At 56.6% G+C, this 230,686-nt stretch carries 199 protein-coding genes, 2 rRNA genes, 6 pseudogenes and 1 riboswitch (2 of these 208 running past the window's edge); of the genes and pseudogenes, 96 read left to right on the forward strand and 111 right to left on the reverse strand.

Annotated features, from left to right (window positions below; all coding sequences use genetic code 11):
- Together H6973_10720 and rrf are read left to right on the forward strand one after the other, a co-directional pair.
- Nucleotides 1–1,782, forward strand: a 23S ribosomal RNA gene (locus H6973_10720) (it extends 1,124 nt beyond the left edge of the window).
- A 56-nt stretch (nt 1,783–1,838) separates the two neighbouring features.
- Nucleotides 1,839–1,953: ribosomal RNA gene (gene rrf, locus H6973_10725) — 5S ribosomal RNA — on the forward strand.
- 68 nt (nt 1,954–2,021) lie between these two features.
- On the opposite strand, the gene H6973_10730 is transcribed toward rrf, so the two are convergent.
- Together H6973_10730 and H6973_10735 are read right to left on the reverse strand one after the other, a co-directional pair.
- Nucleotides 2,022–2,909 (reverse strand): YihY/virulence factor BrkB family protein, encoded by an 888-nt coding sequence (locus H6973_10730; GenBank protein MCP5126073.1) that lies wholly within the window; start codon nt 2,907–2,909, stop codon nt 2,022–2,024.
- Between the two features lie 48 nt (nt 2,910–2,957).
- Nucleotides 2,958–7,229, reverse strand: coding sequence for a TIR domain-containing protein (locus H6973_10735; protein ID MCP5126074.1), 4,272 nt, complete (start codon nt 7,227–7,229; stop codon nt 2,958–2,960).
- 177 nt (nt 7,230–7,406) lie between these two features.
- On the opposite strand from H6973_10735, the gene H6973_10740 reads away from it, so the two are divergent.
- Both H6973_10740 and cobJ read left to right on the forward strand, forming a co-directional pair.
- Nucleotides 7,407–7,847, forward strand: a complete 441-nt coding sequence (locus tag H6973_10740; GenBank protein MCP5126075.1) for an Hsp20/alpha crystallin family protein — start codon at nt 7,407–7,409, stop codon at nt 7,845–7,847.
- Between the two features lie 102 nt (nt 7,848–7,949).
- Nucleotides 7,950–8,759 carry a precorrin-3B C(17)-methyltransferase gene (gene cobJ / locus H6973_10745; protein ID MCP5126076.1) on the forward strand — a complete coding sequence of 270 codons (810 nt, stop codon included), beginning with the start codon at nt 7,950–7,952 and terminating at the stop codon, nt 8,757–8,759.
- Here cobJ and H6973_10750 read toward each other — a convergent pair.
- The 7 genes and pseudogenes from H6973_10750 to H6973_10780 form a co-directional block, all read right to left on the reverse strand.
- A complete protein-coding gene (locus H6973_10750) occupies nt 8,738–9,454 on the reverse strand; it encodes a M48 family metallopeptidase (GenBank protein ID MCP5126077.1) in 717 nt (238 codons plus the stop codon). The genes cobJ and H6973_10750 overlap by 22 nt on opposite strands.
- Nucleotides 9,451–12,903 (reverse strand): annotated as a pseudogene (locus tag H6973_10755) (type I restriction endonuclease subunit R). Before H6973_10755 ends, H6973_10750 begins: the two are co-directional and overlap by 4 nt.
- Before the next feature lie 39 nt (nt 12,904–12,942).
- Nucleotides 12,943–13,350: a PIN domain-containing protein gene (locus tag H6973_10760; GenBank protein MCP5126078.1), complete on the reverse strand. Its 408-nt coding sequence runs from the start codon at nt 13,348–13,350 to the stop codon at nt 12,943–12,945.
- Nucleotides 13,347–13,613, reverse strand: a complete 267-nt coding sequence (locus H6973_10765) for an AbrB/MazE/SpoVT family DNA-binding domain-containing protein (protein MCP5126079.1) — start codon at nt 13,611–13,613, stop codon at nt 13,347–13,349. Before H6973_10765 ends, H6973_10760 begins: the two co-directional genes overlap by 4 nt.
- Nucleotides 13,614–13,778: 165 nt before the next feature.
- The gene (locus H6973_10770; GenBank protein ID MCP5126080.1) at nt 13,779–14,867 is read right to left on the reverse strand and encodes a macro domain-containing protein; all 1,089 of its coding nucleotides are present in this window, start codon (nt 14,865–14,867) and stop codon (nt 13,779–13,781) included.
- A gap of 12 nt (nt 14,868–14,879) precedes the next feature.
- Nucleotides 14,880–15,533, reverse strand: coding sequence for a DUF4433 domain-containing protein (locus H6973_10775; GenBank protein ID MCP5126081.1), 654 nt, complete (start codon nt 15,531–15,533; stop codon nt 14,880–14,882).
- Nucleotides 15,533–16,840 (reverse strand): restriction endonuclease subunit S, encoded by a 1,308-nt coding sequence (locus H6973_10780; GenBank protein ID MCP5126082.1) that lies wholly within the window; start codon nt 16,838–16,840, stop codon nt 15,533–15,535. The genes H6973_10775 and H6973_10780 overlap by 1 nt, the downstream gene beginning before the upstream one ends.
- An 86-nt stretch (nt 16,841–16,926) precedes the next feature.
- Here H6973_10780 and H6973_10785 point away from each other — a divergent pair.
- Nucleotides 16,927–18,101 (forward strand): annotated as a pseudogene (locus tag H6973_10785) (IS630 family transposase).
- Here H6973_10785 and H6973_10790 read toward each other — a convergent pair.
- From H6973_10790 to H6973_10805, 4 genes are read right to left on the reverse strand one after another with little or no spacing between them, the layout of a single operon-like run.
- Nucleotides 18,090–20,330: an N-6 DNA methylase gene (locus H6973_10790; GenBank protein MCP5126083.1), complete on the reverse strand. Its 2,241-nt coding sequence runs from the start codon at nt 20,328–20,330 to the stop codon at nt 18,090–18,092. The pseudogene H6973_10785 and the gene H6973_10790 overlap by 12 nt on opposite strands.
- Entirely contained in the window at nt 20,320–20,751 is a 432-nt protein-coding gene (locus H6973_10795) for a type I restriction-modification system subunit M N-terminal domain-containing protein (GenBank protein MCP5126084.1), read from the reverse strand. Before H6973_10795 ends, H6973_10790 begins: the two co-directional genes overlap by 11 nt.
- A gap of 16 nt (nt 20,752–20,767) precedes the next feature.
- Nucleotides 20,768–21,529 carry an SDR family oxidoreductase gene (locus H6973_10800; GenBank protein ID MCP5126085.1) on the reverse strand — a complete coding sequence of 254 codons (762 nt, stop codon included), beginning with the start codon at nt 21,527–21,529 and terminating at the stop codon, nt 20,768–20,770.
- Nucleotides 21,530–21,543: 14 nt separating this feature from the next.
- Nucleotides 21,544–22,767 carry a CoA transferase gene (locus tag H6973_10805; GenBank protein MCP5126086.1) on the reverse strand — a complete coding sequence of 408 codons (1,224 nt, stop codon included), beginning with the start codon at nt 22,765–22,767 and terminating at the stop codon, nt 21,544–21,546.
- A gap of 136 nt (nt 22,768–22,903) precedes the next feature.
- Between H6973_10805 and H6973_10810 the strand changes: the two genes are divergently transcribed.
- Nucleotides 22,904–23,443, forward strand: a complete 540-nt coding sequence (locus H6973_10810) for a Uma2 family endonuclease (protein ID MCP5126087.1) — start codon at nt 22,904–22,906, stop codon at nt 23,441–23,443.
- A 134-nt stretch (nt 23,444–23,577) separates the two neighbouring features.
- Here H6973_10810 and H6973_10815 read toward each other — a convergent pair.
- A pseudogene (locus H6973_10815) lies at nt 23,578–24,615 on the reverse strand (IS4 family transposase).
- Between the two features lie 146 nt (nt 24,616–24,761).
- Here H6973_10815 and H6973_10820 point away from each other — a divergent pair.
- Nucleotides 24,762–25,949 (forward strand): putative DNA binding domain-containing protein, encoded by a 1,188-nt coding sequence (locus H6973_10820; protein MCP5126088.1) that lies wholly within the window; start codon nt 24,762–24,764, stop codon nt 25,947–25,949.
- A gap of 34 nt (nt 25,950–25,983) precedes the next feature.
- Here H6973_10820 and H6973_10825 read toward each other — a convergent pair whose 3' ends face one another.
- Complete coding sequence (locus H6973_10825) at nt 25,984–26,277, reverse strand: HpcH/HpaI aldolase/citrate lyase family protein (GenBank protein ID MCP5126089.1); 294 nt, start codon at nt 26,275–26,277, stop codon at nt 25,984–25,986.
- A gap of 9 nt (nt 26,278–26,286) precedes the next feature.
- Between H6973_10825 and H6973_10830 the strand changes: the two are divergent.
- The 4 genes and pseudogenes from H6973_10830 to H6973_10845 all read left to right on the forward strand — a co-directional run bounded on the left by H6973_10830 (nt 26,287) and on the right by H6973_10845 (nt 32,822).
- Nucleotides 26,287–27,234, forward strand: a pseudogene (locus tag H6973_10830) (IS5 family transposase).
- Between the two features lie 1,043 nt (nt 27,235–28,277).
- Nucleotides 28,278–30,005 (forward strand): hypothetical protein, encoded by a 1,728-nt coding sequence (locus tag H6973_10835; GenBank protein MCP5126090.1) that lies wholly within the window; start codon nt 28,278–28,280, stop codon nt 30,003–30,005.
- A gap of 62 nt (nt 30,006–30,067) precedes the next feature.
- Nucleotides 30,068–31,242 (forward strand): annotated as a pseudogene (locus tag H6973_10840) (IS630 family transposase).
- A 218-nt stretch (nt 31,243–31,460) separates the two neighbouring features.
- On the forward strand, nt 31,461–32,822 hold the full coding sequence (locus tag H6973_10845; protein ID MCP5126091.1) for a hypothetical protein: 1,362 nt from the start codon (nt 31,461–31,463) through the stop codon (nt 32,820–32,822).
- A gap of 341 nt (nt 32,823–33,163) precedes the next feature.
- On the opposite strand, the gene H6973_10850 is transcribed toward H6973_10845, so the two are convergent.
- On the reverse strand, nt 33,164–34,249 hold the full coding sequence (locus tag H6973_10850) for a helix-turn-helix domain-containing protein (GenBank protein MCP5126092.1): 1,086 nt from the start codon (nt 34,247–34,249) through the stop codon (nt 33,164–33,166).
- Between the two features lie 263 nt (nt 34,250–34,512).
- On the opposite strand from H6973_10850, the gene H6973_10855 reads away from it, so the two are divergent.
- Entirely contained in the window at nt 34,513–34,902 is a 390-nt protein-coding gene (locus H6973_10855; GenBank protein MCP5126093.1) for a hypothetical protein, read from the forward strand.
- Nucleotides 34,903–34,966: 64 nt separating this feature from the next.
- Here H6973_10855 and H6973_10860 read toward each other — a convergent pair whose 3' ends face one another.
- Genes H6973_10860 through H6973_10875 form a run of 4 tightly spaced genes read right to left on the reverse strand, consistent with a single transcriptional unit; the run spans nt 34,967 to nt 39,250 of the window.
- On the reverse strand, nt 34,967–35,887 hold the full coding sequence (locus H6973_10860; GenBank protein MCP5126094.1) for a CoA ester lyase: 921 nt from the start codon (nt 35,885–35,887) through the stop codon (nt 34,967–34,969).
- A 5-nt stretch (nt 35,888–35,892) separates the two neighbouring features.
- Nucleotides 35,893–36,735 (reverse strand): MaoC family dehydratase N-terminal domain-containing protein, encoded by an 843-nt coding sequence (locus H6973_10865; GenBank protein MCP5126095.1) that lies wholly within the window; start codon nt 36,733–36,735, stop codon nt 35,893–35,895.
- A gap of 5 nt (nt 36,736–36,740) precedes the next feature.
- Nucleotides 36,741–37,961: a CoA transferase gene (locus H6973_10870; GenBank protein MCP5126096.1), complete on the reverse strand. Its 1,221-nt coding sequence runs from the start codon at nt 37,959–37,961 to the stop codon at nt 36,741–36,743.
- A 2-nt stretch (nt 37,962–37,963) separates the two neighbouring features.
- A complete protein-coding gene (locus tag H6973_10875) occupies nt 37,964–39,250 on the reverse strand; it encodes a CoA transferase (protein MCP5126097.1) in 1,287 nt (428 codons plus the stop codon).
- Nucleotides 39,251–39,328: 78 nt separating this feature from the next.
- Here H6973_10875 and H6973_10880 point away from each other — a divergent pair, with 78 nt between their 5' ends.
- Nucleotides 39,329–40,255, forward strand: coding sequence for an ABC transporter ATP-binding protein (locus H6973_10880; GenBank protein ID MCP5126098.1), 927 nt, complete (start codon nt 39,329–39,331; stop codon nt 40,253–40,255).
- Between the two features lie 116 nt (nt 40,256–40,371).
- Here the strand turns inward: H6973_10880 and H6973_10885 are convergent, their stop codons facing one another.
- The 10 genes from H6973_10885 to H6973_10930 form a co-directional block, all read right to left on the reverse strand.
- Nucleotides 40,372–40,722, reverse strand: coding sequence for a helix-turn-helix domain-containing protein (locus H6973_10885; protein MCP5126099.1), 351 nt, complete (start codon nt 40,720–40,722; stop codon nt 40,372–40,374).
- A 279-nt stretch (nt 40,723–41,001) separates the two neighbouring features.
- Nucleotides 41,002–42,387, reverse strand: a complete 1,386-nt coding sequence (locus tag H6973_10890) for a sigma-54-dependent Fis family transcriptional regulator (GenBank protein ID MCP5126100.1) — start codon at nt 42,385–42,387, stop codon at nt 41,002–41,004.
- Between the two features lie 2 nt (nt 42,388–42,389).
- Nucleotides 42,390–44,114, reverse strand: coding sequence for a HAMP domain-containing protein (locus H6973_10895; protein MCP5126101.1), 1,725 nt, complete (start codon nt 44,112–44,114; stop codon nt 42,390–42,392).
- A gap of 14 nt (nt 44,115–44,128) precedes the next feature.
- Nucleotides 44,129–46,180, reverse strand: coding sequence for a CHASE2 domain-containing protein (locus H6973_10900; GenBank protein ID MCP5126102.1), 2,052 nt, complete (start codon nt 46,178–46,180; stop codon nt 44,129–44,131).
- A gap of 29 nt (nt 46,181–46,209) precedes the next feature.
- A complete protein-coding gene (locus H6973_10905) occupies nt 46,210–46,446 on the reverse strand; it encodes a hypothetical protein (protein ID MCP5126103.1) in 237 nt (78 codons plus the stop codon).
- Nucleotides 46,447–46,468: 22 nt separating this feature from the next.
- Entirely contained in the window at nt 46,469–49,726 is a 3,258-nt protein-coding gene (locus H6973_10910; GenBank protein ID MCP5126104.1) for a FecR domain-containing protein, read from the reverse strand.
- Nucleotides 49,727–49,740: 14 nt separating this feature from the next.
- Nucleotides 49,741–51,882 carry a transglutaminase family protein gene (locus H6973_10915; protein MCP5126105.1) on the reverse strand — a complete coding sequence of 714 codons (2,142 nt, stop codon included), beginning with the start codon at nt 51,880–51,882 and terminating at the stop codon, nt 49,741–49,743.
- A 101-nt stretch (nt 51,883–51,983) separates the two neighbouring features.
- A complete protein-coding gene (locus H6973_10920; protein ID MCP5126106.1) occupies nt 51,984–52,706 on the reverse strand; it encodes a ComF family protein in 723 nt (240 codons plus the stop codon).
- Between the two features lie 76 nt (nt 52,707–52,782).
- Nucleotides 52,783–55,770 carry a response regulator gene (locus tag H6973_10925; GenBank protein MCP5126107.1) on the reverse strand — a complete coding sequence of 996 codons (2,988 nt, stop codon included), beginning with the start codon at nt 55,768–55,770 and terminating at the stop codon, nt 52,783–52,785.
- 117 nt (nt 55,771–55,887) lie between these two features.
- On the reverse strand, nt 55,888–56,268 hold the full coding sequence (locus H6973_10930; protein ID MCP5126108.1) for a response regulator: 381 nt from the start codon (nt 56,266–56,268) through the stop codon (nt 55,888–55,890).
- A 294-nt stretch (nt 56,269–56,562) separates the two neighbouring features.
- Nucleotides 56,563–56,782, forward strand: a riboswitch (cobalamin riboswitch).
- Nucleotides 56,783–56,911: 129 nt separating this feature from the next.
- On the opposite strand from H6973_10930, the gene H6973_10935 reads away from it, so the two are divergent.
- The 4 genes from H6973_10935 to H6973_10950 are packed head-to-tail and all read left to right on the forward strand — an operon-like array spanning nt 56,912 to nt 59,478.
- On the forward strand, nt 56,912–57,598 hold the full coding sequence (locus H6973_10935) for an energy-coupling factor ABC transporter permease (protein ID MCP5126109.1): 687 nt from the start codon (nt 56,912–56,914) through the stop codon (nt 57,596–57,598).
- A complete protein-coding gene (locus H6973_10940; protein ID MCP5126110.1) occupies nt 57,595–57,900 on the forward strand; it encodes an energy-coupling factor ABC transporter substrate-binding protein in 306 nt (101 codons plus the stop codon). The genes H6973_10935 and H6973_10940 overlap by 4 nt, the downstream gene beginning before the upstream one ends.
- Nucleotides 57,887–58,639, forward strand: a complete 753-nt coding sequence (gene cbiQ, locus H6973_10945) for a cobalt ECF transporter T component CbiQ (GenBank protein ID MCP5126111.1) — start codon at nt 57,887–57,889, stop codon at nt 58,637–58,639. Before H6973_10940 ends, cbiQ begins: the two co-directional genes overlap by 14 nt.
- Nucleotides 58,636–59,478 carry an ATP-binding cassette domain-containing protein gene (locus H6973_10950; GenBank protein MCP5126112.1) on the forward strand — a complete coding sequence of 281 codons (843 nt, stop codon included), beginning with the start codon at nt 58,636–58,638 and terminating at the stop codon, nt 59,476–59,478. Before cbiQ ends, H6973_10950 begins: the two co-directional genes overlap by 4 nt.
- On the opposite strand, the gene pdxA is transcribed toward H6973_10950, so the two are convergent.
- Entirely contained in the window at nt 59,446–60,552 is a 1,107-nt protein-coding gene (gene pdxA, locus H6973_10955; GenBank protein ID MCP5126113.1) for a 4-hydroxythreonine-4-phosphate dehydrogenase PdxA, read from the reverse strand. The genes H6973_10950 and pdxA overlap by 33 nt on opposite strands.
- 143 nt (nt 60,553–60,695) lie before the next feature.
- On the opposite strand from pdxA, the gene H6973_10960 reads away from it, so the two are divergent.
- Nucleotides 60,696–61,733, forward strand: a complete 1,038-nt coding sequence (locus H6973_10960) for an ABC transporter permease (protein MCP5126114.1) — start codon at nt 60,696–60,698, stop codon at nt 61,731–61,733.
- A 22-nt stretch (nt 61,734–61,755) separates the two neighbouring features.
- On the opposite strand, the gene H6973_10965 is transcribed toward H6973_10960, so the two are convergent.
- On the reverse strand, nt 61,756–62,052 hold the full coding sequence (locus H6973_10965) for a hypothetical protein (GenBank protein ID MCP5126115.1): 297 nt from the start codon (nt 62,050–62,052) through the stop codon (nt 61,756–61,758).
- A gap of 276 nt (nt 62,053–62,328) precedes the next feature.
- On the opposite strand from H6973_10965, the gene H6973_10970 reads away from it, so the two are divergent.
- The 8 genes from H6973_10970 to H6973_11005 all read left to right on the forward strand — a co-directional run bounded on the left by H6973_10970 (nt 62,329) and on the right by H6973_11005 (nt 71,770).
- Entirely contained in the window at nt 62,329–62,787 is a 459-nt protein-coding gene (locus H6973_10970; protein ID MCP5126116.1) for a CBS domain-containing protein, read from the forward strand.
- Nucleotides 62,784–63,722 carry a histone deacetylase family protein gene (locus tag H6973_10975; protein MCP5126117.1) on the forward strand — a complete coding sequence of 313 codons (939 nt, stop codon included), beginning with the start codon at nt 62,784–62,786 and terminating at the stop codon, nt 63,720–63,722. The genes H6973_10970 and H6973_10975 overlap by 4 nt, the downstream gene beginning before the upstream one ends.
- A 52-nt stretch (nt 63,723–63,774) precedes the next feature.
- Nucleotides 63,775–65,655, forward strand: a complete 1,881-nt coding sequence (locus H6973_10980) for a response regulator (GenBank protein ID MCP5126118.1) — start codon at nt 63,775–63,777, stop codon at nt 65,653–65,655.
- Between the two features lie 60 nt (nt 65,656–65,715).
- Complete coding sequence (locus H6973_10985) at nt 65,716–66,324, forward strand: paraquat-inducible protein A (GenBank protein MCP5126119.1); 609 nt, start codon at nt 65,716–65,718, stop codon at nt 66,322–66,324.
- Nucleotides 66,325–66,422: 98 nt separating this feature from the next.
- Nucleotides 66,423–66,962 (forward strand): paraquat-inducible protein A, encoded by a 540-nt coding sequence (locus tag H6973_10990; GenBank protein ID MCP5126120.1) that lies wholly within the window; start codon nt 66,423–66,425, stop codon nt 66,960–66,962.
- Nucleotides 66,955–68,631 (forward strand): MCE family protein, encoded by a 1,677-nt coding sequence (locus H6973_10995; GenBank protein MCP5126121.1) that lies wholly within the window; start codon nt 66,955–66,957, stop codon nt 68,629–68,631. The genes H6973_10990 and H6973_10995 overlap by 8 nt, the downstream gene beginning before the upstream one ends.
- Before the next feature lie 2 nt (nt 68,632–68,633).
- On the forward strand, nt 68,634–69,242 hold the full coding sequence (locus H6973_11000) for a membrane integrity-associated transporter subunit PqiC (protein MCP5126122.1): 609 nt from the start codon (nt 68,634–68,636) through the stop codon (nt 69,240–69,242).
- A 146-nt stretch (nt 69,243–69,388) separates the two neighbouring features.
- Nucleotides 69,389–71,770 carry an EAL domain-containing protein gene (locus tag H6973_11005; GenBank protein ID MCP5126123.1) on the forward strand — a complete coding sequence of 794 codons (2,382 nt, stop codon included), beginning with the start codon at nt 69,389–69,391 and terminating at the stop codon, nt 71,768–71,770.
- Here H6973_11005 and H6973_11010 read toward each other — a convergent pair.
- The 4 genes from H6973_11010 to H6973_11025 form a co-directional block, all read right to left on the reverse strand.
- Nucleotides 71,751–72,821 (reverse strand): ABC transporter ATP-binding protein, encoded by a 1,071-nt coding sequence (locus H6973_11010; GenBank protein ID MCP5126124.1) that lies wholly within the window; start codon nt 72,819–72,821, stop codon nt 71,751–71,753. The two genes, H6973_11005 and H6973_11010, sit on opposite strands and share 20 nt — an antisense overlap.
- Nucleotides 72,805–74,487 carry an iron ABC transporter permease gene (locus H6973_11015; GenBank protein MCP5126125.1) on the reverse strand — a complete coding sequence of 561 codons (1,683 nt, stop codon included), beginning with the start codon at nt 74,485–74,487 and terminating at the stop codon, nt 72,805–72,807. The genes H6973_11010 and H6973_11015 overlap by 17 nt, the downstream gene beginning before the upstream one ends.
- A 65-nt stretch (nt 74,488–74,552) precedes the next feature.
- On the reverse strand, nt 74,553–75,536 hold the full coding sequence (locus tag H6973_11020; GenBank protein MCP5126126.1) for a Fe(3+) ABC transporter substrate-binding protein: 984 nt from the start codon (nt 75,534–75,536) through the stop codon (nt 74,553–74,555).
- A gap of 363 nt (nt 75,537–75,899) precedes the next feature.
- Nucleotides 75,900–78,284 carry an EAL domain-containing protein gene (locus H6973_11025; GenBank protein ID MCP5126127.1) on the reverse strand — a complete coding sequence of 795 codons (2,385 nt, stop codon included), beginning with the start codon at nt 78,282–78,284 and terminating at the stop codon, nt 75,900–75,902.
- On the opposite strand from H6973_11025, the pseudogene H6973_11030 reads away from it, so the two are divergent.
- Nucleotides 78,283–79,457, forward strand: a pseudogene (locus H6973_11030) (IS630 family transposase). The gene H6973_11025 and the pseudogene H6973_11030 sit on opposite strands and share 2 nt — an antisense overlap.
- Here the strand turns inward: H6973_11030 and H6973_11035 are convergent.
- From H6973_11035 to crcB, 5 genes are all read right to left on the reverse strand, one after another.
- Nucleotides 79,446–80,615 carry a CHASE domain-containing protein gene (locus tag H6973_11035; protein MCP5126128.1) on the reverse strand — a complete coding sequence of 390 codons (1,170 nt, stop codon included), beginning with the start codon at nt 80,613–80,615 and terminating at the stop codon, nt 79,446–79,448. The pseudogene H6973_11030 and the gene H6973_11035 sit on opposite strands and share 12 nt — an antisense overlap.
- The gene (locus H6973_11040; GenBank protein ID MCP5126129.1) at nt 80,612–82,333 is read right to left on the reverse strand and encodes an EAL domain-containing protein; all 1,722 of its coding nucleotides are present in this window, start codon (nt 82,331–82,333) and stop codon (nt 80,612–80,614) included. Before H6973_11040 ends, H6973_11035 begins: the two co-directional genes overlap by 4 nt.
- A gap of 180 nt (nt 82,334–82,513) precedes the next feature.
- Nucleotides 82,514–83,203 carry a sulfite exporter TauE/SafE family protein gene (locus H6973_11045; GenBank protein MCP5126130.1) on the reverse strand — a complete coding sequence of 230 codons (690 nt, stop codon included), beginning with the start codon at nt 83,201–83,203 and terminating at the stop codon, nt 82,514–82,516.
- Nucleotides 83,204–83,221: 18 nt separating this feature from the next.
- Nucleotides 83,222–83,542 carry a DUF190 domain-containing protein gene (locus H6973_11050; GenBank protein ID MCP5126131.1) on the reverse strand — a complete coding sequence of 107 codons (321 nt, stop codon included), beginning with the start codon at nt 83,540–83,542 and terminating at the stop codon, nt 83,222–83,224.
- A gap of 89 nt (nt 83,543–83,631) precedes the next feature.
- Nucleotides 83,632–84,012: a fluoride efflux transporter CrcB gene (crcB, locus tag H6973_11055; GenBank protein MCP5126132.1), complete on the reverse strand. Its 381-nt coding sequence runs from the start codon at nt 84,010–84,012 to the stop codon at nt 83,632–83,634.
- A gap of 118 nt (nt 84,013–84,130) precedes the next feature.
- Between crcB and H6973_11060 the strand changes: the two genes are divergently transcribed.
- Nucleotides 84,131–84,343, forward strand: a complete 213-nt coding sequence (locus H6973_11060; protein ID MCP5126133.1) for a DUF2892 domain-containing protein — start codon at nt 84,131–84,133, stop codon at nt 84,341–84,343.
- A 78-nt stretch (nt 84,344–84,421) separates the two neighbouring features.
- Here the strand turns inward: H6973_11060 and H6973_11065 are convergent, their stop codons facing one another.
- Nucleotides 84,422–86,074, reverse strand: coding sequence for a cache domain-containing protein (locus tag H6973_11065; protein MCP5126134.1), 1,653 nt, complete (start codon nt 86,072–86,074; stop codon nt 84,422–84,424).
- A gap of 103 nt (nt 86,075–86,177) precedes the next feature.
- On the opposite strand from H6973_11065, the gene H6973_11070 reads away from it, so the two are divergent.
- Together H6973_11070 and H6973_11075 are read left to right on the forward strand one after the other, a co-directional pair.
- Nucleotides 86,178–86,339, forward strand: coding sequence for a hypothetical protein (locus H6973_11070; protein ID MCP5126135.1), 162 nt, complete (start codon nt 86,178–86,180; stop codon nt 86,337–86,339).
- 19 nt (nt 86,340–86,358) lie between these two features.
- Nucleotides 86,359–86,742: a hypothetical protein gene (locus H6973_11075; GenBank protein ID MCP5126136.1), complete on the forward strand. Its 384-nt coding sequence runs from the start codon at nt 86,359–86,361 to the stop codon at nt 86,740–86,742.
- A 93-nt stretch (nt 86,743–86,835) separates the two neighbouring features.
- On the opposite strand, the gene H6973_11080 is transcribed toward H6973_11075, so the two are convergent.
- Nucleotides 86,836–87,039, reverse strand: a complete 204-nt coding sequence (locus tag H6973_11080; GenBank protein MCP5126137.1) for a hypothetical protein — start codon at nt 87,037–87,039, stop codon at nt 86,836–86,838.
- A 239-nt stretch (nt 87,040–87,278) separates the two neighbouring features.
- Nucleotides 87,279–88,667 carry a ribosome biogenesis GTPase Der gene (gene der / locus H6973_11085; protein MCP5126138.1) on the reverse strand — a complete coding sequence of 463 codons (1,389 nt, stop codon included), beginning with the start codon at nt 88,665–88,667 and terminating at the stop codon, nt 87,279–87,281.
- 200 nt (nt 88,668–88,867) lie between these two features.
- Between der and H6973_11090 the strand changes: the two genes are divergently transcribed.
- From H6973_11090 to H6973_11175, 18 genes are all read left to right on the forward strand, one after another.
- Nucleotides 88,868–89,500: a phosphoribosylanthranilate isomerase gene (locus H6973_11090; GenBank protein ID MCP5126139.1), complete on the forward strand. Its 633-nt coding sequence runs from the start codon at nt 88,868–88,870 to the stop codon at nt 89,498–89,500.
- Nucleotides 89,493–90,704: a tryptophan synthase subunit beta gene (gene trpB, locus H6973_11095; protein ID MCP5126140.1), complete on the forward strand. Its 1,212-nt coding sequence runs from the start codon at nt 89,493–89,495 to the stop codon at nt 90,702–90,704. Before H6973_11090 ends, trpB begins: the two co-directional genes overlap by 8 nt.
- 66 nt (nt 90,705–90,770) lie before the next feature.
- Nucleotides 90,771–91,568: a tryptophan synthase subunit alpha gene (locus H6973_11100; GenBank protein ID MCP5126141.1), complete on the forward strand. Its 798-nt coding sequence runs from the start codon at nt 90,771–90,773 to the stop codon at nt 91,566–91,568.
- A gap of 6 nt (nt 91,569–91,574) precedes the next feature.
- A complete protein-coding gene (locus H6973_11105; GenBank protein ID MCP5126142.1) occupies nt 91,575–92,438 on the forward strand; it encodes an acetyl-CoA carboxylase carboxyltransferase subunit beta in 864 nt (287 codons plus the stop codon).
- Between the two features lie 14 nt (nt 92,439–92,452).
- Nucleotides 92,453–92,881: a Uma2 family endonuclease gene (locus tag H6973_11110; protein MCP5126143.1), complete on the forward strand. Its 429-nt coding sequence runs from the start codon at nt 92,453–92,455 to the stop codon at nt 92,879–92,881.
- 50 nt (nt 92,882–92,931) lie between these two features.
- Complete coding sequence (folC, locus tag H6973_11115) at nt 92,932–94,227, forward strand: bifunctional tetrahydrofolate synthase/dihydrofolate synthase (GenBank protein MCP5126144.1); 1,296 nt, start codon at nt 92,932–92,934, stop codon at nt 94,225–94,227.
- A gap of 14 nt (nt 94,228–94,241) precedes the next feature.
- Complete coding sequence (locus H6973_11120) at nt 94,242–95,156, forward strand: hypothetical protein (GenBank protein ID MCP5126145.1); 915 nt, start codon at nt 94,242–94,244, stop codon at nt 95,154–95,156.
- A 23-nt stretch (nt 95,157–95,179) separates the two neighbouring features.
- Complete coding sequence (aroA, locus tag H6973_11125; GenBank protein MCP5126146.1) at nt 95,180–96,496, forward strand: 3-phosphoshikimate 1-carboxyvinyltransferase; 1,317 nt, start codon at nt 95,180–95,182, stop codon at nt 96,494–96,496.
- Nucleotides 96,493–97,188, forward strand: coding sequence for a (d)CMP kinase (gene cmk, locus H6973_11130; protein MCP5126147.1), 696 nt, complete (start codon nt 96,493–96,495; stop codon nt 97,186–97,188). Before aroA ends, cmk begins: the two co-directional genes overlap by 4 nt.
- A gap of 63 nt (nt 97,189–97,251) precedes the next feature.
- A complete protein-coding gene (locus H6973_11135; protein ID MCP5126148.1) occupies nt 97,252–97,407 on the forward strand; it encodes a hypothetical protein in 156 nt (51 codons plus the stop codon).
- Between the two features lie 10 nt (nt 97,408–97,417).
- The gene (rpsA, locus tag H6973_11140) at nt 97,418–99,097 is read left to right on the forward strand and encodes a 30S ribosomal protein S1 (protein MCP5126149.1); all 1,680 of its coding nucleotides are present in this window, start codon (nt 97,418–97,420) and stop codon (nt 99,095–99,097) included.
- 159 nt (nt 99,098–99,256) lie between these two features.
- On the forward strand, nt 99,257–99,565 hold the full coding sequence (locus H6973_11145) for an integration host factor subunit beta (GenBank protein ID MCP5126150.1): 309 nt from the start codon (nt 99,257–99,259) through the stop codon (nt 99,563–99,565).
- Between the two features lie 172 nt (nt 99,566–99,737).
- On the forward strand, nt 99,738–100,040 hold the full coding sequence (locus H6973_11150; protein ID MCP5126151.1) for a LapA family protein: 303 nt from the start codon (nt 99,738–99,740) through the stop codon (nt 100,038–100,040).
- Nucleotides 100,041–100,065: 25 nt separating this feature from the next.
- Nucleotides 100,066–101,235 carry a lipopolysaccharide assembly protein LapB gene (gene lapB, locus H6973_11155; GenBank protein MCP5126152.1) on the forward strand — a complete coding sequence of 390 codons (1,170 nt, stop codon included), beginning with the start codon at nt 100,066–100,068 and terminating at the stop codon, nt 101,233–101,235.
- A 173-nt stretch (nt 101,236–101,408) separates the two neighbouring features.
- Complete coding sequence (locus H6973_11160) at nt 101,409–101,816, forward strand: helix-hairpin-helix domain-containing protein (GenBank protein MCP5126153.1); 408 nt, start codon at nt 101,409–101,411, stop codon at nt 101,814–101,816.
- Nucleotides 101,817–101,971: 155 nt separating this feature from the next.
- A complete protein-coding gene (locus tag H6973_11165) occupies nt 101,972–103,222 on the forward strand; it encodes a lipoprotein-releasing ABC transporter permease subunit (GenBank protein ID MCP5126154.1) in 1,251 nt (416 codons plus the stop codon).
- Complete coding sequence (lolD, locus tag H6973_11170; protein ID MCP5126155.1) at nt 103,215–103,922, forward strand: lipoprotein-releasing ABC transporter ATP-binding protein LolD; 708 nt, start codon at nt 103,215–103,217, stop codon at nt 103,920–103,922. Before H6973_11165 ends, lolD begins: the two co-directional genes overlap by 8 nt.
- Nucleotides 103,923–103,954: 32 nt before the next feature.
- Nucleotides 103,955–104,890 (forward strand): hypothetical protein, encoded by a 936-nt coding sequence (locus H6973_11175; GenBank protein MCP5126156.1) that lies wholly within the window; start codon nt 103,955–103,957, stop codon nt 104,888–104,890.
- Nucleotides 104,891–104,896: 6 nt separating this feature from the next.
- On the opposite strand, the gene H6973_11180 is transcribed toward H6973_11175, so the two are convergent.
- Both H6973_11180 and mtnA read right to left on the reverse strand, forming a co-directional pair.
- The gene (locus H6973_11180; protein ID MCP5126157.1) at nt 104,897–106,762 is read right to left on the reverse strand and encodes a PAS domain S-box protein; all 1,866 of its coding nucleotides are present in this window, start codon (nt 106,760–106,762) and stop codon (nt 104,897–104,899) included.
- Nucleotides 106,763–106,777: 15 nt separating this feature from the next.
- Nucleotides 106,778–107,863: an S-methyl-5-thioribose-1-phosphate isomerase gene (gene mtnA, locus H6973_11185; GenBank protein ID MCP5126158.1), complete on the reverse strand. Its 1,086-nt coding sequence runs from the start codon at nt 107,861–107,863 to the stop codon at nt 106,778–106,780.
- A 356-nt stretch (nt 107,864–108,219) separates the two neighbouring features.
- Here mtnA and H6973_11190 point away from each other — a divergent pair, with 356 nt between their 5' ends.
- The 4 genes from H6973_11190 (at nt 108,220) to H6973_11205 (ending at nt 111,787) form a co-directional block, all read left to right on the forward strand.
- Entirely contained in the window at nt 108,220–108,843 is a 624-nt protein-coding gene (locus tag H6973_11190; protein MCP5126159.1) for an OmpA family protein, read from the forward strand.
- A 107-nt stretch (nt 108,844–108,950) separates the two neighbouring features.
- Complete coding sequence (locus H6973_11195) at nt 108,951–110,279, forward strand: TRZ/ATZ family hydrolase (protein MCP5126160.1); 1,329 nt, start codon at nt 108,951–108,953, stop codon at nt 110,277–110,279.
- A gap of 60 nt (nt 110,280–110,339) precedes the next feature.
- Nucleotides 110,340–111,059: a bifunctional 2-polyprenyl-6-hydroxyphenol methylase/3-demethylubiquinol 3-O-methyltransferase UbiG gene (gene ubiG / locus H6973_11200; GenBank protein ID MCP5126161.1), complete on the forward strand. Its 720-nt coding sequence runs from the start codon at nt 110,340–110,342 to the stop codon at nt 111,057–111,059.
- Between the two features lie 11 nt (nt 111,060–111,070).
- Nucleotides 111,071–111,787, forward strand: a complete 717-nt coding sequence (locus H6973_11205) for an HAD-IA family hydrolase (protein MCP5126162.1) — start codon at nt 111,071–111,073, stop codon at nt 111,785–111,787.
- On the opposite strand, the gene H6973_11210 is transcribed toward H6973_11205, so the two are convergent.
- The 7 genes from H6973_11210 to metG all read right to left on the reverse strand — a co-directional run bounded on the left by H6973_11210 (nt 111,734) and on the right by metG (nt 120,091).
- Entirely contained in the window at nt 111,734–112,552 is an 819-nt protein-coding gene (locus H6973_11210; protein ID MCP5126163.1) for a serine/threonine-protein phosphatase, read from the reverse strand. The two genes, H6973_11205 and H6973_11210, sit on opposite strands and share 54 nt — an antisense overlap.
- Before the next feature lie 15 nt (nt 112,553–112,567).
- Entirely contained in the window at nt 112,568–113,086 is a 519-nt protein-coding gene (locus tag H6973_11215; GenBank protein ID MCP5126164.1) for an FHA domain-containing protein, read from the reverse strand.
- Nucleotides 113,087–113,131: 45 nt separating this feature from the next.
- A complete protein-coding gene (locus tag H6973_11220) occupies nt 113,132–113,488 on the reverse strand; it encodes an FHA domain-containing protein (GenBank protein MCP5126165.1) in 357 nt (118 codons plus the stop codon).
- The gene (locus tag H6973_11225) at nt 113,485–115,503 is read right to left on the reverse strand and encodes a protein kinase (GenBank protein MCP5126166.1); all 2,019 of its coding nucleotides are present in this window, start codon (nt 115,501–115,503) and stop codon (nt 113,485–113,487) included. The genes H6973_11220 and H6973_11225 overlap by 4 nt, the downstream gene beginning before the upstream one ends.
- A 37-nt stretch (nt 115,504–115,540) precedes the next feature.
- Complete coding sequence (gene asnS, locus H6973_11230; GenBank protein ID MCP5126167.1) at nt 115,541–116,941, reverse strand: asparagine--tRNA ligase; 1,401 nt, start codon at nt 116,939–116,941, stop codon at nt 115,541–115,543.
- 56 nt (nt 116,942–116,997) lie between these two features.
- Nucleotides 116,998–117,948, reverse strand: coding sequence for a hypothetical protein (locus H6973_11235; GenBank protein ID MCP5126168.1), 951 nt, complete (start codon nt 117,946–117,948; stop codon nt 116,998–117,000).
- Between the two features lie 109 nt (nt 117,949–118,057).
- On the reverse strand, nt 118,058–120,091 hold the full coding sequence (gene metG, locus H6973_11240; GenBank protein ID MCP5126169.1) for a methionine--tRNA ligase: 2,034 nt from the start codon (nt 120,089–120,091) through the stop codon (nt 118,058–118,060).
- Nucleotides 120,092–120,278: 187 nt separating this feature from the next.
- On the opposite strand from metG, the gene apbC reads away from it, so the two are divergent.
- From apbC to H6973_11260, 4 genes are all read left to right on the forward strand, one after another.
- Nucleotides 120,279–121,373: an iron-sulfur cluster carrier protein ApbC gene (gene apbC, locus H6973_11245; protein MCP5126170.1), complete on the forward strand. Its 1,095-nt coding sequence runs from the start codon at nt 120,279–120,281 to the stop codon at nt 121,371–121,373.
- 61 nt (nt 121,374–121,434) lie between these two features.
- Entirely contained in the window at nt 121,435–121,683 is a 249-nt protein-coding gene (locus H6973_11250) for a hypothetical protein (GenBank protein ID MCP5126171.1), read from the forward strand.
- A 53-nt stretch (nt 121,684–121,736) separates the two neighbouring features.
- Nucleotides 121,737–122,339 carry a dCTP deaminase gene (dcd, locus tag H6973_11255; GenBank protein ID MCP5126172.1) on the forward strand — a complete coding sequence of 201 codons (603 nt, stop codon included), beginning with the start codon at nt 121,737–121,739 and terminating at the stop codon, nt 122,337–122,339.
- 26 nt (nt 122,340–122,365) lie between these two features.
- Nucleotides 122,366–122,974, forward strand: coding sequence for a Uma2 family endonuclease (locus tag H6973_11260; GenBank protein MCP5126173.1), 609 nt, complete (start codon nt 122,366–122,368; stop codon nt 122,972–122,974).
- Here the strand turns inward: H6973_11260 and purN are convergent.
- Nucleotides 122,971–123,633: a phosphoribosylglycinamide formyltransferase gene (gene purN, locus H6973_11265; GenBank protein MCP5126174.1), complete on the reverse strand. Its 663-nt coding sequence runs from the start codon at nt 123,631–123,633 to the stop codon at nt 122,971–122,973. The genes H6973_11260 and purN overlap by 4 nt on opposite strands.
- Nucleotides 123,630–124,685 carry a phosphoribosylformylglycinamidine cyclo-ligase gene (gene purM / locus H6973_11270; protein MCP5126175.1) on the reverse strand — a complete coding sequence of 352 codons (1,056 nt, stop codon included), beginning with the start codon at nt 124,683–124,685 and terminating at the stop codon, nt 123,630–123,632. Before purM ends, purN begins: the two co-directional genes overlap by 4 nt.
- Nucleotides 124,686–124,822: 137 nt before the next feature.
- Here purM and H6973_11275 point away from each other — a divergent pair, with 137 nt between their 5' ends.
- The gene (locus tag H6973_11275) at nt 124,823–125,440 is read left to right on the forward strand and encodes a hemolysin III family protein (protein MCP5126176.1); all 618 of its coding nucleotides are present in this window, start codon (nt 124,823–124,825) and stop codon (nt 125,438–125,440) included.
- A gap of 63 nt (nt 125,441–125,503) precedes the next feature.
- On the opposite strand, the gene H6973_11280 is transcribed toward H6973_11275, so the two are convergent.
- The 3 genes from H6973_11280 to H6973_11290 all read right to left on the reverse strand — a co-directional run bounded on the left by H6973_11280 (nt 125,504) and on the right by H6973_11290 (nt 130,487).
- The gene (locus H6973_11280; GenBank protein MCP5126177.1) at nt 125,504–126,067 is read right to left on the reverse strand and encodes a hypothetical protein; all 564 of its coding nucleotides are present in this window, start codon (nt 126,065–126,067) and stop codon (nt 125,504–125,506) included.
- Nucleotides 126,068–126,217: 150 nt separating this feature from the next.
- Complete coding sequence (locus H6973_11285; GenBank protein MCP5126178.1) at nt 126,218–129,349, reverse strand: efflux RND transporter permease subunit; 3,132 nt, start codon at nt 129,347–129,349, stop codon at nt 126,218–126,220.
- A gap of 7 nt (nt 129,350–129,356) precedes the next feature.
- Nucleotides 129,357–130,487, reverse strand: coding sequence for an efflux RND transporter periplasmic adaptor subunit (locus tag H6973_11290; protein MCP5126179.1), 1,131 nt, complete (start codon nt 130,485–130,487; stop codon nt 129,357–129,359).
- Between the two features lie 177 nt (nt 130,488–130,664).
- On the opposite strand from H6973_11290, the gene H6973_11295 reads away from it, so the two are divergent.
- Nucleotides 130,665–131,294, forward strand: coding sequence for a TetR family transcriptional regulator (locus tag H6973_11295; protein MCP5126180.1), 630 nt, complete (start codon nt 130,665–130,667; stop codon nt 131,292–131,294).
- Between the two features lie 43 nt (nt 131,295–131,337).
- Here H6973_11295 and H6973_11300 read toward each other — a convergent pair whose 3' ends face one another.
- Nucleotides 131,338–132,135 (reverse strand): YdcF family protein, encoded by a 798-nt coding sequence (locus H6973_11300; GenBank protein MCP5126181.1) that lies wholly within the window; start codon nt 132,133–132,135, stop codon nt 131,338–131,340.
- A 231-nt stretch (nt 132,136–132,366) separates the two neighbouring features.
- Between H6973_11300 and H6973_11305 the strand changes: the two genes are divergently transcribed.
- Entirely contained in the window at nt 132,367–135,054 is a 2,688-nt protein-coding gene (locus tag H6973_11305) for an EAL domain-containing protein (protein ID MCP5126182.1), read from the forward strand.
- Here the strand turns inward: H6973_11305 and ggt are convergent.
- On the reverse strand, nt 135,051–136,799 hold the full coding sequence (gene ggt, locus H6973_11310) for a gamma-glutamyltransferase (GenBank protein MCP5126183.1): 1,749 nt from the start codon (nt 136,797–136,799) through the stop codon (nt 135,051–135,053). The genes H6973_11305 and ggt overlap by 4 nt on opposite strands.
- A 173-nt stretch (nt 136,800–136,972) precedes the next feature.
- Between ggt and H6973_11315 the strand changes: the two genes are divergently transcribed.
- Nucleotides 136,973–139,105 (forward strand): PAS domain-containing protein, encoded by a 2,133-nt coding sequence (locus tag H6973_11315; protein ID MCP5126184.1) that lies wholly within the window; start codon nt 136,973–136,975, stop codon nt 139,103–139,105.
- Between the two features lie 18 nt (nt 139,106–139,123).
- On the opposite strand, the gene H6973_11320 is transcribed toward H6973_11315, so the two are convergent.
- Entirely contained in the window at nt 139,124–140,011 is an 888-nt protein-coding gene (locus H6973_11320; GenBank protein MCP5126185.1) for an IS982 family transposase, read from the reverse strand.
- A 303-nt stretch (nt 140,012–140,314) separates the two neighbouring features.
- On the opposite strand from H6973_11320, the gene ndk reads away from it, so the two are divergent.
- The 8 genes from ndk to H6973_11360 all read left to right on the forward strand — a co-directional run bounded on the left by ndk (nt 140,315) and on the right by H6973_11360 (nt 149,570).
- A complete protein-coding gene (gene ndk, locus H6973_11325; GenBank protein ID MCP5126186.1) occupies nt 140,315–140,746 on the forward strand; it encodes a nucleoside-diphosphate kinase in 432 nt (143 codons plus the stop codon).
- Nucleotides 140,747–140,801: 55 nt separating this feature from the next.
- Nucleotides 140,802–141,881 (forward strand): 23S rRNA (adenine(2503)-C(2))-methyltransferase RlmN, encoded by a 1,080-nt coding sequence (rlmN, locus tag H6973_11330; protein MCP5126187.1) that lies wholly within the window; start codon nt 140,802–140,804, stop codon nt 141,879–141,881.
- A gap of 12 nt (nt 141,882–141,893) precedes the next feature.
- On the forward strand, nt 141,894–142,655 hold the full coding sequence (gene pilW / locus H6973_11335) for a type IV pilus biogenesis/stability protein PilW (protein MCP5126188.1): 762 nt from the start codon (nt 141,894–141,896) through the stop codon (nt 142,653–142,655).
- 3 nt (nt 142,656–142,658) lie between these two features.
- Nucleotides 142,659–143,744 carry a helix-turn-helix domain-containing protein gene (locus H6973_11340; GenBank protein MCP5126189.1) on the forward strand — a complete coding sequence of 362 codons (1,086 nt, stop codon included), beginning with the start codon at nt 142,659–142,661 and terminating at the stop codon, nt 143,742–143,744.
- A gap of 91 nt (nt 143,745–143,835) precedes the next feature.
- The gene (hisS, locus tag H6973_11345) at nt 143,836–145,122 is read left to right on the forward strand and encodes a histidine--tRNA ligase (GenBank protein MCP5126190.1); all 1,287 of its coding nucleotides are present in this window, start codon (nt 143,836–143,838) and stop codon (nt 145,120–145,122) included.
- Nucleotides 145,123–145,149: 27 nt separating this feature from the next.
- Complete coding sequence (locus tag H6973_11350) at nt 145,150–146,202, forward strand: tetratricopeptide repeat protein (protein ID MCP5126191.1); 1,053 nt, start codon at nt 145,150–145,152, stop codon at nt 146,200–146,202.
- Complete coding sequence (gene bamB / locus H6973_11355) at nt 146,199–147,362, forward strand: outer membrane protein assembly factor BamB (protein ID MCP5126192.1); 1,164 nt, start codon at nt 146,199–146,201, stop codon at nt 147,360–147,362. The genes H6973_11350 and bamB overlap by 4 nt, the downstream gene beginning before the upstream one ends.
- 9 nt (nt 147,363–147,371) lie before the next feature.
- Nucleotides 147,372–149,570: a primosomal protein N' gene (locus tag H6973_11360; GenBank protein MCP5126193.1), complete on the forward strand. Its 2,199-nt coding sequence runs from the start codon at nt 147,372–147,374 to the stop codon at nt 149,568–149,570.
- A gap of 101 nt (nt 149,571–149,671) precedes the next feature.
- Here H6973_11360 and H6973_11365 read toward each other — a convergent pair whose 3' ends face one another.
- Nucleotides 149,672–149,821 carry a hypothetical protein gene (locus H6973_11365; protein MCP5126194.1) on the reverse strand — a complete coding sequence of 50 codons (150 nt, stop codon included), beginning with the start codon at nt 149,819–149,821 and terminating at the stop codon, nt 149,672–149,674.
- Nucleotides 149,822–150,112: 291 nt separating this feature from the next.
- Here H6973_11365 and H6973_11370 point away from each other — a divergent pair, with 291 nt between their 5' ends.
- The 12 genes from H6973_11370 (at nt 150,113) to H6973_11425 (ending at nt 162,556) form a co-directional block, all read left to right on the forward strand.
- On the forward strand, nt 150,113–150,421 hold the full coding sequence (locus H6973_11370) for a DUF485 domain-containing protein (GenBank protein ID MCP5126195.1): 309 nt from the start codon (nt 150,113–150,115) through the stop codon (nt 150,419–150,421).
- Nucleotides 150,418–152,097 (forward strand): cation acetate symporter, encoded by a 1,680-nt coding sequence (locus H6973_11375; GenBank protein ID MCP5126196.1) that lies wholly within the window; start codon nt 150,418–150,420, stop codon nt 152,095–152,097. Before H6973_11370 ends, H6973_11375 begins: the two co-directional genes overlap by 4 nt.
- Nucleotides 152,098–152,212: 115 nt before the next feature.
- Nucleotides 152,213–154,099, forward strand: a complete 1,887-nt coding sequence (locus H6973_11380; protein MCP5126197.1) for a cyclic nucleotide-binding/CBS domain-containing protein — start codon at nt 152,213–152,215, stop codon at nt 154,097–154,099.
- A 219-nt stretch (nt 154,100–154,318) separates the two neighbouring features.
- Nucleotides 154,319–156,103 (forward strand): arginine--tRNA ligase, encoded by a 1,785-nt coding sequence (locus H6973_11385; protein MCP5126198.1) that lies wholly within the window; start codon nt 154,319–154,321, stop codon nt 156,101–156,103.
- Nucleotides 156,100–156,429: a hypothetical protein gene (locus H6973_11390; GenBank protein MCP5126199.1), complete on the forward strand. Its 330-nt coding sequence runs from the start codon at nt 156,100–156,102 to the stop codon at nt 156,427–156,429. The genes H6973_11385 and H6973_11390 overlap by 4 nt, the downstream gene beginning before the upstream one ends.
- A gap of 246 nt (nt 156,430–156,675) precedes the next feature.
- Nucleotides 156,676–158,100, forward strand: a complete 1,425-nt coding sequence (locus tag H6973_11395; GenBank protein ID MCP5126200.1) for an HDOD domain-containing protein — start codon at nt 156,676–156,678, stop codon at nt 158,098–158,100.
- Between the two features lie 85 nt (nt 158,101–158,185).
- Nucleotides 158,186–158,839, forward strand: coding sequence for a peptidyl-prolyl cis-trans isomerase (locus tag H6973_11400; protein ID MCP5126201.1), 654 nt, complete (start codon nt 158,186–158,188; stop codon nt 158,837–158,839).
- 12 nt (nt 158,840–158,851) lie between these two features.
- The gene (locus tag H6973_11405) at nt 158,852–159,349 is read left to right on the forward strand and encodes a peptidyl-prolyl cis-trans isomerase (GenBank protein MCP5126202.1); all 498 of its coding nucleotides are present in this window, start codon (nt 158,852–158,854) and stop codon (nt 159,347–159,349) included.
- A 12-nt stretch (nt 159,350–159,361) separates the two neighbouring features.
- Complete coding sequence (gene lpxH, locus H6973_11410; protein ID MCP5126203.1) at nt 159,362–160,102, forward strand: UDP-2,3-diacylglucosamine diphosphatase; 741 nt, start codon at nt 159,362–159,364, stop codon at nt 160,100–160,102.
- 2 nt (nt 160,103–160,104) lie between these two features.
- Nucleotides 160,105–160,587, forward strand: a complete 483-nt coding sequence (locus H6973_11415) for a DUF1249 domain-containing protein (GenBank protein MCP5126204.1) — start codon at nt 160,105–160,107, stop codon at nt 160,585–160,587.
- 267 nt (nt 160,588–160,854) lie between these two features.
- Nucleotides 160,855–161,340 (forward strand): Fe-S cluster assembly transcription factor, encoded by a 486-nt coding sequence (locus H6973_11420; GenBank protein MCP5126205.1) that lies wholly within the window; start codon nt 160,855–160,857, stop codon nt 161,338–161,340.
- Between the two features lie 31 nt (nt 161,341–161,371).
- On the forward strand, nt 161,372–162,556 hold the full coding sequence (locus tag H6973_11425; protein ID MCP5126206.1) for an aminotransferase class V-fold PLP-dependent enzyme: 1,185 nt from the start codon (nt 161,372–161,374) through the stop codon (nt 162,554–162,556).
- An 82-nt stretch (nt 162,557–162,638) separates the two neighbouring features.
- On the opposite strand, the gene sohB is transcribed toward H6973_11425, so the two are convergent.
- On the reverse strand, nt 162,639–163,619 hold the full coding sequence (gene sohB, locus H6973_11430) for a protease SohB (GenBank protein ID MCP5126207.1): 981 nt from the start codon (nt 163,617–163,619) through the stop codon (nt 162,639–162,641).
- An 86-nt stretch (nt 163,620–163,705) separates the two neighbouring features.
- Here sohB and H6973_11435 point away from each other — a divergent pair, with 86 nt between their 5' ends.
- Entirely contained in the window at nt 163,706–164,692 is a 987-nt protein-coding gene (locus H6973_11435) for a hypothetical protein (GenBank protein ID MCP5126208.1), read from the forward strand.
- Nucleotides 164,689–165,708, forward strand: coding sequence for a hypothetical protein (locus H6973_11440; protein ID MCP5126209.1), 1,020 nt, complete (start codon nt 164,689–164,691; stop codon nt 165,706–165,708). Before H6973_11435 ends, H6973_11440 begins: the two co-directional genes overlap by 4 nt.
- Nucleotides 165,709–165,784: 76 nt before the next feature.
- On the opposite strand, the gene H6973_11445 is transcribed toward H6973_11440, so the two are convergent.
- From H6973_11445 to H6973_11470, 6 genes are all read right to left on the reverse strand, one after another.
- The gene (locus H6973_11445) at nt 165,785–166,555 is read right to left on the reverse strand and encodes an ABC transporter ATP-binding protein (protein MCP5126210.1); all 771 of its coding nucleotides are present in this window, start codon (nt 166,553–166,555) and stop codon (nt 165,785–165,787) included.
- Complete coding sequence (gene urtD / locus H6973_11450) at nt 166,542–167,363, reverse strand: urea ABC transporter ATP-binding protein UrtD (GenBank protein ID MCP5126211.1); 822 nt, start codon at nt 167,361–167,363, stop codon at nt 166,542–166,544. The genes H6973_11445 and urtD overlap by 14 nt, the downstream gene beginning before the upstream one ends.
- A complete protein-coding gene (gene urtC, locus H6973_11455; protein ID MCP5126212.1) occupies nt 167,360–168,448 on the reverse strand; it encodes an urea ABC transporter permease subunit UrtC in 1,089 nt (362 codons plus the stop codon). The genes urtD and urtC overlap by 4 nt, the downstream gene beginning before the upstream one ends.
- A 3-nt stretch (nt 168,449–168,451) precedes the next feature.
- Nucleotides 168,452–170,071, reverse strand: coding sequence for an urea ABC transporter permease subunit UrtB (urtB, locus tag H6973_11460; GenBank protein ID MCP5126213.1), 1,620 nt, complete (start codon nt 170,069–170,071; stop codon nt 168,452–168,454).
- Between the two features lie 98 nt (nt 170,072–170,169).
- Nucleotides 170,170–171,462 (reverse strand): urea ABC transporter substrate-binding protein, encoded by a 1,293-nt coding sequence (gene urtA, locus H6973_11465; protein MCP5126214.1) that lies wholly within the window; start codon nt 171,460–171,462, stop codon nt 170,170–170,172.
- A gap of 328 nt (nt 171,463–171,790) precedes the next feature.
- Nucleotides 171,791–172,945 carry a cobalt-precorrin-5B (C(1))-methyltransferase gene (locus H6973_11470; protein MCP5126215.1) on the reverse strand — a complete coding sequence of 385 codons (1,155 nt, stop codon included), beginning with the start codon at nt 172,943–172,945 and terminating at the stop codon, nt 171,791–171,793.
- Nucleotides 172,946–173,027: 82 nt separating this feature from the next.
- Between H6973_11470 and H6973_11475 the strand changes: the two genes are divergently transcribed.
- The gene (locus tag H6973_11475; GenBank protein MCP5126216.1) at nt 173,028–174,320 is read left to right on the forward strand and encodes a cobyrinate a,c-diamide synthase; all 1,293 of its coding nucleotides are present in this window, start codon (nt 173,028–173,030) and stop codon (nt 174,318–174,320) included.
- On the opposite strand, the gene H6973_11480 is transcribed toward H6973_11475, so the two are convergent.
- The 5 genes from H6973_11480 to H6973_11500 all read right to left on the reverse strand — a co-directional run bounded on the left by H6973_11480 (nt 174,321) and on the right by H6973_11500 (nt 182,819).
- The gene (locus H6973_11480) at nt 174,321–176,378 is read right to left on the reverse strand and encodes a GTP-binding protein (GenBank protein MCP5126217.1); all 2,058 of its coding nucleotides are present in this window, start codon (nt 176,376–176,378) and stop codon (nt 174,321–174,323) included. It abuts the gene before it with no gap.
- 12 nt (nt 176,379–176,390) lie between these two features.
- Nucleotides 176,391–177,734 (reverse strand): DUF1015 domain-containing protein, encoded by a 1,344-nt coding sequence (locus H6973_11485; GenBank protein ID MCP5126218.1) that lies wholly within the window; start codon nt 177,732–177,734, stop codon nt 176,391–176,393.
- A 22-nt stretch (nt 177,735–177,756) separates the two neighbouring features.
- Nucleotides 177,757–178,578, reverse strand: coding sequence for a carbon-nitrogen hydrolase family protein (locus H6973_11490; protein ID MCP5126219.1), 822 nt, complete (start codon nt 178,576–178,578; stop codon nt 177,757–177,759).
- A 6-nt stretch (nt 178,579–178,584) separates the two neighbouring features.
- Complete coding sequence (locus H6973_11495) at nt 178,585–182,310, reverse strand: TIGR02099 family protein (GenBank protein ID MCP5126220.1); 3,726 nt, start codon at nt 182,308–182,310, stop codon at nt 178,585–178,587.
- Nucleotides 182,311–182,480: 170 nt separating this feature from the next.
- Complete coding sequence (locus tag H6973_11500; GenBank protein MCP5126221.1) at nt 182,481–182,819, reverse strand: DUF1475 family protein; 339 nt, start codon at nt 182,817–182,819, stop codon at nt 182,481–182,483.
- Nucleotides 182,820–182,931: 112 nt separating this feature from the next.
- Here H6973_11500 and H6973_11505 point away from each other — a divergent pair, with 112 nt between their 5' ends.
- Nucleotides 182,932–183,978, forward strand: a complete 1,047-nt coding sequence (locus H6973_11505; GenBank protein ID MCP5126222.1) for a class I SAM-dependent methyltransferase — start codon at nt 182,932–182,934, stop codon at nt 183,976–183,978.
- Here the strand turns inward: H6973_11505 and H6973_11510 are convergent.
- The 4 genes from H6973_11510 to H6973_11525 form a co-directional block, all read right to left on the reverse strand.
- Complete coding sequence (locus H6973_11510) at nt 183,965–184,531, reverse strand: cytochrome b (GenBank protein ID MCP5126223.1); 567 nt, start codon at nt 184,529–184,531, stop codon at nt 183,965–183,967. The genes H6973_11505 and H6973_11510 overlap by 14 nt on opposite strands.
- 177 nt (nt 184,532–184,708) lie before the next feature.
- Nucleotides 184,709–185,185 (reverse strand): Uma2 family endonuclease, encoded by a 477-nt coding sequence (locus H6973_11515; protein ID MCP5126224.1) that lies wholly within the window; start codon nt 185,183–185,185, stop codon nt 184,709–184,711.
- Nucleotides 185,185–186,873, reverse strand: coding sequence for a DNA repair protein RecN (recN, locus tag H6973_11520; GenBank protein MCP5126225.1), 1,689 nt, complete (start codon nt 186,871–186,873; stop codon nt 185,185–185,187). Before recN ends, H6973_11515 begins: the two co-directional genes overlap by 1 nt.
- A 12-nt stretch (nt 186,874–186,885) precedes the next feature.
- Entirely contained in the window at nt 186,886–187,788 is a 903-nt protein-coding gene (locus H6973_11525) for an NAD(+) kinase (protein ID MCP5126226.1), read from the reverse strand.
- 312 nt (nt 187,789–188,100) lie between these two features.
- Here H6973_11525 and H6973_11530 point away from each other — a divergent pair, with 312 nt between their 5' ends.
- The gene (locus H6973_11530) at nt 188,101–189,693 is read left to right on the forward strand and encodes a PAS domain-containing protein (GenBank protein MCP5126227.1); all 1,593 of its coding nucleotides are present in this window, start codon (nt 188,101–188,103) and stop codon (nt 189,691–189,693) included.
- A gap of 100 nt (nt 189,694–189,793) precedes the next feature.
- On the opposite strand, the gene hflD is transcribed toward H6973_11530, so the two are convergent.
- The 3 genes from hflD to H6973_11545 all read right to left on the reverse strand — a co-directional run bounded on the left by hflD (nt 189,794) and on the right by H6973_11545 (nt 191,948).
- Nucleotides 189,794–190,411, reverse strand: a complete 618-nt coding sequence (hflD, locus tag H6973_11535) for a high frequency lysogenization protein HflD (protein MCP5126228.1) — start codon at nt 190,409–190,411, stop codon at nt 189,794–189,796.
- Nucleotides 190,412–190,444: 33 nt separating this feature from the next.
- Complete coding sequence (gene mnmA / locus H6973_11540; GenBank protein MCP5126229.1) at nt 190,445–191,533, reverse strand: tRNA 2-thiouridine(34) synthase MnmA; 1,089 nt, start codon at nt 191,531–191,533, stop codon at nt 190,445–190,447.
- 70 nt (nt 191,534–191,603) lie between these two features.
- Entirely contained in the window at nt 191,604–191,948 is a 345-nt protein-coding gene (locus H6973_11545; protein ID MCP5126230.1) for a phasin family protein, read from the reverse strand.
- Nucleotides 191,949–192,130: 182 nt separating this feature from the next.
- Here H6973_11545 and H6973_11550 point away from each other — a divergent pair, with 182 nt between their 5' ends.
- From H6973_11550 to typA, 3 genes are all read left to right on the forward strand, one after another.
- A complete protein-coding gene (locus tag H6973_11550) occupies nt 192,131–193,033 on the forward strand; it encodes a recombination-associated protein RdgC (protein ID MCP5126231.1) in 903 nt (300 codons plus the stop codon).
- Between the two features lie 138 nt (nt 193,034–193,171).
- On the forward strand, nt 193,172–194,167 hold the full coding sequence (locus tag H6973_11555) for a hypothetical protein (GenBank protein MCP5126232.1): 996 nt from the start codon (nt 193,172–193,174) through the stop codon (nt 194,165–194,167).
- A 128-nt stretch (nt 194,168–194,295) separates the two neighbouring features.
- On the forward strand, nt 194,296–196,116 hold the full coding sequence (gene typA / locus H6973_11560) for a translational GTPase TypA (GenBank protein MCP5126233.1): 1,821 nt from the start codon (nt 194,296–194,298) through the stop codon (nt 196,114–196,116).
- A gap of 179 nt (nt 196,117–196,295) precedes the next feature.
- Here the strand turns inward: typA and H6973_11565 are convergent, their stop codons facing one another.
- The 6 genes from H6973_11565 to H6973_11590 all read right to left on the reverse strand — a co-directional run bounded on the left by H6973_11565 (nt 196,296) and on the right by H6973_11590 (nt 199,988).
- Entirely contained in the window at nt 196,296–196,553 is a 258-nt protein-coding gene (locus tag H6973_11565; GenBank protein ID MCP5126234.1) for a hypothetical protein, read from the reverse strand.
- A gap of 11 nt (nt 196,554–196,564) precedes the next feature.
- Nucleotides 196,565–196,972 (reverse strand): hypothetical protein, encoded by a 408-nt coding sequence (locus H6973_11570; protein ID MCP5126235.1) that lies wholly within the window; start codon nt 196,970–196,972, stop codon nt 196,565–196,567.
- Between the two features lie 127 nt (nt 196,973–197,099).
- Entirely contained in the window at nt 197,100–197,699 is a 600-nt protein-coding gene (locus H6973_11575) for a hypothetical protein (GenBank protein MCP5126236.1), read from the reverse strand.
- Between the two features lie 72 nt (nt 197,700–197,771).
- Nucleotides 197,772–198,362 (reverse strand): LON peptidase substrate-binding domain-containing protein, encoded by a 591-nt coding sequence (locus H6973_11580; protein ID MCP5126237.1) that lies wholly within the window; start codon nt 198,360–198,362, stop codon nt 197,772–197,774.
- 89 nt (nt 198,363–198,451) lie between these two features.
- On the reverse strand, nt 198,452–199,210 hold the full coding sequence (locus H6973_11585) for an alpha/beta hydrolase (protein MCP5126238.1): 759 nt from the start codon (nt 199,208–199,210) through the stop codon (nt 198,452–198,454).
- 13 nt (nt 199,211–199,223) lie between these two features.
- A complete protein-coding gene (locus H6973_11590) occupies nt 199,224–199,988 on the reverse strand; it encodes an NAD-dependent deacylase (protein ID MCP5126239.1) in 765 nt (254 codons plus the stop codon).
- Between the two features lie 145 nt (nt 199,989–200,133).
- On the opposite strand from H6973_11590, the gene H6973_11595 reads away from it, so the two are divergent.
- Entirely contained in the window at nt 200,134–200,961 is an 828-nt protein-coding gene (locus H6973_11595) for a protein phosphatase 2C domain-containing protein (GenBank protein ID MCP5126240.1), read from the forward strand.
- Between the two features lie 16 nt (nt 200,962–200,977).
- The gene (ureG, locus tag H6973_11600; protein MCP5126241.1) at nt 200,978–201,625 is read left to right on the forward strand and encodes an urease accessory protein UreG; all 648 of its coding nucleotides are present in this window, start codon (nt 200,978–200,980) and stop codon (nt 201,623–201,625) included.
- Nucleotides 201,626–201,838: 213 nt separating this feature from the next.
- Here ureG and rpoH read toward each other — a convergent pair whose 3' ends face one another.
- Together rpoH and ftsY are read right to left on the reverse strand one after the other, a co-directional pair.
- Nucleotides 201,839–202,720 (reverse strand): RNA polymerase sigma factor RpoH, encoded by an 882-nt coding sequence (gene rpoH / locus H6973_11605; GenBank protein MCP5126242.1) that lies wholly within the window; start codon nt 202,718–202,720, stop codon nt 201,839–201,841.
- 97 nt (nt 202,721–202,817) lie between these two features.
- Nucleotides 202,818–203,903: a signal recognition particle-docking protein FtsY gene (ftsY, locus tag H6973_11610; GenBank protein MCP5126243.1), complete on the reverse strand. Its 1,086-nt coding sequence runs from the start codon at nt 203,901–203,903 to the stop codon at nt 202,818–202,820.
- A gap of 259 nt (nt 203,904–204,162) precedes the next feature.
- Between ftsY and H6973_11615 the strand changes: the two genes are divergently transcribed.
- Both H6973_11615 and H6973_11620 read left to right on the forward strand, forming a co-directional pair.
- Nucleotides 204,163–204,897 (forward strand): hypothetical protein, encoded by a 735-nt coding sequence (locus tag H6973_11615; protein MCP5126244.1) that lies wholly within the window; start codon nt 204,163–204,165, stop codon nt 204,895–204,897.
- 107 nt (nt 204,898–205,004) lie between these two features.
- Nucleotides 205,005–205,520, forward strand: a complete 516-nt coding sequence (locus tag H6973_11620) for a hypothetical protein (GenBank protein ID MCP5126245.1) — start codon at nt 205,005–205,007, stop codon at nt 205,518–205,520.
- A 134-nt stretch (nt 205,521–205,654) separates the two neighbouring features.
- On the opposite strand, the gene H6973_11625 is transcribed toward H6973_11620, so the two are convergent.
- The 5 genes from H6973_11625 to arsB are packed head-to-tail and all read right to left on the reverse strand — an operon-like array spanning nt 205,655 to nt 209,254.
- Nucleotides 205,655–206,134 (reverse strand): arsenate reductase ArsC, encoded by a 480-nt coding sequence (locus tag H6973_11625; protein MCP5126246.1) that lies wholly within the window; start codon nt 206,132–206,134, stop codon nt 205,655–205,657.
- A 2-nt stretch (nt 206,135–206,136) separates the two neighbouring features.
- A complete protein-coding gene (locus H6973_11630) occupies nt 206,137–206,370 on the reverse strand; it encodes a TM0996/MTH895 family glutaredoxin-like protein (GenBank protein ID MCP5126247.1) in 234 nt (77 codons plus the stop codon).
- Between the two features lie 19 nt (nt 206,371–206,389).
- Nucleotides 206,390–207,748: a permease gene (locus H6973_11635; GenBank protein ID MCP5126248.1), complete on the reverse strand. Its 1,359-nt coding sequence runs from the start codon at nt 207,746–207,748 to the stop codon at nt 206,390–206,392.
- A 55-nt stretch (nt 207,749–207,803) separates the two neighbouring features.
- Nucleotides 207,804–208,187: a DUF2703 domain-containing protein gene (locus tag H6973_11640; protein MCP5126249.1), complete on the reverse strand. Its 384-nt coding sequence runs from the start codon at nt 208,185–208,187 to the stop codon at nt 207,804–207,806.
- Nucleotides 208,188–208,204: 17 nt separating this feature from the next.
- Nucleotides 208,205–209,254 carry an ACR3 family arsenite efflux transporter gene (arsB, locus tag H6973_11645; protein ID MCP5126250.1) on the reverse strand — a complete coding sequence of 350 codons (1,050 nt, stop codon included), beginning with the start codon at nt 209,252–209,254 and terminating at the stop codon, nt 208,205–208,207.
- A gap of 483 nt (nt 209,255–209,737) precedes the next feature.
- Here arsB and H6973_11650 point away from each other — a divergent pair, with 483 nt between their 5' ends.
- Nucleotides 209,738–211,669 carry a nitrate- and nitrite sensing domain-containing protein gene (locus H6973_11650; protein ID MCP5126251.1) on the forward strand — a complete coding sequence of 644 codons (1,932 nt, stop codon included), beginning with the start codon at nt 209,738–209,740 and terminating at the stop codon, nt 211,667–211,669.
- 10 nt (nt 211,670–211,679) lie between these two features.
- Here H6973_11650 and H6973_11655 read toward each other — a convergent pair whose 3' ends face one another.
- Both H6973_11655 and H6973_11660 read right to left on the reverse strand, forming a co-directional pair.
- Nucleotides 211,680–211,853: a hypothetical protein gene (locus H6973_11655; protein MCP5126252.1), complete on the reverse strand. Its 174-nt coding sequence runs from the start codon at nt 211,851–211,853 to the stop codon at nt 211,680–211,682.
- Nucleotides 211,854–211,900: 47 nt separating this feature from the next.
- Nucleotides 211,901–212,074: a hypothetical protein gene (locus tag H6973_11660; GenBank protein ID MCP5126253.1), complete on the reverse strand. Its 174-nt coding sequence runs from the start codon at nt 212,072–212,074 to the stop codon at nt 211,901–211,903.
- Nucleotides 212,075–212,331: 257 nt separating this feature from the next.
- Here H6973_11660 and H6973_11665 point away from each other — a divergent pair, with 257 nt between their 5' ends.
- Together H6973_11665 and H6973_11670 are read left to right on the forward strand one after the other, a co-directional pair.
- Entirely contained in the window at nt 212,332–214,248 is a 1,917-nt protein-coding gene (locus H6973_11665; GenBank protein MCP5126254.1) for a DUF4214 domain-containing protein, read from the forward strand.
- A gap of 358 nt (nt 214,249–214,606) precedes the next feature.
- On the forward strand, nt 214,607–215,536 hold the full coding sequence (locus H6973_11670) for an IS110 family transposase (protein MCP5126255.1): 930 nt from the start codon (nt 214,607–214,609) through the stop codon (nt 215,534–215,536).
- Between the two features lie 205 nt (nt 215,537–215,741).
- Here the strand turns inward: H6973_11670 and H6973_11675 are convergent, their stop codons facing one another.
- The 6 genes from H6973_11675 to H6973_11700 form a co-directional block, all read right to left on the reverse strand.
- Nucleotides 215,742–216,890, reverse strand: a complete 1,149-nt coding sequence (locus tag H6973_11675; protein ID MCP5126256.1) for a succinylglutamate desuccinylase/aspartoacylase family protein — start codon at nt 216,888–216,890, stop codon at nt 215,742–215,744.
- 71 nt (nt 216,891–216,961) lie between these two features.
- On the reverse strand, nt 216,962–217,570 hold the full coding sequence (locus H6973_11680) for a CoA pyrophosphatase (protein ID MCP5126257.1): 609 nt from the start codon (nt 217,568–217,570) through the stop codon (nt 216,962–216,964).
- A gap of 11 nt (nt 217,571–217,581) precedes the next feature.
- Nucleotides 217,582–218,367, reverse strand: a complete 786-nt coding sequence (locus tag H6973_11685; protein MCP5126258.1) for a TatD family hydrolase — start codon at nt 218,365–218,367, stop codon at nt 217,582–217,584.
- Nucleotides 218,368–218,379: 12 nt separating this feature from the next.
- A complete protein-coding gene (locus tag H6973_11690; protein ID MCP5126259.1) occupies nt 218,380–218,724 on the reverse strand; it encodes a PilZ domain-containing protein in 345 nt (114 codons plus the stop codon).
- A 25-nt stretch (nt 218,725–218,749) separates the two neighbouring features.
- Nucleotides 218,750–219,778, reverse strand: coding sequence for a DNA polymerase III subunit delta' (locus H6973_11695; GenBank protein MCP5126260.1), 1,029 nt, complete (start codon nt 219,776–219,778; stop codon nt 218,750–218,752).
- A 15-nt stretch (nt 219,779–219,793) separates the two neighbouring features.
- Complete coding sequence (locus tag H6973_11700) at nt 219,794–220,108, reverse strand: DUF1311 domain-containing protein (protein ID MCP5126261.1); 315 nt, start codon at nt 220,106–220,108, stop codon at nt 219,794–219,796.
- 131 nt (nt 220,109–220,239) lie between these two features.
- Between H6973_11700 and msrA the strand changes: the two genes are divergently transcribed.
- Nucleotides 220,240–220,884: a peptide-methionine (S)-S-oxide reductase MsrA gene (msrA, locus tag H6973_11705; GenBank protein ID MCP5126262.1), complete on the forward strand. Its 645-nt coding sequence runs from the start codon at nt 220,240–220,242 to the stop codon at nt 220,882–220,884.
- A gap of 81 nt (nt 220,885–220,965) precedes the next feature.
- Here msrA and rlmH read toward each other — a convergent pair whose 3' ends face one another.
- From rlmH to recC, 9 genes are all read right to left on the reverse strand, one after another.
- Nucleotides 220,966–221,436, reverse strand: coding sequence for a 23S rRNA (pseudouridine(1915)-N(3))-methyltransferase RlmH (gene rlmH, locus H6973_11710; protein MCP5126263.1), 471 nt, complete (start codon nt 221,434–221,436; stop codon nt 220,966–220,968).
- A gap of 12 nt (nt 221,437–221,448) precedes the next feature.
- A complete protein-coding gene (gene rsfS, locus H6973_11715) occupies nt 221,449–221,793 on the reverse strand; it encodes a ribosome silencing factor (GenBank protein ID MCP5126264.1) in 345 nt (114 codons plus the stop codon).
- A 16-nt stretch (nt 221,794–221,809) separates the two neighbouring features.
- On the reverse strand, nt 221,810–222,487 hold the full coding sequence (gene nadD / locus H6973_11720; GenBank protein MCP5126265.1) for a nicotinate-nucleotide adenylyltransferase: 678 nt from the start codon (nt 222,485–222,487) through the stop codon (nt 221,810–221,812).
- Between the two features lie 30 nt (nt 222,488–222,517).
- Nucleotides 222,518–223,792, reverse strand: a complete 1,275-nt coding sequence (locus tag H6973_11725) for a glutamate-5-semialdehyde dehydrogenase (protein MCP5126266.1) — start codon at nt 223,790–223,792, stop codon at nt 222,518–222,520.
- Nucleotides 223,793–223,855: 63 nt separating this feature from the next.
- Nucleotides 223,856–224,887, reverse strand: coding sequence for a DNA polymerase III subunit delta (locus H6973_11730; GenBank protein ID MCP5126267.1), 1,032 nt, complete (start codon nt 224,885–224,887; stop codon nt 223,856–223,858).
- An 8-nt stretch (nt 224,888–224,895) separates the two neighbouring features.
- Nucleotides 224,896–225,402, reverse strand: coding sequence for a hypothetical protein (locus tag H6973_11735; protein ID MCP5126268.1), 507 nt, complete (start codon nt 225,400–225,402; stop codon nt 224,896–224,898).
- Nucleotides 225,403–225,456: 54 nt separating this feature from the next.
- Nucleotides 225,457–228,207 carry a leucine--tRNA ligase gene (locus H6973_11740; GenBank protein ID MCP5126269.1) on the reverse strand — a complete coding sequence of 917 codons (2,751 nt, stop codon included), beginning with the start codon at nt 228,205–228,207 and terminating at the stop codon, nt 225,457–225,459.
- A gap of 65 nt (nt 228,208–228,272) precedes the next feature.
- Nucleotides 228,273–228,668: a hypothetical protein gene (locus tag H6973_11745; GenBank protein MCP5126270.1), complete on the reverse strand. Its 396-nt coding sequence runs from the start codon at nt 228,666–228,668 to the stop codon at nt 228,273–228,275.
- A gap of 27 nt (nt 228,669–228,695) precedes the next feature.
- Nucleotides 228,696–230,686: the 3' portion of an exodeoxyribonuclease V subunit gamma gene (recC, locus tag H6973_11750; GenBank protein MCP5126271.1), read on the reverse strand. The gene runs 1,246 nt beyond the window's last position; only the last 1,991 of its 3,237 coding nucleotides appear in the window; its start codon lies beyond the right edge, outside the window; the stop codon is at nt 228,696–228,698.

The raw sequence follows: 230,686 nt of genomic DNA on the forward strand, positions 1-230,686 counted from the left end.
GAAGATTCAACGGGGCTTAAGCCGGACACCGAAGCTGCGGATGCCGCAAGGCATGGTAGGGGAGCGTTCCGTACGCCAGTGAAGGTCGCTTGTGAGAGCGGCTGGAGGTATCGGAAGTGCGAATGCTGACATGAGTAACGATCATGCGGGTGAAAACCCCGCACGCCGAATGCCCAAGGGTTCCTGCGCAACGGCAATCGGCGCAGGGTGAGTCGGCCCCTAAGGCGAGGCCGAAAGGCGTAGTCGATGGGAAACCGGTGAACAATCCGGTACTGACGCGAACTGCGATGGGGGGACGGAGAAGGCTAAGCCAGCCGGCGATTGGTAGTGCCGGTTCAACGAGAGTAGGCAGGCCGACCAGGCAAATCCGGTCAGTCAATGCCGAGACGCGACGACGAGCCCTTTGATCGAAGTGGCCAATGCCCGGCTCCCAGGAAAAGCCTCTAAGCTTCAGGTTCGTGTCACCCGTACCCCAAACCGACACAGGTGGGCGAGGAGAGAATCCTCAGGCGCTGGAGAGAACTCGGGTGAAGGAACTCGGCAAACTAGCACCGTAACTTCGGGAGAAGGTGCGCCCGTGGTAGGTGAAGGCCCTCGCGGCTGGAGCCGAAACGGGCCGCAGTGACCAGGTGGCTGCGACTGTTTACTAAAAACACAGCACTCTGCCAACACGAAAGTGGACGTATAGGGTGTGACGCCTGCCCGGTGCCGGAAGGTTAAGTGATGGGGTCAGCGCAAGCGAAGCTCTTGATCGAAGCCCCGGTAAACGGCGGCCGTAACTATAACGGTCCTAAGGTAGCGAAATTCCTTGTCGGGTAAGTTCCGACCTGCACGAATGGCGTAACGATAGCCACACTGTCTCCACCCGAGACTCCGTGAAATTGAAATCGCTGTGAAGATGCAGCGTACCCGCGGCAAGACGGAAAGACCCCGTGAACCTTTACTACAGCTTTGCACTGAATTTTGAGCCTTCTTGTGTAGGATAGGTGGGAGGCACTGAAGCCGGAACGCCAGTTCCGGTGGAGCCACCCTTGAAATACCACCCTGGAATGCTCGAGATTCTAACCGTGGCCCGTCATCCGGGTCCGGGACCGTGCATGGTGGGTAGTTTGACTGGGGCGGTCTCCTCCCAAAGAGTAACGGAGGAGTGCGATGGTGCCCTCAGCGCGGTCGGAAATCGCGCGTGGCGTGCAAAGGCGAAAGGGCGCTTGACTGCGAGACGGACAGGTCGAGCAGGTGCGAAAGCAGGTCTTAGTGATCCGGTGGTTCTGTATGGAAAGGCCATCGCTCAACGGATAAAAGGTACTCCGGGGATAACAGGCTGATACCGCCCAAGAGTCCATATCGACGGCGGTGTTTGGCACCTCGATGTCGGCTCATCACATCCTGGGGCTGTAGTCGGTCCCAAGGGTATGGCTGTTCGCCATTTAAAGTGGTACGCGAGCTGGGTTTAGAACGTCGTGAGACAGTTCGGTCCCTATCTGCCGCGGGCGTTGGAGATTTGCGGGGCGCTGTTCCTAGTACGAGAGGACCGGAATGGACAGACCTCTGGTGCACCGGTTGTCACGCCAGTGGCATGGCCGGGTAGCTACGTCCGGACGGGATAACCGCTGAAAGCATCTAAGCGGGAAGCCCCCCCCAAGATTAGATCTCCCGAGTCCTTGAGACTCCTGAAGGTCCGTTGGAGACCACGACGTGGATAGGCGGGCGGTGGACGCGCGGTAACGCGTGCAGCCTACCCGTACTAATCGACCGTGCGGCTTGATCCGCTAACACCCAAGCCTTGGGGGGGGCGATCCCCCTCCCCTCACTCGAATCGCATGTCTCGCCCTTTTTTGCCTGGCGATCCTAGCGCGCGGGAACCACCCGACCCCATCCCGAACTCGGTCGTGAAACCGCGCCGCGCCGATGATCGTGTGAGGTTACTCATGCTAAAGTAGGTCATCGCCAGGCGCCTTCCCCCAAACCCTCACTCGCGCATTGCAGTGAGGGTTTTTTGTGACGAGAACCTGTTCTACAAATCAGGGCGGAGCTGTATCCGCACTACTGAACTCCGGCAGTTGCCGTTCATATTCAGCGATGACTTGGGCTCCTAGCAGGATAATCAGGCTGATAGCATACAAGGTCATGAGTACGACAATAACGCTGGCCAGCGAACCGTAAATGGCATTGACTTTTGACAGGTTGGCAAAGTACCACACCAGTATGTAGCGTGTTCCCTCCCATAACAGAGTTGCGGTAATACCGCCAATTAGCGCATGCCGCCATGGCAGTTGTCCGGCTGGCATGAGCATATAGATCAGCGTTAACGTCGCAGCTTGGCCAAACAAGCCGACCATGTAGAGCAACCCGAATAATAGGCTGGAAGGTGACCATTCCCAGCCAAATAGATCAATGTTTGTGGTCGCCAGAGCTTGCAGCATTCCATTCAATAGTGTGATTGTCAGTAATCCGCCTCCCAGCAACAATACATAAAAATAGGGAAGCAATAGTGCAATTACCATCCTTCGTTCATGGATCTTGTAGCGGTACGCGAAGATCACTTTCATAGCGTTTTCCAACATACTGAAAGCAGCAGCGCTGAAAAAGAGCAGAGTTCCCGCCATAGTCCAGCCTAAAGCCTGACGATGTTCCAGAAATTGTTGTACTTGTTGCAGAATCAAGTCTGACTTGCCAGGAACCAGTTGTTCCAGATAGTGGTGCAACATTTCCATCGATTGGGTTTCGTCCATAACTTGCGATAGGGCGACCAGCAAGAGAATCATCAGCGGAACCAGCGAGAGCAGGGCGTTGTAGGCGATAGCTCCGGCTAGCAAGGTACCCTGGTTGGATTGGAAGCGTTGTAAGACGCGTCTGATGAAGGCAAATGGATAGCGCATCAGCTGGTAAAAAGGATGGTTGGGCCACATCGTGATGCTTCCTTGAAACTCTGAAATATTCAAAGGAGGGTTTAATAGCTACCGGTTGTTCGATTCCAGCTTATCCAGCAGCAATTGGATTTCCACAGCGTATTGATAGTGTAGATCCGGGTCGAGAGCGAGCGCCGGATCACGGTCGCCTTCGAGGATAGCTTTCAGCTTAGTCGCTAGCAGCTTGCCGGCCGGCGGCACATTCGGGCTGACGGTGATTTGTTCCAGCTTGGTGGCCAGTATGCGAATAGCCTCGGTATCCGCAGTGCGCAACGCCTGGCCAATCTGGGTACACAGACGGATGCCGGGATTACTGTTTTCACCACCAGCGCGTCGATAGGCCAGATATTTGTGGATTGCCTGCTGCCGCGCCTGATCGGCGACTTCGACGTTCTGAACCGATTGACTGACATCGTGCAGACCACGCCGGATAGCCCAATTACGGGCAGTGGGACTTTCAGGAGGATTGCACTCGCTAGCGCGGTATAGCTCTTGACGAGCTTCATCGGGTCGTCGTAATTGGATCAGCACATTCGCCAACTTATTGCGGCTGGATTCCTCGCCATGTCCATCACCCATTTGCGCGTACAGCTCAGCCATTCGCCGGTAGGCCAGCACCGCTTCCTCGAGCTGGCCCAGTATCTGGTGCAAATGCCCCAGTTCGCCTAATATCTCGGCAATCCCCCGACGAAGACGTTGCTGTTCATATAGATAGAGTGACTTCTGACAGGCCTGTAACGCTTGCTCCATCTTTCCATCGAGCTTGTAAGCCATGCCGAGTTGTCGCCAGGCCTGGGCGACATTTTCTGGTTGGCCCAAGATTTCAAATGTGCGCCGAGCGGTATCATACATCGTTGCAGCGTCAGCATAGTGGCCTTGACGTTGACGCACCAGACCAAGTTGCATCTGATTAGTGGCAACCGTAGGACTCGGCTCTTTGGGGTCAGCTTGAGCCAGCGCCGCCTCATAAGCGGCAGCTGCATCCTGCAGACGTCGCAAATAAGTTAGACAATCACCAATTTCTGCATCAGCAACCGCTGCCATACGCGCGGCGCTGGAATTACCTGCTTCGGCCAGCATACGAAATTCATGGCGAGCGGTAGTCAATTCTCGAACCGCCGGTTCGGATGCGCCGGCCTGTTTCAGCAACTTGCCTAACTCGAAATACGACCTCGCCCTATCATAAGAAGCGCCAGGATAAGCATTGACGCCTGCTTCCTGGCATTGATGAACCAAGTGTCGGGCAGCTTGCACTGCATCTTCCAATGCCCCACCATCACGCAGCCGCTCAAGACGCAACCGCTCGCTTTCAAAGCGGGTCCGACTCCAGCCCGGCAGCGCCTGGCCCGCACGCTCACGGACGGCGGCAGCTTCGGCCAGCGCTGCGGGAGCGCCAAGATGAGTAAATAATTGCTCCATTTGACCCGCTAACCGGGCTGTCCGCTCGGGTATTGGATTTTGCTGGCAGTCTCTGAGTAGCGCTAGTAGATTGGGCAGTTCCAGTCGAAGCAGGCGCAGGGTTCGAGCATGATCCTTGAAGTACTGTTGATAGAGAATCGATAACAGATGTTCCATGGCGTCGCGCCAGCGTTCCCGCCACTTCGCCCGCTGCTGGGCATCCAGTTGTCCATTCAGATAGTTAGACAACGCCGGATTGATGCGCAGGTGGCCGTAGCTCTCATCTTTGGCCAAATGCAGGGCGGTTAGGCGTTCGCACAGCATATCGGCGGCCTGTTTGTTGATTTCCCAGGCGTGCTTGAGAACCTGGCGGTTAATTCCATTCCTGGCAAAGGCCAGTAGAGCTAATTGTTCCCGGTCACCTGCTGGCAGTCGGCGCAGAGCTAATTCCAATTCCAGATAGAGGGGCCACTGTGCATCATCGCCGTGGCGGCGTAGCAGTTCCAGGCGGATGGAATGGAGATATTTCAGAGCGGCATAGATTCCCTGAATGCTGATTTCATGAGCCAGGCGGCGCAAGGCCCCAGGATGGCCGCCCGCCAACGCGACCAGTTTGTGTAAAGACTGAAATCCTTCGTCATCGTCGGTGGGCGGAGGCTCCCCAGTAACAATTAATGTTTGGCCTATCAGAGTAATTGCATCGTCGTCATCCAATGGCCCTAAGACCATTTCCTTCCAGGGCGCAGCGAAAGAAGGCGGTCCCAGTCGACCCGTCGCCAGCAGCCGCAGCCCAGGCCACTCATCCAACAGTTTTTTCCAAAACCGTTCGAGCGCTTCATCATGCTCCGAAGGCCATTGCTCGATCTGGTCCAGGACGATAAGCGTTGGTTCAGCATGCAGAGTTTGCCAAATGTGATCCACGGCCTGCCAAATTCCTGGGTAACGCCCAACAGTCCAGTGTTGGCCGTTAGGCAGTAATTGCTGACCGAGGCGCTCCACCAAGGTGCGGAACTCGCTGGCATCATCATCCTGTAAATAGGCGGCGTGCCGGTAACGCCCACAACGCACCAACCACCTGGCCAAGGTAACCGCGGTCGCGGTTTTACCACAACCGCTAGGACCACGAAGAAAAATCGCGTAATAATAGTCAAATAGCCGTTCCATAGCCAACAGGTTACGACTGTGTCCGACGAAACCGGTAGATGGCGGATCGGGCAATCCGCCCAAGGAGCCGATCCTGCTTTGCCCGAGTAACCGACGCCAGAGTTCCAGGGGGGGGCGCAGTACGAGGCGGGAATCGTGATGACCCAGATAGGCCTGGATGGCGAACCAATCTTGCAGGTGGACGCCGCCACCACCCAATCCCTGAACGCGGTAGCTATCGCTGACCAGTCGCCGCTGACCTGCAAACACAGCTTGAGCAATCCGCGCGCCGCGTAGCAGCTCTTCATAAAATATGCTCCAAAACCGCCGCAGCGCTTCTGCCGACGTCTCAGGATGCAGGGTAATCACGGTAGCGATCCCTGCGCTCAACAGGGTTGAAGCCACCATGACATTCATAGGCGTCGGGCAAGTCAGGGCTATCAAGCGAATCCGATAGGTTGCCAACAATGACGCCAGCGCTGGGATCGGCGTAAATTCGGCTTCGCGGTACTTGGCTATCAGCGGATCCTGACTGGTTTCAAAGACAAACCATGCAGTGTGATGCTCATCGTCAGTAGAGGGCGGCGGCAAATAACCATCCAGATGGAGGGCGGTGAACGGTCGTCCCGCCGCCCAAGCCTCGTTCAACTGTTTTTCCAGCGTCGCCAGCGTCGGCGGCGCCAGCACCCGGGTTTCGACCAGAGCGCCCAGAGGACTCAGGGCCTCGAACAGTGGCAGCGCGCTGCGCCGGTAATCGGGATGCCCGGTAGGTTCGGTATCGGGACGTGGACTGATAACCAACAGTCGCAGCGGCGGATACGCTGGCGGAACAGGATCGCCGCCACCGGCCAGCCGTCGTTGAAACTCGATCGGCTGTTTGCCCTGGATCAGGAAACCTGTTTCGTCATGCAACAGCTCCCAGGGTAGTTCTAACAAGGTCGACGATGGCGATTGCCCAGTTTGAGTTCGGAGGATCAAGCGATGTTCACGCGGGTCGGCGGGATCGCGCCAACTCGTAGTCAGGGTGTGCAATTCAGGGCGGTCAAGGGTGGCCTGGTACAACCGACGTCCCCAATTGGCCAACATGGCGTCGGTGCGGCGGGCGATTTGCCGCGCGGCATCGGTCGGCCAAGACAACTGGTTTTGCCAATACCAGCGCAGGGTGCGCGTCGCTACGGGTGGGGGCAGGGGGCCGGAAATTGTGTCTATGCTGAGTGCGGATTCAGAGTCGGGATAACGATGCAGGTGGGCGGCAATCTGCTGGTGGTTAGATGATGAATGATTTGCTGGACTGAAGAACAGTTCGAGTTCAACGCTTGGCGGTGGCGTGCGATCGGTGGCCGTATCGGCGGTGCGTGGCGCGCCTAGCACATTGAGCAATGCTGGCAGTGCCGCGCCCAGTCCCTCGGCAGTGAGAATAATAGGCGGCGTCGGTGGTTGTGGCGTGAACCAGTGATTGAGCGCGGTCGGGTCCATACCGGGTAACAGCAAGGGAATAACGCGATAAGCATCTGCTCGCCGCCGTTCCGCTTCCTGGGCGACTTCGATTTCCCGGCGCAACCAGGCCAGATCACTAGTATTGAGTCCCAGCAATACAATGACGTGTCGGGCTTGCTCGATTGCCCAGCGTACATCCTGCGCCAAGCGTTCATTACCGCGTAACTGGTAGGTATCGCGCCAGACTGGAATGCGACAGGCTTCCAGGGCCAGTCCTAGATCCCGGGCGAATTCATCTTCAGTGAAGGCATGGCAGATAAATAATAGAGGAGCGGCGGACATCAGGTAGTTCCGGGCAACTTGGAGGAAATAAGGAATAAGAAATATGGATATAGAGTAGCGCAAAAATACTATGGTGAAACCCTTGAAAATTGAGGTTTCATCCCCATTTCTGAATTTAAGAGAAAGGCGTTTGTGAAAACGCCAGAACCTGAAACGTGAATGAAAGGAGGTGTAACCATGGCTCTGATGCGCTATGAACCTTTCAATCTGCTGAACCAGTTGCAGCGGGAAATGAACCGGCTGTTTGATACCAGTCGGATGGGTGATGAGGAAAGTGGGCATTTGCTGGCTGATTGGGCGCCAGCGGTGGATATTAAGGAAGAGCCGGCACAGTTCGTGATTCATGCTGATGTGCCGGGCGTCGAAGCCAAGGATATTGATATCACCCTGGAGAATGGCGTGTTGACCCTCAAGGGGCAACGGGCGTTTGACAAGCAGGAAGAGACCGAAAATTACCGCCGGGTCGAGCGGGTGCGCGGCACGTTCCTGCGCCGGTTCTCACTGCCAGAGGCGGTGAATGCCGAGAAAGTGGCCGCCAAGTGCAAGGATGGCGTGCTGGAGGTGATCGTGCCGAAACGTGAATCGGCGCAACCCCGGCGGATTACTATTGAAAGCTGATTGCAATCAGCGCGAGTGAACGCGGCGCAATGCGACGGTTACTCGGCCTAACCAAAAGCGTGGGTTTTCAGCCCGCGCTTTTTTGTTTAAAAAGAGATTGCTATGAACCAACTCTACATTATCGGCGCTGGCCCCGGCGGGCTGGAGCACCTCAGCCCCGCTGCTCACGCCGCGCTGGAATCCTGCACCGACTTGGCCGGTCATGGGCTGTACCTGAATCTGCTGGGTGAGTTGACTGCGGGCAAGACTCGCCACAAGACGCCGATGGGCGAAGAGATCGCCCGCGCTGCGCTGGCGCTGGACCTCGCGGCGAGCGGTCGCACCACCGCGCTGATTTCCAGCGGCGACGCCGGTATTTACGGGATGGCCACGGTGGTGTTCGAACTGTTGGCGCGCAAACCAAAACCGGAATGGGCGGAAGTTCAAATTGAGGTGATTCCGGGTATTTCGGCCATGCAAGCGGCGGCGGCTCGGGTGGGCGCACCGCTGGCGCATGACTTTTGCGTGATTTCCCTGTCCGATCTGCTCACGCCCTGGGAATTGATTGCCAAGCGCATTGACTTGGCTGGCCAAGGCGATTTCGCCATCGCCTTCTACAACGCCGTTTCTAACAAGCGCTCCTGGCAATTGCTGGAAGCCCGGCAAATCCTGCTCCGTTACCGCCAGCCGGAAACCCCGGTGATCGTCGCCTTCAACGTCACGCGCAAGGGCGAAGAACTGACGATCACCACGCTTGGCGAACTCGACCCGGAGCCTCTGAATATGTTGTCGCTGGTATTGGTCGGCAACAGCGAAACCCGGCGCGTTGGCCCGTGGGTTTACACCCCGCGCGGCTATCACACCAAACCGGAACTGGCGGAAACGACCAACCATCACGACGGGTCAGCGGCTCAAGACCGCATCCCTGGATGACACCAGTAGAGTCCCTGGGCTTGCGTTCGCAAGGTGTCTTGCCGGTCTTTCCAGTCCGGCATGGCGCGCTCCAGAACGCCCCAGAACGCCAGCGAATGATTAGGCTCCGCCAGATGCGCCAGTTCATGGACAATCACGTAGTCGATCAGGCGCACCGGCAACTGGAGCGACTTCCAGTTGAACCAGAGGACTTGATCCTTGCCGCAGGAACCCCAGCGAAAGCCCAGATCGCCGAGCCTGACGCTTGCAGGGGCCAAGCCGATACGCGGTGAAAGCCAGTCTGCCCGTTCCACGATCCACGGTCGACCGTGGTCAATATACCAGCGCCGAAAATGCGCCATGCCGTTCGCGGTCGCATCTTTACGCATGAGGAAACGCCGGCCCTCGAAACGCAAGGCGTCCGCCTGATGTGGAAGCAGCGTCAGCCGATAGTTGCAGCCGAGGTAGCGGAAATTTTCGCCGCTGACATACTCCGGTTCGCGCATCGGGGGCGCAAGTTGCGCCTTGAGCGCCCGTTTGCCCTCCACCCACAATAACCTCGGGCGCGTCCAGTGGGCCAGGGCGTCCGCCGTGGCCGATTCAGGGCAATGAATCACCGGTTCCCCGCTCCGGTCAACGGTCAACCCCAGGGTTTTCCGTCGCGCGCTGCGCTGAACGGTGAAGGTCAAGCCGCCGACCTCCAGCGTTTCGCTCATGGCCTGGCCAAATGTTCGCGGTTTTCCCACGCCAGCGCCACCAGCCGCTGGGCCAGATCGCGTTCCCCACTGGATGGGCAAAGTCCTCTCTGATCAAGATCACGAACCAGCGCCCGGGTCAGCAACTCCCGCATGTCCGGGTTTTTCCAGAACCCCACTTTGGCCACTTCCTGGCGGATGCGCTCGACCATCTCTAGCGTCATGGCCATCGCCGCAACGCGCTGCGCTTCCGTGAGCGCGCTCCCCCTGCCGCATTCCTCCAGCACCAGACGCACGAACGGAACCTGCGCCCTGGGATCGAGATCAGGAAATTCAATGCGGTCGCCCCGCCGCAATTCCTCGATGAGTTGGCGCAACTCGCGTTCCAGCGCGTCCCAGTCGTCTTTGAAGCGCTGGAGGATTTCTTCTAGCTTCTCGCTCATTTTGCGGGCGTAGGCCGGATTCTGGCTGGCAAAACCGGTGAGGTGATAGCGGGCGGCGTGTTGCATCTGCGCGGCGCGGGTGCGGCTGTTGCCCTGGGCGGCCAGCACGTTCTCAAATTCGGCGTCGGTAATGGCGGTGGGCGGAATCTTCGGGTCCACGCCCCGCGCGGTAATATGCGCGTCAATCAGCGCTTGCACCTTCTCCGCCACGCCCAGCAGGTTAAGCGCCGGATCACGATACAGATTCGCCGCGACCTTGTTGATGAAACCGAGCAATTTGGCGTCGCGGAACACTGCGTCGGGGACTTCGGGCCGATGCTCCAGCATGTTCAACGTTTCGTAGAACGCGCGCAACTTGTTGATGAAGTCGGCGCGGATTTTCAGATCCGCCAGCCCGTCCACGCAGGCGCTGACCTGGGCTTGCAGGTCGGTGACGCCACGATCAGTGAACACCGCGACGGCGCGCGCTCGCCGGTCGAGCAGTTTCGGCAACTCGACGCTGATGTCGATCAGCGCCCCCGCCGTATCCGCGCCGTCGTAGTCGCTGAGGGCTTCCCGCAGATGGCGGGCCACGCCGATGTAATCCACCACGTAGCCGCAGCGTTTGTGGCCACAAGTGCGATTAACGCGGGCGATGGCTTACAGCAGTTCATGGGCGATCATCTTGCGGTCGAGATACAACGCCTGTTCAATGGGCGCATCGAAGCCGGTGAGCAGCATGTTGTTGACGACCAGTATCGCCAGCGGGTCGGTCTGGTCGGTTCGCTCGCTCCCCAACGGGCGCTTGAAGCGTTGAATATGCCGCTCCTGCCGTTCCTGGTCGGTCCAGTCCCGCCAGGATTCGGGGTCGTTGTGGTTCCCGGAGAACACAGCGGCAATTTCCACATTCCGTAGCAATGGCAAATGCCGATAGGCGCGGAGCAGGAACCGGGTGTAGTGATCCAGTTGTTCCGCCTGATCGTCTGGCAGCGTGCGCAAGGTTGCCGGCAACGCCGTCAGTTTCCGCACCAGCCAGCGCCGCCAGCGCGTGAGTTTCTTCTGGTAGGTCACCGCCGCCTGCCGGCTGGTGGCCACGACTTGCGCCTTGTAGCCCTCCGGTAGCACGACGCCGATATAGTGAACCAGCAGGTCAAGCGCCTTGCGGGAAATCAGGCGCGGCGCTTCCAGCACATCGCCCTCGGTCGCGTATCGGGCCTTGATGACGGCCAGTTCCTCGTCAGTGTAGTCGCGGAACAAATCCTCGAACAATTGATCGAGGTTGGCGGCGTTTTTTACCAGTCCATCGGCGGTGCGGCCTTCGTAGAGGATCGGGACGGTAGCGCCGTCCAGCTCGGCGTCTTGCAGGACATAGCGGTCGATGAAATCGCCGAAAATTTCCGCGGTGGGTTTCTTGTCGCTGCGGAAAATCGGGGTGCCGGTGAAGCCGATCAGCGCGGCATTGGGCAAGGCTTTACGCAGATTGCGGTGCAGGGTGCGGGTGTTGCTGCGGTGCGCTTCGTCCACCAGCACCAGAATGTCCGCCGACTCGTTGAGCACCGGGAATTCTTCGAAGCGGATGCTCTCTTCAAAGGTGACGGTCTTTTCGATCACCGGCTGGTCCTTGCCCGGCAATTTTTCCCGGTGAACGGCGGTCAGGGCGACTTTTTCGCCACTGCGGCGCTGCTCCGTATCCTGATATTTCTGGAGCATGGCGAACACCAGGTCCGGCGTCGTTTCCCGCAGGATGCGCTGGGTGCGGGCGGTCGGCGATTCGCGCAACCGGGCGTCGCGTTCGTCGGGCCGCAGGGTTTCGCCGGACAGGCGCGCGGTCTCGCGTAATTGCTGTTCCAGGTCGGTGCGGTCGGTGACGACGACGACTTTGTAGCGGTTCAACGGCGGCGTCATGCGCAGCTTGCGCACCAGAAACACCATGCTCAGGCTTTTGCCGGAACCCTGGGTGTGCCAGATGACGCCGCCGCGCTGGTCGGGCGAACCGCCTGCTTGCAGGCGGGCGATGGCGCGATGCACGGCGCGGAATTGCTGATAGCGCGCTACGACTTTGCGGGTCTTGCCGTCCACCGGCTGGAACACGGTGAAGTTGCGGATCAGGTCAAGCAGATGCGCCGGGCGCAGCATTCCGGCGATGAGAATGTGCTGACTGTGCAGAGTGGCGGGGCGCTGCTCTGGCGAACGGAAGAACAAGGGCGTACCGGCGCGCTCGGTCTGCTCGGGTCCAAACACCGCCAGTTCCTGCGCGGCCTCGGCCTGGTCCGGCAGGGCGGTCAGCAACCCCAGTTCCTCGGCGACGGTGGACAGCGGAACCGGGCTGGCGTCGGCCCATTCCAGCCAGGCTTCTGGCGGGGCGCCAATCGTGGCGGCGCGGGCCTCGAAGAAGTCGCTGGCGATGAGCAGTTGGTTGGTGTGGAACAGCCTCTCGACGCCTTCGTTCTCGGTGTAGCGGGAGGGAAACAGCTCGCGGTGCTGGTTGGAGTAGCGCAGCAATTGATTGATGGCTTCCTGGATGGGATTGCGAATGCCGGGGCTTTTGCACTCGGCGACCGCCAGCGGGATGCCGTTGACGAACAGCACGATGTCCGGGATGACGTGGCCGCGCCCGCTGCTCAGTTCGACCTTGAATTGGTTGATGACCAGGAAATCGTTACGGTTCGGGTTCTCGAAGTCGATGTACTGGATCGGTTGCGGGCGGCCCTGCGCCCAGTCCGGCAGGCCGTCGACTACCGTACCCTTGAGCAGCCGTTCAGTAGCGGACTGGTTAACGTCCATCAGGCGATGGCCGGGAGCTTGCTCCAGGTCGCGGATGGCGCGGGCGATGCGGCTGTCGTCCAGCCACGGCTGGCCGTCGCGTAAATTGAGTTTGCGCAGCGCGGCGGCGAGCCGGCCCTTGAGCAGCACTTCGCGGAAATTGCTCCGCTCGGTCGATTGAGGGGTCTCGGCGCCGCCTTCCCGCCATTGCCAGCCCATGATCTGGAGTTGCCGGCAGAACGGCAATTCGACGAGGTCGCGTTCCCACTGGATGGGGTTATTCATGGATCGACCTTGAAATCATCCTAAAACTCGTCGGTCACCTCAATCTTGAGCAAGGTTGAGCGTAGACAATACCTCGGGCGGGATAGCCGCCATGTGCTTATCCTTATGCACGAGGCAGGCTTCATGTGCTAAAGCAGTAGCAGCGATTAACGAGTCAATGGTAGGAAGCCTGACGATTAAGCGATCAATCAATCGCAAAGAAGCCAGGGCAATTTTGTTATCCACCGGCTCAACACGGGTAAACAGGGGTAGATGTAAATCAATCGTTCGCTCGATCTCTTCCTGGGGCTGTCCCAATTCGCGAAGCTTCCGCCCAAACTCTGCTATCGATACTGCGCAAAGCAAAAAGTCATTTTGGGAATCCTCAAAGAGCGTTAATACTCGATCGACTTCCGGTTCCTTTCGGTAGAACACCAAGAGAGCCGAGGTATCCAGGAGAAATTTCATCTGCCCAGCGCCTTCATGCGTTCGATATCTTCACGTTCGCGTTCTTCATCCAGTTCGGTGATGACATCGCGCTCAGGGGCTAAATGGGCGCCCATGCCCATCAGGCGCCGCGCCATTTCCGCCCGGTCGGGGATGACCCGAACGATGATTTCATCCTTGCCTTCTACGGGAAGCCAGTCGAGTTTGTATCCTGGTTTGATACCTAACATCCGTGCAACATCGATAGGTATGGTGACCATATTTTTCTGGGTAACGGTAGTCATCATGGAATTATTTAATCACTGGATTTTAAAAATTCATGGAATTATAGAGGGCATTAACCGGATTAGGGAAATTGTGCTAAAGCGGATGGGTCAGCTTGTGCTAAATCAGGTTCAAAAAACTATATGTTGTGTCTAAACCGGCTTTTTCGCCGCTGACACCACAATTCAGCTTGTGCTAACGGTGGTGCTAAAATTAATGGCGCGCTTGGGCATCCAGTTTTTCTGACCGAGTTGCCGCCAGGCGGTGTAAATATGTTCTGGTTTGAACACGCGCTGCTTGCGCGGGTTCCAGGCGTGGATTTGCGCAAGAGCCTCTTGAGGGGTTTCTGCCGGGCGATCCTGGCGCGGTCCACCGTGATGAGCCGTCCAATGCACCGACGCCAGCAGTTCCATTCCATAAGGTGTTTCAAAGCCTTCGATCAGGTCGGTGATGCGCTCCAGCCGTGACAATGATTCAGGCCAGCCCGCAAGGAAGTCGGTAGCCTCTTGGACAGCGCCCGGCAATAAATCGATTTCTGCATCGGGTTTCTGACGGTCGCCGTAACCCCGGATGTAATGGCCCTCCATCAATTCCAGAACTTTATTAAGGTTGGCGGCGTAGGGGCCGTAGTGTCCAGCCTGATATTTGAGCCGTAGCGGTTCCCCTGCCTCCTGAAGAAAATAGGCGAGTTTTTGCACTTCCAGCAGGGTGCGGCGGTAGTCCAGCGCGGCATAGGCATCCATCAATTGGATAAACAGGGCGCGCGCCGGGGTCATTTTTGGGCGATGAGTGTGGATCGGCATCGCTTTGGCTTCGGGCGCACCGGTTGGTTCGAACAAGAGTACGCGCACTTGGGGCAAGGCGGCGAAAGTTTGTTCGATGACCGGGCGCACGACGCGCCAGTCCAGGCCACCGAGGCCACAACCCAGTGGCGGCATGGCGATGGAATGAATACCCAGTCTTTGCACATCGGCGATCAATGCCGCCAGACCTGACTCGATATCTTCAAGGCGAGAGGGGCCGCGCCAGTGGCGTTTGGTCGGAAAATTGATGATGTAGCATGGGTTGACCAGATCGCCGTTGACGTGAATGAGCATTTTGCCGGGCGCGACTTTGCTGGCGCGGCAGGCGGCCTGATAGGCTTTGAAGTTGTCGGGAAAGGCTTGTTTGAATTGAAGCGCGATGCCCTTGCCCATGTGCCCGACACAGTTCACTGTGTTGACCAGCGCTTCGGCTTGCGCCTCCAGCAGGTTGCCTTGGGTAAGTTCGATCATGGCTTTTCCCTCTCAGTAGTACCAGTTCGATCTAATGGTGATTCGCGGTTGCTTTCGTTGCGGGAACTGGTTCAGGATGGTTTGGACACGCTGCTTCATTGTGGCGTTCAGCACCGTGATACCGTGAAGCAGAAACCAATCCAGCGATTGCCAGATCAGAAATTCGGCTTGCTTGCGGCGCTGGCGGTCGTTGTCCTCGGGCGTATCGGACCAGTATTTTGCGTTGACGATGCCCCAATCGACCTGATCCAGTTGGGCCAGATTGTCGTGCCAACTGGTAAATGTGGCGAGTCCATGCCCATTCGAGAACACGAACTGAACTCCTGCCTGCTGAATGGCCTGCGCGGTAGTGAGCAGATAAATCAGTGGTTCCTGTCCCTGATTGTAGTCCGCCACTCGACCGGTTTTCAGGTTTAACAGCATGACCGACAAAGGCCCGAAGTAGAACGGTACGTAGTCGTGAATCGTCCCGCCGGGACCGCAGGGAATCGCCTTGATATGACGGTTCGCCTGTACGCTGGCATTGTGGATAGGCCGGTAGGGCAAGCCGTCATTCGGGGTTGTGTGCGGCGCGTGCAGCGCCCCACGAGTTAGCAAGGTGGGCAGGTTATCTACATGCACCAACCGATACAGCCAGGTTGGGTTCGGAGGGGATGCAATGGACATCAGCCAAAATCGAGATCAGCAGGCACCCGAACCCGCCCAGTGAGCAGGTCGGTCATGAGGGCGGATTTTACGAACACGAGCTTGGTGTGCAGACTTATTTCGTTCTGGATTTGGATATCTAAAGCATCGACCGCTTCCACAACTTGCTTTTGCTCTTCAACAGGGGGCCTCAACACACGAAGCTTGAGTAGTGTCGAGAGGTTAATGCGGTCCCGAGTAACACCCTGTCCAAGGACATTTACTTCCCGGCGTGTGCTGGGACAATTTAGGAAGAGCATGACAAAGCCATTGATAGCGATCGCCAGCTTCATACGAAGCCGAAAGCAATCAGCTTTTACGATGCCAGGTGAAATATGTGCAGGGTAGAGGCAAGCACGCGCAACTGGATGATTTTCATCGCCCATGGATGCAACAAGCAAATCGCCTGCAACAACTTCGTGTCGCCGAAGACTAAAGGCATGCTGCTCCGATATAAAAGCCTTATCGACATCATCAAACCGACCGTTCTCGATGTTCTGGAGCCTGACAACTCTCACACCGGCCTGACTAACGTAGTGCTCAGTTTTTAGGTTTGACCCGAAAGGACCATCCACAGCCGAAGCTACCATTTCACTCAACAGCTCGAATTTCCATATCTTTGGAATCCTCCCCATCGGCGAATCCTGGAACTGTTCTGGGTGGGCGAGGGGATCGCGGAGTTGGCCGTTTTCGTCGAGGCCACGGGTCAGCAGGTCGTGAAGTAGACCCGCGCGCACCTGCTTGAGCTTGGCAATCACTGCCTCGGTCTTGGCAATCGCTTCGTCTACGGTGTCCAGAATGGCGGCGATGCGGGATTGTTCAGCAAGTGGCGGCAGTGTAATGGTAGTTTTGGCTAACTCACCAAGATATAAACCTGCCTGTGCTGTGGCATTACTACGCTGAATAAGTTGGCGTAGAAAAATAGGCGAAGCTACAGCATGAAAAAGATACCTTGGTTTCGCTTGGCTTTGATCAAGACGGATAAATGCAACGCTTCGTTGAAAGGCAACCTTGGAACCATTGAATAAAGCACGCCGTCCAAGAGTACCCACTATGGTCAGCAAAATATCATCTTTCAATGGGTTAAATGAAGTGGTTATTACTACATAATCCGCCTCAGATATTTGATCGTCTGTATCATCCCATTTCAACAAACCTTGATCAGTTACATTTTTTGCACTGAGTAATGGCACACCATTCACTACTCGCTTATGAGTACCATGCGAACCATCTTTAATAGCAAGTGCAATCTGACTAATTTGGTTGATTGGCCATGCATCATCAGACATATCGCATAGCCTCTAGTGGGCTGACACAGAAGTTTTGACAGGTAGCGGTGGGTGCCCTATGGTTGAGATCAACAGGAGGAATCACCATGGCCCACAAGTATCTGGTTGATCTAACTGAAGAGGAGCGGGAAGACCTGCTGAAGGTCATTCATAAAGGCAAGGCAGCGGCGCGCAAGGTTGCCCGTGCCCATGTGTTGCTGCAGGCTGCGGAAGGGGCGACGGATGAGGCCATTGCCCAAAGCCTTCACTTGGGGATTTCGACCGTTCATCGTACCCGTCAACGGTTTGTCGACGAAGGGTTGCTGGCGGCGTTAAGCGAGCGGCCACGAGTCGGTTTGCCCCCGGCCTTGACCGGCAAACAGGCCGCCTTTCTGGTCGCCTTGGCCTGTAGTACCCCGCCCGCTGGCCGTTGTCAGTGGACTCTCCAATTGTTAGCGGACCGCTTCATGGAACTCCGGCCCATCGAAGCCATTTCCCGTGAGAGTGTGCGGCGCATCCTTAAAAAAACGACCTCAAACCCTGGCAACGTCAAGAATGGTGTATTCCCAGTGTCAGTCCCGATTATGTTTGGCATATGGAGGATGTGTTGGACCTGTACGCCGAACCCGATGATCCTCAATACCCCCAAGTGTGCTTCGATGAAAGTCCGGTGCAATTGACCAGCGAAACCCGCTGTCCTCAACCCGCCCGCCCGGGTCAACCGGCGCGCTATGACTGTGAATACAAACGCGAAGGCACCGCCAATTTATTTCTATTCGTACAACCCTTGCGCGGGTGGCGTCATGTTAATGTCACGAAACAGCGCACCAAACGCGATTTTGCCCAGCAAATGCAGCAACTCGTTGATGTGTACTTTCCGAAGGCGGAGCGAATCCGGTTGGTCGTGGATAACCTCAATACCCACACTCCTGCGGCCTTGTATAGTGTCTTTTCTCCAGAGGAAGCCCGCCGGATCACCCGCAAGCTCGAATTTCATTACACCCCCAAGCATGGCAGTTGGCTCAATATGGCGGAATGTGAGTTCGCTGTTCTCGCCGGCCAGTGTTTGAATCGCCGCATTGCGAACCTCGAAACTTTGCGGAAGGAAATCGCCGCTTGGCAAGGCCCACGCAACCTACGTCAGACCAAAATCCACTGGCAGTTCGGCACCGACTTGGCCCGGGTCAAACTCAAGCGCCTCTATCCTCCCTTGAAATCTTCTGAAACCCCGGTGGACCTAGAAACCTCTGAACCTGTCAAAACTTCTGTGTCAGCCCACTAGTAATATATTCAAAGACTTTTCAACCGCAAGCCTTGAATTGCGCAAATTTGTGAGTGTCACCCGATACTTATCCCAAACCCCCTCCAAAAACCTCACCAACTCCTGCCGCTTCTCATTCACCGCCGCAGTCAGGCCCGCCTGCACATCCTGCGCGAACAATTCGATAACCAGCGCGCGCTTTTCATCCTCGCGCAACTCATCGCAACGCGCCTTGAGTACATCCACAAACGCGGCAGTCAGTTCACGGTAACGGGCGCGGGCTTCCGCCAGTTGCTTCTTGATCTCCTCGTAAGGCGCTAACTCGGCTTCAATCGCAGCCAGACGCTCCAGCACCGGCAGAAGTCGCGCTCTGGCGGCGGCGGCATCCTGTCCCCCGAACAACCCGGCGCGAGCTTTGGCAACCACTTTCTCCAGCTTCGCCAGTTCTTTCAACGCCTCCCGATGCTCCGCCTTCAACTCCTTCATTTGGCGCTCCAAATCCCGCGCCTGATTCCAGTTCGCCAACTCCTCCTCGTCGGCGTCCTCGGGCGGGTTACCCTGCTCAAATGCCTCTTTCTCGCCCTTGAACCGCGCCATATCGGCCTTGGCGGCGGCGATGCGCTCCAGATAATCGGCCATGATCCGGCGCACCAGCTTATGCCCGAACGGATCGAACGCCGGGCCAGCCGCTTCATCATCCTCCACCGCGTCCGCAATCGCATCCACCCAGCCGTCCATCACGCCGGGAAACCCGTTTTCCAACAAGGTCTTGAAATCCGGCAAGGTCTCCGTCCACCAGGTCGCAATCACCCCGGCCAGCTTGAAGCGATCCAGCGCGCCCAACGGCAGCAGCGCCGCGCCGAAACTGTCGAGAATTTCAGCGCGGACCGCATTCAAATCGCGGCGTTTCGGCAAATCGGCCAAACGCGGCGCGTGAGCCGTCCACCATGTTGCCAGCGCCGCACGCAAGGCTTCAATGCGAGCCTGAACGCCAGGATCGTTCTCCACCAGAGGGCGGATAGCAGCGCGGTCGGTGAGAGTTGGGGCGAAGTCGAGGTAGTGATCAGAAATCCCCCCCAACCCTCCTTTTTCAAAGGGGGGAGCGCCGAACGCACAAGCCGCATCAAACCCCAGCGCCGCGAACAACGCCTGTTTTGCCGCCACCTCCGCCGCCGGTACCCCGCCCAGCAAATGCGCGCGCACATCCTGCGGTTCCGGCGGCGGCGAGTTGTCCACATAGCGGCGGATATTCAGATTCCAGTCGTTGGCCGCATCGCCGATTTCCGCCAGCGCCACGCAGCGCGCATACCCCGGCACATCCTCAAACCGGTCAAAAGTCGAAACGATCTTCTCGATATGCTCCGGGCGCAAATAGTTCTGCGCGCGGCCCGCATGAAATTCGGCGTCGGCGTTGATGAACAATACCCGTCCGCGCCGCTCGACCGGCTTGTGCGGATTCAACGGCTGACCCGTCAAATTCGGGCGCAACACCAGAATGCAGGCCGGAATGCCCGCGCCGTAAAACAGATTCGGCGGCAAGCCAATCACCGCCTCGATCAAATCCTGCTCCAGCCACTTCCGGCGAATCTCCTTTTCCGCCCCGCCCCGGAACAACACGCCATGCGGCATCACGGTCGCCACCATCCCACCCGGCTTGCACACCGCCAGCATGTGCTGGGCAAACATCAAATCGCCCTTCTTCCCGGAAGTCGGGCACCAGCCCCAACGAAACCGCTCGGGGAACTCCATGTGGCTGCGCGTGTAGTTCTGACTGAACGGCGGATTCGCGATCACCCGGTCAAACCGCTCCAACTCGCCGCCGTCGCGGTGCAGCGGATGCAATAGCGTATCCGCCAATCGAATATCCGCGCCCGGCACCCCATGCAACAGCATATTCAATTTGCAAATCGACCAGGCCGAGGCGTCGTTGACCTGGCCGCACAGGCGCAAATTACTGGGATCGCCGCCGGATTGCTCAACGAACTCGCGGCTGATGATCAACATCCCGCCGGACCCGCAGGTCGGATCGTAAATGCTCAGGCCCGGCTGCGGTTTGAGAATGCGCACCATCAGCCGGATCACATCGCGCGGGGTGTAAAAATCGCCGCCCTTCTTGCCCGCCGATTCGGCGAACATGTTGATCAGAAATTCATAAGCCGCGCCCAGCAGGTCGGAAAACTGGAAATCCTCGTTGCGCAACCGATGGCGGCTGAAATGGCGCACCAAGTCCTTGCAGGCGTCATCCGACACGATGCGCCGCATACCCATGCGTGCGCATGAAACTGATGTGATCGAGAACGTGCTCCAGCGACTCGTTATGCTCGCTCAGCGCGCCCAACGCCTTGTCAAGCACACCGCCAAATGGCTCGGCGGCATCGTTCAAATGACGTTGCAAGTGACGCCAGCGGGCGCGTTCCGGGACAAAAAAGCCATCGTAGTAATCGGGATTCTCGCCATAGCGGGCTTCCGCTTCATCGGCAATCAAGCCCTGCGCAACCTTGCGCCCGACAATCCGGTCATGCTCGGCCTCGAACACATCCGAGCAGCGCTTCAGGAACAGCATCCCAAAGATGTAATCCTTGTAGGTGGCGGCATCCAGCCCTTCCTGGCGGAGGCGGTCGGCGGCGGAATAAAGATGACGTTCGAGTTTGGCCAGGGAAAGCTTGGGCATGAAAAGATGGCGGCGCTCAAGCGTTGCGACTGATCGCAAACGGCGCGAACGCCTGACACACCGGCATCAGCTCAATGCTGTTGATATTGACGCGCGCCGGGCGGGTCGCCGCCCAATACACGGTGTCAGCGATGTCCTCGGCGCTCAGCGGCTCAACGCCCTGATAAACCTGATCGGCCTTACCGTCATTGCCCTTGAAGCGCACCAGCGAGAATTCCGTTTCGGCCATCCCCGGTTCGATATTTGTGACCCGCACGTTCGTACCCAGCAAATCGGCGCGCAGATTCAGCGAAAACTGTTTCACGAACGCCTTGGTCGCGCCGTAAGTATTGCCACCCGGATAGGGATACGTCCCCGCCACCGAACCGATATTGACGACGTGGCCCCGGTTGCGCTCGACCATGCCCGGCAAAATGGCGCGGGTGCAGAACAGCAGACCTTTGATGTTGGTGTCGACCATGTCCTGCCAGTCCTGCATATCACAACGCTGGGCCGGCTCCAGACCCAGCGCCAGCCCGGCGTTATTGACCAGCAGATCGACCTCGGCAAACTCGGCAGGCAAGGCGGCCATCGCCGCATTCACCGCCGCCTCATCGCGCACGTCCAGAGGGAAGGCGTGAACCGGCGTTGTCGCAGCCAGCTCGGTGCGTAATTCGTCCAAGCGCTCCTGGCGTCGTCCACAGAGAATCAAACGCCACCCCTCAGCGGCGAAGCGCCGGGCGCAAGCGGCGCCAAACCCGGAGGTTGCGCCAGTGATAAAAGCAATTTGCGATGACATTGCAGCTCCTTCAATTAAAGACGCGGCCCGGCAACCACCTTATCCTCGTGCAAGCGGGAAATTTCGGCGTCGCTCATCCCTAGAATCCCTGACAGGATTTCATCAGTGTGCTCGCCCAGCACGGACGCTCGTTGTGGGGGAAGGCGTTCGAATTTACTGAATTCAAAGGGTGAACCCGGCGTCAGGTACTCGCCAATGCCGGGTTGCTCCAGCATGCTGAACATCGGATGTTGCGTAGAGAAGTCCGGGTCTTCCTGAATCGCTTGTTTGAAGGTGCGAAACACCGACCAGGTAATGCCGTTTTCATCGAACGCCTGGGCGAAATCCTCGACCTTGCGCGCCAGAAACCACGGTTGCAGCAGCGCGGTAATCTCCTCGCGGGCCTTGAACCGGTCGCCCTCCTGATTCAGATTCAACCCTAACCGACTGCCCAGGGCATCCAACTCCGCTTTCAAGCCCGTCACTTTAACCAGGCCATCCCACTGCCGGCGCGTCAAACCCACCACCATGACGCGACGACCGTCGATGGTCATGAACTCGTTGCCGTAAGCGCCATACAGATAGTTACCATATTTAGGCCGGTCAAAATCGTTGACCATCACCTCGCCGATGATGCCCAGATTGCCTAGCATCGCCAGGGCAACATCCTTCAAGGCGATGTCCACCGACTGGCCTTGCCCGGTCAGACGGCGATGCCGCTCCGCCGCCAACACCGCCAACGCCGTCATTTGCCCGGTGATGCAATCCCAGGCTGGCAAGACATGGCATACCGGATCGGCGGAACCTTCTGGCCCGGTCGCGTAAGGAAAACCCATGGCAGGGTTTATCGTGTAATCTACCGCCGGTCCGCCTTCCCGATTGCCCAGCACCGTGACCATGACCAGGTCTTCCCGATGCTGTTTGAGATGCTCATAATCCATCCAGCCACGCACGCGGAGATTAGTCACGAAAATCCCGGTATCAAGTCCGGAGCCGCCGCAAATGAGTTGAGTAACGATTTCCTGTCCGCGCGGCATGCTGACATCCACCGCGATGGAGCGCTTGCCCTTGTTCAAACCTGCCCAGAACAGACTCTTGTTGTCATGGGTCACGGGCCAGCGGTAATGATCGAGGCCGCCCCGGATACGATCAAAACGAATGACATCCGCGCCTAGTTGCGCCAGGGTCATGCCGGCCAGCGGCGCGGCGACAAAGGCGGTTCCCTCGACGATTCTCAATCCTTCCAGTATTTTCACCATAAAATCATTACCTTGCCTTTCCAGGCGCTTGCTTAACAATCTGAAACCTGAAACAGTATTGGCGCTTTCCTTGCTGACTTGCAAGCGCGCCACGGACTAAAATTAAAGCCGTTACCGAATCAACCTGGAGAGTCGCATGCAAGCCGCTGCTAAAATCCTGCCTGACGTCAGCGATGCGGACGCCTTCCTCGCTTGGGAAAACCAGCAGGATACCCGACACGAGTGGATCGATGGCCGGATTGTCGCCATGACCGGCGGCACTTTTGCTCATGCCCGCTTGATCGTGGCTTTGGCAGCGCGCCTCTATCACCATCTGCGGGGTACGCCCTGTACGGTTCTCACCTCGGATTTCAAGGTACAAGCCGCTCAGGATGTTTTCTATCCCGATGTGGTCGTGACCTGCGACCCCCAGGACGATCAGGATTTAATCTGCAAAAATCCGAAACTGATTATCGAAGTTTTGTCCAATTCGACCGCACAGAAGGACCGTCAGAACAAGCGTCTCGCCTACCAACAGATGGCCAGTCTGGAAGAGTATGTCCTGGTCGCGCAGGAAGTGCGGCACATCGAAGTTTATCGCCGCGCCGAGCAATGGCAGCGCGTCATTCTGATCGGCGGGGCGGTTGAACTGCGCTCGGTGGATTTTTCTTTAGACCTGGATGAATTATACATCTGACTGACAGGTCAGGGATTGTCTGCTATAACAACCCCTTACCACCTATCAGTTTCTCATCACGGGGCAAACTCGATAGAAGGAAGGTAAAGGTTGTTGCATTTGTAGCTTCCGGTGGATTGCGCGCAGACCCCGGGTGAACCAGGAAACGGCGCTACGGGCGAGTTTTCGAAAGGTCCAATGGTGAGGATCGGTCTGTTCTTGCGTCTTTTTTCCAGGGGCGTGGGGTGATCGTGGGCCTCCTCTTGACCGACGCGCACGCACCAGTACATGGCCAAGGCCATGATCAGCAGCAACCGATCGAGCCGATCAGCGGCCTGTAACTGCGTGTCTTCTAATTGAAAACCGCGACTTTTGAAATCGGAGAACATCGGCTCAATGCCCCAGCGACTTGCGTAATCCCGCACGGTCGCCCGATTCGGCGGGTCATTCATGGCGATGATCCAGGGTTCCGGGTGGGCCCCCTCATGCCAAATCGCCAGATTCGTCGCGACCCCTTGATTGAATAACCGCACATTGGGCAGATAGCGCTCGGTTTGCCCTGTGGCAAGCACCCCGGTCGTGGTCATGTCTCCAAACCCTGGATCCACATTGAGATTGCCTTTCAATCGTAACCGATAATGCCAACCGGACTGCGCGTGAAGCCACGCGAATAAATCCACCGAGGGATAAAAGCGATCCGCCGAAAGCAGCACCTCGGCTCCCGCCGGGAGCCACGCTCGAACTTGTTCTAATACCGCTTTCTGGGCCGCAAAACCCAGATTGGCCGGGCCGGCTTCCACCCGCCAAGCAAGGGGTAAGGCCCGATCGCCGATCCCAAGGCTCACCATCAAAATCGCAAAACGATCCCCCAAATCGGTTTGATCCAGACTCAAAATAATCGTTTGTCCCTGCTGGCCCGTCGCCGCCAAGGTTTGGCGCGCCCACGGTTCCAGCACTTCCGTACTCGACAGCAACGGATTCTTCAACAACCGCCGCAGCCACTGCTCGCGCATATCTTGCCGTTCGGTCTCCAAGGGTAGGAGATTGGCGAGTTCCACCGTATTCGGGGTCTGGGCTTCCAGGATGGCGCCCACCGCTAAAGCTAGCTTGGCGCGTACCGTCTTGCGTAGCGTCGGGTGGGCAGCTCTCAACCCCGCTTCGATTTCTGTTGCCAACTGCCGAATCGTTCCCATGATCCCCTCATGATGTTCGTTAAACTCATAATCCTAGTCTAACTCAGAACTGATAGGTGGTAAGATAACAACCCCGCCAGCCGCGCCCGCTCCACCGTGGTTTGACACATTTACCGAGTGCATAGATGGACATGACGAAGATCATAATGAGCAAACACGATCTGTTAGCCGAGTTTGCCCAAGGCGAAAGTCAGCACCGGGAATTCAAACGCCAATTGGAAAATCCGGAAAGCGTGGCTGGAGAAATTGTAGCCTTTGCCAACAGCGAGGGCGGTTGCCTGTACTTTGGCGTCGCTGACGATGGTGCGGTTGTCGGCTTGACGGATAGCGCGACCACATTCCAATCCCTGACCCATCTCTGCCGGGATCGCTGTATTCCGCCGGTCAGCCCGGTATTAGAACAACACACGGTCGAAGGCCGCGATATTGTGGCTTTGACGGTCCTGTCGGCGCTGAATCGGCTGAAACCCTACCGCACGGCGGGAGGGCGGTTTTATATCCGGGTCGGCAAAGATAAAAAGGATGCGACTGGTCGAGAGCTGGTGCGGATTGCCCAGGCCGCGGGCGAATTGCACTACGATGAAAGCCCGGTTTGGGAGACCACGCTGAACGATCTGTCACAAGATGCCTTTGCCGCCTATCACGAGGCGCAATTTGGCCTGTCGCTGGGAGAGCAACTGGAACAAAGCCGGTTAGCGCTGGAGACGCTGCTGCACAATCTCCGGCTGGCGGCGGAAGTCGATGGCGAGTGGCGGTTGACCGTGGCTGGTTTGCTGATGTTCGGCGTGGCGCCGCAGCGCTTCATGCCGCAAAGTCGGTTGTCAGCAGTCGCCTTCGCTGGAGTAGATGAGGATGCCGACATCCTGGACCGGCGGGAAATCACTGGACGGTTGCCGGAAATCATTACCGATACCCGCCTATTCCTGGAGCGGAACATCCGCCAGCCAGCGCGGGAACTGGGCTTCCAGCGCGAGGACCTTGCGTTGTACGACCGCAAGGCGCTCGGCGAGGCCGTGGTGAACGCGATTGCCCATCGCGATTACAGTTTCGGCGGTTCGCAAGTCCGGATCTTCCTGTTTTCCGATCGGGTGGAAGTGCGCAGCCCCGGAGGTCTACCCAATTCGGTCACCTTGGAAAACATTCGCTTGGGCGTTCATGCCGAGCGCAACCGGCGACTGGCAACCCTGTTGACGCAACTGGGCTATATGAGCGCGATTGGCACCGGCATTCCCCGACTGATCATCCGGCTGTCCCGCCTGCTGTCGGGAAGAGAGCCGGATTTTGAGTTGATCGGTGAAGAGTTGCGGGTCCGGATTTGGGCGAAACCGGTATGAGGCTGAGTGCATTACCCTCTACCCCAAACGCACACTACAACAACCCCGCCAGCCGCGCCCGCTCCACTGTGGTTTGACACATCCGCAGCGAAGCAACGTCGATCATCTTGCCCTTGACGCTGAGCGCGCCCCGGCCTTCCTGCCTTGCCCGCTCATACTCACTCAAGACCGTTTGCGCCCAAGCCAGCTCCTTTTCCGAAGGCACAAAGGTTTGATTCGCTAAATCGATTTGGCTGGGATGAATGCACCATTTACCGTCGAAACCCATCGCGCGGGCGATTTTACAGGCTTGCGCGGCGTTGTTGCATGAATAGCAAGCTGTCCCCATTATTGAGCCATGAACAGTGAAAAGCAAAGCTATCGAATTCGGAACTGGCGCGAGTACAACGCGGCGCGGGTTGCTCGTGGGTCATTGACGGTATGGTTTGACGAAGCCCCGATCAGTCAGTGGTACGAACAGGAGACGACGGGCCGGCGTGGGGCCTCCAACCCCTACTCGGGTGTTGCTATTGAGTGTGGGCTGGTGATGCGGGAAGTTTTTCATTTACCGTTGCACGCCACCGAGGGGTTTATTGGATCGTTGGTGAAGCTATTGGGATGGCCCTTGAAGGTTCCGGATCACCGTACCTTCAGCCGCCGGGGTCAGGACTTGGAGGTGTTGATTGGGCGTAGTGCCAGTACTCAGGCGTGGCACATTGTGATCGATTCCAGCGGACTGAAAGTTTACGGTGAGGGCGAATGGAAGGTGCGTCAGCAGGGGGTTGGCCAGCGGCGTACGTGGCGCAAATTGCACCTGGCCGTCGATGCGGATAGCCAAGAGGCGATCGCGGTGGAACTGACCGCGGCGTTTGTCGGTGATGCCGAAGTATTGCCCGACTGACTCGATCAACTCGACCCGCACGAGCCGATTGAGGCCGTCTCGGCCGATGGCAGCTACGATACCCGGCGCGGCCATGAGGCGATTGGGCAGTGCGGTGCCCGCGCCTTGATACCGCCGCGCGAGGGCGCGGTCGAATGGCCCGATGTAGCCGATGGGCAGACACATCCGCGCACCGCCATCCTGCGCCAGTGCCAGCAACAGGGCGAGAAGCACTGGAAGCAGACCCGCGGTTACCATCGGCGCCGCCTGGCCGAAACGGCGATGTTTCGGATCAAGACCCTGTTTGGCCCGAAGTTAAAAAACCGTCGTTTTGATACCCAAACCACAGAAGCCTATGCCCGAGTAGCGGCCATGAACATTAGGACCCGACTCGGTATTCCGGATAGCTATGAGGTGGCCGCTTGAACGCTCAGCTTAGGGGGCATTTCGGCCAGAATCAGATTCGTACAACAAAGCCGGCTTGCGCCGATGCTTTGCAAAGTCCCGTAGGAAAATTTTACAGTTTCTGATGGTTTCTATCGCACCCTAATCTACAGCAGACTCAACCAAGTTAATCTACTGCTTTATATGTGTTTTATTTTGAATTGAATACCCTAACCTCTGTCCTTTTCCCGCTTGTGGGCGAGGCTTTTCATACAACTTCGTGGTTTTGGGTTGTCGGTAAATTTTACAAGTAATAAAAATATTACAAAATCTGAGTATATAGATGGTCTTTTGTTGTAGGTTTTAGCAATAGATTACTTATATTGTAACAAAAAAATACATATAATAGTGTCACTTAATTGCTAAGTAAGTTAGCTTGTTCTTGCTTATTATTATATATGATATTAATTTTAAAAAATTTAATCGCATCATTAACCGCCACTCCTGTTTTTTTAGCCTACATAACTCTAAGAATTTTTCCAAAAATGGATTTATTAATTAAGAGACACTAGGTCTCCAAAATATGCATAATTTTTGTAATTAATGTTATTTATTTAATCTAAAAGGTTATGGTTTATCAGCAATGGTATTGCGAGATTGTCAGAATTTTTTACAGTTATCCTAGAGTTTTTAAGTCAAGAATTTTTTCAATTAATTAATATTTATATGTATTTTTAATTGGTTTTTTTTTTGCATAGCTATTCGTGAGTTCTTCCGATCTTTTCTATCCTCGGATTCATACGCTCACATCAGACGCGACAGCGGGGATGGGTGGTCGCACCAAATCACTAAAGAAGCGAGTTCTGATTCGTATTTTGACCGGCGGAAGTTGGCGAGAACTCATCATTTGTCACTATGGAATAAGGAGCTAAGCATTTATGAGCATATGGCTTGACTTTCGAACGGATTGTAGAGGTACTGCGATTTATTTCTTACTTCTGACCATCCTGTTCTTGACCACGTTGCTTCCGGCTACTGTGGCTACCGCCCAGCAAGATGGGGACCCTCACCCTTCGGCTCAAGGCATGACGACACGCGCAACCTCGGGTCCGCGCACTTCGCCTTTTGATCCGCCTGAGAAAGATAGCTTTGTCGCTGACTCTGGCCCAGGGTTGGATACAGGTTGTACATTCAACACTAGTCCGCCACTAACCATCGACGTGATGATCGACCGAGCGGTTGGTCCTGTTGATGCCCAAGGCTACCTCATCGATGCCGCCCCTCTTATTGCAAAGGGGATCATTCCTTCTTCGGTGTCCATATCGATGCCCGCCTATGATGTGGATGTTAATGGCGCTCCGCCTCCGGAAAGAGATGAAGTGGCATTCAACGGCGAGAACATTGGGCTTTTGACTGGCGATGACAACGTATGGAAATTCAATTCGTTTTCTGTACCGATTACCAAAGTCAAGTTCCCTGCCCCGCCTGCTCCAGGGGTGGCCCCGGTTCCGCGCGCCAACCGCATCGTTATTACAGTGGACACGCTTGCCAGCAATCGCTGGTGTACGGCCATTGACTGGGTAGCGCTGACCATCCCGATCAAGCCGAAGCTGGCGCTGACCTTGGAGCCGGTTGCCGGAGCCAGCAATCCGATCCGTCAGAACAGCTCTAATGACTTGATCAACGTGATCTACAAGCAAACGGCGGACGCCAGTTGTAACATCCAGGAGGATATTGGGCCAATTGATGAGTATCCCTTCTCTGGTCCATCAGAATCTGGGTGGTTCGGGTTCGGTTCGGGTGAAGCTAAAGTGCGCACCAAGGTTGAGCCATGTCCTGTTGGCAGCTTGCCGGATCCAGAAATTACTTTGAAATGGAGCATCGCCGGCACATCGCTGCAGGGAACCGAGACCTGGTCAGGTCTGGAAGGTGAAGCAACCATTACCATGCCAAGTGCGGTTGGGGCGTACAACGTAACGTTTGAATACACGGTCGATGGTGAAACGCTGCCTACGGTTACCAGAAAACTTTATGTGACGAAGCGTTCGCCAACGTTGAGCGCCCCGCGTCTATCCTGGTACAAGCATGCCACGTCTTGGGCCTCGGGATTGAGTGACGAGACGAGTATTCTCCGTAATCTTCTAAGCGGGCTTTACGGATACGGGCAAGCCAATTGGCGGTACGGATACGACTTCGGTTCTGCGGTGAAGTGTACGTGGGAAGACCTTGCTGCAGATCCGATCTCCTGTAACTATGCTGACTGCTATGTTTTCAGTGAGGTCTTTGAAAATATGGCAGGCACGTTGGGAATCAGTGGTCTTTCTTCCCGAAGCCCTCAAGGCGCACATAACCGGGGATTTGTAACTACGGGTAGTCCTTCCCTAGACCCGGCCTTTCCGGGGAGTGCGCGCCCCTTTGTCGGAGGAGCTTATGATCGTTACGTCTTCAGCAGTCACAGTCTACGTAAACGAGGCTTTTTCTCGTCGACCTATTACGATGCTACCTTCAATGGTATTTATTCCTCGGAGACCCAGTTTATCGCGTGGAATTTTAACAACGCCTCTCCTGGTATCGAGGGCGGCGAATTCTATGTTCCTACTGATGAAGGAGCAAAAATCTTCCCGCTTAGCGTGAAGGCATATGATTCTTGGGGTGCGTACAAGTACAAGGGTCCTGTGAAAACTTTCCGTGCCTTGAATTTAGGAGCCTCAACGATGGCCTTAGCCAGCCCTGACTTAAATTTTACCGGAAACGCAAGCTTCAATCCTGTAGATCCCGACAGTGATGGAGTGTATGAGGCCCTAGTGGGCTGACACAGAAGTTTTGACAGGTAGCGGTGGGTGCCCTATGGTTGAGATCAACAGGAGGAATCACCATGGCCCACAAGTATCTGGTTGATCTAACTGAAGAGGAGCGGGAAGACCTGCTGAAGGTCATTCATAAAGGCAAGGCAGCGGCGCGCAAGGTTGCCCGTGCCCATGTGTTGCTGCAGGCTGCGGAAGGGGCGACGGATGAGGCCATTGCCCAAAGCCTTCACTTGGGGATTTCGACCGTTCATCGTACCCGTCAACGGTTTGTCGACGAAGGGTTGCTGGCGGCGTTAAGCGAGCGGCCACGAGTCGGTTTGCCCCCGGCCTTGACCGGCAAACAGGCCGCCTTTCTGGTCGCCTTGGCCTGTAGTACCCCGCCCGCTGGCCGTTGTCAGTGGACTCTCCAATTGTTAGCGGACCGCTTCATGGAACTCCGGCCCATCGAAGCCATTTCCCGTGAGAGTGTGCGGCGCATCCTTAAAAAAACGACCTCAAACCCTGGCAACGTCAAGAATGGTGTATTCCCAGTGTCAGTCCCGATTATGTTTGGCATATGGAGGATGTGTTGGACCTGTACGCCGAACCCGATGATCCTCAATACCCCCAAGTGTGCTTCGATGAAAGTCCGGTGCAATTGACCAGCGAAACCCGCTGTCCTCAACCCGCCCGCCCGGGTCAACCGGCGCGCTATGACTGTGAATACAAACGCGAAGGCACCGCCAATTTATTTCTATTCGTACAACCCTTGCGCGGGTGGCGTCATGTTAATGTCACGAAACAGCGCACCAAACGCGATTTTGCCCAGCAAATGCAGCAACTCGTTGATGTGTACTTTCCGAAGGCGGAGCGAATCCGGTTGGTCGTGGATAACCTCAATACCCACACTCCTGCGGCCTTGTATAGTGTCTTTTCTCCAGAGGAAGCCCGCCGGATCACCCGCAAGCTCGAATTTCATTACACCCCCAAGCATGGCAGTTGGCTCAATATGGCGGAATGTGAGTTCGCTGTTCTCGCCGGCCAGTGTTTGAATCGCCGCATTGCGAACCTCGAAACTTTGCGGAAGGAAATCGCCGCTTGGCAAGGCCCACGCAACCTACGTCAGACCAAAATCCACTGGCAGTTCGGCACCGACTTGGCCCGGGTCAAACTCAAGCGCCTCTATCCTCCCTTGAAATCTTCTGAAACCCCGGTGGACCTAGAAACCTCTGAACCTGTCAAAACTTCTGTGTCAGCCCACTAGTCGTTGATGTTGAAGTCAACATCTCTACGCCAGGCTCCTACACTGTGTTTGGCGTCCTCAAGAAAAATGGTCAAGTTGTTGCTAACGTGCCGAGCTATCAACTTGCGAATTTCACTTCCGACGTCGTTGGGGACCAGCCAGGGATCCATACTGCTACGCTACAGTTTTCCGGTGAACGAATTCGTGAATATGGAGAAAACGGACCTTACGAGGTTGAGGTGTTTGGTATTGGGGTAGGAACCGTCCCAGCCCAAAGTGTGTTTGTGACTCCTGCTTACGACCACACTCAATTCGGTGAACGCTCCAGCCGTATTAACAGTGCCAGCGACTCGGCAACCGATACGGACAGCGATAATCGCTACGACTACTTGGTTGTCGATGTCGAAGCGAGCGTCTTAAACGCTGGGACTTATGTGCTGCAAGGCACACTGCTCAAGGCCGGCAATACGATTGTCAATGCGTCGGAATCCTTTACGATCGGAGCCGGGAGCCAGACGCTGTCTCTGAAATTTCCCGGCGTATCGATCTTCCGTACCGGCCAAAACGGTCCCTATGAAGCAGTCATTGCGCTGTTCAATGCGAACGGCGAACGGCAGGACGATATCGAGTTTCTGACCCAGCCCTATGACCATACTCAGTTCGAGGGGCTCTTAGATCTAACGGGCGCATTTAACGCCCAAGGCATCGACACCAATGGCAATGGCCTCTACGACCTGCTCAGAGTCGATTTCGGAGCGGACGTGCGCGCTGCTGGGAATTTCTTGATGTCAGCCGCTCTGAAGAACCAAGTCGAACCATTGACGGTTTATGCCGATGTGCTCATCAGCCTGAGTGCAGGACCCCAGACGATGACAATCAATTTCTCAGGACCGGAGATCAACAGCCAAGGTATCGATGGCCCCTATGTCATTGAAGTATCTCTGCGAGATCCAAATACCTATGAGGAACTCGATCGAGTCGTGCTCGGCCAACCGACGGCTGCGTACAGCCATACGGACTTCGATCCGCTAGGTGGTCCGAATCCGATCAAGCTGACCGGTCACTCCGCGGACCAAGGCATTGATAACAACGGTAATGGTCTGTACGACTTGTTGCAGGTCAGTGTCGAGGTGGATCTAGCTAACTCCGGTTCTTATGTCTGGAGCGCCCGATTGATCGATGTTCAAGGAACCGAGATTGGTTTTGACTCCCGCAGCGGATTCCTTAATGCAGGAACCGGAACCATCGACTTCTACTTTAACGGGCGGAATATCGGCCAAAACGGCATTGCGGGTCCCTACTATGTCAAGGGTTTGCTGATGTCCGGGCCAGCAGGCGCGAATCTGGTCAGTTCCGAGGTCGCCAGGACGCAAGCCTACAACGCAGAAGCGTTCGAAGGGTTCGTTGTGCCACAGAAGGGTGATATTGATGGCGATGGCGATGTGGACTTGGATGATATGAACGCCGTGCTTGCGGCAAGGAACACACCCGCATCCGGACCGAATGATCCACGCGACCTGGATGGCGATGGCATGATCACCGCCTTGGATGCGCGCCAACTTCGGCTGCTGTGCAGCAGACCGAACTGCGCAACTCAGTAGTAAGCAGGGCTAATTCAATTGCCGAACCCTGATCACGAGAAGTTCTGGCCTTAATAGGGTCAGGATTTCTCGGGAGAAGGGCTTGATATGACAAATTCTGGAGAAAAGTAATGCACAATGGGTTCTTCAAAAGGGCAGCGTTAGCCTTTGCTCTCTTGACTGTTGGGTTCGATGCTGGAGCCATCACGATCTCGGTCGTTCCTGATACCCAGACAGTCAACGCTGGGGACGCCTTAAGCGTCGATATCCTGATTTCGGACTTGGCGCCGGGTAGCCCTCCGCCAGGGGGCGCTCCCTCGCTGTCAGAATTCGATATTGATCTGAATTTTGGGTGGTGTCCCTCAGTTTACGTGATGAGCATCGTCGAGTGCGGGGAACAAGTGTTTGATGGTTTCCAAGGTATTCAGAAACGGTGCGGGTACCCGAAAGCCCAGCAACTCCGCCGTGGTCCAGATATGATCGGTCATCCCCGCCGCCATGGCCGGCGTGACAGGCCGCCATTTACGGGGCGATCCGTTGCCTCGGGTCGGTTCCGGGGTGGGCAATTCCTCACGCAGGCTCAGGTGGGGCAAGCAGAAATGGTAGTAAGCCAACGACAGCCACACCTGCTTTTCCATCCACGACCGTTGCTTGGAAAACGCGGTCGTCTTGCGAGCCAACCGCCGATTGTGTTCGCGCCAGGCCAGGTTATCCCGCTCCACAAAGCTCGTGTTGATCGTCGTGCTGGTGGCGGATGCGGCCAATCGCGCCTGAAGCTCGTCCGCGCTTCCCCAGACCCTCTTACGGGTCACCTCGACCACCCGTCCTTTTTCACGTCGCTTAACCACTTGAGCATACAGCAAATTCGGCGGTGGGCGGCACCGTGGGGCCGGATATCGTCCTCGCGTCCCTTGGCGCTCGGGCTGATACCATTCCCCATAGGCATGGAGCAAGGCGCTGGGATAGCCCGGCCATTGGTCGCTAGTAAAGAAGGGGACGTGATCGTCGGTCACATACACCACGCGCTCCAGGAGCAGGTTCGCCTGAGCCTGCGTGCGCTGGCCCACGACAAACCCTACCACCAGGCGCCATTCGGGCGCAAAGGCGACCCACACCCAAGCATCGCCATCCGTCTCGCACCATTGCTGCGCCATCGGCAGATTCTGGTCCTTGGTATGGACAAAGCTCCACAATTCATCCAGTTGACACTCGGTCACCGTCAGCTCGCGCCAATGGGACAAAACCACCAAACGACATTGCTGGGCGGCCCGAGTCAACCACGCACAAACCGTATCCTTGTCGATCTGGACGATTCGTGCCGTACCCTGGATGGAATTTCCCTCCGCCAACGCCCGCATCGCCAGTTCGAAAACGGCGGGGTCGGCCTCGAGGTCAAAATACGCAGTTCCGTACGTCAAGGACACTCTCCTCCCGCACGAACGACACAACGCCTGCTTTTTCCCGTGACTGGAACCATTTTTGACCAACAACCCTTGACCAAAGGGCCGACCGTAGTGGTGACAGGAACGATTGGGGCAGTAGAGCGTTTCCCACTTCATAAGATCCCCGGTCAGTGATTAACACCACAATCACAATGAGGATACATGTTGTCGTCGTCACTGGCTTAGCTCATCACGTAAACTGAGGGACACCACCGAATTTTGATCCTGGCGTTTTATCGATCGATACGACCGACAGCAATGGAGATACAGTGATCGATAGCGTGACGCTCGATCCGACCGGTGAGATGGATCTCTTCGGACTCGGACTCAACTTCGTCTTCGCGGATCTCACCGCTCCGAACACCTTGAATCTTTTCAACCTGTCATTGGATCTTCCAGCCGATCTCGATTTACTGCAAAGCAGTTCATTTATCCTCGCCTCGATTAATTTCACAGCGTCGAGTTCCGGAACCAGTCTGCTTGGGATTTCCATCAACACGTTGGGCGACTCGTCGGGTCTGCCTCTGACTGCGAGTATTCAAGGCGGAAATGTGACGGTAGCAGGGGGAGGACCATCTCCGATACCGATCCCGTCTTCGCTCTGGTTGTTGCTGCCAGGATTGGTAGGCATCGTTGCCCATAGGAGGCGTAAAGGCTAATTTGATAGCAATCAGGGTGCGGCTCGTGTCGCACCCTGACGTTCATCGTTGGTGAAACATCCAATTAGCTCAACAACCCCGCCAGCCGCGCCCGCTCCACCGTGGTCTGACACATCCGCAGCGAAGCAACGTCGATCATTTTGCCCTTGACGCTGAGCGCGCCCCGGCCTTCCTGCCTTGCCCGCTCATACTCACTCAAGACCGTTTGCGCCCAAGCCAGCTCCTTTTCCGAAGGCACAAAGGTTTGATTCGCCGCGTCGATTTGACTGGGATGAATGCACCATTTACCGTCGAAGCCCATCGCTCGGGCGATTTTACAGGCTTGCGCCAACCCTTCCGGGTTTTTGATCCCGGCAAACGGCCCGTCGATAGCGCGCTTGTTATAGGCGCGGGCAGCGGTAACGATGGAATGCATGACGTGATGCCAGCGGTGGCCGGGATATACGGCATCGTTTTCGTCCAGTTCGCCGATAGATTCCATCGGCATCCGCACCGAGGCTGCATAATCGCCGGGACCGTAAATAAAGCCCTCCAGCCGGGTAGAGCAAGCGGCGATGTCCCGGATATTGACACAGCCCGACGCGGTTTCAATCAATGCTTCAATGCCGATGGGCCGCGCAAACCCCCGGTAACTCTCAATTTGCGTGAGCAGGGTTTCCACTACGTACACATCTTCCGGACGGTTCACTTTCGGCACGACGATCAAGTCAATGCAATCCCCGGCGGCTTCCACGACCTCGATCAAATCGCGGTAAGCGTAGTGGGTGTCCAGACCATTGATCCGGTACATGCGCAGTTTATCGCCGAAATCCAGTTCCTTGAAGGCGCGCGCCACGTTCGCCCGGCTGGCCTCTTTTTCATCCACCGTCACTGCATCTTCCAGATCGATGCAGACCGCATCCGCCTTTGAAGCCGCCGTTTTCTGAATCATGCCCCAATTGGATGCCGGAACCAGCAATACCGAACGCTCCAGTCTCTCGCTCATGTTCTTCATCTCCAGGATACGGTTGCCTGCATGGTCATATTGCCCTCGGTGTTGATCGCATAGAGATCATGACCGCCATCGGATCTGGATCGGCCACCCAGACGCACTTGATCGAACGCAAAAAGCGGTCGAACCGCCCTGAATTCATAGTGGGCCGGTTTGCGACCGGGATTTTTTTTGCGCGCTGACTCCAGCAGCAACAACGCCTGCAAGGGGCCATGCACCACCAGACCAGGATATTTTTCCACTTCGGCGGCATAGTTGATGTCGTAGTGAATACGGTGAGCATTGAAGGTCAATGCGGAAAAGCGAAACAGCAGCACCGGATCGACCGCATACTCCTCTTGCCACGCCAAGTCTTCCGGTGCGGGATTCGGCGGCGCAGAAGCATAGGTTTTGGGCATTGGCAAATAGACGATATTCTGTTCTTCATCAATCGCTACGCCGCTGGCCGAACTGATTGAGTGCTTGACCGTCACGAAAACCATTTTGCCGGCTTTGCCTTCCTTCTCAGAAATCTTGAGAATCTCCGACGTTTTGGTGATTTCCTCGCCAATCCGCACATCCTGGTGAAAAACCAGTCGCCCGCTAGCCCACATTCTCCTTTCCAAAGCAATCGGCGGCAGGAAACCGCCGCGCCGAGGATGGCCGTCGACGCCGATTTCCGACTGGGCGACTAGGGGCAGGAAATACAACCAGTGCCAGATTTCCGGTAAAGGCGCGCCTTCTTCGACGGCAAGCTGCGGATGATCCAAGGTCAGGGCCAGTGCTCTAACGGGTGTTGGATAGATTCGATCCTTTACCTGTTCGGTTTTGCCGATCCAGTCCTGTAGATTGACTTCGCTCATATCAGTTATACCACTCGCTTTCTTTTCAACTCGGCGATTTGCTGTTCGTCCATGCCGAGCAGGCCGGTCAACACTTCTTCCGTATGTTCGCCCAGTTTGGGGCCGAGATGCCGAATTTCTCCCGGCGTCTCCGACAGACGGGGAATCGTCGTCGGCACGATGATGGTCTCGCCCAGATCCGGCTCGTCAATAGCGGTCAGATTGCGGCGGGCGTGGAACTGGCGGTCGCCGAAAATATCAGCGATGTTGTTCAATGGTCCCGCCGGCGCGCCCGTTGCGAAACAGCGTTGCAGAATGTCCTCGCGATTCAGCGAACCGCACCAGTCTCGGACAATCTCGTTCACATCGTGGCGGTTCTCCAGCCGGGTCTTTTGATCGCCGTACAGGCTGGACGAAGCCAGTTCTGGTCGGCCCATGGCGCTGGCCAGACGCTCGAAAAGCTTATCGGTTGCGCAGGCGATGGCGATCCACTTGCCGTCCTTGGTGGGAAAATGCCCATAGGGACAGGCGAAGTCGTTGTGGGTTGGCCCATGCCGCTCCCGCACCATGCCGAACATGCTATAAGCCGGCGCGAGTTCATCGGTACAACGGAACACCGATTCATACAAGGCGGCGTCCACATACTGACCTTCGCCGGTCATTTCGCGATGGCGCAAGGCCATGAGAACGCCCAGACAACCATAGAGTCCGGTCAGGTAATCGCCCAGCGTCGTCGACCCCGGCGTCACTGGCGTTCCCTTGGGCATTCCGGATAGATAGGCGATGCCGCCCACGGCGTGGGCGACCCGGGCAAAACCCGGTCGATCCTTATAGGGGCCGGTCTGGCCGTAACCCGTGACTCGAAGCATGATCAAGCCGGGATTCACTTCGCGCAACGCTTCCCAGCCGATGCCCCACTTTTCCAACGTGCCAGGACGGAAATTTTCGCAAACCACATCCGATTGTCGCACCAGGTTCTTGAAAATTTCCACACCTTCCGGGCGGTGCAAATCCACGGTCACCGATTTCTTGTTACGCCCCTCGCTCATCCAGGTCAGGGTATCGCCGCGCGCCGTCGGCGTACCAAATTTACGCAGGGGATCACCGCCAATGGGATGTTCGACCTTTAGCACTTCAGCCCCAAATTCCCCGAGGATGCCGGCGCAGTAGGGTCCGGCAATCACGGTTGCCACGTCGATGACCCGAATTCCGGCCAGCGGCAATTCGGTCTTGTTATGGTCGGTCATGATCAAATAATCCTCCGTTGCCGCAGCCGCTTGATGTCATCGGCGGTCAGCCCCAACAATTCCCGCATCACTTCGTAGGTCGCATTGCCCAGGGTTGGCCCCAAATTGGCGATGCGCCCTGGCGTTGCCGACAGGGTGGGCACGACGTTGGGCACGACTACTTCGCCCAGGCCGTCTTCGTTGATTCGCGCCAGATTGCCGCGCGCCTGAAAATGCTCATCCTCAAAAATATCGGCGATGCTGTTGACCTTGCCCACCGGAACTTCGCAGTTCAGACACCGCTCCAGCACCTCGGCGCGATTCAGCGACCCCACCCATTCGATGACGATGCGGTTGACCTCATCGCGCGCCGCTAGCCGCTGGCGTTGCGGACCGTACAGACTGGAAGAGGCCAGTTCCGGTTGCTCCATTGCCTCGGCCAGGCGCTCGAACATCTTGTCGGTGGTGCAGGCAATGGCGATCCATTTATCGTCCTTCGTGCGGAAATGACCGTGCGGCACGGCGACAAAGCTGCCCGAGCCTTCCCGTTCGCGCACCTTGCCGAACAGGCCATAGGATGCCGCGATTTCATCCAGTTGCCGGAAGACCGCTTCGTAGATGCCAATATCGACAATCTGGCCACGCCCGCTCAGTTCCCGGTGCCGCAAGGCCAGTAGAATGCCAATTGCGCCATAGATACTCGATATATAGTCACCCAGCGGCGCGGTGCCCGGCACCACCGGCGTCTCGCCCGGAAATCCAGCCAGATAGGACAAACCGCCGAAGGCATGGGCAATATGCGCGAAACCGGAACGGCGCCGGTAGGGTCCCGTTTGCCCATACCCAGACACCCGCAGATAAACCAGGCCCGGATTGGCCTCACTCAACTCCTGCCAACTCAGACCCCATTCCTCCATGGTCCCAGGCCGGAAGTTCTCAATGAGCACATCCGACTTCTCGATCAGGCGCAAAAACAGTTGCACGCCTTCCGGCTGGCGCAGGTCGATAGTGACTGATTTACGGTTACGGGCTTCGCTCAGCCAGGCCAGCGTCGCGTCGTGGCGTTTGGTCGCGGTGCCAAACCGCCGCATCGGATCGCCGGCGATAGGATGTTCGACCTTGAAAACCTCGGCGCCGAATTCGCCGAGAATCGACGCCGCGTAGGGGCCAGCCAGGAAAGTGCCCAGGTCGATGACCCGGACGCCATCCATCGGCAATTTCGTGGTTTCCGGGTCAACATGCGGTGCTGGATTCAACATTGGGGCTTCGGATGGAGTAATATCGTCGGGTTCGTTGTTTTCGTCTACCATGCGTGATCCCTCCTCGTGGTTTCACTTCCACCAGATCGTTCATGAAGACTAGCCGCCCTGATGATGGAATTCCATCGTATGACTACCACAGCCCTGACCCTGCGTGATTTACGCAAAACCTACGCGAACGGCTTTGAAGCGTTGTGCGGCATTGATCTCGATGTTGCAGAAGGGGAATTTTTCGCCCTGCTCGGTCCGAACGGCGCTGGCAAATCCACCACGATTGGCATCATCTGCTCCCTAGTGCGCAAGACGGAAGGAACGGCGCAGGTGTTTGGCCATGATCTTGACCGCGAACTGTCCGCGGCGAAACGCTGTATTGGCCTGGTGCCACAGGAGTTTAATTTCAATCAGTTCGAGCCAGTCGCCGAGATCGTGATTAATCAGGCTGGCTACTATGGCCTGCCTCGTGAACTGGCCCGCCAGCGCGCTGAGACCTATCTCAAGCAACTGGGTTTGTGGGACAAGCGCCGGCAGATGGCGCGCGAGCTATCCGGCGGCATGAAGCGGCGGCTAATGATCGCCCGGGCGCTGGTGCATGAACCAAAATTGCTGATTCTGGACGAACCAACCGCCGGGGTGGATATCGAAATCCGCCGCTCGATGTGGGAGTTTCTGCGAGAGATCAATCGTCGCGGAGTGACGATTATTCTGACGACGCATTATCTGGAAGAGGCGGAAAGCCTGTGCCGCCATATTGCGATCATCGACCGGGGCCGGATTATCGAAAATACCCGAATGCAGACCTTGCTGAATCGGTTGCATCTGGAAACCTTCGTGCTTAATCTTCACCAGCCGCTGACTGAAATACTCGATGTTCCCGGTTATCCGCTGCGCTGGCTGGACGAACTGACTTTGGAAGTCGATGTAGCCAGAGAACGTGGCATTAATGCGCTGTTTCAGCAACTCTCGGCGCGAGGCATCGAGGTATTAAGCTTGCGCAACAAAGCGAATCGACTGGAGGAGTTGTTTTTGCGATTGGTCGACAAGACGCAACCTGAATAAAAAGCCATAGCCTGGAAAAAGCGCAGTGAAATCCCGAAGAAGCCTGGATTCCACGGCCTAGCTGCTAAACACCCAGGCTATGGAGTGTGGTTTGCACGGAGGGATTATCAGGAAATTCAGCACTCATTGTTGCGAATTTTAATCACCAACGTCGTCAATTGTTCATCCGGGACATCACTCAGACAACGGATCAATTCAGCGAACAGGATTGGCCTGCTCGTAATGATTTCACAGACATCCGACGCAACCTTGCCCGCCAACCCCAGCAAAAAATCGGCATCTTCTCCCAATTCCACCGCCAGGCGCCGAATCGCCTGCTCCGATGGCGGCGGCGTATCGCCGCGTTCGATCCTGCTGAGATAAGCGGGTTCCATACCGACTCTCAAAGCAATTTGTCGTATTGAATAGCGTTTGCTGACTCTGCGATGGCGCTCGCGAAGCTGCCGGGCATACATTCCAAAGACCATAGCCTCACCTTTGAATTATCAGTATTATTATGCGCTTAGATAACGGTTTGCACTCAAACCGGAAATCATTTACTGCTCAGCGCTTAATCAGCAAAATCCAGGCCATGGGGCTTTTTGAGGTCTTTTATCCTTATTAACCAAGTGGGGATCAATCAGATTTTAAAAAAACAAAAACATATCTAATATTTATTAATTGTAAATAACAAAAAACAAATAAATGAATATTTCAATTTGAAACAGAGCAATTTCATTACGTTTCATTTTGAAACGCGCCAACCTTCAGGCTTCGAGGCCATACTCTTTCAAACGTCGCCACAAAGTCGTGCGGCTCATATTTATATCCCTAGCCACCAAACCCAGATTACCCGCATGAAGCTTAAGAAGACGCCTAATTTCGTTGCGTTCCCGGATTTCTAGTGTTGATAGATCTTCTGGTCGATTAATTGAGACCGGTAACCATTCACCTACTCCAATTTGCGTTCCAGTACTTAAAATCAAGGCCCTTTCAATCAGATTTTCCAGCTCTCGCACATTACCAGGAAAATCATAGCAACATAGTCTTTGTAAGGCATCTTCACTAAAGTTTTTAATCTGATTATTAAGCTTATGGCTATATTTTTTCAGAAAATAATCAGCCAATAGTGGAATGTCATCGATGCGTTCTCGTAAAGGAGGAATGTGTATCGGAAAGACATTAATTCTATAATAAAGATCAGAACGAAATTTTCCTTTCTGCACTTCATCTTGTATATCCTTATTCGTAGCGGTAATGATTCTGACATTAGCCTGTCGATACTCACCCTCACCTAACCGGCGATACCAGCCTTCCTGTAAAACCTGTAACAATTTTACTTGTAACTCTGGACTCATTTCGCTAATTTCATCCAATAAAATAGTTCCTCCCTCGGCAATTTCAAACAACCCTTGCTGGTTATTAGTGGCGCCAGTAAAAGCTCCTTTTCGATGACCGAAAAGTTCGCTTTCTAAAAGCGTTTCAGGAATCGTTCCACAATTCTGTTCGATAAACAGTTTATTCTTACGTGGTCCATGATGATGAATATAGCGAGCAATTAATGTCTTTCCTGTACCTGTTTCACCTGTTAATAGAATAGAGATTGAATTATTGATGACTTTGTTAATTACTCCCATCACCTCTTTCATTATAAGGCTCTGACAAATAATATCGGAAAATTGTAAATTTTTGACAACTTCTTTTTTGAGAAAAGTATTCTCGTTTTGCAAGCGCTTGTTAGCAATTTTTAAATCTTTAACCAATTGTTGATTTTTCATAACCAACTCATAATTTTCCACTGCTCTTTTAACAACTATTTTTAGCTCATGACGTTCCCAAGGTTTAGTAATATATTGATATATATGACCTCTATTGATTGCTTGCACAAGCGCAGTCGTATCAGTATACCCTGTTAATATAATGCGTATAATGTACGGATTGATTTCAATAACTTTTTGAAGAAACTCTACGCCTGTCATTTCTGGCATGCGCTGATCAGCAATCACCACTGCAATATCTTGCTTTCCCAGAATATCCAGCGCTTCGGATCCGCTAGGTGCGGTGAAAACCTCATAATCATCCTCAAAGGTTAGAGTGAGACTCCGTAGAATTTCTTTCTCATCATCAACAATTAACAATTCATGACGTTTCATATTTATATCCTCAACAAATGAACAGGCAATTCAACAGTAAATTCAGTACCATAATCAATTTCACTCCTGACATAAATGGCTCCACCATGCTCTTTGATAATACCATAAACAATGCTAAGGCCTAATCCAGTGCCCATACCTACAGGTTTAGTAGTGAAAAAAGGGTCAAATATTCGGTTTAAATTATCTTGTGAAATACCAACTCCATTATCTTTAATAATAATTTTAACCGATTCGCTATCTGATTCCGTTCGAATCCAGACGTCGCCTTTATCTGGAATTGACTGAATAGCATTCTGAAGCAGATTCATGAAAACCTGATTGATTTGACTTGGATGACATTCAATTAAAGGTAAATTATCATAATCACGGTGAATCTTGATTCGATCGCGGTATTGCTTCGTAAGAAAGTTCAAAGTAGATTCAATTCCATCCCGCAACTGGGTTGGCATAAAACCAATATCATCAGTCCTTGAAAAGCTCCGTAAATCCAATACAATCTTTTTAACCCTTTCAGTACCCTCTAGACAACTGGCAATTAATTCTCTCAAAGTCTTTAAAATTTTCTCAAAACTGAAAAGATTTTCATGTTTATCAATATGGCAGTAAATTTGATTTTCGGAAGAATTGGCTTTTGCCTGGCAGGCAAAATTAACTAAACGTTCAACATACTCTTCAATGAATTCCAGGTTGCTATAAACGTAGCTAATCGGATTATTCAGCTCATGAGCGACGCCCGCCATCAACAGACCCAGCGAAGCCATTTTCTCTGAGTGAATGAGTTGTTGGTGAGCGTGCGCTAATTCCTGATAAGCTACTTCGAGTTGCTGATGACGTTGATGCAATTCTACATTCGCTGCGGAAAGATCATGTTCAGCTCTATTACGTTCCCTAAGTTCTCGATTCAATCCCTGTTGATGCTGTTCAATAACGCCGAGCATTGTATCAACGCCTTGCGCGAGCAAGCCAATCTCATCATGGCGATCCATCCCAGCACGATGAGTATAATTTCGTTTTTCCGACACAACACGCATCAGATCAGTTAATTCGAACAAAGGCTGGGTTATTATTCGTTGCAAGCGATTTATTAGTAACATAGCTACTGTTAGTGCAATCAATGAAATTGACATAATAACGCCAATGAATTCCATCAATCGCTTATAAAGCATATCAAAACTGACCTGTAGATTAATTATAGCAACGGATTGGTTTGGCAAGCGAAAAGGTTCAAACAACTCAAGTTGTCGCCAACCAAAATCATAAGCATGTGATTTTAATGATGATTTTGATGAGGCTTTGGCAGTGAAAAAATCGTGACTTAATATCGGTGTAAAATCATGGCTAGACACTGATAAATCGGATAGAGAATCACCGTTATCAGTAACATTATGAGTTCTGTGATAAGATGCAAATAGCTTATTATCAGGAAGATAAAGCGTTGCTGAAATAATGGCAGGATTAAAACGCAAGCTTTGTAAAAGCTCCTCAGCGGTTTTTTTGTCTTCAAAAATCAAAGCAGCGCTGCTGTTCTCGCCCAATATATGAGCCATTACCCGCGCATCACGCAACAACTGTTGCCGGTAGGAAAAAAACTCATGAGCGCTTAAAATAAAAATAATCAAGAATAAGACGATACTCATCGAAATAAATTGAGTGAGACAAAATTTTTTCTTGATTGGAAGATCGTTAAACCATAGAATAATCGACTGGATGATCCTGTTTTTCATTGGATCCTCTCAAACTAATGATGTACAGGTAATTTAATAGTAAATTCAGCACCTTTGCCTACTGCATTCGTAACATCGATTCGTCCGCCATGTTTTTGAATAATACCAAAGGAGATGCTAAGTCCTAATCCTGTTCCAGAACCTATTTTTTTAGTAGTAAAGAAAGGATCAAAAATTTTTTCTAAATGTGCTTTTGGAATGCCTACGCCATTATCCTTAATCACCACACTCACCCAGTCATTATCGAAGCAGGTCTTAATCCAAACATCTCCATGATCGGGAATGGCTTGAATTGCATTTTGCAGTAGATTCATGAATACTTGATTGATTTGACCCGGATAACATTCCACTAGAGGCAAATAACCATAATTGCGGTGAATAGTAATTCGATTACAGTACTGTTTAACAAGTAGATTCAGCGTAGATTCCAAGCCTTGGTGCAAGTCGGCTAATACAAGATCAATGTCGTCAGTACGTGAAAATATTTGCAAATCCAGTACGATTTTCCTGACTCTTTCCGTACCCCCTTTGCAACTGGCAATTAGTTCCCGCAAGGTTTCAAAAATCGTTTCAAAGCGCAGTATTTCTCTACAATTATCGCTCGATGAATCAATAACGCCTTCCAGTACATTAGCTTTTGAATATACCTTGCAGACTCGCACCAGACGCTCGGTATAGTCCTCGATAAATTCGAGATTGCTGTTGATATAACTGATCGGATTATTTAATTCATGGGCGACACCGGCTACTAATAAACCCAATGAAGCCATCTTCTCTGAATGAACCAATTGCTGCTGAGTCTGCGCCAGATCCTGATAAGCGGTTTCCAATTGCTGATGATGATGCATTAATTCCTGGTGTGCGATGTGAAGCTCCTGGGTGCGCTCATTCACTTTGATTTCCAGATCATGATTCATGGCTTCCAAAAAACGGCGATGTTCGTGTTCGGCTCTCAGTGTCCGAATCAGTAAATGGCCGCTGTAAATTAATATGAGGCTCAAAATAACCGAGAAAACAGGAAGCCAAAGGTTCATATTTGCAAAAATGACTTCAATAATGATGATGGATAATCCGATCAGAGCCGTTATAGCAATCAAGGCAACGACTGGCGTGAGTCTTATAATAAGCAAACTTGATGCCAGTGAAAAACTCAACAGTAGAACCCACTGTCCCAACCGGCTGGGGACGTCGATGAATTGATCTTCCAGCATATTGCTTATGATCGTGGCTTGTATCTCGACTCCGGCAACCGGCTTTCCATGCACCCAGGAAAATGGCGTAAGGAATAGATCGCCTGATAGATGCTCCGGCGTTGGAGAGGCTTCCAGCGAAAGACCGACCAGTACGATCTGGTCAGTGAAAATCCCTGGTGGCAACAAGTGTTCATCGTCGAGCGCTTGATAGTAGGATACCGTCCTGATCGTCCTTTTCGGTCCCAAATGATTGATCACGCGTTCAGTTTCGCTCCCTATTGCCTCCTCTTGTAAAGACCGGGGAATAGATTTCGATTCCAGAAAATATCGAATCACTTGCTGGGCAAAAGACGGTTGATCCCATGCCCGTAACCGCACCCGGCGGACCACGCCATCGGCGTCCAGATTGATAAACGGACTACCTACGGCGGTGATCTCCCGAAAGGCAGGAAGCGGATCAACCTGGAGGATATGACGAAACTGCGGGTCGTTGATCACTGAAACCGTGTTGACCAGCACAACGTTACCCGCTTCGCGCAGCGCTTGCGCCAGTGCCTGGTCTTCGGTGGGTTCCGAGGGTTCGCTAAATAGAATATCTAAGCCGATGACTTTGGCGCCAGCCTGTTTCAGCTGCCGGATTAACTGGGCGTGCAGGCGGCGTGGCCACGGCCATTGCTGGCCAATTTGCGCCATGGAGGGTTCGTCAATGGCGACGATGATGATGTTTTGCGGCGAAGGCAGCGGGCCACGCAGGGTGAACAGCAGATCGAGTCCTTTCAGTTCCAGGAAGGCGAAAAAGGACAGGTTGGCGAGGAGGAGAGTGAGTCCAAAGGCGATAACAGCAACCAGTATCGCTGTCAGAAGGCGAGCCATTGGACTCGGCAAATGAATCAGGTTTTAACTCAATTCGGACAAGGGTCTATCCATACCCATTTACCGCCATAAAATACCCAACATCCGGCTTGTGGCTGATTTTCAGCAGCAGCTACCTTTAAAAAGGCTTCCCCGGCGACGACTGATTGAGGATCAATTTTTACGACTTTGACCCTTCCCTGCTCATCCGAGATCACCACTAAAACCGTATTCGGTTCAACATTATCTAGTGCTTCAACCGGCACTTCAACACCTGTCAGACTCATCCGATTTTCTCCTCGTACAGAATTAGAAATTGAGAATCAGCCGACCAAACAGCGTTCGTTCCGGAATAAATCGAGGATTAGCCGTCTGGTCAGCCGTTATAAAACTATAATCCTGGAAATGAAACTGTTTATCGAACAGGTTTCTCGCTTCCAGAGCGATAATGCCACGCCGTTTTGGCAAACGATAACCGAATCCGGCATCAACCAGGAAAAAGTTGTCGCTTTGCACAGGTGCAGCGGTCAAGGATTGCGGGTCAAGAAATTGTACATGCTGATTAACATAAGTCATGCCTAATCCCGCAAAGAAACCTGAAGGTGCAAGGTATTGAATTTTCACAGGTAGCGAAAAGGTTTTCATTTGAACAGGAATCGAGCTAAATAATTGGCACCGAAAACATTTATCTTCAAACTTTTCATAAAGCCATGACGTAGCAACCGCCCAGCGCAGATTAGGCGACCAGTATAAATAGGCGCTGTAAAAATGCTGCTGATTGTCATCCATTTCATAGAATTCCGGCACATCCAGCGTACCGAAAGGTGTTTCGTTATTTCGCCTCAACGCCTCCAGGCCGCCGAACCATTGGCCATTAAACCGGACATCGAGACCAACGCTATAATTTCTTGATACCGTTGCATCTGCAAAATCACTCAACTGATTGAACCCGGCTACTTGAGTGGGTTCAATAGTCTGATCAACTGCGAATGACCGGGTGACAACTTTAAATGTCGCTGCGCGCAGAGAGATATGGTCATTGATTGCCCACTGCAAGCCCAGTTTTGGATTCAGCTCGTTCAAATGGGCGCTTGAGCCTTCATAAGATTCGTAGCTCAAACCCACCGTCCAGATAAAAGTATCGGGGAAAGCAAGATGCACATAACTATAAGCTATTTGTTGCTCACTGGTGGTGCTGGGCTGTGGAAAACCAAAAAAACTTTCATCGGTTGAGTAACCGCCAATGCCGGTGACGATATTAAAGCGGTCGGTTTTATGGATGAGTTGAGTTTCCGCTAAATAGCCTTTTTTATTTACTCCAATAGTGATATTAAGATCTGGAAAACTGCCAGTATCTTGTAAATCGGCGTAGATGACGGAAGCAATTATCTGCGTTTGCGGCGACAGCGCATAATGCGCTCCCACACGGGCGGTTTCCTGCTCAAAGTCACGGCGCTTGGAAGCGTTGAATGAATCATTAAACGAAAGGGCCATATCACCGGCAAGGGTCTCGCGAGAACGATATTCTGCCTGGAGACTGAAATCCGGAGTCACCGCCGCCTGGAAGAATAGATTGTAGATGTTGTTTTCCACATCATTATTGGGTCGGTAACCATTGCTCTGATAGTGGAACTGCCCTAGGCTGTAGGAGAAGCGGTCAGTCAAACCGGACACGATCAACTCATCGCCCCAGGCCTCCTGATTGCCGCCCACGCCGGAAAAGTAAAGTGTGGGCTTTTCGCGCACAAACAGCGGATTGAATTCAAACAGAGAAGGCGTCAGTGGAGCTGCGGCGGGAAGCAGCAATTTGGTTTCCGCCTGCTGCGGCGAAACCGGGGTGATATTGATCGGTTGCAATAGCTGCGCCTGGAGTAGCTCGCTAACCCGGGCCGGTTCAATTCCCGGTAAAGCGGCATAAGAATCGGCCAGCAGACGATGAGCCGAATAGTTAGTTGGATCAAGGCTGACCGATCGCCAACCTTCCAACAAGCCGAGTTGCGTGAAGCCGACCTCATTGTAAATCCGCCCCAGGGTCGCCGACCGCGCCGCCAGATCTTCATCCAGCAGCAACCGAGAACGATAAACGCTTCGCTCGTCATTCAGTTCAATGGATTTCTGCAAGTTCTCGACAGCTTCCACCGGACGATTAACGCTTTGCAGCCTAATCGCATCGTACAAATAGGGCGTGGGATCGCGCGGGTCGAGTTGTTTAGCGACTTCCAGATATTTTTGCGCCCGCCGATCCTGCTTGTTTTCATAGAACGCCTTGCCGAGATAGCTGTTATAGAGCGCGACCTGCGGCTCCAGCAGCGTCGCCTTGCGCATTTCATCGATCGCCGCTCCGGTTTGATTCCCCCGAAACAGCGCCAATCCCAACCCCAAATGAGGCAGGCCCAGGGTCGAATCCTGGGCGATGGCCGCCTGGAACGCCGCGCGAGCCGCATTCACCTGGTTGCGCGCCAGTTGCAGAAAACCCCAAACGGTGTTGACCATCGCGTTATCAGGAGCAGCTTGCCGCGCCTGTTCCGCGATGTTTACCGCGTCTTTCAACCGGCCCATGCCAAACAGCAGACCGCTTTCCTCAATCAGCGCCTGGACATTATGGGGGTCGAGTTCAACCGCCTTACGCGCGGACGCCAGCGCCCCATCCAGATCGAATTCGGCCTGTTGCACCCAACTCAGACTGAGATACGCCGTGGACGAAGAAGGATTCACAGTCACCGCTTTTTCAGCGTCGGCTCGTGCTTCAGCCTTACGGTTTTGCGTCAATTCAACCGTGGAACGCAGGCTATAGGCCAGAGCATCGTTAGCATTGAGCGCTAGCGCCCGGTCAATGGCCTGTCGCGCCGCCGCCACTTCACCGCGCAGCAAATGCTGTTGCGCGGCCTGCAACCAGCGGTTATCTGCCGCGCCACCGATCAGGCGGGGATAGTAAAGCGACCATTGCACCGCATCGAGCGGATTGAGCAGCACGATTTTACGTGGCGCTTCCCTGAGTTTTGCATCAGCCTGCTCATTCGCCGCGACCAGGACGCTGCCCTGGGGATTGCTGAATTCCACCAGGCCATTGACCACCGTCAACCGGGCGGTATCGTCGAAACCTACCGCCAGATTGAATTCGGTGCCGCGAATAGTGGCGGTCGCCGCCACAGTTTGCACTTCCAGCGGCTCGCCGCTGTTGCGCACCCAAACTTCGCCGTTTAACACTCGCAGAATACTTTGCAGCGCCTGGATAGCAGTCGAAATGAAGCCTTTTTCCGGCGGTGGCGCGATCTGTTTGAGTTCCAATTGACTCCGGGCATTCAGCTTGACCTGCGTCCCACTGGCCAGCAAAATCGCTGCCCGGCTGCCCGCGCCGGTGCGCACAATCTCGCCGGCATTCAAAGTTGCGCCAGGGCCAGCCGGTTGCCAGCGCCCCTCGCGCAGGACTTCAACGGCTCCCAGCGTGCTGACTACCTCGCCAGCCGCCTCAGCCAGGGCCGCGCTGACAGGTAAAAATCCAATGATGAGCAGGAAATAAAATCGGATGATCCAGATTGAAGCCCACTGACCATGACGCCCAAACATGATGCATTCTCTTTCTATAACCAGCGTAAATCGAAAGTATAGGGCGTGATTGCTTCAGGCGGCGCTTCCAAGGGTGGCTCTATTGGTTTGGCGTCCAGATATTCAGTAACAAAGCGCTCGGCGCGGCGGGCGGCGGCCTCTTCAAACTTGTGGGGCAACCCGTCATATCCCCCCCCCTGGGGCCGCCATTCATGCAAAGTCACCCGCAGCGCGCCTGGATGTCGAGGATGGCTCAATATCAGTTGCAGCGGTCCCTGAGCTTCCAGACCGGGATGCAGACCAGTCCACGGCTTAAAGCGCCGGTAACGCATCCCACACAGCCAAGTTTCTCCATCCAGTTCATCTTCCCGACGCATCGGCAGTCGATAGCCATTGAACGTCAATCGCCACTCGTTCAATGCGTCCCGCGCCGCGCCGGGTTGCGCACGCAGACTGATTTCCAGACGCGCGGTGCTGGCGTCCACCAACCGTGAATGGCCATGTTCTTGAGAAAGCGCATCGCCTAGCAATGGCCAAAATTCTAATGCGCGCCGCATGGTCAGATGGCAGTCGCCGAATACCGCCTCACCCATCAGATAATAGTGTTCATCCAGCAACTCAGCGATCAGCGGTTGGCTCAGTCCTAGACCAGCGCGGGCCAGTTCGTCCAGCACTTCCCATAAATCAGTGCGCAGATAGAAGGGTAAGGCGAACCGGTCATGAAGCTCCCGCCCCCAATCGATCAAACGGGGCGGTTCCCACGACTGAATCAGCATGGCCACGATGGCGCGCAACAGCGTCGCTAGCGCGGTCAATCGTTCTGGAGTAGGCGGCATGCGAAAGGCGCGGAATTCCACCAGCCCCAACTGGCCGCGTCCTGGCAGATAGGGATTCCACAGTTTTTCAATGTTGATCTCGGCGCGATGCGGATTACCGGCGGGATCGGCGAGAAACGGCGACAGCGTTTGCCACAGTATATCCGGAGTCGGATTGTGTTGACGTCCCAACAGCGCCAGCGCCAGCGTGAGTTCCTCGAAAAGATCGGCGGTGCGCTCGTCAGCGCGCGGCGCCTGGCTGGAGCTGCCGATAAAGTCGCCAGCGAAGTAGAACGACAGAGCCGGATGGCGATTGAAATAGGCAATCAGCGCCGGTAATAAATGCGGGTGCGCCAAAAACGGACTGCGATCCGGCGCCGGGCCGCCCAGAGTGATTTGCCCGCCGCCGCCGGAATCCGTGATCTGACCGTTGTAATGCAGGCGATAAGGCGACAATCCAGCGGCGGCGGCGGCGGTGAAACAGGCTCGGGTTTCCTGCAGGAATGTGGCGGTATCCAGCGCCGGAGCCATATTCGCTTCAACCACCGCCGGGTCCGGGGTCAAGGTCGTCCAGGCCACCGAAGCGTCGACCGGGGGAGGAAAGCCGGCCAGAATCAGCGACGGTAGTTCGGCGGCGTTTGCGGCTTCACTGATCGCTTCCAGCAAGCTCAGAAACAGTCCCGTATCAGGACAGGCGGGCAGTTCCACACCGGGTGCGGCGGTTTCGCCACCCCCCAGCTCCAGAGGAAACGCGCCTATCCCTACCAGGAAAACACCCTGTTCCGCTAATTCATCCCGGGGACCCTGAAGCGGTATCGGCTGACTATGCAAGCTGAGCCGGGCCAGTCGCGCATCGCGCTCTGGATTGGCCGGCAAAGGCAACATATCGCGGCGAAAGACCACCCGCAAATGGGGAAAGGTCTCGACCGTCAACAACAATGCGGGCCAGCCCCGCGTGCCGAGTTGTTGCGCCAGCCGCTCCCAGAAATCCTCGAGTTGATCGGTGGACGGCGCGAGCGCAGAATCGGTGGTCAGCGGATCAGGCGGCCCCGACCAGACGGGTTGCCCATCACGACGGCGATAAAGTCCCAGGCTCCAGCGCGGCAGGTCTTCCCTGGAGTACTGTCGGCCCAGGGTGCGCAGTACCATGCTGCCCGGCGTCAAATGCAGGGTTTCCGCCAGCATCTGCTGAGCGTATCGCTCCTTGGTTGGGCCGAGGGCGTTGCATAACCACTCCGGAGCTTCGGAGCGGCGGTCGGTGAAAGTAGGCTCGGCCCCGATCCAGATCGCCAGATCGCGACGCTTGATGAGGTCGTCATGGGAACGAAGGGCTTGTTCAAAAGCCGATAAGGTATTGTTCATGCGCCAATCTGCTGCCTGAATGCGAATTGGCGCGGCATTTTACGGGATTTCAGGGCAAGCGGGGTAAAAGAATTGCGAGAATTGATGAAGGATTCGAATGCTCAACGCTCACCGCCGGCGCGGGCGATAATCCAGACCTCAATATCGGCAACGCCGCCCGCTCGCAGAACGCGGGCGCATTCGGCAACGGTGCTGGCAGTTGTCATCACATCGTCAACCAAGGCAACCCGCGATCCAGGCAGCGGTTGTTCCATGACGAAAGCGCCCCGTGGGTTAGTCTGGCGGGTGCGGGCGTCGAGCTGGGTTTGCGGCGTCGTATAGCGAATGCGCTGCAGACCTTGCGCGAGTAAAGGAATCTGGAAGCGGCGGGCGGCGTCGCGCGCCAGCTCCAGCGCCTGGTTGAAACCGCGTTCGCGTAAACGCAGAGGATGTAACGGGACGGGGAGGATACAGTCCGGCCAGGGAGCGCCACGTTCAGCGCGGGCGTCAGCGAACAATTCGCCCAACAGTCGGGCATGGCTCAAGCGACCATTGAATTTAAGCCGGCGAATTAGAAAATTCACGGGCGGTCGATAGCAAAACGGGGCAAACGCGCGGTCATAATCAGGAAGCTGCGCACAGCATAGGCTACACAAGCCAATCTGATTGTCCAACGATAAAGGCAGTGCACAAATCGCGCAGGCGTGGCTATTACGGGGCAGATCAGCAGCGCAACCGGCGCACAAATCCCGACCTGCTGCGCCAGCCGCTCCGCAGAGCAGGCAGGTGGAGGGGAGCAGGAAATAGTGAAGCTGCTCCAGCCGGGTAGCGAGCCAGTCGCGCATCTTCATGGTTGATAAGGGCAAAGGCGTTCCCGAATATGTCAAGTTAGGTTTTGTTATGAATTTTATTACTGTCCGATCAGGATTTGCCGCGCCGACTGAGTAAGGCGCGCAGCTTGCTGCCCAATTCAGCTTTTCGATAGGGTTTTGCTAATATTTCAACGCCTTCCGACAGTTCACCACCACTGACTAACATACGTTCGGTATAGCCGGAAGTGAAGAGCACCGGCAACCCAGGCCGGCGGCGGGTCGCTTCGGTGGCGAGATGCACGCCATCCATATCACCCGGGAGCACGATATCGGTAAAGAGGAGAGCAATGCGCGGATTCAGATTGAGGATTTCCAACGCGGTCTTGGCGTCGTCCGCCTGACAGGTCTCGTAACCCAGGCTGTGCAGCGCCTTGATAGCGAATAACCGGACATCGGCATCGTCCTCAACGACTAGAATCGTTTCGCCCTGTCCCTCGAAAGAGGCATCGGCGCTGGGCGGTTCAAGCATTGCCAAGGTTTCGGCGTGAATCCGCGGCAGGTAGAGCCGCACCGTGGTGCCCCGGCCTGGTTCGCTGTAAATCGTGACATGGCCGCCGGACTGCTTGACCAGGCCATACACCATGCTCAAGCCCAGACCGCTGCCTTTGCTGGTCTCCTTGGTGGTGAAGAATGGTTCAAAAGCTCGCTCCAGCACCTCGGGCGCCATGCCGACGCCCGAATCGCTGACCGCCAGCACCACATACGCGCCGGGCCGCACGTCCTGGTGCGTCGCGGCGTAATCTTCGTCAAGAATAGCATTGACCGTTTCCAGCACCAGGCGGCCCGCTTGGGGCATCGCATCGCGGGCGTTGATCACCAGGTTGAGCAGAGCGCTTTCAAACTGGTCCGGGTCGACGAAAGTTTGCTCCAGATCCGGCGCCAGCGCGGTTTCAATCTGGATCGTAGCGCCCAAGGTGCGGCGGATGAGCTCAATCATGCCAAGCACCAGTTTGTTCAGATCGGTCGATTGCGCTTGCAACGGCTGGCGGCGGGCGAAAACTAGCAAGCGACGGGTTAGCGCTGCGCCTCGATCCACCGCCCGCAGAGCTTGCAACGCCAGTTCATACAGTCGGGGGTGAACAACCAGTTGCTCATGCAGCAATTCCAGGTTACCCATGATGACGGCTAGGAGATTATTAAAGTCATGCGCGATGCCACCGGTCAATTGACCGATAGCCTGCATTTTTTGCGCTTGCCGAAGCTGATTTTCAGCCTGTTTACGTTTGGTGATGTCGCGCGCGACCACAATAGCAGCCAGTTTCTCGGCGGAGGAGGTTTGGGGTGGCCCAAACAGATTCATCTGATCGTTGTTAATAATTGCAATCTGTTGATCTATCAGGGGAATATCAAGTGGTGCTGTGCGCGATTCGAACCAGCGCAGTCCTGAGCTGGTGGCCAACTCATATTCAGCGACCTGAATTTGCCGGGTTTTCAACGCTCGATGAATAATATCGATAAAAAACTCCGCCATCTCCGGGCTATGGACCTCACTGAGCAACTTACCGCGCACGGGAATGATTCCGGGTGCAGGGTTTTGCATCGGATTCCCGGACGTTTCCCAGCGGTTTTGCGGTTTTCCGGCGCCCGTTTCCGCCGGAAAACGCCCGCGGATCGGGGTAATGCGATGGGCATCCCATTCCCGGCCAGCGGCCAGAACTTCCCGATAACGGCCTTCCATATCGACAACGAACACTAGATCGGGGATGGCTCGGGTCATGGCGCGCACCCGTGCCTCGCTTTCGCGCAGGGCTTTTTCCGTCTGGTTGCGGAATTCGATTTCCTGGGTCAGAGAAGCATTGGTCAGCGCTAACTGAGTCGTGCGTTCCATGACCCGCTGTTCGAGGAGCGTATTCGCTTCACGCAGTTCGGTCTGCGTTTGTTGCATCGATGCGCGCATGTGATTGAAGGCGCGGGTGAGTTCACCCAGTTCGTCATTACGGCGGATCGGTAGATCCTCGGTTGCAAAGCCTTCTTCCAAACGGCGGGTTGCTTCCGCCAGCGCCACGATAGGACGAGCCAGGGAGCGGGCGCGCTTCCGGGACATACGATATGCTACAGCCAGCATCGCCAACGCGGTCATGACCAGGATCGAGATTGTTACCACACTAGTGAGACGCGCCGCATGAACCTCTTGCTCCAAACGGGTTTCGGAATCGGCCGCCATCGCCGCAACCAGCGCCGTGACCTGATCCGCTAGCGGATCGGTTTCCACCGCCATACGATGCAAGGCCAGGTTCCAGTCCGCTGCTTGACGGCGCTCGGTCATTTTCATGGCGAGTGCGGTGAAGACTTGCCAGTTCTGTTGAAGAAGATCGAGAATTTGTCGCTCGCGGAGGGTCAAAAGCCGATTTTCGCTCATTTCCGCACGCAGGGTCTCAACGGCGTCCAATCGGGCCGGAAGCGCTTCGGCGTATTGCAAACCGTTGATGCCTAGGATTTCTCTTAGCAGCAACTGGGCGCTGAAAACCGCATTCTGGATTTTCATGATCCGCGCCAGCAACGCCTTCCGGCCCGGCGCATCGTCTTGCGCGTCTTCCTCGTGTTGTAATGCAGTGAGCAATGTTTTGAGCTTGGTCGCATTGGGCGCGACCTCCGCTTGGTAAATAAGCCGCGCCGGTTCATTGTTAGGCGTATGAGCCATATCCTTTACCCATTCCTGGGATTTCCGCAACTCGGTCAGGCGCGTCTCAAGTTCGGGCAAACGCTCCAGGATGCAGGTTTGCTCGAACATGCGCCGGCATTGCTTGATCATGGCGATAGTCGGCAGGATGTCTTGTTCCCAGGCGGTGCGCCAGTCCTCCAGAAAATGGGTGTCACCCAGGCTGACCCAACCGCGAAGACTGGCCAGCGAGTATTGCACACCGGCTAGCACTCGCAGGGAGGCTTGGGCCATAGGCGCGCCCTCACGGGCCAGCAGGACGACCTGGTTGCGTAATTCGTAAGTCGAGATCAATGCGGCCAATAACAGGCTGATGCCAACCCATGCCACTGACAGGTGAGAGAACAGTAGTTGTCGGTGTAGGGGACTCTTTTTCACAGGACGCTCAGCATTCTGGGGCAGCGATTCATGCACAGCCTTTTCTGGGGATGTTGGGAACGCTGACAAATAAGACCGGAGACCGGTGGGTTAACCAAGACCAGGAGTAAGACGAGGTCATGAGGGTTCCCGGCGGCCAAGAACAGCGCGCAACCGGGCAAGGCTGAACGGTTTAACCAACGTAGTTACGGTGCGCAATCCATTGAATTCAGCCAGCGTCTTGGCATCGCTGGCGTAATCCGGATTATAGCCGGTGGTGATGATGAGATCGGAGGCATAGCCCTGTTGTAATAGCCAGAGCAGCAATTCATTGCCATCCATGTCCGGCATGACCATATCGAGCATGATCGTGGTCGGCTGGAAATCGGCATAGCATTCCTGGAAAGCTTTGCCATCCGTTGTCACCATGGCCTGGTAGTCCAGGGACAGAGCAACTTGGCGGACAAACTCACCGAATGCAGGTTCATCATCAACAATCAGCAGGCGTTTCTCATTCATAAAGGATTCCGGTTCCGGATTCATGCAAAAGTTGCTAAAAAATGACGACTTGTCAGTTAAGCGTGAAGCATTTCTCAAAAAACCAGCTGTTTAATCATGCTATTGGATTGAATTTCAGTGTTGAATTCGGTGAAAGCGTAACGAAAAATTCGGGGAACGCCTAGCTTAAAACATCAAGATGATCGGTGACCTTGCATTTGGTTGATCGGGAAGTAGGCCGGGGTCCGCACGATGGACGAGTTGCTTGATCGTTTGATTGCCTTACGTTGACGTGATCGCCAACCAGGCTTAACATTATTTCATAAAAACATCGGTTCCCAGGGGGTATTGACCCCAAGGGGATGAAAAGGGAATCTGGTGCGGTTGCCAACCGGCGACCTAAGCCAGAGCTGCCCCCGCAACTGTGAACAGCGAGTCACGCCCCCCGTGCGCCACTGGCCGGTCAGGCTGGGAAGGCTGGGCGAGCGACGAGGACCTGTGAGCCAGGAGACCTGCCGATGATGCTGTTACACGTATTTCCGGGCGGGGTGTTCCGGGGTTGTGGACGGTCTCCTGCCTGAATGGCCGCAAATCTATCGCGGTTACCGAATCTTCAAGGCGACTTCCCTGAACCTGCCGCTCGCAAACCTGGGGAAGATCATTTATGCATATTACCGAAGGTTTTTTACCCCCTTTGCACGCCGCAGCCTGGACAGCGGTTTCCTTGCCGTTCGTCGCTGTCAGCGTCTATCGCGTCAATCGACTGATGCGCGAAAAGCCCGAGATCAAATTGTTATTAGCGGCGTCGGGCGCTTTTGCCTTTGTTATTTCGGCGCTCAAACTGCCGTCGGTTACCGGCAGTTGTTCCCATGCTACGGGTACCGGATTGGGCGCAATTTTGTTCGGCCCCTCGGTGATGGCGTTGCTGGGAACCATCGTGCTGGCGTTTCAGGCCATGTTGCTCGCGCATGGCGGAATCACGACGCTGGGGGCCAATGTATTCTCGATGGCGATTGTCGGTCCCTGGGTCGCCTACGTCGTGCTGCGCGCCGCGCAGGGCTTACAGGCGCCGCTAGCTTTCAGTGTATTTTTGGCGGCGATGTTGGGCGACTGGGCAACTTATCTGACGACGGCGGGACAACTCGCCTTGGCCTTTTCCGATCCAATCAGTGGCGTTGCGGGATCGTTCCTCAAATTTGCCGGTGTGTTCGCACCGACCCAGTTACCCTTGGCGGTGGTCGAGGGGTTACTGACCGTAGTAATTGTCAATTTTCTTCGTGAATACAGTAGCGACGAATTGCGGAACCTGCGTTTCCTGCCGAAAACCCTGGTTTCGGAGGTCCGCCTGTGAAAGCGCGAAACAGCTGGCTATTGGCGCTGGCGGTGGCTTTCATCTTAGCCTCAGTTCTTGTTGGCAGTCGCCGTGAAGGGGCGGAATTCGCTGGAACAGATGGACAGGCGATGGCGGCGGTCGCTACGCTGAGCCCGGATTATCAACCCTGGTTCGATTTTATCTGGGAGCCGCCTCCCGAAGTCGCCAGTGGGCTGTTCGCGCTACAGGCGGCCCTGGGTGCTGGCGTATTAGGTTACTATCTGGGCTTCAAACGCGGTCAGCGTCAAGGTCAGCGGAAACGCTCTGATGCGGGCGATTGACCATCATGCCTGGACCAATCGCTGGCGGGACTGGCATCCCATGGAAAAGGGGTTACCAGCGCTCGGTTTGTTGACGTTAACCTTGGTGTTGCCGCCTTTGACCACCGCGCCGCTCGTGTTGGCGAGCGCGACGTTGATAACTGTGTATGGCGCTGGAATTCCCTGGAAAACCCTGCTAAGCGTTTTGGCTGCGCCCGCGACCTTTTTGTTGGCGGGCATCCCGTTTCTAGCGATCTCAATGGATTTCACTGCTGGTATTGACCTGACGCTTTCACTCGAAGGATTGCAGTTGGCGTTGACGACGGTCATCCGTGCGCTGGCGGCGATGAGCTGCCTGGCTTTTCTGATTTTGACCACGCCGCTGACCGATGAGGTGCTCCTGTTGCGGCGCGTGGGCGTCCCCGCTGGAATGATTGAGCTGATCCTGTTGATGTACCGACTGATCTTCGTATTTGCCGAACGGGCTTTAACCGGTCGCCAGGCCCAAGCGGGGCGACTGGGTTATTCGCGCCTGGATCGGTCGGTGCGCTCCTTGGGTTTGTTAGGAGGCAATTTGTTCCAGCGGGCGCTGGACCAGGCGCGCCGCCTGGAGATTGGTCTGATGGCTCGTGGCTATACCGGCGAACTGTGCGTGTTGTCGCCACCATGGGAATTATCACGGTGGCGGCTGGCGGTGGGGATCGCGGGAATCAGCCTGATTGGTCTGGTCAGCAGTGGGCTGGCGCGCAGTCTGTCATGAAGGAGCCTTTACTGGCGGTTCATGGGTTGGAGTATGTTTACCCAGGCGGCGTGGCCGCGTTGCGCGGTCTCGATCTGCGTATTGAGCGAGGCCGAAAGCTGGCGATTCTGGGCGCGAATGGATCCGGTAAAACCACCCTCCTATTGCACCTCAATGGTCTGTGCAAACCGACCCGGGGAGAAATCCGCCTGGAGGGCCAACCCGTCGGCTACAGTCACCGAGCGCTCAACGACTGGCGGCGTCAGGTGGGATTGATCCTGCAAGAGCCGGACGATCAGTTATTTGCCGCGACAGTCCGCCAGGATGTGTCATTTGGACCGCTGAATCTGGGATTATCCAACAACGAAGCGGGCGAGCGGGTGCAAGAAGCGTTGCAGGCGCTGCGCATCGCGCATCTGGCCGATCGGGCGACGCACACCCTCAGCTTCGGCCAAAAGAAACGGGTGGCGATCGCGGGGGTGTTGGCGATGCGTCCGGAGATTCTGGTGCTGGACGAACCGACCGCTGGCCTTGATTCTCATGGCGTGACCCATCTGCTGGGCGCTTTGCAACAGTTGCATGAGTCCGGCGCTACTCTGGTCTTCTCGACGCATGATGTGGAGCTTGCTTACACGTGGGCGGATCACGTTGCCGTTTTCTATGACGGCGTCGTACTGCGCCAGGGAGAGACCGCCACGGTGTTGAGTGATCGGGATGTGTTGCGCCAGGCGCGATTGCGTCCCCCGTTGCTGTTGGAAGTCGCCGAAGCGCTGGGTGTGAAAGTCTCCGCGGGATCGCTATCCCGCTCCCGCGAGGCGCTGCTGGCGCTACTTCGGGAGCGACTCGCCGGTCAGGATTGAGTGGCTGCTGGCATCTTTCTGATGCGTCGCAATGCTGGCCTCAGCTATCGATCGATGCCGATAGTCCAGCGCATAGACTCCCGCCAATCGAATTGCTTCCACCATACTTAATGGGTTAGCCTGGCCAGAGCCAGCCAGGTCGAAAGCGGTGCCGTGATCCACCGAAGTACGGATAAAGGGCAGGCCAATGGTGATCGCAATAGTGCGATAAAAATCCACCATTTTGGTCGCAATATGGCCCTGATCGTGATAGAGGGACAGCACCGCGTCGAATGCGCCCTGGCGGGCGAGATGAAACACGGAATCGGCGGCGATGGGACCGGCGACATCAAGACCCAGGGCGCGAGCTTCAGTAATGGTGGGCTCCAGAACCTGCATTTCCTCATGGCCAAACAGACCATGTTCTCCACAGTGGGGATTGAGTCCAGCCACCGCCAGTCGGGTCCGGGACAGGCCCAGCGCCTTCAAGGCGTCGGTGCAGCGCTGCAGATAATCCAGAACCCGTTTACGAGTGATCAGTTTGATGGCTTCAGCGAGGGAAACATGCCGGCTCAGGAAGAAGACTTTCAGGTCAAGCACCTGGAATAGCGTCAGCGGATCGGCAACCCCAGTCAGACGGCCCAGCAATTCGGTATGGCCGATATCCTGGATGCCGGCGGCTTTCAGAGCTTCCTTGTTGATCGGAGGAGTAGCCAACGCATCCACTTGTCCGGTTTGGCAAAAAGTCACCGCTTTCTCGATGAACTGATAGGCTGCGCGACCGGCTTCCGCCTGCGCTCGACCGAATGGCACCCATTTGGCGTCAATATTGGCCAGATCGATCAGATCGATGCCGCCCGGTTGATAGCGGCCCTCGGCAGGTTCAGTGATTACACGAATGTCCAGATGATTGAGACCAGTGACTTTGAGCGCTCGTCGCAGGGCGCTGATTTCTCCGATCACCAATGGCCGCGCGGTTTCATAAATCGCGGGTTGCGCCAGCGCCATGGCGACAATTTCCGGACCGACGCCAGCAATGTCGCCCAAGGGAATGCCGATAATGCTTCTACCTGTTTTCGTAGTGTCTTTTGCCATACCCTCACCTAAATTCCAATCATCGAATTCGCTCTTCAAAATGCTTTGCGCAGAGTCAGGACAGACCATGCTTTCTGCTCAGGCGGTAACCCTCATGCTATACTGCTTTATCGCTTAATCCTTAAAATTTCTGTAATAACGTGATTTTTAAGCACTTCCATCTCACTCCCCTGACCCGGCGCCGGCTGGCGCAATTTCAGGCCAATCGACGCGGCTGGTGGTCGTTGTGGCTGTTCCTGCTGTTGTTCGGATTGAGTCTGGGAGCGGAATTCATTGCGAATGACCGACCGTTGTTGATCAGTTACCAGGGGACGTTTTATGTCCCGATATTCAAAGATTATGCGGAAACTGATTTTGGCGGCGTCTTTCCCAGCACTGCTAATTATCGCGATCCCTATCTGATCGAGTTGATTCACCAGGACGGCTGGATGCTCTGGCCACCTATCCGTTTTCATCATGACACCGTGAACTATGATTTGCCGGTTCCCGCGCCGGCGCCGCCTTCCACCGAGAACTGGCTTGGCACCGACGATCAGGGGCGTGATGTGCTGGCCCGGTTGATCTATGGCTTTCGCATCTCGGTGCTGTTTGGTTTGCTATTGACCCTGACTTCTTCCATCATCGGGGTCGCGGCGGGCGCAGTGCAAGGTTATTTTGGCGGGCGGATGGATCTGTTTTTCCAGCGCTTTCTGGAAATCTGGGGCGGGTTGCCGCAGTTGTTCATTCTGATCATCGTCTCCAGCGTCGTGATACCCGGCTTTTGGACCCTGCTGCTGGTGCTGATGCTGTTTAGTTGGACTTCGCTAGTCGGGGTGGTGCGGGCCGAGTTTCTGCGCGCCCGGAATTTTGATTATGTGCGCGCCGCCCGCGCTCTGGGTATGAGCGATAGACGGATCATGTTCAAGCATGTCTTGCCTAACGCGATGGTAGCGACGCTGACCTTCCTGCCGTTCATTCTGTCCGGCTCGATTGTCGCCCTGACGGCGCTGGATTTTCTGGGGTTGGGCCTGCCGCCTGGTTCAGCTTCGCTGGGTGATCTGCTGCGCCAGGGCAAGGACAATCTGCAGGCACCCTGGCTGGGTATTTCCGGGTTCGTAGTGGTGGCGCTAATGCTCAGTCTGCTGGTCTTCGTTGGGGAAGCGGTGCGGGATGCTTTCGATCCGCGCAAGAATCCCGTCTGATAGCTGGATGCTGGATCGGTCTTCAGACGAAAGTATCTATTACCTGGCCGACTGCATTGTTGGCGCTGACGATCCGCGCGTTGCCTTGCGCCCGATAAAGCGCTGCTTCCTGCTGCTCCAGCGCGGGTTTCTCCCATAAATTCTGCTGCGGCGCAGACGGTGTGGTCTGTATCTGCCGATCGCCGACGGGAGCCGTTGCTAACGCTGAGGCAAGAGGATGAACGGTTTCCCTGGCAATCCGCTGGGCGCTGCCATCCGTGCTCTTAATGGCGCCCTTGATACTGCCAGCACCCATGTTTATCGCCGTGTTGATCATCATATCGCGCCTCCCGCTACCCAAGCGCTTATTTAAATACAAGTAAAGTCGATTTGTATTAAATGGCTTCAGCCTTTTCCCCCACCCCTCTCCTGCAAGCGGGCGAAAGGGGGTAAAAGGTTACTATAAATGCACATATTTAGTGCACATAATGTAAGTAATTAGAAAAATTATTATGCTGACAGTTCCTTCAAATTCCTTCCCGCAAGCATCTTTACGAACCTTGAATTATGCTTAACCCTGTTGAATCAGCATTAAATCAGCCAGGATTGAACCACCATGTATGAATTCCTGCAATATCGGGTCCAAGACGCTATGACCCCTGAACCCATTGCCATCAGCCCCAAGGCCAAGCTGCGCGAGGCCGAGACGTTGTTTGAAATCCATGATTTCAACGGTGTGCCTGTCGTGAATGAGCAACGGCATCTGATCGGCATTCTGACCAAGTTTGACCTGTTGAAAGCGTTCAGTTTCGATTTCCATACTCTAATTCCGCACTACGACGAGATCATGGAGCAAACCATTGAAACGGTGATGACCCCCTATCCTGCCAGCGTGGAGCCGCAATTGCCGCTCAGTCGATTGCTGCAAAAACTGGTGGAGATGCGCGCTAAAAGTCTGCCGGTAGTCGATGAAGGTCGATTGGTGGGCATGATTGCCCGCGAGGATGTGCTGAAGGCGCTGCGCCGCGCCGCCATCCAGCATGAAACGCCTACCCATGAGGAGTCACGGTCATGAGCACGCTGCTCTATACCCATCCGCTTTGTCTGGAACATGACGCGGGTTATGGCCATCCGGAATGTCCGGCCCGCCTGACCGCCATTCTTAATGAGTTGAAAACTGAGCCTTTCGCCACCCTGGAATGGCGGGAGGCTCCGGAAGCCAGTCTGGAGCAACTGAACCGGATTCACGCGCCCAAACATGTCGAACGCATCTTTGCCCGGGTTCCTCGGCATGGACATTACGCGATTGATGGCGACACGGTCATTTGTCCACAATCCGGCGAAGCGGCATTAAGAGCGGCGGGGGCAGTTTGTGCGGCGATTGACGCGGTGCTGAAGGGAGAAGCTGATAATGCCTTTTGCGCGATCCGTCCACCGGGCCATCATGCCGAGCCGCATCAGTCCATGGGTTTTTGTCTGTTTAACAATGCGGCGATCGGCGCGGCTCATGCGCGAGCGGTTCACGATCTGGAACGGGTAGCGGTGATTGATTTTGATGTCCATCATGGCAATGGCACCCAGGCGGCTTTCGAGACGCAACGGGGCTATCTCTACATTTCCACCCACCAAGCGTATATCTATCCGGGTACGGGCCGTCGCGAGGAGCGCGGCATTGGCAACATTGTCAATGTCCCTCTGCCCGCCAACAGTGGTTCAGCCGAATTGCGTCAGGCCTGGATTGAGGAGATTGAACCGGCTTTGCGCGCGTTTCAGCCGCAATTGATTCTGATCTCGGCAGGTTTCGACGCGCATTATCTGGATCCGTTGGCAGGGCTGAATTTTTGTGAAGAGGACTATGACTGGTTAACCAGAGGGATTCTGGCGATTGCCCATGAGTATTGCGCGGGACGAGTCGTTTCGATGCTGGAGGGGGGATACAGCTTGCAGGCGCTGGCAGCGAGTGCGGCGGCGCATGTCAAGGCGTTAATGGCTGGAGCCGGGGCGGTTTAGCCGTTCCTTTTAGATGCAGCGCTGATTTCACAGCAAGTAATTATAGAAAATTATGATTAAAACTCAAGAATCTGTTTATTGCTCTGCTGAACCGCTGAAACAGAAGCGCATCCGCCGATGGCTACCCGCTGGTTTATCGGTGACAGCGTTGGGACTGGTAACGCTCCTGGTAGTCCTAACCTTCTTTTTCGAACTACGCTCCCAGACCATCTTGTTGACCGATACCCTGTTCTGGTGTCTGTTATTGACTATCCTGAGTTTATTGGTTGCCGCCTATCTTATTTCCCGGCATCGTGCGGAGGCGCTGGAAGCGGTCAATGCCACTCTGTTGCGGGAAATTGAGGTGCGCCGTCAGGCGGAGACCGCCCAGCGCGCCAGCGAAGCGCGCCTGCGCGCTATCACCCGGGCCTTGCCCGATCAGGTATTCGTCGTCGACAACAACGGGCGCTACTGTGAAATTCTTGCGGAGCCGAACAGCTTGATAACAACCGGCGCGGCTTTGCTAAAAGGCAAACAACTTAATGAAGTACATTCCCCGGAAATGGCGGATTTCTTTCTCAGTCTGATTCACGGCGCGCTGGAAACTCAGCGGATTCAAATTGCTGAATACGAATTGCCCACTCGCTCGGGACGACACTGGTTCGAATCGCGCACCGTGCCGCTGGATGTGCGCTTCGATGACCAACCGGCTACTATTGTCGTCGTGTGTGACCTGACCCAGCGCAAACACGCGGAAAGCCAGCTTCGCCAGGCGCAAAAGATGCAAGCCATTGGCCAACTCACCGGCGGCATTGCGCATGATTTTAATAACCTGCTGGCGGTCATCATGGGCAATCTGGAATTACTGCATGAGCAGTTGACGGCGCAACCCCGGTTACTGGAACTGGCCCAGCAGGCGCTCAAGTCTGTGGATCGCGGCGTGAACCTGAGTCGGCGACTACTGGCGTTTGCCCGTCGCCAACCTTTGCTGGCGCAACCTGTCGATTTAAATCGGCTGGTTTTGGGTATGCTGGACTTGATGCAACGGACCTTGGGTTCGACGATTCGCATCGACAAGGCCCTGGCCATTGATCTGGCATCGACCCTGGTTGATCCAGGACAATTCGAAAGCGCTTTGCTTAATCTGGTGATCAATGCCCGCGACGCCATGCCGCGCGGTGGCCGGTTATTGCTGGAAACAGCGAATGTGGTGCTGGATGAGGAACAGGTTGCAGAATATCAGGGAGAAGTGCGTTCCGGTCCCTATGTGATGCTGGCGGTCAGCGATTCGGGAATGGGCATGGCGCCCGAGATCCTGGAGCACGCCTTTGAACCCTTTTTTAGCACCAAGGACGCAGGACGAGGCAGCGGTCTGGGTCTGAGCATAGTTTATGGTCTGGTTAAGCAGTCTGGCGGCCACATCACGATTGACAGCGAACCGGACCAGGGCGCTACGGTGCGGCTTTACCTGCCCCGCATTGAATATCAGGACGCCAAGGCGCTGCCGGAACCGACTTCATCGGAACATCGCTCGCTCCAGGGCCGGGGTGAGACGCTGCTGGTGGTTGAAGACGATGCTGGTGTGCGCCTGTTTGCCGTGGCCGCCCTGGAGCGACTGGGTTACAAAACCCAACAAGCAAGCACTGCCGCGACGGCCCTGCAAATCCTGGACGCCACGCCACACATTGCCTTGCTGTTCACCGATATCGTCTTGCCTGGCGATATGGACGGCGTGCAACTGGCGGCCGAGGCGCAACGTCGTCAGTCCGGTTTGCGTGTCCTCTTCACTTCAGGCTATACCGAACATACTCTGGTCGGCAACGGCCACATCGCTGAAGATGTGGAAGTCCTGACCAAACCCTATCACAAGATCGAACTGGCGAGAAAATTGCGCGTATTGCTTGATCACGGCGCAAGTGTCTTGGCCCCGGAGACATCACTCAGCGCTCGCTAAGGGCGCTCAACCCAAAACCCGTGCGTTCGCCTAACCCGATTCACCGCATACCCGCATGTCATGACTGAACAGACTTTCATTGCTTGCCACGAATGCGATCTGCTGCAACAGTTCAAACCGCCCCCACTCGATGGCAGCGCCCGGTGTCCGCGCTGCGGGGCCGTGCTGCATCGCAGTAAGCGCGACAGTCTGAATCGAACCCTGGCGCTAAATCTGGCCGGCCTCATTCTGTTCGCAGTGGCCAATGCGTTCCCGTTCCTGGCCTTCGAGATGCAAGGGCAAGTCACACAAACCCGACTGTTCACCGGGGTCAGTGATCTCTACCAGCAAGGTATGTGGGGATTGGCGGCGCTGGTGTTGTTGACTACGATCATCGTGCCCGCCGTGCAGTTGACGCTGATGTTGTACATGCTGGTCCCGCTCAAAGTCGGGCGCGCGCCCCAGCATCTCGCGGGGGTCTTGCGCCTGCTGCAAAACCTTACCCCCTGGGGCATGATGGAAGTCTTCATGCTGGGTATCCTGGTCTCGGTGGTGAAACTGGCGGGGATGGCGACGATTGTGCCTGGGCTGGCGCTGTGGGCGTTCGGCCTGCTGATTTTCGTACTGGCGGCAGCCGCAGCGTCTCTCGATCCACATTTGATTTGGGAGAAGGTGAGGTACGTGTCTTGAAGCCCTGGCCACCCAGCGCCGCCCGCCAATCGCTGATCAGTTGCCTGTCCTGCGAGCTGCTGAGCAAAGCGCCGGTAAACCTCGACGATCACCTTCGCATGCGCTGCCCACGTTGCGGCGCGACTCTGCACGCGCGCAAACCCAACAGCCTGGCGCGCACCTGGGCTTTGGTCATTGCCGCGTTTATCTTCTATATTCCTGCGAATGTCTTGCCGATTATGACGGTGACCTCGCTGGGTAAAACCCAGTCTGACACCATTATGAGCGGCGTCGCCTATTTGCTACTACACGGCATGTGGCCGTTGGCTTTGCTGATCTTCTTCGCCAGCGTGGTGGTGCCGCTGCTGAAACTGGTGATCCTGGTCTATCTGCTGATTTCGGTGCAGCTCCGTTCCCGTTGGCGACCGCGCGACCGCACCCGGCTGTACCGCATCACGGAAGCTGTTGGCCGCTGGTCCATGGTCGATATCTACGTGGTGACCATCTTGGTCGCCCTGGTGCATTTAGGCAATCTGGCGACCATTCGCGCCGAAGTCGGCGCGGTCTTTTTCGGAGCAGTCGTCGTCATCACTATTTTCGCCGCCCTCACTTTTGATCCTCGACTGATCTGGGATCGTCTGGAACAACCGCATGAGTGAACCGTATCTTGAAAAAACCGCAACCGAGCCGCTTCCCGAGGTCGTCCTGGAGCAACGCAGCCGCTTTTCGCTGGTCTGGCTCATTCCCTTGGTCGCGCTCGCCATCGGCGCTTGGCTGGCCTACAAGACCTATTCCGAGCAGGGGCCGACCATTACCATCACCTTCAACACCGCCGAGGGACTGGAAGCCGGTAAAACCAAACTCAAGTATAAAAATGTCGAATTCGGGCAAGTCGATCACATTACGCTCAACGAAGATCTCTCCCAGGTCATTGTGACCGCTAAGCTGGTTAAGGGCGCCGAACGCTATCTGACCGACAAAACGCGGTTCTGGGTCGAGCGGGCGCGGGTTTCCGCAGGTCAGGTCAGCGGACTCAGCACCCTATTCGCCGGTGCGTATATCGCCATCGATCCGGTGACCGAGGGTCAGCGCGCTTATGCGTTTAAGGGATTGGAAACGCCTCCGCCGATCACCGCCGATACGCCGGGAAGTCGGTTTACCCTGCGAGCCGCCGAACTCGGGTCGCTGGATATCGGTTCGCCCGTCTATTTTCGCGCGATCAAAGTCGGACAAGTCACCAATTATCGGTTGGCTAACAACGGACAGGATGTGGAGATCAAAATTTTCATTAATGCGCCCCATGACCAGTTGGTGCGCGCCGACACCCGCTTCTGGAATGCCTCCGGACTTGACGTCACCCTGGACGCGAGTGGGGTCAAGATCGATACAGCTTCCGTGGTCAGCCTGATGATCGGCGGCGTTGCTTTCGAGACGCCTGTTAGCCTCGAAACCGGGCAACCCGCCGAACCGAGCGCCGTTTTTCAGCTCTATCCGAATCGGCAAAGCATCAAGGAGGGCAGCTATGTCCGCAAGAGCTACTGGTTGTTACACTTTACCAGCTCGGTTCGCGGTCTGACCGTGGGCGCGCCCGTGGAATATCGGGGCATCCGTATTGGTCAGGTCATTGATATTAAACTGGAGCTTGATCTTAATGAAGTCATTGCGCGCATTCCGGTCCTGATTGAAATCGAATCCGATCGGCTGCAATGGATCGGTAAAACACCAGATTATGACAATGAACGGGAGTTTAAAAAGTTCCAGAAGCACCTCTGGAATCAACTGGTCGCTAAGGGACTGCGCGCGCAACTTAAGACTGGCAATCTTCTTACCGGCGCGCTGATCGTCGATCTGGATGTTTATCCAGATGCGCCCTCTCAAACCATTCGCTGGGGCAAGTCCTATCCCGAATTGCCTACCGTGCCCACGTCGCTGGAAGAAATTCGTAACGTCCTGACGCGAATTCTGGAAAAGTTGCAGCGCTTGCCCTTGGAAGAAATTGGTGAAGATTTACGGAAAAGCCTGGCGTCGCTGCGTCAAACCGCCGCTGAAACCGAGAAACTGACCCGGACGCTGAATACCAGCACGCTCCCTGAAGTGACCGCCACCCTGAATCGATTGCAAAAGACCTTAGCCGCCGCGGAGAAGTCCCTGCAAGCCGGGGAGAAGACGCTGATCACTGCCGAAGAGGCGCTGGCAAAAGATTCGCCACTGCAAAGGGAAACACAGCGGACATTGAAGGAATTGTCAGCCGCCGCCCGTTCCTTCAGACTGCTGATGGACTATCTTGAACGCCATCCAGAAGCGCTGATTCAGGGCAAGACGAGGTAAACATGATGAACCTGCGAGGAAACCACCGAATCACTGGGGCCATGGCCGGACTTTTCATGCTGGCGGGTTGCGGCAGTACGCCGCCCACCGCGTTTTATACCCTGAATCCGCTGAGTACGCCCTTGCCAGCGACGCAAACCGGCGTATCCCGTAGCGATGTCACAATCGGCGTCGGTCCCGTCGCGCTTCCCGAGTTTCTGGATCGCCCGCAGATCGTGACCCGAACAACCGCCAATCGGCTGGATGTCGATGAATTTCATCGCTGGGGCGGTTCCCTACAAGAGGATTTCGCCCGGGTGCTGGTCGAAAATCTGTCCCGACTGCTGGCGGTGAACCAGGTAAGTGTTTATCCGAATCCGGAACCGCTGGATCTCCGTTACCGGATCGTGATCGACATCCAGCAGTTCGATGGTCGTCTCGGCGAGGGCGTCACCCTCAACGCCATCTGGACGCTGCTAGATGAGAAGGCGGGCAAGCCGTTGCTGACTCGGCGTTTTGAATATCGGGCGCCGGCGGCGTCAGCGGATTATGAGGGGCTGGTCGCCGCGCATAGCGCCGCGCTGGAGGCGTTTAGCCACGAGCTGGCGGACGCCCTGCAAAACGCCCGGTGAATCTGAAGCGTGGGTTCTCCGTTTTATTGATCAGTTCACTTCTTTAAAAGCTCGCCAACGCGGTCGGCATTGATATAAGCATCATTACAGACCATGATCACTCCGTGCTAATTTCTCCCTAAATCTGAAAAGATCATTTTGCTAAGGTGCCAAGTATATATCTCAGCCTGCGCTGGAAGGCGTTGATCGTCCTGAGCATCGTGTTGGCGCTGGTCAACGCTTCACTGGCGTTCCTTGCCTATCGCCAGGCGGCGGAGCAGTTCGAACGGCAACAAATGGCGGTGCGGGATCGCCAGATTCGCCAACTCCAGGCATTATTGGATGATGGTTATCGGCAAATGGCGCGACTGGCCAATATTGTGCCGTTGCTGGGATCAGATCAATCAGATCAGACGATCAATGAACGCCTGCATCACGCGCTGGATCACCACGGTTTCATGCTGGACCTGGAATGGGATATTCGCTCGGTCCACTGGATTCAGCCCAATGATCAAGCGGTTTTGCTGTGGCCCAACCAGGCTCAGGCGTTGCCCGCCGAACTGATCACGCGACTGCAGGGTTCTCCGGAACAAACCGCCACGCTGCTCACGTGCGCCCCGGATTGCTACCAGTATCTCGCTGCTCCTCTGCTGTGGCAGGGCCGTTCCACCGGCGCTTTGGCATTAGGCCGTTCAGTCGCTGACGCCCTGCTGACTTTCCATGCGCTGACCGGCGCCGAGGTGGCGATCTGGGTTGAACAGGCCCCCATGCCATTCCCGGTGATCACCCATCCAGAACAGGTTGAATCCCTACTGCGCGACGCCGACCTTGCGCAATTGGACGTTCCTGGAAACGCCAATACCCTACTGATCAAACGTGGGGGGAACTGGTTCGAGATCTTTCGGTTGTTGGATCTAATGCCAGAGGTAGACGTCCTGTTAATTAACACGGTCACCGCGCAACGGCAAGCCATCGCCAAGGTCACGCGCAACAGCATTCTCATTGGGATTCTGGGTCTCGTTCTGTCGGAAGGTCTGTTGTTGCTTATGATGCAAACTCTGGTCAGGCGGCTCAGGCGATTGGCGGGATTGTTGCCCCTGCTCGCTGATGATCAGTTCGCTGAATTGCGCGACCGTCTGCCGACCCTGAATGGCCAGTTGCCCCTGCGCGACGAGATGGACCTGATGATCGACGCCGTTGATGCCCTGTCGGAGCGTATGGAGCATATTCAGCACGACCGGGAAGCCGCACGATCGGAACTGGTCTGGCTGGCGGATCACGATCCCTTGACCCGGCTGCTCAACCGTCGCCGCTTCAATCAGGATTTGACGAAGCTGATTGATGAAGCGGTTCGCGAAGGTTACAGCGGAGCGCTACTGTTCATTGACTTGGACCAATTTAAAGATGTCAACGATATCAGTGGCCACCCGGTCGGCGATATCTTGTTGCAACGGGTGGCGGAGCAATTGGAGATGCTGATTGGCGCGGAGGGAGTTTTGGGGCGATTTGGCGGGGATGAATTCGCTCTAGCGCTGCCCCAGGCTAACTCGAAACAGGCTATTGCGATTGCCGAGCAGGTGCAAACGCGCATCTGCGCAGTGATCGTGCGCAATCATGGCTTGCGGCATCAAGTCTCCGCCAGTATCGGTATCGTGCTGTTTCCGGAACACGGCGTTGAAACCCAGCAATTGTTGGCGGACGCCGATCTGGCCATGTACCAAGCCAAGGAGCGGGGACGGGGCCGCTGGTATTTGTTCTCTCCAGCAGACCAGGGACGGGAGCTGGCCAATGCCCGGGTGTTGTGGTCGGAGCGGATCACCGAGGCGTTGATCGAGGATCGCTTTGAATTACACTTCCAGCCCATCATGGAACTGGCGACCGGCAGTGTGCAGCGAAAAGAGGCGTTGCTGCGCATGCGTGATGCTCAAGGAGAATTGGTCTATCCCAATCATTTCATTCCGGTTGCCGAGAAAACCGGCCAGATTCACGCCATCGATCACTGGGTGTTGGCGCGGTCGATCCTGATTCTGCAAATTCACCCGGACCTGCAATTATCGGTCAATCTTTCTGCCAACGCCATGGACGATCCTTCGCTGTTATCGGAACTGAAGGGATTACTAGCGCAATACCATGTTGATCCAGCGCGGCTTACCTTTGAAATTACCGAAACGGTCGCCGTTGATAGCTTGCAAAACACCCAGCAGATGATGCGCGGCATCCAGGAACTCAGTTGCCGATTCGCGCTGGACGACTTTGGCAGTGGTTTCGCGTCTTATGCCTATCTGCGCCAATTGCCGGTGGACGCGGTCAAGATCGATGGGGCCTTTATTCGCAACATTGCCCATAATCGCGAAGATCAGATTTTTGTCCGCGCCGTGACCGATATCGCCCACGGCATGGGTAAGCGGGTAGTGGCTGAATTTGTTGAAAATGAAGAAATTCTGAATATCCTGCGGCAAATTGGGGTCGACTACGCGCAGGGGTATCATATTGGCCGACCGGGGGCATTGCTTTCTGAAAAACTTCCCCCTAGCGCTCAACGCAATTGACTGACCAGTTGCGCCGAAACATGACCACATGATCGATATCCAGGCGAATGCCGATCTGTTGTCCCAGGGCGTGGTTATGATGGCTGGGCGCCAGGCACAACAGCCGCGCGCCGCTGGGCAGGTTGAGCGTGTATAAAAACTCCGCGCCCCGAAACGCTCGCTCGGCGACTTCCGCCTTGAGCGGGCTGGCGTCGTCATGGATCACATCGTCTGGACGCACCAGGATTTCCACATCATCGCCCGCTACACAACCCGCCGGCGATTCCCCTTCGATGTCGCCCAGTTCGGTATTCGCCTGGCCATTTTCTCCAATCCGACCCGCGAGCAAGACGCCTTGGCCGATGAAGCTGGCGACAAAGCGATTCGCTGGCTGGTGGTAAAGGTTATAGGCGCTATCCCATTGGCGTAGCCAGCCGGTATCCAGCACACCGATTTCATCGGCAAAGGTGAAGGCTTCAAACTGGTCGTGGCTGACCAGCAGACCGCCCGTGCCTTCCCGTAACAGGATGGTGCGCACCTCTCGCGCCAGATCTTCCCGCAAGCTCACGTCCAGACTGGAGAAAGGCTCATCCAGCAACAGCAGTCGCGGACGCGGGGCCAGCGCCCGGGCCAGGGCCACCCGTTGTTGTTGACCTCCGGAGATTTGATGCGGATGACGCTTGGCGAATTCTTCCAGGCTGACCAGGCGTAATAACTCATCGACCCGTGCCCGCCGCTCCGTTGCTTTCCAGCCGCGCAGACCGAAGGCGATATTATCGCTGACGGTTAGATGTGGAAACAGCGCCAAATCCTGGAACATCATGCCGATTCGCCGTTGCTCCGGCGGCAACGTCCAACCGGGTCGGCTAAGTTCAATGCCTTCCAGACGGATGGAGCCGCGCTGCAGTGGTTCAAAACCGGCAATAGCTCGCAGCAGCGTAGTCTTGCCGCAGCCGCTAGGGCCAAGCAGACAGCCAATGCCGGCGCAATGCAGGGTCAGCGAGACTTCCCGGATCACTTTCCGGGGCGGATAGGCGACATCAAGATCGCATAGTTCAAGAAAGGGGGTCATAACCGGATCTCGCGCGGCTGATGGCGCGGCTGAGCAGGATCACAGGGCCGATGCCAGCCAGCACAATAGCCAGGGCAAAACTGGCCGAATCCGCCAGCCGTTCGTCCGAGGCTAGTTCGTAGGCGCGCACCGCCAGGGTATTGAAGTTGAATGGGCGTAGAATCAGCGTCGCTGGCAATTCCTTGAGCACATCCACGAATACCATGAGCAAAGCGGTCAACAGGCTGCTGCGCAGGATCGGGATATGAACGCGCCATAACACTTGACGCGGTTTCGCGCCCAGCGTGCGCGCGGCGTCATCCATGCTCGGTCGAATACGGGTTAGCCCGGCCTCGACGCTGTGCAGCGCAACCGGCAGAAATTGGGTGCAGTAGGCGAACAACATGGCAAACAAGGTTCCGCTGAGCAATAATCCAGTGGAGAGGCCCAGCCACTCGCGCGCCCAGCCATCGACGGTGCGATCAATCGCGGCAAAGGGCAGCATCACGCCAATGGCCAGCACCGCGCCAGGCGCCGCATAACCGAGTCCAGCGCCGCGCACCGCCAATTGCACCATCGGACGTGGCTGCAAACGCTGGCCATAACCGAGCAGCAGCGCCAACAGCAGAATCAACAGCGCGCTCCCGCTCGCCAGCAGAAGGCTGTGACTGGTCAGTTCCAGAAAGCGGTCGTCGATAACTTTTGGCGCGGTCCGCCAAGTCCAGACGGCCAGCTGTCCCGCCGGAATCAGAAAGCCGAACAGGAGCGGTAACAGACACGTCCCGGTCGCCAGCCATTGCCATCGACCGGTCAATTGCAGACGCAATGGGCGCTGAGTGCGTTGACCGGTATGATGAAACCGGGCCTGTCGTCGGGACAGCCGCTCCAGCACCAGCAGGGTGAATACGAACAGCAGCAAAAGCGCCGCCAGTTGTGCGGCGGCAGTGGGATCGTTCATCCCAAACCAGACTCGGAAGATACCGGTAGTGAAGGTGCTGATTCCAAAGTACTGCACGGCGCCGTAGTCGGCCAGGGCCTCCATTTGCACCAGCGACATACCGGCAATCAGCGCCGGTCGCGCCAGGGGCAGGGTCACGGCCAGGAAGCGCCGCCAGGGTCCGGCGCCCAGACTGCGGCTGACTTCCAGCACTGCCGCCGACTGTTCCAGAAACGCCGCGCGCGCCAGCAGATAGACGTAGGGATACAACACCAGCGCCAGCATCAGCACCGCGCCCGGCAGGGAACGGATTTCGGGAAAGGCGTAATCCTGCCGGCTCCAACCGAAGGTTTCGCGCAGCAAGGTCTGCACCGGGCCGGCGAAATCCAATAGGCCGGTATAGGTATAGGCGATGATATAGGCAGGAATCGCCATGGGCAGCAGGAGCGCCCACTCGAACCAGCGCCGGCCAGGAAATTCGCAGATTGCGGTGAGCCAGGCGGTAGGCGCCCCAATGATCAAGGTTCCCAACCCGACCCCGAGCATTAGCGCCACCGAATTCAGCACATAATCGGCTAGCACTGTATCGACCAGATGTCGCCAAACGTCGCCTGCCGGTTGCAGGGCGGTGAAAAATACAGCGAACACGGGCAAGGCCAGCAACAGGGCGACTCCGACCACCAGTAGCGTCCAGCGGTCGAAACCTCTAGCCCCTATCCAAGTACTTTTTGCCCTGCGGGAAAGGCTCAATGGCTCAATGTCCCTCTTGCTCTGGGAGAAGGATTGGGAGTAAGGGCATGGAGGCGCAGACGGATCTACTTCCACCCGGCCCGGTCCATGAGCTTAACGGCTTCGGCATTCAATTCGCCCAGTTTCGCTACGTTCAACGTATCCGCTTTGAATTCGCCCCAGGCTTTGAGGGTAGCGCTGGGTGGAATCGCCGGATTGACCGGATATTCGTTATTCACGTCGGCATACCAGCGTTGTGCTTTGTCGTCCGTCAGAAATTCCAGGAGTTTGACGGCGTTGTCCCGGTTTTTGGCGTGGGCGGTGACTCCGGCGCCGCTGATGTTGACATGAACGCCAGTCGTCGTGGCGTTCGGCCAAAACACAGCGACCTGGGCCGCTGCGGCCTGCTCCGTCTGATCGCTGGAGGTGACCATGCCGCCCAGATAATAGGTATTGGCCAGAGTCAGATCGCATTCGCCGGCAGCGACCGCCTTAATCTGATCTCGATCACCCCCTTTGGGCGAACGGGCGAAGTTGGCGACTAACCCCTTGGCCCATGCTTCGGTTTTAGCTTCACCGTGATGAGCGATCATCCCCGCCACCAGCGACTGGTTGTAGATGCTGTCGGAGGAGCGCACACAAATTTTGCCCTTCCAGTCGGATGCGGCTAGATTCTCATAGGTGGATAACTCGCCTGGCTTGACTCGATCCTTGGCGTAAATGATCGGCCGGGCGCGAACAGATAAACCGTACCAGTAACCTTCAGGATCGCGATAAGCAGAGGGAATATGCTTTTCAAGCGCTGCCGAGTGGATTGTTTGCAACACGCCGGCTTGACGGGCAGCCGCCAACCGGCCTGCATCGGAGGTCAACAACAGGTCAGCAGGGGTATTAATGCCCTCGCTTTGCAGGCGTTGTAGCAATTCGGCTTCCTTGCCTGTCACCAGATTGATAGTGATGCCGGTTTGCTTCGAGAAATCGTCCAGCAACGGCTTGATCAGGTCTTCCTTGCGTGCTGAGTAGATGTTGACTTCGCCACCAGCCAGCGCGGGTATGGCGAGCAGACCCATCAACAGACTACAAAGCACGGATAGCAGAGTGCGGGATTTCGATGAATTGAATAGGGACATAAACGGCTCCAGGAATTGAGGATCCAACAGGATGGCAGTCATGACTGAATGTCATTAAATGATATTCATTCTTATTTTTTATGTAAAGCCATATAGAAAAAGAATTTATTTAAAAGAGGCGTTAGTGCGTCTATTCAAAACAGGGCGGGTGTGAATCGCCAGCTGCGATATTGCCATTCTTCAAGGCATCCAGCAGGGCCAGTGCTTGAGGAACATCCTGTTCCTCGGGATTTTCGGGAACCAGCCATTTAATGAAGATTTCCACAAATATAGGCGCTGCTGTGGAATCTTGATAAGGCGCAATTAGAGCGGCTGCAAAAATGTCTCGGCAGGTTCCGGTCGGCCAAACAGATAGCCTTGGTAGAGATTGCAATCGCGCGCCCGCAGGAAGGCGACCTGCTCCTCGGTCTCTACACCCTCGGCCACGACCGCCAGCGACAAATGGCGGGCTACCGCCAGAATCGCCTCAACCAGCGCCACATCGTTGGGATCGCCCGGGATATCACGAATAAAACTCCGGTCGATCTTTAACTCATCCATAGGGAGGCGTTTGAGATAGGCCAGTGAAGAGTAGCCCGTGCCAAAATCATCAATGGAAAGATGGATGCCCAGCGTTTTTAATTCGGACAGAGTGATGATGGCGCTGTCAATGTTCTCTATCGCCAGGCCCTCGGTCATTTCCAGGGTTAACCGGTCCGGGTCTGCGCCGGTAGCGGTCAGCAGCGCCTTGATCCGTTTAGCGAAATTCGGTTGGCGCAATTGCCGGGGACTGACATTCACCGCCAGCCGCAATGTTTGTCCAGCTACCGCCATGCGCGCCAAGCAGTGACAGGTCTTTTCCAAGACCCATTCGCCCATGGGCACAATCAGCCCGGTTTCTTCCGCCAGCGGGATAAAATGCAGGGGCGGTATCAGGCCCCGCTCCGGATGTTGCCAGCGCAGCAGCGCCTCGGCGGCCACGATCCGACCGTTTCGGTCGACTTGTGATTGGAAGTAAAGCCGCAGTTCGTCCCGCCCCATGGCGCGGCGTAATTCGCTCTCCAGAGCAAAGCGGTTTTCCACCTCGGCTTGCATAGCCGCTTCAAAAAAGTAGACGTTATTTCGCCCCGCCGCCTTCGCGCGATGCATGGCGGTATCCGCTTCCTTGAGCAAGTCATCGTCCCGCTCCAGGTCCTTTGGGAACAGAGTAACGCCAATGCTGGCGCCGAGCGCGCAGTCGCTATTAGGCATGGGGAAGGGCGTCAGGATCGCTGCGTGAATTTTGTTGGCTACATTGCGAGCAAGCCGGGCGGCTACCTGCTGGACATTCGCCAGATTAGCCAGTAACACCACAAACTCATCGCTACCAAAATGGGCCACGAGATCTTCCTCGCGCAAGGTGCCAGTCAAGCGCGCCGCGACCTCGCAAAGAATCTGATCTCCGACCGCATGGCCTCGTGCGTCATTTACTTGTTTGAAATCGTCCAGATCCACTAACAGAATCGCGCCGTAATGGCCGCTGCGCCGCGCAATAGCCTGGGCGTTCGCCAAATGATCGAGAAATAGCCGCCGATTGGGCAAATGGGTAAGTGAATCGTAATGGGCCAGCCGATGCAGCGCCGCTTCCGCCGCTTCCCGCTCCTCCAGGGCGCGTTGCCGCTCGGTGGCGTCACGGAAAATACCCTGTATGGTTAAGGTTCCATCCGGCATACGGATCAGGCTGGAGGTAATTTCGACTGGCACACGCCGGCCATCGCAGGTATAAACCTCCGCGTCTACATGACCGGCTTCACCGGTGACATAGCGCTGAAATTGATCGATGTATCGCTCCATCTCGCCGGGCGGATGGATTGCGGTTTGATGTAAGCCGATAATTTCCGAGCGAGGACGATTCAGCAATTTCTCTGCAGCCTGGTTAACCCGGAGGATAAAACCGGTCGTTGCATCTGCGACGAAAACCGCATCGCGGAGGCTCTCGAACAAAACGCGATAACGCTCCTGGTTTTCCTGCAATGCGGTCGTGCGCGCCTGCACCAGGTTTTCAAGACTGACCCGGCGCTGATTGAGAAAGCCGATAAAAGCGGTTAGCACCCCAGTCAGCAACAACCCGACTCCCCCAGCGATTACGCCAGCCCGCTGCGGATAGGCGGCGAGGAACGCGGGTCCTGGATGGGTAACCAATGCGTAGGTTTTGCCGAATACAAACAATGGATAAACCATCGGAGCCAATCCGTTGTTGTTCCAATGAATCAGTTTGTCGATGGAAGGATGATGCCGGGAGTGCTCTTGTGAGGAGAACGCTAGCCAAACAGGTTTCTTCTCAGCAGATAATTGAAGCATGTCCACGTAGACAAATGCATCCTGGTAGCCGGATTGCGCCAGCGACTCGACCAGCGCCGAGGTCAGGCGTAGTACAGCCAATACAAAGCCGTGGGACGAAACAGAGGATGCATTCCGCACCGTTTCGCCTGTTGGCTTGAGATCGGTGAAAACCGGATAGTAAGCCAGAACACCCAGTTGTTCTGCCGAGGTCGCCTGCACCAGGCGGATCGGGTCAGTCGCTGTGGGCAAGCCGGTTTGTAAGGTCTCTTCCAGCGCAGCTCGCCGCACTGGTTCGGAACCCAGATCGTAGCCTAGTGGGCTGACACAGAAGTTTTGACAGGTAGCGGTGGGTGCCCTATGGTTGAGATCAACAGGAGGAATCACCATGGCCCACAAGTATCTGGTTGATCTAACTGAAGAGGAGCGGGAAGACCTGCTGAAGGTCATTCATAAAGGCAAGGCAGCGGCGCGCAAGGTTGCCCGTGCCCATGTGTTGCTGCAGGCTGCGGAAGGGGCGACGGATGAGGCCATTGCCCAAAGCCTTCACTTGGGGATTTCGACCGTTCATCGTACCCGTCAACGGTTTGTCGACGAAGGGTTGCTGGCGGCGTTAAGCGAGCGGCCACGAGTCGGTTTGCCCCCGGCCTTGACCGGCAAACAGGCCGCCTTTCTGGTCGCCTTGGCCTGTAGTACCCCGCCCGCTGGCCGTTGTCAGTGGACTCTCCAATTGTTAGCGGACCGCTTCATGGAACTCCGGCCCATCGAAGCCATTTCCCGTGAGAGTGTGCGGCGCATCCTTAAAAAAACGACCTCAAACCCTGGCAACGTCAAGAATGGTGTATTCCCAGTGTCAGTCCCGATTATGTTTGGCATATGGAGGATGTGTTGGACCTGTACGCCGAACCCGATGATCCTCAATACCCCCAAGTGTGCTTCGATGAAAGTCCGGTGCAATTGACCAGCGAAACCCGCTGTCCTCAACCCGCCCGCCCGGGTCAACCGGCGCGCTATGACTGTGAATACAAACGCGAAGGCACCGCCAATTTATTTCTATTCGTACAACCCTTGCGCGGGTGGCGTCATGTTAATGTCACGAAACAGCGCACCAAACGCGATTTTGCCCAGCAAATGCAGCAACTCGTTGATGTGTACTTTCCGAAGGCGGAGCGAATCCGGTTGGTCGTGGATAACCTCAATACCCACACTCCTGCGGCCTTGTATAGTGTCTTTTCTCCAGAGGAAGCCCGCCGGATCACCCGCAAGCTCGAATTTCATTACACCCCCAAGCATGGCAGTTGGCTCAATATGGCGGAATGTGAGTTCGCTGTTCTCGCCGGCCAGTGTTTGAATCGCCGCATTGCGAACCTCGAAACTTTGCGGAAGGAAATCGCCGCTTGGCAAGGCCCACGCAACCTACGTCAGACCAAAATCCACTGGCAGTTCGGCACCGACTTGGCCCGGGTCAAACTCAAGCGCCTCTATCCTCCCTTGAAATCTTCTGAAACCCCGGTGGACCTAGAAACCTCTGAACCTGTCAAAACTTCTGTGTCAGCCCACTAGCGCTGTTTCGTTGCCCGCCAGAGGTTCTATATAAACCACTGGGTAATAGACATCGCGCGTCTTGGCGGGAAGGGATGCGCCTCGCGCGTCTTTTTCAAAAATCGTGAATGCTTTAAAACCTTCTCGACGCATCTCGGTTTCAAGCGCCAACCTGGCGGTCGCCGGCACTTGAGGAATCCATTCATACGCCTGGACGGCGGTCTCAACGAACAACTCGGCGTAACGCTGAAACTCTACACGGGTAACCAGTTCACTATTCTTGAAAAACTGGGCGAGTCCCGCCAGTTGATGGTCCCGGAAATTAAGAAATTTCCTGACCAGACTGTCAGCGCGCGCCTCGGCGATTTGGGAAAAGATCGCTTGGCGGGAGTGCGTTTCCCCATTGTGAACCAGCCAGACCACGCCCCCGGTGAGCAGCAAGCCCACCACTGCAGCCAAGTGCGTTTCAAGGTGGCGCCAGCGCATCCGGCGTGGCTCAGGCCAGCGGTCACGCCGCTTGAAAAGCACAGCGCCCGCCAGCAACAGGGCGATGAGTCCCAGGATAAATAGTAGGGGGCCTACCCTCGCCCACCAGACTTGAGCACGCCATTGGCTCGCTTCGATATCAATCGCGATAATTAACAGTGGCTGACCGGTGCGCGAATCTGCAACGGGCGCACAGGCGGTGATAAAAGCACCATGTTCATCGGTATAAGGTCCAATCGTGCGCGGCTGACCATTCTGGAAGATTTCATTGAGTTCAGCCGGTGGTCTTTGATAAACAGCGCCCGGCGGTGAAGCCAATGGATCGTCGGCAGCAAAACTTTCCGGGCCGAAGATCATCGCGCCATCGCGCAAAGCGATGCTGTAGATGCCGCGTTGGCCCGTAGCTTGGGCGTAGTTGCGCATCTGACCGCGCAAACGCTGAAACGCTGATCGGTCAATGTCCGCCGCGGTAAATGACAGCGCTTTGATTCGCTGGGGATTGATCGTGCGCGCAATCGCCTTGGCTTGGGCGAGGAGTTGTTGACGGATTTCCGCATCGGTCTGCTGGCCGCGCCAGATCGCCGCTCCCCATCCCGCCGCCAGCAGCAGCAAAACCGCACTCAGGAGTAGCGCTTGCCGTGAGCGAAGACATTGCGTAAGATACTGATAATAAAAAATTTCATAAGCCTTCATCCAGGATATCCGTCAGAGGTCGCCGGCAGACGCCCGGCTGGCAAGGTCGATCGAAAAAAGGTCTCGGCTGGCTCGGGTCTACCATAGAGATAACCCTGATAACAGTCACAATTGCGCGTTCGCAAAAAGTCGGCCTGCTCAACGGTTTCGACGCCTTCGGCGACGACGGAAAGATGCAGATGCCGCGCAATCGCCAGAATGGTCTCCACCAGGGCGGTGTTATGCGCATCGTGGGGTACGCGCTGGAGGAAACTTTTGTCGATCTTCAACTCATCCACCGGCATTTGACCGAGATAAGCCAATGACGAATAACCGGTGCCGAAGTCATCAATGGAGAGATGGATGCCGAGCGCTTTCAGGACGGACAAGATAGCGATTGTGCCCTTCATGTCCTGAATGGCCAATCCCTCGGTTATTTCAAGAGTCAGCCAGGCCGGATCGGCGCCAGTGGCGGAAAGCGCGGCCTTGACCCGGGTCGCGAAGTGCGGCTGGCGGAACTGGCGAGGGCTGACGTTGACCGCCAGTCGCAACGGTTGGCCGACGGCTGTCATTCGGGCCAGCAATCGGCAGATTTCCAGCAGCACCCACTCGCCCATAGCGACGATCAGACCGGTTTCTTCAGCCAGCGGGATAAAGTGGTCAGGGGGAACGATGCCCCGTTCGGGATGCTGCCAGCGCAACAGCACCTCGGCGCCGATGATGCGGCCTTCGCCATCGACTTGGGGTTGCAGGTAAAGGCGCAATTCGTTGCGCTCAATGGCCCGTCGCATCTCGCTTTCCAGCGCCACGCGGTTTTCCACCTGAGTCTGCATGGCGGCTTCGAAGAAGCGCACTGCATTGCATCCAGCTACTTTGGCTTGATTCAGCGCGGTTTCAGCTTGCTTTAACGGTTCATCCGGAGGGTTTCCCTGGGCGGGGAACAGGGCAATACCAACGCTGGCGCCGAGTACATAGGTATAGTTCTGCTGCTGGATAGGCATCGATAGGGCTAGGCGGACTTTTTCCGCGACGCCACGGGCGAAGCGCGCCGCGCTCTCCTGTGTATCGGCCAGGTTGATCAGCAATACCGTGAACCGGTCGCCGCCGAAATGCGCTACGATATCTTCCGCTCGCAGAAACCGGGTCAGTCGCGCTGCGACTTCCTGGAGAAGTTGATCGCCGATTTCATGGCCACGCGCGTCGCTGATGCGTCGAAAATCGTCCAGATCCACAAACAGGACTGCTCCGTAATGGCAGCCGCGTTGTGCGCTGGCTTGAGCAGTGGCCAGGTGTTCGAGAAACAGCTGGCGATTGGGTAACTGGGTCAGTGGATCGTAGTAGGCCAATTGATGTAAGGCATCTTCCGCTGCCTTCTGCTGGCTGATATCAAAGAAGCTGGCAACGAAATAGATAATTTCATCTTTCTCATCGCGCACCGCCGCGATGGACGTCCACTCAGGATAGATTTCGCCATTCTTGCGCCGGTTCCAGATTTCGCCTGCCCAGCGTCCTTTCTTCAATAGGTCATCCCAGAGGGTGGCGTAGAATTCTGCGCTGTGTCGTCCGGACTGAAGCAGCTTAGGGTTCTGGCCGATCACTTCATCGCTGGTATAACCAGTTACCCGTGTAAACGCGGGGTTGACGCGTTGAATGATGCCGTTTCGGTCAGTAACGAGCATCGCCTCGGCAGCTTCGAAAGCTATCGCCGCCAGCCAGAGCAAGTCATTATTATGATTCATCTCTATTGACTGCAACGAGTACGCCACAATGCCACGCCGAGCAGGCCGATAATCGTTGGCAGGGCCAGAATCAACAGGGGCAACAGTGAATTCATGCGGGTCCTTCATCGCTTGCCGGTTAGGTTACCAGGAAGGATACTTGTCTTTTAATCGAGGGCGCCGACTATGATAATAGGAGTTCTACAATAATTTTACAGCCCAACCGATCTCATATATCCCAAACAGGATGACCAGTACTCCCACTGTGGCGCGCACCGCCGGACGACGGATAAACCCCATTAGCGTCGTTGCTGCTGTCCCCATCGCCAGCAAAGTGGGTAATGTACCCAACCCGAAGCTCAGCAGTAACAATCCGCCTTCCAGCGCGCTGCCGGCGCCAACCGCCCAGACCAGGACGCTGTAAACCAGTCCACAGGGCAGCCAACCCCAAATCAGTCCGATGTTGAACGCTTGCAGAGGGGTGCGCACCGGCAGGAAGCGTCGTCCCCAGGGTTCAATCCGCCGCCAGAGGAAGCCGCCGGCCTGCTCCAGTCGGCTGAGCGCTGACCACCACCCCGCCAAATAAAGTCCCAGTAAAATCATGAACAGGCCGGCGAGAATTTGCAGACCCAACTGCGCGTGATGAATCGATAGCAGATGCGCGGTCCAGGTTCCGATGCCGCCCGCCAGGGCGCCCGCAATAACATAGCTGAGGATGCGCCCCAGGTTATACGCCAGCAGATAGGGCAGGCGAATGAGCAATGGATGTCCTGGCGCCGGCGGCAAGCCCAGGGTCAGCGCACCCACGATGCCGCCGCACATACCGAAACAGTGGATGCCGCCGGTCAGGCCAATCAGGAAGGCTGGCAAAAGAGAGGTGAGCAAATTCATCCAGAGGGCGACGCGACTTTAATCCGTTCCAGTCAAGCCAAAGCGCGCCGGGATCTGCGCATAAAAAGCGCGAATTTTTTCGGCTTCAAGCAACGCCAGCAATTTTTTAGCCTCGTCATCGGTCACGATGAACTCCACTTCCACCGTCAACGTCCCGGCCAATTCAAAGAAATGATCTTCGTGCAAATGGCGATGCTGGCCAAAACCGGCCATGGCCCGGAAAGCCGATCCGCCGCGAATTCCCATACGGTTAGCCTGTTCCAGCAACCATTCCCATAATAACCGGTGGGCATGGCGCTGATTCTCGCGAATATAGAATCTGAGAAATGAACCATCCATCGCTAATTTTCCTCATTCAAGATAACTGTTCGCTTCCCTCGTCCGCTAGCGGGAGAAGGATTGGGGAAGAGAGCATTAACCTCATGGGTTCAGGCAAGAAAACGCACCGTCAGAATACCCAGTGCGGTCATTGCCAGCGAACCCAGCAAATGCGCCCCAATCGCCGCCAGCGCCCAACCGAGTTGACCACGGGTGATCAAAGTCACCACCTCGATGGAAAACGTGGAAAACGTGGTCAGCGCCCCCATGAAACCAGTGATGATCAGCAACCGAACTTCTGGCGGTAAGCTGGCGTTGACCGAAAAATAGGCCACGGCGACGCCAATCAGATAACCGCCCAGCAGATTGGCCGCCAGCGTACCCAGCGGTAAGGTTGGAAAAACGGGATTGAGCGCTATGCCCAACCACCAGCGTAAGCAGGCGCCCAAGCCCGCACCGCCAAATACGGCAAGAAATGCAAGAAAGTTCATATCCTGTTATTTTAGTAGCAGGCTTTTGTAAGCCATGTTGACAATTCGCAATTCATCCTGGCGAGTGTACGGTAAAATCTGCGATTACAGCAGCATCAACTTGGAGGTCGCAATGAATATTGCCCAAAATGTCGGCTCAGCCGATAAGATCGCCCGCATCGCAGTCGGCGCCCTGCTCATCGTCCTTGCTTTGACGGGAACGATTGGCGTGTGGGGCTGGATCGGCGTTGTACCCATCGCCACCGCGCTGATGGGTTGGTGCCCAGCCTATACGCTGCTCGGCATCAAGACCTGCCCGGCGCAGAATAATCCACCCAAACCGGCGGGTTAACCTAACCTGCGCTGGATGGGACCGATCCTGTGAATGGCCGCTCAATGCGGCCATTTTTGTTGCAACCTCAAAAACAATTCAACCCTCCAGGGCCCTCGTGCCAGCAATCGCCGTTTTCCACGCAGCCGGAACCTCACGCGCATCGAACGACGGGCTAGTCGCTTCGTTGCTCTCCTCATGCCGGAAAAAGTCCATCAATTGCTGGAGTTCGTTTGTTTGTTCGTGGATGGCCTGGCTGGCCGCAGCGGTTTGATTGACCAATCCCGCATTCTTTTGCGTCACCTGGTCCATTTGCAGGATCGCCTGATTGACCTGTTCGATGCCGCTGGCCTGTTCGTGGGTGGCCGCTGCCATTTCAGCAACGATATCGCTGACCTTTTTAACCGCAGTTAAAATTTCCTGCAAGGTTTTTCCGGACTGCGCCACCAGGCGACTGCCATCCTCGACTTTGGAAACGCTGTCGGTGATCAGGGATTTGATCTGCCTGGCGGCGTCAGCGCTGCGTTGCGCCAGTTTGCGCACCTCACCGGCGACGACCGCGAACCCCTGGCCCTGCTCGCCGGCGCGCGCTGCTTCAACCGCTGCGTTCAGCGCCAGCAGGTTGGTCTGGAAAGCGATCTCATCGATGACGCCGATAATGTCGGCGATCTTGCGGCTGCTCTGATGAATGGCGTCCATCGCCGCCACGGTGCGTTCGACCACCTGCCCGCCCTGCTCGGCCTGGGTGCGGGCTGCGCCCGCCAGTTGATTGGCTTGTCCCGCATTATCAGCGCTGTTCTTCACCGTCGAGGTCAGTTCTTCCATACTGGCGGCGGTTTCTTCCAGCGAAGCCGCTTGTTCTTCAGTACGCTGGCTCAGGTCCGCGCTACCCTGGGCAATCTCTTGCGCCGCATCGCTGACCTGATCAATCGTCTGCATGGTGCTGGTCACGATTCCTCTTAATTGGCGGACCATGGTCTGCATAGCGACTAAAACCCGGGCCACTTCATCGCGGCCGTTCACTTCAACATCTTCAGTCAGGTCGCCCTGTGCAACTCGTTCGGTCGTGTTAACGACCTGTTTAAGCGGATTGACGATGCTGTTGGCGACCCATAATCCGCCGACACCCATTACCAGCAGCAGCACCAGCGTGCTTCCCCCCATTCGCCAGGCATCGCGCCAAAACTCTGCTTCAATATCGTCAATATAAACGCCAGTACCCACGATCCAGCCCCACGGCTCGAATCCCTTGACATAGGACAGTTTGGGAACGGGCTGTTCAGATCCTGGTTTCGGCCACAGGTAAGACACAAATCCTGCCCCATTTTGCTTGACGACCTTGACAAACTCGACAAATAACAGCTTACCGGTTGGATCTTTTAAATCATCAAGCGGCTTGCCATCCAGCGCCGGCTTAGTGGGATGCATGATCATGCGTGGGTACATATCGTTGATCCAGAAATACTCCTGCTTTTCATAGCGCAGCGTCTTGATGACTGTTGCCGCAGTCTTTTGCGCTTCCTCCTGGCTTAGAGTTCCGGCAACTGCTAACTCATGAAACCGCTCCATGATACCCATAGCGGTTTCCGTTAAATGTCGCAGCTCCTGCTCGCGGTCATTGACCATCTGGTTTTTAAATTCATAGAGATAAATAGTCGTCCCAAAACAGACCGCTACAAACGCTACGCCTAGCATCGCCCAAATGCGGGAGGCTATTTTGAAACGCATCAGAAAATAGTTAGCATTTTTCATCGCACCTTCCTCCGATCAATTGCTATATATTTTGTAATACTGTTTCTCAATGGAATCTGAATCGTAAGCTCCCCCCTTTAGCAAAGGACTTGAATGTCGTGGATTGGCGTGGCCTGTCGAAATCCCTCTCGGCCCCCTTCTGTACCGACCGATCCACTATATCTTCCGTCCAATCACCGTTGCGGATGAAGCGCGGCTTCGGGTGCTGGCCGTCGATGACGACGAGCTGCGTTACGCTACCGGGGGGCGGCGGCTACCGGAATGACCACAATGGAACCCAAAAAGTGAGCGAGCTGAGTATCGGCGGCGTCCAGCAACTTGGTCAGATCGTCCCACAGGCGTTGCCAGGCTGGCTTTTGCCAGACATAGAAGCACTGGGACAGGGGCGCGATATATTGCTGACTGTTAGATTTCAACAGCTTGCGGAGGTTGTTTTCATACGTCTGCATCAAACGGCTCCGGACGGCGACGCCACCGGATCGTTGCCAGATGCGGATCTGGCGGGTGGCCTGTCTCGCTCGGGGTTAGTGAATGGAGGATTGGGTATCTTCATTCTCGGTTTTTCTTTAATTATGGCAGATGACAACGAAGAGGTAAACAATAACCTATTGAATAATATAAGTAATCCTATAAAGACAAAATGGCTGTTTTTCGGGTTTAGAATGTAACCTAATTACTCAACACGCTTATCAGGAAAAACGGTGCATGAGCATGACAGAATTAATCATGGATGAGACAGCGATCCAGGGAAATCAGGTAGCTTAAAAGTCAAAACCGGTGTTCAATGGCGCCATCAGATCCAGCCCGTCGTGGCCGGGGGCGTCAACGGCGGCGCTCACTGGCCAGACCTGCAACCGCACCGGGTGACAAAGACTGAACAGCAGTTTCAGGATGGCAGGATCGGTGATCGTCGGATCGAGCCAGCAGGCTTCGTCCTCGGGTAGTGGGCCCTGAAAATCGGACAACGGTTTAAGCTAAGGCCAATCGATGAACAAGAGAGTCCAGATAATAAGTGACATAGCACTTTCATTCTCTTGCAAAAAGCCGCAACGCCTTAGTTGTTTCTAGATTAAAGTTAACCTATTAAAATATAAATATAAACCATCCAGGGCGTTAGCGTTTTGTGCTTTCAGTATTTCACAATATAAACTCTATATTGTATTTAAAAAGATACATTAGTTTACCTCGAACGAAAACGATCGCACTACTTTCCTGTCTTCCGCCGCCCGCCATTCGAGGAGCGTCTGTGGGTTGTTGAAGTCGGTTGATAAGGATTCTCACCTCCCCGAAACTCGATGCGCACCGGCGTCCCCCAGAGATTTAACCGCTTGCGATAAAAATTGGCCAGGTAACGCCGGTAGGTTTCTGGTACATGATCGATGCGATTACCATGAATCACGATCAGCGGCGGGTTTTGCCCTCCCTGATGGGCATAGCGCAGCTTGATACTATGGCCATGCACCAGAGGCGGCTGGTGGGCCGCTAGCGCTTCTTCCAGAATCCGGGTCAATTCCGGCGTCGCCAGTTTTCGAGTCGATGCTGCGTAGGCCTTGCGGATCGAGCCAATCAATTCACCGACCCCGGTCCCGTGTAGAGCTGAAATAAAATGAATTTTGGCGAAATCGAGGAAGCCCAGTCGATAGTCGAGATCGCGTTTCACTTGGGTGCGCAGGTCGGGGTCAAGGTGATCCCATTTATTAACCGCCAAGGCCAACGCCCGACCACTCTCCAAAACCAGGCCCAGCAGACTAGCGTCCTGATCGCTAATGCCCTGGCGGGCATCCAGCACCAAAACCGTCACATGAGATTTTTCAATCGCTTGCAGCGCTTTGATGACACTGAATTTCTCAATGGCCTCGCTCACACGCGCCCGACGGCGCACGCCGGCGGTGTCGATCAACAGATAGCGCTGGCCGTCACGCTCGAAGGGAACCGCCACGCTGTCGCGGGTGGTGCCAGGCAAATCGCAAGCCAGCATTCGCTCCTCGCCCAACAGACGGTTGACCAAGGTGGATTTGCCGACATTCGGTCGACCCACCACCGCCAGTTTGATGACGCCTTCCGGCTCCCCGGATTCCAGGAGGTCGCCGGATTCCTCACCGCCTGGCAACGCCGCCAGCACCTGTTCCATGAGCGTTTCGACGCCCTGATTGTGAGCAGCAGCAATAACGTGCAAGTCATCCACGCCTATCGCGTGAAATTCAGCGCTCAGCAGGTCAGGATCGCGGTGTTCACCCTTATTAATAACCAGATGCAATGTTTTGCCAGCACGGCGCAACTGACTGGCAATTTCCTCGTCTGCCACAGTCAGACCAGCGCGGCCGTCCACCAGCAACAACACGGTGTCCGCTTCCTCGATGGCCATCCAGACTTGACGGGCCACTAAACCATTCAGCCCTTTGTCTTCGCCGGTCAACCCGCCGGTATCCACCACCAGACAGGGACGGGGACCACACTGGCTAACGCCATATTGCCGGTCGCGGGTCAAACCGGAAACATCCGCCACCAGCGCATTGCGGGTGCGGGTCAGAGAATTGAACAGGGTGGACTTACCGACGTTGGGTCGGCCAACAATGGCGATGACGGGGAGCATGGCGGGACTGGGCATCAGAGTTGAAACTCGAAGAATAGCGAATACTGAAGGCAGGATGCCTCAAAGCGCAGGCCAACGTTGGCCAAACGTGTGTTTAGCCTCTACAAATCTGCTGGATTTCTGATAATCTGCGTAACCTGACTTTTATCACACAACCTACCGTTATTTTCTTTTCCACCGTGAACCTTCAATATGACCCGATTCACCGCACCCGCGTCAAAATCTGCGGCATTACCCGTCCTGAGGATGGCGCGATAGCGGCTGAACTGGGAGCGGACGCCATTGGCCTGGTGTTTTATCCGCCCAGTCCCCGCTTCGTGGATTCGGAGACCGCACAGCGCATTATCGCCGCCCTCCCGCCGCTTGTCACGGTCGTCGGCCTGTTCATGAATCCTGAACCTGCGACAGTGCAAGACATCTTAACCAACATCCCCCTGCATCTCTTGCAATTTCACGGCGACGAGGGACCAGACGAATGCGCAGCCTTTCGCGTACCTTACCTTAAGGCTGTGCCAATGGGAGCGGGAGCTGAAGTACAAGACTATGAACAACGGTTCACCAGTGCGGCGGGCCTGCTGCTGGACAGCCACGGCGGCCAGAAAATGGGCGGGACTGGCCAAAGCTTCGACTGGACGCGGATTCCCGCCCAGCGGAAAAAACCATTCATCCTGGCCGGTGGCCTCCATCCTGGTAATATCGCCGAAGCAATCCGCCAGGTGCGACCTTATGCGGTCGATGTCAGCAGCGGCGTGGAATCGACCAAGGGCGTTAAGGATGCCGAACTGATGCGCGCATTTTTAAAAGGGGTTTACAACAGTGAAAGCTATGCATAGCCCGGTGAATTTTAGCCAATTTCCTGACCAGAATGGTCATTTTGGCCGCTATGGCGGCCGATTTGTCGCCGAAACGCTGATGGAAGCGTTGCACGAACTGAATGACGCCTGGCAGGAGTATCGCAACGATCCCGATTTTCTGGCGGAACTTGATGCCGACCTGGCGCGCTATGTGGGTCGCCCCACGCCTCTTTATCACGCAGAACGGTGGAGTCGGCAGCTGGGCGGCGCGCAGATTTACCTTAAGCGCGAGGATCTCAACCATACCGGCGCGCACAAAATAAACAATACCGTTGGCCAGGGGTTATTGGCCAAACGCATGGGCAAGACTCGCCTGATTGCGGAAACCGGCGCGGGTCAGCATGGCGTGGCTTCCGCCACCGTCGCCGCTCGACTGGGTATGGAATGCGTGGTCTACATGGGCGCCGAGGACATCCAGCGCCAAGCGATCAATGTGTACCGTATGCGCCTGCTGGGCGCTACGGTCGAACCTGTAACCTCTGGGTCGCGCACCCTCAAAGACGCGCTGAACGAGGCATTGCGCGACTGGGTGACCAATGTGGATGACACCTTTTACATGATCGGCACAGTGGCTGGCCCGCATCCCTACCCGTTGATGGTGCGCGAATTCCAGGCGGTTATCGGTCGTGAGGCGCGCGAACAGATGCTGACGGAACAGGGCGGCCTGCCGGACGCGCTGGTCGCCTGCGTAGGCGGCGGTTCTAACGCCATTGGCCTGTTCCATCCGTTCCTGAATGACAGCGAAGTCGCTATCTACGGCGTCGAGGCCGCAGGTTCCGGAATTGACACGGGACGGCACGCTGCTACCTTATGCGCCGGTCGACCCGGCGTTCTGCATGGCAATCGCACTTACCTGTTGAATGATGATAACGGTCAGATTACCGAAACCCACTCGGTTTCTGCTGGTCTCGACTATCCCGGAGTCGGGCCGGAACACGCTTGGCTAAAAGACCTTGGTCGAGCGCATTATGTTGCCGTAACCGATGAGGAAGCCCTGCGCGCTTTTCACGACCTGACGCGTATCGAGGGCATCATTCCGGCGCTGGAAAGCAGCCATGCCTTAGCCTACGTGACGAAACTGGCGCCGACCCTGCGCTCCGACCAAAGCATCGTGGTCAACCTGTCCGGTCGCGGCGATAAGGATATTTATACGGTTGCCGCTCTCGACGGCATCCAACTTTAGGCTTCCTCATCCCAACCTCTCTTTCTCTGAGAGAGGTCTTCATCCCTTTTTCAAGAGTCTGACCGAATGAATCGCATTTCCCGCCGCTTCCAAGAGTTACGCCAAGCGGGCCGCAAAGCCCTGATCCCTTACATTACCGCCGGCGACCCCCATCCGGACCAGACCGTTCCTATGTTGCATACCCTGGTCGAAGCCGGAGCGGACATCATTGAGTTGGGTGTGCCGTTCTCCGATCCCATGGCGGATGGGCCGGTCATCCAGAAAGCCTGCGAACGCGCGCTGGCTCAGGGGATGTCGTTGCGGGGGGTGTTGGAACGGGTGCGCGAATTCCGTCGGGGCGACCTGGAAACGCCGCTGGTGCTTATGGGCTATCTTAATCCGATTGAGAGCATGGGTTTTGAAGCCTTTGTCGCTGGCGCCAGGGAAGCTGGAGTCGACGGCGTATTGACTGTTGATCTGCCTGCCGAAGAAGCATCTGAATTGGCTAACCTGTTGATCGCTGCTGATATCGACCCCATTTTCCTGCTGGCACCCACCAGTTCGATCGAACGCATTCGCCGCACCGCCAAACTGGCGCGGGGTTATCTCTACTATGTTTCCCTGAAAGGCGTGACCGGTTCCGCCATGCTGAATGTTGCCGAGGTCGCAGAAAAATTGACGATGATCCGTGCTTGCACCGATTTACCCTTGGGCGTTGGTTTTGGCATCAAGGACCCGCCGACCGCCGCCGCCATTGCTCAAGTCGCTGATGCAGTGGTCGTGGGCAGCGCGCTGGTTTCCCGAATGGCTGAATGTGCGGAGGATCCTGAGCGGATGCGCCGGGAAGTCGGCGAGTTGTTAAGCGCCATGCGTCAGGCGATGTGAAGCATCATGAGCTGGTACGAAAAACTGGTTCCTTCGCGAATCCGCACCGATGGCCGCAACAAACATCAGATTCCTGAAGGATTGTGGAGCAAGTGCGAGAGATGCGATGCGGTGCTGTATCGCGTGGAGCTTGAACGCAATTTGCAGGTCTGCCCCAAGTGCGGCCATCACATGCCGCTGGGCGCCCGTCAGCGTCTGCACGCTTTTCTCGATCCGGATGGCGTTGTCGAAATCGGCGAGGATATCGAACCCACTGATTTTCTCAAATTCAAAGACAGCAAGAAATACAAGGATCGACTCACGCAGGCCCAGAAATCGAGCGAAGAGAAGGATGCCCTGATTACCCTGCGCGGTTCGCTGAAGGGAATGCCGGTCGTCACCGCCGCCTTTGAATTTCGGTTCATGGGTGGCTCGATGGGTTCCGTGGTCGGCGAGCGCTTTATCCGCGCCGCCCAGACGGCCTTGCATGAACATATCCCCTTCATTTGTTTCTGCGCCAGTGGCGGTGCGCGGATGCAGGAGGCGCTCGTGTCGTTGATGCAAATGGCCAAGACCAGCGCGGTGCTTACCCGCCTGGCGGAAAATGAGGTTCCCTATCTCTCGGTGTTGACGCATCCCACGACCGGTGGGGTCTCCGCTAGTCTGGCCATGCTGGGCGATATTAATATTGCTGAACCCAAGGCATTGATCGGTTTTGCCGGGCCGCGCGTTATTGAACAAACCGTGCGCGAAAAACTGCCTGAAGGTTTTCAGCGCAGTGAATTCGTGCTGGAACACGGTGCGATAGACATGATCGTGGATCGGCGCGAGTTGCGCGACCGTCTGGCCCGTCTGCTGGCCATGCTGACCGGTCGCGATGCGCCTTTGTAGTTTGGAGAATAGCGATGAGTCCATCCTATTACCATGCCTACATTTGCAGTAAATTGCGTGTGGCGTTCAATACACTTGAAGAATATATGGTTTATTCTGAATTAACCCTGCAAATTCAAGGCAAGGATTATGTTCCGGATATTGCGTTGTATCCGAAACGTCCTATTGATTTTACAGCCGAAGATATTGTTAAAATGACGGAAATGCCGGTGTTGATCGTAGAAGTGCTATCGCCCACCCAGGCTGCGCAAGAGATTCTCGGCAAGTTCCACAGCTATTTTGACGCAGGTATCCAGTCCTGCTGGCTGGTCATTCCTATCTCCACTTCGGTTATTGTCTATTCGGCCATGAACAAGGCGCAAGTTTGCAAAATCGGCGATATTGTTGATCCTGTTCTGGATATTCGGATTGCTCTGGACGCGATTTTCGGTCAATGTGCGTGAAAGGCCAGGACTACGTTGATTGTTGCTAGCTACTCCCGTTACCCACCCCTATGCGCTTTAGCACCCTCAACGATTGGCTCAATTGGCAGGCAACTCTGCATCCTCGCGCCATTGACCTCGGTTTGGAGCGGGTGCGCGCTGTACTGGATCGGCTGCAACCCGAACCACCGTCATTCGTGACGATCACGGTCGGTGGCACCAATGGCAAAGGCTCGTGCGTGGCTTTCCTGGACGCTATCCTGCGCGCCGCCGGTTACCGAGTGGGCGCGTACACCTCGCCCCATCTGTTACGTTACACCGAGCGTATTCGAGTCAATGCGGTGGAAATCGACGATCAATCGCTTTGCGAGGCGTTTGCGCGCATTGACACGACGCGGGGCGATGTTTCCCTGACCTATTATGAATTTGGAACCCTGGCGGCTCTGGATCTGTTTCGCCAAGCCAGCGTAGACGTTGCCGTGCTGGAAATCGGCTTGGGCGGACGGCTGGACGCCGTCAATGTCCTGGACGCCGACGCAGCCCTGGTGACCAGCATCGATCTCGATCATACCGACTGGTTGGGTGCGGACCGCGACAGTATCGGTTACGAAAAAGCCGGTATTTTCCGCCCCGACCGCCCTGCCATTTGCGCCGATGCCGATCCACCGCTGCGATTGATCGAGCACGCTCGGTGCATCGGCGCGCAGCTATTGCAGGTTGGTTACGATTATGGCTTTACCCTCGCCGGGCCAACCTGGCGTTGGCAGTCAAATGAATTGCAACTCGATGATCTACCATTGCCAGCGCTGATCGGAGAGCCGCAGATGGGAAACGCCGCCGCCGCGTTGATGACGCTGGCCAGTCTGCGGCAAAAACTGCCAGTTCCACCGACTGCCATCCACTTCGGCTTAACCAACGCTGATTTACCGGGGCGCTTCCAAATCATTCCGGGACCGGTTGAGTGGATTCTCGATGTTGCCCATAATCCGCGCGCGGCGGCGGTTCTCGCGCAGAACCTGCGAGTCCGTCCCCGCCCTGGCCGGACCCTGGCCATCATGGGCCTGTTGGCGGACAAGGATGCGCGTGGCATCATCGCAGCATTGACCCAGAGTATTGATGCATGGTATGCGGTGACGCTCGAAGGCGCGCGTGGACGGACCAGCGCTGAACTCATGACGCTGCTGCACAAAGCTGGCGCCTCGGTGACCCCAGCCGCCAACATCCAGAACGCTTGCCAAGCCGCGCTTGCCACAGCGCGGACGGGTGATCGTATTGTCGTGCTCGGTTCGTTCCACATCGTTGGGCCGGTGTTGGCGATCCAGCCGTGGTTATCGAGTTTTTCTTTGCCGTCATCAGGGGGGGCCTGATTTTGGACAACCGCTTGACCCAACGTCTCGTCGGCGCCGCTGTCATCGCAGCGCTGGCGGTCCTGTTCGTTCCGGAAATGCTGGAAGCGCCCCAGACGCCGCCAACCGTGGGTTCCGTCGATTCATCGGCGCCGCCGCGAAATCCTGAAGCGCCGGCCTTAACTTTTTCGCAACCCGAAGTAGCGTCTTCTACGCCAGCGGCAGTTCCCAGCGCGCCTGAACTTCCTGCGCCTGCTGCATCGACTCGGACAGACTCTACCGAATCTGTGCAAACCGGGGAGGCAGCAGTGGACCGCACAGATCGAGAGGCAAAAGTCGAAGCCGAGGCAGAGCGCATTGCGGCAGCTAAGGCCCGAGCGGAAGCCGCTCGCCGCGCTGACCAGGCCGAAGCGGCTCAGACCCGCGCGCGCGCGGAAGCAGAACGAAGCGCTTCCGCCCGGGCGGAAGCCGCGCGTCGAGAAGCGGCCCAAGCCCGGGTTACGCCCTCTGTAGCAAGAGAAACAACCGCCTCACAGGTTGAAGCGGCCCGCGCGGCGGCTTCCGCCCGGGCGGAAGCGGCGCGTGCGGAAACGGCCCGGCGTGCTGCGCAAGCGGAGGCAGCCCGGCGTGCTGCGCAAGCGGAGGCGGCGCGTGCGGAAGCAGCCCGGCGTGCTGCGCAAGCGGAAGCAGCCCGCACCGCCCGCGCCAAGGCTGCTGCTCCATTGCCCAAACTTGAACTGGTTTCCGTTCCAAGAACCGCCACAGCGCCGCAGCCCGCATCGCCGCCAGCATCAGCCAGGTCCAGCGCTAGCAAGATTGTCGGCCAATACGCAATCCAGGAAAATGCCGTTGTCATGCGCGACCGGTATCGTAGCCGGAATATCCGGGCCGAGGTTGAACGCACGACCGCCAATGGCCGGGCCATGTATATGGTCCGCATCTGGCCGTGACCCTTCCGAGTAGAGTCAAGGATATGCGAAGCATTCGGTACTTCGTCCAGCCAGGCGGTATGTTGCAGGGCCGCTTGCGCGTCCCTGGCGACAAATCTATTTCCCACCGTGCGATTATGCTCGGCGCCCTGGCTGAAGGTGTCACCACCATCACCGGTTTCCTGGAGGGCGAGGACTGCCTGGCTACGCTTAACGCCTTTCGCGCCATGGGCGTCCATATTGATGGCCCGGAACAGGGTCAAGTCACTGTTCATGGTGTCGGGTTGCATGGGTTGTATGCGCCATCCAACCCGCTGGACATGGGTAATTCCGGTACGTCCATGCGTCTGATGAGCGGCATTCTGGCCGGGCAGGCGTTTGATACGGTGCTGACCGGCGATGTATCGCTGAGCCGCCGTCCCATGCGCCGCGTGACTGAACCGTTGACGCGCATGGGCGCGCGAATTGAAGCAGCAAAATCGGGGACAGCGCCCTTACGTATTTACGGCAGTCAGCGCTTGTCCGGCATTGACTATCCATTGCCGGTCGCTAGCGCCCAGGTCAAATCCTGCCTGCTGCTAGCCGGTCTTTATGCGGGCGGCATAACCCGCGTTACTGAACCCGCGCCGACCCGCGATCACACCGAGCGGATGCTGGAAGGCTTTGGTTACCCCGTACAGCGCGAAGGCAAGCGCACGGTTGCGATCAAAGACGGCGGGCGATTGACAGCGACGGCGATTGACGTACCCGCCGACCTCTCCTCGGCAACCTTCCTGCTGGTCGCAGCCAGCATCGCACCTGGTTCGGAGTTACTGCTGGAGCATGTCGGCGTTAATCCCACGCGGACGGGCGCTATTGACATCCTGCGACTGATGGGGGCGGACATCGAAGTTTTAAACCCTCGCTTGGCTGGCGGCGAACCCGTCGCCGACCTACGTGTTCGCTACGCGCCACTGCATGGCGTTCGTATTCCCGGAGAACTGGCGCCGCTGGCGATCGACGAATTTCCAGCGCTGTTCATTGCCGCCGCCTGCGCCAGAGGCGTTACTACGCTCAACGGCGCGGCGGAATTGCGCGTCAAGGAAAGCGACCGGATTCAGGTCATGGCTGACGGTCTGACCACCTTGGGCATTGCCGCTGAGCCGACCCCCGATGGCATGATCATCCAGGGTGGAACGCTCTCAGGCGGCATGGTGAAAGCCCACGGCGATCATCGTATCGCCATGAGTTTTGCGATGGCTGCGCTGCGCGCTAGCGGACCGGTCTCCATCCATGATTGCGCTAACGTCAACACTTCATTTCCGGGGTTCGTGAGTTTAACCCACAATGCCGGTTTACGGATCGCTGAACAAACGCTATGAATAACCAGGCGCCTGTCATCACCGTGGATGGGCCGAGCGGAGTCGGTAAGGGGACGCTTTGCCAATGGCTCGCCATGCGACTGGGTTGGCGTCTGCTGGACAGCGGCGCATTATACCGGTTGACCGCCCTAGCGGCATTGCGTCGAAATCTCGCATTGCAGGATGAGACCAGAGTTGCGATGGTCGCTGCCGAACTGGACGTGCAATTCATCCCCAATACCGAGGGCGCTACGCAAGTCACTTTGGATGGCGTGGAGATTGGCGCTGTGCTGCGCATCGAGACGACGGGCAACGCGGCGTCGCAGGTCGCGGCGTTGCCCACGGTGCGGGCTGCGTTGTTGCAGCGGCAGCGAAACTTTCGGCAAGCTCCCGGCCTGATCGCCGATGGCCGTGATATGGGCACCGTGGTGTTCCCGGACGCCGATCTTAAACTGTTTTTGACTGCCAGCGCTGACGAGCGCGCGGATCGCCGTTATAAGCAGTTGATTGAAAAAGGCATGGATGCTAATCTTGCTGTTCTTATCAAGGAGATTGCTGAACGGGACGCCCGCGACGCGCAGCGGACTGTGGCGCCGCTTAAACCTGCGGTTGACGCTGAGATATTGGATACCACTCAGCTCGACATTGCTGAGGTCTGCGCTTGGGCATTGGCGCTGGTCAATCAGCGGCTGAGAATACGGGTAATTCCCTAGTCCCTAAACCTTTACGTGGATGATGGTCTTGACTACGCTTTTGCTTTGGCAGGATTGACTGTAATGAATCGAGCGCCGGGACTGGGCGCTCCGGGCGTTGGCCCCGAAAGTTTCCATCGCAACGGGAACACCGTCACCCTGAACTGGTTCGGCTATATTCCGCCGAACCTTGTAGCCCTAACCCACTTGCGGCGGCTTGCTACCGCCGGTTTTTTTTGAGTTATAACCCATGACCGAAAGTTTTGCCGAACTGTTTGAACAAAGCCTGGCCGACAAGCAGATGCAGCCCGGTGCCATCGTCCAGGGACTGATCGTAGAAATCCGTCCGGACGCTGTGGTTGTCAATGCGGGTCTGAAGTCGGAAGGGCTGATTCCGATCGAACAGTTTTACAACGAGGAAGGCGTTCTCGATGTGAAAGTCGGGGATCAGGTCGAGGTGGCGCTGGATGCGCTAGAGGACGGTTTTGGAGAAACCCGGCTGTCCCGCGAAAAGGCCAAGCGCGCTCGGATCTGGAGCGCCCTGGAATCGGCTTTTGAAAAGGAGGAAATTGTCAAGGGCCTGATCAGCGGCAAGGTCAAGGGTGGCTTTACCGTGGAAATCGGCGAAATCCGCGCGTTCCTCCCAGGTTCTCTGGTCGACGTGCGCCCGGTGCGCGACGCCGCCTACCTGGAAGGCAAGGAACAGGAATTCAAGGTTATCAAACTCGACCGCCGCCGCAACAATGTCGTGGTCTCTCGTCGAGCTGTGGTCGAACAGGAATATAGCGCCGAGCGCGAAGCCTTGCTGCAAAACCTGCAGGAAGGCCAGATTGTCGATGGTGTCGTCAAGAATCTCACTGACTATGGCGCCTTCCTGGACTTGGGCGGCATCGACGGTCTGCTCCACATTACCGACATGGCCTGGCGACGGGTCAAGCACCCTTCGGAAGTGGTCGCGGTGGGTGACAATATTCAGGTCAAGGTGCTCAAGTTCGATCGCGACCGCAACCGCGTTTCCCTGGGTCTCAAACAACTTGGCGATGACCCTTGGATCGCCTTGGCGCGCCGTTATCCGGTCGGCACCCGTGTGTTCGGTAAAGTTACGAATATCGCTGATTATGGCTGCTTCGTGGAGATCGAGGAAGGGGTCGAAGGATTGGTCCATGTCTCCGAAATGGACTGGACTAATAAGAACGTCAACCCGAACAAGGTCGTGGCGCTGGGAGATGAAGTTGAAGTCATGGTGCTGGACATCGATGAAGATCGTCGCCGCATCTCGCTGGGCATGAAACAGTGTCAGCAAAATCCCTGGGATGAATTCGATCAAACCCACGGCAAGGGCGACCGTGTTTCCGGCAAAATCAAATCGATCACCGATTTCGGTATCTTCATCGGTCTGGATGGCGGCATCGATGGCCTGGTGCATCTATCTGATATTTCCTGGAATGCGCCGGGCGAAGAAGCCGTTCGCCAGTACAAGAAAGGCCAGGAAGTCGAGGCCGTCGTATTGGCGGTTGACCCCGAACGCGAGCGCATCTCGCTGGGCATCAAGCAACTCGACAAGGATCCTTTCTCCAATTTCGTCGCCGATCATCCCAAGGGGAGCGTAACCAAGGGCCGAATTCTCTCCGTGGACGCCAAAGGCGCCGTGGTGGATTTAGGCAATGGCGTGGAAGGAACGCTGCGCGCTTCGGAGCTGTCCCGCGAACGGGTCGAAGATGCGCGCGCTTTGTTGAAGGAAGGCGAAGAGATCGAAGCTAAATTCATTGGCGTCGACCGCAAGAACCGGACGATCAGCCTGTCCATCAAAGCCAAGGATATGGCCGAAGAAGCCGAGGTCTTGCAAGACTACAGCCGGAAATCCAGCACGGGCGCAACCTTGGGAGACATTTTCAAGGAACAGATCAGCGCCCAGCAGGACGAGGACTGAAAAGCGGTGCAAAAATTCCTCTCTTCTTCCTAACCGAAGAGGGGTTGACTCCCTTTTCAGGGAGTGATTTGTTGTCGATGATCGATGGGCTATCATCAATTTTCAGTTATACGGCGCAGATCGGCGCCGGTAGGATTACTGTTCGCTTGAGGATTTTTCATGACAAAATCGGAATTAATCGAAATTCTTGCCTGCAAAAGAAGCGATATTCCCTACAAGGACATAGAACAGGCGGTCAAAGCCATGCTGGAGCAGATGAGCGAATCGCTGGCTAATGGGGAACGGATCGAAATTCGTGGATTCGGTAGTTTTTCTCTGCATTTTCGCCCCCCGCGCATTGGCCGTAATCCCAAAACTGGCGATGCTGTGACGCTGACTGGCAAATATGTCCCACACTTTAAACCCGGTAAGGAGTTGCGTGAGCGGGTTAATTATCGCCATGGACACGGTCGCGATGACTTCTTGTGATGCCTGTCCTGATATCCGGAAGGCCCCGGTTGTCGTCCGCCGTTTAAAAGCCCACGGTAAAGTGGGTTTTTTTGTTGGAATTGAGGGGTAGCTCGTAGCTGCCACCGGGAAGCATCTAGCGAAGCGATGGTTCGAATCCACTGATTTCAAATTGCCCTGGCAGGTGAAGCCGATGTTCTGGATTAAATTTATTCTGATTAGCGCGATTTTGCTGGTTGTCTTGCTGTTAGGTGTGGAATTTTCCACTCTGCACACGGATCCAGTGACTGTTAACTATCTGTTGGGGACCACGACTCAGCCGTTATCATTGGTGGTAGTGAGCGCCTTCGCCGCAGGCGCGTTCGCGACAGCGTTGATTGGGGTCTTTGTCGTATTGCCATTGCGCTGGCAGGTCGCCCATTTGCGTCAAACTCTTTCCACGAAGGACCAGGAGATTAGCCTGTTAGTTCGAAAGGCGGGACGAGATGCGCGTTAGTCTGATGGAGACGCCCTGTTAGGTCATGATAGAATTGTTATGGCTATTGCTGCCGGTTGCTGCGGCCTCTGGTTGGTGGGCGGCCCGGCGTCAGCCTACGGATTGTCATGGAAGAACGATCCATAATACTGACTATTTCAAGGGATTGAATTATCTGATCGATGATCAAGCTGATCAGGCCATCGAGGTCTTTACCCGCATGGCGGATGTTGATCAGGATACCGCTGAAATTCATCTGGCTCTGGGAAATCTGTTCCGGCGCCGCGGTGAAGTTGACCGTGCGATTCATATTCATGGTAGTTTGATCGCCCGCACTAACCTGACTGATGATCAACGCCGTCGCGCTATGTTGGAACTGGGCGAAGACTATCTGCGAGCAGGCCTTTTTGACCGGGCCGAGGAACTGTTCCGGAAACTGCTGGATCAACCTGATCATACGGCGATTGCGCTATCCCGTTTAATCCATATCTTTCAGCAGGAAAAAGACTGGCGTCAGGCCATTGCCCATAGTGATCGCCTGGAGCAGATCAGCGGTGAATCCAGGCGACGGCAAACCGCACATTTCTGTTGTGAGCTGGCGGAAACCGCGAATGCGCAGAATCAGCATGAAGAGGCAGTGACTTGGCTACAGGATGCCTTAAAGCGTGATCCATCCTGTACTCGGGTCAATCTCCTGCTGGGTCGCCTGGCAATGCGGACTGGCGATTATCCAGCAGCCATCGCCGCATTTCAGGCGGTCGAGCAGCAAGACCGGGGTTACCTGCCCGAGGTGATCGCCCCGCTCGGTCAATGTTATGGCGCTTTGAATCGTCTTGATGAGTGGATTGCCTATTTGCGTGATGTGCAGGCGAGAGATCATGGCGGACGGATCACCGACGCCTTGGCTGAATGGCTCTTGCGCCAGGAAGGCGAGGAAGCCGCTCTGCAATTTCTTGAGCGTGAACTGCGGGAATACCCGACCCTGCTGGGTCTGCGCCGTTTGGTTGAAGTCAAACTGGCACGCGGCAAAGGCGCTGAGTATGCTGATCTGCGGGCGTTGCACTGTGTTAGCACTCAAATGCTCAATGGCGCTGCACGCTACCAATGCGGCTACTGTGGTTTTGTCGTCAAATCCCTACACTGGTGGTGTCCAAGTTGTCTGCAATGGAGCACTATCAAGCCGATACCCGACTTAGTGATGAAAACCAATCCCTGATTGCAGATTCCATTCCTGTGTCAAAAAAATATTGAACATTTGCTTAAAAAGACGACGGATTGACTTGCATTCTTCACGGGTATTTCTATGATTGTGATACTATCAGCTCTTTTGAGACTGACAGTATCACAGCCACTCTACTTTATGAGGAGAATGTTATGAAATTCTTAAATATGGCGCTGGCGCTTATCCTGATGTTGTTTTCTGTTGTGACGTTCGCGCAAGCCATCAATCTCAATACAGCCACTGCCAAGGAGCTGGAGAGTCTGAAAGGCATCGGTCCGGCCAGGGCGTCCGCGATTGTCAAGTATCGTGAAGAAAATGGTTCCTTTGAGTCAGTAGATGATCTAACCAAGGTTCCTGGCATCAAGGGTAAGATGCTGGAAAAGTTACTGGCCGATAACAAAGGCATGTTGACGGTAGAGGAAGCAGAGGAGACCGAAACGGCTGAGACACCGGAATCTTCATCCGCGCCTGAGATGCCCAAGACCCCGGAAATGCCATCCGCGCCGAAGATGCCTGAGATGCCCAAGACTCCGGAGATGCCCAAGACCCCGGAAATGCCCAAAGCGCCAAGCTAATGCCAATTCTTGATAGGTTTTGCTTCTTTCCGTTAGGGATCTAGGGAAATAGGGAAAATCCAGGTAGTTAATCATATTCTGGCCGCCATCAGGCGGCCAACGCCGTTTATAATGGGACTCTTTTCCGGCGACCACCGCCACTACTGGGAGCGCCCATGTTTCGTCCCCTGGAATTGTTCATTGGCCTGCGCTATACCCGCGCCAAACGCCGCAACCACTTTATTTCTTTCATCTCCCTGACTTCAATGCTCGGCATCGCGCTAGGCATCACCGCGCTGATCACCGTACTATCGGTGATGAATGGCTTTCAGCAGGAACTGCGCGGGCGCATCCTGGCAATGACCGCTCACGCTACGATCAGTCGCTGGGATGGATTGATCGATGACTGGCCTGCGATCCGTGATGCAGCCATGCGCCATCCTGAAGTTCAGAGCGGTGCGCCGTATATTCGTGGCGAAGCCATGCTCAATCATGCTTCGCTAGTTAGTGGTGCGTTGCTCCAGGGCATTCTGCCCAAGGAAGAGCAACAGGTCTCGGATATCGGCGAAAAAATGTTTCAAGGCTCGCTCGATAATCTGCGCCCCGGCGAATTTGGCGTCATTTTGGGCAAGGCCTTGGCGAATGCGCTGGGAGTAAGCATGGGCGATAAAGTGACGGTTATTACCCCACAGGCCAATGTAACGCCCGCTGGCGTATTGCCGCGACTCAAGCGTTTCCAGGTCGTCGGTCTTTTCGAGGCTGGCATGTATGAATATGACCGGGGCTATGCACTGGCGCATGTTGCCGACGTGGGTAAATTGTTTCAGTTTCCCGAGGGCATGGTCAGCGGAGTGCGCTTGAAATTACGTGATCTATTCCAGGCGCCGCGCCTGGCTCAACAGATTGCCAACCAACTGCCAAAAGGATATTTGTCTCGCGACTGGACGCAGGATCACGCCAGCTTTTTCCGGGCGGTGCAGATTGAAAAGACTGCAATGTTTGTCATTTTAACCTTGATTGTAGCGGTGGCGGCCTTCAACATTGTCTCCGCCTTAGTCATGGTGGTGACGGATAAACAGGCTGACATCGCCATTTTGCGCACCCTAGGCGCGACGCCGCTCAGCATCATGGGTATTTTCATCGTCCAGGGCATTACGATTGGTCTGGTCGGCACCCTGCTTGGATTATTTGGCGGCGTGTCGCTGGCGACGCATGTTGACGTGGTGGTGCCATTCATCGAGAACATGTTTGGCATTAAATTCCTGGCGCCGGATGTTTACCTGATCAGCGACCTGCCATCGCAAGTGCAATGGGGCGATGTGTCCACGATCGGATTGGTGGCCTTTGGATTGGCCGTGCTGGCTACGCTTTATCCGGCCTGGCGAGCGGCGCGGACTCAGCCGGCGGAGGCGCTGCGTTATGAATAAGGCGGCTGTGGACGAGAAAGGTATAGTGTTGGAATGTCGTCAACTGGCGAAATCGTTTCGGGAAGGCAGCGAGCGACTGGAAGTATTGCGGCATATTGATCTCCAGGTGCAGCGTGGCGAGCGACTGGCAATTATTGGTAGTTCCGGTTCGGGGAAGAGCACGCTATTACATTTACTCGGCGGACTCGATGCGCCGACCGCCGGTTCAGTGTGGGTGGCGGGTCAGGAATTAAGTCGATTGGGCAATGCTGGGCGTGGCCGCCTGCGCAACCGCTGGCTGGGGTTTATCTATCAGTTTCATCACCTTTTGCCTGAATTCACGGCGTTGGAGAATGTAGCGATGCCGTTGCTGATTCGAGGCGAACTCCCGGCGCGCGCCAAAGCGCAGGCGGCAGAATTGCTGGGCCGGGTCGGCTTGAGTCAGCGTCTCGGCCATAAACCGGGCGAATTGTCTGGCGGTGAACGGCAACGGGCGGCGGTGGCCCGGGCCTTGATTACACAACCAGCCTGCGTTTTGGCCGATGAACCGACAGGTAATCTGGACCGGCACAGCGCCGGGCAGGTTTTTGAACTGATGCTGGAGCTTAATCACGACCTAGGCGCCAGCCTGGTGATCGTGACCCACGATTCAGAATTAGCTGCGCGGATGGATGCGGTTTGGCGGTTGGCTGACGGGATGCTAACCTTGGAACACGGATGACGGATACCGAAGAATGACTTATGATACACTCCATGCATATTCTGTCGTCATACACATCTGCATGCCTGATTTGTCATATACCTCTGCCCTTTCACCAGGCGCGCAAGAGCCAACTTTGTGGCCGGGCGGAATGCGCACGACGTTACTCCCTGTTGCAACAGCAGGACAAGGTCTGCAAGAGTTGCGGACGCCCGCTTTCTATCAGGGAACAGCCCTTCGGGGTGTGCGCCAACGCGGCATGCCAACGCGCCATGGTGGCGGATCGCGCCCGCCAGGAGCGCGAACAACGCGAAAAATGGTATCAGGCGGTGCGCGAGCAGGCGGCGCGACTTCGCAGGCGGGCAACCAGCAACTTTGGCATCCCTGATGAAGAATCATTCCGTTTGGCAGTGGTTCCCGCCTCTCTGTCCCGGATCACCCGTCTGCCCGCGCAACGCCGGCGGGAGTTTCGCAATTACCTGAAAGAGTTGATCGATAAAGCGTTTGTCAGGCCCATCCCTCCAGTGGTTGATCCGGGCCAGACGGCGCCCTTGTCAGACGAAGATGCCCGGCTTCGGGCGGCTTCGGGCCAGGCGTGCGCTTGTTGCCGGGGATCCTGCTGCCAAGGCGGCGGATTTACTCATGCTTACCTGGAAATCGCCACTATACAGCGCTATCGGACGGCGCACCCGAATCAGCGCCCGCGCGGAGTGCTGGCCGCCTATATGAATTGTGTTGGTGACGAGACTGCGGAAGGTTCCTGCGTTTATCATCGAACCGATGGGTGCAGCCTGCCTAAAGACATGCGCGCCGATATTTGCAATAACTTCTACTGCGGGGGATTGCAGAATTTCCGGCAAAAAGCGGCGGTGGACGCGCCGACGCGGGGTTTCTTCGTGGCGGCGACCGAGGATACGATTCACCGGGCGGCTCTGGTTCATGAAGACCAATCTCTCATAGTTCCGGTACCGCCAACCGATGTGGATTAAAGCACATTAAGCCGGCGTTTCCACTTCTACCCGGTTGCGTCCTGTCTGCTTGGCCCGATACAGCGCCTGGTCGGCGCGGATCAGGATCACGTTAGCATCCAGATCCGCCGGTAAAAACAGCGTGACGCCAATGCTAACGGTCAAGGCGATTTTCGTTCCCTCCTCTGCCGGCATTGGCAAATTGGCTAACGCCCAACGCAGCCGTTCGGCCAGATGAAGCGCGCCATCCAGATCTGTATCGGGTAGCAGCGCGGCGAATTCTTCACCGCCAAGACGTCCAACCAGGTCCGTTCGACGCAAAACTTTCAAGGTGATGCTAGCAAAATGCTGGAGTACGGCGTCACCGGCAGCATGACCATAAGTGTCATTCACCTGCTTGAAATGATCGAGATCGAGCATGAGCAACGCCGTCGGTTTGGCATAGCGCTTGAAGCGATCCAATTCCAGCGCCATCTGCCCTAGAAAATGGCGACGATTCGCTAATCCCGTCAGATGATCCGTGGTGGCCAACCGTTTGAGTTCCTGTTCCCGCGCCTGGCGTTCGGTCTCGTCGCGCAGGATGCCCACGGCGTGCCACTGATTCTGGATCCGCACTGCGGATAAGGAAATGGCGACCGCGATTTCCGTCCCGTCCTTGCGTCGCGCGTGCATATCCAGCGTCTTGCCAATGGCGTTGCCGCATCCCGCGCGACTGAACTCCGGCAAGGCTTTGCGATAGGTCCCATGATAACGTTCGGGGGCCAGGAACTGATGCAGGGTTTGCCCCAATACTTCTTCCCGGCGATAGCCAAAGATAGATTCGGCAGCCGGGTTCCAAAAGGAAACCCGACCTTCCGGATCCATCATCACGATCGCGTCCTGAGCGGAATCGGTGATGCTGCGCAAAATGGCTTCCCGCTCGCGTAACACCTCCTCAGCCTGCTGGCGCTCGGTAATATCCTGCACCATGGTCATTAAATACCGGACTGATCCATCTGCATGACGCACGTTTTTGGCCGACACCAGGGCATGCACAATTCCGCCATCCCGGCGAATATAACGCTTATGCATCGAGTAGCCTTCGGCTTCCCCTGATGCAGCCCGTTCAAATTTCTCTGTATTTTCTTCTAGATCATCGGGATGAGTCAGCTCATCCCAAGTCTTGGCGGTGAGTTCCTGACGTGGATAACCCAGTATCTCGCAAAGACGATCATTAAACTGCACCCAGTGTTTGTCGGGTGCGATGATTGCCATACCGATCAATCCCAGTTCGTAATAGCTACGAAATTGCTCCTCACTTTCCCGCAAGGCGTCTTCCATAGTTTTTTGCGCGCTGATGTCGTTGACGACCATCAGCAGTTTTAATGACGACGGGGATTGTTCCTGGAAAAATGCATCCGATTCACGGCGGCCCGTCAACCGCGCCAGGAACTGCCGGCCTTTTTTTCCATGCAATGTTGCATCAATGCTCTTGCCTTCAGGGCTGTTAAAGAACGCGCGGAAACGGCTGAGAAAAATGTCCCGCTCTGTTCCTTCCATAAAATCCGCCAGCGCTTGATTAATGAGATCGGGGCCTTCCCAACCCAGTTGATCTGCAAGAGTTTGATTGACCTGGCAAATGACGCCGTTGACATCCAGGGACAGATAACCGATTGGCGCATGATGATAGAGCTTTGCATAACGATCCCTGATGCGTTCAAGCTGATGTTGCGCGCTGCGCAAATCCTCGTTTTGGAGTTCCAGTTCGATTTGATATACCGACAGATCATGCACTAAGCGCCTGACTTCGGTTGGCGGCAAATCGAGGCTTGTTTGATCGGACCGGTTGAGCAACGCTTCCGCACGCTCGCGTAACGACCGTTGGCGTTGGTCCGCATCCATCTTGACGCCCATTGGAATGACCTCCGCCTATACCACGACCTGCGCCTGCATCTGGGAACTGGGATTTATGACGCCCATCATATCGGCTATTTTTGTTGAATTCGGTTTTAATATCACTCCACGTTCGGTCACTAACGCATCCACGAGTTCCGCAGGCGTCACATCGAACGACGGATTCCAGACCTCGGCTCCGGCAGCAGCCACTGGGTGGCCGTTAAAGTTCAACAGCTCCTCAGCGGCGCGCTGTTCGATGGGAATGGCTGCACCTGCTGGAGTCGCCAGATCTACGGTCGACGCAGGGGCGACCACCATGAATTTGACGCCATGATGGCGAGCCGTCACCGCCAGGCCATAGGTGCCGATTTTATTAGCGACATCGCCATTGGCGGCAATGCGATCGGCGCCCACTATGACCCAGCGGACTCCACCCTGCTGCATCAGCGCCGCCGCCGCGCTATCCGCCAGGAGCGTGACTGGAATGCCATCCTGCGTCAGTTCCCAGGCAGTCAACCGTGCGCCCTGCAACCAGGGGCGCGTCTCATCAGCATAAACCCGCTCAATCAGTCCCGCTGCATAACCGGCGCGAATGACTCCGAGCGCGGTGCCGTAACCGCCGGTAGCCAGCGAGCCGGTATTGCAATGGGTTAACACGGCTCCTTGTTCGCCCAGCAAGTTAGCGCCCAGCAGACCCATGCGCTGGTTGGCGGCAATATCTTCCTCATGAATCGCCCGCGCCTCGATCAGCAACCGTTCCAGCGGAGCATCAGCAACTTCGGCGATGACTCGCTTCATGCGTTGCAGCGCCCAAACTAGATTGATGGCGGTCGGTCTGGATGCGGCAAGCCGGTTCAGATCTTCCTGTAGTGAAATTTGCCAGCACTCCCGTTTCTCGGTATAACCAGTTCGGGCTGCCAACGCCACACCATAGGCTGCGGTAATGCCAATGGCCGGCGCGCCGCGCACCACCATGCAGCGAATCGCTTCAGCAACCTCAGCAGCGGTCGTCAACCGCTGGTAGCGGATTTCCCTTGGCAGTAGGCGCTGATCCAGCACTTCCAAAGCATCATCGCGCCAAACGATGGCGCGGACGTGATCGTGATCATGCGGCATCATGGAGCCTCAATCGCCTTGAAAAAGTCATTATCCAAGGTTGATTCGGTGGACTTAATGTTTTTTTGTAAATAAACAACAATTGAAATTCGCAAAGGGACCACGGAAAAAAACCTTGCCAAAATACCACGATAACGCGCAGAATAGCACTATTTATTCTCAGAACAACATTTTTTGCAATTCTGACACAATGTTGTATCATTACACATCAAGACCGGCCGGCAAGCCATTCGCAATGGCAACCGCTCGGGTATACTGGTTGAGTGGATGATCGCGGTTAAGCCGACCCGGTCCCCGCGACCTAAAATTCTTGATGTGCCGTGTACTGAATTTTCAGCGCCTATTGGGAGAGTATACCGATGAAAGTAAATCTGCATAAGCTCAGCCTGGGTCTGGCTGCTTCGATGATGCTGTTTGCCGCGTTGCCGGCGCACGCAATCAACAAGTATGGCTGTATTTACGCCGTGGATCCCTACGATAAGATCGTTAAAGATCCTTATGGCAACTGCATCCGCACCCCGTTCTGGACCCCCGAGAAGAATGTTCCAGAGTGCGGCGCTGTTGCAGTGGTCGAGCCGCCCCCGGCTGCTCCGGTGGTCGAAACCCTGACCCTGGGCGCCGACGCCTATTTTGACTTTGACAAGGCCACCATTAAGCCCGCTGGCCGCGCTAAGCTCGATCGTCTGTCAAGCGACTTGCGCCGCGTCGCCTCGGTTTCCTCGATCCTGATCGTCGGCCACACCGATAGCAAGGGCACGGAGGAATACAATCAACGTCTTGGCCAGCGCCGCGCCGATTCCGTAGCCAGCTATCTGGTTTCTAGGGGAGTGCCCGCCTCATTGATTAGCACCCAGAGCCGTGGCGAGCTTGACCCGGTTGCGCCGAACACCCTGCCCAATGGTCGGGATAACCCACAGGGCCGCGCTCTGAACCGGCGAGTGGTGATCACTGTCACCGCTCAGGAAAAGGTTATTAATCAGTAAGTCTTCGGTCTTTTACCGTAGGATCCGCGCCCCGGTGAACCGGGGCGTTTTTTTACGCCACATGAATTAGCCGCTATAATCCGGCGTCACCGTCCGGAGAATTGCGTATGCCACAAGTCGTCACTACTTTGCTCGACGCCCATTGGATCGTTCCGGTCGAGCCAGCAGGGCAAGTTCTCGAGCACCATGCCCTCGCTATTCAAGAAGGGCGCATTCTGACCATTCTGCCCCAGGCTGAAGCCGCGACCCGCTATACGGCTGAAAACCATCTCCGCTTCGACCAGCATGTATTGATGCCGGGCCTGATCAATGCCCATACCCACGCCAGCATGACCCTGATGCGCGGTCTGGCCGATGATTTGCCGTTGATGCGCTGGCTGCAGGATCATATCTGGCCGGCGGAAATGCGCTGGGTGGATACCCACTTCGTTCGCGACGGGACGCGCCTGGCCATTGCCGAAATGCTGCGCGGCGGCGTAACCTGTTTCAACGATATGTACTTCTTTCCAGAAGCAGCGGCCGCTGTCGCTCGTGAAGCGGGGATGCGCGCCTGCGTTGGGTTGATCGCCCTGGATTTTCCCTCGGCCTATGCCCGAACACTGGACGAATACCTGGATAAAGGGCTGGCGCTGCACGAAGCCCTTGAACTTGAACCGTTGCTCCACACCGCCTTCGCGCCGCACGCCCCCTACACGGTGTCGGCGCCCGCGCTGGAGCGAATTAGTCAGTTGGCGGCGGATCGGAACATCCCGGTGCATATCCATGTTCACGAAACCGCTGCTGAAGTCGCCCAATTTGTCGCCGAACAGGGTTGCCGGCCACTGGAGCGACTGGAACAATTGGGCTTGTTGTCTTCGCGGCTACTCGCCGTCCATCTGACCCAGGCAGAGCCTGGCGAAATCGAGCGACTCGCGCAAGCGGGCGCTCACGTGGCGCATTGCCCGGAATCCAACCTCAAGCTGGCCAGCGGCTTTTGCCCCACCGCCCGACTGGATGTTGCGGGCGTCAATGTCGCGATCGGCACTGATGGCGCGGCCAGCAACAACGATCTCGACCTGTTCGGCGAATTGCGCACCGCCGCATTGCTCGGTAAGGGCATAGCTGGCGACGCGGCGGTTCTGCCGGCAGAGAGAGTGCTGCGCATGGCGACTCTCAATGGCGCGCAAGCACTTGGATTAGCTCAGGAAACCGGTTCGCTGGAACCGGGCAAGTCCGCTGATATCATCGCTATCGATCTTGGGGCATTGGAAGCCGAGCCGGTTTACCATCCTATCTCGCAACTGGTTTACGCCACGGGGCGCCACCAGGTCAGCGATGTCTGGGTCGCAGGCCAGCGGTTGCTGGCCGGCCGACAATTGACCACTCTGGATACGCAAGAGATCATTCAGCGGGCGCGGAGCTGGCGGGATCGCATCGCCGCAACTGACCGGGCGTAAAATCCCGGTAGGATCGGTCAAACCCGCCAACAATTCTTTTTTAAACCAGTGGAACCGGACATGACCACCGCCAATCCGAATGTCGATTATCAGGAAATCGCCAAATTCGAGGAACTCGCCAGTCGCTGGTGGGATCCGGACAGCGAATTCAAGCCTCTGCATGATATCAATCCTCTGCGTCTGAACTATATTGATGACCATGTTGGTGGCCTGGCCGGAAAACGAGTGCTGGATGTAGGCTGCGGCGGTGGTATTCTGGCCGAGAGCATGGCGCTGCGCGGTGCTCAAGTGCTGGGCATCGATATGGGCGAAGCGCCATTGGCGGTCGCGCAATTGCACCAACTGGAATCCGGCGCGATTCTCGACTACCGACGCATCACCGCCGAAGACTTGGCCGAAGGCGAATCTGGCAGTTTCGATGTGATTACCTGTATGGAAATGCTGGAACACGTTCCCGAACCCGCCTCGACCATTCGCGCCTGCGCCCGACTGGTCAAACCGGAGGGTCATCTGGTCTTTTCGACCATCAACCGCAATCCCAAGTCCTATTTGTTCGTCATCATCGGTGTGGAGTACGTGCTGCGGATGTTGCCCAAAGGCACTCACGACTACCGCAAGTTCATTCGCCCCTCGGAGCTGGATAGCTGGACGCGAGAAGCCGGTTTGACGATTCGGGAAATGACCGGCCTGCATCACAATCCGCTGACGGGCCGCTACTGGCTGGGGCCGGGCGTGTCGGTCAACTACATGGTCCATTGTCGAACGGACTGCGTGGCATGACCTCCCGCGTCATGGGCGAGCAATCGCCAGCTTGTGTGTTATTCGACCTGGATGGCGCCTTGCTGGACACCGCCCCGGACCTGGCGGCGGCTTTGTGGCGGCTGTGCCGCGAGCGCGGCGTTCCCGAACCCGCGTTTTCAACCATTCGGTCAACCGTCTCGCACGGTTCGCCTGGGATGCTCAAAGCCTGCTTCGGCCTTGGGATTGATGATTCCTTATATGCGGAATACAACCAGCGATTTCTAGAATTCTATTCCCAGGCCATTGCCGTCGACACGACCCCGTTCCCCGGCATGGAAGAGGTTCTGGCGCATCTGGAAGCCAGCTCGATACCTTGGGGCATCGTGACCAACAAACCTGGCTGGCTGACTGAGCCGTTAGTGAAAGCGCTGGGCTTATGGTCGCGGGCCGCTTGCGTGGTCAGCGGCGACACGCTGGACAAGCGCAAACCCGATCCAGAGCCGCTGTGGCATGCCTGTGATCAGATCGGCGTGACGCCAAACCGCTCGCTGTACGTGGGCGACGCCGAGCGCGATATACAGGCAGGTAAACGGGCCGGCCTGTTAGCGCTGGTGGCGGGATTTGGTTATCTAAGCATCGAGGATCGACCGGAAGAGTGGGGAGCGGATGGTTTTCTGGAGCAACCGCTCGATTTGATGATCTGGGTCGGTGGATCAGCCTGTTCCCAGTCGTCGCCATGTCCGACGCCACCAGGAATGATTCGATGAGAACCCACTGGCTCGCGCCCACAACACAGTGATGTTGTCCTGATGCGGACGCGCATGGGCCGCCACTGCCGATAGCAACGCCTGGCAGGGTGTTCCATCTATCTGAGGATAGTGTTTTAACATCGCCGCAATTTGCTGCTCGCTCAACGTCAATACCCCATCGCTCGCCAGCAGAATCTGATCGCCTTCTCTAAGCGCACAGGCCCGACGCGGTAAATCCACCATATCCAGAACGTCGCCAGTGACTGCGCTCATCAATGCATTGCGGTCCGGGTGCCGGGCGGCGGTATCCGCGCTGATCTCGCCTGCGGCGACTCGATGAGCCAGGATACTGCGATAGGCATGATCCTCATTCAGACGACATAGCCGCCCCTGCCGCCATAACCACAGTGGCGAATCGCCGACGCTGATCCAATACAAACCTTCTTCGGCCAGCACCACGGCCAGCAGTGTGCAGCCCATGCCACTCAAGCCTTCCGGGTCGGTAGCCGCCTCCCGACCCATCTGAACATTGACATGCAACAAGGTCTGTTCAAGCCGGTCCGGAATCGTCATAGCGTCTATAGCATCATAAGTCTTGATAAACTCGCGCACCGCCAAGGCGCTGGCCAATGCGCCGCCCCGTTCGCCGCCCATGCCATCCGCTAACACCAACAGCAGGTCGCCTGCTCCTAGTTCTGACGGCAGTTCGAACACGCCGTAATCATCCTCCTGACGCGCACGGCTGCCTTGCGCCATGCCTTCATCATGAATCCACGCCGCCATCCTGTATTCTCCCCGTCAATTGCTAGCGCACCAGTCGAAGCCGGGACCGCACAATGGCGCAAACCGCAAACGGGTCTGCCCAACTTGCAGCGTTTCGTTGCCTTTCAGTTCCACGGATTCCCGGATCATGCGTCCATCCAGCCAGGTTCCAGTAGCGACCGACTGCAAATAGAAGCACCGGGACCGCATGGTGTAAATGATGGCGGCCTGATTCTCCAGCGCGATAGCCTCATCGCCAAAATCTAATCGAAGCCGTGAACCTGCGCCTCGACCCAAGTCATTGACGCCATAACCCAGTGATAACACCTTGCCCCGTCCAGGGCCGGCAATGACCACCAGCCAGCCCACAACAAGATCAGACAAAGCATCCCCGGTCACCGTTGTGGAGGGGGTCGCTGTCGCCGCTGGATGCGTCGCTGGCGTCCCATCCATTCGAGAGCGATTGCTCCCTTCGGGACGGGCGATGCGACGGGTCGGTTCAACAGGCGGGTTTGGCGGGGAACCGTCTTTTTTAAAGCCGCGATACAGGGGCATGCGACTTCTCCTGATTTTAAGGGCGGTCTGCGCGAACCACCTGATTTATGAAAGGTCCACCCGAAAATGCAGGCGCACCTCGCCTAGCTCCACAATATCCCCATTCCCAAGCACTTGACTTTGAACACGTTTTCCGTTCACCCAAGTGCCATTCGTGGAATTCAGGTCGCAAATCTGGAACGAACCATCGGGTAAATAATAGATCTCGGCGTGGTGCCCCGAGACCGAATCATTCTCGAAACTGATGTCGTTATCCGGCGCGCGACCCAATCGACAAAGAGTTGATTGTAATCGCAAATCCCCTTTGCCCAATGCGTCGGTGCGTATAAAGCGCGCTCGCACGGGCATTGATTTAGGCGATTTGTTCTTTTGGCGCGAAAAAGGCCAAAACTTGAAGTTCATTTTTGATTAAACCCCGAATTGCCGGGATCACTCCAGCGATTAGCGCTTGGCGTTGCCCTGGTTGAGTCCGCCTGCGCAGGTTTTTTTGCTGAGGGATCATACGGTATCACTTTCCATGGACGTGTTTTTTTCTTGACCGGCTGCTGGGTGCGCTGAGTCTTCCTGGGTGTTTTTGGTTCCTCAGTCACAGCGCGCCGGTTCGCCGGTTCGGTTGAAGTATCGGCCTTTGGCGTAATGTTAGCAGGAACCGTGCCGGGTATTGATACGGGTATGCCGGTAACGCCCGTGGTTGAAGCGTCCACGCCAGTTGTTTCCGGCTCCTTCTCAGCGCTTGCCGACTCAGCTCCGTCCTGCGTCGCCGGAGGTTCAGGCGCGCCTGTTATTTCCGGTGCGCGCTCGGCGACCGCCGGTTGCGACGCTCCATCCGCCTCTATCGGTAAATCTGGCGAATCCACGGTTTCCTGCGCACTCTCCACAGCCGCGGGTTCAGATTTACTCCCAACCTCCGGTTTCGCAGGCGAAATTAGCGCACTGGTCATTTCGGCGTTTTCAACCGGCGTCGGGGTATCGGCCATCCCATCCGATGTGGTTGGCGAAGGTCCAGGCGGCGTCGGAGTTGATGCCGGGGCTTCAGGGGGCGTTGGCGAGTCGGCGACTACAGGTTCTTGTTGGCCCAAGTGGTAACGTGGCGGTGGTTTCGATTCCACAGTTGGCTGTGGGGTGGGTTCGGACAAGCCGAGCCAGATCAACAGCGCCGCTACGGCCACGAGCGCTACGCCGCCGCCCACGAAAGCGATTAAGCGCCATTGTGACGCAGACCCTTTCGGGGGTTTTTGCTGTTGTTTAGCCGATGGGGCGCGCGCAGAGGGTTGGGTGAATTGCAGCCATTCGCTGTGATCCGGTTCCACCGGTTCCTGCGGATGCCTGGGCGGAAGATGAGCGGTCTGCTGCGCTTCAGGTCGCGTCGGTTCCGCTGCCAGTTTTGCAGGATGATGGGTAATCCGCGATGTTTCGAGCATTGGGGCAGGCTTAGTCGCTTTGATCGGCAGCATGATTACCGTTTCATCACTATTGTCATCCTGCGCGCCAGCGAGCGCTGCCTGTACTTCGACGACGGTGCTGAACCGCTGATCTGGCCGCACCGCCAACATGCGATCGATAACCCGAAGCAAATTCGTGCTATAGCGGCCGGCGCCTGCTTTGACGGCGGGTTCCAAACTATCATCCAGCAACCGGTCCGCAGCATCGGTCGGAGTGTGGCCAGTGATACAGCGGTACAACACCGCGCCAAGGGCATAGATATCGGTCCAGGCGCCATAGCGGTCATTGCGCGTTGTATATTGTTCAGGCGGCGAGTAGCCGGGCGTGACCAGACTGGTAACGCTTTGGCTATGGCGACCCACGGCCTGTCGCGCCGCGCCGAAGTCAATCAGAATGACCCGGTGGTCGCTGGCGCGCACATATAAATTTGAAGGTTTAATATCGCGATGCAGATAACCCTGTTCATGCACTGCGCACAGCGCGGGCAGTACATCCTCCAGTAAGCCGCGCACTTCATCTTCGCGAAGCTTTTCTTCTTCCCGAAGTATCATGCTAAGCGATTGGCCTTCCTCGTAATCCATCACGATATAGGCGGTGCCATGCGCCCGGAAGTAGCGTTTGACCCGCACCACATAGGGATGCTGAATCCGCGCCAGTACGCGGGCCTCATCGAGAAAACGCTCCAGTCCCCAGCGATAATCGGACAACTCCCCATTACTGCCGCTAACGTCGCCCTGAGTATTCGGATGCACGGTCAGACCGTCAGGATCGCGAAACGACCATTCCACCGGGAAGTATTCCTTGATCGCCACCCAGGCATCCAGATGAGTATCGAGCGCCTTGTAGGTCACGCCAAATCCGCCAGCGCCCAGAATGGAGTCAATGCGATATTCGTCCAGCATGCATCCCACGGGAAGGGCGTTAGCGCGACGACCGCTGCTCTTGGAGGCTGTGGAAGAGGGCGTGGTAGTCATAAATACAAACCGGTCAGGTTGAAGATCATCTGAATAATTAAAAATCCGCGCTGCGTGGAGTGCGTGGGAAAGGGATCACATCGCGAACATTGCTCATGCCGGTCACATAGCTGACCGTGCGTTCAAAGCCCAGCCCAAACCCCGCATGGGGCGCGCTGCCATAGCGACGCAGGTCTCGATACCAATTATAGGCCGTCTTATTGATGCCCAGTTCATCCAGTCGTGCGTCCAGAACCTCCAGCCGTTCTTCGCGCTGACTCCCACCGATGATTTCGCCAATGCCCGGCGCCAATACGTCCATCGCCGCAACCGTGCGACCGTCATCGTTCAGACGCATGTAGAAGCTTTTGATCGCTTTGGGATAGTTCATCAATATCAGAGGCCGCCCCACGTAATCCTCGGCCAGATAACGCTCGTGCTCGGATTGAAGATCCATACCCCACTGGACAGGAAACGCAAAAGGCCGATTTGCGTGTTCCAAAATCTGAATCGCTTCGGCGTAGTCCATGCGCTCGAAAGGTGAATTCACCACCTGTTCCAGGCGCTGGATACAGGTTTTATCAATCCGTTGGGCGAAAAAGGCCAGATCATCGGCGCGTTCTTCAAGCACGGCCTGGAAGATGAATTTCAACAACGCTTCGGCCAGATCGGCGTTGGTATGGAGGTCAGCGAAGGCGGTTTCCGGCTCCACCATCCAGAACTCCGCCAGATGGCGACTGGTATTGGAGTTTTCAGCACGGAAGGTCGGCCCAAAGGTGTACACCTTGGATAACGCCAGACAGTAGGCTTCGACATTGAGTTGGCCGGAGACGGTTAGAAACGTCTCGCGGCCAAAGAAGTCCTGTTCAAAGTCGATATGACCCTCGGCGGTGCGCGGTGTATTCACCCGATCCAGGGTGCTAACCTGGAACAGCGCGCCTGCTCCCTCGCAATCGCTGGCGGTGATGATCGGGGTATGCACCCAGAAATAGCCCCGCTCGTGAAAAAACCGCTGAATGGCCTGCGCCAGGGCGTGCCGAACTCTTGCCACCGCGCCGATGCTGTTGGTGCGTGGCCGCAGGTGCGCCACCGAGCGCAGATATTCAAAACTGTGTGATTTGGGTGCAATGGGATAGGTTTCCGGGTCCTCGACCCAACCAGCAACCTCTACGTGGTCAGCCCGCAGTTCGACGGTTTGACCCTTGCCGGAAGAGGCGACCAGTTCACCGGTGACGCGCAGCGCGCAACCTGTGGTCAAATGCGTCACTTCACTGGCGTAATTGGGTAATTCGGTTGGGGCAATGACTTGCAGCGTATCGAAGCACGAACCGTCGTGGAGCGTGATAAAGGACAGTCCAGCCTTGGAGTCGCGGCGAGTGCGCACCCAGCCCTGCACGACGATCCGGCGACCCAGAGAGACCTGGCCACTGAGTACAGTAGCAATGGCATGGATGGACATTGGCTATTTGGCTCCTGACGCGACGCCAGGCAATAAACCTGACGCTACGCACTCAGTTAGATCTGCTCCTGATATTTTTCGAAGTGTCGCGCTTTGGCTTGGCCAATCCAGTCATCACGGCGAATACGCCCAAACGACTTGATCGCCGCTTCAACCCGGTCAATATCGGCATCACTCAAAGTCGCCAACTCCTGATAGCGGGAGATGCCGCAAGCGTTCAGTTTTTTTTCCAGGGCCGGACCGATGCCGCTGATGAGTTTGAGATCGTCGGGTTCAATACGCGCCGGCTTGGCGGGTATTCTGACCAGCGCCGGTTTGGGTGTAGCTTCGACCGGAGCGGGTTCTGGCGCAGCTTCGACCGGGGCGGGTTCGGATACAGCCGCGACCGCAACAGGTTCTGACGCAGCTTCGACCGGGGCGGGTTCTGGCGCAGCTTCGACCGGGGCGGGTTCGGACACAGCTGCAACCGCAACAGGTTCTGGCGCAGCTTCGACCGGGGCGGGTTCGGACACAGCTGCAACCGCAACAGGTTCCGGCGCAGTTTCGACCGGGGCGGATTCCGGCGCTGTTTTAAGCTGGGACTTGGACGCCTTGGCTGGCTTCTTTGCCACAGCCGCTGCCTCGGGCGATGACGGTGGGGTCGCCCAATCCGGGTAAGCAAACCCACTTCGACGCAGCACCGCGAAATATTCATCCCACCACTGGTTCTGAGTTTGAATCCAGCGCTGTAGCACATCCTCCATTTGCTGCACCCAGGGAGCCATAACTTCTGGCGTTCCTTGTTCATTGGCGACTTTATGCACCCATTGCTCAACCCAGTTTGCTTCCTGTTGCAGGGTCTTCTTGACCGCTGACTCCCAGGCTGCCAGATTCTTGAGATAGGTTTCCCGCCACGCCTCAACTCCGGCCGGCGGTTGAAAGGGCACAGCGGAACATAGACTTTCCCAGAGGCGTTTCTGGGCGTCGGTCCAGCTTTTGAAAATGTCTTCGTTGATCCACGGCTTCACGTTGCTAACCTCTAGCATTTATGACAAGGTCAGGATTGGCTATAGTGTAGCGGTTTTCCCTGCTTTTCACTCCACCCCGTTGACTTTTCGCGTAAAGCAAGCAGAAAACTTACTTCACTCGCATTCCCGGTTCTGCGCCGCTGTCAGGGGTTAACAAGTAAATGCCCTTGCCATCGCCCGCTGCCAAAACCATACCCTCCGAAATGCCAAAGCGCATTTTGCGGGGCGCCAGGTTGGCGACCATCACGGTCAGTTGTCCATGCAGATCTTCCGGCGCATAGGCTGACTTGATTCCGGCAAACACTTGACGAACCTCGCCGCCTACATCCAACTCCAATCGCACCAGTTTATCAGCGCCAGCAACGGCTTCAGCTTTGACAATTCGCGCCACACGCAGGTCGACCCTGGCAAAATCATCAATGGTGATGGGGGGGCTGACCGGATCATCAATCAGCGGCCCAGAAGGTGGGATAGGCGCTTTCCCCGTAGAAGAATCATTCTCCCTGGACTCATCCACCATAGCGGTAATCTGCGCCCTATCGACCCGTTGCATCAAGGGCTTGAATTCGCCAATCGTATGATCCAGCAAAGGCGTCTCCAGATCATCCCAGCGCAGCGGCGGAATTTGCAGAAACTGTTCGACCTGGGCAGCCAGGCCCGGCAACACCGGCTTGAGGTAAATAATCAGCGTCCGGAATAGGTTCAAACCCAGACTGCACACCGTGCGCACTTCATCCCCGCTGTCCGGCTGCTTGGCCAGCGCCCACGGCTTGCGTTCATCGATGTACTGATTGGCGCGATCGGCCAACGCCATGATCTCGCGCATGGCCCGACCGAATTCCCGGCCTTCGTAAGCTTGGGCAATAGATGCGCCGGCGGCGGCAAACTCGGCATACAACGCCGGTTCGGACAGGCTGTCGGCCATCCGGCCTTTGGAACGGCGGGTGATGAAGCCGGCGCAACGGCTGGCGATGTTGACCAGTTTGCCGACCAGGTCGCTGTTGACCCGATGCAGGAAATCCTCGAAATTTAGATCAAGGTCATCAACGCCATCATTCAGCTTGGTCGCGAAGTAGTAGCGCAGATATTCCGGGCGCAGATGATGGAGATAGGTGCGGGCCTTGATGAAAGTGCCCCGCGATTTAGACATCTTCTGCCCATCAACTGTTAAAAACCCGTGGCAATGTACAGCCGTTGGCTTGCGGAAACCGGCGCCGGTCAGCTCCGCGGGCCAGAATAAAATGTGGAAATAGGCAATATCCTTCCCGATGAAGTGATAAACCTCGGCGGCGCTGTCCGGGTTCCAGAAATCATCGAAGCACAGGCCGGTCCGATCGCAATAATTCTGGAAGCTGGCCATGTAGCCAATCGGCGCGTCCAGCCAAACGTAGAAGTATTTGCCAGGCGCATCGGGAATCTCGAACCCCCAGTAAGGCGCGTCGCGGGAGATGTCCCATTCTTGCAATCCGGCGGTAAACCATTCGTTGAGCTTGTTGACCATCTGCGGCTGGATGGGTCCGCTGGTGATCCAGATCTTCAACAGGTTCTCGAAATCGGCCAATTTGAAGAAAAGATGCAGTGACTCTCGGGTCACGGGGGTCGCGCCGGAAATGACCGAACGGGGATTTTTCAGGTCGGTCGGGGAATACGTGGCTCCACAATTTTCGCAACTATCGCCATATTGATCGGCTGCGCCACAGCGTGGGCATTCGCCTTTGATAAAGCGATCCGGCAGAAACATCTGCTTTTCCGGATCGAAGGCTTGGGTGATGACCCGGCGGCTGATATGGCCAGCGGCGTCCAACCGTTGGTAGATCAATTCGGCGTAATGGCGGTTTTCCGGGGAATGTGTTGAATAATAGTTGTCGAATTCGATCAGGAAATCGGCGAAATCGGCCTGATGCTCGCACCAGACCTGCTCAATCAATTGTTCCGGCGTCACGCCATCCTGTTCGGCGCGCAGCATGATCGGCGTGCCGTGTGCGTCATCGGCGCACACGTAGTAACATTCATGGCCGCACAGTTTCTGGAAGCGCACCCAGATATCGGTCTGGATGTATTCCACCAAGTGGCCGATGTGAATGGGGCCGTTAGCGTAAGGCAAGGCGCTGGTGACGAGGATTCGACGGTTTTGGTCGCTCATGGCAAGGGAAATCGCAGTGAAGGAAATCGGAAAAACAGTTAAGTTAGCAGCATTCCGCCATGACTGTCATCTACCCTTTGACGCGGGAGAAGGCGTTCTCTCATCGGAGAGAACCCACGATTCCCCGCTGCTGGCGGGGGAACAGGGGTAGAATCGTAACGCACTCAATCGAGAGGAAACTGAATTAATGTCCGTTGTATCGCGCACCGATGTGGAGAACGCCCTCAAGGGCTATGTGGACCCCTATCTTGAGCAGGATCTGATTGCCGCCAAATGCGTCAAACAGATTCGGACGGAGGAGAATGGACGTGTTGAAATTTATGTGGAACTGGGGTTTCCGGCAGCAGGATATCGGGATACGCTGATTGCTGCGCTCCGCGACCGATTGACCACGTTGCCAGGCGTTACCGAAGCAGCCGTTCGCGTGGACAGCAAGGTCGTCGCCCACGAGGTGCAAAAGGGTTTGAAACCTTTGCCGGGGGTGCGGAATATCATCGCCATTGCTTCCGGCAAGGGCGGAGTGGGCAAATCGACGACGGCGGTCAATCTGGCGCTAGCGCTGAGCGCCGAAGGCGCGCGGGTTGGCTTGCTGGACGCCGACATCTACGGCCCCAGCCAACCGCGAATGTTGGGCGCCAGTCAGCAACCCGAGTCGCCCGACGGCAAGTCATTATCGCCCGTGGTCAGCTACAATATTCAGTCAATGTCCATCGGCTATCTGATCGAGGAAGACACGCCGATGGTGTGGCGCGGGCCGATGGTCACCCAGGCGCTGGAGCAATTATTGCGCGACACCCGCTGGCATGATCTGGATTATCTGATCATCGACCTGCCGCCGGGGACGGGCGACACGCAGCTGACCCTGTCGCAGAAGGTTCCGGTCAGCGGGGCGGTCATCATTACCACCCCGCAGGATATTGCCTTGTTGGATGCGCGTAAAGGATTGAAAATGTTTGAGAAGGTTGAAGTGCCGGTATTAGGGATTGTCGAAAATATGAGCACTTATATTTGCTCCCAATGCGGCCATGAGGAAAACATCTTCGGCGAGGGTGGGGGCAAGCGTATGGCGGAACAGTATAATGTGCCATTTCTTGGCGCATTGCCGCTGGATATTCGGATTCGCCAGGAAACCGACAATGGCCGTCCGACTGTGGCGGCGGAACCGGCAAGCCGGATCGCCGAGTTGTATCGGGACATCGCGCGGCGCGCCGCCGCTCGCCTGTCGCTGCAGGCGAAGAATTACAGCCACAAGTTTCCAAACATTGTCATTCAGAATACATAAAGCTTTCCCGATCTATTGTCGGGCGTGGTCACTTCGAGTTCTCTTGAGAGGAGGTATGCGGATGAAATTTCTGAAAACCGGATGGGTAGCGGTCGCGATAGCGGCAACGGGGCTGTTGATCCTGCCTGTCGACGCAGCAAATGCAGCGGAAAAGTGTCGACAAGAAAAGGTGATCGTCAACGGTCGCGTGGTCGAAACTAAGACCGTCTGCACGAAAACCAAACCCAAGCCCAAATATCGTACTGTTTGTGAAGAATACTGGCGTCGTGGAATCAAATACCGCGAGTGCCACGAAGTCAGAGTACGTTAAGCCTTCGCCAAGCGCGGCCCAAACCGCGCTTGGCGTTTTCCAGGGAGAACGCCTTGCGTCTGTGTGATCGTGACATCGAACGCTGTCTTGAGGAAGGCCGAATCCGTATCGAACCGCGTCCGTTGCCCAATCGCATCAACGGCGTCAGCGTGGACCTGCATCTCGGGCATCGTTTCCGCGTGTTCAACGACCATGCCGCCTCGCACATCGATTTAAGCGGCCCGCGGGAGGAAGTGGATCACGCTATCAATCGGATCATGGGCAAGGAGATCCGGATTGGCGCTGACGACGCCTTTTTCATACATCCCGGCGAATTGGCTTTGGCCGCTACCGTCGAGACCATCACCGTACCGGATGATCTGGTTGGCTGGCTGGATGGACGTTCCAGCTTGGCGCGTCTGGGGTTGATGGTGCATGTCACGGCCCACCGGATTGATCCCGGTTGGAGCGGGGCCATCGTGCTGGAATGTTTCAACAGCGGCAAGCTGCCGCTGGCGCTGCGCCCCGGCATGGCGATTTGCGCGATCAGCTTCGAGATGCTCAGCAGCCCAGCTATCCGGCCTTATGGCAAGCGGCAGGATGCCAAATACAAGCGGCAGACCGGCCCAACCCCGAGTCGGATTGGCGACGATGAGCCAATTGAAAAGGGTCATTAAATCGATAATTCGACGAGGAAACCCACATGTCTGCATCTTTACTGCCTGATCGCGTTACCCCCGCTGCTACTGTTTCGTATCCGGTTCGGCATCTATGGACGGTAGCCGAATTTCAGCGCATGGGAGAAACCGGTTTTCTCCACCCGGAATCGCGGCTGGAACTCATTGAAGGGGAATTATTTGCAATGGCGCCAATCGGACACTTCCATGCCGGGATCATCCGTATCCTAATGGATCGATTAGGAGCGGCTGTCGGTTCAGCGGCAATTGTAGATTCACAAAACCCAATCGTGCTCGATGAGCAGTCTGAACCGCAACCGGACATTGTCTTGTTGCGTCCACGTCCGGATTATTATCTACATGGGCATCCTTGCGCTCAGGATGTGTTGTTGCTTATTGAAGTGTCGGACAGCACAGTTCAGTTCGATCGCAAGACCAAGGTTCCGCTGTACGCCCGGCATGGAATCCCTGAAGTGTGGCTGGTAGTGGGACCCAAACGGCGTCATATCGAAGTCCATCGCGATCTCCTACCGGATCACAGCGCCTATCAGACCCGCTGGCAATTGCGCGAGGGCGTCCTGGCGCCGGTGCAGTTGCCCCAGGCGGAAATTCGCCTGGATAAGGTGTTTATCTAATCGGCGTAATCTTCCAGCCGTAGCGGTTTCATCAATGGCTCTCCATCGAACCACACTTGTTCGCCTTCCAATTTCAGCCGTCCTTCGGCAAACCAGCGAATCGCTTGCGGATACAGGCGATGTTCCTGCTTCAGAACGCGCGCCGCCAGTATATCAGGATCATCGTCGGGTAATAAGGGAACGCGCGCCTGGACAATGAGCGGTCCGCCATCCAGTTCGGCGGTGACGAAATGAATCGTCGCGCCATGCTCGGTTTCCCCGGCGGCAATCGCCCGTTCATGGGTATGCAGTCCGCGAAATTTTGGCAGCAACGAGGGATGGATGTTAAATAACCGTCCCCGGTAGTGCTCGGTGAAGCCCGCCGTCAACACGCGCATGAATCCGGCCAGAATCACTAGATTGGGTTGTTGGCGGTCGATCAACTCGATCAGCGCCGCTTCGAATTCGGGCCGATCAGGGAAATTCTTGTGATCCAGCTCCAGTGCTGGAACTCTGGCTTGTCTTGCCCGCTCCAGGCCATGAACGCCGGGCCGGTTGCTGATCACGGCAGCCACTTCAACTGGTAGTTCGCCACTCGCCGCCTGATCGAGAATGGCCTGCAAATTACTGCCGCGCCCGGAAATGAGCACCACCAGCCGGCATTTTCGTTCCGCGTTCACGACCGGAATTCCACGACCGGCTCCCCTTCACCGGCCACGATTTCGCCAATGCGCCAAGCCGTTTCCCCGGCCTCGCGCAACAAAGTCAACGCCCGTTCAACATCCGACGCTGCGACGCAGACCACCATGCCTACCCCACAATTAAAAGTGCGCCACATTTCCGCCTCGATGACACCACCTTGTTGTTGCAACCATTCAAAGATCGCTGGACGCGACCAACCTTGGGTATCAATGCGTGCCTTGACGCCGACGGGCAGAACGCGGGGCAGATTTTCGGTCAAACCGCCGCCAGTGATGTGGGCGATGGCGTGGACTGGAAGCTGTCCCAGCAATTTGAGCATCGGCTTGACATAAATACGGGTTGGCGTCAGCAAGGTTTCGCCAAGCGTGCGGCCATCAGCGAAAGGTTGATTCAGCTCCGCGCCGCTGACCGCCAGAATCCTGCGAATCAGCGAATAGCCGTTGGAATGGGGGCCGGAGGAAGCTAATCCGAGCAGGATGTTGCCGGATTTGACCTGATTGCGATCAATGATTTGCGCTTTTTCCACGACACCGACACAGAAACCGGCGAGATCGTAGTCGCCTTCGCTGTACATGCCAGGCATTTCAGCGGTTTCCCCGCCGACCAGCGCCGCGCCGGCTTGTTCACAACCATCGGCGATGCCTTTGATCACATCGGCGGCGATGTCTAAATCCAATCGGCCGGTGGCGTAATAATCGAGGAAAAACAGCGGCTCAGCGCCCGCTACCAATACATCGTTAACGCACATTGCAACCAGGTCGATACCGATGGTGTCATGCTGCTTGAGTTCCAGCGCCAGTTTGAGCTTGGTGCCGACGCCATCCGTACCAGAGACCAGTACAGGCTGACGGTAGCGATCCAGCGGTAGCTCAAACAGCGCGCCGAAGCCGCCCAGGCCGCCGAGAACGCCCGGTCGCAAGGTGCGGCGGGCATGGGGTTTAATGCGGTCTACTAAACGATTACCCGCGTCGATGTCGACGCCGGCGTCACGGTAGCTGAGTGAGGACGACGGTTGGGGTGAGTCATTCACGAAGAAATTACCTCAAGCGATTATGATTTCTAAAATACACGACAGCCGTTTTTCGATCAGCGGGAAAGGTGATCGCCCGAAGATCAGGTACGATTCTCGATTCTGTGGAATTTCAATCAATACAAGGCGTGGCGTCCATGTACGAAGGCGAACGGTTTAATAGTATCAGCCACCTGGTGGGCGCGGTAGCGGCGCTGGCCGGTTTGGTGGTGGTGGTGGCGGTTGCTGCGCAGCAGGGCGATCCGTGGAAAATTGTTAGCTTCAGCATTTATGGAACCACGCTGTTTTTGCTGTACGCTATCTCCACGCTTTATCACAGTCTGCGCGGTCGGGCAAAACGGATTTTCCGTAAACTAGATCATTTATCCATCTATTTCCTGATCGCTGGCACTTACACTCCCTTTACCCTGGTGACCTTGCGCGGCGCGTGGGGATGGACCATCTTCGGGATAATCTGGGGACTGACCGCCTGCGGCATTGTCCTGGAAGCGCTGCCGCAAAAGGGCAATCGCATCCTGTCGGTTATCGTGTACATCCTCATGGGCTGGCTGGTGCTAGTAGCCCTCAAACCTTTATTGGCGGCTTTGCCGTTCGCTGGCTTCATCTGGTTGTTGCTGGGCGGCATTTTCTACACGGGCGGCGTAGCGTTTTACCTGTTCGACGAGAAGATCCGCCATTTCCACGGAATTTGGCATCTGTTCGTTTTGGTGGGCAGCGTTTGCCACTATGTAACCATCCTGCTCTATGTGGCCTGACTCAGGATAATGGCGACCTCCCTTCGGCTGTTTGAGAGATCGCCAGGTTTTGAAGAGGTCAATTTATCGGCAGAACTGGCCTATAAGCGGAGCACCCAAAAATTCATCGCCACCGATCTGCACAGTTCCTTTGACGCCCCAGAACAATCCATTTGCTCCAACGGCCACTAACTGTTCCTGAGTTTGTCCATCGCTCAGATTGATCAAACCGGTATCTCGAAAATAGATAGCGCCCAGTGAAATCCCGGCTTGATTTTTCAAAACAAGCGTAGTGGCTGCCGAAAAAGCAAGTTGTCCAAAACCAGTAAGATCCGGGAAATTGTTAGTGGTTTGCCCTGAATATGATTCACCTGTGACTGGCTGATTATTCAATGTTCCATTAATTTCGCCTGTGAAACAAGTGCCCGGGAAGCCCAGAAACTGGGAAGGACTGCTAGGACTTAATAAATCCGGGAAATACACGCGAGTGTCAGATCGGGTCAAAATCTGACATTCTGGATCAACGGATAGAACAAACGTACCTTCAAAATTCTGACAGATGGGCGCCGGGAGAGCAGCCAAAGTCTGATGGGCGCAGGCCAGAGTTGCCAGGATTCCGAAGACTGAGTTCAGAATTAGTTTTTTCATTCAGAAGTCTCCAATGGAATGACCAAGGGGTGGGTCTGGGTTGGCATTATCGACGTAAGTCACATTTCAATGCTTAACACAGCAAGTTACATTCTAAATTAGATTAGATCACTTGCAAGATTAACTATAAGTTTTTTTCCACTCCTGAGACTATGAACCCGCTGCGGAAGGAGTTTTCCCACTCATCGCCGCCGCGGTTTCAGCCTCTCGATCATGCGCGTGGTCCCTAGCCAGCAACATGTACAGCGCGGGTACCACGAACAGAGTGAACAGCGTCCCGATCGCCATGCCGCCGACTAGCACTAGGCCAATGGAATTGCGGGCCGCTGCCCCGGCGCCGGTAACCAGAGTTAAGGGCAGGTGACCAGCAATCGTGGCGGCGCTGGTCATTAAAATGGGCCGCAGTCGAATCAACGCCGCTTCCCGCACCGCATCCAGCTTGCTCAACCCTCCGTCGATCTGTCGATGATTGGCGAACTCGACGATCAAAATACCATTCTTGGCGATCAACCCCATCAGCGTTACCAACCCAACCTTGGAGTAAATATTAAGCGTCGTGGTCCAGCCCTCAGTGAACGGGAAAGCAACCTCTGGATTGGGCATTTTCAGAAATGTGAAGAGCAGTGCCCCGAACATAGCCAGCGGCACCGAGCCGAGTAGAATGATCAGCGGATCACGGAAGCTGTTGAACTGCGCGGCCAGCACCAGGAAAATCAATACGACAGCCAACCCCATGGTCGCAAAGAATTGGCTGCCGCCCTCCAGCCGCAATTGTCGAGATTCGCCTGTATAATCGACCACATAGCCTTGGGGCATCAGCTTAGCCGCTTCGTCTTCCAGGAAGCGCAACGCCTCATCCAGCGGGCGAACGGCAACGCCGCTGATTTTCACCGCGTTCAACTGCTGAAAACGATTCAGCGAGCGTGGCGCGGTCTGGTTGCGCACCGTGGCGACCGTGCTCAGTGGAACCAGCTGACTGTCCGGCCCTGTCACATAGAGATTCTCCAACTGTCCCGGAGTCAGCCGGTCCACTCGCTCGACCTGTGGGATAACCTTGTAGCTGCGCCCGGCGATGTTGAAGCGGTTCACGAAATTGCCGCCCACCGCCGCTGCCAGATCGGCGCCAACCTGCTGGAGATTCAAGCCGAGATCGGCAACCTTGTCCCGGTCAATGACGATCTCTGCTTGCGGTTGATCAATTTTGACATCAATCATCGGCGGAAAGGCGAACAGGCCGCTTTGCATCGCCTTGACCTGCACTTGTTTGGCGATCTTGAGAATTTCTTCAGTGTCCGCAGTCGAGGCGATCAAGAACTCAACCGGAAACTGTCCGCCGCCAGGCAACGCCGGTGGGGTGGCCGGAAACATTTCGATACCAGGGATTTGCCCCAGTTTTTGCTGCACCTCGGGCAGAATCTGGAATACAGTGCGCTCGCGCTCGCTCCAGGGTTTAGTCACCATGCCGCCGAAACCGGATGTAGGAAAGGTAATCTGGAAGGTGAAATCGGTTTCCGGAATTCCCAGAAAAACTTGATTAGCGGCATTGGTGAATTGACTGGTTTGATCGAGCGTGGCGTTAGCCGATGCATTGACGATGCCGAAAATTACCCCTTGATCCTCGCCAGGCGCCAGCTCCTGCGGCGAAAACATCCACATCGGCGGCACCAGGGCAAACAGAGCAGCCCAGATCAGATACACCGCCGGGCGGGCGTGTAGCGCTCCATTGAGCAAGCGGCCATAGAATATTCGCAGCCGGTCGAAGGCGGCGTTGACGTGCGCCGGCAACCAGTGTTGCTCATCCTCGGCATTGAGCAATTTCGACGACATCATCGGCGACAAGGTCAGCGCTACGATACCGGAGATGGTCACCGCGCCCGCCAAGGTAAAGGCGAATTCACGGAACAACGAACCGGTGAGTCCGCCCTGCAAACCGATGGGTGTGTACACCGCGATCAAGGTCAGCGTCATGGCGATGATCGGTCCCACCAGTTCCCGCGCGCCCAGAATCGCAGCGTCGAATGGTCGCTGGCCCTCGCGCAGATGACGCTCGACGTTCTCGACCACCACGATGGCGTCGTCCACCACCAGACCGACCGAGAGCACAATGGCCAACAGGGTCAGCAGATTGACCGTAAAACCAAAGACCTGCATCAGAAAAATGCCGCCGATCAGCGAAATGGGAATCGCGATTACCGGCACGATGACCGAGCGCAGCGAACCGAGGAACAGGAAGATGATCACCACCACGATCAACAGGGTTTCGGTCAGGGTCTTGATCACCTCGTGGATCGCGTTGTTGATGTAGTCGGTAGCATCGTAGGCCACGCGGGCTGACAAGCCGGTCGGCAGATCCTTCTCGATCAACGCCATTTCAGCGCGCACCCGCCCAATCACGTCGATGGCGTTGGCGTTCGGCAACGGGAAAATGCCCATGAACACCGCTGTTTGCCCGGAAAAGCGCACCTCGGCATCGTAATCCTCGGCGCCCAGCGCCACATCGGCAATGTCCTTGAGTCGCACCAGCGCTCCGTCCTGCTCACGGATCACCAGGTTCTCGAATTCCTCCACTGAGCGCAGATCGGTATCAGCGGTCAGATTGACCTGCACCAGCGATCCCTTGGTCTGACCGATGGCCGCCAGATAATTGTTAGCGGCCAGCGCCTGACGCACCTGCGCCGGGCTGATGTTCAGCGCGGCCATGCGGTCGGGTTTCAGCCATATACGCATGGCGAAGGTGCGCGCGCCGAGAATTTCCGCCCGCTGCACGCCTTCCAACGCAGTCAGGCGAGGCTGCACCACACGCACCAGATAATCAGTGATCTGGTTCTGGCGCAGAATGTCCGAGGAGAAGCTGAGATAGGCTGAGGCAAATTCGCTATCAGCAGATTCGATGTTCAGCACGGGCACCTCGGCTTCCGGCGGCAGGTCGCCGCGCACCTGATCGACTTTGGAGCCAATTTCGGCCAGCGCCTTGGTTGCGTCATAATTCAGCCGGAGGCGGGCGCGGATCGTGGATAACCCCTGGGCGCTCTGCGATTCCAGGTATTCGATCCCGTCGGCGGCGGCGATGGCCCGCTCTAGAGGCGTGGTGATAAAGCCGCGCACTAGTTCGGCGCTGGCGCCGACATAAGCGGTGGTTACTGTGACGCTGGCGTTATCGCTGCGCGGGTACTGGCGGACGTTGAGCGTGAAAATCGCCTGGATGCCGGCGATGATGATGATCAGATTGACCACCATCGCCAGCACAGGCCGGGAAATGAACAGGTCGGTAAAGGATTTCATGGCGCGATCAGGAGTTGGCGGGCTTGGGAGCAAGCTGGAAGTTCGGGGCCAGCTGGTTATCCACTACGGCTTTCATGCCGTTGCGCAGTTTGAAGACTCCAGTGCTGACTACGGTTTCGCCGACGGTCAATCCCGAATTCACGACGACGAAATCCCCGCGAGATGGACCAAGTTGCACAAATTTCTGTACGAGCGCCAAGCTGCCAGCGCCGGTTTTTTCGTCCGGTTTCTCCTCGACCACAAACACTGAATCGCCGTAGGGCGCGTACAGAACCGCCGTTGCCGGGATCATCAAGACCTGTTCCTGGGCGGGCAACACGGCGGCGACGTTGACATACATGCCCGGTTGCAAGCGTCCATCGGGATTGGCCAGCGCGGCTCGTAAGCGAACCGTCCGGGTCAGGGCGTCGACTTCGGGACTGATCACACTGAGCTTGCCCTCGAAAGTCTGGCCCGGCGCGGCATCGGTGGCGACGTGCACCGTCATGCCAACGCGTAGTTGCGGAAAATTCTGTTGCGGCAAGGCAAAATCGACGTAAATGGGATCAACAGTCTGCAAGCTGACGATCGCTGTACCGCTGTCGAGGAACTGGCCGAGATTGATCTGACGAATGCCCAGTCGTCCGGCGAAAGGCGCGCGGATGCTTTTCTTGGCGATGACGGCGCGAATGTTGTCGACCTGAGCATTCGCTTGCTTGGCCTGAGCTTCGGCGCTGTCGACGTCGGATTGCGACACCATGTTGCGAGGCCGCAAATCGCGGACTCGCTTCAGATTGAGTTGAGCCAGGTCAGAGCTAGCGATGGCGGAACGTAACTGAGCCTGCTCCACGGCATCGTCCAGCTCTACCAGCAGTTCTCCAGCGCGCACGGTCGCGCCCGATTCGAAGGCGATCCGTTTGACTGTAGCGGCGACCTCGGCGCTGATCGTGACGCCCTGGACCGCAATGACTGAACCGACGGCGTTGAGGGTAGGTTGCCAGAAATCCTGTTGAACGACAGCCGTCGTGACGGTCGCTGGCGGTTGCTGGGAATTGGCATCGGCAGCCGCCATGGCTTGGAACTGCCAAATTTTCAGACCGGCCAATACCCCGACTACGAGCAGGAGACCGACAAGGGTCAGAAGGATTTTCTTGATCATGCGAATGAATTTCCCACGTTTGCGAGGCCAGGATTGAGATACGTCCAGTCATTGCGTATCATACATACATTCATGAATGTATGTAAATAGTAATTTGCCGCTCATTGACCCGCCCAGCAGACGCTGCTGGAATGAGGAGAAGAATGTCCCGTAACGATAGAAGGGAGGGGTAAGCACATGGTGAGAAAGACAAAAGAGGAAGCTCAGGAAACTCGTCACCGGATTCTGGATGCGGCTGAACAGGTTTTTCAACGCCAAGGAGTGTCTCGCACCTCGCTGAATCAGATTGCCGCCGAAGCCGGGGTGACCCGAGGCGCAATTTATTGGCATTTCCGGAACAAGGCTGATCTGTACGACGCCATGATCCGCCGAGTGTTCGATCTGGAAGAGGCGCGCGGTCAGGCGGATATGCAGAGGCAGAATGACCCACTCAACGTTGTCCGCGATCTGGCGGTAGGCTTTTTGCAACGGTTAGCCTGTAATCCCCAGTATCAAAGGGTTCTGGAAATTGCCTGGCATAAGTGCGAATACGTGGATGAAATGGCTGTTATCCGCGATAGCCATCTGGAATGTGGGCGCCGGTTTATCGCCTTGTTGGAAGAAGCGATGCGTCGTGCTCAAACCTGCCATCAATTGCCGGCTATGATCTGTCCCCACCAGGCGGCGGTCGGCGTGATGGCATTGGTCGACGGATTGATGGTCAACTGGACGCTCGAACCCAGCTTGTTTCCACTGGCCGAATACGCGCCAGTGGTCATCGATGCTTACCTGGTTGGGCTGTGCGCCGGGAAGCAGGTTCGTAACTGAGAAAGTTTTTCAAACGATCTGAAAACTGTTTGACTATATGAAGTTATCGGGCCTTGGCATAGCGCAGCGCATACCACCCGCGCCCCAACCATTCGTAGCAACCGTAATGAACCTCCGCAGTAGCGCTCACCGAGGGCAACCAAGATTGGGGATCCAGTAGATCAAGTTGATCGTCGAAGAAGAGCGTCGGAGCGGGAATCACCTTTAACCCATGCGCTGCAAAGGCTCTAATAGCCCGGGGTTGATGCATAGCGTTGGTCACCAGCAGGATCGTGTCAATATGGCGTCGACGCAGAATCGCTGCGCTATAGGCAGCATTTTCCCAGGTGTTTTGGCTCCTGGTTTCAGTCAGCACCGGGCCGATCCCGAACTCCCGCTCCAGAATTGCCTTCATCAAATCAGCTTCGGCGGGTTGGTCTTCCTTGACATGGCCACCGGTCGCCAGCACCGGTAGTCCGGTTCGCCGCGCCAGCCGGGCGGCATAGCGCACGCGACCCAGTGTGCGATCATGCACCGTCGGGCCGTCACCATACTCCGGCGCGTCCTCATGCAAACCTCCCCCGAGCACCACGATCGCTCCCAGTTCATGCACGGGTAAAAAATACTCGTTAAGCGGTGGCTCCGTTTGCAAGGAACGGCTAAACAGCGCAGCGGTTAAGGGAATGCTCAACAGGTAACCGGCAACGACGCCGACAATCAGTAAACTTAACCCCAAACGCGGGCGCCAGCGCCACAGGAACATGCCGAGCAGGCTGACCAGAAAAGGCCCGCCGGGCGGCAACAGCAGGAGTTTGATGAGCACCGACGCAAGACCGCTGGATAGGATGGATAAGCGTAGCACAATCCACCCTAATCTATCCCTTTAACAAAATTACCTCAGCCCTCCCACTATCCGTCATTGACTCTGGTTGAAGAAGCAAACTTGCACTATCTTCATGAGTAACTATACGTTCATGATGCAGCAGGATGATTTGGGCTATCTCTTTTGAAGCCTTCAAAATATTCTTTCCTGTAGCAACCAATATGCTCAGTTGACGATCACAATGATAGATACTGATAATAAAGTAAAATCATGCGCCTGCTATGGATACAGGCCGGGGCCTGTGGCGGAGATGCCCTGTCCTTTGCATTGCTTTCCCTGACCCAGCGCATGAATCAGATCATCGAAACCATGCAAGCAGAATGCAATCGTCTTGACCAGGAGGTCAAGCGTGAACAGGAACTGTCGCGGTTCGTGCAACAGATCCTAGCGAGCATGCAGGGTGTATTGATCGTGACCGATCCAGACGGTGTGGTTATTCAGGTCAACCCCGCCGCTTATCGGGAACTCGGTTTCGAGTCAGAAACCTTGCTGGGCGTTCGCATAGATACCTTGTTGCCGCCAGAGGCGCTCGCCATTTACGAACGGAGCCTGCCCGCGCAACGAACCCGATCTGCCTCAGTTTGGGTGGAAACCATTGCTCGTCGAGGAAGTTATCTGGCGGAGCACAGCTTGCGGAAACAAAATGGCGAATTAGCCGGCTTCTTTCAAGTGGGTGCTGAATTTCTTTATAACCCTCAAGGAAAATTCGAGGGCGTGGTCATCACCGCCAGCAACTTTACCGAGCGCAAATGGACGGAACAGGGGTTGGCGGAAAGCGAAACCCGCTTGCAGCATATGTTGGACGGCAGTCCAGTCGCATTGTTCGTCATTGATCTGGAGCACCGCATCACGCATTGGAATCGGGCCTGCGCCGCGTTAACCGGCATCTCTGCCGATCAAATGGTCGGCACCAGCCATCAATGGCGAGCATTTTATGATGCGCCGCGACCGGTGCTGGCCGATTTGGCGCTGGACAATGCGGAGCAGGAGGAACTGAATCGCTATTACCCAACGGGCATTCGCGAGCAGGAGTTGTCCGAGCGTGTCCTGGAGGGAGAGACTTATCTACCGAAGCTGGGCAAATGGCTCTACTTCACCGCTGCGCCGATCCGCGACAGCCAGGGTTGCGTCGTTGCCGCTATGGAAAGCATGCAAGATATCACGGAACGCAAGCAGAATGAACAGGCCTTACAACTTGCAGCCAGCGTTTTCGAACATGCGCATGAAGGCATTGTCATTACCGACGCCGCAGGGACCATCATCGAAGTCAACAGGACCTTTGAAGAGATCACCGGTTACTCCCGAGGAGAAGTCATTGGTCAAAATCCGCGGCTCCTCAAATCCGGACGCCATGATGAACTTTTTTACAGCGAGATGTGGGAAATCATCGCTGAGCGTGGCTATTGGCACGGCGAACTCTGGAATCGGCGTAAAACGGGCGAGGTCTATCCGCAAAGCGCGTCAATTTCCTCCGTTTATAACGCAGACGGTGCAGTGATCTATTATGTAGGGCTATTCGCCGATATTTCGATTCTGAAGGAAAGTCAGCAACGTCTGGAGCGTATGGCCTATTACGACCCACTGACCGGGCTGCCCAATCGGGCGCTGCTGGCGGATCGCCTGCGCTTGGCGCTGGCTAAGGCGCAACGGGATCATCATACGCTGGCCATCTGTTATCTGGATTTGGATGGATTCAAACTGATTAACGACCGCTGGGGTCATGCCGCCGGCGATGAGCTACTTGTCCAGGTCGCGCAACGTTTCCAGCAGAGCATACGCGGCGGCGACACCGTCGCGCGTTTGGGCGGCGACGAATTTGTATTATTATTCAACTATCTTGATAGTCTTGAGGAAGGTGAGCGCGTCATCGAACGATTTTTGCGAGTACTGGCAGCTCCCTTTGCCTTGAGCGCAGCGGCGGCGACGGTTTCGGCGAGCATCGGGGTCACGTTCTTTCCCAACGACGGCGCCGACCCGGATACCCTGATCCGCCATGCCGATCAGGCCATGTACCGGGCCAAGCAAGGGGGACGTAATCGCTATCACCTGTTCGATGCGGAGCGGGATCGGCGGGCGCGGATTCATCGAGAATTGCTAGGGCGTATTCGCCGAGGCTGGATGGATGGCGAATTCTGTCTTTATTACCAGCCCAAAGTGGATATGCGTCGGGGACGAGTCATCGGCGTCGAAGCGCTGGCGCGCTGGCATCACCCTGAACAGGGCGCTCTGCCGCCCGCAGCGTTCATCGGAGCAGTGGGGAATTCCGATTTCTCGCCGGATTTTAATAACTGGGTGCTGGAGACCGCGATCCGGCAGATGGCGGCCTGGCATGGCGCCGGACTGGTCCTACCGGTCAGCGTAAATCTGTCAGCGCGCCACTTGCAACAACTGGATTTCGCCACCCAGATTCAATCACTGCTGGCTCATTATCCCTATATCCGCCCCAATTGGCTGGAGATTGAAGTACTGGAAACAACGGCGCTGGATGAAACCCAGCGGGTCTTCCATATCATCTCGGCGTGCCGGGAACTGGGCGTCCGGTTCGCTATCGACGATTTTGGCACCGGCTATTCCTCATTGACTTACCTGAAGCATCTGCCCGCACAGATTTTAAAAATCGACCAGAGCTTTATCCGCGATATGCTGTTTGATCCAAGCGATCTGGCGATTGTGCGCGGCATCATCGGCTTATCCAACGCATTCAAGCTGGATGTCATCGCTGAAGGCGTGGAGAGCGTGGAACATGGAGTGCAATTACTCGATCTTGGCTGTGATCATGCCCAGGGTTATGCGATTGCCCAGCCGATGCCTACTGAAGAAGTACTGGATTGGGTGCGCGGATGGCGCAAACCTGCAGCGTGGAATGAGGTCGCTAAGCGGGTTCTGCAAGATCATTAATAGCCTGCCGCTAACCCACCCGGTCGCCGCGTATCGGAAAACCCATACCAGCCGTCCGGTCCACGGACGATGCTTTGCGTGCTGCCCATCGCATCTTTCACCACGACGCGATGCCCCATCTCTTCCAGCAGGCGCACGGTGTCTGGACTCAGTCCTTCCTCGACCCGCAACTCATCGGGCAACCACTGATGATGGACACGCGGCGCGATGGTCGCTTCGGCAATGTTCATTTGGTGATCGATCATGTTCAGCACGATTTGCAGCACGGTGGTGATAATGCGGCTGCCGCCGGGACTCCCGGTGATCAACACTGGTTGCCCGTTCTTGAAGACCAGGGTGGGGGTCATGGAGCTGAGGGGACGCTTGCCGGGACCGACTGCATTGGCGTCGCCGCCAATCAGTCCGTAGGCATTGGGAACGCCAGGCTTGGCGGCGAAATCGTCCATCTCGTTATTGAGCAGGATGCCGGTTCCCGCTGCGACAATTCCAGAGCCATAACCGAAATTCAGGGTATAAGTTACGGTTACGGCGTTGCCCTGGCGATCCACGACGGAATAATGGGTGGTTTGCTCGCTTTCGTAACGCTGCGGCTGACCGGGCTTAATCTCGGTCGACGGTCGGGCTTTCTTCAGGTCAATTTGCTTGACTAGTTCCTGGGCATAAGCCTTTGCGGTTAAACCCGCGACGGGTGCTTTGACAAAATCCGGATCGCCCAGATACTCGCTACGGTCGGCGTAGGCCAATTTCATGGCCTCGGCCAAGCGATGAATCGTCGCGGCGCTATTAGACCCCAGTTCCGCCAACGGCCAGGTTTCAAGCATATTCAGAATCTGGATCAGATGGACGCCGCCAGAACTGGGCGGCGGCATTGATACGATTTCATAATCCCGATAACGCCCGCGCACCGGTTCGCGCACCACCGCCCGGTAGTTTTTCAAATCGTCCAAGGTGATCAAACCGTCATGCGCCGCCATGTCGGTGACCAGTTTCCGGGCGATCTCGCCTTCATAGAACGCTTTGGGACCTTGCACGGCGATGCGCCGGAGTGATCGAGCCAAATCCTTTTGCGTAAGTCTTTCACCGGGTTGATAGGCAGCGCCATCCGCTTTGAAGAAGACTTTCAAGCTGGCTGGCCATCGTTCCATACGCGGACGGGCTTCCTGGAGCGACTGGGACAGTTCCGCGTTGATCGGGAAACCCTGTTCAGCCAAACGAATCGCGGGTTCAAGCAACCGCCGCCACGGCAGGCGGCCATGCCGTTCATGAGCCAGAGCCAGTCCGGCCACCGTGCCCGGCACGCCCGCCGCCTGGTGACTGAAACGAATCCGCTGCTCATCCACGGCGCCCTGTTCATTCAGATAATGATCCCGGCTTGCCGCCGCCGGGGCGGTTTCCCGAAAATCCAGCGCTTCGCTGTCCCGGCGCACCGCGTTGTAAACCACCATGAAGCCGCCGCCGCCTAGGTTGCCGGCCTGGGGCAAAGTCACCGCCAGCGCGAAACCGACCGCCACCGCCGCATCGACAGCGTTACCGCCCTGCTTGAGGATAGTCAATCCTACCTCGCTGGCCAGCGCTTCCTGGCTGACCACCAGACCATGGCGGGCAAAGACCGGGTGAATGCGATCGCGAGCGCTGTAAATTGCGGCGGGTTCGGCGAACGCCGGTTGAATAGGTTGTGGTAGTGGCAGGCAACACCAGCCTACCAGAAACAGGAAACTGAAGACATACGGGAAGAAGCGAAACATGGCGGATTCCAGGAGAACGAATAGTTATAATGGGGTTTGCAGGTGAGTCTTGTAATCTATAAAAATTCACTTTTATGTAATTTGGCGTCTGGCCGGAAATCCACGATTTGGAAAGCCAGTTCAGTTGTTTACTGATAAATTATACGGAACCAGCGCTGGGTTGAGAAAAGAAAATGAAATCGAGATTGGCTTTTGCCCTGGTGTTCGTCGCCATTGCCGTGACGGCCTTGGCGGCGGTATTGGCATCGCTTGGATTGGCGTTGTCGGAAATGGTCCGGCGCGGCGAACTGGCTCAGCCTGCTACCTTCGATCCTTGGGGCTATGTCATGCACTATGGCGCGGTCTCCGGGTTCTTTCTGATCGCCGTCATTGCCGCCGCCTGGCTCTTTTTCGATCAGAGCTTGGCTGCGCCGCTAGCCAGCCTGACGCGCAATTTACTAAACACCCTGCGCACTAATCCTGATCACGAAATCCAATATGCCGGACCCAACCAACTCGACCCATTATTCCAGGCGATTAATGAATTGACCCGCCGCCTGGCCGCTCATCATCGTGAGTTGCTGCAAGCCATGACCACCGCCACCGCCCGCGTCGAGGAGCAGAAAAACCGTCTGGAAGCTATTTTGCGGGACTTGCAGGAAGGGGTGGTCGTCTGCAATTTGAACAACCAGGTCTTGCTCTATAACCAGTTGGCTTTGAAAACCCTGCATGTCACCGGCGAACTGGGTCTGGGCCGGTCGCTGTTTACCGTGGTCAGCCGTGAACCCGTATCTAACGCCTTTCGTCGCTTGCGCCTGCGCGTAGCCGAAGGCCGGCACCACGATCATCCACTGGGCATCACGACACGTCTGGTGTGCGCGACCACTGATGGCCTACATACCCTGCATGCCCAAATGACCCTCATCTTGGGCGCGGAGGATCTGCCTACCGGTTATGTAGTAACCTTCAATGACATTACCGAAGAACTAGCGGCGCTGGGCAAACGCGACCGCCTGTTGCGCGAGGCGACCGAAGGTCTGCGGGCGCCCGTCGCCAATCTGCGGGCGGCGGCGGAAATGCAGGCCGCTAACCCTGACATGGATATCGCTGCGCACCGCACCTTTGATGAAGTGCTTTTCAAGGAGAGCGCCGCGCTTAGCGAGACGGTGAGCCGGTTGTGCCGGGAATACCGCGATGTGATCACCGGCTATTGGCCGATGACCGATGACCTGTCCGCTACACTGCTGGAAATGGTGGCGCAGCGTTTAAAGGAAACATCTGATATTGCAGTGACCGTGGTTCACTTACCGCAATGGCTGCACGGCGATAGTCACTCCATTATCTCGCTCAATGAATATCTGATCCGCCGCATCAGCGCCTATAGCGGCGTTAAAGCGTTCGATATCGGTGCTGAAGCTGGATCGCGCCAGGTTTATATTGACATCATTTGGCAGGGCGAACCCTTGCCGCCGGGGTTCCTGGACGACGGCCTGGACACCGTACTGCCGGGCGCTCCCGGTGGTTTGACCGTGCGTGATGTACTGGAACACCATCAGAGCGAGATGTGGAGCGATCACTGTGGCGAGGGATTAGCACGGGTGCGAGTGCCGATGCCGGCGGCGCGCGGCGCGCATACCGCCAGTGAATTACCGCCACGCCCGGAGTTCTATGATTTCAGTTTGTTGCAAGAACAACCCGCTCCAGGCGGCGATCTCGCGGAGCGGTCACTCAAGTCACTGAATTATGTGGTTTTTGATCTGGAAACTACGGGTCTCAAACCCTCCGAGGGCGATGAGATCGTTTCCATCGCTGGGGTGCGGATTGTCAATGGCCGCATTCTGACCGGCGAAACCTTTGACCGGCAGGTGAACCCCGGTCGCTCTATCCCTAAAGCATCGACCCGCTTTCACGGCATTACCGACGATATGGTGCAAGGCAAGCCACCGGTGCATTTGGTTCTGCCACAGTTCTATCAATTCGTCGGCGATGCGGTGCTGGTTGCCCATAACGCGGCGTTCGATCTGAAGTTTCTCAAACTGAAGGAAGCGGAAAGCGGAGTCATTTTCAACCACCCGATGCTTGACACCCTGCTTTTATCGGTATTTTTGGATGATCAAAGCATCGCGCACAATCTGGATGCCATTGCCGAACGATTCGGCGTACAAGTATCGGCTCGACATACGGCTTTAGGCGATGCTCTGGTGACTGCGGGCATCTTTGTCCACATGTTGGCGTTGCTGGAAGACCTGGATGTAACGACGCTCGGTCAGGCCATTGCGGCATCCTCGACCATTGTCAAGGTGCGGGCGCAACAAAAACAGTTTTAGAAACGCGATGTTCGACTTTCAGGCGATTAGGCTCTCAAGCTGCAGGTCGGGACGACCGACTTGCCGGTTGATGAAAATACCCAAGGTATGCGCCAAGATTTTTCGGGCGACCCGACGGGTCAAAGGCCAAACATCTCGCGCCCGGATTTTTTCAAAATGGAACTGCGCGACAAGTTGACCGATGACCGTTTCTACGAGACGGCGGGTGCTCGTCAATTGCCGGACGACCCAAGCAGGACGAGGATCGGTCATGTTGGCCCGCAAGGGGGTTTGCAGATCAATGCCGACTGTCACTAACTCTGCCTGAAGAAAGGCGCTAATGTAACCTTTGTCGCCAATCACGAGGCCCTGAACGCCGTCGGTCAAATCCCACAGTGCCTCGCGCTCATCACCGGAAGCCGGCGTCACCGTGCAAGCGGTGATCACGCCATGGGCCGTGACCATCAGATGACCGTGAAGTCCATAATAATAATGCTTTTTTGCTGCACAATAACCGAAGTCCGCCGCCGCGGGGAACAACCGACATTGAGGAGCGCGGGTCAACACACACACCGGCATCGGACAGCCATCCACCAGATGAATCGGATCAGCCGCGGTGCCTAAATCCATGAGTAGCTGCTGATGGAACCGCTGTTTGATGACCCACAGATTTGCCGCTTGTTGGGCAAACGTGGTCCGCGATCCGAGTTTCGGAAACCATGACAACCAATGTCGATTGAAGTACTTCCAGATGCCCACATCGGTATCCAAACCCAAAAACTCGCCGACCACTTCCATCGTAATCACTTCGCTATCCATCAGTTTGGGGGCAAAGCCGCGGGAGCGTAAGCGGTGATCCCCAAGCACGGAAGTCGTGTGTTCTTCTACCCAACAAAACACCGTGATAATAAAATCTTCGAGCGGCATGGTGATCTCTCCGTGAGGTTGAGGTGATTGGTTCCTCTCCGCTTAGCCTACATCGCTATGCCGCATCCGCCTGCCCTCATCTCCCCTCGAAAAAGTCGAACATCGCGTTTTTAGAAATGATTTTTATACTGTTTTCTTAATGTTTATTTTGATAGATACCATACGCTTGAAAAAAACCGTGGAATGATTTTTGGAAACCGCGTTGCCGGTCTCACTAAAATATCGTTAAACTTGATCGAGGTCCAACGCTCGTTGGAAATCGCCTCGCCAACCAACCCTATTCTCATACTGCTGGAGTCCTGCATGGCCGTGGAACGCACGTTGTCCATCATTAAGCCCGATGCCGTGGCTAAAAACATCATCGGCCAGATTTATCGCCGGTTTGAGGATCGGGGTCTGCGCATTGTCGCCGCCCGGATGCTCCATCTGGATCGCGAACAGGCCGGGCAATTTTACGCCATTCACCGCGAGCGCCGATTCTTCGGGCAATTGATCGACTACATGACCTCCGGTCCGGTCATGGTTCAGGTGCTGGAAGGCGAAAACGCCATTGCCCTGAACCGCGCAATCATGGGCGCTACCGATCCGCAGCAGGCCGCTCCCGGCACCATCCGCGCCGATTTTGCTCAGAGCATCACCGAAAACGCTGTGCATGGCTCGGATGCGCCGGAAACCGCCGCCGTCGAAATCGCTTTCTTCTTTGGTCAGAATGGCTTGTGCCCGCGCACTCTCTAAGCTCACCGTCCCTTACTGACCCGAGCGCATCGTCGTGACCCCAACCGCCCAACGGATCAATCTCCTCGATCTGGATCGCCGCGATCTAGAGGCGTTCTTCGTTGGACTCGGCGAGAAACCCTTTCGCGCGACCCAACTCATGAAATGGGTTTATCACGAGCGGGTCACCGACTTCGCCGCCATGACCAATCTGAGCAAGGCGTTGCGCGAGCGGCTGGCCGAGTGCGCCGAGATTCGTCTTCCGCGCGTCGCGCTAGACCAACCCTCGCGCGATGGCTCTCACAAATGGTTGATGCAACTGGATCGCGGCAACGGTATCGAAATGGTGTTCATTCCCGAACCGGATCGCGGCACGCTGTGCATCTCTTCGCAGATCGGCTGCCCCCTGGACTGCTCGTTCTGCGCCACTGCTCAACAGGGCTTTAACCGCAACCTCAGCACCGCCGAAATCATCGGCCAGGTTTGGCAGGCCAGCCGGTTGTTGGACGATCCGCGCAACGGCTGCCGCGTTATCACCAACATCGTGCTGATGGGCATGGGCGAACCGTTGCTGAATTTCGCCAACGTGGTCAAAGCGACCGATTTAATGCAGGATGATCTCGGCTTTGGCATTTCCAAACGCCGCGTCACCCTTAGCACGGCGGGCGTGGTTCCGGCACTGTATCGCTTGCGGGAAGTCTCCGAGATCAGCCTTGCCGTCTCCCTGCACGCGCCGAATGATGAGCTGCGCAATGAGCTGGTGCCGCTGAACCGCAAATACCCGATTGCCGAACTACTGGCGGCGTGCAAGAATTACATTGCTGACCAGCCGCATCGCCGCATCACTTGGGAATACGTGCTGCTGGATGGCGTCAACGACTCCGAGTCCTACGCTCGGGCGCTGGCGGCATTGATTCGCGATATCCCGTCCAAGGTCAATCTGATTCCGTTCAACCCCTTTCCGAGTGCGCGCTACCGTTGCTCCGGACCGGCGGCGATCGCCCGTTTCCAGGCGGTGTTGATGGCCCACGGCCTGACTACGGTAATCCGCAAGACTCGTGGCGATGACATCGCCGCCGCCTGCGGCCAGCTCGCCGGTCAGGTGCAGGCGCGTGGCCGCCGTCTGGAGCGTGCGGCGCAGCTTGCAACCGGCTAAGGGAGAACCGCCATGCAATCCATGAACCCTATTCCCCTCCTGTTTTCCCTGACGCTGTGGCTGGCGGCCTGCGCCAGCACCCAGGAGCAGGAGTTCAACCGCAATGTTGCCGAAGCCAACTTCAAACTGGGCGTCGGCTATATGCAATCCGGCCATTTCGAGGTGGCGACGGAAAAATTGCTCAAGGCGTTGCAATACGAAGACGACTACCCGGAAGCGCATAACGCCATCGCCGTGCTGTATGAGGAAATGCGTGAATACGGTCCCGCTGCCGAGCATTACCAGCGGGCGCTTGACCTCAAACCCGACTACACTCTAGCGCGCCTGAACTATGCGCGTTTCCTCTGCTTGCGAGAACCGGTGCGCACCGCCGAGGGCGAAAGCGAATTTCAAAGGATCATCGCCGATCCGAACAACGCCGGCGCCAATGCAGCGGAAGCCTACGCGGGTTTAGCCATATGCGCCCGCCAGCGCAACGACCCGGTTCAGGCCGAAGCCTGGCTGCGACAGGCCCTGGACCTCAATCCCAACAATACCAGCGCCCTGTTCGAACTGGCTCGACTCAGTCAAACGCAGAACAAAACACTGCAGGCGCGCGCCTTCCTGCAACGCTACCACAGCCAGAGCCGCCCCACGCCGCAAAGCCTGTGGCTCGGCATCACCATTGAATCCTCCCAGGATGGAGACCCGCTCTTGCGCCGGGACTATGGCGCACTCCTGAAGGCGCAGTATCCGAACTCCGATGAAGCCCGCCGCCTAAAACAGCCGGAATAGCTTATGTCTAATGAGATCGCCGTCGACTTTACTTCGTTACCCGAATCCGTCAGCGCCCATGCTGAATCGCTAGGCGCATGGTTTGCTCAGGTCCGCGCCGGCTTTGGTGCCGAACCGCGCGATGTGGCTCGCCACCTCATGCTGAATCCATCGATCATTCAGGCTATCGAGAATGACGATTTCGCCCGATTGGGGCCGCCCGTGTTCGTGCGCGGCTATCTGAGCCGCTACGCCCGACTGCTCAATATGCCGGACCATGAGGTTCTGGACCGCTATCGTGAGCAGATCGGCGTCGTCAGCCAGGCGCCGCCGCCGCTCCAGGTGGTGCATCCGTTGCGTCGCCAGACCCGGACGCGCGATCTGCGCGGCTTGTTCTACCTGGCGCTGCTGATCGGCGTTGGCTGGACCGCTATCCAGCATCTGCCTGACCTGGACCCGAGCCGGTTGGCGATCCTGTGGTCGGACGAGCGGCCCAGCGACGCCGACCCAGTGGCCAATAACCCGTTGAAGACGACGACGCAGGTTCAATATCCGTTTCAATTTAAATCGGTGGAAACGGCCTATTCGGAGAAGCTAGCCCCGTCGGACCCTGCGCCAACGGCGTCAACGAACAGTGGGCAACTTTCTGCGCCGCTGTCTGCCGAATCGATGACCGGAGAAGCCGCGCCGACCGCTGCATCGGTCGTTTTCACCGCTACGCAAACCCCGGCTTCCGCCGCATCAGCGCCCTCGCCATCCACGTCAGTTCTCTCTGTATCCGGGGTCCAAAGCGCGGTTGCCGCCCCTACCGCCTTTACCACGCAGGCAGAAAATTCCCCAGCAACCACAAATGCCGGTGGCGAGGCCAAGCTGCTACTGGAATTCAGCAATGACTGCTGGGTCGAGGTGAAGGACGCCCAGGGCAATGTGCTGACCAGCCAGCTGATGCGCGCCAATACGACGCATACTCTGTCGGGGCCAGCGCCTTTCAAGGTAACGTTGGGCAACGCGCCCGCCGCGCGCATTATCCTGGATGACCGACTGGTCGACACCACGGTCTACGTGCCCCGGCGCGGCACAGTAAGCCGGTTTACTCTGGATCGCGATTAAGAAACAACTCTCACCCTCAACTTTTCTCCCGCATGCGGGCAGCCCTAACCCCTCTCCCGCATACGGGCGAGGGGAGTAAATGAACACGCTCATGACCAAGCAGTTTCAAGCCATTCGTGGCATGAATGACATTTTGCCCGCTGAATCGGCGCACTGGCAATTACTCGAAACAACAACCCGTGAAGTGCTAACCGCCTATGGCTACCAGGAAATCCGCCTGCCGCTGGTTGAGAAAACCGAATTGTTCGCCCGTTCGATTGGCGAGGTCACCGACATTGTCGAAAAGGAGATGTACACCTTCAACGATCGCAATGGTGAAAGCCTGACCCTGCGTCCCGAGGGCACCGCCGGTTGTGTGCGCGCCTGCATTGAACACGGTTTATTGCACAATCAGATGCAGCGGCTGTGGTATGCCGGTCCGATGTTTCGCTATGAAAAGCCGCAGAAAGGCCGCTATCGCCAATTTCACCAGATCGGCGCCGAGGCTTACGGCATGGCCGGTCCCGACATCGACGCCGAATTGATTGCCCTGACCGCCCGGCTCTGGCGGCGCCTGGGTATCCGCGAAGTGACCCTGCAATTGAATTCTCTCGGCTCCAGCGCCGCCCGCGCGGCCTACCGGGAACAGTTGGTCGCCTACTTTACGGCGCGGCGGGGCGAGCTGGACGAAGACAGTCAACGCCGGTTGCAAACCAATCCCCTGCGCATTCTGGATAGCAAACATCCATCGATGCAAACGGTGATTGCGGAAGCGCCTTCGTTGCTGGATCATCTGGACGCCGAATCCCAGAGTCACTTCGAAGCCTTGCAGGGTTTGCTGGACGCTGCGGGCATCGCTTATGAAATTAACCCGCGCTTGGTGCGGGGGCTGGATTATTATAGTCAGACCGTTTTCGAGTGGGTCACTGCAACCCTGGGCGCGCAGGGAACGGTTTGCGCCGGTGGTCGCTACGATGGACTCATCGAACAACTGGGCGGCCAGGCCGTGCCGGGGATTGGTTTCGCCATGGGCCTGGAACGATTAGTGGCGATGTTGATGGCCGCCGGTCAAACGGGCGTTGGTCCAGCGCCACACGCCTATCTGATCGCGGTTGGCGACGCTGCCCAACGCGCAGCCCTGGCGCTGGCCGAAAGGCTGCGCGACGCATTGCCGGCATTGCGCTTGCGGATGAACTGCGGCGGCGGCGGCTTTAAGGCCCAGTTCCGCCGCGCCGATCACAGTGGCGCCCAGTTCGCCCTGATCCTCGGCGAAGATGAGGTCAACGCCGGCGCTTTAGCGATTAAGCCGCTGCGCGAATCCCGGAGCGAACAGCTCACCTTGCCCCAGGACCAGGCGGCTGACTGGTTGCGCACGGTGTTTGAGAATTTAAAGAATTAACCTGAATTATTTGGAGGATACAAACGAATGGAGCAATACACTGACGACGAACGCGTCGAGGATCTTAAAAAATGGTGGAGCGAGAATGGCCTCAGCCTCATGGTGGGCATCGTGCTGGGCATCGCCGCGATCTTTGGCTGGCGATATTGGAACAGCTATCGCGATAACCAGGCGGAGCAGGCTTCGCTGACCTATGATGCTTTCGTTAAAGCGGTGGAAAAACCGGATGCCGAGCAAGCGCGCCAGCGCGGCCAGGGTTTACTGGCGGAGTTCCCGAATTCCGCCTACGCTGCCTTGACCACGCTGCGCCTGGCCAAGCTGGCGGTGGATGACGGCGATAACGCCACCGCCATCCAGCGCTTGCAATGGGTCATTGATCACGCCAAGCTCGCTGAACTGCAGGACATCGCGCGATTTCGCCTGGCGCGGGTATTGTTCGCCGTTGGCCAGTTGAAGGATGCCGAAAAGCAGTTAGACAATATCACAACCTCCAGTTTGACTGCGGAGTTGGAAGAATTGCGGGGTGATCTTTACCTGGCCGGCAAGGATGTCGAGAAGGCCCGCACCGCTTACGCCACCGCACTGGCGGCGGGCGGGACCAACCGTATCCTGCAAATCAAACTTAACAACCTGACGGCGCCCACCGCTGAAACGGTCATCGCTGCGCCCAAACCTCCGCCTCCGGTCACCGAGGCCCCGCCAGCGCCAGCCCCGGAAACTGTCCCGGTTGGCGAATCGGCCCCAGAGGAACCGGCAGTTACCAAGGAACAGGCTCCCGTCGAGCCAACCCCGGAACCGGTAGCCACTGAACCGACTTCCGTGGAAGCCACACCGGAACCGGTAGCCACTGAACCGACTTCCGTGGAAGCCGCACCGGAACCGGTAGCCACTGAATCGACCCCCATCGAACCGATCCCGGAACCGGTTCCCGTGGAAGCCACACTGGAACCGGCAGTTACCGAACCTGCTTCGATTGAACCGGCTCCCATTGAATCGACCCCGGAACCAGCTCCTGTAGAAGCCACTCCGGAACCGGCGCCGCCCGCTTCTCCGACTTCTCCTTCAGGTCCGTCATCATGATTCGCCTTGCGTTTCCTTTCCTGATCCTGATCCTGAGCGCCGGCTGTAGCACCATTAGCGGCTGGTTTGGCGATTCCGATAATTCCATCCCTCCGGCTGAGTTGCAAGCTATCGCTCAACCGATTGGCGTTCAGCAGCTTTGGGAAACCCGGATCGGTTCCGGCGCTGAAAAACAATTCATCCGCCTGACGCCGGCCCTGGCCGACGGGCACATCTACGCCGCCAGTCACGATGGAACCGTGGCGGCGCTGGATGCGCTCAGCGGACAACGCTTATGGGAAATCTCAACGAATCTGCCGATTTCCGGTGGCGTCGGTTTGAGCGACAATGGTCTGGTGCTGGTGGGTACGAGTGAAGGCGAAGTAGTCGCATTCCGTCAGGAAAATGGTCAGGAAGCCTGGCGCGCCCGGGCTTCAAGCGAAGTGCTGGCCCCGCCGCGCGCCGCCAGCGGCATCGTCGTGGTGCGCGCTGTCGATGGCAAATTTACCGGATTCGACGCCAATTCCGGCGAACTCCGCTGGGTCTATACGCACGCTATGCCTGCGCTAAGCCTGCGCGGCAGCGCCCCGCCTCTAGTCACGCGCGATCTGGTGATTGCTGGACTCGACAGTGGCAAATTGCTGGTGCTGGCGCTGGCCAAAGGTCTGCCGCTGACCGAAAAAACCGTGGCTACGCCGCACGGCCGCACCGAGATCGAACGGCTGATCGATATTGATTCCGAACCCAAAGCGTTCGCCGATACGCTTTATCTCGTCGCTTATCACGGCAATGTGGCCGCTATTGATATGCGCAGCGGCGCCCTGGTCTGGAACCGTGAGATTTCCAGTTACGCCGGGCTGGATGTGGATGCCCGGCAAGTCTATGTCAGTGATGATGCCGATGCGGTGCTGGCGCTGGATCGGATGACCGGCGGCACGTTCTGGAAACAAGCCGACTTGACCGGTCGCCGGTTGTCGGCCCCGGTAGCCACCACTGACGCAGTGGTGGTAGGCGACTTTGAAGGTTATTTGCACTGGCTGCGCAAGGAAGATGGCCGGATTGTTGGCCGGATTCGCGCGGCCAGCAAGGCGATTGTCGCCCCACCGGTCGCCGTAGGCGATGTGGTTTTCGTCCAGGGTCAGGGCGGCGCGCTCGGCGCTTTCCGCGCTGGCGGTTCGTGAACGGTTCCCTTGATTCTGCGCATCGCCATCCCCTCGCCCCTGTATCGAACCTTTGATTACCTGCCCCCGCCAGACTGCGATCCTGCTGTGTTGCGGCCAGGAATGCGGGTGCAGGTCCCCTTCGGTCGAAGACAGGTCGTCGGGTTCCTGGTCGAACTGAGCGCTGACACGCTGCTGAATCCCGCCAGCCTGCGGCCTGCGCTGACGATTCTCGATACTGAACCGGTCTTGCCCGCCGACGTACTGGCGTTAATCCAGTGGGCGCAACGCTATTATCACCATCCCCCTGGAGAGGTTTTCGCAACCGCTTTACCGGTCTTGTTGCGCCAAGGCGAACCCGCCACACACCCAGCCCCAACGCCGGTCTGGCGTATTACTGAAGCCGGCCATGCCGCGCTCGCTGACGCCGCCTATGCGCGCCGCGCGCCGGTTCAATGGCGCATGCTTGACTATCTGGCGCGTTGTCCCGATGGCGCTGAACCCGAAACCTTGCGCGCGGTCGTCAGCAACAGTGCAGGCATCCTGCGCGCCTTGCGGGACAAAGGCTGGGTGGAATGTCGCGCGGCGTCGGAAAATGCTCCAGCTCCTCCTCATTCCCTGCCGCCGCCGCTGACTACAGCCCAGGCGGAGGCGGTCACTACGATCCTTTCAGCTCTGGGCCGCTTTGAGGTCTTTCTGCTCGAAGGCGTCACCGGCAGCGGTAAAACTGAGGTTTACCTACAAGCCATTGAAGCGGTGCTGGCGCGTGGTCGTCAGGCGCTGGTGCTGACCCCGGAAATCGGCCTGACCCCGCAATTGTTGGCCCGTTTCCAGGAACGGTTGCCCGGACCGCTAGCGGTGTCGCACTCCGGTCTCAGCGACGCTGAGCGGCTCAAAGCCTGGTTGCTGGCGCGCGAGGGTCGCGCTCGAGTGGTGGTCGGCACTCGTTCAGCGGTCTTCGCGCCATTGCAAGCGCCCGGTATTTTGATCATTGACGAAGAACACGATTCATCTTTCAAACAGCAGGACGGTTTTCGTTACCACGCCCGCGACTTGGCGGTGGTGCGGGGCCGGCAACTCGGCGTTCCGGTCGTGTTGGGTTCCGCCACGCCTGCTCTGGAAAGTTGCCATAACACGCAACAAGGCCGCTACCATCGACTCCCCTTGCCGGAACGGGTGGGCGGCGGCGCTGAACCACCGATTTATATTCTCGACGTGCGCCGGCAACCGATGCGCGAGGGATTGTCACAACCCCTGCTGGAACGAATTCGCGTTCATCTGGATCGGGATGAGCAGGTGTTGCTGTTTCTCAACCGGCGCGGGTTTGCCCCAATCCTGCTTTGTCATGAATGCGGCTGGTCCAGTCAGTGCCGGCATTGCGACGCTCGCATGACCCTGCATCTGCGCCGCCAGCGGTTGATTTGCCATCATTGCGGCGATCAGCGACCGGTGGACGCCACCTGCCCGCAGTGCGGCAGTGTTGATTTACGTGGCTTCGGCCAGGGCACCGAGCGCCTGGAAACCGCGCTCCGTCAGGAATTTCCCGAGACCGGGATTGCGCGCATGGACCGCGACAGTACCCGCCGCCGTGGCAGTCTGGAAGCTTTGCTGACCGAGATTCAGGCTGGCGGTCGCCGCCTATTGATTGGCACCCAGATGCTGGCGAAGGGTCATCACTTTCCCGATGTGACCCTGGTGGGAATTATTGACGCTGACCAAGGATTGTATGGCATCGACTTTCGCGCCAGCGAACGCATGGCGCAACTGATCCTGCAAGTCGCCGGACGGGCGGGGCGGGCGGAAAAACCGGGCATGGTGATCATCCAAACGCATCATCCCGACCACCCTTTATTGCGCACCCTGGTCTCACGGGGTTATGCAGCTTTCGCTGCGGAAGCGCTGACCGAACGCCAAGAAGCGTTGTTGCCGCCGTTCGCCCATCAGGCCCTGTTGCGCGCAGAAGCGGTTGACCCGGAGCGAGCCACCGGATTTCTGCAACGGGCGCTGGCGCTGGCCGAGCCATTGGCGGACGAGTTGGAACTGATGGGACCGGCTCCCGCGCCGATGGAGCGCCGCGCCGGTCGCTATCGGGCGCATTTGTTAATCCAGGCTGTCCAGCGTCAGGCATTGCATCGCTTCCTGGGGCGCTGGACCCCGCTGCTCTGGGCGGAGCGCACTGATCGCCAAGTGCGCTGGTCGCTGGATATTGATCCGATGGAGCTGTATTAATCTTCCAGCCGGCGGATGGCGCTCTGTTTCTGGACTAGGTTCATCAAGGCGGTGTCATCCTGCGGCAAATCGAACCGCTTCATCTTCCAGAGATCGCCGCCTTACTGCGTCGCTACGCCGACCAGCGTATTGACCTGGCCGACGCCGGTTTGATCTGGTTGGCGGGACAGGAGAAAACCAACCGGGTGTTCACCGTCGACCGGCGTGATTTCAGCATCTACCGCACTCCCAGTGGACAGCCTTTTGAACAAGTATGGCTTAAGTAATGATGCTTAATGGCGCAACCGCGAATCGTCAAGCCGGTTTCCACTAAAAAATAACCTGACTCTTTACCCTTTACTTGACGTGGGAGACGACTAGACTTTTTGGGGCTTGTGGGGTTTCCCCGTAATCAGGCGCCCACTAAAGGAAGTGAGTCGGGATGCGACCCCTCGGATCTTCCGGGGTCAGGCGGGTCCAACCCGCGGGCGGTCAGCGTCTAACCGCCCATCCCGGTCATCACGACGACCCCGCTCTTCACCTTCCACCAATTGGAGAGAACGATGCAAGACGATTTGGTTCACAAGATAAAAAGCAACCCGAAGTATCACGAGTTGGTCTCCAAACGCAACTCGTTTAAATGGATCATGGCGATCATCATGCTGGTGGTCTACTACGCCTTCATCCTGACGATCGCCTTTGACAAAGAGTTTATGGCGCAACCGCTCTCGCCCGACTCCGTTACCACTATCGGTATCCCGATTGGGGTCGCGGTGATCCTGTTCGCCTTTGCCATGACCGGCATCTACGTCTTCCGGGCGAATGCTGTCTTCGATAAGCTCACCCACGAAATCAAGGAGGAAGTGCTATGAGCTTCTGGAAGCGCATATTCCCAACGATCTTCTTGATGCTTGTTGCTGGCAGCGCCTTAGCCGCCGGCGGCGATCTGGGAGAAGTCAAGAAATCGGCGGTCAACATTCCCGCCATCATCATGTTCCTGGTGTTCGTCGCTCTTACCCTGGGCATTACCTATTGGGCGGCGCAACGCACCAAGACCGCCAAGGATTTCTACGCCGCCGGCGGCGGCATCACCGGTTTCCAGAATGGTCTGGCGATCGCGGGCGACTACATGTCCGCCGCCTCGTTCCTGGGCATTTCCGGTCTGGTGTTCCTGAATGGCTATGACGGGCTAATCTATTCGGTCGGCTGGCTGGTCGGCTGGCCGATCATCATGTTCCTGATTGCCGAGCAACTGCGTAATCTCGGTAAATACACCTACGCGGACGTGGTCTCCTACCGCTTCGAGCGGGTGCCGATGCGCACCCTGGCGGCTACCGCTGCGCTGATCGTGGTGATTCTGTACCTGATCGGCCAGATGGTCGGCGCTGGCAAACTGATTCAGTTGCTGTTCGGCTTGGATTATGTCTATGCCGTCATCATCGTGGGTGTGTTGATCATCATCTACGTCACTTTCGGCGGCATGTTGGCCACCACCTGGGTACAAATCATCAAGGCGGGTTTATTGCTATCCGGCGCCACCGTCATTGCCTTCGGCGCGCTGTACCTGGCCTCGGATGGCAGCATGAGTCCCGGACGGATGTTCCAGAAAGCCGTTGAGATTCATCCCAAAGGCATCAAGATCATGGGGCCGGGCACGTTGGTCACCACCCCTATTGAAGCCATCTCGCTGGGCTTGGCGCTAATGTTTGGCACCGCGGGTCTACCCCACATCCTGATGCGCTTCTTCACCGTGGGCAACGCCATCGAAGCTCGCAAGTCGGTGTTCTTCGCCACTGGCTGGATCGGCTACTTCTACATCCTGACCTTCCTGATGGGTTTTGGCGCTATCGTACTGCTGACCGGTAATCCCGAATTCGCCGATGCGGCTGCGACGGGCGGCATCCGGGGCGGCCAGAACATGGCGGCGGTCAACCTGGCGGCGGCAGTCGGCGGCAACGTGCTGCTTGGTTTCATCTCGGCGGTGGCTTTTGCGACGATTCTGGCGGTGGTGTCCGGTCTGACCCTGGCCGGTGCTTCAGCCATCTCGCATGACCTGTATGCCAACGTGTGGGCGCATGGCAATGTGGACGAGCAACATGAAGTGCGGGTTTCCAAAATCGCCACTATCGTGTTGGGCATCATCGCGATTTTCCTCGGTATTGCCTTCGAGAAGCAAAACGTCGCCTACCTGGTGGCGCTGACCTTCTCAGTCGCCGCCAGCGCCAACTTCCCCATTTTGTTCATGTCGATCTACTACGGCAAGATGACCACTCGTGGCGCGTTGATCGGTGGCTGGCTGGGTCTGATCAGCGCCAGTGTGCTGGTGTTCATTGGCCCGACGGTGTGGAGAGATATCCTCCATATGGGTGATCCGATCTTCCCGCTCAAGTTCCCGGCGCTGTTCTCGATGACCATCGCCTTCCTGGGCATCTGGATTGGCTCGATCACCGATACCAGCGAGCGCGCCAAGAAGGAATGTGAAGCCTTCGAGGCGCAGGATGTGCGGTGCCAGACCGGTATCGGCGCCGAGGGTGCGGCCAGCCACTAAACGTTCACCCCCCTTCTGTGTTAAAGAAGGGGACTGAATGGATGTGTTAAGATAAAACCCCTTCCGGCTTCCGCCGCGAAGGGGTTCTTATTGGGCCTTTCGGAAGCGAACTGTCGTGACTAATTTGGATCAAAAAGCCTTTCTTGCCCGTCAGCCCCCCTTCAACCGGCTCGCCGAAACGGAACTGGCGTCGTTAGCCGGGGAACTGAGGATCGGTCACTTCGACTCGGGCGAAGTGTTGTTAAAGTCCGGCGAAACGCCAGCCTGTCTGTACTTCATCATCGAAGGCGCAGTTTACGAAATCGATGGCGACCCAGATCAGCCTGCTCAAGAGGGTGCGAAATCGCTGACTGCCGCCAAGAGCGCCCGATCCCTCTGGTGCGTGATCGCTCTGTATGGCGCCGAGGATGCCTTCGATGCCAGCGCTCTGCTGGAAGGAACCAGCCTGCACAGTTTCGTGGTCAGCGAACCGACTCATTGCTTGCAGATGCCACGGCCGGTTTTCCTGCAAGCGATTCAGAATTATCCGCAACTGGCTTCTTTCTATAATCGTAAGATTTCTCAGCGTCTTGCCGCCCTGCATGAAACAGACGACAACCGGGACCTGGCGGCATTCACGATTGCTAAAATTCAGGATGCCTATATTCACCCACCGGTCTTCGTGTCAGCGCAACAGTCTATCTATCAGGCGGCGCTGACCATGAAGGCCCATAAAACCAATTCAATCCTGGTTCAATACGGCGACGAAATCGGCATCGTCACTGCCACTGATCTACGCGAGGCCGCTATTATTCAGCGTCAGTCGGTGGACGACCCTGTTGGCCCGCTGGCGACTTACGAATTGATCAGCATGGAGCCGGACGATTTCCTGTTCAACGCCCTGCTGCGGATGACCCATTACAATGTAAATCGGCTGGTCATCCGCGATGTGAAAACCATTCATGGTATTCTCGAACAAATCGACCTGCTGAGTTATCTCTCCAATCATTCCCACTTGATCGCCCTGCAAATCGACCGGGCGCGTTCCCAGGAAGACCTGAAGTGGGCCAGCCGCGATCTGGTCAATGTCATCCGCGATCTGCATGACAAAGGCATTAAAATCCGCTACATCATGCAACTGGTGTCGGAACTGAATAAAAAGTTGTTGCGCAAACTGTTCGCTCTTATCGCGCCGCCGGAACTGCTGGAAAACGCCTGCCTGCTGGTGCTAGGCAGCGAGGGCCGCGAGGAACAGGTGCTGAAAACCGATCAGGACAACGCTCTGATCTTGCGGGATGGTTTCAGCTACCCTGATCTGGAGCGGATCACTCGCGAATTCACCGAAAGTCTGCTTGATTTCGGCTACCCACGTTGCCCTGGCAATATCATGGTGTCGAACCCGTACTGGACCAAGCCGATGGCTGCATTCAAGGATGAGTTGTTTCAATGGATCGTGCATCCGACCTACGATTCGTTTCTCCAATTCGCCATTTTCTTCGACGCGATGGCGGTGGCCGGCGACGATAATCTGCTGCGCCATGTCAAAGACCACATGTATCGCCTGCTTGGCGATCATCGCTCGTTCTACAGCCAGTTTGCCAAATCCACCGTTGCGTTCGAAACACCGCTCGGGTTCTTTACCAATTTCGTCGTGGAAAAAGACCGCGATGAACTGGATATCAAGAAAGGCGGCATTTTCCCCATTGTTCACGGCATTCGCAGCCTGGCCCTGGAATACCGGTTACCGCAAACCAATACCGTGGACCGGATCACCGCTTTGAGTCAGCGCAATCTGTTCAACCCCTCCTTTGGCATTGAGCTGATCGAGGTCTTTACCTACCTGTCGACCTTGCGCGCCGAGGCCGGCCTGCGGAAAATTCGCGAAGGGCGGACGCAAGATAATTACCTGAATCCCAAGGAACTGAACAAAATACAGCGGGAAGTGCTGCGCGATTCGTTCAAGATTGTCAATGAATTCAAAAAATTCATCGGTTACCATTTCAAACTGAGCATGATCAGTTAATTATGGTTCTTCGAAGATTTTTGTGGAACTCACACTGTAGGTCGGGCAAAGGCGTAACGTTGCCCGACAAGAAGGCCTATGTCGGGCACGTCCTGTGCCCGACCTACATACTGATGACAACACTGTAGGGTACGCATTGCGTACCCTACACAATACCGGTGAATCAATCAGTTATTTTTTATACAGTTCCTAACAGGAAACCCCCATGAGGCTTTCCCCTTGAAAACCCATCTTCAACACCTGATTACTCAGGCGCTCCAGCAGCTTTGCCAGGATGGAGCGCTGGCCGATGCCGAGTTGCTTTCGATTCCCCTGGAGCGCACCCGCGACCGAGCGCATGGCGATTACGCTTCCAATATCGCGCTCACCCTGGCGAAAACCGCCCGGCGCAAACCCCGCGAACTGGCCGAGAACATCCGCTCCGCGCTGCCGATGTCCGCGCATGTCGCCAAAGTGGATATCGCTGGCCCCGGTTTCATCAATTTTTTCCTGACACCGACCGCCTATCACACGGTCGTGGGCGAGATCCTGCAACGCGGCGATGACTTTGGCCGGAGCGCGCTCGGTAACGGACGACGGGTTCAGGTGGAATTCGTTTCCGCCAATCCTACTGGCCCCCTGCACGTCGGTCATGGGCGCGGCGCAGCGTTTGGCGCTACCGTCGCTAATTTACTGGAAGCGATCGGCTACCAGGTTCACCGGGAATACTACGTCAATGACGCAGGCCGACAGATGAACATCCTGGCCGCCAGCCTGTGGTTGCGTTACCTGGAGCATTGCGGCGAACGGTTCCCGTTTCCCAGCAACGGTTATCGCGGCCAATACTTGCGGGACATCGCCGCCCGGTTTTACGCAGAGCATGGCGGCGCTTATCTGGTTTCAGCGCAACAGGTTTTCCAGAATCTCCCCCCGGACGAAATCCGCGACGAAGCCGGCGACATTGTGACGCCAGGCAACAAGGAAACCTATATCGACGCCGTCGTTGAACGCGCCCGTACCCTGTTGGGCGATCACCGCTACCGTTTTCTGTTTGAACTGGGCCTGAACGCCATTCTCGACGACATCCGCGACGATCTGGGCGGGTTCGGGGTGATCTATGACGAGTGGTATTCCGAACGCGCGCTTACCGAACACGGCGCGGTCAATAAGACGTTGAGCCGACTGCGTGACGCTGGCTATGTGTACGAGCGGGAAGGCGCGCTGTGGTTTCGTTCCAGCGCCTTCGGTGATGAAAAAGATCGGGTGGTCGAGCGGGAAAACGGTCAGATAACTTACTTCGCCTCGGATATCGCCTATCATCTGGAGAAATTCGAGCGCGGCTTCGACAGAGTCATTGACGTTTGGGGCGCCGACCATCACGGCTATGTCCCCCGGGTGAAAGCCGCACTTCAGGCTATGGGTGAAAATCCTGACCGGTTAGCCGTGCTATTGGTGCAATTTGCGATTCTCTACCGCAATGGCGAACGGGTACCCATGTCCACTCGTTCCGGCGAATTCGTCACCCTGCGCGAACTGCGTCGAGAGGTCGGCAACGACGCCGCCCGCTTCTTTTATGTCATGCGCAAGAGCGAACAGCACCTGGATTTCGATCTCGACCTGGCTAAATCACAGTCCAGGGATAACCCGGTTTACTACATTCAGTACGCCCATGCGCGGGTATGCAGTGTTCTCAAGCAATTGCGCGAAAAAGGGCTATCCCGTGATGTGGAGCGCGGCCAGGCGCATCTAGCCCGATTGACTGAACCCCATGAAGAGAGCTTGCTCATCGCGCTGGCCCGTTACTCGGAAGTCCTGGAAATGGCGGCACTTAACCACGAGCCGCATCAGCTGGCTCACTACTTGCGGGAGCTGGCCAATGCCTTCCACACCTATTACAACGAACACCGGGTTCTGGTCGATGACGATGCCTTACGCGACGCCCGGTTGAATCTGAGCCTGGCGACCCGGCAGGTGATTAAAAATGGTTTGGCCCTCCTAGGCGTCTCAGCTCCGGAGGTCATGTGAGTATTCGCCGCGATTACAAATCCGTTTCGCCACGCCAGCGCCGCCAATCGGCCCGCCGGTTGAGTATACTAGTTATCACATTGATTTTGATCGGTCTATTTGGTGGTTTCCTCGCCTACATCAAGGGCGCCCGATTCCAGCCGCCGCCGGTAGCAGTAGCGCCGCCACCTATACCGCTCACGCCGCCTGCGCCCGTCGCCGTGCAATCGCTGCCGGCCCCGCCTGTCAGTATGCCGGCGCCGGCAGCGGATCCCTTCAAGCCCAAATACGATTTCTACACCGAGTTGCCCAGACGGCAGGTTGATATCCAGCGGAAAGAACCTTAAGCAAACGCCATGTCCAATTGCTACAGCCCACGCCTGCGCAAGCCCCCTCGCGAGCCAACAGCGCTTCCCTGAAAAGGAAAATTCCACTATAAATATTTTAAGGAACTATTATTGAAACTGTTTTATTCTATCTTGCCAAGACTAATCATTATTATTGCGTTAGCAAAGCCAAGACTGGATAGTTAAAGCTATAATTTAGAGAGATATAACGCTATCTCAATCAGACGACTCGGTAAAGTTACCTCCATGGACCTTCCTGACATCGTTCGGACCCATCTTGACCAACAGGGTTTTCCCTATCGATTGGTAAACTGTCCTTCTACTGAAACGCTCATTCAGGCTGCAGCGAAACTTGGCATCGCTACCCGACAAATAGCGCGAATTGTCCTGCTGAAAGATACAGTGGGCGTGGTCATGGTGGTTTTACCATGCAGCTACATTCTCGATTTTTCGATACTCTGCCAATCACTGCGGCGCGATCTGGAGCCGCTTTACGGTCCCGAAACCCACTGCTTCTTCGAACAACATGGTTGCAAGGCGGGATCTCATCCCCCCCTGCCGGACGCGTTCGCCATACCGGCTTTGGCGGATATCAGCCTGGTCGCGGACGAAACTCAGGAAATCTACTTCGATGGCGGGAATGGCAATACTTTGGTGGCCATGCAGGCGGCCGATTTCCGCGAACTGCTCAAGTCGGCGCGCTGGGGACAGTTCGCTGTTTCCACCGAGAACCTCGACGCACTGATCAGCCAGCAGGCATTTACCCCCCAAAACCTGACCAGTCTGACCCGGCGTTATACGCCGGCAAAACTGCAGGAAGGCATCGAAGCGATCACTGAACTGCCGGTCATGCCGGAAACCGCGAAACGGATTCTAAAGCTGCGTAATCAGCCGGGCCTCCTTGCCACCGACATCATCTGGATCGTCGAACAGGACCCCAGTCTTGCCGCACAGGTCGTGCATTGGGCGCGCTCGCCCTTGCATGGCCATCGTGGCGCAGTGGATTCGCTGCATACCGCCATCGAACAGGTCTTGGGGATCGAAAACACCCTTAACCTGCTGCTGGGGTCCTGCATAGGTCAAACTTTTCGCATACCAGTCGACGGTCCAGTCGGTTTGCAAACCTTTTGGCGGCACAGCATCTACTGTGCCTCCCTGGTCAGCGAGTTGGCCAAACTACTCCCCGAATCGTTGAATGTGAACCCCCATCTGGCCTATCTATGCGGCCTGCTCCACAACTTCGGTTATCTGGTGCTGGGTCATGTCTTTCCCACCCACTTTTTTCTGTTCAACCGCTTCCTGGCGGTTAACCAGAACGTGCCGCTCAGTGTCGTCGAACGCTATGTCTTGGGCGTTGAGCACTGGCTGATCGGCTCCTGGCTGATGCAGTCCTGGGACATGCCCGAGGAGGTGATTGCCGCGGTTCGCTGGCATCATAATGAAGATTGCACTCAACCTCATGCTGAATATTCCAATTTGGTGCTGATCGCCAATCGATTGCTGCACCATGTCGGAATGAGTGATGAACCGAATAACCGCTTGCCGGCTCTGGCGATGTTTACCTTGGGCATCACCCGCGAACAGGCTATGGAGGCGCTGGCCCGAGTGCAATCCAGCATCTCGGAGCTTGATAACCTGTCGGAAGTCTTATGGTTGCCCTCTGAGGGGTAAGCCGCGGTTACGGAAGTAGGGAGTAGGGAAAATCCCTGTTTCCCCTACTCCTTTCTGGTTATTTCCACAACCTGGCGATAATTCCATGCACAAGCGAGTTTCCTTATTAGCGGCCGTCGTTCTCGGTCTGGCCAGCACGACCATTATTGCTGACACTCAAGTTCGGTTGGATACCAGTATGGGTCCGGTTACCCTGGAGTTGGCTGACAAGCAAGCTCCTAAGTCGGTTGAAAATTTCCTTACCTATGTCCGCGATGGCTTCTATAACGGCACGATCTTTCACCGGGTCATTGACGGTTTTATGATCCAGGGCGGTGGTTTCACCGCGGACTTTCAACAGAAACCGACTCGCGCCCCGATCCCGAATGAGGCTGACAACGGATTGAAAAACCGGCGTGGCGCAGTGGCCATGGCGCGCACGGGCGATCCCAACTCCGCTACGGCCCAGTTCTTCATCAATGTCAAGGACAATACATTTCTGGATCACCGCGGACCGACTCCGCAAGGCTGGGGCTATGCGGTGTTTGGCAAGGTGATCGATGGCATGGAGGTGGTCGACAAGATCCGCCAGACGCCAACCGGTTCCGGGGGACCCGGCGACCGGTTCAGCGATGTGCCGGTCACGCCAATTGTCATTGAATCCGCGACAGTACTGGACCGTTCGAAGCCTGCCTCGTCGGATGCCGAACCGGAACCAGCGCTCGCGCCAGCGACTCCGTCCGAACCATCAAAAGAGTGAGTTTTTATCATCATGGTTAATCTGCACACTTCATTGGGCGTCATCGGTATTGAACTGAATCACGAACATGCTCCGGCAACCGCCGCCAACTTTCTCCAATACGCCCGCGACGGGTTTTATGATGGCACATTGTTCCACCGAGTTATCCCCGGCTTCATGATTCAAGGCGGCGGCATGGAATCCGACATGAATCAAAAACCAACCCGCAGCCCGATCCAGAACGAGGCGAACAATGGCCTGAAAAACGTGGTGGGCAGCATCGCCATGGCCCGCACCTCCGATCCCCACTCGGCCAGTTCACAGTTTTTCATTAACCTCAAGGACAATGACTTTCTTGACCATCGTGCGCCTAACAGTCAGGGCTGGGGCTATTGTGTATTCGGCCAAGTTGTCGCGGGTATGGACGTCGTCGAAGCGATCGCTCAGGTGGCTACCACCAGCCGACGGGGTCATCAGGATGTACCGGTCGAAAACGTAGTGATCGTCAAGACCGAAGTCAGCGGCGAGTGAGTCGATAGCGACATGGCCACACTGTTCATCTCCGACCTGCACCTGGAACCGATCCGTCCGGCTATCACTACGCTCTTCCTGACTTTTCTGGAACAACGCGCTCGCCAGGCCGAGGCGTTGTATATCTTGGGCGATTTATTCGAGGTGTGGATCGGCGATGACGACGATAGTGAATTGGGGCAAACGGTCGCGTCAGGTCTGCGCGCGCTGACTGGATCGGGCGTCCCTGTGTACTTTCTGCACGGTAACCGCGACTTTTTGCTCGGCGAGCGCTTTGCTGCGGTTAGCGGTCTGCAACTGCTGCCGGAAAGCATGGTCATCAACCTGGCGGGCGAGCAAGTGCTCTTGCTCCACGGCGATACGCTCTGCACCGATGATGTCGAATATCAAACCTTCCGCACTCAGGTTCGCGATCCTGCCTGGCGGGCGCGGACGCTGGCCTTGCCTCTGGCACAACGGCGGGCGCTTGCCGGCCAGTTGCGGGAAACCAGCCGGCAAGCAATCCAACAGAAAGCCGCCGACATTATCGATGTCAACCGTCAGGAAGTAGATCGGGTCATGAAGGAGCATCGGGTTGAGCGACTGATTCACGGCCACACGCATCGGCCTGCGATTCATGAATGGACGCTGGATGGCTACTCCATGCGGCGGATCGTTTTGGGCGACTGGTATGCACAGGGTAGCGTATTGTGCTGTAGCGCCCCGGGTTGGCGGATGGAATCCCTGGCGTTGTCGGGCGCATGTAAAGAATGATCATGCTCCATCCTCCTCATGTGGGGTGGCTGGCGCACGATGCGCCCGGTGGCTTTTCGGCCCTGATGGATCTATACGAGTGCAATTACATTAACATGCGCCGTTTGCTACCGATCATGCCGCCGGCCTCAGCGGTTCGGGTCTCGCGCACGCCCGGTGGAATGGATTTACACCTGCGCGTCGTCGAGCGTTGCCGCTATACCAGTGAATTGATTCTGACCTACCAGTTTGGTCAGGAGCAAGGTCCGCCGGTCGCCGAACCTGATTTACGCATTCGGGTATACCATGATGCCCGGTTGGCCGAGGTTGTCACTGCCCATTTGCGGTATCGGGTCTCTTTTGCAACTGACCCGCTTGATTCAAGGAGTCCGGACCGTAACCCTCTTTGTAACCGCTGGCGAATCAATCGCTTTCTCTATAAATGGCTGACTTACTGCTGGCGGCAAGGTCACCGTTTCGTTGAACCTCACCAACCCCCCGCCTGAATATTTTTACCAGGTAGCAAAAAAACCGGATGTTCTTTTACTAAATTAGTTGACTAATTGAGTAGGTTAATATAGTTTTCTTGTTCAAAACTTATACTATAATTAAAGTGCTGATTTTTATGAGCTGCAACTTGGATAAAGCATGGCTAAGTCCAGGAGCCGAGTCTTTAGGCTAATGAAGTAGTCCGAATTCAGGCTGAGCAGTTCCTGCACAGCCCAATTCATTGTTGGGAATGGTTCCATTCCAGTAACTTGCGGGGTACCGCCATGAAACTTTCAACCAAGGGCCGCTATGCGGTTACCGCCATGATGCATTTGGCTATTCATGATCGGCAGGGTCCGGTCACGTTGGCTGAGATTTCCCAGTGCCAGGGTATTTCCCTGTCTTACCTTGAGCAACTGTTCGCTAAGCTGCGCAAGCACGGTTTGGTCGAAGGCGTGCGTGGACCGGGAGGAGGGTACCGCCTGGCGCGGACTCCGGATCAAGTCACCGTTGCCAATATCATTAGCGCTGTGGACGAACGACTGGATGCGACCCGTTGTTGCGGTGACGAGAATTGCCAGGGGGGGCGGCGCTGTCTGACCCATCAATTGTGGACTGATCTTAGTCGGCAAATTTTTGCCTTCCTGGAAGGCATCACGCTGGCGCAATTTGTCGAGCGTCCAACTATGAGCGAAATTAACGCGCATCATCGCCATCACACGCGCCGGCGAGAGCGTGTCCAACCGATCCAGTTACCGGCTGTGGTGTGAACGCTAGCGCGCTGATCCCTGCCGGCAGGCAATGCGCTTACCCGTCTATCTGGACTACGCTGCAACGACACCGGTCGATCCACGGGTTGCCGCCCTGCTTGGGCGGCATCTGACCCTGGATGGCGTATTTGGCAACCCTTCCTCCGCGACACATGTTTTCGGCAGACAGGCAGCGCGAGCGGTTGAAACGGCCCGCTGCCAGGTTGCCGGTCTACTTAACGCCGATCCACGGGAAATCATCTGGACCTCGGGCGCAACCGAAGCCAATAATCTGGCTTTGACGGGCGTCATGCGCGCCCAAGCGCGGCGGGGGCGGCACCTGCTGGCCAGTAAAACCGAACACAAGGCGGTGCTGGACGTCTGTCGGTGGCTGGGGCAAAACGGTTGCATAGTTACTTATCTCGATCCGGACCCGGACGGCCAGATTCCACTGGAACGCATAGCAGAGGCGTTGCGCCCGGATACCGTGCTGGCGTCGTTGATGCATGTCAACAACGAAACCGGCGTCATCCACGATCTGGCGGCAATCAGCGCACTGACTCACGAGCACGGCGTCCTGTTGCACGTCGACGCCGCGCAAAGCGCTGGGAAGTTGCCCATCGACTTGCAAAAGCTGCCGGTCGATTTACTCAGCCTCAGCGCTCACAAGCTGTGTGGACCCAAGGGAATCGGCGCGTTGTATGTCCGACAACGTCCGGTGCGCGTCCGGTTGGAGCCACTGTTGTATGGCGGCGGTCAGGAACGTGGTTTACGCGCCGGCACCTTGCCAACGCATCAAATCGCGGCGATGGGGGAAGCCTTTCGCATCGCCAGCGAGGAGATGGGTGCCGAACAGGCGCGAATTCGATCATTGCGCGACCGGTTATGGCAGACCTTGGCTGGGTTGGACAGGGTGGAGCTGAATGGCCATCCGCAGGAAAACGTGGCTGGTATTCTGAATGTGAGTTTTACGGGCGTCACTGCCGAGGCGGTTCTGGCCGACCTGCCGGATATTGCGGTATCCACCGGTTCCGCGTGTACGTCAGCGACGAATGAACCTTCGCATGTGTTGCGGGCAATGGGTGTTGATTCGCTTCGAGCGCGCGCCGCAATCCGTTTCAGTCTGGGTCGTTTCACCACAGTCGAAGAGGTCGATTATACCGCCGGCGCAGTAATTGCCGCAGTGAACCGGTTACGGGAATTGTCGCCGCTGTGGGAGGATATGCAGCAGGAATGAAGGTGGACAGCCAGCAACCTCCAAAGCCAATGAGAAACGGTGTGTCTCTGTACCTTCATCATAGAGAAGTTGTACTCATGGCTCAAAACCGCCCGAGCGTCTCGCCGGTTTGCGCCAGCAGCCGCGCCAGCCACGGTTTCTTACCGGTGTAGATGATTTCATACAAATCAGCCCCGGCGCTGGCGTCCAGCAAATAATCGTCGCTGGTGCGTAACTCATCTACCAGCCGGCAATCCAGTGCCCGCGCGCCGAACCAGTGCTCTCCGGTCGCCACTCGTTCAAGATCAACCTGTGGCCGGTGGTTTTTGACAAAGTCCTTAAACAAGGAATGAATATCTTCAATTTCCTCCTGGAACTTCTGCCGTCCCTTATCGGTATTCTCCCCAAACAGCGTCACCGTGCGCTTGTGCTCGCCAGCCATGAACTGCTCAAAATCGACATCGTGCTTCTTAAGCAGGCGATTGAAATTGGGTAACTGGGCAATGACGCCGATAGAGCCAAGAATGGCGAACGGCGCGGCGATGATCCGGTCTGCTACGCAAGCCATCATATAACCGCCGCTGGCCGCCACTTTGTCCACGGCGACTGTCAACTTCAGCCTCCGATCGCGGATGCGCAACAATTGCGCCGCCGCTAGTCCGTAACCATGCACCAGTCCGCCAGCGCTTTCCAGCCGCACCAGAACCTCATCTTCGGGTTGCGCCGCGGTCAACACCGCCGTTACCTCTTCCCGCAACGAGGTCACCGCTGCTGCTCGAATATCACCATGAAAATTCAGCACAAACACCCGTCGTCGCTCGGTCTTCTCCCGTTGCTTCTCGTGGAGCTTGCGCTCTTTTTGGAATTGCTTGAACGCCTTTTTTGGCAAAATAGCGGACTTCAGCGCCAGCGCCATACCGTCATAGTTTTCATTGAGATGACGAATATCCAGCCGCCCCTGGGCTTCAGAGTGACCGCTGCTGCGTGCGATCAGTGCGACGATGCCGCCAGCAGTGACCAGCACCGCCACTACAATCGTGATAGCCTTGGCCAGAAATAGCCCGTACTCGCTGAAAAATTCCATTATGCTCTCCAAAGATTTTCAAATGCCCCTGCGTGGGCAGTCACTTTACCGGAAATTCGATTCGAAACGATACATGGAAATCTACGATGCGCCCGATCACCCGCGACGTCCTCACCCGTGAAATTATCGGCTGGCATCAGCAAGGCATCATCGACCGCCCTCTGCTGGAGACCCTGTTGCCACGCTACGAAACGCAGGGACGATTCCTGGCGGCCTTGCTCAAGTGGCTTGGCCTGTTCGCCATTTTCCAGTTGGGCTTAGCGGTGCTGGCGTTCATCGCCATGATGGCCAAGTCCGCGGGGGTTGCCGCCGTACTGCTGAGTGGAGTTGGCGGGGGATTATGGTATTTCGGCGTCCGTATGGCTACCGATTCCCGGCAACGTCACCCCTTCACCGGCTCGGTGCTGGTCACCGCCAGCCTGGCGGCGGCGTTTGGAACGCTGGTTCTGCTGCATGTGGCCGCCGGCGGTGAAGACGAGGGTCGGGTGATTTCCATTCTTTTGCTACTGACCGGCGCGCTAGCCGCTCTGACCGCCTACCGCTATCATCTGCGCTGGCCGCTGCTGTTGGCGCTGTTGCTGTTTTTCCACGGCGTTGGAGCATGGCATGCCTACGGTGGACACGGCGCTTATTTCGCCGATATCCAGGACGAGCGCTTGATGGCGCTCATCGCGTTGGCGGTGATTGTTCTGGGTCTTTGGCATGAACGCCAGCTGGAAAGCGGTCCATTGCGCCGTTGCACAGGGTTTGGCGCGCTATACCTGATTTTTGGCTTGCTGTATCTGAATCTGTCGCTGTGGTTTCTGACCCTGTTCGGCAAACCGCTGGATTGGGTGCTGATCTTTACTGGCGCGGGCATCGCACAAATCATTGCTGGCGCGCGGCTCCACGATGCTCGCTTCACCGGCTTTGGCATCGTGTTTCTGGCCATCGATCTGTACACGCGGTTCTTTGAGCATTTCTGGGATCGCCTGTCCGCCGGGATGTTCTTCCTGCTGGCCGGCGCATTGGCCATGATTTTTGGCTTCCTCTGCGAGCGCTGGAGTCGTCTTTCACCGGAGCCGCATCCATGAATCCGATCTCTCGTAACCGTCGCATTCGCCGGGAACTGGACGCCCTGCTGCGCGAGGGGCTGCTGGACGAAACAAGACATGCGCAGTTGAGCGAACACTATCCTCTCATTGGTTGGGATTGGCGCTCGCTGGGCCGCTGGTTCCTGATTTTCGGCGCAGTCAGCGTCGTGGCCGGCTTAGTCATTCTCGGTCAGACTCTGTTCGAATTCACCCTGGAAAAGCTGGCGATTCTGCTAGGCATCGTCACCATTGCCAGCTTCGGGGGCGGCCAGTGGCTAAAGCGCACCCGCCCGGCGCTGATCTGGAGCCGTCTTAGCCTGGAACTGCTGGGCGGCTTGCTGCTGATCGGACTGACCTTCACCCTCGGCGCGATTTATTCGACCGGTTCCGGCAACTGGCCGGCGCTACTGTTGATCGATCTGGTGTTGCTGCTGGGTTTGAGCTATGGATTAGGTAATGTGCTATTGCTGGTGCTGAGCGCTGTGGTGTTTTTCTCCTGGTTCGGCGGCTTTACCGGCTATGCGTCCGGCTGGGGCGCGTACTGGTTTGGCATGAATTACCCCCTGCGCTTTCTGCTGGCGGCGATCGCCATGATCGCTATCGCTGTGATTCATCAACAAAGCGAACGTGGGGTGCTGGCCTCATACCGGGGATTCTTCAAAATTTGGCTGTCCACTGGCCTGTTTCTGGCGGAAATGGCCTTGTGGCTGTTGTCGCTGTTCGGTAATTTCGATCTGGCCAGCCATTGGTGGTACAAGGCTAAGGCGGTCGAGTTGATCCTATTCAATGCTTTGTGGGCTGGGCTGAGTGTGGCGTTGATTAGCTTGGGTGCGCGCCTCGCCATGCGCATGTTGACCGGCTATGGGGCGACTTTCCTGATTATTCAGATTTACACGCTATTCTTCGCCCATCTGGCGGAACATCTAGGCTTGTTCTTAAGTCTCTTGATCGCCGGCGGCGGCGCGCTGGCATTGACGTTTTATCTGGAAAGACGCCGCCGCGAGGGCGGGGATTGACGTATTGTATGCATGGACCGGACTTCCGCTTCTGAAAGCCTTCATGAGTTTAATAGGTTTTGTAATCCAAAAAGGATCACACCGTCAAATACTGCCGCACCAGATCGTCGTTCAAGTCAGCAATGGCCCCAGTCGCCACCGTACGACCCTTGTCAACAATGCAGAATTGTTGGGCCACCCAGCGGGCAAAGGGCAGTTTCTGCTCCACTAACAGCACCGTCATCCCCAGTTCCTGGTTCACCCGCTGCACCGCCATGCCGATTTCGCGAACAATCGCGGCCTGTTCCTGAACCCGATCGAGTTGCTCCTGATTCAATCGGCGAATCACCCGGCCAATTTCGCGTACGACGTTCGGCTGAATGCCCTCGGTCGGCTCGTCGAGAATCAGCAAGCGCGGCTCTAGCACCAGCGCGCGGCCAATGGCCAGTTGCTGCTGTTGCCCGCCGGACAGATCGCCGCCGCGGCGCTTGAGCATGGTTTTCAGCACCGGGAACAGTTCAAAGATCAGTTCCGGAACCTGCCGCAAACGCCGGGGATTGGACGCCAAGCCGATTCGCAGGTTTTCCTCGACGGTCATCAGCGGAAAAATTTGCCGTCCCTGCGGCACGTAACCGATGCCCAGCGGAGCGCGCTTTTCCGCCGGTAACCGGTTCAGTTCCACGCCAGCGAAAGTGATTTTGCCGGAGCGAATCGGCAACAGACCCATCAAGCATTTCAACAAGGTCGTTTTACCGACCCCGTTGCGGCCCATCAGGCTGATCACCGCGCCTTCCGGCACTGCCAGGCCAACATCCCACAGGGTATGCGATTCGCCGTAATACTGGTTCAGACCTTCAATGGTAAGCATCGCCCGCTCCCAGATAAACTTCGATGACTATGGGATCGACTTGCAACTCCTCCAGCCGTCCTTCCGCCAACACCCGACCCTGATGCAACACCGTGACCTGATCAGCGATAGAGCGGACGAAGCCCATGTCGTGTTCCACCACCACTACGGAATGACTGCCGGCCAACGACTTGAGCAGTTCCGCAGTGCGCTCCATCTCCGCCGGGGTCATGCCCGCCACGGGTTCGTCAACCAGTAGCAAGCGCGGCTCCTGCATTAGCAACATGCCGATTTCCAGCCATTGCTTTTGACCATGCGCGAGGATACCGGCCAGTCGGCTTGTGTGCTCGGTCAGACCGATCTTCTCCAGCACGGCGTTGATACGGTCGCGCTCTTCGCCAGTGAGCCGGGTGGTCATCAATCCACGCAACCGTTTTGCCCCGGACATAGCCAGTTCCAGATTTTCCAGCACCGTCAACGGTTCAATCACCGTCGGGCGCTGGAACTTTCGGCCAATGCCAATGCGCGCGATGGCGGGTTCGTCCAGTTTGAGCAGGTCGATAGTCTGACCGAAAAACACTCGCCCGGCGTCCGGCTTGGTCTTGCCGGTGATGATGTCCATCATCGTCGTCTTGCCCGCGCCGTTAGGACCGATAATGCAGCGCAGTTCGCCGTCGCCGATGTACAGCGACAGATTGTCGATCGCCTTGAACCCGTCGAAGCTGACCGTTACATCCTCCAGATACAGCAGAACGCCATGCGTCGCATCGACCGGCGCGACCGGGGTGTGCAGACCCGCAGCATCCAGTTCTGAAACCAGTTCGCTCATGCCGTTTTCTCCCGTCGCCGCAACAAGCCGGTCAAGCCATAGGGCAGTAATACTGTGACCGCCACGAACAGACCGCCCAGGGCGAACAGCCAGACCTCGGGCAACGCTCCAGTCAGCCAGGTTTTCGCGTAATTAACCAGGACTGCACCGATCACCGCGCCCACCAGCGTACCCCGTCCGCCAACCGCCACCCAGATCACCGCCTCGATGGAATTCAGCGGCGCGAATTCGCCGGGATTGATGATGCCGACCTGGGGCACATACAACGCCCCGGCTATACCGGCCAGCATCGCCGATAGCGTGAACACTAGCGTTTTGACCCATTCCACCCGGTAGCCCAGGAAACGAGCGCGATCCTCGCTGTCGCGAATCGCTACCAAGACCCGCCCCATGCGGGTCGCCGCCAGCCAGCGGCACAGCAGATAACCCCCGGCCAGCGCCAGGGCCGAGAGGATGAACAAGACCACTCGGGTTCCATCTTCCTGCAAGGAAAAGCCAAGCGCGTCCTTGAAGTCGGTCAGGCCATTGTTACCGCCAAAGCCCATCTCGTTACGGAAGAACGCCAGCATCAGCGCGTAGGTCAGCGCTTGGGTGATGATCGACAGATAGACCCCCGACACCCGCGAGCGGAAGGCGAACCAGCCGAACACGAAAGCCAGCAAGCCAGGGACGATCAACACCATCAATGCGGCAAACCAGAACTGATCGAAGCCATGCCAGAACCACGGCAGTTCCTTCCAATTCAGGAACACCATGAAGTCCGGCAACACCGGATCGCCATAGACCCCGCGCGTCCCGATCTGGCGCATCAGATACATGCCGAAGCAGTAACCGCCCAGGGCGAAAAAAGCCGCGTGACCCAAGGTGAGAATGCCCATGTAGCCCCAGACCAGATCGATGGACACCGCCAGCAAGGCATAGCAGAGATACTTGCCAAGCAAGGTCACAGTGTAGGCGGATAGATGCAGGGGATGTTCGGGTGGAACCAGCAAATTCAGAATAGGCACGCCGATACCGATAATTGCCAGTACGGCGAGCAGCGCCAGTCCAACACGGTCGGAGAGCAGCCAACGAGGTAAGGGCATGGCTTAAATCTCCGCCGCGCGGCCACGTTGCGGGAACAGTCCGCGCGGGCGTTTCTGGATAAACAGGATCAGGAAGATCAGCACCAGAATCTTGGCCAACACTGCGCCAGACCAGGGTTCCAGCAGTTTGTTGGCGACGCCCAGCGACAGTCCCGCCACCATCGTGCCCCACAGGTTACCGACTCCGCCGAACACTACCACCATAAACGAATCCACAATGTAGTTCTGCCCCAAATTAGGACCGACATTGGTCAATTGCGACAGGGCGACCCCGGCGACTCCGGCAATGCCGCTGCCCAGCCCGAAGGTCAACGCATCCACCCGCGCCGAACGGACACCCATGGCCCGCGCCATCGCCCGGTTTTGCGCCACCGCCCGGACTTCCAGACCCAGCCGGGTGCGTTGCAGCGCCAGCCAGAGCAAGGTGAATACCGCGATGCAAAAGCCGACGATCACCAGCCGGTTCAGGGTGACTTCCAGCGGGCCGAGCAAAATCGTGCCGCTCATCCAGTCCGGGGTTGCCACCGAACGGTTTAACGGCGAGAAAATCGAGCGCACCGCCTGTTGCAGAATCAGGCTGATGCCAAAGGTAGCCAGCAGAGTTTCCAAGGGCCGACCATAGAGAAAGCGAATCACGCCGCGTTCAATGGCGATGCCGACCAGGGCGGCGACCAGGAACGCTAATGGTACGGCGACTGGCAATGACCAGTTGACCGGCAGCCACTGCTGGGTCAGCCAGGTGGTGTAGGCGCCGATCATCATTAATTCGCCATGCGCCATATTAATCACACCCATGACCCCGAAGGTGACGGCCAAGCCAATCGCCGCCAGAATCAGCACCGAACCCAGTGACAGACCGAAGAACAAGGTTTCCGCCCAGCCCAACAGTTGCAGACGAAATTCGGTTTTGGCCAGTGCAGCTTTGGCTGCCTCGCGCACGGTGAGGTCGCTGTCTTCGGCAGCCACCCGCAGCAACGGGCCGCGAATCTCCGCTTGTGTCCAGCCGCCCAGCGCCTTGGCGGCGGGCGCACGCACGGCGGCATCGGGACTGGCTAGATCAACCAGCGCCAGCGCCGCTGTCAATAATTCCTGAATTTTCTTGTCCGGTTCTACTTCCAGCCGCGCCTTTAATCGAGGGACGCCCGCAGGTTTCGGACTGCGCAGAAAGGCTTCGATCGCCGCACGACGCTGTTGGGGATCAGCGCTGGACAACCCCAGGCTGGCCAGTTGATTTTCGATCAGCGCCCGCAATCGGTTATTAGCGATAATGCGCTCCAAATCGCGCTTGGTGACGGTTCCCAAGGCTTCGCCGGTCACCGCCGCTTCGATGGGAACCTCCTCCGCCTCGTCACTCAGGCTGATGACCACCTGGTTACTCTCTTCCTGGTAATACAGGTTCCCAGTCGCCAAGGCATTTAAAATCGTGGCGATCCGGGGATGATCCATGCCTACCAGTGTTTCCACTAGCGTCGCTTTTTCCGAAAAACTGGCTTCGCGCAGTTGTGCAAGAACGGCGCGTAATGCTTCGTCATCGGCGGCCTGGACGGACAGTGGCGCGAACAGCGTCAACAGCACCAAGGCAAGGCCGGTCAACCCGGCGCGGAAGGACGTGCGGGACCCCATGCGGGATTTTTCTCCTGGGAAGTTGAGGAAGGATCCCCCACGCTTCTTGCTCCCCCTTTAGAATCAAAGGGGGGTCAGGGGGGATTTCGCAGCATCGATCAGTAGTTCTGACCAGAGCACTTCTTAGTGACGGTGTTGTAGTTGCCACAATGAATTTTGGGATCGGCCCAGTCAGCAATGATGTCCTTGCTGCCCGGCAGGTAATCGGACCAGGCGTCGCCCGGCACCAGACCCTTGGTCTTCCATACCACATCAAACTGCCCGTCGGCTTGAATTTCGCCGATCAGCACCGGCTTGGTCAGATGGTGATTAGGCAACATTTTGGCGACGCCGCCGGTCAGATTGGGGTATTCAATGCCCACCATCGCATCGATGACCTTGTCAGGATCAGTGGATTTCGCCTTTTCCACCGCCTTTACCCACATATTGAAGCCAATGTAATGGGCTTCCATGGGATCGTTAGTCACGCGCTTCTTGTCCTTGATGAAGGTGTGCCACTGCTTGATGAAGGCGTCGTTGGCCTTGTCCTTGACGCTCATGAAGTAGTTCCATGCGGCCAGGTGACCAACCAGCGGTTTGGTGTCGATACCGGACAATTCTTCCTCGCCCACCGAAAAGGCAACGACCGGAATATCGGTTGCAGAGATGCCTTGGTTACCCAGTTCCTTGTAGAATGGCACGTTGGCGTCGCCGTTGATGGTGGAGACCACCGCGGTCTTCTTGCCCGCTGAACCGAATTTCTTGATATCGGCGACGATGGACTGCCAGTCGGAATGACCGAAAGGCGTGTAGTTAATCATAATGTCCTCGTCCTTGACGCCTTTAGCTTTTAGATAGGCTTCCAGAATCTTGTTGGTGGTGCGGGGATAAACATAGTCCGTGCCTGCTAGCACCCAACGCTCTATCCCGAGATCGTTCATCAGATAGTCCACCGCCGGAATCGCCTGCTGGTTCGGTGCAGCGCCGGTGTAGAACACGTTGCGAGAGGATTCCTCGCCCTCGTATTGCACGGGATAGAACAGAATACCGTTTAGCTCCTCAAAGACTGGCAGCACGGATTTGCGCGAGACCGAAGTCCAGCAACCGAACACGACATCGACCTTGTCTTTTTGCAACAACTCGCGCGCTTTTTCGGCGAACAACGGCCAATTCGAGGCGGGGTCAACGACCACGGCTTCCAGCTTCTTGCCGAGTAGGCCGCCCTTCTTGTTCTGCTCATCAATGAGCATTAGCACCGTATCCTTGAGCGTCGTTTCACTGATGGCCATGGTGCCGGACAAGGAATGGAGAACGCCCACCTTGATGGTGTCGGCGGCCTGCGCCAGAGTAGCGCCTACTGTCAGCGCGCCGGCCAGCAGCCAGGAGAGGGTTTTCAGCATGGTCTTTGTCATATTAAGCCCTTGATGGATGTTATGGTTGGGAGTCCGCCGGAAAGCGAACTGCAAGGGCGTGTATCAAAGACCATGCCATCAGGATAATGCTGATATTTGCTGGTCAGTTGGCGGATTCTAATGGTCGGATGAAGGCGGCGGGAGCGCCAAATGAGGGCATTGCGCCGTAAAATGGTGCAAAACCAGGTGCTGATCCTGGTGCGAGGCGCGAAAAGAGGGCGCTGTATGGGATTTCTCTTTGCAGCGTGTGGGCGCGGAACACATTTGGATGGAGACTCGATGCAAGACTCCGCAATGTTTCAAAATGAAATAGACAAATAATGATTATTTAAGGGGGTTGTCCATGAATAGCCTTGCTATTACAAGGCGCAGACTGTTCTTGTTGCGCACAATCAAAACCGGCATGACCTACCGGCTTCCCTTCCCGATCAGTGGCCCACACCTCCACCGCTACTTCAAGCGGCAGGATAGCACGGGCTTGATTGCGGGCCATGATACAAATGCGTTCGCCCAGCGGCAATCCAGCGGAATGCGCCAAAGTCAGCGCTCGTTGGCTCGTGTTAGCAGTTCGTATCGCTTCCTGTAATCGGGAATCCGCTCCCAGCGCCGCTGCCTCCACAGCCAGCAAGGACAAGTCGATGCTGGAGTGATAGCTGTGTAGATCCAGATGCCCTGCCGCCAGCTTGCTGATCTTGCCAAAGCCACCCACCAGGCTAAGGCGGGAGATCGGCGTTCGCCGCAGATGCTTCAACACCGCCCCGGCAAAGTCGCCCATTTCGATCAACGCGATGTCCGGTAAGCCATAATATTGACGAATGGTCTGCTCGCTGGTAGCCCCAGTGCAGGCGGCGATGTGGGTAAGGCCGTTGGCGCGGGCGACCTCAATGGCTTGTTGAATCGAAGCAATGTAGGCGGAACAGGAGAATGGCCGGACGATGCCGGTCGTACCCAAAATGGAGAGTCCCCCGACAACGCCAAGCCGGGGATTAAGAGTTTTCCGCGCCAGTTCCTCGCCATGCTCCACGCCAATCGTCACGGCAAAGCCGCCGTGATAACCCTGTTCAGCCGCTAAACAAGTCAAATGATCGGTGATCATCCGGCGCGGTGTAGGATTAATAGCCGGTTCGCCGACCGGGATGGGTAAACCCGGCAGGGTCACGGTCCCAACGCCCGGTCCCGCATAGAACTTCACGCCTGCTTGCTCATGCAACGTAACCTGAGCAGAGATCAAGGCGCCATGCGTGATATCGGGATCATCGCCGGCATCTTTAATCACCGCCGCCTCGGCACTTTGGGGAGTCAGCCGGCAATATTCCAATGAAAACTGCGCCCGTTGACCGCGCGGCAGAGTAATTTCTATTTGATCAAGGTCGATGCCGGTCAATAGTCGACAGGCTGCCGCCAAGCTGGCCGCAGTTGCACAAGCCCCGGTGGTGTAACCGTAGCGGAGAGGATGAGGCGTTTCAGGAGTTTCGGGACGCATGATGCAAGGTTAAAGGCAAAAGAAGCAAGGTGAAAGATGAAAGACTATAATCTTTAGCCTCTAACCTTTCACTTGTCTTCTCATGATCTCTGCAACCTGTCCCGCCCTGCTGCTGAGCGCCTCGGCCTCCGGTCAGGGCAAAACCACCGTGACCGCAGGTCTGGCGCGTTACCATCGCGACCAAGGCCGCACCGTGCGCGTGTTCAAAACCGGCCCGGATTTTCTCGACCCGATGATTCTGGAACGGGCTTCCGGTCAACCGGTCTATCAGCTCGATTTGTGGATGACCGGCGAGCGCGACTGCAAGGCGCTACTCTACCAGGCCGCGCAGGAAGCCGATTTGATCCTGATCGAAGGCGTGATGGGGCTGTTCGACGGCACGCCTTCCAGCGCCGACCTGGCTGAATTGTTCGGCGTTCCCGTCCTGGCGCTGATCAACGCTCACGCCATGGCGCAAACCTTTGGCGCGGTCGCTCACGGCTTGGCGCATTACCGTCCGAGCCTACCGTTCGCTGGGGTGCTGGCTAATCGCGTTGCGGGGCCGGGCCATGCCGAGCTGCTGGCGGAAAGCCTGCCGCCTGAAACCCATTATTATGGCGGGTTGCCGCGCGATGACGAAATCACCCTGCCAGACCGGCATCTGGGTCTGGTGCAGGCGGCGGAAATTGCGGATCTGGAAACCCGTTTGAATGCCGTTGCCGCACTGATCGCCGAAACCGGCCTGGCTGAATTGCCGCCGCCGGTGGCCTTCCCCGCTATGCACAGAGAACCGCCGCCGCCCCTGCTGAAAGGCGTGCGGATCGGCATTGCCCGCGACATGGCGTTTGCTTTTCTCTACCCGGCTAATCTGGACACGCTGCGGGCGCTGGGGGCGGAACTGGCCTTCTTTTCGCCACTGGCCGATGCTGATCTGCCAGAGGTCGATGCGATCTATCTACCTGGCGGCTACCCGGAGCTACATCTGGATACGCTGGCCAGCAACGAACCGATGCGGGCGGCCTTGCGCCAGCATCACGCCTCTAGCAAACCGATTTATGCCGAATGCGGCGGCCTGCTCTACACCCTGGAGTCGTTGACGGATAAAGAGGGCTACCGCGCATCCATGCTAGGTTTACTGCCTGGTCAGGCGGTGATGCAACCTAAACTGGCGGGATTGGGGATGCAGTCCGTGCAATTACCGGAAGGGGAACTGCGCGGCCATACTTTCCATCACTCCAAATTGGAAACGCCGTTGACGCCGCTCACACAGGGGCGCCGCCAGCGAAATGGCCAGCCGGGTGAGGCGGTCTATCGGGTGGGACGGTTGACCGCATCGTACCTGCACCTTTACTTTGCCAGTCATCCGGAAGCAGCGGCTCATTTGTTTCTGCCCTGATCAAGCCACGTCAAACCGCTCAAAAGTCATGGTGAACTGACCGCGACCGTGAGTCATGCCGCGCAGATCGGTGATATAGCCGAGCAACCGGTCCAGCGCGCAATCGCAATGGATAATGGTCATCTCCCCCAGACTGGTGGTGTCCCGAATGACCGCCCGGCGGGATTGCAAATCGCCCATGACCGTCCCTACATCGCTTTCCGGAACCACCACCTCGGTGGCCATGATGGGCCGCAGCACTAACCCGCCTGCTCGAATCAATGCTTTTCGCACCGCCTCCGCGACGGCAATGCGCATCGCTTGCGGGCTGGAGAGCGCGCCAAACAGCTCCACATCCAGCACTCGCACCGCCAAATCCTGCAAGGTCGCTCCCGTCGTCGGCCCATTGATTACTGCATCCTCGACGCCGCCAGAAATTGCCTCCTGCTGCGGCGGACTGAGTTGGGCGCCCTCCGGTCGCACGACCGGTTCAACGCTCACCGTCAAACCCGCTCCGCGCGGCAAGGGCGCGACTGCGACCCGCGCCCAGGCTTTCATTTCCAGCTTTTTGCCATCCGGCTGTTCAATCACCCGATGAAACAGGTTGTCGGCTTCGGTGGTGTGTTCAATGGTTTCACGGGTCACTACATCGGGATTGCCGACGCGAATGTTGACATTGAACTCGCGGCGCAAGCGCTCGCCAGCGATCTGCAAATGCAACTCACCCATGCCGCGCAATACCCGCTGCCCCGTTTCCTGGTCGTCTTCGATGCGCAGGGTGGGGTCTTCCTGTTGCAGCTTGTCCAGCGCCTCCAGCAACTTTTGTTCATCGGCGCTGGATTGCGGTTCAATCGCCAAGCCCAGCACCGGTTCGCGTGCTTCGATGCGCTCCAGCCACAGCGGATGGCTTGGCGCGCATAAAGTATCGCCCGTCGTCGCCCAGCGCAGGCCGGCAATCAACACGATCTGCCCGGCGGTAGCCTGATCCAGCCGGGTCTTGTGATTGGCGTCCACCTCGAACAGCCGCGCCGCGCGCTCGTGACGCACCGTTCCCCCCGGACCGGGAATCGCTACTTCATCGCCCGGTTTCAGCGCTCCGCGATAGAGTCGGGCAAAGACGTGGCGACGACCTTCCCACATCTGTACCTTGAAGGCCAGCGCCGTCAGCGGTCCATCAGTGGTCATTGCAATCCACTCCTCACCGCCATCCGGTCGATGGGCCAGACTGGGTGGGCGTTCGGTTGGGGTCGGCAATAGTCGCAGCACGCTATCCATGACCGGCTGCACCCCCTGATTGCGCAAAGCGCTACCGGCGAAGCAGGGAAACGCCTTGCCGGCCAAGGTCGCCAACCGCAGCGCCCCCCAAACCGCTTCCGGTTCCGGTTCCTGTTCGGTTAGCACCAATTCAGCCAAGGCTTCATCCATCTCCGCCGCCGCCAGTAACAGACTTTCCCGCCAGCGCCGCATTTGCTCCCAGGCGGCTTCATCGCAGGGCGTGATGTCCACCTGCTCTCCACGCTCGCCGGTGAAACGCCACCGTGTTTTATCGATCAGGTGGATGACCGTACCGTCATTATTCGGCGACGGTACGGTCACCGCGACCGGTTCCGCATCCAGACGTTCGCGCACCGTGGTTAGCGCCCGGTCAAAATCGGCGCCCGGCCGATCCAGTTTGTTGATGAAAAACAGCGCGGGTAACCCAAATCGGGCGCGTTGCCGCCAGACGGTTTCGGTTTGCGGTTCGACCCCGCGCACCCCATCCAGCACAATCACGCAGCCATCCAGGACGCGCATTGAGCGCTCGACCTCGATGGTGAAATCGACATGACCAGGGGTATCGATCAGTTGAATCAGATGCTCCCGCCAGGGCAGGCGGGTCACAGCGGCAGTAATGGTGATCCCATGCGCTTGTTCCTCGGCCAGGTAATCCATGTGGGCAGCCCCCTCATGGACCTCGCCGATTTTGTGGGAAACGCCGGCGTAATACAGCATGCGCTCGGTCAGGGTGGTCTTGCCGGCATCCACATGCGCGGCGATGCCGATATTGCGCACTCGCGCAAGGTCTAGAGCGTTGGACATGGGAATTCCCGTTTAAACAATGCGCCGGCATTCCAGATAAAACCGCTTCTCATCCGCTTCGCCCATCGAAAAGGTCTTTCTGGGCAGTGCGCCGTCGCGGATCACCGTGCGGAAAAAATCCGCCTTGGCCAAGGCTGGTAGATAGAAACCCAGGTTGCCGGGTTGCGCGCCCAACTGTTCCAGAGTGTTCTCACCGTGGATGTAGTCAATCCGGGCGTCAGGCCGATTTTCCAGATATTGATCGAGAACGGTTTGCAAACTGGCCACGGGCAAAGTGAGTCGTGGTCGCTCAATCATCAGAACGCCATGATGATCGTGGCTGGTGAAAGCCAGGGTATGGCAATCAGGCCGTTGCTCCATGGCTTGCCATGCCTGCCGGGCCGCTTCGCATGAGGGATAATCGATGACCGTCAGCGTCGAACCTTGTTTGGCGCAGAACGTCGCCATCGCTCCCAACAGGTGGTCTGGATTAATGTTAAACGCAACGCGATGAATCGCCTCAAACTCCAACCCCTCGTCATGCAGATTCACCAGTTCCACCAGCGCATGGCGGGCCGGATGATCCATGATGGCTGCCGGATCAGGCGCAGTGCGCTTGAGGTTTTCCCAGATCGTCTTGGCGGTGGCGAAGGAATGATTACCGTCGCCCATCGCGTACAGCATCACGGGTTCATCCACCACGCCATAGCGGTCATTGAATATCGCTGGATTCGCCAACCGCGCCAATTGCTCGACGACCCATTGAATCCCCATTGGATGATTCAGCCGCCCACCACGCACCCGACCGCTATCCAGCATCAACGGAACGTCATAGAGCATTTCCAGTGGTTCGGCGAACAACGGTTCAATAACGCTGCGTTCGGGATCGTCGATCAGCACCATGACATGCGGCAGTTCCAGCGGCGCATGTTCACGCACCCGCACGCGCGGCGGCAGACGCTCCAGAATGGTGCCCTCGGTAGGGCGAATCAGGGTCTTGGCGCCGGGAGTGAAGTCGTAATGCTCCAAATCCAAAGCGGCGATGAGTCCCCGGCGGGTCCGACCGTGCGCCGTCTCGCGTTCAATCCGCACCATTCCTGGCGCTTGGGGCTCTAACACGCCCTCAGCCAGATAGCGGCGCATGGTTTCGTGAATGGCAGCGATACGTTGCGTTTCGTCGGACGCGCCCAGATAAACCTCCGGCAGAATCAACCGTAAGGTCGAAGGCGCTTTGCCAACCAGCGCTTCGACTTGCGCCCAGTAATCCGGTTGCGAGGTGTATTGATCGCAGGCCACCACCGCCCACTCGGTGAGATCCACACCCGCACGGGGTAGCAGCAACCTGGGAACCTGGAGACCGATGGGTGTGAAATTCATGGATGGAGCCTCTTTAATCAACTCAATTGATATTCCAGGATCGATGTTCCAGCACCGGAAACTGCTGGCGAACGCTTTTCAGAAACGCCTGATCCAACTTGCCCAGCACTACGCCCGGTCCTCCGTATAACCGGTCGAGAATCAACCCCCAGGGATCGGCAATCAGACTGTCACCGAAGGTTTCACGGCCATTGCTATGCCGACCCCCCTGCGCCGAGGCGATGACATAGCACTGATTTTCAATGGCCCGCGCGCGCAGCAGGACTTCCCAATGAGCGGCGCCGGTTGCTGCGGTGAACGCAGCGGGTAAAGCCAAAATATCCATACCCTGCGCAGATAGGGCGCGAAATTGTTCGGGAAAACGTAAATCATAGCAGACCGCCAAACCCAGCCGGCCAAACGGCGTATCGGCAACCACATAGCGATCGCCTGGTTCAATCGTGGCTGATTCCGCATACCGCTCCGTGCTGTCGGGCACTTGCACATCGAACAGATGAACCTTGTCGTAACGGGCGACCTGACGACCTTGGTTATCGAACAGCAGGCAGGCGGCCTTGACCCGGTTTTCATCGCTCGTGCTGCGCAATGGAATCGTCCCGCCGACCAGCCAGAGGCGATGGCGAGCGGCCTGTTCCGCAAGAAAAGCCTGGATTGGTCCATCGCCTTCTGTTTCCCGCACCGCCAGCTTGTCGCTTTCCCGGCGACCCATCAGGGCAAAATTTTCCGGCAATACCGCCAACCGTGCGCCACGTTTGGCTGCTTCCGCCAGTAAATCGGCAGCCGCCGCCAGATTCGTAGAAACCTCTGCTTCGGAAATCATTTGAATAGCAGCCAGGATGGACATGGGCGATCACCTTGTTTCGTTGTCACTCGCGAACCCCTGCCGGGATGGGGAGGGCGGTGTTTCTATGGGTAACGGCTCCAGCACGGGATCGTCCCACGAGCCGGATAATCGGTACTGATAGCGGGTTGCCTGCTCAATACCTTTTTGCAACAATCGTTCAGCGACGAACATTGCCGCGCCAGCCACCGGTCCGCCCACAATCGCGCCCGCAATCGGTAGCGCACCGCCCAGTTGGGGCGTGACCGTGATCTGTTGATCATAATCCCGATTTTTCAAATCCACCCGGCCCTGAATTTTTATCCGCGCCGCTGGTGCTTCAATGTTCAGGTTATCGGTATGCGCCTGCCCTTGTTCGAAAGTAAATTCGCCACTGATCCGGTCGAAACTGGTGCCTGGCTGAAATAGATCGCTGAAGTCCAGGTTCAGGCGGCGATTGAGATTCTGGACGCTGAACAAACCAATCATGCGGCCCAGCCCAGGGTTGATTTCCAACAGTTGGCCAGGACCGACCTCGAAATTCAGCGTACCGGAAATCCGATCCAGCGCAAAATCCGGCAACGCCGCCGCCCATTCGGCGTCTAGTTGCGCCTGAGTTGGACCACGGGCGATACCGGATTCTGGGTAGCCAAATACCGCCAGACTTTCACCTAACGCCGGACTGCGCAGCGCGGCCTTGATCCGGGATGCCTGGTGACCATCGTTCCACCACCATGCGCCATCGGCGTCAATCTGCTGCTGTTCGGAATGCAATTCAATTCCCGATAACTGGATGCCATCAGGACGTGGTATGGCCGCCAGCCGCAACCGCCCCAGATGCTGATCGTCCATCTGTAAATCGGCGACCGTCAACGCCAGTGGCGGCAGTTGGCAGGGGTTTATGGTGGATTTCCGTCTGCCCTGCGAGGAGGCGCCATCCGTAGCGCGTTGGATCTGCAAGCGTTGTAACGCGACATTGATGGGGCGCGCTGGAGTGGGCTGATCCGGCAAGGTCGCCTGCCCGGACAAAGTCGCACTGTTGAGTTCAATCTGCAATTCCCTGGAAGAACGGCGGGCATGGATCGTCATTTCCCTGAAAGACTGATCGGCGACCATGAATGCATCAATTTGCGCATCCAGACTGCGCACCAGCGCTAATGCATTGGGTGTAGATTCCTGAGCGCTTAGCCGTTCGCACGGATTGTTCCGAAATCCCCCCCGACCCCCCTTTGCCAAAGAGGGGGGGCGAACGCTTGTGTTGCTGCGATTTTCCGGCGGGTTGGAAGAGGGCGCTTTAGCCGGAGTGGCCCAGGACCAGCGTGGCAACTCAGCGACGATCGCCAGACCGGATTCACTGGGAAGTTGCGCGGCGCCAGCGCCAATCCGCAACTCACCCCGTTCAAATTGGGGTGTGTCCAGTAGACTGCTTAACTCCAACGCCGCTCGCACTTCGGGTTCGTACTCCAGCGCCACGCCCCAGCGGTTCCGATCGGTCGGCTGCACGGCGATTCGCAGGGGACGGGACTCGCTCGCCGTCTTGCCCAGTGGCGGGGGCCAGTCGATAGCGACTCCACGCAGGTCCGAACTCAACTCCAGGGAGAATGCAGACTCTTGTTCCCGGCGATGGGTCGGAACCGTCAGCGCAGCTTTCCAGTCGCTGGCGCCGGTAATTTGGGATTCCAGATCCGCTGCGGCAGACGAACCGATCAATGCCGGCAATCCCAGTTTTCCCAACACCTGTGTCCGCAATTCACGACGCCCCTCACGGTCCGCCAGATCCAGATCGAGCCGAATCGCTTCGCCGCGCCATAATGCCTGAATATCTCTGGCTTCCAGACTGCTTTCTGTAAAACGCGCCTCACCGTGTAATCGACTCAGTTCAACTTTCCAGGCGGGTAAACTGATATCATTGTCCAGTAATTCCACGCGCCCCCGCGTCTGACTTGGGCGTCCATCGGTTGGCAGGGTCAATTCAAGATCGAGCGTACTGGCGCCGCTGATTTGCAAATCCGGCAGATCCTCGTTCAGTTCACGACCGAAAGGACTTTCCCGAAGCGCCCGCCACATGCTGGCGCCGGGACCCTTGACTTGTCCTTCAACCTCTACGACGACTCGGGAAAGATCATCAATCCGGGTCGTAGTTTTTTGCATCTCGCCATCCAGTAATCGGCCGCTGCGGGCTTCGACGGTCAGTCCCCGGTTGCGGAAGCGCGCCTCGGCCTGCAGCCGTTCCAGGCGCGGCCAACCCGGCGCATAGTCCAGTACGGCGTCTTCAACCTGGAAACCGGTTTCAAACAGTCCTTCATCCTGATCAAAGGGAAAGGCGGCGGGCGGTCCTCGAAAAACCAGATCGCCGGTCGTGACCCGGCCATCGATCAGCGCCCGATCCAGCCAGGCGATGCCTTTTGGCGGAATCACCGCAACTGGCAGATAACGCCAGGCTTGTTTGACTTGTACGTCGTGATAATGGCCCTGGATATCCAACAATGGTTTGCCCGTGTCGGGAACGGTGACGCTGCCCCAAAATTGGCCATTGAGATCGGCATTGGCTAATTGGAGGCCGGCGCTTTCCACTTGTAGACCTTCGGCGGAACGACGCCAGTCGACGGTTCCGCTGAGGGTATCGAGGGTAATGGGCGCACGCAGCAGGCCCGCGGTGTCCACCTGGATCGTGCGGCAGTTCAGCTCAATCCGGCCCTGCTCTGGAGTGAGCGTCAGCCGTCCGGCGATATTGTCGAAGCCGGGCAGTCCGTGGGTTGAACTCACGTTTATCCCTTGCAGAACGGCAGTTACCCGGTAGGCTCCAGTGGCCGGTTCGCGGCGTAGCGTGATTTCCGGCAACTCGCCTTGCGGGTTGAGCGGCGTCAACCATTGACGGGCCGATTCGTTTAACCAGGGCATCACCCAGGTCAAGGCGTTCTCCGCTCGTAGGCGCTGAATGACCACTTGCCATCCAGTCCCGTTCTGCATGGCCTCGAACTCGGTGGGCGTGAACGCCTGACCGGCCTGATCCTCGAAATGGATTTTCCCCTGCAATCGCCAGTTTCTTTCAGCTGTCGCCTCCCTGGTGGGCGTCTGTTCGACAGTCAACTCCAGTTGCTTGCCCAGATTCGCCGGCAAGTCGGCGGTCACAGCTAGCCGACGTCCACGCGCTGTCTCCTGGAGACGCAGGTAGGGATGCAGCAGTTGCCAAGTGAAACCGTCGGATCGTTGTAGAGTTAATTGTTCACCGATAATCTCCAGCTGTGGCAGCTCAAACAGCCATCGAACGACGTCTGGCAGTGAGGAGCCATCCTGGTCTGAATGAGTGCGGGTATTGAATAGTCCGGGTGTTCCATCCGGTCTCTGTTCCAGCGTTAAAATACCGCCTTCCAGGCGGATGCGCCCAACGATGGGCTGCCATTCGCGCAAGGAGCGCCACAAGTTCAGGGTAATGGCTGCTTGTTTGAAATGTGCCAGGGTCGCATCCTGCCCAGGATCGTCCAGGCTGACTCCCCGTAACCCGAGCGCTAGGCGCCAGCCATCCAGGGTTGCGGTGACGGCCTCGATGCGCACCGGTATATGCAACGCATCGCCCAGCGCGCTGGCTAGGTCATCACGATAATCATTCAGACGCGGCAATACCCACCACTGACCGAATGCCGCCAGAAGTAATAGCGGCAACAACAGAGTGAGCAATAGCCGACGGGTCCAGCGCAAAGTCCAGCGTGTGCGACTGGTGGGTGTAAGAAGGGTATTTCGAAAAAGCTGTCTCATGCGCTCTTCGGAACAAATTCGGCAATCAAAGAGTTTTATGCAGAACCCTATCTCGAAATCTGCAAAAATCTGCAAAATTTTGCAAACAGTCTGGGCGGTTTGCAAATATAATGTATAATTATTGTCTAATATTTTTTAGACAAGTCTTTTATTCATGCCGCTATTGTTGCTTATCGCCGGTCGCCGGAACGGGAAGGCAGAAACAGTTCTGACCAGTGCCGAACCTGGCAGGTCCGACATAGCAAGTACGCCAGCGTGACCACATTGCCCAGCAGGAATAGAGCAATGATCCACACGACTGCCCGCCAGCGAACCGGCTCCACCAGCCACAACCAGACCGCAATGAAGAGCAGGCCAATACCCAGGTCAATCAGGGTGACGATGCCCCAGGGATCGGTGATCAGATGGCGCAATCCGGCCAGTGCATGGCTGTGGTTGCTGGCGACCAGAATCGCTGTCGCCAGCAGGCCCAGCAGGATTCCGCAAATAATGACGACAAAACGCAGCATGGAAATTTCCGAGGCGATGAAAGGAGCTTTTCAACAAGACCACAGCGGCGGCGGGAAGTGCGTTTATTGGCATCCTGTGAATGTTCGAGTGGTTGTTGAGTAGAGGTTGCCGATGCTCAAAACCGCGATTGATCTCATAGAACAGGGTTATATCCCCGACGGGTTGATCCGCATTGGGATTCGGCGCCTGTTGGGTGAACGGTTGCGCATGGGCAAGGCGATAGGCGATGGGCAAGCGCGGGAAACCGACGCGCTCCGGTTAGAGACTGAGTTGCACAAAAGTCCAATCGCCCGGCGTACGACCCCAGCCAATGAACAACATTACGAAGCGCCTGTCGGCTTTTTTCAGAAAATCCTGGGGCCGCGCTTGAAATACAGCGCCTGCTGGTGGCCTGATGAAGTGAAGGATCTGGAAACCGCCGGAGCCGCGATGCTGGCTTTGACTTGCGAACGCGCGGAGTTGGACTTTGATCAAGACATTCTGGAACTAGGCTGCGGTTGGGGATCGCTTACTCTGTGGTTGGCGGAGTTTTATCCCGATTCGCGCATCATGGCGGTGTCCAACTCGAACTCGCAGCGGGAATTTATCGAGGCGCGCTGCCGGGAACGCGGTTTCGACAACGTGCAGGTCATTACCGCCGACATGAACGATTTTTCCACCGACCGGCGTTTCGATCGGGTGCTGTCGGTCGAGATGTTCGAACACATGCGCAACTCTCAGGAATTGATGGCGCGCATCCACGCTTGGTTAAAACCGAGCGGGAAACTGTTCGTACATATTTGCACTCATCGCGCTGTAGCCTATCCCTGCAAGATCGAGGGCGAGAACAACTGGATGGGACGCTACTTCTTCACCGGAGGACTGATGCCGTCCCGTGACTTGTTGCCGCGTTTCCAAGGCGACCTCCACTTGGAGGAGGATTGGCATTTCAACGGTCGCCACTATCAACGCACATTGGAAGCCTGGCGGGTGAACCAGGATCGGCATCGGGAGGAGATTCTCGGTCTATTCCGGGAAACCTATGGCGTTGATGAAGCCGAGCGCTGGTTTCAGCGCTGGCGGGTGTTCTTCATGGCCTATGCGGAACTGTTTGGTTATCGCAAGGGCGAAGAATGGGGCGTGTCGCATTACCGGTTTGGCAAGATCAAGACCGCCTGAACGGCAACATGCGGTTCAGAAAACCATCCTTGTCGAACCAGTGGTGCTTGAGGCCAATGCCGACATGCCAGGCGATGAATACGATGGCGGCGTAGCCCAGGACAATGTGCGCCGCCATCATCGTGGTCGCCAGCCCACCCTGTTTGCCGATGGGATTGGGCAGGTCGTACAGACCCAACAGCTTGACCCCGAATCCCCCCGCCATCACGAACAGATAACCGCTGATGGGCAACAGAAACATGCACCAGTAGAGCCGGACTTCATTCCAGTGGGAGAACGCCTGTTCCGCCGGCGACAGGGTTGGCGCCCAGTCGGGCAGGGGAGTGGTTTTCCGCCAGATCAGCCGCGCCAGCGCTAAGACCAACAGCGCCAGACCGATAGACTTATGCCAGTTGTAGAAGTCGCCCTGGGTCAAGCTCAGCAACGTCTTGTCCCTTGCCAGGTGGGTCATGATCGCCGCGCTGACATATTGCCAGAGGAACAGGGCGACGACGGACCAATGCAGGAAACGGGTGACCGAGCCATAGTGCGTTGCGGAGTTCTTGAAGGGCATAGCGGAATCCTCGGCTTGTCTGTCCGTAAGCATTACCTCCCCCCTTTGAAAAAGGGGGGTCGGGGGGGATTTCACATGGTCGCTGGGGCTAGAATCCCCCCTAGCCCCCCTTTGCCAAAGGGGGGGACTGAACGGTTACGTCTGTCCAGGCGTAGCAATAAACGATGAGCCTGCTTTTTACAAATCAACTCTAACCGGAAAATCCGGCGCAAGCACTGATTTTTCCAGCGGTCCGCTCGGCGCGTAAAACTGCATATTCCCATCCTCGTCGCAGGTCCAGCATTCCAGCGCCCCCTGGTTGAAATACAGGGTGATTTTCTCGCTGATTTCCCGTTTCGAGTTGCTGGATGAAATTACTTCAACGCAGATTTCCGGGGCAATGGAGCATTCATCTTCTTCCCGGACGATCTGGAAGCGTTCCGGGGAAATCCAAGCGACGTCAGCGGCTTTCGTGCCTTTAGGCGTTGCGATTGCGCATTCAGGCAAAGTTCGACCATGAGGCAGCAGGAAGCGCAGCCGATATTCGATTTCTCCCTGAAACGCCGAGTGATAAACCTTGACTGGAGACATGACTACCTGTCCGTATTCATTCAATTCAATTTTAAACGGCAGATTGCGTAGATGCGTATCCGCACAGACTTCTTGCCAGTTCATCAGAGTTCCCCGTCTATCGTCGATACAGTCGCTTTCTCCACCATCTCCTGCGCATGGGCTATGGTATTCGCCGTCAACTCCAACCCGCCGAGCATCCGGGCGATTTCCGTGATTCGTTCGTCGGTCTCCAAAGGCATCACCTGCGTGTGGGTATTCTCGCCATCCGTCCGCTTTTCCACCTTGAGTTGCTGATGGGCCTGCGCCGCGACTTGCGGCAGATGGGTCACGCACAGCACCTGCCGGTTGCCGCCCAGAGTGCGCAATTGCCGGCCCACGACTTCCGCCACACCGCCGCCGATGCCGGTATCCACTTCATCAAAAATCAGCGTCGGGATGCGCGCGGCGCGGGCGGTGATCACCTGAATAGCCAGGCTGATGCGCGACAATTCGCCACCGGACACGACTTTGGACAAGGGCCGCAAGGGTTGCCCTGGATTGGCGCTGACCAAAAACTCCACCGTCTCCATGCCGCTTACCGTGGGTTTTTCCAGTCGCTCCAGCGTGATGCTGAAACGTCCCCCCGGCATCCCTAAACCCGCCAGCGCCAGCGAAACCCGCTCACTGAGTTCCCACGCTGCCGCTGCCCGCCGCTCGCTCAACCGGTCGGCGGATTCCTGATAGGTGGCTCGCGCTGCTTTCACCGCCTGCTGTAGCTCATCCAGCCGGGTTTCGCTATGCTCCAACCCATCCAGTTCGGTCTCAAACCGCACCCGCAACGCAGGCAATTCACCGGCATCGGCGCGATGTTTGCGCGCTAATTGGTGGGCAGCGTTCAACCGCTGGTCAATCTGCGCCAGATGTCCGGGATCAAGGTCCAGCGCCTGCACATAACTGCGCAACTCACCGCTGGCCTCCTGCACCTGGATTAAAGCGGCATTCAACAGTTCGCCTACCGGGGCGAGTCGATCATCCAGCCGGCTCAGCGTCTCCAGTTCTCGCAAACTTTGATTCAGCCGGTCAGCGACTGCATCCTCATCGCTCTCGCTCAGCCAGATCAGTAGGCGCTGGCCGGTCTCCAGCAATTGACTGGCATGGGCTAACCGTTTCTGCTCGGCTTCCAGTTCCGCAACCTCGCCCTCGGCCAGATTCAGCGCCGCTAGCTCCCGCAGGTGATAACGCAGAATATCCAGCCGGGCGTCGCGTTCCTGACTGGCCTGGCGCAAATCGCGCCATTCCTGGCGCAACCGGCTCCAGTCCCGGTAATGCTCTGCAACTTCGGTGACTAAATTCGTATTGCCTGCGTAGTCATCCAGCAATTGCCGCTGCGCTTCGCGCCGCAACAGCGACTGGTGTTCATGCTGGCCGTGGATATCCACCAGGCGCTCGCCCAGCTCCCGCAACGCCTGGGCCGGTTGCGGAACGCCATTGATGTAGTTGCGGGAACGTCCATTGCGGGTTACTACCCGGCGCAGATGGCATTCCCCGGCCTCATTCAGATCGCGCTCCGCCAGCCAGGCCCGCGCGGTCGGCAGGGCGTCAAGATCGAACACGGCGCTGATGTCCGTCCGCTCCGCGCCATGCCGGATTACGCCGCTGTCCGCCCGGTCGCCCAGCAATAAACCAATCGCGTCCACCAGAATGGATTTGCCGGCCCCGGTTTCCCCGGTTACAGCGGTCATGCCCGCCGCCAGTTCCAGCTCCAGTTCCTCAACAATAGCGAAATCGCGAACGCGCAACTGGGTCAGCATGACGGCGCAAGTTCAGATGAACGGCGACGCTTCCGGACTCAGGCCCCAGCGCAGCTTGGCCCGCAGCAACTTGAAGTAGTCATGGTTAACCGGATGCAGCAGCCTGACCTTATGCGCCTTCTTACGAATCACTACGCGGTCGCCGGGTTCAATCGCCAGACTGACCTGCCCGTCGCAGGTAATTTGCGACTGGGTGGTCGTCGCCGCGTTGAGTACGACTTCGATGCTGCTGTCGGCGCTGACCACGATCGGGCGATGGGTCAGGGTGTGTGGGCAAATCGGCACTAGCACCACGGCTTCCAGACCGGGATAGATGATCGGCCCGCCGCCCGCCAGCGCGTAGGCGGTAGAGCCGGTCGGGGTGGAAATAATCAGCCCATCGGCATGATAGGCATTCAGAAAACGACTGTCGAGAAAGGTATCCACTTCGATCATACGCGCCACTTCGCACTTGTGAACGACCACATCATTCAGCGCGTCGGCTTCGCCGGTCACCTGACCATTGCGCAATACCTGAGCATGCAGGATTAAACGACGCGCTTCACGGAATTCGCCGTTCAGCACTTCGTCTAGCCGATGTGGAAGTTCGCCCGGCGACATATCGGCCAGAAAGCCCAGCCGACCCAGGTTGATGCCCAGGATCGGCGTTTCGTAATCGACCAGCGAACGAGCAGCGTTCAGCATGGTGCCGTCGCCGCCCATGACAATGACCAAATCGCATTGTTCACCAATTGCTTCCCGGCTAGCGACCTCCAGATCGTGATTGGGAATCAAACGGGCTGAACTGTCATCGAGCAGCACCCGCAACTGGTGCCGCTGCAAATGAGCAGCGATTTGATGGAGGGTACCGGCAACATTCGGGTCGCCGAATTTGCCAATCAGGCCAATGGTGTGGAAAACCGGAGTGGAGGACATGATTCCGTACTGAGATGGTGAATGCGAACAACTTATCATTTTAGGCGAAAACGCGCCAATTCGCCGAAGCTTCGGCTGGATTGCCGAACCTCTCAATTTCCAGCGAGAGGCAGCGCTTAATTAAAGCGACAAAAAAAGTCGGAATTTCTCCAAAAACTTGCTAATGTTATAATGATATCTTGAAGCTTACGAACTAGGCAGCGGCTTCTCTCGGGATGTTGTAAAGAAAATCCCGCATGATTTTCAAGGATTGGGGAAATCGCCTTTTGATTACTACGAATGCCTTTAAAGAGTAACTAATGGATTGTAACCATGCGCACTAATCTTCCCGTCACTAATAAAGAACATATTCTTGAAGAGAACGCCACTCTGGTTTCCACTACTGACCTTAAGAGCCTGATTACTTACGCTAATCCAGCTTTTATCGAGATTAGTGGTTTTAGCGAAGAGGAGCTTATCGGCGCGCCGCACAACCTTGTGCGTCATCCAGACATGCCGCTGGAAGCGTTTGCCGATTTGTGGGCGACCATCGAATCAGGGCGGTCATGGACCGCACTGGTCAAAAACCGCTGCAAGAACGGGGATTATTACTGGGTAAAAGCCAATGTGACCCCCATTATCGAACAAGGTAAGCCCATAGGTTACATGTCCGTCCGCGTCAAGCCTACGCGCGACGAAGTAACCGCAGCCAGCGCGCTCTACCAGAATATACGAAGCGGTCAAAGCCGTTACGGCCTACGTAACGGCTTGGTCATCCGCAAGGGTCTGCTGGGCAAATTGAATTTCTGGAGGTCCGTCGGCATGCATACGCGCATCTGGATCGCGATGCTGTTGATGGCGGCTGCGATCATCGGGATTCGATCCGTCAGCCTGCTTTGGGTGCAAGCCGATTTCCCGGTGACCGGCTTCGATTGGCGCCAACTCCTGATATTGATTGCGACCTGTGTGGGCGTAGGAGGACTGCTCGGTGCCTGGTTGTCGCGTACGCTGGTTCGACCCCTGGAGGCTATCCTGGATTTTGCCCGGCGCATCGCCAGCGGAGACTTGGGCGGACGCATAAGCACTACCCGTAGCGATGAAATCGGGCGCATCCTGCGGGTTCTCAATCAAACTAATGTCAATCTCCTGGGGATTGTGGGGGATGTCCGTTCCCAGGCGCAGGAGATCCACAGCGAAATTGAACAAATTTCTTCTGGCATTAGCGAATTGTCTGCCCGGACAGAATCCCAGGCATCCAGTCTTGAAGAGACCGCTGCCAGTATGGAACAAATCCACGCCACCGTACAGCAAACCGCGGATCTAGCCCAGCAAGCCAATCAATTAACGGTGAACGCCTCGGCGGTTGCCGAGCGTAGTGGAGAAGTTGTCGGCCAAGTCGCCGCCAATATGGCCGATATTGACGCCAGCTCCAAAAAAATTGCCGATATTATCAGCGTGATTGATGACATCGCTTTTCAAACCAACATTCTGGCGTTGAACGCGGCGGTCGAGGCGGCCCGCGCCGGGGAACAGGGTCGGGGATTTGCCGTCGTCGCTGGCGAAGTGCGCAATCTAGCGCAGAAAACTGCGGTCGCTGCCAAGGAAATTAAAAATCTGATTTCAGATTCGCTGCGCAAGGTCGAATCCGGCGCCAAACTGTCCGGCGATGCCAGCGGCACGATGGAGGAAGTCGTGGTTGCCGTTAAGCGGGTATCCACCATCATGAGCGAAATCAATCAAGCCACCCGCGAACAGGCCGCGGGCATCGGGCAGATTAACGAAGCGGCCATGCAGATCGACCGCGTCACCCAGGAAAACGCGGCTTTTGCTGAAAGAATTACCGCCGCAGCCGGGCAATTGACGCTTCGGGCCAACGCCCTGACAGGCGCGGTGAATGTTTTCAAGACAGCCTCGGGACAAGGCTGAGCGATCTGGCAAATACGAGGGATTATCATCATGACTCTGGGTAACACTGACCCCAACAAGAATCAGTCCTTATGGGCGAGCGTGGAGCAATTTTACCCATTCACTTCAGCTCGGCGAGCAACAATCGGGTTTCGCGCAACAGAACATTGCGTCGCAGCAGCAGGCCAAGTCGGGTGCCGCCGCTTTGCCGCCAAAGAATCGCTGCCCGGATCCCTGCCAGCAGCAACGCCCGAATTCGATTGGCGTTTTCCGGATTGTTCAGGTGAATCTGCGCGCCGCTGACCATGATGCGGCGCGACAGGGTGCTGATTGTTTGCAAATAAAGCTCCGCAAATCGGGCAATCGTGTTGCTGTGCGTAACCGGAAAATGCGCCAGATTGCGATTAATGTCCTGAATGCCTGCGCCAATCACATCCAGCAGGTCTTTGCGCCGCGCCAGGATGCGCTCCAAGCTTAACAAGGTCAGCACGTAACGAGTTAACTCCTTGTCCCGCGGATTATGGAGCTGTTCCTCTAGCAGGCGCAGACCCGAATGAAGTCGGGTCACGCCGCCGTACACGTCCTCGCTGCTGGAGGAATCCACCTGGAGCAGACTGCTCATACAGGTCTCGAAATCGTCGGCGTTGACTTGACCCCGCTGCGCAACGTTGCGCACGAGATCAACGGCTTGCATCACGCCGGCCAGGGCGATGACGCGATCATGATCGGTTTTGGGCATAAGTTTCGGTGATGAGTTGTAAAGAGAACGCGATCAATTGTAGCCGGTCTCGATGATTCCGCCGCCCAGGCATTCCTCATTCTGATAAAACACCACTGACTGCCCCGGAGTGATCGCCCGTTGCGGTTCAGTGAAACGGACTTCGGCGCGGTCTTTCTCCAACGTTTCCAGCACACAAAGCTGATCCGGCTGACGGTAGCGAATTTTAGCCATGCAGGTGAGCGGCAGCGTAGGCGGCTCGCCGGCGATCCAGTGCAGTGGCGAGGCGCGCAACCGGCGATGAAACAAGGCCGGGTGATTGTGACCCTGGGCAACGATCAGGATATTATGTTCCAGATCCTTTCCCGTCACATACCACGGTTCGCCGCTGCCCTGACGTTGTCCACCGATTCCTAATCCCTGGCGCTGGCCAATGGTGTGGAACATCAGGCCGGCATGCTCGCCGATCGGTTGACCATCCACCGTCTGAATCTGCCCAGGTTGGGCGGGCAAATAACGGTTTAGAAATTCCCGGAACCGGCGCTCGCCAATGAAGCAGATGCCGGTGCTATCTTTTTTGGCGTGAGTGACCAGCCCGGCGACCGCAGCCCGTTCCCGCACTTCGGATTTCAGCAGATCGCCGACAGGGAACCAGGCGCTGGCCAATTGCTGCTGATCGAGTCCGTAAAGGAAATAACTTTGATCCTTACCTGGATCGCGACCCTTGAGCAGGCGCTGACCGCCGTCTTGTTCGATGCGCCGAACATAGTGGCCAGTGGCGATGGCATCTGCGCCCAGGTGACGAGCATGGTTAAGAAAAGCCCGAAATTTGATTTCGGTGTTGCATAGAATATCCGGGTTCGGCGTCCGGCCCCGGCGATATTCCTCCAGGAAGTAGCGAAACACCCGTTCCTGATATTCAGCGGTGAAGTTGACCGTGTGCAGCGGGATGTCCAGAGTCTCGCACACAACCTGGGCGTCATCCAGGTCCTCGGCGGCGGCGCAATAACCCGCTTCAAAGGAGTCCTCCCAGTTTTTCATGAACACGCCATGGACTTCGTATCCCTGTTCAACGAGCAACAGGGCGGCTACCGAAGAATCCACCCCGCCGGACAAACCGACGACGATTCGGGTTTTAGACATGGGAAGGGGAAAAGAGAATCAGCTTCTCCGCTAGGACAGGCAGAGCGCCCGTCCTACCGGGTTCAGCGCATCATGATTTGCCCGGCGGCAGGCTTTCCTTAACCAGCTTGTCAAATTCAGCCTTGAAGCGTCCCATCATATCGCCCAGCGCTTTAGTGTCTTCCATGAACTTCTGATTCAGACTGGAGATCGTCTCGGCTTGACTGGTCAGAAAAGTCTGTAAACTGGCCGGATCGCTGATCTCGGCGGCGGCTTTCATCCGCGTCATAGCCATATCGACATACGATTGCAAAGCGCTCATCTGGAAATTGACCAGCGCTTCCAAATTGGCGGCGGATAACCTGTTGGCTTTGATGACGGGACTCAGAAAATTTTGATACTGCTCGGACATTTTGGCCAACATATCGTTACTCATCTTGATTTCTCCCAGGAATTGTCGATCACAGCGAATTGTGCGGTCGCAGCATAACGCGATTTTTGCTGCAGTGCAATATAGCACTCTGAGTTTTCGTCATGCGAAACCGCCGAGGCCCGTCCGCTTGGCGATAACCAGACATTCGCGGATAATTGGCGCTTTCGCGAACCCGGATGCTTTTCATGTGGTTTAAAAATCTTAGCCTGTTTCGACTAATTGAGCCGTTGCCCCTGACGATTGAAGCGTTAGCGGCTCAGTTGGAGCGGCGCGCTTTTCAACCCTGTCCGAGCCATCAACCCAGTACATTCGGCTGGACGCCGCCTCTGGGCCGCAAGGCCCGCGATCATGCGCATGCTGTGGCGGGACGCTGGTTGATTTGCTTGCGCACTGAGGAAAAGGTTTTGCCCCCGATCGTGGTGAATCAGGCGCTGGCGGAACGCATCGCTTTGATTGAAGATGAACAGCGGCGACCCGTGCGGCGGCGAGAAAAACTGGATCTGCGTGATCAACTGGTTCAGGAACTGCTGCCGCGCGCCCTTACCCGTAGCCGGTTCAGTTATGCTTACTTGGATTTGGCGGCAGGATGGTTGATCGTGGACAGCGCCAGTCCGCGCGGGGTAGAAGAAGTCACCGGAACCTTGCGCGAAACGCTGGGTTCCCTACCCATCGCGCCGCTTAAAGTCCAGCAATCGCCAGCCGCAGTGATGACCGCCTGGTTGGTGGAAAGCTCGGCGCCAAACGGATTTGCCTTGGGCGATATTTGTGAATTGCGCGAGGGGGGTGAAACCGGCGGCGTGGTGCGTTGCCGGGGTCAGGACTTGACCAGCGATGAAATCCATGCCCACCTGGAAGCCGGCAAGCTGGTGACGCAGCTCGGCTTGATCTGGAGTGATCGACTGGCGTTTGTGCTGGATGAGGGACTGATCCTGCGGCGCCTGCAATTTCTCGACGTGGTGCGCGAGTCTTTATCGGAAACTGCGACCGATTCCCTGGAAGCCGTGTTTGACGCAGAATTTGCATTAATGACCGGAGAACTCGCACTCTTGCTGCCTCGGCTGCTAGAGTTATTCGGAGGCGAGGCATGACGGGAAGCGCCGCTTGGTTTCCAGGGTGGAATCGATGGATGACGGCAAAGGCTTATCTTATTTAAAGGTTTGGACGGACGACCCATGAGCAGTTGGCAAATTATTAGTATAATTATGTTATTAGGAATCGCTGCGGTCATGGGTGGCGGGGGTTGGCTATTGTTGCGCTACAGTCGGCAGCGGAAACAAATGATCGAAGAGCGGTTGTCAGCCATTAAGCGGGCGGCGGCGGAAAAGGCGGCGGCGGAAAAGGCGGCGGCGGAAAAGGCGGCGGCACACAGCGCGGCGCTTGCGCGGGCGGCGGCAGAGCGGTTGGCGGCAAAACGAGCGGCGGTCGAGAAGGCTGTCGCCGAGAAGGCGGCGGCAGAGAAAGCGGCGGTTGAACAAGCTATTGCCGAGTGGGCCGCCGCCGAGCAGGCCGAGGCTGAACGGGCGCGTCAGCAAAAAGTCAGTAATAATCGCGAGGAGACTGAAGCCAATGAGGAGCGATTGCGCGCTGTCGAAGATGCTATTGCGGAATGGGTTGAAGCCGAGCATGAGGGCAAACAACTGGCTGCTTCCAAGCCAGGTCAATCGCCCGCCAAGACCGTTAGCCAGGTCGAGGCGGTGCATGAACAGGTGCGCGCTACCGCCGAACGTGTTGAAAAAGAAGTCCATGATCTGGAATTCATCAAAAACCGCATCGAAGCCGATGTGGATTTCCTGCCGATTGAATTTCAGCAAACCATTGATGACTGGAAAGCCGGAAAAATTCTCCGCCGCAACACTTTTGATGATCTGAAACTGAAATTTCGCTATAAGGCGTATTCGATTGAAGATGGCTATGAAATGTTTTATTTGTATAATGAGTGGTTGAGCCAGCAGCGTCAAAAACTGCGGGTATTCATCCGCTTGCTAGGTACGGAAGTCGAAAAATCGGAAAGCATTCAGGCGGCGATCGAGCAAGCGGAACGCAAAGAGCGGGAGAAGTACCTGGAAATGGATGTTGATGTGATTTTCACGCTGCGCGATATTCGCGCCATCCTCGAAAAACTGATTGGCATGGAGACCATTCTCAAGGACCTGGAAGGCGTGTGCCGTAAAAGATCAGAGCAGATTATCTCGCCATCCTGGGAGGCGCGAGGGTCGTTATAGGTTCAAGGCAGTTCGCAAACAATATACTGATCTCCGCCTTGCTGGCGTAGTAAAGCAAATGTTGCGCCGCATTCTTCGCTATAATGCCGCCTCCGATCTGGCCTGATAGCCCTCAGTGTGATTAAACAGTGATTGAAAAACTTCGCAATATCGCCATTATCGCCCACGTTGACCACGGCAAAACCACACTGGTGGATAAGCTGCTCCAACAGTCCGGCGCTCTTAATAACCGCGCCGCTGCCGCCGAGCGAGTCATGGATTCCAATGACCTGGAAAAGGAGCGAGGCATTACCATTCTCGCCAAAAACACTGCGCTTTACTGGCGGGACTACCACATCAATATCGTCGATACCCCCGGCCATGCCGACTTTGGCGGCGAAGTCGAGCGCGTATTGTCCATGGTCGATTCCGTGCTATTGCTGGTCGATGCGGTGGACGGGCCGATGCCGCAAACCCGTTTTGTCACGCAGAAAGCCTTTGCGATGGGCTTCCGGCCAATCGTGGTTATCAACAAGATCGACCGGCCCGGTTCGCGCGCACATTGGGTGTTGGACCGCACCTTCGACCTGTTCGACCGCCTGGGCGCGACCGACGAACAACTGGACTTCCCGGTTATCTACGCCTCGGCGCTGCACGGTTACGCTGGACTGGACGACAGCGTGCGCTCCGGCAACATGGATCCGCTGTTTGGAACCATTGTCGCCCACGTTTCGCCGCCAGCAGTCGATCCCGCCGGAACTTTCCAGTTGCAGGTCAGTTCCCTGGACTATAACAGCTATGTCGGCGTCATCGGCATTGGCCGCATTCGCCGGGGCAAAGTCAAAACCAACACGCCGGTGGTTATCCTGGACCGGCATGGCAATCGCCGCAATGGTCGGGTGCTGCAAATCCTCGGCTTTCAGGGCTTGGAGCGCATCGAATTCCCCGAGGCGTCCGCCGGCGATATCATCGCTTTCACCGGCATTGATGGCCTGGGCATCTCCGACGTATTGTGCGATCCCAGCGCCGTTGAATCCCTGCCACTGCTCAAGGTCGATGAACCGACCATGAGCATGACCTTCCAGGTCAACACCTCGCCGTTCGCCGGGCGCGAGGGCAAGTATGTCACCAGTCGCCAACTGCGCGAACGGCTCCAGCGGGAACTCATTCATAACGTGGCCTTGCGCATCGAAGACAGCGACGATCCCGACAAATTCAAGGTCTCCGGGCGCGGCGAATTGCACCTGTCGATTCTGATTGAGAACATGCGCCGCGAGGGTTACGAACTGGCCGTCTCGCGCCCGGAAGTCATCATTCGCGAGATCGACGGCGAAGCCTGCGAACCCTACGAGCAACTCACGGTAGACGTTGAGGAACAACATCAGGGCGCCATCATGGAGAAGCTCGGCGAGCGGCGCGGCGAACTGCTGGACATGCAACCCGACGGCAAGGGGCGGGTGCGCTTGGATTACCTGATTCCGGCGCGCGGCCTGATCGGATTTCAGACCGAATTCCTGACCGCTACTTCCGGCACGGGGCTGATTTACCACGTCTTTGACCGTTACGGGCCAGCGAAAAAAGGTGCGATCGGCGCGCGGCTAAACGGCGTGCTGATTGCCAACGCGACCGGCAAGGCGTTGGCTTATGCATTGTTTAACCTCCAGGAGCGCGGACGGATGATGGTCGGTCCCGGTGACGAGGTTTACGAAGGCATGGTGGTCGGCATTCACTCCCGCGACAACGATTTGGTGGTCAACCCGCTCAAGGCCAAGCAACTGACCAACATCCGCGCCGCTGGCTCTGATGAAAACATCCTGCTGACTCCGCCAGTGCGCATGAGCCTGGAACAAGCGCTGGAGTTCATCGACGACGATGAACTGGTTGAGGTCACGCCAAAATCCATTCGGGTGCGCAAGAAGCTATTGCTGGAGCATGAACGCAAACGCGCATCACGCCGGCAGGGCGATTAGGACAGCGCGTGTGGGAGACAAGCGGTAAGGAATTTCCATATCCGCAGCGGGCCGTCGAGTATCGAGCTCGCTCCACGCCAAATGTTGCAGTACCTCAGTGTTCGCTGAGCACACGGCTTTGTCCTGTAATCAACATACACCCCTTCCTCATACCCAGGAAGGGGAGATTCGCATTAACATCAATAGCGGTTGCGCCGCTGTTGCCGCCGTTCCTCTTCCTTGTTGCGGCCATAGATATTGCCGGCTACCGCGCCAGCCGCGCCGCCGATAATGGCGCCGACTCCAGCATCGCCGCCGGTCAATCCGCTGATGATAGCGCCGCCTGCTGCGCCCATGGTTGCGCCGCTCAGAGTGCTCTGTTCAGTAGGCGTCATATTGGTGCAGCCCACGCTGAGGGCAAATGCGGGGACCGCTAGTAGATAAGCTATTTTTTTCATTAACCTGATCCTCATTTCATCCTGGAGGAGGCAATCTTGGGTTCGACCATTTCAAACCAGATCACTTCAAAGATGGGGCGCTGTTGCTGATCGGGGTTGGCCTGGTAATAAGCATCTACGGTTTTCATAATCTGCCGCAGCGTCATGCCGTCCAGGGACTCAACCAGCTTTGCGACGGTCGTGCGATGCTTGGGATTTGGGCCGGTCAACTGATATTCGACCATCGCCATATTCAGGATGCCCAGCAGATAGGCCATTTTTTCCCGTTCGGTTGCAGTCGGCCATTCTTTTCCGCCGGGAAACGGGAGTTCCTTGACCGGGTTAGCATAGGCTGAGGCCACGGCGGGTTCAGTCGCCTGGACTGGAGTCCAGACCGCCAGACTGGCGATCAGACCCAGAGTTAGAATTGATTTCTTCATAAACACCTTCTTAAAATAAATGCAGGGATCAACAAAAATTTTCGGTGACAGGAGACTACGAGAGCTTGGCATTAACCGCACACGAGCTTTGAGGTTCTCGATCGATGCAGATATGAATATCCACTCTTCAAGTTTCGGACTGATCAGCGCGGCGTGCTTGCCAATGGCTGTGCCACCAACTCCAGAGCAGGTAAGCAGCAATCGCTGTGATGCCGGTATAGATCAGCATCGGGGCGATGTTCTGCATGAGCACCATAAAGACCGCTCCAATGCCGAGAAAAAGAGCAACGATGCATAATCGCCAGTTGAAATAGATGCCGGCCAGAAAGGTTGTCAAGGTGACGGTGAGCATCAGCAGGAAGCTTGCCTGACGGTCGTCAAGAGTATCCATGAAGCCTTCGGCGGTGGCGACAAAAACCAGTTGCATCAAAAGCAGCAAGCCTCCCCAATGCAGGATCTGCCGTAAAATCAGCAGGGTGTGGGCCTTGATAGTCGATTCGACATGCGGCCATTGGGTAATGATGCAAATTAACCCAAAGACCGGAATCAGGCCATACCAGTACCAGCGACTGCCTTGCGCATCGATATCGGTATAGGCAGCGCCGAACCAGGCCAGCGCAATCATCAGGTAAAAGCCAACATCCCTGAGACGAAACAGCCGTCGTAACAAGCTGGGTCGATGGGGGGCGGCATCGGCTGCTGGAGTCAGGTTGAGTTCTTCTGGCATGATGTCTTCCTGGCCTGGGTTCGAGTTTTTGGGAAGGCTATGAGGATAATATAACAGTCAACACGACGAATTTCAGGCGGTGCGCTGTTCCTGGAAAATGCCCAGTAGAATGTCCAGCCGTTGCCGAGGATTGGTCATCTCCAGCAAGCCCTGGCGGATTTGCAGCGGCAACGGCAACAATTCCGCCAATCGGTTGCCCACCCACGCGGCATCCTCCCAATTCGGAATCAGGAACCGCTTATGGGAGACCAACGCCTCGCTTTCCAGCAAATCGCGCAAGACGCGAACCAGTGGTTCGTGCGCGGATAGAAGCGATTGCTGCGGGTCATCCGGCAGCCATCGAATCTGGCCCAGCAACAGTTGATCGGGTTGCACGCGATGGCCCACTATGCGAAAGCGTTGCACGCCGAGGCAGGTAATGCCGAGCAACCCATCATCCAGTGGGTCAAAATCGACGATGCGCGCCAAAGCGCCAACCGGATGAATACTGACCGGTTGAGCACCCGCTTCATTGCCTTGATGGATGGTGACAACGCCAAACCCGGCATCGGCGCGCAGACAGGCGCTCACCATGTCCAGATAGCGCGTCTCGAAAATCCGCAAGGGCAAAACGCCGCCGGGAAACAGCACGGCATTCAGCGGAAACAGCGGCATTTCCTGGATGGCAAGCATGGTTTGATTATCCTGGACTTGGTTCATCGCCCCAAAGTGGCAAAAGTTTTAGGTGGTCAATCCGGTTCCCGATGAGAGGATCATTCCAGCATTTCTCCCAGAGTGCGCGTGAGTAGCCTTAAGTCCGGTTCCCGCGACAGGGTATGCTCTCCATCCTTGACCAGAATCAGCCGTACATCGGAACTGGTCAATTTCTCCGCGATTTGTAGACTGGTGCGCCACGGCGCATCGGCGTCGCCCATGCCATGAATCAGGCGCACCGGGCAAGAGACCGGCAGTTCGGTTCGATTCAGCAGCCGATGCTGGGCTGCTTCCTCGATCAGGCGCATAGCGATAATGTAAGGTTCGCCATAGGGCGAGGGTAAACTAATTACTCGTTCGCACCGCAAGCGTTCGCGTAGCGGTTCATCCAGGCGCTCCCACAACAGGTATTCGGTGAAATCCGCCGCGCAGGCCAGGCCCAATAATCCAGCGATGCGTTCGGGCCGCTCCATCGCCGCCAACAGCATGATCCAGGCCCCCATTGAGGAACCTACCAGGATTTGTGGACCTTCGGTCAATTGATCCAGCACGGTCAAGGCTTCATGGGTCCAACGGCCAATCGTGCCGTTGGCGAAGGAGCCGCTGGAAGCGCCATGACCGGTGTAGTCGAAGCGTACAAACGCCTGGCCTCGGCCTTGGCACCAGCGTTCCAGCGTCGTGGCTTTAATACCGGTCATGTCCGAAGTGAAGCCGCCTAGAAAGAGGATACCGGGCACAGCGCCCAGACTGCGATGGTAGGCGAGCGCGTCGCCGCTGGCCAGGGTCAAGCGATTGGGCGGAGAGGGAAAGATATGCATGGAGATCATTTTGTTATAGATTATGGATTCGCTGTTTTCCCCAAGTCTGCGCGACCAGCATGGGCAGGATGACGCCGGAGGCTCCATTCAGACTGAACGTCACATAAGAACTCAGTGGCGTCGGCTGTGGATTGATTTCCACCACGGTTGCGCCGGCTTTCAAGGCGGCTAACGGCAGATTGGCGGCAGGATAGACCAGCGCCGAGGTGCCGATGCTGAAAAAGAGGTCCGCATGGGCGGCGGCTTGTTCTGCGGCCCGCAGCGCTGCTTCCGGTAAACTCTCCCCAAACCAGACCACGTCCGGTCGCAGCAGTCCTCCGCAACGGGGACAACGCGGCGGAATGTCGTCGCTGTCCGGCCAGCTTTCTACGGGACGATCTTCGTTAAAACACTTGGCGCGGAACAGATTGCCGTGCAGTTCCAATACCTGATGACTGCCGGCCCGCCGATGCAGGCCGTCCACATTCTGGGTAATCAAGGTGAATTCAGCAATGTGGCGCTCCATATCGACCAGCGCCAAATGACCGGCATTCGGCTCAGCTTGGCGCACCCGATCCTGCCGCCAGGCATACCATTCCCAGACCAGCTTGGGATCATGCTGGAAGGCTTCGGGCGTGGCCAGTTCCTCGGGATTATAGCGCGCCCACAGCCCGGTTTGAGCCTCGCGGAAAGTGGGAACGCCGCTCTCTGCGGAAATGCCCGCGCCCGTCAACACGGTGATGCGTTGGGCGGCGCGCAGGTGGGTGATGAGTTCGCCGGGAATCAATAATTCGCTCATGACGGTGGGAATCTCCGGGTGAAAGACCTTGTTTGGCATAATAGCAGTTATTCAGGCAGGTAAAATTCCACTGTAATCGTTTCTTTTTGCAACTCATGGGATTAAATTAATACCAACCCGCCGCGACCACAGGGATTTTTTCATCATGATGATTGCCTTGGATTCGTACTACACCATCGGCAAGCTGCATTTGTTTTGCGAGGATTATGTGGGTCAAGGTTGGCAACCTTTGCCTTATGTGATTTTAGCCGATGGCTGCTCCGCCGCTCCGGACAGCGACCTGGGCGCGCGGTTGCTGGTTTTGACCGCGCGTCGTTTGTTGCCGCGTTTCGCCTTGAAAGGTTACGACTTGGCAGAGAGAACCGTCCGGCACTGGTCGCTGGGACGGCGCATCATCCGCCGCGCTGCCCACCAGGTCCAGGATTTGGGCGTCGATACGGCGGTACTCGACGCTACGTTGCTCATCGCCTGGTGCGACGGAGAGAGCATACACGTCCATCTTTATGGGGATGGCTGCATTGCGACCCGGCAAGCGGATGGATCGGTCCGAGCAATCCAGATCGAGTATGCTGAAAATGCCCCCTTCTATTTGAGCTATCTGCTGGATGCCAATCGGTGCGCCTTGTATCGCGAAGCTGTTGGCAACGCGCAGATGGCGCAAAGTATCCATGAATTCGGCGAGGGGGGGGCAACTGTTCGTCAGGCCGCTTTTGATGCGCCCATCGTGTTCAGCTTCTCTTTGACAACTTTCCCAGAGGTGGCCGTGGCCACTGATGGTCTGCATTCCCTGATGAATGTTGAAACTGGGAAACGCATAGAAATACTGGAAGTTGCCCGGCGGTTGTTGGATTTCCCAAACCTTGAAGCCGGTTTTATGAAGCGCCAGATCCGTAATGTATTGGTTGAGTATGGTCAACAAAAAGTATTCAATCTCGACGATGTCGGCATGGGCGTATTTGTCAGGATGAATTGAGAAAGAGGCGCTGTATATGAATAAGCAACCCCTGCGTGTTGGCGTCGGCGGCCCGGTGGGTTCTGGCAAAACCGCCCTGGTCGAAGCGCTGTGCAAGACGCTGCGTAGTTACTATCAAATCGCTGTCGTGACGAACGACATCTACACCTACGAAGACGCGCAGTTCTTGACCCGCGCCCAGGCATTGGAGCCGGAGCGGATTGTTGGTGTGGAAACCGGCGGTTGTCCGCATACGGCGATTCGTGAGGACGCCTCGATGAACCTGGCGGCGGTCGAACAATTATGCGAGCGTTTTCCTGATCTGGACCTGGTGCTAGTGGAGTCCGGCGGCGATAACCTCAGCGCTACGTTCAGTCCGGAACTGTCCGACCTGACGATCTACGTGATTGACGTAGCTGCGGGTGACAAGATTCCGCGTAAGGGCGGCCCCGGCATCACCCGTTCCGATTTGCTGGTGATCAACAAAATTGACCTTGCCCCCCATGTGGGCGCGTCGCTGGAAGTGATGGAGCGCGACGCGCTGCAGATGCGCGGTGAGCGACCGTTTGTGTTCACCAATTTGAAAACCCAGCAGGGACTGGATCAGGTCATTGATTTTATTGTTGAGCAGGGAATGTTGGACGTGGGCGCAAGTCAGAGAATCAAGGGTAGTGGTTCACAATGACGACTCGATTGCGACCCGGCTTTTTAGCCTGATTGACTGAGAAGGCCGCCTAAATGACGACCTTAAAAGGGTTGGAAACCTTAACTTAAATTTCAACGGTTTTTGTCTTGACAATGGGGTCCGCTTTAACCTGATGCGCCTACCCAGGATCGAAAGTTCCGAACATAAAAAACCCCCGCTGTCAAAGCGGGCGTTCTGGTTATCTCATCGACTTCAGGCCGGCGCGGGCAAAGCCGCGCGCAATTTCTTCATAGCGCTGTTTTCCAATTGCCGGATGCGTTCAGCGGAAACCTTATATTCAGCCGCCAACTGGTGCAAAGTCGGTTTAGCATCGCTCAGCCAGCGACGTTGCATGATGTCTCGGCTGCGCGGGTCCAGCCGCTCCAGCGCTTCGCCCAGTTGACTGACCGCCCGTTCATCCCAGTCGTCGCGCTCCAGCGCTTCCGCTGGATTAGCCTGTTCGTCACGCAAATAGGCGGCGGGTGCGAAATTCTCCACATCGTCGTTGCCATCGGCTTCCGGGAAAGGGTCGAACGATACATCATGGCCATTGAGTCGCGATTCCATTTCCAGGACGTTCTCGGCGCTGACGCCAAGCTCCCGCGCGACGGTGTTGACTTCCTCGTGGTTGAGCCAGCCCAGGCGTTTTTTTGAGCCGCGCAGCTTGAAGAACAGTTTGCGCTGCGCTTTGGTGGTGGCGACCTTGACGATTCGCCAGTTGCGCAGGATGAATTCATGAATTTCCGCCCGAATCCAGTGAACCGCGAACGAGACCAGCCGCACGCCGTAGGCCGGGTCGAAACGTTTGACGGCTTTCATCAGACCAATGTTGCCTTCCTGAACCAGATCGGCCAGCGGCAAGCCGTAGCCGAGATAACCACGGGCAATATGCACCACGAAGCGCAGATGGGCCACGATCAGGCGTTGCGCTGCTTCCAGATCGTGGCGCAGCCGCAAACGCTGGGCTAGTTCCTGCTCTTCTTCGGCGCTGAGCATCGGCATCCGGTTGACCACCTGGATGTAGCTCTCCAGGTTGCCGACCGGTGCCGGCAGATTTTCAATACGGGGAACCAGCGCAGTCGTCGTCATCGTCATTCATTCCTCCCGTTGATTCACTTGATTAAGCACTATTTTAGCACTCACGCCCTTAGAGTGCCAAATTTGGGAGAGGTTCCGTTCGCCAAACCGTGGTTCAGTAGCCCGCTTCCTCATCCAGCAGAGCGGCGACGAACTCGGCAGCGTCAAACATACGTAAATCTTCGATGCTTTCGCCCACGCCGATGAAGCGAATCGGCAGACCCAGCCGGCGGGCGATGGCAAACACAATCCCGCCCTTTGCTGTGCCGTCGAGCTTGGTCAGGATCAGGCCGGTTACGCCGACCGCTTCATGAAACTGCACAGCTTGATTTAAGGCGTTCTGGCCGGTGCTGGCATCCACGACCAACAGCGCCTCATGCGGCGCAGTGGGATCGACTTTACCCATGACCCGTTTAATCTTTTTCAGTTCCTCCATCAGATTCGATTGGGTGTGCAGGCGACCAGCGGTGTCGGCAATCACTACGTCGACTTCACGGGCTTTGGCGGCCTGAATCGCGTCATAGATCACCGAGGCGGCGTCGGCTCCGCTTTTCTGGGCGATCACGGGAATGTGGTTGCGCTCGCCCCAGACCTGCAATTGTTCAACGGCAGCGGCGCGGAAAGTGTCGCCGGCGGCCAGCAGCACCGAATGTCCCTCAGTTTGCAGCCATTGCGCCAGTTTACCAATCGTCGTGGTTTTGCCAACGCCGTTCACCCCAACCATGAGAATCACGTAGGGACGGGATTCACTGGGTCGCCAGGGTTGCTGACAAGGTGTGAGGATCGCCAACAGTTCGTCGCGCAGGGCCTGGAGCAATGCGGTCACATCGCTTAATTGCTGGCGTGAAACCCGCTCGGTCAGCTGCCGAATCAGGTGGTTTGTGACGTCCACACCTACATCCGCCAGCAGCAGGCGGCTTTCTAGTTCTTCCAGCGCCTCATCGTCCAGTTTCCGCCCCTTGAACAGGCCCGACAAACCGGAGACCAATCCCTGGCGGGTGCGCCGCAACCGGTCGCGCAATCGGGCAAAGCGCTCCGGTTTCGGCTCTGCGGACTCGAGGGACTCCCCGAATGTCTTATCCTTGCGGAAGGAAGGAAAGCGAATTGGGCGATTCAATACCTCGAATAAACCGGGTTTCTTACGTTCCGGGAGGTCGGCGCTGAGAGTGCGGGTGACGGAGTCATGTTTAGGGTCAGTCATAAGGAAGATCCAGAAGGGTTAGTACGGCGGTCACAATGGGCTGTTTTGGTTAAATCGATCTCCACTTTGAGCCATCCACTTTGAGCCATCTACAACGAACTGCTATCGAATGCTTACTGATAATCAAGTTTTAAACTCCCATTTTTATTAATTTTTTATTATAAAACAATTTATTATAGTTTTGGCATGGTCAATGCTGGCAAGAAGTCAACATACCACTTTTTATTTTCTCAATGATGATCCCAGAAGGAGGACGACTATGTATTACGAAGATGTTGAGATCAAAAAGGGCGACACCTTAAGTGAACTGGTCTATGCCTATGGCTATAAAGGTAGTGATTGGATCACTGTTTGGAATGACGCGAAAAACAGTAAGCTCAAGGCGTTGCGCAAGCGACCGGAACTGATACAACCCAAGGATATTGTGTATATTCCCATCCCGTGGACCATTAAATCGACTACTATGACCTTTGACGCGGCCAAGACCAAGGTTCAATTCCAAGCCACCCGAGACGGTCTGCAAGGTTCGAGACTGCGTTGGGTGCAAACCGTGGATCGTGGCAATCAACCTTTTGGCAATGCCCCCTATGGAGCTCCACGCTTTGTCGTGGATCCCTCATCACCGCCGGACGACAATCAACCATTTTATTATACGGACACCGAACTGACGGCAGATCCAAAACGGCGTACTACCTTTTCCGATGCGCCGTTTCGGCATCCTCCCTTAAAGGCCAAGGGAACCACAGAATGGCGGGCGATGCTCTCGATCGGCGTGGTCACTGACAAGCGAGTCACAGTTCTAGACACTCATTACTGGGGGTTCGACAAAGATCCAAAAGGCGTCGTGACCAAAGTTCCTGCTAAAAAAGCGACTCAGGCGGAGGTCGATGACCATCTCGCCCTCTTGAAAGACGGCTTTGGGTTAAAAGATCTGCCAGGCACTAAGGCTTACTTTAAAGATATGGGATGGACTTTCAGAAAAGGAACGCCCTGATCGACTGGAGGTCTCGCCATGATGAAAGCCTTCTGCTTATGGGAGTGTATGGAATGGCATTTGCGATTATGCGGCCATCTTGCCTCAACCGATAGCGTCGAATCAAAATGACTCAGTACGCCGCCAAAAGTTTTTTCCTGAGCCTAATTCTTACAACAATGATTTTTTCTCCAATAGCCACATGGGGTTGTGTTATGAACCAAGATCTTACCGACAATATGGAAAGAATGGTCGTTAAGTTGACCTATCTCGGCATACAGGATAAGCCGATTCCTTCCTTATTATTCAGTGTGCGCGTAGTTCCCGAAGCGTTGGAGATGTTGAAACGACATCAACTGCTCCATGCCAACGATGAATATGGAATTACCAACATCGTGATCGCCCCACAACGCTTGCAAAAGCTTGTCGAGCTGGTAGAGCGGCGTGCGGGAAATGTTGCGGATGATTCCACTCCATCCGTACTGGGCATTGCCTTGATTGTTACAGGGCAACAGGGTTGCCGGGAATTTCAATTGGCCAGTGCAGATGCCGCCATTTTCTTCAATCAATTGCATGAGGCGCTATCCAGCGATAAGGAAGCGGTCACTCAATTTGACTGGTGGAGGGCGCGAACGAATCTTTGATGCTATGTAACTACCAACATATCCTATCATTATAGCATGGGTTGCTCCTGAGTTTGGAAAGCGCCGCCCATCGGGCCTGGATCAGGCCCGCCTGCCGATCTTGATTTGAACGCCCAATAAACGGCCTAAAATCGCTAAGGCAATAGCGCGCCAATACGATCCAGCTCCGTTTTCAAGCGGGCGCGGTCGTTCTGTAACTCAGTCAGCGGCAACGCCAGGAACGCTTCTATACGGTTCCGCAGCACCCGATAAGCGTGCATAAACGCCGCGTTAATCTCCTCATCAGTACCAGTCACATGCGCCGGATCTTCCACACCCCAATGTGTGCGCAGCACAGGCCCTAGATACGCCGGGCAAGTTTCGCCCGCCGCGCTGGTGCAAACCGTAATCACGATATCCGGCGTGACCGGCAGGTTATCCCAGGACTTGCTGTAATAATCCTCGGTCACGATGCCCTCGCGCGCCAGCAAGGCCAGCGAGCGTGGATGCACCTGACCCGTCGGATGACTCCCGGCGCTCAGCGCTTTCCAGCCCGGCGGGGCCAGATGATTGAAGGTGGCCTCGCCCAGGATCGAACGGCAGGAATTACCCGTGCAAAGAAACAGGACGTTCATCGTCAGGCGCTCAACAGCTTTTTGATTTCCTCCACCGATAACACTTTGCCGGCGCTCTTGATTTCGCCATTCACCGCCAGCGCTGGCGTGGTCATCACCCCGGCGTCGATAATAGCGTTCATGTCGGTGACCTTCTCCACCTCATAGTCCAGACCCAGGGCCTGAGCCGCCGTCGCCGCATGTTCGCCGAGCGTGAGGCATTTGGAACAACCTTTGCCGAGAATTTGCAATTTCATCATGAACCTTACTCCTCGTTTATGAATAGAACACGCCAAATATCACGCCGGAGCAGGTCGCCATGACCACCACCAGCGCACAATAAACCAGGGTTTTTTGCGTACCGAGAATGCTGCGGATGACCAGCATGTTTGGCAGGGACAACGCCGGTCCCGCCAGCAGCAGGGCCAGAGCCGGTCCTTTACCCATGCCTGCGCCCAACAGACCCTGAACGATGGGAATTTCGGTCAACGTGGCGAAATACATGAGTGCGCCCAAAAACGCGGCTAACAGATTGGCCAGCAGGGAATTGCCGCCAACCAGCGCACTGACCCACGCTGAAGGAATGACGCCTTCGTGACCCGGTCGGCCTAACAAAAATCCGGCCAGCAACACGCCGGCCAGCAACAGGGGCAGGATCAACTTGGCAAATCCCCAGGTCTGACTCAGCCATTCCTCACCTTCGTTTGGACGTAGGGCGACGGTTAGGGTCAAGCCCAATAGCCCGGCGGTAAAAGCCAGTTCTGGGTGTTGGGGGGCGAAAACCGCCAGCCCGGCAACCACAGCGCCGGTCACCGCCAGCGGTCGCCAGTCCCACTGCCAGCGCCCGATCAGCAGGACTGCCAGACCGGCTCCGCTCAGGGCGGTCAGCGGCCATTTCCAGGCAAAAATCGTATGCCAAACGGCGCTGTCTTCAGCGCGGGCCGGCGCCCAATTGGCGAACACAAGCACCGCGATCATCAGGGCGAAAAAAGTTGTGGTCTCGCCCAATGGCCGACTGTCCTGTTCATCCAGAGTGAACCCCTTGGACGCCGTCGCTCGCGCCAGCTCCTCGCGGTAGTAAATCCAGTGCATGATCAGTCCGATCACCAAGGCAAAAACGATGGCGCCAATCGCCCGCGCCACGCCGAGCTCCATGCCCAATATGCGCGCTGTCAGGACAATGGCCAACACATTGATCGCCGGCCCGGAATAGAGAAAGGCAATGGCCGGTCCCAGTCCCGCGCCGCGCCGGTAGATGCCGCCAAACAGAGGCAGCACCGTGCAGGAACAGACCGCTAGAATCGAACCTGATACTGAAGCAACCCCATAGGCAGCCGTCTTGCGGGCAGCGGGACCCAGGTATTTCATCACAGCGCTTTGGCTGATGAACACGGCAATCGCCCCGGCAATGAAAAACGCTGGAATCAGACACAGGATCACATGTTCGCGGGCGTACCATTTCAGCAGGGCCAATCCTTCGAGAACAGCGTTATCGAAGCGCGTCGTACCCGCTGGCATGAAGAACGCTGCCAGAAACAGAGCCAACATGCCCGCCAGCCATTTCATTTCAGTAGGGTTCTCTCTCGTGCGCGCACGCAGCCGACTCAGCGCGCGCCCACAAGCATTAGCCGGCATAGGAGAGAGTGTCGTCATGGAATGACCCCGGTTAATTTGAATGAGACGGGCATACTCAACAGCATCGAGCTACAGCGCAGGCGGCTTGCCGGATCAGCGCGGCGGGGATCGCCTCGAAAGTGTGTCCCCCCACGGAAACGGTGCGGCAAACGCTGGGCTCGCCGCACAGATCGCCGCAGGACTGGCATTCGCTTGCTGATGCAGAAGCGTCCGGCAACACCGCTTCCAGCGGTATGTCATTGAACAGGATTAGATTCGACTCGGATAACTGTTCGAGCGGCAACTTTGTTTCACGGTACGCAACCGTGACGCCGCGTGGCGCGCACTCCGCCGCCAATTGCGCGACGACCTGTTGCAGGGATTGCAAGGTGTCCGAACAGCGTAAGCAGGTGCGTCCGTCCTTGTCGAGATGACGCCATTCGATTTCCAGAGTGGTCATGCCGTTTCTCCTGATATTTAAGGGGTTTCTGTGGCTAGGGTATTTAACTTTTGCTCATACCAGCCGCGACTGCGATTGACGATGTTCGCCACCAGCAACATAACCGGCACTTCGATCAGGACGCCGACGACCGTCGCCAACGCTGCGCCGGAGTTGAAGCCGAATAAGGCAATCGCCGCCGCCACCGCCAATTCGAAGAAGTTGCTCGCGCCGATCAGCGCCGACGGTCCCGCTACGCAATGCGGCGACCCGACCTTGCGATTCAGCCAGTAGGCCAGTCCCGAATTAAGAAACACCTGGAGCAGAATCGGAATCGCCAGCAATAGAATCACCAGCGGCTGCGCCACGATTTGCTCACCCTGGAAACCAAACAGCAGCACCAGCGTCGTCAACAGCGCGACCAGCGAAGTTGGCCCCAGGATGTCCAGTAATTGCGCCAATCCGGCTGCGCCCTGCGACTTCAGCACGACGCTGCGCACCACCTGAGCGATAATCAGGGGAATCACGATGTACAGCACGACGGATAGAAACAGCGTTTCCCAAGGCACGATAATCGAAGTCAAGCCCAACAGCAAAGCCACGATGGGGCCGAAAGCGAACACCATGATCACATCGTTCAATGCCACCTGGGTCAAGGTGAAATGCGGTTCGCCTTGGGTCAGATTGCTCCACACGAACACCATGGCGGTGCAAGGTGCGGCGGCCAACAAAATCAATCCGGCGATGTAGGATTCGATCTGGTCTGCTGGTAGCAGCGGCGCGAACAATCCGCCGATGAACAGCCAACCCAGCAGCGCCATCGAGAACGGCTTGACGCCCCAGTTGATCAACAGGGTGACGCCGATCCCTCGCCAGTACTGGCCGACCTCGCGCAATGCGGCAAAGTCGATTTTGATCAGCATCGGAATGATCATCAGCCAGATCAGCACCGCCACTGGCAGATTGACCTGAGCGATTTCCAGCCTGCCGATGGCCTGGAACAGGCCAGGCAGGAAATGCCCAAGGACGATGCCGGCGACGATGCACAGCGCGACCCACAGGGTCAGATAACGCTCGAAAAATCCCAGTTGCAAGCCTTCTGCTGCTTTGACGTTGACTTTACACGCTGCGCTCATGGGGTGGGTGTGCTCCAGAAACAATTGAGTCGAATTATGATTTGATATTTTCAATATAATGGAAATAAAAAAACAAATCAACTCGCCTGAATTCAATTATTTTTTTATAACTTACGTATGTCTATTTTTACAATGATGCCGTTCGATCAGACTCACTTGTGTCATGAGAATCCTTTTCGGGCCATAAACTGTTCATATTTCAAAATGAAATAAATGGCCTGAACAGCATTTCATATTGAAACATTATCTTGGCTTACTGCACACGCTGTCATTTGTTTTTTTATTTTATCTATTTGAATATAAAAATAATTAATAAATAAACTAATAGATGGAATACTTTATGCAAAATTTGCTTGCGGGCAATAACTCAAGCATCGCTCGCAAGCAGGCCCTAATCGATAGGTTTAATTTGTATAGGCTTTGAGGATTTCTAGCATGGTAAATCTCTTTAAGAGTATGAAAATCTGGCAAAAATTGATGATTGTTGGATTGCTGCTTAGCATCCCTATTTTTTTGCTGGCCTATCTGCTGACCACAGAGATGAATATTGCCATTCGGTTTACTCACAAGGAAACTCAAGGGGTAGAGTACATACAAGCAGTTCGTGAATTATTGCAGCATACGGCTGAGCACCGTGGTATGAGTAATGCTTATCTAAGTGGCGACGCCTCATTTCGAGAGAAAATTCTTGCTAAACAGAACCAAATTACAAATGATATCGAATTGATAGATGCGGCTGACGCAAAATATGGCGTCCTGCTGAACAGCACGGACCAATGGCAAAGCATTAAGGCGGAATGGCAGAAATTTCATACTGACGCTTTCAGTTTGCCCGCCAAGGAAAGCTTTGCACGACATACGGCATTGATTAAACAGTTGATTGATCTGACGTTGCAAATTGGTGTGAATTCCAATCTGATCCTGGACCCTGAACCCGATAGTTATTTCATGATGGATTGCATCGTCAATTGGTTACCCGTAGTCGTCGAGGATATGGGGCAATTGCGGGGACTATCAGCAGGTATTGTAGCGCGCGGTCAAGTGACCGATCGTGAGAGAACACAGCTTTCAAAATTAATCGCCCGTTCTCAAATCATGCAAGAAGGTGTACAGAACAGTCTGGATCAAGCGTTCAAATATAATCCAGCGCTTCAACCGATTTTGAGCAGCCAGCAGGAATCTTTCATTACGTCTACTCGTGATTTTCTTGCTCTTGTAGAGCAATATATTGTGAACGGTGAACAACAGGTCGATACCTCTCTTAGCGCAAGTGAAACTTTTGACGCTGGCACCCGCGCTATTGTTGCTGGATTCAACCTCTACGATATAGCCAGCCCAGCGCTTATGGAATTGCTGCAACAACGGGTTACGGTGCTGAATGCAAGAAAATATCGAATTTTAGCAGGTATTTTATTCTGTGTATCGTTGGCGTTAAGTCTGGCCTATGGTATTGTCCGCGCTATCGTAAAGTCGTTACGGCAGGCCGAAACGGTCGCTAAGGCCATTGCAGTAGGTCAACTAGGCAGCAAGATTGATATCACAAGCACCGATGAAGTAGGTCAATTGTTGGGATCGCTGGCTACTACTCAGGAAGCATTGATAAAAGTACTAAGAAAAATCAAGGAAACAGCAGAGATCGTTGAGAACGGTAGTTGCGAAATGTACCAAGGCAAGGAAGATCTGGCCCAGCGAACTTCGGAAGAAGCGGCCGCCTTGGAAGAAACCGCTGCGAGTATGGAAGAACTCCTTGCAACCGTGAGACAAAGCACTGACAATGCCGGGCAAGCTAATCAAGTGGTGGCGGAGGCTCGTTCACAGGCGGAACAAGGCAGGCAGGTGGTTGACCAGGCTGTCACTGCTATGAACGCTATCTATATCAGCAGCCGTAAGATCGTCAACATCATTGGCGTGATTGACGAGATCGCATTTCAGACTAACTTGCTGGCCTTGAATGCGGCGGTTGAAGCCGCGCGCGCCGGCGAGCAAGGTCGCGGTTTTGCTGTCGTGGCTGCTGAAGTCCGCAAGCTTGCGCAACGCAGCGCTGATGCGGCTAAGGAGATTAAAAGCCTGATTACCGATAGTGTTGCTAAAGTAGAAGATGGAAACACGTTCGTCGAACGCGCAGGTCGCACCCTTCAGGAAATTGTTATTGCGGTCAAAAAAGCCGGCGCCATTGTCGCCGAAATCACCGTGGCCAGCCAGGAACAAACATCTGGTATAGAACAAGTCAATACGGCTGTTTTGCAAATGGAACAAGTAACCCAGCAAAATGCCGCTTTGGTCGAGGAAGCGTCTGCCGCCTGTCAATCCTTACGCGATCAGGCAGTGGAGCTTCAGGGGTTGTTAGGGTTCTTTAAACTGGCTTAATCATGACCGGCTACTCGCCCGTCGCCACAGCATCGCCCAACTGTTGTTTGCGATAGACCAGCACCCCGGCGACGGGCGTGGTCAATGCATCCACGCCATCGAGCGGCGTTAGTTCACAACACGGTTCCAGGACAGCGCCGGGATCGCCGGTAATGGCGCCGCGCTGTTGCAGGAAACGTAGCAACGCCGTTGCATCAGCCCAGCCGTCGCATATTTATCATTAACATCCTCTTAAGCACGCAATTCAACCGTGGTCGCAAAGCAGGCCAGCGGTATTACATCCTCATGTGCTGGCAATGCTTCGCGCAGTTTCCACCACAGGTCAGCACAGGCTTCGTCGAACGGTTCGCCACCTGGATTCTCCTCCAGCAACACGACTTCTGCGCCCAGTTCCGCGCCTAGCAAACTGTACCAATAATTACGTCTTGCAAATGTAGTTATGGTCTACTCAATTGGTTGGGATTCGCCTTTTATTTGTATCTAATATTTATCTAATGGTTTTTAGATAAAAATAAGGTCTGTTGGATAGATTTTTTGTCAATAAAAAATACAGTGTTATATAAAAATATTAGGAATTGTCACTTGAATACCACGATTAAGTGAACTATTTATAAAAGTTGTTTCGTCTGAGACTAATTTCAACATGCCTTGGAGATCAAACAATGCACAGTCAGAAACTGCCTTCCTTAATCTTTTATATGATATTGTTTTTATTTGTTAATGAACCTGCAAACGCAGCAATTTTTACCGTCACCAATACCAATGACAATGGTGTTGGCTCGTTGCGACAGGCCATCATTGACGCCAATAACGCCACAACCACTGATGATACCGTCATATTTCAAGCCGGCATCAACGGTGCCCTGCAAACCAGTGGCGGCTTCATCATTACCGACAATCTTGATATTCAAGGGCCTGGGGAAAGCTTGGTCATCAATGGCAACAATGCCCAGCGGATTTTCACGATCAACAGTGGCGTGACCGCTACGCTCTCGGGTCTGCAACTTCAGAATGGTGGGATTGATAACCACGGAACGCTGACTCTCAGCAACAGCACGATTCAGTCCAGTGCCTGGAATGAGGGCAATGGGGGCGCTATTTACAACACCGGTACAGGAACGCTGAATGTGGACAACAGTGTATTGTCCAGTAATTCGGCTGCCTGGGGTGGAGGTATTGCTAACGACGGCATTTTAACGATCACCCACAGTACGCTAGCCAACAATTCGGCTATAAACGACGGCGGTGGTATTGTGAATACCAAAGGGACCCTGACAGTGAGTGACAGTACGCTGTCTGGCAATTCGGCAGGCGCTTGGGGAGGCGGCGTCAGTAGCTGGAGCGAAAACTTGAACGCCAACTTGACGACCATTATCAATAGCACGCTGTCTGGTAATTCAGCAGCGAACGACGGTGGGGGTATTACAAACACCAACGGGAGTTTGGTGATCAGCAATAGCACACTGTCCGGCAATTCGGCGGGGGTCTATGGCGGCGGCATTAGTAGCTATAGTGAGGACTTTAACGCCAACCTGATCTTCACCATTAGCAACAGCACGCTGTCCGGCAATTCGGCTATGAAGGGCGGCGGTGGTATTTCGAACAATACGACGACCTTGGCGATCAGTAACAGCACCCTATCCGGTAATTCGGCAGGCGTGTTTGCCGGTGGTATTAGTAATTATGCAGCGCCCCTGACCGTCATCAACAGCACACTGTCCGGTAATTCGGCAACAGACAGTGGCGGTGGTATTGCAAACAACGAAGCTCTCCTGACCGTCACCAACAGTACGCTGTCCGATAATTCGGCTGTGAACAGCGGCGGTGGTATTGTGAACTACAGTGGTTCCTTAACGCTTGGCAATAACTTGATCGCTGGCAACACGGCGAGCAATGGTAAAGAAGTTTACCGTAATGGCACCTTCACGTCCCTGGGCCACAATCTGTTCGGCGAGAATGGCAGTCCAGGGTTGGCGAACGCTAATCCCATCAACAGCGATCTTATTCTCCCTGGCCCAGCCAGCACGGCGATTGGCCCTCTCGCGGACAATGGTGGCCCGACCCAGACCCATCTTCCGGTCGCAGGTAGCCCGGCGATTGACGCGGGCGATAACCTGCTCGTACCCGAAGCGCTCATCACCGACCAGCGCGGCTATGGCCCGCGCATCGTGAATAGCATCGTGGACATCGGCGCGGTCGAAGTAGGGGCCACGGATCCCGCCACTACCCTGATCACGCACTACTACGAGTCCATTTTACGCCGTAGCCCTGAACCGGATGGACTGGCTTTTTGGCAAGCGCTCATTGCCGAGAAACAGGCGCAAGGGGAAGATGTCAAGCCTGTATTCCGGCAAATGGCCAACTTCTTTTTCTTTAGCGATGAATATTTGGCAAGAAACACCACGGATGGAGAATTCATCACCAATCTGTATTTCACCTTCTTCCAGCGGGAACCAGACCAGGGTGGGATGGATTTCTGGTTGAACCGGCTGGCGAATGGTTATGGCCGCGATCAGGCGATGGGCGACTTCCTCTTCGTACCCGAATTTGCCTCCTTCATGCAAGCGTTAGGCTTCTGAACAAGCAGAGGTAAGCGTTCACCTTGTATGTTTGAAATTGGTTAAAGTGTGGATGAACGTGGTAGCACGATACACCTCTGGGAGTATAGAACCCGTGGGGGAGCCTGAAGCGCCACGTTGATTTTCCAGTGGACCTGAAGCCCGGACAGTTGCCGGGGTCGAAACCCGCATCGTGCAAGGTTGGGATGAGGAACACATGATGATGAAGAACGCTGTCGCGACTGCGGTCCACACCGCACTCAACACCGAACGTCCCCAGAGACTGGAACCGTCGCCCGCGGCGTCGGTGGCGCCCTTGCACCCCGGCCCGGCTTCGGCTTCCCAGGAGCTCCCATCGCCAGGCCCGTCCGAGTGCTGGGTGGGGATCGATGTGGCCAAGGCGCATGTGGATGTAGCGACGTGGCCCCCCACCGAACGTCTGCGGGTCCACCGCGATGAAGACGGCTTGAACGCCTTGACCGCGTGGCTGCACACGCGGGCGCCCCGGTTGATCGTCCTGGAAGCCACTGGCGGCTTGGAGACGCCGGTGGTCGCGGCGCGGGTGGCCGCCGGTCTGCCGGCGGCGGTGATCAACCCGCGCCAAGCCCGCGATTTTGCCAAGGCGCTGGGCCGGCTGGCCAAGACCGACGCCCTGGATGCTGCGGTGCTGGCCCGCTTCGGTCAGGCGATCCAGCCCGACCCCCGGCCCTGGAAGGACGCGGAGATTCAGGAACTGACCGCGCTGATCCAGCGGCGGCGGCAGATCGTGGAGAGGTTGACGACGGAAAAAAACCGCCGGGCCTGCGCCCATCCCCGGATCAAACCCGACCTTCAAGCGACCATCGCCTGGCTTGAACAGCGGCTCAAGGACCTGGATGGCGACCTCCAGCGCCGCTTGCGGGCCAGCCCGGTCTGGCGCGAACAGGACGATCTGCTGCGCAGCGTACCCGGCATTGGCCCCGTCACCTCGGCGACCCTCCTGGCCGCCTTGCCCGAACTGGGCACCCTCGATCGGCGCCAGATCAGTGCACGCGTCGGCGTCTGCCCGTTCAATCGCGACTCCGGCCAGAGCCGCGGCCGCCGCATGATCTTCGGGGGCCGCGCCGGGGTTCGGGCGGTGTTGTCCATGGCTACAGTCACGGCCAGCCGCTGTAATCCGGTGATCCACGCCTTTTACCCACGCCTGCGGACCGCCGGCAAACCCGCCAAAGTGGCGTTGACGGCCTGCATGCGCAAAATGTTGACCATCTTGAATGCCATACTCAAGGCGAAAACTCCTTGGCCGCCTCTGGAGGAGTGCAGGGCCTGACGTTTTCAACACAGTTGCTCCCCCCTTTGAAAAAGGGGGGCTGGGGGAGATTTCGCATGGTCGCTGGGGCCAAAATTCCCCATCACCCCCCTTTGCCAAAGGGGGGGGACTGAATGGTTACCAAGCAGAGCAGGGTGTGTGGTCATTGAAAACGCCATTAACAACTCTCCTCTCCTGTGGAAGAGGGGAACTTTTGCAAAACTTCTCAATCTTCCAGCAACTTGCCCGCCTGCCGGTGACTTAGCGATTCGGCTCCGGCAACTTTGCAAATCTTCTGCCCTGGTCGCGCCAATCGTTCGGTTATGCGGGCAAACAGTCGGCCATGAGTAGCGCTACAAATCGGCATCCGCGCCATGCCAGGAGGATTGCCCAGCAGATCGACCCATTCCGCGACCACTTCGCCCGCCGCCACAGCATCACCCAACTGTTTGCGATAGACCAGCACTCCGGCGGCGGGCGCGGTCAATACATCCACGCCATCGAGCGGCGTCGGTTCACAACGCGGCGCTGGGATTGGCCCTGGATCGCCGGCAATGACCCCGCGCCGTTGCAGAAAACGCAGCAACGCCGCTGCATCAACCGCCGCGTATTCATCATTAACATCCGCCTGACCACGCAATTCAACTGTGGTCGCAAAACAGGCTAGTGGTATTACCTCCTCGTGTGCGGGCAACGCTTCGCGCAATTTCCACCACAGACCAGCACAGGCTTCGTCGAACGGTTCGCCACCCGGATTCTCCTCCAGCAACACGACTTCCGCGCCCAGTTCCGCGCCTAATGCGACCGCTTCTTCGCGTTGCCAGCAGGAGGCATATAAATGCAGCAACGCCTCGCCATCGCAATGCAGATCGAAGACGAAGTCAGCGTCAAACGCCAAACGCAGCAGCGCCCGCTTGAGCGCCTCGGTTTCCCGGAGGGCTGACTGCTCAGCCAGCACAGTTCGCAATGCCTCGCGGATCAACGCCACATTAGCTTCTGGATCAGCGGACAACCGTCCCTGGACGCGCGCCAGAACCGCAGGCGTCAGATCAGGAAAACCGCGATTGAAATTACCCGCGCCTTCAAAATCAAAGCGGCCCAGCAATCGGCCATGCAAATGCTGATTCAGTCCAATGGGATTAGCGACCGGAACCACGATGACTTCGCCGAGGATGCGCCCTTCCGTTTGGGCCTGTTCCAATTCGCGCAACAGGCGCTGCGCCACCAGCAAGCCCGGAATCTCATCCGCGTGCAGCGCCGCCTGAAAATACGCTTTAGGCCGAGCGCCCGGCGCGCCATAGCGGTGGACGTGCAGGGTGTGTTGCGTACCGGGAGTGGGCGCCGGCAGTTCGATCGTCGCGGTATCGGCGGGCATGGTGGAGCGCTCCTAATGAAAAATTTTGCTGGGCCAGTCGCTGCCTCCGCTTCACGGCGGAAAAATCTTCGTCAGGGCAATGGAGGATTACCCGTGAGCCGCCGGGCGAAATTGATCAGCATGGCGGCGGTCGCGCCCCAGATAAAACGGTTTTCATAAGGAATGACGTAATACTGCCGTTGCTGACCCTTGTAGAGCATGCTGTGACGTTCGTGATGACGGGGATCGAGAATGAACTCCAGCGGCACCTCAAAAGCCTCCGCAACCTCGAAGGCATCCAGGGTCAGTTCGAAGGGCGGCGTTACGAATCCGACGACCGGCGTAATCAAAAAGCCGGTCACCGTTTGATACAGATCGAGAAATCCGGCAATCTCGACGATATGCCGACGATGCAAGCCAATTTCTTCCTCGGCTTCGCGCAAGGCCGTTTCCACCGGACTGGTGTCTTCCGCCTCGGTCCGACCACCGGGAAAACTGATTTGTCCCGCATGATGCTCAAGATGGTCGGTGCGCTGGGTCAATAGCACCGTATAGCCTTCGGCGCGTTCGACCAGAGGCGCCAGCACCGCCGCCGGCATCAACGTCCGTTCCTCACGCGCTGTGCCGGCAACGGCGTGGTCGCCAGCAAAGGTTTCCACCTGATGCGTGGAACGCAGGCAGCGGCGCACCCGATCGCGCATTGCTGCGTGATTCATGCATACCCCACGTCGACGCCGAACAGCCGGCTGTAGTTGGCGGTCGTCATGGCCGCCACCTGTTCCAGCGATTCACCCCGCAGGTCCGCTATGAATTGCGCAACATGCCGAACCCAGGCCGGGTGGTTGGGCTTGCCTCGGTGCGGAACCGGCGCAAGATAAGGCGAATCAGTTTCCACCAGGATCCGGTCAGCCGGCATCCGTCGCGCCGCGTCCTGAATCGGTTTGGCGTTTTTGAAGGTGACGATGCCGGAGAAGGAGACATAGAAGTTCAATTCCAGCGCCCGCGCCGCCATGTCCCAGTCTTCGGTAAAGCAGTGCAACACCCCGCCTACTTCGGCTGCGCCTTCATCGGCCAGAATGCGCAAGGTATCTTCGCGGGCGTCACGGGTATGGACGATTAATGGCTTACCCAGCTCGCGCGCGGCAGCGATATGGATGCAAAACCATTCCTGCTGACGCTGTTTACTCTCGTGACCATGGTAGTAATCCAGGCCGGTTTCGCCGATGGCGACGACCCGCTCTTTACAACTTAATGTCGCCAATTCCGCCACAGTCGGCGCTCGGCGACTCTCTTCGCTGGGGTGTACCCCTACGGACAAGGCGATTTGCGGATAAGGTTCGGTCAACCGCGCCAGCGCGGGCCAGCTTTCCAGATCAGTGGCCACGCTCAACAGGCGAGTGACGCCATTGGCCAGTGCGGCTTCCAGTACTCCTGTCAGATTGCCGCCGAACCGGGTCAGATCAAGTCGATCCAGATGGCAATGGGAATCAATCAACATAAGGCGCCATCGTTACATCGTATTGGTGGGCTGGTCAATCCGGGTGTAGCCGGCCAGCAGCGCTTCGATTTTTTTCCGAAGTCGTTCGCCATCAGCGCCCCCGAACTGGATGCCAACCCCAATTTGTCGACCGCCCGGCGTCGTCCGGTAGTTGATCCAAATGACTTTACCGGTAATGGCAAACCGTTCCGGATCCTCCAGCAAAGTCAGCAAGAGAAAGACTTCATCACCCAGCTCGAAGGTTTTTTCCGTCGGGATAAAAACTCCGCCCCCTTTGATAAAGGGCATATAGTTGGTCTGCAACATCACCTTGTCCTTGATGGCAAGGGCGATGACGCCTTGTCGTGGACCTGCCATGGGTTCAGCCTTATATAAGCATGTTCTAAAGAATATTCGATTTTTCGTTCCCTGATGCGCCACTGAGAAAGGCTTCCAGAAGCATCTGCGTATTAACCTGGGTTACCGTACACAGGGTATGCAAGCGAATGGCTGCATCCAGACGCTCGAACAGCCGGCGTGGAGACTGGCGGGCCATCCAGTTTCGCAATGCAGGTCGCAAATCGGGGTTATGCAACGGGGTGAAGCCGGGATTCATCTTAAGCCGAATCAAATCGGTATGCCAACTTATCAGCCAGCATAAATTTTCAACCAGATTGTCTTGCCCCCAATTTTCCGCTGCCCGAATGGGGTCGAGCTGACCTGCTATAACCTGTTCGTAGCCCTCCATTAATGCCTGACGGCGGTGCCAGCGTTCCCCATCGGCGTAAGCTAAGGCCGCCAGGGGGACTCCATTAGCGGCGTCAAGCAGCGCCATTGGCTCCAGTGGGGGAGACAGCCGCGATGCCAGCCAGGTTCCTGCAACTTCCCGGGAAGGCGTGCTAAAACTGATGATCTGACAGCGACTGCGCACGGTGGCTGGCAGGCGCGCCGGTTGGGCGGTCACTAACAGTAACAGGCTGTTGCCAGGCGGTTCTTCCAGGGTTTTCAGCAAACTGTTAGCTGCATTGACATGCAAACGATCAGCCGGTTCCAGGAGGGCGATCTTATAGCCGCCATAGTGGGGGGTGTACCCGAGAAGTATGCAGAAATCACGAATTTGATCAATTTTGATCACTTTGCTCTTTTTTTTGGACGATGCATTGTCGGCGCTGTCATCTTCTGGACAGATTGCCAGATAATCGGGGTGGCTACCGGTTTGGAACAGGTGACAGGCCCGACAACGATCACAGGCATTACCCTCAGCGTCGGGCGAGGCGCATAGCAGACTTTGCGCAAGTCGACGAGCGAAGACGCTTTTGCCCAATCCTGCGGGTCCGGTTAGTAACAGGGCGTGTGGCAGCCGTCCAGCGGCCCGGCGCTGTTGGAGTTGTCCCCATTGCGCCTCGTGCCAGGGCAACCGTTCATCGCTCATTAGTCGCGTACTCGATCAATATTCATTCAGTCGGCTCATGCGCTCCTGATAGCGCGCGCGCAAACAGCGAACATCCGCGCCGCAACTATTGCGCGCAGTCAGCCAGGATCGCTGATCTTCGCGCAATCGTGAGGCTTGACGCTGGGGCAATTCGTTTAAGAGGGAGCGATAGAGAACCGCCATGTCTTCATCCAGACGGTTGAGACCGGGATTAGAGCACACAGCGATTTCGGCTGAAGTGCTGGCTTGTGTGCAATCATAGCTGGCGGTTTGCGCTGGGAGCGGTAACAGACTCGCACAGATCAGCGCCAGATAAAATGATTTAGGCATAGTGGGTTCCTCATCTTTAGTGGATAGTTCCAGTGCATAGCATAACCGTCATGGATCAAGTCGCAAGTCGGTTTTTGGAAACGCACTATTTCTGAAAGAGTCAAATTACCGTTCCCTTATTATCAGGAGAAATGTTTATGCTATGGTTGCAACGCAAAGTTCAGATGCTGCGTCCTGAAGAAGCATTGCCCGGTCGGGCAACGCCGATGCCGGTCCCGATGCGTCACTATGTGAACGGTCATCCCTTACAATCGCCTTTTCCAAACAATATGGCGGAAGCTGTTTTTGGCCTCGGTTGTTTCTGGGGCGCGGAGCGTAAATTCTGGACTCTGTCTGGCGTGTACAGCACGGCTGTTGGTTACGCGGGAGGTTTTACTCCGAACCCGACCTATGAAGAGGTGTGCAGTGGCCTGACCGGTCACACCGAGGCGGTGCGGGTGATTTTTGATCCGGCAGTTATTTCATACAAGCAGCTGCTTCAGACGTTTTGGGAAGCACACGATCCCACACAAGGCATGCGTCAAGGTAACGATGTGGGAACCCAATACCGTTCAGCGATCTACACTTACAGTGAAGCTCAGCATGCTGCCGCCGTAGCCAGCCGCGATGCCTATCAACAATGGCTAACTGCTGCCGGTCATGGGCGGATCACAACTGAAATTGCTGAAGCGCCGCCCTTTTATTACGCCGAGGATTATCATCAGCAGTATCTGGCGAAAAATCCTGGCGGCTACTGTGGTCTGGGGGGCACGGGTGTGCGTTGCCCGCAGGCTTGACGGCATGAGCATTAGGGGTTGTCTCTCCCGGCCCGCCCGGTGTTTTATCGTTGGCGCGGCGGGCAACGCAAAAGTCGAGCGTCAAGCGCGATGATAAGGATGATGATTGAGCAGGCTCCAGGCCCGGTAAAGCTGCTCGGCGACTACGACGCGCACCAGAGGATGCGGCAGGGTCAAACGAGACAACGACCAGAGTTGCTCAGCGTGCTGGCGACAGGCCGCATCCAGCCCATCCGGGCCGCCGACGAGCAGACTCAGATCGCGGCCCTCTTGTAGCCAGCCCGCCAGCCGCTCCGCCAGCTCCACGGTGCTCCATTCCCGGCCTCGTTCATCCAGGGCAATGATCCGGGAACCGGAGGGAACCGCCGCCAGCAATCGCTCGCCCTCGGCGCGCACCAGACGGGCTATATCGGCATGCCCACCGCGTTTACCGGCGGAAATCTCCACCAGATTCAATGAGCATTCCCGGGGCAGGCGTCCGGCATATTCCGCATAACCGGCTTTGACCCAGTCGGGCATGCGAACGCCTACAGCAAGCAGGTGGATTTTCATGTCTAAACATCATCAAACCTTCAGCGCCCTGGCTACATCCACCGACCACAGTTTCTCCAGATTATAAAAATCTCGGGTCTGCGGCAGCATGACATGCACCACAATGTCCGCGAGGTCGACCAGCACCCATTCAGCTTCGCGTTCTCCTTCGACGCCGAGCGGACGAATGCCGACCGCCCTACATTTCTCAATGACTTTGTCGGCCAGCGCTTTAACCTGACGGGTCGATGAGCCGCTGGCAATGATCATCAGATCGGTGAAACTGGCTACATTGCGCACGTCCAGCACCCGGATATCCTGGGCTTTCACTTCTTCCAGGGCGTCAACAACGATCCTTTTTAAAACCTCAAGTTGCATGAATTTTCGCATATCCTCATGAATTAAAAGAATTTTCAACAAATGGCGACCGGTACAATTCCTGGTCGTGGATGCAGGCCAGCACCGCTTCTGGCAACAGATAGCGGGGTGACTGGCCGCGCGCCAGCAAGGCGCGGATTTGGGTAGCGGAAATATCCAGTTGAGTCACAGGTTGAAACAGGATGCGCCCTGCCGGTTGCGTGCGCAGGAACGATGCATCCGGCGTGATGCGAGGTGCTGCCCATTCTTCCAGTATCAGCGGCAATGCTTGCGAAGCGCCGGGCCGCTGCATCACAACAATATGCGCCACTTTAGCCAGATCTCGCCAGCGACTCCAGGTATGCAGCTCCTGAAAGGCGTCAGCGCCAATGATGAGACAAAGAGGCGTCTCCTGACCGAACTCATCGCGCAGCGACGCCAGCGTATCCACCATGTAGGAGGTTCCCTCGCGGCGCAATTCCCGGTCATCGGCGGTAAAGCCAGGTTGTCCAGCGATAGCCGCCCGCACCAGCGCCAATCGCTGTTCGGCGGTCACTTGCGGCGTTCCGCGATGCGCGGGAATCCGGCAGGGAATGAAACGCACCTCGGCCAGTTCCAGCGTTTCCAGCAACTCCAGCGCTGGCCGCAAATGGCCGTAATGAATGGGATCGAAAGTACCGCCCAGAATGCCGATCGGGCGGGGGGTATTTAACATGGGAATAACAGGAATCCTGGAGGTCCTGGGTTAACGGCGAATATGCCCATCGCCCAGCACGATGAACTTCTGAGTGGTTAAGCCTTCCACGCCAACCGGACCGCGCGCGTGCAGTTTATCGGTGCTGATGCCGACTTCCGCGCCCAATCCGTATTCGCCGCCGTCGGCAAAGCGCGTCGAAGCGTTGACCATCACTGAACTGGAATCCACTTCGCGCAGGAAACGCCGCGCCCGGCTGTAGTCCTCGGTCACAATGGCGTCGGTGTGCGCGGAACCGTAGCGGGCGATGTGATCCATCGCCTCATCCATGCCTTTGACCACGCGAATCGCCAGGATCGGCGCCAGATATTCCTCATACCAGTCCTCTTCAGTCGCCGCGGCGATGCCCGGCAGCAGGTCGTGGGTTCGTGCGCAGCCGCGTAATTCTACGCCCTTTTCTTGATACATCCGACCCAGCGGCGGCAACACTCGATCAGCGATGTCTTCCGCAACCAGTAATGTTTCCAGGGTATTGCAGGTGCCATAACGCTGAGTTTTCGCGTTGTAGGCTACAGCGATCGCTTTTTCCAGATCAGCGCGGTCGTCGATATAAACATGGCACACGCCGTCCAGATGTTTGATAACCGGCACGCGCGCTTCGCGGCTGATGCGCTCAATCAGACCCTTGCCGCCGCGCGGCACGATCACGTCCACATATTCGGCCATGCGGATCAGCGCTCCCACCGCCGCGCGATCAGCGGTATCGATGACCTGTACGGCATCCGCCGGTAGACCGGCGACCGCCAGCCCCTGCTGGATGCAGGCGGCAATGGCCCGGTTGGAATGCAGCGCCTCGGAGCCGCCGCGCAGGATGGCGGCGTTGCCCGATTTCAGGCACAACGCCGCAGCGTCGGCGGTTACGTTGGGCCGGGATTCGTAGATGACGCCAATGACGCCCAGCGGGACGCGCATCCGCCCCACTTGGATGCCGGAAGGACGGTATTTGAGATCGGTGATTTCTCCAACCGGATCGGTTTGGGCGGCGATCTCTCGCAACCCCTGAGCCATGGCCTTGACGCCCTTGGGCGTGATTTCCAGGCGATCCAGCAGCGCTGGTTCCAGGCCGGCGGCGCGACCTGCTTCCATATCCAGCCGATTCTCCGTTAACAACGTGGTTTCAGCCGCTTCCAGGGCTTCGGCAATCGCCAGCAGGGCGGCGTCCTTGGCCTGGGTTTCCGCGCACCCCACGATGCGCGAAGCCGCGCGGGCGCGTTGGCCAATCGCTGTCATCTGGGCCTCTATGACGCTCGTCATATCCTGATTCATGTCATTCATCAAGCAAAACCTCATGGCCGCCGCTTCGCGCGTTGGCGTGTATTTCATGCCCATTTAGAGGGACTTTTCACCGGGCAATAATTCCCGACCGGTCAGCCGCAAACCTGCTGTCAGCAATTCATCCCAGGGCGCGCCAATTTCTGCGCCCTTAATGCAGCGATCAATGTGTGAACACTCACGCAACAGGCGTCGACAATCGGTCAACGTCAAGCGTTGCAGAGCCTGGCGAACCAGTGGCTTGCGCTTTTCCCAGATTTTGTTAGCGTTCAGCGCCGCTTCCAGGGATTGCCCCCCAGCGCGGGCAAAAGCCAGACTGTGCAAAGTACGAACTTCTCGATGCAAAGCCCAGTTGACCAGCACCGGTTCGATGCCTTCGCCGCGCAAGCCGTCCAGAATGCGCACTACTCGTTCTGCATCGCCCAGCAGTGCGGCGTCCACAAAATCATAGATGCTGAAACGGGCGCTGTCTCCCACGGCGGCCAGAATGGTTTCGACGGTTAATGACCGGTCGTTTACTGTCAGGGCCAGCTTCTCAATCTCCTGGGCCGCCGCCAGTAAATTGCCCTCCACTCGCTCGCTAAGCAGCGTCACGGCTTCAGGCGCGGGGTGAAGACCCTTATCGCGTAACCGACGTTCAATCCAGGCCGGTAGTTGGCGCGCATCGACTGGCAGGGCGGGTATGGCGACTCCCGCTTCGTCCAATGCGGTAAACCAGCGACTTTTCTGCGCTTGCCAGTCGACTTTGCCGACGGTGATCAGTAGCACCGCATCTTCGGCGGGTCGCGCCGCGTAGGTGATGAGCGCCTTGCTGCCTGCATCGCCCGGCTTGGCGTCGCCGATCCGCAATTCCAGCAATCGGCGGCTGGCGAACAGGGAAGGACTGGAAGCCAGTTGCTGCAGGGCGTTCCAGTTGAAACCGGTTTCCACAGTCAGACCTTCCCGTTCACTATAGCCGCGCTCGCGGGCAGCGGCGCGGATCGCGTCGGCGGCTTCCTGGGCCAGCAGAGTTTCCTCGCCGAACACCAGGTAGATGCGCGCCAGCGTTTTACACAAATGCGCGGCGAGTTTGTCGGGAGGCAGGCGCAAGGGGAATCTCAGGAACCGGCAGCGGCTTGCAGGCGGCGGACGATTTGCCAGGACAGGTCCTCAGCCATGCTGTCGACTAAAGACTCCTGCGCGGCTTCAAAGCCCAGCACCCGGTTTTCATCAAACAGGACCGTACGGTTCGCATTGAATGCTTCAGGGGAAATCAGCGTTTGCCCATTGGCCAGCGTTACCTGGTAAGTCACATCGTAGGCGATCACATACTGACGCTCGATATCGAAGCGGTCGGCGGCCACAACGCGACGACCGCTACCCTCGCGCAGGATGGTCAGCGTGGCGGTCGCCTGGGCCGGATCGCGGGTAATGGTTACGCCATTGTTCGCCAGCAACAACGGAAGTTTGCGGCTCACGGAACCGGGTGGGGAAAGACCTGACTGGCTTTGCACGTAAGTCACCCGCATTTCCGGCGGCAATTGCGCCTGGCCGCGCAATTGAAAGCCGCAACCCGCCAAGGCCAGCAATATCAGGCCAACGCCACTTCCCATCATCCAACGCATGACCGTCCTCTCCCCCAACCCCTCTCTCACCAGCGGGCGAGGGGCGTCTATTTTTCAACACACCACATTGACCAGTTTGCCGGGCACGATGATGATCTTGCGAATCGGTTTGCCATCGACAAAACGCTGGACATTGGATTCGAACTGAGCAGCCTGCTCAATCGCCTCACGCCCGGCGTCCACCGGAACTTCGATTTGCCCGCGCAGTTTACCGTTAACCTGCACCACCAGCGTCACCAGCGAGCGGGCCAGCGCAGCTTCGTCAGGCGTTGGCCATTCAGCGTTCAGCACATCATCGCCATACCCCAGTTCCCGCCACAGGATATGGGCAATATGCGGGGTGATGGGCGACAATAAACGCAACAGAATGCTCAAGCCCTCGCGACGCACCGCGGCCAGCGCGGCATCCTCAGCCACTTCGCTCCGACTCAGCGCGTTCAGAATCTTCATGCCGCCCGAGACCACGGTGTTGAACTGGTGGCGGCTGAAATCGTACACGGCTTGTTGCAGCGCCTCATGCACTTCGCGGCGCACCAGGCGCAAGGGTTCGGACAGGGTTGCCGTATCCGGTTCGCCAGCGGCGCGGATCGACTCCTGATGTTCCGTAGCGTATAGCCAAAGCCGGCGCAAAAAGCGGTAAGCGCCTGCCACGCCGGAATCCGACCATTCCAGCGCCTGGTCCGGCGGCGCGGCGAACATCATGAACAGGCGGGCGGTGTCAGCGCCGTATTTTTCAATCAACGACTGTGGATCGACGCCATTGTTCTTGGATTTGGCCATCTTTTCGATGCCGCCAATCGCCACCGGTTGCCCATCGTTGCTCAGAGTCGCAGTGACCGGTCGTCCCTTCTCATCGGTTTGCACCTTGACGTCGGCGGGATTGATCCATTGTTTGCGGCCCTCGGCGTTCTCGCGGTAAAACGTGGGTGCAACCACCATGCCCTGGGTTAGCAGATGGGTAAACGGTTCGCTGACCTGGGTCAGACCCAGATCGCGCATGACCTTAGTCCAGAATCGCGAATACAGCAGGTGCAGAATGGCGTGCTCGATGCCGCCCACGTATTGATCGACCGGCATCCAGTAATCGGCCCGCTGATCGACCATGACGTTGGCGTCGGGGGCGCAGTAGCGAAAGAAGTACCAGGACGAGTCGACGAAGGTGTCCATGGTGTCGGTTTCGCGTCGGGCCGGTTGACTGCATTTTGGGCAAGCACAGTGCAGAAATTCCGCATATTTGTTCAACGGATTGCCGGAGCCGTCCGGGATCAGATGGTCTGGCAACACGACCGGCAGTTGTTCATCGGGCACGGGAACCGCGCCACAACTCGCACAATGCACGATGGGAATCGGCGTTCCCCAATAACGCTGCCGGGAAACGCCCCAGTCGCGCAACCGCCAAGTCACTTTCTTCTCGCCGAGACCTTTGGCGCTCAGATCGGCGGCGATAGCGTCTACCGCCTGGTCGAAATCCAGTTCGTTGTAGGGGCCGGAGTTGATGCAAGTCCCGTAATCCGCATAAGCCTCCTGCCAGGGCGCCGGGGTTTCGTCGCCGGCGCGGGTGCGAATCACCGGTTTGATGGGCAATCCGAACTGGCGGGCAAAGGCGAAATCACGCTCATCGTGCGCCGGCACCGCCATCACCGCGCCTTCGCCGTAGCCCATGAGAACATAGTTGGCGACCCACAGCGGCAAGTCTTCGCTGGTCAGGGGATGGGTTACGGTCAGGCCAGTCGGCATCCCCTTCTTTTCCTGAGTCGCCAGTTCCGCCTCGGTAACGCCGCCGTGCCGGCACTCCTCAATGAACGCCGCCAGCGCCGGGTTATCCTGGGCTGCGTAGAGCGCCAGTGGATGCTCAGCGGCGACGGCGACGTAAGTCGCGCCCATCAGGGTGTCAGCGCGAGTGGTGAAGACCCAGAGAATGCCGGAATCGCCTTCGCCTCCAGCCCCTCTCCCAGCGGGTGAGGGGAGACGGTAAGGAAACCCAATCCGCACCCCATAGCTTTTGCCGATCCAGTTTTTCTGCATCAGCTTGACCTGCTCCGGCCAGCCGGGCAATTGATCGATCTCCGCCAGCAATTCCTCGGCATACTGAGTGATCGCCAGGTAGTACATGGGGATTTCGCGCTTTTCAACGACTGCGCCGGTGCGCCAGCCGCGCCCGTCGATGACCTGCTCATTGGCCAGCACGGTTTGATCGACCGGGTCCCAGTTGACGACGCCGGTTTTCAGATAGGCGATGCCTTTTTCCAACATGCGCAGGAACAGCCATTGATTCCAGCGGTAGTACTCCGGCGTACAGGTCGCCACTTCGCGTTCCCAGTCGAGCGCAAAGCCCAGCAAGCGCAGTTGCTTCTTCATGTAGGCGATATTGTCGAAGGTCCATTGCGCCGGGGCGACGCTGGACGCCATCGCCGCGTTTTCCGCTGGCAGGCCGAACGCATCCCAGCCCATCGGTTGCAGCACATTCTTACCGAGCATCCGCTGATAGCGCGCAATCACATCGCCGATGGTGTAATTGCGCACATGCCCCATGTGCAACCGCCCGCTAGGGTAGGGGAACATAGACAGACAGTAGAATTTCTCGCGGCCCGGCTCCTCGCGCACGGCAAAGACCCGGTGTTCATCCCAATAATGTTGTGCTTCCGCTTCAATAATTTGTGGCTGGTAAGACTCGGCGATCACGGCAATTTCCTGGCAATGGCTGGCGGTGAAACGAAAAAAGTTAAAATACCATAACTTTCCTGGCGGACGCAGAGGCTGGCGGAGATTTCCCAGGCAATCGCACGTGTGTGCGGTTACTGGCATCGTGCGGCAGGGGAGACTGGGATTCCGGCGATGCCGGTGACAAGGGAGCACCGCAGAAATCATCGCTAGGCGACATAGGATTTTTCTTCACGCCAGGGGCTGCGCAGATGGCTGTCGATTTGCTGCTTCAACTGCGACCGGCGATCATTGTTGAGGTAGACTTGACGCGCCAGTTCAACAAAGGTTGCGCCGAAATCCTGCCGCCGCTCATGCTCACGGATAGCGTCCTCGATGTCCCACAGGGTTTGATTGACCGTTTCGAGGGCTACGATCAGCGATTCCAAATAGGTATCCATAGGGATCTGCTGGCGGCGCAGGGTATCCAGGCACGTCCATTCACGATTGATATTCAGTAATTTTTCCGATGCGGTAATCCACCGGCGCTTGATGGCCAGAATGGTCAGCCGGTCGAGCAGCTCGCCGGGGGTTACAGGGATGTTGATTAAACCCGGTGTGGACATATCACGGTTTTAATCAAAAACAATTACTTAAGAGTTAGCGTCCATTGTTTCAAACAACGGTTCGAAAACAGCCGTCGCCAGCGCGGTAAATGCACTGTCCAGCGGGTCTACATCGCCAAACGCCAGTTGATAATAGGCGTCCCGGCGCTCCGCTAAACTCGCGCGTTGTTCGCTGCCTTCCCAGACTTGCCGTGCCGCCCAGAGCGCCTTGTCCGGGTCAGCCTCTTTCCCCTTCTCCTGAGCCTTGCGGAAGCTCTCGACATAGGCCAGAGCGCTTTTGGGAAAGAACGGCAATAGGCGACACGATCCCTGCCAGTAGAGATCAAGCAAGGTCTTCAGTAATGCCTGCGGATGCTCCAACGCATCCAGCACCACATCCTGATCTTCCGCCACCCAATGACTTTGCCGGGCAACGCCTTCTGGCGCCGCTACGTTGAGAGCCAAATGATGCAACCACAGATTCAGGTAATCCGCGGCCTTGATCTTCGCCAGCCGGTAGCCCACCCAGCCGCTGGCCGTCATACCGGTCAAGCGCCCGGTCAGGCGGAAATCGCCCAGCATTAAATCGACTTCCAGCGGTTTCGTATCCCGGCGGGGCAACACCCGGCCCAGCCGTCCGGCAAAACGCGCCACCCGCTCGCTGGCGCCGGCGAACAGGCATTCGCCGACCTGACCATGCGGCAAGGCTCCGCTGGCGCGCATGATCGTTTCAATATCTGCCACGGACCGTCCTTCGCGATGCAGATCCAGCATCCGGTCAAGCAATTGATAATTCTCCAATCCGTCCAGTACAAACGGTTCGCGAGTCTCCAGCGCTTCCTCACCCTCGTCGACCTGGACGCCCAGGCGTTCCCGCAGCAGCCAGCGGGCTGGATTTCGGAAAAACCGCGTCAGCGTCTCCAGCGTCACCCAGCGCAGCGCCGGCTCCGGTTCCGACAGCTCACCGGTCAACAGCGGCGGTTTGTCCAACTCGCCGCGCCCGGCCTGACGGCTGGCCTCGATCCATTCGCGTGCGTAACTGAACAAGCGCGGGTCGCCGGTGAAATAACGGCGACTGAAGGCTTGCAGGGGATGGCGCGTCACCAGTTGCGTGCTGGCTCGCTCGCCATTTGTGGTTTGAAAGCCCCGATCCACCACATCCAGCAATTCACTGACCAGCACCGACGGCGGTAGCACTGAATTATCGCGAATGCTCTGACCGACATAGCTCAGATACAGAACGCGCCGGGCGGACAGCAGCGTTTCCAGGAACAGGTAGCGGTCATCCTGGCGGCGCGAACGGTCGCCGCGCTGAAAGCGTTTCGCCAGCAGATCGAAACCGACCGGTTGATGGGGGCGCGGATAGGCATCGTCGTTCATGCCGATCAGGCAAATGACCGCGAAGGGAATGCTGCGCATCGGCGTCATCGCGCAACAGGTCACCCCGCCGCTCAAAAACCGCCCGGCTCCGCTTTCGGACGTAGTCAACAATTCGCGCAACGTTGATTTCACCACCGACAGGGACACCGGTTCGGTAAACCCGGCCAGTTCCGTCTGCTCCCCCAGGGCGTCCAACGCCTTGCGAATCAATTGCAACTCGTTCTCCTCGCGCTCGCGAGGTTCGAAAAACCGCTCTAGCAAGGCGCGCAAAGTAACGATCCAATCGGTGGGCGGGCAACGTTCCCGCAACCTGTCGCGCAACTCGAATAGCGTCTCCAGAAAACTCTGTAAACCGCCCAGCGCCTGCGCCTCGCCGCCCTCGATCTCGTCATAAGGCAGAATACCTGCATACAAATCCCGGTCCTGTCCCGGCAGCGCGTAGCCCAAAAGCAAGCGATCCAGTCCTGCCCGCCAGGTGTGTTCAGTCGTCGCCGGCAAGGCCCAGGCACCCTTGGCGGAGGCATCGATGCCCCAACGAATGCCCACGCCCCGCACCCACTGGCGGATACGCTCCAGATCATCCTCGCTCAAACCGAATCGCCGCCGCACCGCCGAGGGTTCCAGCAAACTCAAGACCTGTGCAGCGTCGAAGCGTTCCC

The sequence above is a fragment of the Gammaproteobacteria bacterium genome (genome assembly GCA_024235095.1).
Taxonomy (GTDB): domain Bacteria; phylum Pseudomonadota; class Gammaproteobacteria; order Competibacterales; family Competibacteraceae; genus UBA2383.

Coding starts and splice junctions, on each gene's coding strand:
- H6973_11565 (MCP5126234.1), bottom strand. CDS start 196,553: ATGAAAAAAATAGCTTATCTACTAGCGGTCCCCGCATTTGCCCTCAGC.
- H6973_11650 (MCP5126251.1), top strand. CDS start 209,738: ATGGTAAATCTCTTTAAGAGTATGAAAATCTGGCAAAAATTGATGATT.
- urtD (MCP5126211.1), bottom strand. CDS start 167,363: ATGAGCGAACTGGTTTCAGAACTGGATGCTGCGGGTCTGCACACCCCG.
- H6973_11135 (MCP5126148.1), top strand. CDS start 97,252: ATGAATCGAGCGCCGGGACTGGGCGCTCCGGGCGTTGGCCCCGAAAGT.
- H6973_10735 (MCP5126074.1), bottom strand. CDS start 7,229: ATGTCCGCCGCTCCTCTATTATTTATCTGCCATGCCTTCACTGAAGAT.
- rsfS (MCP5126264.1), bottom strand. CDS start 221,793: ATGCAACTTGAGGTTTTAAAAAGGATCGTTGTTGACGCCCTGGAAGAA.
- der (MCP5126138.1), bottom strand. CDS start 88,667: ATGCTCCCCGTCATCGCCATTGTTGGCCGACCCAACGTCGGTAAGTCC.
- H6973_11290 (MCP5126179.1), bottom strand. CDS start 130,487: ATGATCAAGAAAATCCTTCTGACCCTTGTCGGTCTCCTGCTCGTAGTC.
- H6973_11435 (MCP5126208.1), top strand. CDS start 163,706: ATGCGCCCGATCACCCGCGACGTCCTCACCCGTGAAATTATCGGCTGG.
- H6973_10980 (MCP5126118.1), top strand. CDS start 63,775: ATGATTAAAACTCAAGAATCTGTTTATTGCTCTGCTGAACCGCTGAAA.
- H6973_11010 (MCP5126124.1), bottom strand. CDS start 72,821: ATGACCCCCTTTCTTGAACTATGCGATCTTGATGTCGCCTATCCGCCC.
- H6973_11690 (MCP5126259.1), bottom strand. CDS start 218,724: ATGGCAGGTCCACGACAAGGCGTCATCGCCCTTGCCATCAAGGACAAG.
- H6973_11195 (MCP5126160.1), top strand. CDS start 108,951: ATGCCACAAGTCGTCACTACTTTGCTCGACGCCCATTGGATCGTTCCG.
- H6973_11500 (MCP5126221.1), bottom strand. CDS start 182,819: ATGCTGCGTTTTGTCGTCATTATTTGCGGAATCCTGCTGGGCCTGCTG.
- H6973_11175 (MCP5126156.1), top strand. CDS start 103,955: ATGCATATTCTGTCGTCATACACATCTGCATGCCTGATTTGTCATATA.
- H6973_10920 (MCP5126106.1), bottom strand. CDS start 52,706: ATGCGCGACTGGCTCGCTACCCGGCTGGAGCAGCTTCACTATTTCCTG.
- H6973_11305 (MCP5126182.1), top strand. CDS start 132,367: ATGCGCCTGCTATGGATACAGGCCGGGGCCTGTGGCGGAGATGCCCTG.
- H6973_11490 (MCP5126219.1), bottom strand. CDS start 178,578: ATGTCCATCCTGGCTGCTATTCAAATGATTTCCGAAGCAGAGGTTTCT.
- crcB (MCP5126132.1), bottom strand. CDS start 84,012: ATGAACTTTCTTGCATTTCTTGCCGTATTTGGCGGTGCGGGCTTGGGC.
- H6973_10975 (MCP5126117.1), top strand. CDS start 62,784: ATGAGCACGCTGCTCTATACCCATCCGCTTTGTCTGGAACATGACGCG.
- urtC (MCP5126212.1), bottom strand. CDS start 168,448: ATGCCCTTACCTCGTTGGCTGCTCTCCGACCGTGTTGGACTGGCGCTG.
- H6973_11415 (MCP5126204.1), top strand. CDS start 160,105: ATGCTCCATCCTCCTCATGTGGGGTGGCTGGCGCACGATGCGCCCGGT.
- H6973_11635 (MCP5126248.1), bottom strand. CDS start 207,748: ATGCCGGCTAATGCTTGTGGGCGCGCGCTGAGTCGGCTGCGTGCGCGC.
- H6973_10970 (MCP5126116.1), top strand. CDS start 62,329: ATGTATGAATTCCTGCAATATCGGGTCCAAGACGCTATGACCCCTGAA.
- cmk (MCP5126147.1), top strand. CDS start 96,493: ATGAATAACCAGGCGCCTGTCATCACCGTGGATGGGCCGAGCGGAGTC.
- H6973_11675 (MCP5126256.1), bottom strand. CDS start 216,890: ATGCCCGCCGATACCGCGACGATCGAACTGCCGGCGCCCACTCCCGGT.
- H6973_11065 (MCP5126134.1), bottom strand. CDS start 86,074: ATGAAAAATGCTAACTATTTTCTGATGCGTTTCAAAATAGCCTCCCGC.
- H6973_11620 (MCP5126245.1), top strand. CDS start 205,005: ATGACTCAGTACGCCGCCAAAAGTTTTTTCCTGAGCCTAATTCTTACA.
- ndk (MCP5126186.1), top strand. CDS start 140,315: ATGGCCGTGGAACGCACGTTGTCCATCATTAAGCCCGATGCCGTGGCT.
- H6973_11350 (MCP5126191.1), top strand. CDS start 145,150: ATGGAGCAATACACTGACGACGAACGCGTCGAGGATCTTAAAAAATGG.
- H6973_11160 (MCP5126153.1), top strand. CDS start 101,409: ATGGCGCTGGCGCTTATCCTGATGTTGTTTTCTGTTGTGACGTTCGCG.
- lapB (MCP5126152.1), top strand. CDS start 100,066: ATGATAGAATTGTTATGGCTATTGCTGCCGGTTGCTGCGGCCTCTGGT.
- pilW (MCP5126188.1), top strand. CDS start 141,894: ATGCAATCCATGAACCCTATTCCCCTCCTGTTTTCCCTGACGCTGTGG.
- nadD (MCP5126265.1), bottom strand. CDS start 222,487: ATGTTAAATACCCCCCGCCCGATCGGCATTCTGGGCGGTACTTTCGAT.
- H6973_11025 (MCP5126127.1), bottom strand. CDS start 78,284: ATGGTGATTCCTCCTGTTGATCTCAACCATAGGGCACCCACCGCTACC.
- apbC (MCP5126170.1), top strand. CDS start 120,279: ATGTCCGTTGTATCGCGCACCGATGTGGAGAACGCCCTCAAGGGCTAT.
- H6973_10885 (MCP5126099.1), bottom strand. CDS start 40,722: ATGGTCTTTGGAATGTATGCCCGGCAGCTTCGCGAGCGCCATCGCAGA.
- urtB (MCP5126213.1), bottom strand. CDS start 170,071: ATGGGGTCCCGCACGTCCTTCCGCGCCGGGTTGACCGGCCTTGCCTTG.
- H6973_11725 (MCP5126266.1), bottom strand. CDS start 223,792: ATGAATCAGGATATGACGAGCGTCATAGAGGCCCAGATGACAGCGATT.
- H6973_11625 (MCP5126246.1), bottom strand. CDS start 206,134: ATGAACGTCCTGTTTCTTTGCACGGGTAATTCCTGCCGTTCGATCCTG.
- H6973_11275 (MCP5126176.1), top strand. CDS start 124,823: ATGTACGAAGGCGAACGGTTTAATAGTATCAGCCACCTGGTGGGCGCG.
- H6973_10985 (MCP5126119.1), top strand. CDS start 65,716: ATGACTGAACAGACTTTCATTGCTTGCCACGAATGCGATCTGCTGCAA.
- bamB (MCP5126192.1), top strand. CDS start 146,199: ATGATTCGCCTTGCGTTTCCTTTCCTGATCCTGATCCTGAGCGCCGGC.
- H6973_11400 (MCP5126201.1), top strand. CDS start 158,186: ATGCACAAGCGAGTTTCCTTATTAGCGGCCGTCGTTCTCGGTCTGGCC.
- recN (MCP5126225.1), bottom strand. CDS start 186,873: ATGCTGACCCAGTTGCGCGTTCGCGATTTCGCTATTGTTGAGGAACTG.
- hflD (MCP5126228.1), bottom strand. CDS start 190,411: ATGCCCAAAACCGATCATGATCGCGTCATCGCCCTGGCCGGCGTGATG.
- H6973_10905 (MCP5126103.1), bottom strand. CDS start 46,446: ATGAGTCTGACAGGTGTTGAAGTGCCGGTTGAAGCACTAGATAATGTT.
- H6973_10860 (MCP5126094.1), bottom strand. CDS start 35,887: ATGAGCGAGAGACTGGAGCGTTCGGTATTGCTGGTTCCGGCATCCAAT.
- H6973_11740 (MCP5126269.1), bottom strand. CDS start 228,207: ATGCCAGTAACCGCACACACGTGCGATTGCCTGGGAAATCTCCGCCAG.
- H6973_11395 (MCP5126200.1), top strand. CDS start 156,676: ATGGACCTTCCTGACATCGTTCGGACCCATCTTGACCAACAGGGTTTT.
- H6973_11045 (MCP5126130.1), bottom strand. CDS start 83,203: ATGAATTTGCTCACCTCTCTTTTGCCAGCCTTCCTGATTGGCCTGACC.
- msrA (MCP5126262.1), top strand. CDS start 220,240: ATGTTTATGCTATGGTTGCAACGCAAAGTTCAGATGCTGCGTCCTGAA.
- H6973_10870 (MCP5126096.1), bottom strand. CDS start 37,961: ATGACCGACCATAACAAGACCGAATTGCCGCTGGCCGGAATTCGGGTC.
- H6973_10780 (MCP5126082.1), bottom strand. CDS start 16,840: ATGTCTGATGATGCATGGCCAATCAACCAAATTAGTCAGATTGCACTT.
- H6973_11665 (MCP5126254.1), top strand. CDS start 212,332: ATGCACAGTCAGAAACTGCCTTCCTTAATCTTTTATATGATATTGTTT.
- H6973_10760 (MCP5126078.1), bottom strand. CDS start 13,350: ATGAAATTTCTCCTGGATACCTCGGCTCTCTTGGTGTTCTACCGAAAG.
- H6973_11180 (MCP5126157.1), bottom strand. CDS start 106,762: ATGGGCGTCAAGATGGATGCGGACCAACGCCAACGGTCGTTACGCGAG.
- H6973_11735 (MCP5126268.1), bottom strand. CDS start 225,402: ATGCGTTGGATGATGGGAAGTGGCGTTGGCCTGATATTGCTGGCCTTG.
- H6973_11685 (MCP5126258.1), bottom strand. CDS start 218,367: ATGTTGATTGATTCCCATTGCCATCTGGATCGACTTGATCTGACCCGG.
- H6973_11545 (MCP5126230.1), bottom strand. CDS start 191,948: ATGAGTAACGATATGTTGGCCAAAATGTCCGAGCAGTATCAAAATTTT.
- H6973_11035 (MCP5126128.1), bottom strand. CDS start 80,615: ATGAAGGCTTATGAAATTTTTTATTATCAGTATCTTACGCAATGTCTT.
- H6973_11145 (MCP5126150.1), top strand. CDS start 99,257: ATGACAAAATCGGAATTAATCGAAATTCTTGCCTGCAAAAGAAGCGAT.
- H6973_11555 (MCP5126232.1), top strand. CDS start 193,172: ATGGGTGGCGGGGGTTGGCTATTGTTGCGCTACAGTCGGCAGCGGAAA.
- H6973_10740 (MCP5126075.1), top strand. CDS start 7,407: ATGGCTCTGATGCGCTATGAACCTTTCAATCTGCTGAACCAGTTGCAG.
- H6973_10875 (MCP5126097.1), bottom strand. CDS start 39,250: ATGGTAGACGAAAACAACGAACCCGACGATATTACTCCATCCGAAGCC.
- H6973_11495 (MCP5126220.1), bottom strand. CDS start 182,310: ATGAGACAGCTTTTTCGAAATACCCTTCTTACACCCACCAGTCGCACA.
- H6973_10810 (MCP5126087.1), top strand. CDS start 22,904: ATGCAAGCCGCTGCTAAAATCCTGCCTGACGTCAGCGATGCGGACGCC.
- H6973_10835 (MCP5126090.1), top strand. CDS start 28,278: ATGACGACACGCGCAACCTCGGGTCCGCGCACTTCGCCTTTTGATCCG.
- H6973_10800 (MCP5126085.1), bottom strand. CDS start 21,529: ATGTCATCGCAAATTGCTTTTATCACTGGCGCAACCTCCGGGTTTGGC.
- H6973_11445 (MCP5126210.1), bottom strand. CDS start 166,555: ATGCTTACCATTGAAGGTCTGAACCAGTATTACGGCGAATCGCATACC.
- H6973_10775 (MCP5126081.1), bottom strand. CDS start 15,533: ATGTCCATTGCATCCCCTCCGAACCCAACCTGGCTGTATCGGTTGGTG.
- H6973_11405 (MCP5126202.1), top strand. CDS start 158,852: ATGGTTAATCTGCACACTTCATTGGGCGTCATCGGTATTGAACTGAAT.
- trpB (MCP5126140.1), top strand. CDS start 89,493: ATGCATAGCCCGGTGAATTTTAGCCAATTTCCTGACCAGAATGGTCAT.
- asnS (MCP5126167.1), bottom strand. CDS start 116,941: ATGTCCATCCATGCCATTGCTACTGTACTCAGTGGCCAGGTCTCTCTG.
- H6973_11550 (MCP5126231.1), top strand. CDS start 192,131: ATGTGGTTTAAAAATCTTAGCCTGTTTCGACTAATTGAGCCGTTGCCC.
- lolD (MCP5126155.1), top strand. CDS start 103,215: ATGAATAAGGCGGCTGTGGACGAGAAAGGTATAGTGTTGGAATGTCGT.
- rpoH (MCP5126242.1), bottom strand. CDS start 202,720: ATGACGATGACGACGACTGCGCTGGTTCCCCGTATTGAAAATCTGCCG.
- H6973_11320 (MCP5126185.1), bottom strand. CDS start 140,011: ATGCCGCTCGAAGATTTTATTATCACGGTGTTTTGTTGGGTAGAAGAA.
- H6973_11215 (MCP5126164.1), bottom strand. CDS start 113,086: ATGCCCCTGTATCGCGGCTTTAAAAAAGACGGTTCCCCGCCAAACCCG.
- ubiG (MCP5126161.1), top strand. CDS start 110,340: ATGACCACCGCCAATCCGAATGTCGATTATCAGGAAATCGCCAAATTC.
- H6973_10910 (MCP5126104.1), bottom strand. CDS start 49,726: ATGTTTGGGCGTCATGGTCAGTGGGCTTCAATCTGGATCATCCGATTT.
- H6973_11040 (MCP5126129.1), bottom strand. CDS start 82,333: ATGAATCATAATAATGACTTGCTCTGGCTGGCGGCGATAGCTTTCGAA.
- H6973_11510 (MCP5126223.1), bottom strand. CDS start 184,531: ATGCCCTTCAAGAACTCCGCAACGCACTATGGCTCGGTCACCCGTTTC.
- H6973_11285 (MCP5126178.1), bottom strand. CDS start 129,349: ATGAAATCCTTTACCGACCTGTTCATTTCCCGGCCTGTGCTGGCGATG.
- H6973_11110 (MCP5126143.1), top strand. CDS start 92,453: ATGAGTCCATCCTATTACCATGCCTACATTTGCAGTAAATTGCGTGTG.
- H6973_11595 (MCP5126240.1), top strand. CDS start 200,134: ATGATGATTGCCTTGGATTCGTACTACACCATCGGCAAGCTGCATTTG.
- H6973_11220 (MCP5126165.1), bottom strand. CDS start 113,488: ATGAACTTCAAGTTTTGGCCTTTTTCGCGCCAAAAGAACAAATCGCCT.
- H6973_10765 (MCP5126079.1), bottom strand. CDS start 13,613: ATGACTACCGTTACCCAGAAAAATATGGTCACCATACCTATCGATGTT.
- H6973_11375 (MCP5126196.1), top strand. CDS start 150,418: ATGAGCTTCTGGAAGCGCATATTCCCAACGATCTTCTTGATGCTTGTT.
- cobJ (MCP5126076.1), top strand. CDS start 7,950: ATGAACCAACTCTACATTATCGGCGCTGGCCCCGGCGGGCTGGAGCAC.
- H6973_11585 (MCP5126238.1), bottom strand. CDS start 199,210: ATGCATATCTTTCCCTCTCCGCCCAATCGCTTGACCCTGGCCAGCGGC.
- H6973_11570 (MCP5126235.1), bottom strand. CDS start 196,972: ATGAAGAAATCAATTCTAACTCTGGGTCTGATCGCCAGTCTGGCGGTC.
- H6973_11485 (MCP5126218.1), bottom strand. CDS start 177,734: ATGAATTTCACACCCATCGGTCTCCAGGTTCCCAGGTTGCTGCTACCC.
- ftsY (MCP5126243.1), bottom strand. CDS start 203,903: ATGACTGACCCTAAACATGACTCCGTCACCCGCACTCTCAGCGCCGAC.
- H6973_10865 (MCP5126095.1), bottom strand. CDS start 36,735: ATGAGCGAAGTCAATCTACAGGACTGGATCGGCAAAACCGAACAGGTA.
- H6973_10880 (MCP5126098.1), top strand. CDS start 39,329: ATGACTACCACAGCCCTGACCCTGCGTGATTTACGCAAAACCTACGCG.
- H6973_11615 (MCP5126244.1), top strand. CDS start 204,163: ATGTATTACGAAGATGTTGAGATCAAAAAGGGCGACACCTTAAGTGAA.
- cbiQ (MCP5126111.1), top strand. CDS start 57,887: ATGCGGGCGATTGACCATCATGCCTGGACCAATCGCTGGCGGGACTGG.
- H6973_11050 (MCP5126131.1), bottom strand. CDS start 83,542: ATGGATGGTTCATTTCTCAGATTCTATATTCGCGAGAATCAGCGCCAT.
- H6973_11425 (MCP5126206.1), top strand. CDS start 161,372: ATGCGCTTACCCGTCTATCTGGACTACGCTGCAACGACACCGGTCGAT.
- H6973_11105 (MCP5126142.1), top strand. CDS start 91,575: ATGAGCTGGTACGAAAAACTGGTTCCTTCGCGAATCCGCACCGATGGC.
- H6973_11020 (MCP5126126.1), bottom strand. CDS start 75,536: ATGGGTCTGCTCGCCATACCCGCGCTGGCTGGTGGCGAAGTCAACATC.
- H6973_10795 (MCP5126084.1), bottom strand. CDS start 20,751: ATGCCCAAGCTTTCCCTGGCCAAACTCGAACGTCATCTTTATTCCGCC.
- H6973_10950 (MCP5126112.1), top strand. CDS start 58,636: ATGAAGGAGCCTTTACTGGCGGTTCATGGGTTGGAGTATGTTTACCCA.
- H6973_10900 (MCP5126102.1), bottom strand. CDS start 46,180: ATGGCTCGCCTTCTGACAGCGATACTGGTTGCTGTTATCGCCTTTGGA.
- H6973_10895 (MCP5126101.1), bottom strand. CDS start 44,114: ATGAAAAACAGGATCATCCAGTCGATTATTCTATGGTTTAACGATCTT.
- H6973_10935 (MCP5126109.1), top strand. CDS start 56,912: ATGCATATTACCGAAGGTTTTTTACCCCCTTTGCACGCCGCAGCCTGG.
- metG (MCP5126169.1), bottom strand. CDS start 120,091: ATGAGCGACCAAAACCGTCGAATCCTCGTCACCAGCGCCTTGCCTTAC.
- sohB (MCP5126207.1), bottom strand. CDS start 163,619: ATGGAATTTTTCAGCGAGTACGGGCTATTTCTGGCCAAGGCTATCACG.
- H6973_10965 (MCP5126115.1), bottom strand. CDS start 62,052: ATGATGATCAACACGGCGATAAACATGGGTGCTGGCAGTATCAAGGGC.
- H6973_10890 (MCP5126100.1), bottom strand. CDS start 42,387: ATGAAACGTCATGAATTGTTAATTGTTGATGATGAGAAAGAAATTCTA.
- H6973_11150 (MCP5126151.1), top strand. CDS start 99,738: ATGTTCTGGATTAAATTTATTCTGATTAGCGCGATTTTGCTGGTTGTC.
- H6973_11525 (MCP5126226.1), bottom strand. CDS start 187,788: ATGTCCTCCACTCCGGTTTTCCACACCATTGGCCTGATTGGCAAATTC.
- H6973_11505 (MCP5126222.1), top strand. CDS start 182,932: ATGCTCAAAACCGCGATTGATCTCATAGAACAGGGTTATATCCCCGAC.
- H6973_11165 (MCP5126154.1), top strand. CDS start 101,972: ATGTTTCGTCCCCTGGAATTGTTCATTGGCCTGCGCTATACCCGCGCC.
- H6973_10825 (MCP5126089.1), bottom strand. CDS start 26,277: ATGGGGACAGCTTGCTATTCATGCAACAACGCCGCGCAAGCCTGTAAA.
- mtnA (MCP5126158.1), bottom strand. CDS start 107,863: ATGATGCCGCATGATCACGATCACGTCCGCGCCATCGTTTGGCGCGAT.
- H6973_11250 (MCP5126171.1), top strand. CDS start 121,435: ATGAAATTTCTGAAAACCGGATGGGTAGCGGTCGCGATAGCGGCAACG.
- H6973_11225 (MCP5126166.1), bottom strand. CDS start 115,503: ATGACTACCACGCCCTCTTCCACAGCCTCCAAGAGCAGCGGTCGTCGC.
- ureG (MCP5126241.1), top strand. CDS start 200,978: ATGAATAAGCAACCCCTGCGTGTTGGCGTCGGCGGCCCGGTGGGTTCT.
- H6973_11630 (MCP5126247.1), bottom strand. CDS start 206,370: ATGAAATTGCAAATTCTCGGCAAAGGTTGTTCCAAATGCCTCACGCTC.
- H6973_11315 (MCP5126184.1), top strand. CDS start 136,973: ATGAAATCGAGATTGGCTTTTGCCCTGGTGTTCGTCGCCATTGCCGTG.
- H6973_11530 (MCP5126227.1), top strand. CDS start 188,101: ATGCGCACTAATCTTCCCGTCACTAATAAAGAACATATTCTTGAAGAG.
- H6973_11420 (MCP5126205.1), top strand. CDS start 160,855: ATGAAACTTTCAACCAAGGGCCGCTATGCGGTTACCGCCATGATGCAT.
- H6973_10915 (MCP5126105.1), bottom strand. CDS start 51,882: ATGAACAATACCTTATCGGCTTTTGAACAAGCCCTTCGTTCCCATGAC.
- rpsA (MCP5126149.1), top strand. CDS start 97,418: ATGACCGAAAGTTTTGCCGAACTGTTTGAACAAAGCCTGGCCGACAAG.
- H6973_11280 (MCP5126177.1), bottom strand. CDS start 126,067: ATGAAAAAACTAATTCTGAACTCAGTCTTCGGAATCCTGGCAACTCTG.
- aroA (MCP5126146.1), top strand. CDS start 95,180: ATGCGAAGCATTCGGTACTTCGTCCAGCCAGGCGGTATGTTGCAGGGC.
- H6973_11470 (MCP5126215.1), bottom strand. CDS start 172,945: ATGCGTCCCGAAACTCCTGAAACGCCTCATCCTCTCCGCTACGGTTAC.
- H6973_11340 (MCP5126189.1), top strand. CDS start 142,659: ATGTCTAATGAGATCGCCGTCGACTTTACTTCGTTACCCGAATCCGTC.
- ggt (MCP5126183.1), bottom strand. CDS start 136,799: ATGTTTCGCTTCTTCCCGTATGTCTTCAGTTTCCTGTTTCTGGTAGGC.
- H6973_11480 (MCP5126217.1), bottom strand. CDS start 176,378: ATGTCCAACGCTCTAGACCTTGCGCGAGTGCGCAATATCGGCATCGCC.
- H6973_11370 (MCP5126195.1), top strand. CDS start 150,113: ATGCAAGACGATTTGGTTCACAAGATAAAAAGCAACCCGAAGTATCAC.
- H6973_11000 (MCP5126122.1), top strand. CDS start 68,634: ATGATGAACCTGCGAGGAAACCACCGAATCACTGGGGCCATGGCCGGA.
- H6973_10930 (MCP5126108.1), bottom strand. CDS start 56,268: ATGAATGAGAAACGCCTGCTGATTGTTGATGATGAACCTGCATTCGGT.
- H6973_11680 (MCP5126257.1), bottom strand. CDS start 217,570: ATGCGCGATCGGGTGCGCCGCTGCCTGCGTTCCACGCATCAGGTGGAA.
- H6973_11515 (MCP5126224.1), bottom strand. CDS start 185,185: ATGAACTGGCAAGAAGTCTGTGCGGATACGCATCTACGCAATCTGCCG.
- H6973_10730 (MCP5126073.1), bottom strand. CDS start 2,909: ATGTGGCCCAACCATCCTTTTTACCAGCTGATGCGCTATCCATTTGCC.
- lpxH (MCP5126203.1), top strand. CDS start 159,362: ATGGCCACACTGTTCATCTCCGACCTGCACCTGGAACCGATCCGTCCG.
- H6973_11590 (MCP5126239.1), bottom strand. CDS start 199,988: ATGAGCGAATTATTGATTCCCGGCGAACTCATCACCCACCTGCGCGCC.
- hisS (MCP5126190.1), top strand. CDS start 143,836: ATGACCAAGCAGTTTCAAGCCATTCGTGGCATGAATGACATTTTGCCC.
- H6973_11640 (MCP5126249.1), bottom strand. CDS start 208,187: ATGACCACTCTGGAAATCGAATGGCGTCATCTCGACAAGGACGGACGC.
- H6973_11210 (MCP5126163.1), bottom strand. CDS start 112,552: ATGGCGGCGTGGATTCATGATGAAGGCATGGCGCAAGGCAGCCGTGCG.
- H6973_11440 (MCP5126209.1), top strand. CDS start 164,689: ATGAATCCGATCTCTCGTAACCGTCGCATTCGCCGGGAACTGGACGCC.
- H6973_10750 (MCP5126077.1), bottom strand. CDS start 9,454: ATGAGCGAAACGCTGGAGGTCGGCGGCTTGACCTTCACCGTTCAGCGC.
- H6973_11295 (MCP5126180.1), top strand. CDS start 130,665: ATGGTGAGAAAGACAAAAGAGGAAGCTCAGGAAACTCGTCACCGGATT.
- H6973_11575 (MCP5126236.1), bottom strand. CDS start 197,699: ATGCCAGAAGAACTCAACCTGACTCCAGCAGCCGATGCCGCCCCCCAT.
- H6973_11745 (MCP5126270.1), bottom strand. CDS start 228,668: ATGTCCACACCGGGTTTAATCAACATCCCTGTAACCCCCGGCGAGCTG.
- urtA (MCP5126214.1), bottom strand. CDS start 171,462: ATGACAAAGACCATGCTGAAAACCCTCTCCTGGCTGCTGGCCGGCGCG.
- H6973_11475 (MCP5126216.1), top strand. CDS start 173,028: ATGATCTCTGCAACCTGTCCCGCCCTGCTGCTGAGCGCCTCGGCCTCC.
- mnmA (MCP5126229.1), bottom strand. CDS start 191,533: ATGTCTAAAACCCGAATCGTCGTCGGTTTGTCCGGCGGGGTGGATTCT.
- H6973_11260 (MCP5126173.1), top strand. CDS start 122,366: ATGTCTGCATCTTTACTGCCTGATCGCGTTACCCCCGCTGCTACTGTT.
- H6973_10990 (MCP5126120.1), top strand. CDS start 66,423: ATGCGCTGCCCACGTTGCGGCGCGACTCTGCACGCGCGCAAACCCAAC.
- folC (MCP5126144.1), top strand. CDS start 92,932: ATGCGCTTTAGCACCCTCAACGATTGGCTCAATTGGCAGGCAACTCTG.
- H6973_10805 (MCP5126086.1), bottom strand. CDS start 22,767: ATGGTGAAAATACTGGAAGGATTGAGAATCGTCGAGGGAACCGCCTTT.
- H6973_11205 (MCP5126162.1), top strand. CDS start 111,071: ATGGGCGAGCAATCGCCAGCTTGTGTGTTATTCGACCTGGATGGCGCC.
- H6973_10820 (MCP5126088.1), top strand. CDS start 24,762: ATGAGCAAACACGATCTGTTAGCCGAGTTTGCCCAAGGCGAAAGTCAG.
- H6973_11190 (MCP5126159.1), top strand. CDS start 108,220: ATGAAAGTAAATCTGCATAAGCTCAGCCTGGGTCTGGCTGCTTCGATG.
- pdxA (MCP5126113.1), bottom strand. CDS start 60,552: ATGGCAAAAGACACTACGAAAACAGGTAGAAGCATTATCGGCATTCCC.
- H6973_11700 (MCP5126261.1), bottom strand. CDS start 220,108: ATGCCTAAATCATTTTATCTGGCGCTGATCTGTGCGAGTCTGTTACCG.
- H6973_10995 (MCP5126121.1), top strand. CDS start 66,955: ATGAGTGAACCGTATCTTGAAAAAACCGCAACCGAGCCGCTTCCCGAG.
- H6973_11100 (MCP5126141.1), top strand. CDS start 90,771: ATGAATCGCATTTCCCGCCGCTTCCAAGAGTTACGCCAAGCGGGCCGC.
- H6973_11695 (MCP5126260.1), bottom strand. CDS start 219,778: ATGAGCGATGAACGGTTGCCCTGGCACGAGGCGCAATGGGGACAACTC.
- rlmH (MCP5126263.1), bottom strand. CDS start 221,436: ATGAAAATCCACCTGCTTGCTGTAGGCGTTCGCATGCCCGACTGGGTC.
- H6973_10770 (MCP5126080.1), bottom strand. CDS start 14,867: ATGATCGAACTTACCCAAGGCAACCTGCTGGAGGCGCAAGCCGAAGCG.